Raw genomic sequence first — 230,686 nt, 5'->3', positions numbered from 1 at the left:
CCTTATCTAGCAAGGAATTTTCAGAAAACATTACAATTCCTTTACAAATTAAAGTGTAGGTAATGGTAAAGGGACTGTCAATATATTTCATCAAATTTATGAAGGTTTAAATTTCCATTAAATACGTACTTTTACAACCCTTTTGGTTTCTCAAACGGGAAAAAAGGGTTTATTATATATAATAAGGATAAATAATGGTTTTTATATCTAACACTTCGTTGACACACCTCATTGTCAGGTGTATCTTATAATAAGTTTGAATTATGTACGTGATTGTTTGGGGGAATTCAATTGGTTACCATCCATAAAACCAAAATTGAAAAAGCATATGATACAGCCAAGTTAAAGGCTAAACAATTCCATCACCCCGTCCTTCTTAGCGTGGTTGAGGCAATAGATACAATAGATCCTCTTTCTTTTTATTATGAAGGCAGTTCATTCTTTAATGGAGAGCGTTTTTTGTGGAAGGACCGTGATCATACTATCTCAATCGTAGGACTTGGATCAACACACTTTGTTTCTACGGATGAGAAAACTGAACGTTTTTTTACTGTTGAGAATGAGTGGAAGCGCTTTATCGAAAAAGCGGTCATTGTATCTCAAGAAAAGTGGACAGGAACTGGTCCTCTTCTATTTGGTGGATTTCGCTTTGATCCATTAAATAAAGAAGGGAGCGAGTGGAAGCATTTCACAAACGGTACTCTTCAATTACCTGTTTTTATGCTGACAAAAGTGGGGAACGAGAACTATTTGACAACTAATTATTTGTGTCATCCTGAAGAGGAGGAAGACTCCTATTCAGCTTTAATGGACTTGAGGAATAAGCTACTTTCTAATGCGAAAATGACGAGTGCTTCTCCTGTCCAGCCTAATGGAAGGTCTGTTAAAGACATAAATCCCACGGAGTGGAAGCAGTCGGTTCAAAATGTTGTGAATCAATTAAAACAAGGGGAAATGAACAAAGTTGTTCTTGCTAGAAGATGTAAGGTTTCCTTTGACACACCTATTACATCTGATTTTGTTTTAGATAATTTGTGGAAACAGCAGCCAGATAGCTTTATTTTCAGCTATGAAAGAAAAGAAAGCTGTTTTATAGGAGCTACTCCAGAACGACTTGTGAAGAAAATGGGGAAGGAAATTCTCTCTACCTGCCTAGCTGGTTCCATTTCAAGAGGCCACAATTTACTTGAAGATGAAAAGCTTGGAGAAGAACTTCTTCATGATGAAAAAAATCGGTATGAGCACCAGCTGGTGGTGGATAGTATCCGACAAGGTTTGGAGCCATATTGTGAAGAGTTGAGTATTCCTTCAACTCCACAATTGATGAAATTAAAGGACATTCAGCACTTGTATACTCCCGTCATTGGAGAGGCTTCAGAACACACGACTCTGCTCAATCTTGTGGAAAAACTGCATCCTACACCTGCCCTGGGTGGAGTTCCTAGAGACAAGGCGTTATATGTTATTAGGAAGGAAGAAGAGATGGATAGAGGTTTATATGCAGGGCCAGTCGGTTGGCTTGATGCATATGGAAATGGAGAATTTGCCGTTGCACTCCGTTCAGGTCTTCTTCAAGAAAATAATGCCTATCTATATGCAGGCTGTGGCATTGTAGCTGACTCACAACCTGAGAGTGAATATAAAGAAACACAAATGAAATTTCGACCGATGCTACGTGCATTAGGGGGAAACATACATGACTAACGAACACCAACAGAGTTTAACGCGCTATGTAGCTGCTTTTATAGAGGAAATGGTGGGTAATGGAGTAGAGGAGGTTGTCATAAGCCCGGGCTCTCGCTCCACTCCTTTAGCATTATTATGCGCACACCATCCTCACATCAAAACTTATATCAATGTGGACGAGCGTTCAGCAGCGTTTTTTGCCCTTGGGATTGCCAAGGCAAAAAACAAACCTGTAGCTCTTCTTTGTAGTTCGGGAACAGCTGGAGCAAATTATTATCCTGCCGTAATTGAAGCACGATACTCTAAAATCCCTTTGGTTGTAATGACGGCAGACCGTCCTCATGAATTACGGGAAGTGGGAGCTCCACAAGCAATTAATCAAATCGATCTGTTTGGCAAGCATGTGAAATGGTCTATTGATATGGCATTGCCAGAAAATAGTCCTTCTATGATTCAATATGCAAAGTCTTCTGCTGTTAAAGGTATAGGATTGAGCATGGGAGAACCACGTGGCCCTGTTCATTATAATTTTCCGTTTCGGGAACCTTTAATCCCAAATCTCAATGAGATACAGTTCGGGGACGGGAACAAGGGAAAAAGGGTTCTCCACGGAAGTAGAGGTTTACATCCGACAATTAGTGAAGAACTAAAAGAAGCTTTAAATAACAAAGAGCGTGGTTTACTTGTATGCGGACCGGGTTTGGATGAGCAAGCCATTGGAGCGGTTATAGAATTTTCTAAGCAATATCAGCTTCCTATTGTTGCTGATCCTCTTTCCCTTATGCGCAGTGGAAACTACTCCAAGGATCAGATTATGGATTCCTATGATACGTTTTTAAAAGTGAAAGAGCTAAAAGAGGACTTACGCCCAGATATCGTAATCCGCTTTGGGGCCATGCCCGTATCAAAATCCCTTATGTTATTTCTGAAATCCCTAACAGATATTCCTTTTTGGATTATTAGTAGAGGAGAGGACTGGCAGGATCCCATTGCAGCAGGAAAAGAATATATCTACTGTGATGAACAACTATTCTGTACCAGCATGCAAAAGGAAGACTCCCAGGAAAAATCAGAATGGTTATCTCATTGGAAGAACGTCAATAACACTACAAAAGAATTACTCCTAAATGGAAGCCAAGAATGGGATGAAGGGTTGGCAGTTCGCCAACTACTCGAAGAACTACCTAATGATTCAACTCTTTTTGCTAGTAATAGTATGCCGATACGTGATATTGATACGTACTTCTTTCATAATGAAAGAAATATACAAATATATGCAAATCGAGGAGCCAATGGAATTGATGGAGTTGTCTCGACTGCACTTGGTATGAGTACCCAAAAAAAACCTCTATACCTTCTAATTGGTGACCTGGCATTTTTCCATGATTTAAATGCTCTTCTAATAGGGAGGAAATATCAATTAGATGTAACAATCGTCGTCCTAAATAATAATGGAGGGGGGATCTTCTCTTATCTGCCACAAGCTAAAGAAGAGAATCACTTTGAAGAATTATTCGGGACCCCAATGGATTTGGAGTTTTTCCATGCAGCTCAATTATATGGAGCACATCATACCCTTGTAAAAGAACAAAAAGACTTCATTCCTGCCCTTGAACATGCAAAACAGACAAAAGGAATAAAGGTGATTGAGGTTCTGACGAATCGTGAAGACAATGTTGGAAATCATCGTAATTTGTGGAATTTTGTTTCCCGGGAAATGGTTGAAAAATTTAAAGGAAACAACCAATGATTTTACAAGTGAATGATATTCGATATTATGTAGACGTTAAAGGAGAAGGAAGTCCTTTAGTTTTTCTTCATGGATTTACGGGGGATACAACGACATGGTCATATGTAACGAGTAAACTAAGTGAAAAATATCAATGTATAAGTGTGGATATTATCGGACATGGTCAAACAGACAGCCCCGAGGACACTAATAGGTACAGTATGGATGCTGTGGCAAAAGACCTTCAATCGATTTTTGCTCAACTTCAAATTGAACAAGCGACGATCGTAGGCTACTCAATGGGGGGACGTTTGGCACTCCATTTTTCAATGGTAAACCCTGAACTTGTGAAGGCTTTACTATTAGAAAGTGCTTCTCCTGGTATTGAAAATAAAGAAGAACGTCGCGAACGAAGCAAACGAGACCACATGTTAGCAGAAAACATTATGAAGAATGGCATCCAATCCTTTGTTGATTTTTGGGAGAACGTTCCTTTGTTCTCTACACAACAAAAGCTCCCTAAAGATGTTCAAGAAAGGATTCGACAACAACGTTTGAGGCAGAATCCAACCGGATTAGCGAATAGTCTTTTGGGAATGGGAACAGGAGAGCAGCCTTCATGGTGGGGAAAGCTGGAATGTATGTCTGTGCCAGTGTTTTTACTCGTAGGGGAACAAGATGAGAAGTTCAAAAATATTGCTCTAGAAATGAAAGAAAGAAATTCTAGCTTTCAAATTGTGACATTTTTCAACGTTGGGCATGCAATTCATGTGGAAGAACCTCGAAAGTTTGGTACAATAATAGAGAATCTATTGTTAACTACATAAAGGAGGAAGAAACTAATGGCTTTTGAATGGGTTTCAGAAAGAAACTACGAAGATATTTTGTATGAAACATATAATGGGATTGCAAAGATTACGATTAATCGTCCAGAAGTACGTAATGCATTCCGTCCTAAAACGGTAATGGAATTAATTGATGCATTTGCTTATGCTCGTGACGATTCTAAAGTAGGCGTTATTATCCTGACAGGTGCTGGTGAAAAAGCATTTTGTTCAGGTGGAGATCAACGAGTTCGTGGGCATGGTGGATACGTTGGGGAAGATGAAATCCCACGTCTGAATGTACTGGATCTACAACGTTTAATTCGCGTTATTCCTAAACCGGTTATTGCTATGGTAGCAGGTTATGCCATCGGAGGTGGACATGTACTGCATGTTGTATGTGACCTTACCATTGCAGCTGATAATGCCATCTTTGGACAAACAGGACCTAAGGTTGGAAGCTTTGATGCAGGTTACGGTGCAGGCTATTTAGCAAGAATCATCGGACATAAGAAAGCGAAAGAAATTTGGTACCTGTGCCGTCAGTATAACGCACAAGAAGCTCTGGAAATGGGACTTGTTAATACAGTAGTTCCTTATGAGCAGCTTGAAGCAGAGACTGTTCAATGGGCTTCAGAAATGCTGGAAAACAGTCCAACTGCCCTTCGCTTCTTGAAAGCATCCTTTAATGCGGATACAGACGGACTAGCGGGCCTTCAACAGCTTGCCGGTGACGCAACACTTTTATATTATACAACGGACGAAGCAAAAGAAGGTCGAGACGCATTTAAAGAAAAGCGTAAGCCAGACTTTGGACAATTCCCTCGTTTCCCTTAATAGGGGTGGCCTGATGAATCTTGACAGATTCATCAGGCTTTTTAAATACATAGTAGGATAGGAGAACCATTTTTATGTCAACACAAGAACTTCCAAATTGGTTGAAACAGAGATCCTTTTTAACACCGAATCGAATCGCTTTAAGTTTTGGTGAGGAGGATTATACTTTTAAAGATTTATGGACAAAAGCTATTATGATGGCTGAAAAGCTTCATACACTTTTGAATTCCAATCATGAGCCATTTGTGGGATTAATGATTAAGAATAAGGTGGAATCCGTATTTGTGATCCATGCTATTCAACAGTTAGGGTTAACTACTGTATTGTTAAATCACCGTCTTAGTCCAAATGAGCTGTCTTATCAAATAAAAGATATGAACCTTCGAACCATCATTTACGATGATGAATTTGAAGACAAGCTTGAGGGATTATCAGAAGAAAAGAAACAATTAAATAAAGTAAGCGTGTCGACATTATTTAATGCTCCTCCATCAAGGTTTGAAATCCGGGATTATTTTCAGTTAGACCAAGCTTGTTCTGTTATGTACACATCCGGTACAACAGGTGCTCCAAAGGGAGTTTTGCAATCCTATGGAAACCATTGGTGGAGTGCAATTGGATCTTCATTGAATCTGGGGATAAGTGAAAATGATGCCTGGCTATGTTCTGTTCCCCTCTTTCATATTAGTGGCTATTCAATTGTAATGAGAAGTGTGATTTATGGTATGAAGGTACGTCTTTATGAAAGCTTTGATGTGAATTCTATTAACGAGGAGCTGCAAAGTGGAAGTATTACCATTATGTCTGTTGTTAGTAACATGCTTCAGCGTATGACGAAATCATTAGGAGAACGGTCCTACCATTCGAATTTTCGATGTATGCTGCTAGGAGGAGGGCCAGCCCCCTTACCATTATTAGAAACGTGTAAGGAGAAGGGAATTCCTGTTTTTCAAACCTATGGAATGACTGAAACCTCTTCGCAAATCGTCACCTTATCACCAGAATATAGTTTTTCAAAACTTGGTTCTGCAGGTAAGCCTTTGTTCCCATCTGAAATTAGAATCGTTAGCAAAAGTGACAAGACCTTACCTTATGAAGAGGGAGAGATTGTTGTTAAAGGACCTAACGTAACTAAAGGGTATTATAAAAGGGAAGAAGCAAATAGAAAGAGTTTTGATGAAGGTTGGTTTTATACTGGGGATATTGGTTATGTAGATGAAGAAGGGTTTTTATTTGTTCTTGACCGACGTTCGGATTTAATCATTTCTGGAGGAGAAAATGTTTACCCGGCAGAGATAGAAAGTGTGCTTTTAGCTCTGGATGGTGTTGATGACGTAGGGGTAGTAGGAATTTCTCATGACCATTGGGGACAGGTTCCGTGTGCCTTTATCGTGAGAAATGATCCTCCTTTTTTGACTGAAGAAACGGTCATCAACTACTGTAAGGAAAAATTAGCGGCTTTCAAACAACCTAATAAGGTCATTTTTGTGAAAGAGATTCCTCGTAATGCATCAAATAAAATTCTTAGAAGGGTTCTTAGAGAGCAATGGGAACAGGGGGGGTTTAGTCATGAAGATTAATAAACTTACGCTTCATGTGATCTCTATGCCTCTAAAGAAACCATTTGTTACTCATCTTCAAACAGTAGAGAAGCGAGAAGCGATTATTGTAGAAGTTCAAGACACAGACGGATTAACTGGATTAGGAGAAGCCGTTGCTTTTTCAACGCCGTGGTATACAGAGGAAACGGTGAAAACCTGCTATCACATGATAAAGGATGTCCTTTTCCCACTTGTGGAAAAAGCACCCTTTTCTCATCCGAAAGAAATAGGACAACGTTTCAAACAAGTAAGAGGAAATCCAATGGCTAAGGCCAGCCTTGAGATGGCTCTGTGGGACTTATATGCAAGACAGCACAATAAACCCCTTTGGACCATTCTAAACGGGACCCGAAATAAAATTCTTGCAGGTGCTGTGGTCGGAGCTCCATCATTAAATGAAATGGTCATGCAAGCTAGTGACTTAGTAGATGAAGGGTACGAAAGGATCAAGGTCAAGATTTCTCCAGGAGCGGATATAGAACTTCTAAAAGTCATAAGGAGTGAATTTCCTCATTTATCTTTACTCGCCGATGCGAATTCAGCTTATACGTTAGAGGATACAAAGCATTTAAACGAGTTGGATGAATTTCAATTAGAAATGATAGAACAGCCATTAGGTGTGAAGGATCTAGTAGAGCATTCGATTTTGCAAAAGGAAATGAAGACTCCTATATGCCTAGATGAAAGCATTGTTACTCCTGAAGACATGAAGAGCGCTATTTATTTAAATAGTTGTGGAGTGGTGAATATTAAACTAGGTCGAGTGGGTGGATACACGAATGCTTTAGAAATTTATCGGTTATGCCAGGAAAACCTAAAAAAGGTATGGTGTGGGGGTATGATTGAGTTCGGTGTTTCAAGGGCTCATAACCTGGCACTTGCCAGTTTAGAAGGCTTTTCTATTCCTGGAGATATATCGTCTTCTTCTAAGTATTGGGATGAGGATATAATTGACACACCGATTGTAGTGAATCATGGATATGTTGACAGGTTAGAAGGACCAGGTATCGGAGTGGAATTAAATAAAAAGCGAATGATTGAAGTTACCGAGTTTAAAGAAGTGATTGAAATATAGTATGAAGGGGCAGCGATGTTAATTGCTGCCTTTTTATAGACTTGAAATCTTTTAAGGGCAAAGAATCAGCTTTTTTGTCTTAGGTAACGTTTGTCATTCATAAACAAGCTCCAAAAGTAAACAAAGCCAGGGAATAGAATGATAAACCCAACGATGTAGGTAATAAATACTGCCTTAAAGGAAGTAGGATCTGTGAATCCTGATTGAATCGTTACTTCTGGATAAATGATATAAGGAAGATGGGCTTTCCCATAAACATAGCTGGCAATTACATATTGAAATGTAACAGCAATAACTGCGATCCGGGGCATTCCCTTCATACCTTCTTTATTCGTAGGAAGAAAAAGAGCTCCGCCTGCAATCAGAAAGCCTATTAATGAAATCAATAATAACGTAACATCTTCCATCATTCGTTCATAAATCCACGCTGCTTCATTTTTCATCGTAATCATTATAAGAAAAGCCATGATAACAGAGATGGGTCCTATAATCATAGCATCCCTGCGATAGACGATATAGGCGTCAAATTCCTTTGAAGCTTTGGAGTAATCAGCTAAAAGAAGGGATGAAAGAAACAATGTACTAGCCACTGCAAAGCCGAAAAAAGCATATTCATGAGGGCTGGTAAACAGCTTGCCAAGTAATAGGGTTTGACCATCTTCAAAATCTATATAAGAACCATGAGAAATGGGCAGCACACTTATCAACAATCCGGGTATTAAAAGGCCGGTTATGCCCGTAATATAAGTTAGTAATTTCCGGTAATCATCAGCTACATGAGAGAATACAAGGAAGGCGCTTCGTATGGCCAATAGAAGTAAAATTAAACTCCCTGGAACAAGTAGTACAGTTCCAAGGGAATAAGCAGCACCAGGAAACAAGCTGTATACGGCAACAACTAATGCGACGATAAATGTATTGGTCACCTCCCAAGTTGGGGAGAGGTAGCGGTTCGCGATATTGGTTGCTTTCGTTTTATCGTGTTCGATGTATAGCATAGACCAAAATCCAGCCCCAAAATCCATCGTAGCCATTACAGCATAGATAAATACAAACCCCCATAGAATGGTTATGGCAATCAATGCTTGGGTCACGGTTCTTCACCTCCAATTTCGTTTATGTAGAAAGGGGGATATCCTTGCTTTCAGCTTTATTTAAGTCTTTTTCTGGGGGATTACGTCTGAAATAATACAATAGGACAAGGACAACAGCCACAGCTAAAATGGCATAAACAGAAACGAAGAGAATAAAGAGAATACCTAAGTTTCCGGACGTTGTAACCGAATCCTCAGTACTAAGAATCCGGTAGATCGTCCAAGGCTGTCTACCCGTACACGCGAAAATCCAACCAAATTCTATGGCTAGAATGGATAGAGGCCCCCCAGCTACAAATGCCCACATCAACCATTTTGGAAAACGATCTTTTTTTAATAGCTTGTTCCACACATAGGCGATGAGGGAAAGTAGTATGAGAAGAGAGCCAATTGCTACCATTCCGTTAAATAACGTATGAACAAATAGCGGAGGCCAATATTCTTCAGGAAAATCATTCAAACCAACAACCTCAGTGTCAAAGCTGTTTCCTGCTAAAAAGCTAAGTGCCCAGGGAACTTCAATTCCCCACTTTACTTCTTGTTCTTCTCGATTTGTGAAACCTCCAATCGCAAGTGGGGCATGAGTTTGCGTTTCAAACAGCCCTTCAGCAGCTGCCAGCTTCTCTGGCTGATATTCATGGAGCATTTGAGCCGATTCATGTCCGTTAATGGCCGTGAAGAATGAGAAAACTCCTCCCACTAACAGGCAAATCATAAGTGACTTTTGATGAAATTTATAAATTCTAGTTCCAAATGGCGTTTTCAACATTTTGTAGGCTGACACGGTAGCAATCGTAAAAGACCCCACCACATAAGCAGACAATGCTACATGACCCGCTGTGACAAAAAAGCTCGGGTTAAAAAAAGCTTTCCATGGATCAACATCTGTAATTTCTCCATTTACCATATTAAACCCAGCAGGTGTCCCCTCGAAGGCATGAACATTCGTAATGAGAACAGCCGATGCTAATCCACCTATTGCCACCAATACTAAGCTTACGATTCTCATCCAGGGAGCAATTCGATTAGCTGCGTACACATAAATGGACATAAAAAGAGCTTCTATGAAAAAAGCATAGATTTCAATTTGGAAAGGCAGTGCCATGACTCGCCCAATGACCTCCATAAAACCAGGCCAAAGAAGAGATAATTGTACTCCCGCAATCGTTCCTGTAGGAATCCCTACCCCTAAGAGAACAGCGAAGGCTTTAGTCCAGCGCTTTGCCATCACAGAATAATCGATATCGTTCGTCCGTTGAAACATTACTTCAGCCACGATAATCATTAACGGAATTCCCACTCCAAGTGTGGCAAAAATGATATGAAATGCCATGGTTGTACCGAACAAGGAACGAGCAATTACTAATTCATCCATTCTCATTTCTCCCTTTACTAGTCATTAACATTTCCTTATTGTCCACTTAATGGAAAAAAATATTCATGGGATTTATAATTCCAGAAGAGTTTTGATTGTGATTTTTTAATGAGAAGTTGTATGGAAGTAGAGTGTTTTCAGATGTTATGTCCCATACGAATGGATAGATTGATTTGCTCATAAAGGAGTTATCTAATCGATGAATATTAAGAGTGCTTATAAATAATAAGCATTCTTAATTTATATTTAATGACATCTATATAGGCTTTTTTCATACACTATTTTTGAGGTGAATAAAATGCCAAGAGTCAAATACAAGGATTCAGACGTTGCCTTAATGGCGAGGATGATGAGAGCGGAAGCTGAAGGTGAAGGAAAACAAGGAATGTTGTATGTTGGAAATGTGATTGTTAACCGTGCAAAAGCCGATTGTTTAGACTTTAAAAAGGTAAGAACTATTCGACAAGTTATTTTTCAAGTACAAGGAGGAAATTATTCTTTTGAAGCTGTTCAAAAAGGGAATCTCTTCTATAACAGAGCGAGATCAGTTGAAAAAAGATTAGCAAAAAAGAATTTGGATTATTGGAGTCAGCACCCAGCTAAATATGCTCTTTGGTATTTTAATCCATATGCTCCCTGTCCTGGAACATGGTACGGTCAACCTTTTTCGGGTCAATATAAAAATCATTGTTATTATGAACCGGCGGCTGGGACATGTAGCAGTGTTTATATCGGAGGTTAAGGTGTGTTTTTATATAGGTAATAAAATGAGTAACAGATTCGTCCAGGGAAGGAAGTTTGTGAAATGTTGTGTTAAAACGAAGGGGGCTTATTTTTAAAAAATAAGCTTCTTTTTTGTGGGAAATAGATATTTCGCTAACATCAATAGCCTTATTAAAAAGAGAACCCCTGACGGATTTCAACATCGGATAATAAAAAAATCGCACGGGATAAAGTCAACGTGCGATTAGTGATATTTCATTATTAATATTTCTCTTACTTTACTTCAATACTTTTTCTAACGTTTGTATGTTCTTCTTCATAAGTGAAAAATAATCTTCTTCCTTTGATCGATCCTCTTCTGTTAATACGGATAAATTATGAATGGTTAACGATTTTGCTCCAAGCTCTTTTTGAACGACCTCTGTTAAACGTGAGGATACATTTTGTTCAAATAAAATATATTGAACATTATCTTTTTTTCCTTTTTCAATAATTTTTTTAAGCTCTTGCTGTGAAGGCTCGTTAGCAGTATTTAAGCCGGCGATGGCTTCTTGCTTTATCCCATATCGTTCTTCCCAATAGCTATAAGCAGCATGAGAAACATAAAAAGTATTCTTAGAGGAGCCTTCGACCATTTTCTTAAATTCAGAATCTAAATGATCAAGGTCAGCAGTTAAGGTTTCAAGATTTTCTTGAAAGAGTTCTTTATGCTCAGGCATTTCGTTTGATAATGTCTCCGCAATGGTATTAGCCATTTGTTTGGAATAAACGAGATCTAACCAAATATGAGGATTATTGTCATGGTCGTGTTCGTCTTCATTTCCCTCATCATGATGCTGACTTTCTTCAAGGTTGATGTTTTTACTTACAGGAACAACTACGACGTCTTCGTCTTCAAGGATCGGCTTAGCGTCATCGATAAACCCTTCCAGACCCATGCCAATGTATAGAAATACATCTCCATCTGCCATTTTTATCATATCTTTTTGTGAAGGTTCAAATGTATGTTCATCTGCGCCGGGAGGGTAGATGCTTTCCACTTCAACATGTTTCCCTCCAATTTTTTTCGTGAAGTCTTCCAGTGGATACACAGTGGTGTAAACTTTCATTGTATCTTTTTTCTCATTATTGTTTTGTTCTGAAGTAGCGCCGCAAGCTGTTAGAAAGAAAACAATTAATAATAACCAGCTATTACGAATATAGTTCAAGAAAGTATCCTCCTTTATAAAAATAGTTTTGTAAATCTTTTTTCTATCAATTAAATGTCAGTTTATATCATTGGATATTTGATTGAATTGATGCTGCGTTTTTTTCTTGAAAACAATCTTCTAATAAGATGTTAAGTGTAATCATTACGATTTAGCACAAAGGTTATTTTACTACCCTTATGGGGAATAAGCAAGAGTAATGCATAGTAAATAAAGAAAGATTCTTTTTAAAAATATTCCAATAAAAAAAGACTACCTCTTTAAGCAGAGTTAGTCCATTTCATTCTTTTTTTTCGAAGGCCATTCATCAGGGACATAATCAAGGCCACCAGGATGGAAAGGGTGACATTTTACAATTCGCTTAATGGTTAACCAACCTCCTCGTAAGGCACCGAATTTACTTACTGCTTCTATCCCGTAATGTGAACAGGTTGGATAAAATCGGCATGTTGGAGGTTTAAGTGGCGAAATGACAAGCTGATATAGTTTAAATAATGCCAGTAGCATCCTCTTCATAGCAATTACTCCTAATTGATTTTCTTTAAATATAGCAAAGTAAAATAAGGATAAAAACCTTTTAGCTTAAAATACCAAGTTTATAGTGAAAAACAGGTAATTCATATTAAGTTGATGAAATAACTATGAATTTACGTTATACTATATATAGAAACTAAATGGGAGTGATTTTTAATGCCATCAGTAGAAAGTTTTGAATTAGATCATAATGCAGTGAAAGCACCGTATGTTAGACATTGTGGTGTTCATAAGGTAGGAACAGATGGATTAGTGAATAAATTTGATATTCGTTTTTCTCAACCAAATAAACAAGCGATGAAGCCTGATTCTATTCATACACTAGAGCATTTACTCGCCTTTACTATACGTAAATATGCAGAGCCCTATAATCATTTTGACATCATTGATATTTCTCCAATGGGATGTCAAACGGGATACTATTTGGTTGTTAGTGGAGAGCCGAAAGTGGAAGAAATCATTGATTTATTAGAGGCTACTATGAAGGAAGCCGTTGAAATTGAAGAAATTCCAGCTGCCAATGAAAAGCAATGTGGTCAAGCGAAGCTTCATGATTTAGAGGGAGCAAAGAAGTTAATGCGTTTCTGGCTCAGTCAAAGTAAAGAAGATTTAAAGCAGGTATTTGCTTAATATATAAAAAGCCATCGTTTTTAAAAAAACGATGGCTTTTAAGTTTTATTCTTTGTTATCTTCTTCTTGCTCCATCTTTTCAAGATGTGGATTATTTTCAATTGGATCCACTGTATGTTTAACAGATGTGTATGCTTTTGACGTTGTAAGGGCACTTACAAAGATTACTAAAATACATATGGCCACAGCAATAATCAGAACAAGTGTCATTGACATGATGCTACCCCCTTTTTTTCTATTTTATCACATGCAAAATAATCATACATTTTTTACTTAAGAGCATGATCTATCAATTGGTGGAATATTTTGCTATCCTTAAGGTATCGTTTATGACTTTTTATTATTCTAATGAAATAGTGTATTAAACAAGGAGGATGTTGGTATGAATCTTTCATCAATTATGGGAAAGCAGGTAGCTGAGCTTCAGCATACCTTGAGTATGAATTTATTAAAAAGTCAAATGTCTACTCAAACGGCACAGGTAACAGCAATGTTGGAAAAAATGAATTCTTCACAGCCTGCACCTCATCCAAGTAAAGGACACACTGTTGATATTAAAGGGTAAGGGATTGAACAAGAGGACGCATCGTAGAAGCTTTCTACGATGCGTCCTCTTGTATTGGTTAGAGAGTGTTGAAATTAAAGCTCTGCCTCTTAACAAAGCCATTCTCTTTTTCTTTTAATGCAAACTCTTTTTTTCCCTTAGGACTCTTTCTTCGCTTTTGGACCATTTTTCTTTTAAAGTTTCAAATATGTATAGGCGAAAGAAGTATTCCAGTTCTTCCGTTTCCATTTCCTGAATTAATTCTAGTAGCTCGTGCCTAGAAGTGTCTTCTAATATTGTAAGGGCAATGAGGTCTAAGTCTTCGTCAGTACCTTTAATTCTTCCTCGGTACATTTCATAAATCTCTTCGATTAACTTCATGCTCTTCACCTCCCTATAATTAGATTCTAACATGAACACTAGTTAATTAATAATGAAATTATATTGTACACAACTCTTCTTTTCTCTTTACCCTTTATAAGACAAAATAACCATGGTTCTACTTTCAAGAGACAATTAAGCAAATAAAATCTGTTGATACCTTATTGATACTATACTATCAAATCACTACTTTATTCGTAATAAAAAGTTTTTTATTTCATTCTCTCTAAGAACCTTATTTTATAATCTGTCTTTTGGTTCCTCCAATTTGAATGTGAATAAATTCTTATAAAATGAAGAAAATGAAGGATAAGTACTGTTAAGGGGTGGGAAGCTTGAACGAGGAACGAAATGATTATTATATTGAAATAGCCACAGGTGAAATTTCAAGAAGTTCAACAGATTCACCTTGGAACTTTAAAATTTCAGCAACGGATGAAGAAATTACACAGCTTCGAGAGATCTTTGATTCCAATCATTCGGTGGATTGGCAAAACTTTTACCGAGCTCACGTACCGTATCTTCAATACCATTATGATCGTCAAAATGATGCATATGATGAGAATATGCGTCAAGCGTATGGAATGATTCATCAACTTGGGGATGGCGAAGCAAAGAAATTTATAGAGGGTATGGGGATTCTAAATGAAGAAAATCCTCAATAAATGAAAAAAGTGTTGGTCCACATGAGAAATCTGTGGACCAATGCTTTTTATTTATGATTAGATAAAGAGAGTAAGTACTAGTAGAATGTGAGGTGAAACCAGATGGAACAATTTATTGATGCCAATGGAGTTAAAGTAGAGCTTTCATTTGAGAAAAATTTTTTCTCACAACAATCAAAGCATGTGTTCATTCTCTGTCGTTACCAAAACCAATGGCTCTTCACACAACATAAGAGGAGAGGCCTTGAGTTTCCAGGTGGAAAAGTAGAAGAAGGAGAAACCTTAGAAGAAGCTGCTATACGAGAAACATATGAAGAAACAGGAGGAGTGATCAAGGATCCTCTTTTTATAGGTGAATACAAAGTATATGATCAGTCCCCATTTGTAAAAACCATTTTTTTTGCTAATGCACTAGAGGTTGTTGAAAAAGAGGACTATCTAGAAACAGATGGGGCGATTGTTTGGTCAGGGGATTTTTCAACGATTCAATCACATCCAGAATTTAGCTTTATTATGAAAGATAAAGTAGTGGTATTAGCCATGAAAAGACTGGTTGAATTAAACCTCCTTAAGACTTAATCCACCTTTTTTCTAATTGTTCCACGACCTTATACATAATCGTTGCAAAAACAGCAATAACGAGTAAGGATAGAAGCACCAGGGTGAAATTAAATACTTGGAATCCGTAGATAATCATGTATCCGAGTCCTTTTGCTGATACTAAAAATTCACCTACAATAACTCCAACCCATGATAATCCTACATTTACCTTCAAGGTGGATATTATAGTAGGAAAGGACGCTGGTAAAATGACTTCCTTGAACATTTGTCCCCTACTAGCTCCGAATGTTTGCATCACCTTTAAGAAATTGGGATCCACTTCCCGAAAGGAAGTATAGACAACGATTGTCGTGATAATAACAGAAATAATGGTCCCCATGGCAATAATCGAAGTGAAACCAGGTCCTAAGCCAACTATTAAAATAGGACCGAGTGCAACTTTAGGCATTGCGTTAAGGATAACAAGATAAGGATCCAGGACCTTTGATAGAAAAGGAGACCACCAAAGGATCGCAGCTAAAAGCGTTCCGAGAAAAGTACCTAAAATAAATCCTACAATCGTTTCTCCCAATGTGACGGATAAATTAGCGAGTAGGCTTCCGTCTGCTATTTTCACAATGAAGAGGCTCCATATTTTAGATGGTGAACTAAAGATTAATGGATCAACCCATGATAACCGACTGGCGATTTCCCACAGAGAAAAGAACACAAGAAAGATAAGGGCTTGATAAAACCATATCCACCTTTGCTCTTTCTTTAGAGATTGAATGTATTGACTATGCTTTTGTTTGATTGCTTCCGGATTCAAGTTTTTCAAGCTCCTTCCATATGGATTGAAAGAATGGGGAAAAGGTTTTATGATTGCGTACGGTAAAGGGTTTTAATTCCTTTAGTTCTGACGGTACTTCAAAAATGGTATGGATGCGGCCAGGCTTCGCTGAGAATAGGACAATTCGGTCACTCATCGCTATGGCTTCCCCAATGTCATGGGTAACGAGAATCGCCGTTTTACTTAAGGACTTTAATGTAGTAAAAATCAAATCCTCCAACTTCAGTTTTGTTTGGTAATCCAATGCTGAAAAAGGTTCATCTAAAAGAAGAATCTTCGGTTCAGTAATTAAGGTCCGTATGAGGGCAACTCTTTGTCTCATTCCGCCTGAAAGCTCCCTTGGATACATTCCTTCTACACCTTCTAACCCCATTTGAGATAACAATTTACGACCTTCCTGTTTTTTTTCCTCCGTAAGGTTATTCATGGTCTGCAAGCCTAAAAAGATGTTTTCTTCAATTGTTTTCCAAGGAAAAAGATAGTCTTGCTGAAGCATGTACCCCATTCGATTTCTTACTTTCTTAATGGGTAGATCGTTTAAAAGAATATTTCCTTTCGTCGGTTCAATAAGACCAGCTATGATAGAAAGTAACGTTGTTTTCCCACACCCACTCGGTCCAATAAAAGAGACGAACTCTCCTTCTATCACATTCAAATCAATGCTTGAGAGAGCATGAGTAGCTGATTTCGGTGAAAAATACGTATGGTGAATTCCATTCAGTGTTAGAAAGTTCATAGTCAATACGCCTCCAATCGGGGATGTCTTAGATGAGGGGCTGACTATTCGGTCAGCCCCTCCTGGATGATTGAAGAATGTTTATTTTGCTATTTTTTCAGCGATTGATGTATTAACGAGAATACTGTGTTCAACAGATTGAGGCAGCTCCCCGGCTTCATTCATAATCGACTGCAAATTATTCCATTCTTCTTCATCTAGTATTGGGTCAGTAGCATATGAGCCTTGAGACTTATAGCGGTCAACGACTGTTTCAATTAATTGCAGCTCAGTATCCTCAAAATAAGGTTCAATGACCTTTGCTATTTCTTCGGCACTGTTTTCTTTTACCCATTGTTGTGCTTTATACAAAGCCTTAGTAAACTTTTCAATAACCTCTTTGTTTTCATTCATGTAGCTATCCTTTGCCATAAATGTTGTATATGGTACGTGACCTGATTCAGTACCAAAGGAAGCAATGATATGCCCTTTTCCTTCTTTTTCAAAGATAGAAGCAGTTGGCTCAAATAGCTGTACGTAATCTCCTGTACCAGATGCAAAGGCGTTAGCAATATTAGCAAAGTCTATATTTTGAATTAATTTCAAGTCATTTTGAGGATCAATCCCATGCTTCTTAAGGACAAACTCCCCAACCATTTGAGGCATTCCGCCTTTTCTTTGTCCTAAGAAAGTGGAGCCTTTCAATTGATCCCATTCAAAGTTCTCTACATTTTCCCGTGATACTAAAAAAGTTCCATCGGTTTGCGTTAATTGAGCAAAGTTGATGACAGGGTCATTTGAACCTTGAGCATGAACATAGATGGTTGTTTCAGAACCTACCAGAGCGACGTCAGCACCGTCAGATAATAAGGTGGTCATCGTTTTATCTCCACCCCAAGTAGTGGTCAATTCTATATCTAACCCTTCTTCCTTAAAGAACCCTTTTTCAATGGCGACATATTCAGGGGCATAGAAAATAGAACGAGTCACCTCTGCAACACGGACTTTTGTCATTTCGTCTGTCTTTTCTCCACATGCTGACATACCAATGGTTAGTATCAAGAGTAAGAAAACCCCAATACCACTTCTGATCCATTTATTCATTTACTACTTCCTCCTTTAGATTCCCAGCCTCTTTTTTTCTCTATTGTGATGTAGTCACTTTCATGTATCTTCTCTTTAGAATTTGTTAAAATATTCTATGTACCGTGCAAAAAATGTGTGAATACCCAATGCACGTTTTCGAAAGGAAGAGAATATGAGAAATGGAACTGTGGTGAAGAAAACATTATTTCCTTCACCTAACCCAAAAGTAGAACTTTACGAAATTATCTATATATCTGAAGGATTAAGAGTAAAGGGACTCCTTGCAGAACCCGTCAAGAAGGGAAACTATGACGGCTTTTTATACTTACGTGGTGGTATTAAAGGAGTGGGAATGGTTCGACCTGCCCGAATTGCTCAATTTGCTTCCAATGGATTTATTGTGTTTGCACCTTACTATCGAGGGAACCTTGGGGGAGAAGGGAATGAAGACTTCGCAGGGGATGATCGGAAGGATGCAACAGCAGGATTTCAACTGCTTCAAAATTATTCAAGAGTTCGTGACAATCGAATTCATGTATTTGGATTTTCACGTGGAGGAGTGATGGCTCTATTCGTAGGAATCAGTCATAATGATGTTACCTCAGTCGTTACGTGGGGTGGTGTTTCCGATATGTTTCTTACGTATCAAGAGCGAAGCGATCTTCGAAGGATGATGAAAAGAGTAATTGGGGGAAGTCCGAATAAATTTCCAACGAGATATGAATGGAGGACGCCTCTATATGAGTTGGAACTACTCCAAGCACCCGTTTTAATCATTCATGGTGAAAAAGATGAGAATGTTTCAGTGGAACATGCATATAGACTAGAGAAAAGATTGAAAGAGTTAGGGAAAGACGTTACCTCCTACTATTTCAATGAGTTTACACATTATTTCCCTCCAAAAAAGAACAGAGAACTGGTTTCGATGCTGTGTACCTGGATGAAAAATCAATAGCTTATATTGTATGATAGAAATAAAAAGGATAGGGGTCTTGTGAAATGGGAATGGGATTAGAATTGAACACGATGATTGTGACGAAAGGAAAAGAAGTGAGGAAGGAAAAAAATTTATTTCAACTGCAAAAAGATGGATATCGTTTGTATCCTATGCATATTCCAATCGAAGTAAGGAAGACAAAAGAGAGTGATCCTAATGGATATGGTCGCATAGAAAGAATGGAATGGAAGGATGACAAAACAACGATTGTATATCAGCTCATTTCTTTGAATTCAACAAATTAATAGGAAATTATGTAAAGGAAGCTCACTACAGTGTAAGCTTCCTTTTTTATGAGGAAAATAAACCTTCCCAATTTGTATATTTTTATGTTAACTTAAAATATGTAATGGTTTACATAAAGGAGGAGGAAAAAGTGAACAGTCAAAGGCTAAGAATGATTATTCAATGTGGCATTTTTGCAGCGATTACCGGCATTTTTGCTCAAATTGAAGTCCCATTACCACTAGTGCCCATTAGCGGACAAACATTAGCAGTTGGTTTGACAGCAACGATACTGGGGAGTAGATATGGAGCATTTTCCATGGTGTGCTACACAGCGCTTGGGGCAATAGGTGTTCCAGTATTTGCTGGTTTCAGTGGAGGAGCACAAGTATTAGTGGGGCCAACCGGTGGCTATATATTTGGTTTTATCGCAGCAGCATACATAACGGGTCTGATATTGGAACGTACAAAATTCAATTTAAGCATGGCGATGATTGCTAATACAGTCGGCATGATTGTGACCTTAGTTCTAGGGACGATCCAGCTAAAATACGTTGCAGACTTAAGCTGGGCTCAAGCAATGGCAGCGGGAGTTTATCCTTTTATTGTTGTCGGTCTTATTAAGGCCTTTCTTGCTAGTTGGATTGGAATTATTGTAAGAAATCGATTGGTTCAAGCTAAATTAATTCCAAGTAATAGAAAAGTTGCAGCATAATAAAAAAGTTGACTCCACCAATTAGGAGTCAACTTTTTTATTTGAAAGTATACATCATCCAGTAGCCAATATCTTTAAACCCGATTCGCTTATAAATTTTTCCGGCTTCAGGATTATCATAAAATAAACAAAGCTCTTTTCCTTCCTCTAACAATTCCTGACATAGGTGTGAAACACATTGAGTAGCATATCCTTTTCCTTTATAGTTCTGATCTGTACAGACAGCCACTACCATGGCAGATAAGCTATTTTCAGCCGTTGTAGAAGCGGAAGAGACAAACCTTCCATCCTCCTCAATGAAATAACCTCTTGATACACCCTTTTCTATATTCTTTTTCCTACTCTCAATACTAAACGCTCCATCCTTAAATTCAGGGATGCTTTTTAGAAGAGAATTAAGTTTTGGTAGATCAGATAGGGTGATTTTTTTCACTATGTTAGAAGCCTGTAGTTCTAAGGAATCCATGCGATCACATTTTGCATAATATAGTTGTCTTTTGGATTTTAATTCTCGTGATAAGTATGGCTCCATTTGAGAAATGATTTTTTTTAGCCCTGATACAAACCGGTAATCTTCATGTGAATTAATAATTGTTGCGAAGCCCTTTGCGTCAAATTCACCAAGGGAATATGGAATGAAATTTTCACGGTACTTTAAAAGTACTCCTCTTAAGTTTCCGTTTTCATCAAAGTCTCCCCATACTTGTTGAAAATCCTCCTCATACCCAAATGCTTCAATATCCCCAATAATAAAGAGGTTTTCAGCTGGTTGTTGATGAATGAGTTTTTGACAAAGATCATCATCCTGCTCTGTTAGCTGTCTAATCATTTTAGGTCCTCCGTAGATTTTTAATTGTAATCATACCAAAATTAACAATAATTAGTAAAGTAGTATTTTTATAGAAAAACCTAAATATACATTTTTTTTGTTTTAAAAGTGCTGAAATAGGGAAAGTTAGGATAAATCACAATTGTAAGGAGGAGTATTGATGCTGTGGACCATTATCGGAATTCTTTTAGTTCTGTGGCTACTTGGTTTAATATTTAAAATTGGTGGAGCCATTATTCATGTATTACTTATCATTGCTGTAGTCGTATTTCTGTTTAATCGAATTACAGGGCGAAAAAAAGGGTTATAGGATGGAAAAGAGGAGGGAGGATCCCCTTCTCTTTTTTGTTTGCTGTTTATAAAGGGACTGTCATTGCAAAAATCTTAAAGAAAAAGATCATTTGTATAAAAAAAAGAGGTCCGTCCCTCTAAGGACAAACCTCTTATGATATGTTTATTTGACGGTTGGGCCGCCTTTTTGTTCGATTTCGGCAGGTACGTTTGCGAATTTTGTGAAGTTTTCGTTGAACTTACGAGCCAATTCTTTTGCTTTCTTTTCATAGGCAGATTCGTCTAGCCATGTTTTACGAGGTTGAAGAACTTCATCAGGAACACCTGGAACGTGTACAGGAATGTTCAATCCAAAGATCGTATCCGTTTCTGTTTCAACGTTCGTTAGTTCTCCTTCAAGAGCGGCTTGAACCATTGCACGAGTGTAAGACAGCTTCATTCGACTGCCAACACCATATTCTCCACCCGTCCAACCTGTGTTAACCAGGAAGACTTGAGCATTGTGCTCATCAATTTTCTTTCCGAGCATTTCTGCATACCGTGTTGCAGGAAGTGGTAGGAAAGGTGAACCAAAGCAAGTTGAGAAAGTGGCTTGTGGCGAAGTAATTCCACGCTCTGTTCCAGCTAGCTTTGATGTGTAGCCACTTAAGAAATGGTACATGGCTTGTTCTTTTGTTAGCTTACTGATTGGAGGTAAAACGCCAAATGCGTCGGCAGTTAAGAATACAATAGTATTCGGATGACCTGCAACACTTGGTTCTACAATATTATCAATTGCTTGAAGTGGGTAAGCAGCACGTGTATTTTCCGTTAATGTGTTATCATCGTAATCAGGAATTCGAGTTTCGTCATCAAGAACAACGTTTTCTAAGACAGAGCCAAAACGAATGGCATCAAAGATTTGAGGTTCCTTTTCACGAGTTAGGCCGATGCATTTAGCATAGCATCCACCTTCAATATTAAATACACCGTTTGGAGACCATCCATGTTCATCATCTCCGATTAAACGACGATTCGGATCAGCAGAAAGAGTTGTCTTTCCTGTTCCAGATAAGCCAAAGAATAGTGCTACGTCTCCTTCACGGCCTACATTTGAAGAACAATGCATAGATAGAATATCAGATTCAGGCAGCATGTAATTCATAACAGAGAAAATCGATTTTTTCATTTCCCCGGCATACTCTGTTCCACCAATGAGTACGATTCTACGTTCGAATGAAACAATAATGAATGTTTCAGAATGTGTACCATCTACTGCTGGGTCTGCTTTAAAGTTTGGAGCAGAAACAATGGTAAATCCAGATTGATGAGTCTTTAGCTCATCACTTGTTGGGCGAATGAATAATTGGTGAGCAAATAGATTGTGCCAAGCAAACTCATTAATCACTTGAATAGGTAGTCTATGTTTAGGGTCAGCACCTGCAAAACCTTTAAATACAAATACTTCTTCTTTTTCTTTTAAGTAGTTTACAACTTTATTATATAGTTTATCGAATGATTCTGAAGAGATTGGTTGGTTTACAGATCCCCACTCAATTTTATCCTTCGTTGATGATTCCTCGACAATAAATTTATCTTTAGGAGAGCGTCCTGTGTATTTACCAGTCTCTGCTCTAACTGCTCCTGATGAAGTTAAAACGCCTTCATTTCTGTGAAGAACTTTTTCAACTAATTGTGAAACAGATAATTGGTGTTGAATATTTTGACCATTAAGTAATTCCGTTAATTCATTAGACATGCTCACTGAATTCATTAGAACCCTTCCTTTATATAAATTTAGATATCTCTGTGTTTCTCAAAAATAGTATAACACAATTAAACCATTAGTCTATACTATTTAGTTATTTTTATTATGTGTCTTCGTTTTGTCACATTTATACCCTGTTTTTTGAAATCTCATCACTTATATATAGGTAAAAACAGTGTTGTGTTAACATCAAATGTTCATTAGGTTTTATCCTAAGGAATTGTATGTTTTACCCTCTTCCTTCACTGGTTAATCCTTACATGGGAAAATGGTTGACACCCATTATCATAACCGTTAATATTGTACCTTGAACGGATACTCTTATCCTGAGCTGGTGGAGGGAGCAGACCCTATGAAACCCAGCAACCTGCTAAATAGTTTATTGGTTTTTCCTCATTATAATGGAGGAATATCAGATTAAGCGAAGGTGCTAAACTGAGGCAAGGTCTTTGAACCTTGAACGATAAGAGAGAAAAGGCGCGGCTATGATGTGAAACCTTTCCTCTATTGCTTTATTTGAGGAAGGGTTTTTTCTATATTATAGAAGAGCATTTGCACACGAATCTCATGTTTTTTTATAAAAAAACCATGTTTACTTCATACTACTTAGGGAATGAGTACCGTATCTGTTTAAATGTTTTGTTAGAGCTATTCTAGCAACTATGCTTAAGGAGGAACCTTGATGTCAACTAAACGTCGTCTGTTTACATCTGAGTCCGTAACCGAAGGACATCCAGATAAAATTTGTGACCAAATTTCTGATTCAATTCTTGATGCAATTTTAACGAATGATCCTAATGCTCGTGTAGCATGTGAAACCTCTGTTACAACAGGACTTGTTCTTGTAGCAGGAGAAATTACAACGAATACGTATGTAGATATTCCGAAAATCGTTCGTGAAACGATTCGTGAAATTGGATATACTCGAGCAAAATATGGATTTGATGCTGAAACATGTGCTGTATTAACATCGATAGATGAGCAATCAGCTGATATCGCACAAGGGGTGGATCAAGCCCTTGAAGCTCGTGAAGGTCAAATGACCGATGAAGAAATTGATTCAATTGGAGCAGGAGACCAAGGTTTAATGTTCGGTTTTGCTTGTAATGAAACGAAAGAGCTTATGCCTCTTCCGATTTCACTTGCTCACAAAATCTCTCGTCGCTTAACGGAAGTTCGAAAAGAAGAAATTCTTCCTTACCTACGTCCAGACGGTAAAACGCAAGTAACAGTAGAATATGATGAAAACGATAAACCAGTTCGCATCGATACAATTGTTATTTCTACTCAACATCATCCAGAAGTTACATTAGAGCAAATTCAACGTAACTTAAAAGAATATGTGATCGATCCAGTTGTACCGAAAGAATTGATCGATGATCAAACAAAATACTTCATTAACCCAACTGGCCGCTTTGTCATTGGTGGACCACAAGGTGATGCTGGTCTTACAGGCCGTAAAATCATCGTTGACACGTATGGTGGATATGCTCGTCACGGTGGAGGAGCATTCTCAGGTAAGGATGCGACGAAGGTTGACCGTTCAGCTGCATACGCTGCACGTTACGTTGCGAAAAACATTGTGGCAGCAGGCTTAGCAGATAAATGTGAAGTTCAACTAGCCTACGCAATTGGAGTAGCTCAACCTGTATCCATTTCTATCGATACATTTGGAACAGGACAAGTTTCTGAAGATGTATTAGTAGATGTTGTGAGAAACAACTTCGACTTACGTCCAGCAGGAATCATCAAAATGCTAGACCTGCGTCGTCCTATCTATAAGCAAACAGCTGCGTATGGACACTTTGGTCGTACAGATATTGATCTTCCATGGGAACGTACAAATAAAGCAGAAGTATTAAAAGCAGAAGCTTTAAGATAATCATGAAAAATGACCAACGCTCAAATGGGAGTGTTGGTCATTTTTTTGTTGTTCCGCAGAGTCTGCAGGATTTATTGAGTTGTGTAGAATGGGAGATATCTTTAATTTTTGGCAGAAAAAAATATTTTTACGATCGATAAATCCCCAAAACGCCAGATAAACTCATGAAATGGCACATAAATCTTTCATCACAAAATTTTTATGACTAATCTCTTTAATGATAGGGTATCCCAAGTATAAGAACTTAAATCGGTTTTATACTTTTATAGTACTGCCCTTTTTCAGCGTATTCTCTAGAGATGCGCTTCATCTCACTGATATCATGTTCATTTAACTCACGAATGACTTTTGCTGGTCTACCAAATGCCAGAGTATTCGGAGGAATCACTTTTCCTTGAGGGACAAGGCTGCCAGCACCAATAAACGCACCTTCTCCTATTTCTGCATTGTCTAAAATGATGGATCCCATTCCAATTAACGCCTTTTTTCTAATTTTGCAGCTATGTAATATTACTCCATGTCCTACTGTTACTTCATCTTCTAGGATTAGAGTGTTATTGGGGCTCTGATGTAAAATGGAATTATCCTGAACATTTACTTTGTTACCGATTTTGGTTGGAGCGACATCTCCTCTGATGACGGTGTTAAACCAAATACTAGATTCTTCTCCAATCTCAACATCTCCTGAGATGGTGACATAATCAGCAATGAATGCACTTTTAGCGATTGTAGGTTTTATTTCATGATATGGATAGATCATTTTACACTACCTCTTTCAAGAATATTTACTATAATAAATGGTAGCAGAATTTCTTCATTAAGAGAACTATAAAGGAGGATTTGCCATGTGGAAATGGGAAACAGATCAAGAAGCGAAAGCAGTCATCGTTATTATTCATGGAGCAATGGAACATCATGGTCGATACGGTTGGCTCATTGAAATGTGGCGTGCATCTGGTTTTCATGTCATTATGGGGGACTTACCCGGACAGGGGATGACCTCTAGAAGTCATAGAGGACATATTGATTCATTTGACGAATACATTATTGAAGTGAAGGATTGGATTCAGGCAGCCTATGCATTTGATTTGCCAGTGTTTGTCATTGGACACAGCATGGGAGGATTGGTTGCAGTCCGATTTTTACAAGAATCTCATGTGAATCTTGCAGGAGTCATTCTTTCATCTCCATGTTTAGGACTAGTGAAAAGCCCGGCAAAGCCTGTACAGCTACTTTCATATGGGTTAAATAAATTTGCTCCTATGGTGAAGTTTTCTTCAGGTTTAACGATTGATATGGCTACAAGAAATGCCGATGTAAGAGAAATCGATAGTAATGATTCTCTTTATATTACAAAGGTATCTGTTAGATGGTATAGAGAATTGGTACATGCCATAAAACTAGCTTTCATGAATCTAACGAAAATGCCTGATGTGCCTTTACTTGTTCTCCAGGCTGGAGAAGATAAGATTGTCGATAAAAAGGCAGTGAAAAAATGGTTCAACGAATTGTCACTATCTGAAATGCACTATAAAGAATGGCCGAAATGCTATCATGAAATATATAATGAGCCTGAAAGAGAAGAAATATTTGAGTACTCAAAAACGTTTATTGAAAGTCGCTTGAAGTCCATAGGATACATTCTATAAATGAGGTGGGAAAGTTGTCTATTCCGAATCATCCATTCTCTTTAATGAAGAAAGTGTACCGAGATGTATTTCCAATTGTTCATCTGGAGCTAGAGGGTTGGAAGGAACGAGCTATGAGTATTCCTAATCAGGAATTAAGAAAACAAGCATTATCCAGTATTGAGCACAAAGCCTTTCATTGTGAAGGGGGTTCTATTCTTTCTTTATTAGCTCCTGATATGAAGGAGAATGTGATACGCTTTATCGTTGCCTATCAAACAATTAGTGATTACTTAGATAATCTTTGTGATCGAAGTGTTTCGTTAGATCCTGATGATTTTGCTTTGCTTCATCAGTCAATGAAAGACGCATTATCGGTGGGATCAATCCCTGTAAATTATTATGCATTAAGAGAGGATCAAGACGATGGAGGATATCTTCAAAATCTTGTTCTTACGTGTCAAACATCGTTACAGAAGCTAATTCATTACGATAGCATTCATCATGACTTGATTGAACTGTGTGGATATTATTGTGACCTCCAAATACATAAACATGTGAAAATGGAAGAAAGAGAAGGCCGACTGATACGTTGGTTTGAAAATCATAGAAGAAAGCTACCTGAGATGGACTGGTATGAATTCTCTGCCTGCTCTGGTTCAACACTGGGCATTTTTTGTTTAGTTTCCTATGCAAGCCGTCAGGATTTCACTCCTTCATACGCTGAGAAGATAAAAAAGGGGTATTTTCCATACATTCAAGGCTTACATATTCTATTAGATTATTTTATAGATCAGGAAGAAGATCAAAAGGGTGGAGATTTAAACTTCTGTTTTTATTATGAAAATGACGAACATTTAAAAAACCGGCTGCTGCATTTTTTAAGAAAAGCTGATGAACATACATTTGACCTTCCTCATGCCCGTTTTCACCGACTGATTAATAAAGGGCTAATAGGTGTTTATTTGTCAGATGAAAAAGCCCATAAACAAGAAAAAGTTCACACCTTTTCCAAACAGTTTATGGGAGAGGCTGGTTGGGTAACGAAATTCTTCTACTTTAATGGGAGAATGTATCGAAAGTGGAAGAACCGTAGGGAAATTTCATAAAATGTTTAAGGCTAGTTCTGACAGAACTAGCCTTTTTATTTGTGCAAAAAAAAGTACTTTATGTCTATTTTTGTGGAAAACATAGGTAAAAAGAACTAATTAGTGTCAGAATACATTTACTTTTCTGAAAAATCTTGTATATTAAAAATAGTTGGAAATTTTATAGTACATATGAAGGGGGAATGACGTGTTGAAATCACGTAAAGTATTATCAATGGCCATGGTGGCTGCTCTAAGTGTTGGTGCTTTTGCAGTACCGGCATCTGCAACAACCGTAGGACCAGAAAACGTTTTAGCAAAGCCAACGGTGAAACATGATCACAAAAGTGGAGGGCCTTTCGATTTAGGCATTGCGAATGATGAGCGCTTAATTGAAATGCTGAAAGCCGATGGAAAGATTGCAAAAAATGCAACACCAGCTGAAGCAGAGAAAGCTTTAAACAAATTTTTAAGTGCTAAAGCAGATGCAGCTTCAAAAGAAGCTGGAGAACTTCACAATGAAGAAAAAGAAGCTAAATCTGAGCTTCAAAAAGCTATGAAAGATTATAGTTTGAAAAATGGAAATGGAAATAAACTCGGACAAGCAAAGAAAAACTCACCTGCTTCAGTAGAAGAAGAAGCATATGATGGTGAAATGCGTACGGATAAAGTTCTAGTTCTTTTAGTTGATTATCCGGACAAGCCTCATAACTCTATGACTGCTGATGAAACAGACATGTATTATGAAGGTGAAAATTCATACTCTCGTGAACATTATCAGGACATGTTATTTGGAACAGGTGGATGGACAGGTCCAGATGGTAAAACCTATGTATCCATGAAGCAATATTATGAGCAACAATCTGGTGGAAGCTACTCAGTTGAAGGGGAAGTTGCTGGATGGTATACAGCAAGCCAACCAGCTGCAGCGTATGGTGGAAACTACCCAACTGAAGATGACAGTGATGTAAACGCAAGAGGGCTCGTTAAGGAAGCACTAGAAGCTGCGGATGCAGATCCTACTGTAAACCTGGCAGATTACGACAAATGGGATCGTTACGATCTTGATCGTGATGGAGATTACCTTGAGCCAGATGGACTTGTGGATCACTTAATGGTTATTCACTCCGGTGTTGGTGAAGAAGCAGGTGGAGGTTCATTAGGATCTGACGCAATTTGGTCTCACCGTTGGAACCTAGGCGGAGTATTTACTTTGGAAACTGAAGCTGCCGTACCATACTGGGGCGGAGTAATGGCTGCCTACGACTACACTATTGAACCAGAAGACGGTGCAGTTGGAGTTATGGCTCATGAATTCGGTCATGATTTAGGTCTTCCAGATGAGTATGACACTCAGTACACTGGAGCAGGAGAACCGGTAAGCTACTGGTCCATCATGTCTAGTGGTAGCTGGGCAGGTAAAATTCCTGGAACGATGCCGACTGGATTCAGTCCATATATGAAAGAAATGCTGCAAACTTCTGCAGTGGTTGATAATGAAGGTACTAAAGGGAATTGGTTGACAGGAACTGAATTTGCCCTTGAAGATATTGATTCAAAAGGAATGGAAGTTCTTCTTGATGAAGCTGCCACAAAAGGCACAAATAATGATGTAGTAAAAGTAACACTTCCTCAAAAGGAAACAGTAATCAATGAGCCGGCAAGTGGAGAATCTGAATACTTCTCTGGAAGTGCAGATGACTTACACAATGTGCTATCAACAACAGTTGATTTAACAAATGCTACATCTGCCGCGTTCAATTTCAAAGCTTGGTATGATATTGAAACTGACTGGGATTATGCTTATGTAACAGTAAACGGAGAACCAGTAGCGAGCGATATCACAACAAATACAGACCCTTATGGTTCTAATTTAGGTAATGGAATTACAGGTTCTTCTAATGGCTGGATTGACGCGTCCTTTGACTTATCAGCTTATGCTGGTGAAGAAGTAGAAGTAGCTATCGAGTATGTAACGGATGCTGCTGTATCGAACCCTGGATTATTTGCAGACGACATTTCAGTAGTCGTGGATGGTGAAGAAGTTCTGTTCGATGATGCAGAAGGAGACGCTTTAGTAAAGTTAGATGGATTTACGAAAAATGACGGTATTAAACGCTCTGAACATTACTACCTATTAGAGTGGCGCAGCCACAACGGTGTAGATGAAGGTCTTGCTAACATCCGCCGTGGTGACAGCTTAATGCAATTCGATGATGGATTAGTAGTATGGTATGTGGATAAACAATACAGTGAAAACTGGACAGGTATCCACCCAGGAGACGGGTTCATTGGAGTTGTGGATGCTGATCAAAAAGTGAACACTTGGAGCGACGGTGCTTTAGGATCTACTCGTTATCAAGTTCATGATGCAGCATTTAGCCTAGATAAGTCAGAAAAAATGTTCCTTGACTACACTAGTCTATATGGTATTACATTAGAGGATAACAACACGGCTCGTAACCCACTATTTGATGATAGTGCAGATTACAGCAATGCTGGTCTAGTAGACGCTGGACGTAATGTACCAAACTACGGATTGAAATTCCGTGTAACAGGTCAAAGTGCTGATGGTACAGTAGGGAAAGTGTTAATTTACAAATAATCTTTTAGAACATTAAAGGGTGACTGCCTACTGGCAGTCACCCTTTAAGCATGTTATTGGACATTTTTTCAGTAGGAATTGATAATAATACTCACATCAGTTAAAGGAGATGTCCAATTTTGACTATCAAGTTAAGTGTTTTAGATCAGTCCCCCATTGCAGAAGGAATGAGCCCTCAAGAGGCTTTAAATAATACAGTAAAGCTTGCGCAGCATGTAGAGAAATTAGGTTTTACAAGGTTTTGGGTATCCGAACACCATGATTCAACAGGTTTAGCCGGATCATCACCAGAAGTGTTAATTGCTCATTTGGCGCAAAATACTTCTTCCATTCGAGTAGGCTCTGGAGGTGTCATGCTTCCTCATTATAGTCCTTATAAGGTTGCAGAAAATTTTCGTTTGCTTGAAGGGCTGAATCCGAATCGAATTGATTTAGGATTAGGAAGAGCTCCAGGTGGTATGCCGATGGCGACAATGGCTCTCCATGATGGGAAGCCACGTGACGTGAACCGTTATCCTGAGCAAATAGATGATTTACTTGGATATTTAACGGATGACTTACCAGATTCTCATCCCTACCAGGGGTTAACGGCTGCTCCTGTAATAGAGACGATGCCTGAAGTGTGGATTTTAGGTTCAAGCCCGTCTAGTGCAATGCTTGCAGCACAAAAAGGGTTACCTTACACATTTGCCCAGTTTATTAACGGAGAAGGTGGGCCTCAATATACTGAAGCGTATCGAAATCATTTTGTGCCTTCAGACTATTTACAGGCACCTCAAAATACGGTTGCTGTATTTACGGTATGTGCTGAAACCGATGAAGAAGCAGAGAGAATCGCGTCGAGTATAGACTTAGCTATTTTAATGATTGAGCAAGGCATGCGTTCAAACGGTACACCTAGCCCTGAAAAAGCAGCAGCCTATGACTACAGCCCATTCGAACGTATGAGAATTAGAGAAAATCGAAAACGTATGATCGTCGGTAACCCTAAAAAAGTAAAAGAAGAAATACTGAATCTTAGCGAACAATACCAAACAAACGAAATCATGCTCGTTAGCATAACCTACAACTTCCAAGACAAACTAAAATCCTTCGAACTAATCGCCAATGAACTACTTTAAAGCAGAGAGGGACGGACCTCCAAAATGGAGGTCCGTCCCTCTTCTTTATCTTTTTTCCAATGCAACAATAAATGGAGCATTGTTGAGTTGATTCATGAATTGGTAGCGGAGGACGTGTACGTAGTTTTGGTCTAGTTTTTCTACGTAGCGTAGGAGGTAGTCCCGTTCTACTGCTCCTTCAGGGTGTCCGTGATAGATGACAAGGACGAGAATTCCTTCTGGTGCCATTAATTCAAGGATTTGATTCATAGCAAGAATCGTTGTTTTCGGGCGAGTGACGATTTCCTTGTCTCCACCAGGTAAATAGCCAAGGTTAAAAATTGCTCCAGTCACTTTACCATGATGAACAGGTGGAATCACATTCATCACCGTTTCATGACCTTGATGAAAAAGGGTCACTCTATCAGACAAATCGTGTGTCAATAGTTGCTCTTTTGTATTTTCAATCGCTTCCTTTTGAATGTCAAAGCCGTATACACGACCATTTTCTCCAACTAACTGAGCTAAGAATAAGGAATCGTGTCCATTTCCCAGAGTGGCATCAATGGTTATATCTCCTGGTTTTACAGCCTTTTCTAAAAGTTGTCGAGCAAAAGGTAAAATTCTTTCTAATTTCATGTTTTCACATCCACTTTGTAATATTTTCCTTGCCAACTATCTCTACGTTTTAATTCATCATCAATGGCATTTAACACTCCCCATTTATTCACACTCCACATAGGTCCAATCATCAGGTCTATTGGGCCATCTCCAGTAATCCGATGAACAATCATTTCTGGTGGAAGAATTTCTAGTTGATCACAAACAAGACGAACGTACTCCTCGAAAGTCATAAAGTCTACAAGGCCTTTTTCATACTGTTTCACCATTGGAGTACCTTTTAACAGATGTAAAAGATGAATTTTAATTCCTTGTACATCTAGCTTTGCAACTTCTCGTGCTGTTTCCATCATCATCTCATCATCTTCTTGAGGTAAGCCGTTAATAATATGGGAACAAACTCTTATACCATGTTTCCTTAATTTATTTACTCCTTCAACGTAACATTGGTAGTTATGTGCGCGATTAATAGTTAAGGCCGTTTTTTCATGAACCGTTTGAAGGCCAAGTTCAACCCACAGATAGGTTCTTTCGTTTAATTCAGCTAAGTATTCTACTACATCATCAGGAAGGCAATCCGGTCGTGTTGCAATGGAGATTCCTACAACATCATCTTGCTTTAGTACGCTCTCATATTTCTCCCGCAATTCCTGTACGGGAGCATGGGTATTGGTGAATGCTTGGAAATACGCCATATATTTACCATCTTTCCATTTTTGATGCATTTGTCCTTTAATATCATGAAATTGCTTTTCGAGTGAATCGACCCGCTTACCTGCAAAATCTCCTGAACCGGCAGCACTACAAAAAGTGCATCCCCCATGGGCAACGGTCCCATCGCGATTTGGACAATCAAAACCGCCGTCTAATGCTACTTTGAACACTTTATGTCCAAAATAATTTCTTAAATGATAATTCCAGGTATGATATCGCTTATTATCTGAGGCATATGGAAATGGGTTTGTCATGATGACAAACACCTCCTAAATTTCTATTATTCGTGAAGTATGTATTGAGAGCGCAAAGTTTCGTCAAAAAGATTTTAACATGAACGGAAGGGCAAATGTATGAGGAAGCGAGAAATAGGCGAAGATTACCACTTTTGAAAGTTGAATTGAAGTTCAAACTAATGATGAAGAGGACGAAGGATAGGACCTTTATCTTCTTTAGATTATATGTCAGGAGGTAGTCGATATGGCAACAAGACAATCGGTTGAAGAATGCATTCAAAAATGCGAAGATGCCATTCGTTACGCTCAAGAACAGTTTAAATCGGGAACGCAGCAGGAGCACTACCATGATAATGAGTATACACAGGCCATGCAGCAACTTGAAGAATCGGTGAATGATGTAGCTCACTTAGCGAATAGTGCTAATTCCCAGCAACGAGAACAATTGCATAGAATGAGACTGCAGCTGCAAGCTCTTCAAAATGAGATGATTTTACTAGATCATGACCCAAATGTAGTAGGAGGAAAATTACATTGAAGAAGCGATCAAAGCAAAATAATCCCGAACAAAAGACACGATCTGATTTCCGTAATTTAGATACGGAATTTGGTTCTGAGAGCAATCCTGTTAAAAATGCTAAAAAGAAGTATGAAAAACAAGGGCAGCCTGTAAAATCAAATCATCATAATGATAAATAATTTTTCATAAACACAAGGTGCTATTCATCATAAGCACCTTGTGTTTTTTTATGAAAGGCTATTTGTTTAAAACACATGATCTGCTAAGGCTCTGTCAAAGAGTCTGTGCAAGATTGTGAGGGGAACTGCTCACTTGAAACTGGCATTCCGCCGATCCTACTCAGCTTCGCTTCCGAGTACTCGTTACGTTCGTATTTCCCCAATTCCCATGAACAACTTCTTTTAAAAAGCCCATAAAAATAATTCTTGCTCCATTCCAAAAAAAGGAGTAAAATCCTTTTGGGACTCGAAATAAATCAAAGAAATAGGGTGAAGAAAAATGCCCAAATCATTATGGTTGCTAGTCATAGGAATGATGGTTAATGTGACAGGAGCCTCTTTTTTATGGCCTCTAAACACGATCTTCCTTCATGAGTATCTGGGTAAGTCATTATCAGTTGCCGGGCTTGTTCTTATGCTGAATGCCGGGGCAAGTGTGATAGGGAATTTAATTGGAGGTACATTATTTGATAAATTAGGTGGTTACCGTTCGATTCTTTTGGGAATCATAATCACTTTAACAGCTGTTATCGGTATGAATATTTGTCATGATTGGCCTTTTTATGTGGTCTTTTTGACGATCATTGGGTTTGGTTCAGGGATTGTTTTTCCTTCAATGTATGCCATGGCAGGTTCCGTTTGGCCAGAAGGAGGGAGGAAGGCTTTTAATTCCGTTTATGTAGCTCAAAATATCGGAGTAGCGATCGGGGCAGCTTCAGGTGGATTGGTAGCGTCTTTTTCTTTCGATTATATATTTTTAGCTAATCTTATCATGTATATTGTTTTCTTTTTGATTGCACTAATCGGTTATCGAAATATTTCAGTTGATACCGTTATGCAGACTTCCGTACTAAATGAGTCAAAAGTAATTAAGAATAAATCGAAACTTACTGCTTTACTTCTAATATGTATTGCGTACTTATTATGCTGGGTTGGATATGTTCAATGGCAATCGACCATTGCTACTTATACTCAAGAAATTAATATTAGCCTGAAACAATATAGTCTATTATGGACGATTAATGGAGCACTTATTGTCTTGGCTCAGCCGATTCTTTCAAAAGCCATCAAACGGTTTGAAGACAATCTTAAATTACAAATCATGATTGGAACCATCATCTTTATGATATCCTTTGCTGTTGCCTCAGTGGCAGATGAATTTCAATGGTTCGCCATAGCTATGATTATTTTAACAATAGGTGAAATGTTGATTTGGCCGGCGGTTCCTACCATAGCTAACTCGTTAGCTCCAAAAGGAAGAGAAGGATTTTATCAGGGAATCGTTAATAGTACAGCAACAGGCGGAAGGATGATTGGACCGTTTATTGGGGGAGTAGTGGTAGATTTGTTCAGCATGCAGGCTCTATTTTTGATTCTTATTGGTTTCTTTCTGATATCTTTAGGGATAACAAGCCAGTACGATCGACCATTAAAAAAAAAGTCCAATATCTGTTTCTTTACAATAAATAAAACCCAATGAGACTCATTGGGTTTTTAAGCATATAAAAAGGGCTCCCGTTTCCTACGGAAGCCCACTTGCAAAAAAATTGAGGCGATAGATCAGCAAACGCCACATCGTTTGTTGCCATAAAGGCGTGATCCTCGACTTACACAATTCAGCTCATCGCTATAATAGAATAACATAATGAGATGACGAAGACAATCCTTTATTTTAATGAAGTGGTAAACCATTATTTCTGCAACCAATATTTTATCAATGGGCCACTTTGTCCGAATACAGGGTCGTTAGTTGGAAGAGGAACGTTTTTAATGTCAATTAGCACACTCGGCCGGTCTTTTAATAGCCCTTTTTTGAGGTTGCAATCCATACCATTAGGATAAGCTCCTGCTACTGTAAAATCTGGACTTGAATTAATTTTCCTATGACCTGTTCCTGCAGGAAGTAAGATAACATCTCCGCGGTGAATGGTAACTTTCTTGCCCATTTCTCCCCCTAGTTGAATGGTGGCTTCGCCATTCATAACTCCTAATACTTCATGTGCATTACTATGGAAATGGTGATAATCATAAATACCGTTCGTCCAACTATTCAACCATTGGTGTCTATTAAAGACTTCTTCTGCTTGATTAGGGTCCTCACTTAACGCATTCCGATAAATAAGAACAGGCAGGTCCGGGTTATTTGGTATAAGTCCATCATCTTCAAAAAAGAACATTTTTAGCTCTGCAACTTCCATTCCTTCCTCCTCCATTCCTTGTTATGAACATTCCCTCTAAGAGAGAAGTTTAAACTGAAAAAAGAGAGATAATTGAAATTATTGGGAATAGGATATTATTTCATTTTGAACTCTATGCTACTATATAAATAAATGTTTTCAGTGAGAGAAGGTGATTATTTGAGTAGCTTATTGAAAAAAGTATCAGTTGAAATGATAGAGATCATATTAGAAAATGCGTTTGAATGGCTTGTGGTAGTAGATGGAGAAGGTATTATTATCTATATGAATGACAGTTATTGTCGTTTTCTCGAAGTAGACAGGGAAATCGCCGTTGGATCTCATGTGACAAATGTAATTGAAAACACAAGAATGCATATTGTAGCTAATTCAGGTAAAGAAGAAGTGGCTGACCTTCAATATATAAAAGGAAATTATATGATTGCCAATCGGATTCCAATTGTTGTAAATGGAGAAGTGATTGGTGCTTTTGGTACCGTTATTTTTCGTGATACAAGTGAATGGATGCAAATGAGTTCCCATGTAAAGAACATGATGTCAAAAATCCAAAGCTACATTCAGGATATTAACACAGGTGTTAAGTACAATCTGAATGATATTATTGGTGAATCAGATGGTATGAATGAATTAAAAGATAAAGCGCAAATGATCGCTCCTAGTGATATTTCCATCTTGTTAAGGGGTGAGAGTGGAACGGGAAAAGAACTTTTCGCCCATAGTATTCATCAGCTAAGTGATCGGAGTTCTCAACCCTTCATTAAAGTGAATTGTGCAGCCATTCCAGAACATCTTTTAGAATCTGAACTATTTGGATATGAAGAAGGGGCATTTACAGGAGCCAAAAAAGGTGGAAAAAAAGGGAAATTCCAGCTTGCTCATAAGGGGACGCTATTTCTAGATGAAATTGGAGATATGCCTCTAAATATGCAGGCGAAGCTTCTTAGAGTGCTACAAGAAGGAGAAGTGGAATCTGTTGGTTCAAATCGGATTGACCATGTTGATGTGAGAATAATTGCTGCGACCAATCGCCCTCTTGAAAAAATGATGGAAGAAAAGCGATTCCGCAGTGATCTATATTACCGAATCAATGTGGTTCCTTTTCAAATACCTCCCTTAAGAGAAAGACGGGAAGACTTAGGGAAATTAGCTGCTTACTTTTTAGATAAAGCAACAAAAACCTCTGGTAAGAGAATTCAAGGATTCGGAAGTGAAGTGATGGATATTTTTCAGTCGTATAGCTGGCCGGGAAACCTGCGGGAATTAGAAAATGTCATCAATGCTTCAACCTACTTATCAAATGGGAATGAAATCACGCTCCAGTCTTTACCGGCGTATATGAAGATGGGGAACCTTTATAATGTGGGTTCAAAAACATTAAAAGAGATTCTGGAAGAGACAGAAAAATCCGTATTAGAGCAAAGTTTACAAACTCACCATGATAAACGGGATATGGCTAAAGCACTTGGGATGAGTAAATCAAGCATGTATGAGAAACTGAATAAGTATAATCTTTTATAAAAAGAAGGTTCCAATCAGTCCAGAAAATCGGAATGTTGTCCGTTTTTCTGGACTACTTATTTAATTGTTTAATTTATGTACATTTTATGAACTTTCAAAACAAGTTGTCCGGAATTCCGGACTAAGAAATGAATAAGTTCCTGTTGTTCCATAAGTCAGAAAGTTGGCACAATTATTGCATGTTTAATGATGAAAAGAGTTTGAATGAAAGGAGAGAAAAGACAGTTTGGTGTGCAATTAAATGAAAACGATTTCAATACATGTTTTTTAAAATGAAACTTCTTAAGAGAACAAAGGGGGAAATATTATGTTAAGTATGATTGGTCTTATCGGAGGACTTATTTTATTAATCTTTTTAACAATGAGAGGAATGAATATTTTAATCGTTGGTCCCATCTCAGCGTTGTTTGTAGCAGTTTTGAGTGGAATGCCGTTATTTCCACAACTGGCTGGAGAAGGAGAGGCTAACCTGGTTACAAATTATATGACGGGCTTTACTAGTTTTGTTGCTGCTTGGTATCTTATGTTCTTACTGGGAGCTGTCTTCGGAAAAGTAATGGAGGATAGCGGTGCAGCAGATAGTGTTTCACGTTTTGTTGTTGAAAAAATGGGGATGAAATACGCAGTACTCGCCATTGTGGCTGCCTGTGCAGTTTTAACGTATGGAGGGGTCAGTCTATTTGTCGTTGCTTTCTCAGTGTATCCTATGGCGGTTAGTTTATTTAAACAAGCTGACTTACCACGTCGATTTATCCCTGCTGCTCTAGCTTTTGGGTCAGTAACCTTTACTATGACATCAGCGGGATCTCCTGAAATACAAAACTGGATTCCTATTGAATATTTAGGAACAAATCCATATGCTGGTTGGGAAGTTAGTTTAATCGTCGCAGTATTTATGGCAGTCTTCGGTTACTGGTGGTTAAAGCGAATGATTACGAAGGCTGTGAAAAAAGGAGAACGATTCCAGGCAAGAGAAGAAGATCCTGTTATTGATGAAGGACGACCTTTACCAAATCCACTGACAGGTTTAATTCCACTTCTATTCGTTCTTGTTCTAGCTTTTATATTCCATGATTCATTTAAGCAATCGGCGTTAATCATTGCATTACTTGGTGGAGTCATTTCTGCCTATGTGTTAAATAGAAAGTATTTTAAAGGATTTTGGAATGCAGTTTCAGAAGGCACAGTTGGAGCATTAATTGCAATTGGAAATACCGCTGCTGTTGTAGGGTTTGGTGGAGTAGCTAAAGCTGTACCTGCTTTTAGTACAGCGGTTGATTTCATGACCAATATCCCAGGCTCACCATTAATAGGTGGCGCGATTGCCGTAAGTGTTATCGCCGGGATGACGGGTTCTGCATCAGGTGGTCAAGCGATTGCCTTACCAATTCTAGCACCTCACTATGTAGACGCGGGTGTAAACCCAGAAGCTCTTCACCGTGTAGTTGCCATCTCATCTGGAGCTCTGGACTCCTTACCGCATAATGGATATGTCGTAACCACTATTCGTTCCATCTGTAATGAAACTCATGGAGAAGCATATGGAGCTGTTGGTGCCTTAACCGTAATTGTTCCACTCATCGGCTTAACATTAGCAATTATTTTATTCAGCTTAGGTGTAGGGATCTAGGAAAGGAGTTTCAAGATGGTTGAAAACAAAGTAGTAATTGTAACGGGGGCAGCTCAAGGAATTGGATTTGAAATTGGGAAGGAATTTGCTGCAAGCGGTGCAAAAGTTGTATTAACAGATTTGCAGGCAGAGGCTGTTCAAGAGGCTTCATTGACACTTAGAAAACAAGGATATGAAGCAATTGGAATTCCGTGTGATGTAACGAAAGAAACAGCATTAAAGGAAGCCATTACACAGACTGTGAAAGAATATGGAAGACTTGATGTGTTAATCAATAATGCTGGACTTCAGCATGTTTCTCACATCGAAGAGTTCCCAACAGAGAAATTCGAGCTCCTCATTAAAGTCATGTTAACAGCTCCATTTATGGCCATTAAACATGCTCTACCGATTATGAAGGAGCAAGGCTTTGGAAGAATTATTAATATGGCTTCGATTAACGGACTGGTAGGATTTTCAGGGAAAGCAGCCTATAACTCAGCAAAGCATGGTGTTATTGGGTTAACCAAAGTAGCTGCACTTGAAACGGCTGAACACGGAATTACCGTTAATGCAGTGTGTCCAGGATATGTGGATACCCCACTTGTTCGAAATCAGCTGGCTGATTTAGCCAAAACACGTAATGTGCCTTTTGAGAAAGTAATCGAAGAAGTCATTTTTCCCCTAGTTCCTCAAAAACGTTTACTTGAGGTGAAGGAAATAGCCGATTATACAATGTTCTTGTGCAGTGATGCTGCGAAAGGCATCACAGGTCAAGCTGTGGTTCTAGACGGAGGGTACACGATTCAATAATATTTTTGTAAAAAGGAAATGACCGGTTTAACAGTCGTTTCCTTTTTTCTCTTGATACGTTTAAACCAACGTATTTTATGGCTTCCTTCATAAATAGTTAGCTACTTCCATAATATAGATCTGATTTGGTTTTGTTTTCTTCAAAAACAGTTAACCAAAATTAACCTAAGGAGTTAGTTAAACCCCTTTTTTATAAAAGTCTCTTTTCGTAAACTTTGTTGCTTTAAAAAGAGTGTAGTGGTTGATTTCCGCTCCAATCAATTTTCTAAGAATTCCTTACACGTATAGAGAACAATTTTTCTTTCCTATGTTCTTTGTCAAAATAAAGCTCTGTCACGAAAACTCTTTTAGATGGTGGAAACTGCCTAGACTCCTGCGAAAGTACTGACGTGCCGAAACCCCGGAAGCGGAGTAGTCCCCCCACAATCCAGCACTTGCGAAAAGACCTCATAATAACAATATATCTGCTTTGGTTTTGAGCTAAAAGGAAATATCTCTTGATAAATGAGCCAATTGCTCAACAAGTAAGCTGAAAAAGTAACAAATTCACCAATAAATCAACAATAGGCTTGCGCTTCTGAATATTTTTCACTAAAATAGTGAATACATATAATGTTTATATAGAAGTAAACGTTGATCAGGAGTAGTAATGTATGGTTTCTGTTTTAGAGAGTTGACGGGTGGTGGAAGTCAACCAGAAGCATCATGAACTCGCCTGCTGAGTTGCAAGTGTGAACCCTAGTAAGACTTGCCGTTTTCCGCGTTAAGGATGAATGAAGCTGAGTGCGCGTACACTAATGTGGGTGGTACCGCGGGAGAATGTTCATACAAACTCTCGTCCCAAATATTTTATTTGGGATGAGAGTTTTTTTATTTTATTTACATTTAAAGGAGGATCTCAATATGAGTTTTGATCATAAAAGTGTTGAGACAAAATGGCAACAGTATTGGGAAGAAAACAAAACATTTAAAGCAACTGAAGACAAAGGGAAATCAAATTTTTACGCTTTAGACATGTTTCCGTATCCATCAGGTGCAGGTTTGCACGTAGGTCACCCGGAAGGTTTCACAGCGACGGATATTCTTTCCCGCATGAAGCGTATGCAAGGGTATAATGTTTTGCACCCAATGGGATGGGATGCATTCGGATTACCTGCTGAGCAATATGCTCTAGATACTGGGAATGATCCGGCAGAATTCACGAAAAAAAATATTGATACGTTCCGTCGTCAAATTAAATCACTCGGTTTTTCTTATGATTGGGACCGTGAAGTCAATACGACAGATCCGGGTTACTATAAATGGACGCAATGGATCTTCACGAAGCTTTATGAAAAAGGATTGGCTTATGTGGATGAGGTTGCCGTGAACTGGTGTCCGGCCCTTGGAACGGTCCTTGCCAATGAAGAAGTCATTGACGGTAAGAGCGAGCGTGGCGGTCATCCCGTCGAGCGCCGTCCGATGAAGCAGTGGATGCTGAAGATCACAGCCTATGCCGACCGCTTGGTAGAAGACCTTGAAGACGTTGACTGGCCGGAAAGCATCAAAGACATGCAGCGAAACTGGATCGGTCGCTCTGAAGGAGCAGAAGTAAATTTTGCCATCGATGGTCATGATAAATCATTCGATGTCTTCACGACCCGTCCTGATACGATCTTTGGTGCAACTTATGCTGTTCTTGCCCCTGAGCATCCGTTTGTCGCGAAAATCACAACGGACGAACAAAGTTCGAAAGTGATTGAGTACATCGACAAAATCAAGTCGAAAAGCGATCTTGAACGTACAGATCTTGCGAAAGAGAAAACGGGTGTATTCACAGGTGCTTATGCTATCAATCCAGCTAATGGAAATAAAATGCCGATTTGGATTGCAGATTACGTTTTAATGAGCTACGGTTCCGGAGCTATCATGGCTGTTCCTGCCCATGACGAAAGAGATTATGAGTTTGCGAAAGAATTCGATCTTCCAATCTTGGAGGTCGTCTCTGGAGGAGATGTTGAGAAGGAAGCCTATACAGGTGACGGAGATCATGTGAATTCAGGTTTCCTTGACGGGCTTGGGAAGGAAGAAGCGATTGCCAAAGCGATTTCATGGTTGGAAGAGAAAAACATCGGAACGAAGAAAGTAACGTATCGTCTTCGTGACTGGTTATTCAGCCGTCAACGTTATTGGGGAGAGCCGATTCCAGTTATCCATTGGGAAGACGGTACGACAACGACTGTTCCTGAAAGTGAACTACCACTTGTTCTTCCGAAGACGACTGAAATCAAACCGTCCGGAACAGGTGAATCTCCACTTGCGAACATTAGTGAATGGGTGAACGTAGAAGACCCTGAAACAGGTAAAAAAGGCCGTCGTGAAACAAACACAATGCCACAATGGGCAGGAAGCTGCTGGTACTACATTCGTTATATCGATCCACATAACGAAGAAGCCCTGGCTGATGCGAAGAAAATGGAAAATTGGTTGCCGGTCGATACGTATATCGGAGGAGCAGAGCATGCGGTCCTTCATTTGCTATATGCTCGTTTCTGGCATAAGTTCCTTTATGATATCGGTGTAGTTCCTACGAAAGAGCCGTTCCAAAAGCTATTCAACCAAGGAATGATCTTAGGGGAAAATAATGAAAAAATGAGTAAATCAAAGGGGAATGTTGTCAATCCTGACGAGGTTGTTGAATCTCACGGGGCAGATACCCTTCGTTTATATGAAATGTTCATGGGTCCACTGGAAGCTTCCATTGCCTGGAGTACAAACGGCTTAGATGGAGCGCGTCGTTTCCTTGACCGTGTATGGCGCCTGCTTGTTGAGGAGGATGGTACACTTTCCTCTAAAGTGACAGATGCACCGAACAGCGACCTGGACAAAACGTATAACCAAACCGTTAAAAAAGTGACTGAAGACTATGAGGGTCTTCGCTTTAATACAGGTATTTCTCAGCTAATGGTATTTATCAATGATGCTTACAAAGCTGACACGCTTCCAAAGGAATACGTGGAAGGTTTTATTAAGCTTCTGGCTCCGATTGCTCCACATATGACAGAAGAGCTATGGAGTAAGCTTGGTCACGAAAATACACTTTCTTATGAAGCGTGGCCAACATTAGATGAATCGAAGCTTGTAGACAACGAAGTCGAAATCGTTCTTCAAGTGAACGGAAAAGTGAAAGCGAAAGTGATGATTCCTCGTGATATGAACAAAGAGGATCTTGAAAAAACAGCCATGGAAAACGATGAAATCAAAAGCCAAATTGAAGGCAAAACTATCCGCAAAGTCATCGCCGTACCTGGCAAACTAGTCAACATCGTAGCAAACTAAGAAAAGTAAGAGGGACGGACCTTCAAATTTGAAGGTCCGTCCCTCTTTGAGGTTTAATTTTTTTGCTTATGGGATTTCCTTTGATATAATCAATCTGATGAAATAGTGAAAGGATGATAAAGATGGATTCGTTCAAAACAATTACAACAGATGAATTAGAGTCTAAGTTAAAAAATGGTGAAGATTTATTATTAGTAGATGTACGCGAAGATGAAGAGGTTGAAGGTGGAATGATTCCAGGAGCAAAACATATTAAAATGGGAGATATTCCCGAATCATTAGATCAATTTGATAAAAATAAAGAATATATTTTTATTTGCCGCTCTGGAAACCGTAGCGGAAATGTTGCCCACTACATGCACGAACAAGGCTACAAGGTTGTGAACATGGAAGGCGGCATGTTAAATTGGTCTGGAGATACTGCTCCAAAGAAATAATGTCATTTATAGACTCATTCCATTCTGATGGAATGAGTCTTTCCTTTTGTGCCAGAAAACGTATTTCTTTATATCAGCTAATTCGGTTGAATTATCAACTGAATTATTAAATTTATTAGGGAAATAAAAATTATATCAGCGGATCAATTGTTATTCGACATAGAACGACACTCTTCCCAAATACATCTTCACCTTCTGTTATATGATATTGTCAAAATAAATAGTTTGAAAATTAAGTAATCTGACAATAATAGTAATACTTTAAAAGCAGGAGTGAGACGGATGATTCAAGTGAGGGTATTTGATTATGAGCATGAAAAAGACTTAGAGAAAGATATGAATCATTTCTTGAGTAAGGTGGATGAGAAGAAAATTGTAGATATTAAATATCATGTAGCTGCCATGTCGGAAGAATTAGAAGAACAGATTTACTGTTTTTCAGCTATGGTCATCTACCGTAAATAAAAAGGTTGATCTCAAACTGCCGAGGCAGAAAAGATCAACCTTTTTATTTAGGTGTTTTTTTTAAAAAACGACAAGCCTGCTTTTTACACTTGAGCCGCATTAAAACCAGCAAGTCTTCCAGTTACTAATGCGGAGGTTATATTGTATCCACCAGTGTATCCATGAATATCTAAAACTTCCCCGCAGAAAAAAAGTCCGTTCATCTTTTTCGAAGCCATTGTTTTAGGTTCGATTTCTTTAACGGATACTCCCCCACCTGTAACAAACGCTTTGTCTATGGATAATGTACCATTCACTTGAAAGGAGAACTGTTTTAATAGATTTGAGAATTGACGGATTTTCTCACTGGAAATGTGGTCGCCTTTTTCATCAGGATCAATGTCAGCATTCTCCAGTAAAAATAATAAATATCGTTCAGGGACTAAACCTTTAAAGATATTTTTAGCTGCTTTTTTTCCATCTTCCTTGACCTGTTTATGAAAAGTTTGAAAAAGCTGCTCCTCATTTTCTTCTGGAAGAGCGTCGATTTGCATGGTTACATGAGTCAAGTTCCATTTCTTCATTGCCTTAACCACGTATTGACTACAACGAAGAACAGCAGGTCCTGAAATACCAAGATGGGTAAATATCATATCCATTCTGTGTGTAATGATTTTCTTTCCCTTTGGATTGAGAACGCTTAAATCAACGGCTCTTAAAGATAAGCCCTGAAGCTCCTTTTGCTTAATAAAAGGCTCATCAGAAGTTAATGGCACTTCCGTAGGGAACAATTCCGTAATCGTATGCCCGGCCTTTCTCGCCCAAGGATACCCGTCTCCAGTGGATCCAGTATGAGGGACGGACCTTCCTCCAACGGCAATCACAACAGCCTTTGCAGGAATCATCTCTCCATTTTTTAAGGAGATGCCAACTGTATTCCCATCTTCATATAATACTTCCTCAACGGCTGTATTCGTTCGAGTTTCTACTTTTAATTCCTTCATTCGATTTAGAAGAGCTTCCACGACATCTAAAGCACGGTTCGAAACGGGAAACATTCTTCCATGGTCTTCTTCTTTTAATTGAATTCCTAAATTTTCGAAAAAAGAAATGATGTCTTCATTGTTAAACTCTGAAAAGGCACTGTATAGAAAACGCCCATTTCCAGGAATGTGCTTTATGATTTCGTCTATTGGAAGTCGATTGGTTACATTACAACGGCCTCCACCTGAGATTGCGAGCTTGCGTCCCAGTTTTGTTCCTTTATCAACTAGAAGAACCTTCGAGCCGTTTTCTCCAGCGGCAATGCTGGCCATCAAGCCAGAAGGACCTCCTCCAATCACGATTACATCGTACTTTGACATTTCTTCACCAACTTTTATTTTGCTTCATTCTGATTGGATTTTTATGATGTCTACATAGTTGAAGGTCCGTCCCTATAATCTAGGGAGTTCGTCTATCATCTATATTTTAACTAGATTTTTTATAAAGTAATCCAAAAAGAGTTTCACCTTATTTTAAATGGGATAAGATTTAAATACAACAACTCGAAAAAAATTGTCAATCGATACATACAGTAGTAAACTACTGATAGTGTGTAAATGGAAGAGTGAAACAATAATAAGTTATACATTCATTCACATATAGTAAAGGTTACTAGGTATGAAGATTATTTCTTCTGTAAAAGTTACCTATATATAGAGAGGGATACTATGTCATCTAAATTAATAAGAGGGACGTTTATTTTAACGTTAGGGACCTTTATTTCAAAGTTTTTAGGTCTTTTTTATGTTATACCGTTTGATGATTTATTAAAGGGACATGAAGAGGGAGCGTCCCTTTATCAGTATGGGTATGTACCATATACCATTTTCTTAACAGTAGCTACGGCGGGAGTTCCCCTCGCTGTATCAAAATTCGTTTCAAAATATAACGCCATTGAAGAGTATGCCGTAGGGAGAAGGTTATTTAAATCCGGTTTACTGCTAATGACGATTACAGGAATTGTTACCTTTTTAATCATGTATGCATTTGCTCCACTTTTCGCTGGAATTGTGATTAAAAGTGATGAACAGGTGATATCAGTAGCTCAAGTAACCACAGTTATTCGTGCCGTCAGTTTTGCGTTAATCATTATTCCTTTCATGAGCTTAATTCGTGGTTTTTTCCAAGGTCATCAATCAATGGGACCTACAGCAGTTTCACAGGTTATCGAACAAATCGTTCGGATTGCCTTTTTACTTGGGGGAATTTATGTTGTCTTGGATTTAATGGATGGTACAGTGACAACAGCCATTGCTGTGGCAACATTTGCTGCTTTTGTTGGAGGACTGGCGAGTTTAGCAGCGCTGATTTGGTATTGGTATAAACGAAAGCCTCATCTCGATGAATTATTGGAAGAAGATCGAGGAGAAGCAAACGTATCATTACGCTCTATGTACAAAGAGATTATCGCCTACTCCGTACCGTTCATCTTTGTGGGATTGGCTAATCCTTTGTTTCAATTAGTTGATACCATTACGTTTAATACAGCCATGGACGCAATCGGGAAGGCAAAAACATCTGACTATGCTTTTGCCGTTTTAAATTTTTACACTCATAAGCTTGTGATTATTCCTGTATCATTGGCCACAGCGTTTTCCATGACCCTGATTCCTTTGATTACAACTTCTTATACAAGTGGTGATCGTAAAACACTTCGCAGGAATATAGATCAAACGTTCCAAATCCTTATGTTCTTAACTGTACCTGCTGCTATAGGTATTGCATTGCTGGCAGAACCAACGTATACCTTGTTTTATCATAGTGATGCTTTAGGAACATCTGTGTTAAGAGCCTATGCACCAGTTGCCATTTTATTTTCCTTATATGCTGTGACAGCAGCGATACTTCAAGGGATTGATGAGCAAAAGTTTACGATTTTCAGTCTTCTCGTGGGATTACTGATTAAGCTGGTGCTAAACATTCCGTTAATTAGATTGTTTGAGACACAAGGAGCGGTCATGGCCACAACGATTGGTTATGCTGTTGCGATAGCGATTAACTTATATGTCATAAAGAAATATGCGCGCTATAAATTTTCACTTATTATGAGAAGAACCATGTTCATATTTGGTCTTAATGCCATTATGGCAGTAGTTGTGCTGATTTTATATGGTATTTTAGCTCAATACTTAAATCCTGAGTCCGGGTTCCAATCCATCATACTTGTAGCTATTTGTGGTGGGGTTGGTGCACTAGTTTATTTTTACTTAAGTCTGAAAAGCAAGTTAGCAGACAAGTTATTTGGAGAAAGAGTGACAAAAATACGTAACCGCTTGAGAATAGGGTAAAAGCAAATAGGGGATGACATCTTGTCAGTCCCCTATTTTTTTCTCAGTATTGTGTAACTTAATGGGAGAAGGCTCGAGGTCATAAGTCAAACCCACCAAAAAGGCACAGAACGCCTTTCTGGCGGGTATGCCTTATGCTTGTCGCCTCTGAACGAGCCACCTTCGCTTTTCTGATTGTCTAGCTCCGGTGGCTAGAGGCTCGAGGTCATAAGTCAAACCCACCAAAAAGGCACAGAACGCCTTTCTGGCGGGTATGCCTTATGCTTGTCGCCTCTGAACGAGCCACCTTCGCTTTTCTAGTTATTATAATACCCAAGCTGTCTTTCGAGTCTTTCTACTTTTCTTTCAAGGCGATCTACTTTACGGTTTAGTCGTCGGTATTGTCTTTCTAAGCGATCGATGCGGTCATCATAGCTTCCGCCGCCTCCATAACCACCACCAGGGTAACCTGGATACTGACCTTGGCCACCTGGAAGAGGAATGGGGATTAATATTCCGCCTGATCCTTGTTGTCTAAATGGATACATCGTTTACACCTCATTCGTCATGTAAATTTTCTTACCTGTAATAGCCTATGATAAGAATGGGATAATGAATGGGCTAAAGCCTGCATAAGTGATGAACAAGATGAAGAGGAAAAAAATACAACAAATAAATGTTATAAATAGGAGTGTTACTACAGATGAGAGTTGATAAACTACTTGCAAATATGGGCTATGGCAGCCGTAAAGAAGTGAAGAAATTATTAAAAGATGGCGGTCTTCAAGTGAATGGAGAGGTTATTAAGGATGGAAAGAATCATGTTCATCCTGAAAAAGATACGGTAATGTTGAACGGAGAGCGCGTTGAGTATAGAGAATATATTTATTTACTTATGAACAAGCCTCCGGGAGTCATTTCTGCAACAGAAGATCAGCAGGATGAGACGGTTATTGATTTACTCCAGCTTGAGGATCAAATATTTAGTCCTTTCCCAGTAGGAAGACTGGATAAGGATACGGAAGGGTTCCTATTAATTACAAATGATGGACAGCTTTCACATCAACTTCTATCTCCAAAACGTCATGTACCTAAAACGTATTTTGCGGTGATTGAAGGCGAAGTAACACAAGAGGATGTAGAAGCCTTTAAAAGGGGTGTTACATTAGATGATGGATACCATACGAAACCAGGAGAATTGACCATATTAAAAGCTGGCTTAACCTCTGATATCGAATTGAAAATAACAGAAGGTAAGTTTCATCAGGTGAAAAGGATGTTTGAGAGCGTGGGAAAACGTGTCGTTTATTTAAAACGTTTGTCCATGGGACCACTACAACTTGACGAAGATCTGGAGCTTGGTGAATATCGCGAGTTAACTGAGGAAGAAGTAACGTTACTTAAAGAGTATCGTCCATCTTAAATGCAGGAAAAGAGACTGTCCGTTACTGTGAAGTGAGTACTCGGCAGTCTCTTTTTTTAAATTTTCTCTCATATGTTTAACAATAAGATTGGTCTTAAAGAAAGCAGAAGGCAAAATGTACTGCTTCTGACTTCCTTACGCCATACAGGTCGGGACTTAGCCCCGTTAATTTTAAGAAGACATCTTTACTTTCTTCTCAGTTGTTGTCCATTGGCCGCGACTTGGGCTTTGAACCAAGTCGTTATACGCTAACACGTTGAGGTCTCTTTGTATGGTTCTAGGAGTAATGCCAAATTCGTCAACGAGATCTTGAGTTGTTACAGTACCTTTCTTATTAATGTACATGTATACAGCTTTTATTCTAGTTAGCATACGATTGGTTGAAGGCTTCAAAGAACCACTCCTTGATTATTTTTCCAAAGGCAAAGACTACATTTGTCGTTTTGCACCGAAACGTGCTACCTATGTACTATGCGCTTTAGACAACCCCTTTTCTAAATAAAGTGTACTCATAAGATGTCAGACAATTATATTGTACCCCTAAAGATACAAAATTTCTAGGGAAATGTCCAAATTTACAAACAATTTACGTTTCCTACTTCTAGCCTATGTACAAAAGCAACAAAAGATGAACTATTCTGAAAATTAACCTGCTAAATCGTCCCTATATGTTTGGATTTCATAATAAAACAGTATAAAATGAATGAGGGAATAATTTTAAAAATACATATAGAACGGGTGTATAAGGATGACAATCAATTGGACGAGTGAAGTCGACAAAAGAAAAGACGATTTATTAAGTGATTTACAGCAATTTTTGCAAATAAAAAGTGTCCTGGATGAAGAAAATGGAACGGAAGAGGCGCCATTAGGGAAAGGGATAAAAGAAGCACTTGACTATTTATTAAATCTAGGTGAAAAAGATGGTTTCATACCTAAAAATGTTGATCATCTAGCAGGGCATCTGGAAGTAGGAGAAGGAAGTGACCTACTTGGAGTTCTATGTCATGTCGATGTAGTTCCAGAGGGGGATGGCTGGAGTGTAGATCCTTTTGGAGGACAAATAAAAGACGGTAAGATTTTTGCTAGAGGAGCGATTGATGATAAAGGTCCTACCATTGCAGCTTACTATGCTATGAAAATTGTAAAAGAGCTTGGTGTTCCTTTCAACAAACGGGTACGAATGATTATCGGAACCGATGAAGAGAGTGATTGGAGATGTGTGGAGCAATATTTCAAAAAGGAAGAAATGCCAACGATGGGGTTTGCTCCAGATGCAGATTTTCCAATCATTTATGCTGAAAAAGGAATTGCAGATTTTGATTTAGTGCAAAAGTCAGTTGATAAAAAGAATGATTCAGGATTTGAGGTAGTATCATTTGAATCTGGACGTCGTTATAATATGGTTCCTGATTATGCCAAAGCAATCGTACTTATTGATGAAGACCACACAAAATGGGTTCAAAATTTTGAAATCTTCATGAAAGAAGAAGATATTAAAGGGAGCTATTATATTGAAAATGGTGAGCTGGTTTTTCAAATTGAAGGTGTCTCTGCTCACGGTATGGAACCGAAGAATGGAAGAAATGCAGGTTTATATTTAGGAGCTTTCTTATCAGAGCTTCCCTTGAACTCTCAGGCGAAAGAATTCTTTGAATTTACTACAAAACACTTTTTCAAGGAATCACGTGGAGTTGAATTAGGAGTCAGTTACCATGATGATATTACAGGCGATTTGACCATTAACGTAGGGAAGCTACGTTTTTCAAATGAGGACGGTGGTCGTATAGGATTGAATATGCGATATCCTGTTACGTTTGAAATGGAAAAAGGAATGAAAATCTTCGAGAGCATTGAAACCTTTGAGATTGAAAATTTGACTGATAGTAAACCCCATCATGTTTCGTCTGATGATCCTTTAGTGCGTACGTTGCAGAAGGTATATGAAGAACAAACAGGGGAAAAAGCAGAACTTCTCAGTATTGGTGGAGGTACGTATGCTAGAAGTTTAGAAGCAGGAGTTGCCTTTGGTCCTTTATTTCCTGGTAGAGAAGATATCGCTCATCAGAAGGATGAATATATGTATATTGAGGATTTGCTTAAAGCAACGGCTATCTATGCCCAAGCAATCTATGAATTAGCGTGTAAATCGTAAAGAGAAGAAAAAGGAGAGGACTCAATGAATACTGTATTTCTGAATGGGGAATTTATAAATCGAGAAGAAGCGAAGGTTGCTATTGAAGATCGTGGGTATCAATTCGGAGATGGTATCTATGAGGTGATCCGAGTTTACAGTGGAAAAACGTTTACAATGAAAGAACATATGGAACGCCTATATCAAAGTGCTGACAAAATGAAGCTCACCATTCCATATGAATTAGATGAATTGACAGGCGTTATTCATGAACTCATAAAAGCCAATAGCATCCAGGATGGCAGTGTCTATTTACAAGTCACTCGAGGAGTAGCACCACGCCAACATAACTTCCCTTCTTCAGAAATAAAAGGAAGTGTTGTGGCTTATGCCAATGAAGTTCCACGTCCTCTTCAGCAAATGCAAGATGGGGTGACCGCTAAGCTTGTAGAGGATATTCGTTGGTTGCGATGTGATATTAAAAGTCTGAATCTACTTGGAAACTTACTGGCAAAAGAAGAGGCGGTCTCAGAAGGGCACTATGAGGCTATCTTACATCGCGGAGATACGGTAACAGAAGGGTCTGCATCCAATGCATTTATAATAAAAAATGATGAGATAGTCACTCATCCCGCAACCAATTTAATCTTAAATGGCATAACCAGAAGAGTCATTCAAGATATTTGCAAGAGGAATGGAATGTCATTTCAAGAAAAATCGTTTAGTGTGGATGAAGTACTGGATGCGGATGAGTTATTTATTGCAAGTACCACATCAGAAGTGATGCCCGTAGTTAAAATTGATGATAAGGAAATAGGAAACGGGAAACCAGGATCTGTAACGAAAAAGCTCCAAGAACTATTTGAAGAACGTATTAATAAGGGATGAGTAATTGATCGCCAAACTGTTGGAGGCTTTACATGACATTGATTTGTTCACAACCATTTATGAGAACAGAAAGAAGAATTGAAGACAACCAACAATTTACCGTGGAAACGGAAGGGCATATTTATCTTTATAAGGATAAAATTGTAACTCCTTCTAAAAGTTTTACGTTAAAGGATGTAATGGACGTTTCTAGTAGATCTCTTTCATCTTATTACACTTTTCTATACCTTCACACTATTGAAGGTGTTTGGACGTATGTTGTAAAATCTTCTCCTGAAGAGTTTATTACCCACTATCACAGTATAAAATAAAAGACTTTGTGTACTTGTTATAAAACAAAATACAGTCAAGAAAAAAGACGATTCCTTATTAATCAGGAATCGTCTTTTTATGATCAATCATTCAAAGCGAAATAAATCACTTGATAAGTATCTTTCTCCAGTATCACAAGCAATACAAACAACCACATCATCAGGTGACAATCTTTTCGCTACTTCAATAGCAGCGTAGCAGGCAGCACCAGAGGATGGTCCAACAAGAATCCCTTCTTCCCTGGCCATTCTTCGCGTAATATCATATGCTTGTTCATCTTCTATTTTGTGAATTTCGTCATAGACAGCTGTATTCAAAATGTCTGGAACAAACCCAGGACTAGTTCCGACTAGTTTATGCTTTCCTGGCTTACCGCCTGAAAGAACAGGAGACCCTGCTGGTTCGACAACGTGAACTTGAAGGTCAGGATAATGTTCTTTTAACACTTCGCCAGTTCCCGTAATCGTTCCCCCAGTACCAGCTGTGGCTACAAAAGCGGAAAGAGGCTTTCCGATTTGTTTCATTGCTTCTACGATTTCAAGGGCTGTCGTTTTACGGTGTGCGTTTGGATTTGCATCATTCTCGAACTGCATGGGCATAAAGCTATTTGGAATTTCTTTTGTCAGCTCCTTTGCTTTTGCAATAGCCCCAGGCATCTTCTCATCTCCTGGAGTCAATACAACCTCGGCTCCATACGCTTTTAAGAGGTTAATTCGCTCTTGAGTCATTGTATCAGGCATGACGAGTATGGCGCGGTATCCTCTTGCAGCAGCATTCATGGCTAGCCCAATCCCAGTGTTTCCACTGGTAGGTTCAATAATCGTAGAACCTTCTTTCAAATGTCCTTCTTTTTCGGCTTCAAGAATCATTTGAAAGGCAGCACGGTCCTTAACACTTTTACTTGGATTATAAAATTCTAATTTCACATAAACATCTGCTCCATCGGCAGGGTTTAATCGGTTCAATTTTACAAGTGGAGTATCGCCAATCAGCTCAGCAATATTTTGTACAACTTTCATTGTGTCAACTTCCTTTCACTCATCATTGTATCTCTATCGTACTAATTCGTATAAATCTTATCAAATAAATAAGCTTTCTATTTCATTTTTATTGCAATTGTCACTTGTCATTCTCTCTTCTTACACATTTTGCTAAAATAGAAGTAATAAACGAAAAGGACGTATGGTATGTTAAAAACTCATTACTTTTTTGCCCTATCGTTACCGGAAGACACGAAAGAACGAATACAGGAATTGACCCAAAGAGCGTGGACTCAAGACTCATTTAAAAAATGGGTCCATCCTGATGATTATCACATTACATTAGCTTTTTTAGGAGACTCATCTTCACACCAATTGAACGATGCCATCGAACATATCGAAGCAAAAGTGCGAAGTTTGTCCTCTTTTTCATTAGAACTAAAACAATTTGGAACCTATGGGAAGGTAGATTCACCCAGAATTCTTTGGATGGGTATTCATTACTCACAACCGTTACATCTCCTTCGAGAGCTAGTGTATGATGGTTGTAAAGACGTTGGGTTCCAGTTGGATTCCAGACCGTTTTCTCCACACATAACCTTAGGGAGAAAATGGAATATGGGTATACCTTTTTCACCCGCTACACTAGAGGGAACAATACTTCATACAACAGAAAGGTTCTCAATAAATGAAGTGGTCTTGTACCGGACTCATATAGATCGTTCACCAAAATACGAAGCCATTCACACCATTCCATTACAAAATTGACAGTGACGTTGAAAGGATAGATACATATGGCACAGCTCATTAAGCTTCAAGACTATGTTTCGAGATATGAAACCGATTTATATAAATATCCTTCCCAATTTGTTCGATTAAAAAAGCAACAATGGGAAAAAATGAAACAACATTGGGAATATGGAGAACCTTCTTCTGGTTCATCTGTGGAAGATCAGGAAGAGGAAAAAAGTTCAATGAAGGAGAAACTTTTCTCCGTGTTTAAAAAAAGGAATGAGGAAGATTTAGAAACCTCTCAATCATTACCTAAAGAAAAAGATGATGACCTGGATTTAGATATGGAATCAAATTTAGACATTGGAACAGAGGAAGAATTAAAACAGTACTTTTTAAATCTTATATTTGATTTCCAACTAAGGTGGGCGAGCTCTACTATTTTAGAAAAATCATATGTAGACAATAGCTATCATTATGACGAACGATTACGTTATTTGCTACAACGTTTTCCAGATAATATTTTGGTTTTGTATTATCCAATATTAAAAATAAAAAAAGCCCCTGTTGAATTGGAAACAATTCTGATCACACCAACAGGCATTTGGATTTTAACATTCCTTGAGTTTGAAGAAGGCACAGCTTTTATTGGTTCAGGAGATCGTTTTTGGTTAAAAAAATGGGGAGATGAAGAAACAAAAGTACTAAATCCACTTCTTTCATTAAAAAGAATGGAACGGATTATTGGGCAAATTGTTCAATATGCAGGAGTAGAATTGCCAATCCATAAGGGGGTCATCAGTAGAAATGGATATATTGATTACCCACAAGCACCCTCTGGTATCCAATTTTTAGACAAACGAGTTCACGAGGCTTGGTTTCAACAGCAACGAACAATCCGTTCTCCAATTAAAGGCATGCAGTTGAAAGCAGCTCAGGCCATTTTGGAATATTGTCAAACGACTTCCTTTAAACGACTACAATGGGAGGAACAGGCGTGGAGCGTTGTTTCTGAAGAGGATGATCAATGAAGACCATTTTTATTGTTAATCCGTCTGCGAGAAACAATCATGCACTATCCTCCTGGAAACGTTTCAATAAACAGTTAGACCCAACACATTCGATTTTTTTAACAGAAAAACCAACGGATGTAAGAAGAATTGTTTCCGATTTGGTAAAACAGTTTCCCAATGAACCGTTGCATATTATTGGAGTTGGTGGAGATGGAACGATGAACTCCGTTATCAGCGGGACAATTGGTTTTGAGAATATTGTGATCGGGTATATTCCATCAGGAAGTGGAAATGATTTTGCAAGGGGATATAATTGGCCTAATAGTAAAAAAGAAGCATATACCTTAATAAGAAATTGGACTTCTTTTGAAGACACTCTTTCTTTAGACTCGGGGCAGTTTGCGATAAAAGAAGGACCAAAAGGGTATTTTGTGAATAACATAGGTATAGGATTCGATGCACATATTGCTCAAAAAGCAAATGAATCCCAGTTGAAAAAATGGCTTAACAAATGGTCTCTAGGTAAATTAATTTATCCCATTATTCTCTGTAAGGAAACGTTAAGGTTTAAACCGTTTTCCCTTTCTTTGACCGTTAATGGTAAGGAAAAACGGTTTGACAAGGTATGGTTTGTCACGATTTCAAATCAACCTTATTTTGGAGGTGGAATGAAAATATCTCCTCATGCTTCTCCAATAGATGGGAAATTAGACATTACCATTGTTCATGACTTGTCAAAATGGAAATTATTATTATTATTTATCTCGGTTTTCTTTGGGAAGCACACGTCTTTCAAAGAGGTAAATACCTATAAAGGTGAAAATGTTAAAATACAATGTTGTCGTCAAGTTCCTGTCCATGTGGATGGTGATTCCATATGTGAAATAGTGTTGGAAAATATTCTTCAGGTGAATGTTCTTCCTTCAAGTTGGAAAATGTTAAAACAGAAGTAGGTGGCAGAAGTGTTAGTGATCAGCAGGCAATTCGATGCATTTTTAGATACCTTTCATACCATAACAATTATTCTTCCTTACACTTACCATCGAGGGAATTCTAGTCATTTTTATTTACTAAAAGGGAATGAAAGAATTCCTCTCAGAATAGAAGAAAAGATTCATTTGGACGAGGCAATGAAATACGTAACAACGGTTGGAGATGAAATTGCTTTAGGGGTAACATACGAAATTATAGATGAACACAATACGAAAACAGACCTTCAAATGGGAGCAGTTATTCGAACGGAAGAGTTTGATCAACGCTATTATTATGCTGGGAATGATCTTGGAGTCACGTACCAGAAACAATGCTCTACCTTTAAGGTATGGTCTCCAACTTCCACTGAAGTAAATATTAAACTGAAGGCTCCTACTGAAGATACAGAAATGCAATATCCTTTAAAAAGAAATGAAAACGGTGTATGGGAGTTAACGATTCAGCAAGATATTGAAGGTTATTATTATACGATTCTTACGTGTATTAATCTAGTGTGGAACGAATTAATTGATCCGTATGCGAAGGCTGTATCCTACAATAGTGAATGGGGATGCGTTGTGAATCATCAACATATAGAACCTGGATGCCATCCTCTTGAGCCGTTGCCATCCCCAACGGATGCTATTATATATGAGTTGAATGTTCGAGATTTTTCCAGTCATAAAGAAAGCGGAATGATGTATAAAGGGAAGTATCTGGCTTTTACAGAAAAAAACACTTCAACTTCCGCCGGCTTCAGTAGTGGTATTAAGTATCTAAAGGACCTAGGCATTACTCATGTGGAATTACTCCCCATCAATGATTTTGGGGGAATCACTGATGATCCTATGGATACTTCTTATAATTGGGGATACAATCCTTTATTTTTTAATGCACTTGAAGGAAGTTACAGTTTAATACCCGATCATCCTAGTGAAAGAATAAAGGAAGTGAAAAAAGTAATCCAATCGCTTCATGAAGAAAACATTCGTGTCATTTTAGATGTGGTTTATAACCATGTTTATATCAGAGAGGAGTCCCCATTCGAAAAACTTGTACCTGGATACTTCTTTCGTCACGATGAAAATGGATTACCTTCCAATGGAACAGGTGTAGGAAATGACTTTGCTTCTGAACGCATGATGGCTCGAAAATTTATTGTTGACTCTATACTTTATTGGATAAAAGAATTTGGAGTTGATGGCTTTCGATTTGATTTAATGGGGATTCTCGATATTACTACGATGAATCAAATTAGAGAAGAAGTGGATAAAATTCTTCCCCATGGGATTTTGATAGGGGAAGGATGGGATTTGAATACTCCTATCCCTCCAAATCAAAAAGCGAACTTGCGTAATGCCGGTAGTCTCCCAGGGATAGGTCAGTTTAATGATTGGTTTCGAGATACGATAAAAGGAAGTACATTTAACTTACATGATAAAGGATTTGCTCTAGGTCATGGACATTTAGAGCAGAAAGTAGAATTAGTATTAACAGGAAGTATTGGATTGAATGCCAGTGAAAGAGGACTTTTTAAAGAACCGACTCAATCGGTGAATTATGTGGAATCCCATGATAATCATACACTTTGGGATAAAATGAAAGCATGCCTAAATGAAGATGAAGAAACCTTGAAAAATCGACATAAGCTAGCCACAACCATGGTGTTATTATCTCAGGGCATCCCTTTTCTTCATGCTGGACAGGAATTTTACAGAACCAAACAGGGAGTGGAAAATAGTTATCAATCTCCTATTGAAATCAATCAGCTTGATTGGATAAGAAGAGGGCAGCATGATGATGTAGTTCAATATGTAAAAGGGCTCATTCAGATCCGAAAAAGTCACGGAGCTTTTCGTTTTCAAAAATCAGAATTAATTTGGAAACATGCTGAAGTTTCCCACGAAGTCGAAAATCTTGTGGCTGTCCATTATCGGAATGTTCACCCTTATGGACCCTGGAACGAAATTTTATTGATTTTCCATTCAGACATGGAAAAATGTGATTATTTACTTCCAAAGGGAGAAAATTGGATTTGCCTATCAGATGGAAGGGAAGCGAATGTGAATGGTCTTTATACCCTTGAGCACTCGTTTACCCCACTAAATCCTGTTTCTTCTTATATATTTGTCCGTTAGCACACCATTCCAATGCTTGACGAATTGTGAAGATGACGATAAAATCAAAAACAGATGGCTATTGATCGATTTGCCCAATAGCTGTCTTTTTTGTTTTTAAAGGCTATTTTATTGAAACCGTAAAATTAATGATGAAACATATAAACATGACTAAGGACCAATAGAAGGTGAAAATATTGGAACACTTATTTGACCAAGATTGGGAAATAGTCCCCGCTGGTGGAGCTACTGGTGAAGCATTCTTTGCACAGTATCAAGAGCAAAGGTTGTTTTTAAAACGTAATTCGTCTCCTTTCGTTGCTGTGTTGTCAGCTGAAGGAATCGTGCCTAAGCTTGTCTGGACCAAAAGAGTAGAAAATGGGGATGTAATAACTGCACAGCACTGGTTAAATGGAAGAGAATTAGAGCCTGCTGAAATGAAAGATGAACGAGTGGCTCGATTACTAAAAAAAATTCACTCCTCTAAACCACTCTCTACTATGTTAGAGCGATTAGGGAAAGAGCCTTTTCACCCTGAGCATATGTTGACAGAGGTTGAAACGGGTCTTGAATTTGATTTGCTTTCGTTGCCAGCTGTTAGGCAAGCACTCTTTTTTCTTCAAAAAGAGCTAACAGAGGTTCAGCAAGATGAGTACGTGGTTTGCCATGGGGACGTCAATCATAACAACTGGCTCCTTTCAGATTATAACCAATTGTATTTAATTGACTGGGACGGTGCCATGATTGCAGATCCAGCGTTTGACGTTGGTTTATTATTATACTGGTACATTCCTGAGGAACAGTGGGAGAATTGGCTAACTCAATATGGTGTTGAATTAACTGAAAACTTAAGACTTAGAATGAAATGGTATGTGGTTGCACAGACGATTCTTTCAATTCAGTGGCATAAAGGAAAAGGACGTTTCCATGAAATGAATCATTGGATGGAATACCTTCATAAGATTTTATAGAAAGTTCAAGAATTTCATTTCTTGAACTTTCTTTATTTTTTATTCGTAAAAGGCATATCCTAAGAATATTGATTCATATTTGTTACCCATTGAGAAAGATTTTGCTGATTGGTCGTAATATGGCTGCTCAGGTCAGAAGAATTAATGCCATTCTGACTGTACTGATAGATTTCCTGCAAAACAGGCTTAATATTGTCATTGATATGAGTATTCACCATCAATGACTTGACCAGGCGCTCTACCTGCTCACATTCCGATACGGAACCGCAACAATCCGATGAATGATTCGTTAATATATCTGTCAACACCTGCATTTGATTCTCTGAACTTAAAGGCATCACAAGCACCCCTTCATCAAATTAAATAAAAAACCCTTCACCACTAGTGTGCGAAATCCCTAACCAATTATTCATCTTTGAGGGACGGACCTCCTGCAGCAATAAATAACCCTTTGTATCATAAAAGCTTAACAATTCTCTTGCACAGTATTCCTACTCGTGGTATGTTTTTTTCGATAATAAAAAATGAGGTGTCTACATGCGTTTACGAAACAAACCATGGGCTTCTGAGAAACTAAGTGAATATCCACAGTATGTTGTGGCAGAGCCCCAAGAACAAAAAGGAAAATGGAACGAAGAGTTTGGGAATAACCATCCTATTCATATAGAAGTGGGAACAGGAAAAGGTCAATTCGTAACGGAAATGGCCAGAGCCAATCCAGACGTTAATTATATTGGAATTGAATTGTATGAAAGTGTGATTGTCACAGCACTTGATCGTTTAATTGAAGCCGAGCTTCCGAATGTAAAGCTGTTAAATGTGGATGCAAGAGATTTAAAGGAATATTTTGCTGACGAAGAAGTCGGCAGAGTTTATTTAAATTTCTCGGATCCTTGGCCAAAAAATCGTCACGAAAAAAGAAGGCTGACATTTGAAAGCTTCTTAAAGCTTTATGAAGATATCTTAATCAAGGGTGGAGAAATCCACTTTAAAACTGACAACCAAGGCTTGTTTGAATACTCATTAAAGAGCTTTTCTTGGTATGGCTTACATCTCAAATTCTTAAGTTTAGATCTTCATAAAAGTGATTTTGAAGGAAACATCATGACAGAATACGAAGAAAAGTTTTCAGCAAAAGGGCAAAGAATTTATCGAGTAGAGGCCCAGTATCAAAATAAGTGATTTCTTTCAGAAAAAGAATCCCAAATAGGGATTCTTTTTTTCGTTTAGTTCATTTAACAAAGTTTGTTGAGATATACAAGAGGTTCGGCCAAGCCTCATCATCTTGGCTGCAGCGACTTTCATTGACATCTAAGTTGAAAAATCGAACAGTATCATATTTTTCAATCATAAGGGAACAAAAAAACATAAAATGAATCCCTGGTTTCATGGTATCAAAATGTACTAAGTGTGAAAAAATATTGATTCCTTCTATGACACAGTCAACTAGCCAAACGTAAGCTCGAAAACATCTATACAATGCAATCATGTAGAGGTTTATTGGGCACCTTTTCAAATCATTTAACCGAAGGTCAATCATCAAAATAATTCGTAAAAGCAAACAGCTATAAGTTGTCCATCAATTCTGATAAAATAGTATAAGAAATGAACAAAGGAGGAATGGGAATGGAAACATTAAAAGTTGGAGATTTAACCATTCACTGGTTGAATGGAGGAGTAACCCACATGGATGGGGGAGCAATGTTTGGTGTTGTTCCTAAGCCGCTTTGGTCAAGAAAATATGAAGTAAATGAATCGAACCAGATCGAATTAAGAACCGACCCTCTCTTTTTTCAGTGGGAAGGAAAAAACGTATTAATTGAATCTGGAATTGGTAAAGGCAAACTAAATGACAAGCAAAAACGAAACTATGGCGTCCATGAAGAGTCAGAGGTTGAGGAATCCTTATCCACACTGGGCTTAACCACAAAGGATATTGACGTGATCATAATGACTCATATGCATTTTGATCATGCCTGTGGACTAACGAAGTATGAGGGAGATACCTTAGTTTCAACGTTCCCGAATGCCATCATTTACACGTCTAAAGTGGAGTGGGACGAAATGAGAAACCCTAATGTACGTTCTCGTAATACATATTGGAAAGAAAATTGGGAAAGTATTCAAAATCAAGTAGAAACATTCGAAGGTGAAATGGAAGTCCTGCCAGGTATTCGTATGGTTCATACTGGAGGCCATAGTAACGGACACTCCATAATACTACTTGAAAGTAATGGAGAAAAATTCATTCATATGGCAGACATTATGCCAACGCACGCTCATAAAAATCCATTATGGGTACTGGCATACGACGATTATCCAATGGCTTCTATTGGTGCAAAAGAAAAATGGATCAGTAAAGCGATAGATGAAGGGTATTGGTTCCTCTTCTATCACGACGCTGTTTATAGAGGATTAAAATGGAATGCAGCTGGAGAAATAACTGACAAGGTTCTGCGGGAAAAATAAAGTTTTTAAATGAATCAAGAAGGATACATTGTTCAGTTTTTAAATGTATCCTTCTTTCTATAGGTCAGCTTCTTGAGAATCTTCCTTTTCTAGTTCAATGAATAAACATCTATTACTGTTCCAGTATAGGCGTCTGCAAGAAATTCATATTGCTCCAATTTCCCCTCTGTCCTTCTTGAAATACCACCTTTATAAACTTTGGTAGTAAATGAATGTTTTTGATATTCTTCAGGATTCATGCCTATCCAAGAACCGTCTACCTTTCCTTCTTTTTTAAAGGAGTTTTTTACATCCTTTAAAACTTTTTCTGCTGAAACGAAGCTGGAGTCCAATACTTTTTCTTTTAGTAAAATACCGCCTATTGTTCCAATTCCAATACCAATCACTAGGGATTTCCAATTCATGTAATTTTCCTCCATATCCATTGGTTACTTATTGTTGATTATAGAACCATTCTAACAAAGAAATGGTGGAAAAGAGAACCGCTTTTCATATCAAGTAGTGGTAAGGCGTGTGAAAGTTCTGTAAAATGATACTATACATAAAGTAGATAAATCATAAAAAAAGGGGCAATCGATATGAAACAAGAAACGTTAGAACTTTTTAAGACATTAACAGAATTACCTGGTGCACCCGGTAATGAACATGCTGTTCGTAAATTTATGAAGGAACAATTATCTCAGTACTCGGATGAAATTGTACAAGATGGATTAGGTGGGATTTTTGGACTTAAGAAAGGCAATAATCAAGATCCTGTTGTGATGGTTGCTGGCCATATGGATGAAGTAGGGTTCATGGTCACCTCTATTACAGATAACGGTATGCTTCGCTTTCAAACCCTAGGTGGGTGGTGGAGCCAGGTTCTTCTGGCTCAACGAGTTCAAGTTATGACCGATAACGGACCGATAACGGGTGTGATCGGAAGTATCCCTCCTCATCTTTTAGGTGAAGAACAACGAAGAAAGCCTATGGAAATAAAGAATATGCTAATTGATATCGGTGCAGACAATAAAGAGGATGCACAAGAAATTGGAATTAAGCCAGGACAACAAATTGTTCCAATATGCCCGTTTACCCCTATGGCAAATGAAAAGAAGATTCTTGCTAAGGCTTGGGACAACAGGTATGGGTGTGGTCTTTCTATTGAATTATTAAAAGAGCTTCAAGGGATTGAACTTCCGAATACTCTTTATTCAGGAGCGACTGTTCAGGAGGAAGTTGGGTTAAGAGGAGCTCAAACTGCAGCCAATATGATTAACCCTGATATTTTCTATGCTTTAGATGCCAGCCCAGCCAACGATATGTCGGGTGATAAAAATGAATTTGGACGGCTTGGAAAAGGGGCTCTATTAAGAATATTAGATCGTTCCATGGTCACTCATAGAGGAATAAGAGAATTCATTCTGGATACTGCAGAATCCAATAACATTCCATATCAATACTTTGTTTCTCAAGGAGGAACAGATGCAGGAAGAGTTCATATGTCAAACGAAGGTGTACCAAGTGCAGTAGTGGGTATTTGTTCAAGGTATATTCATACTCATGCTTCCATGATACACGTGGATGATTATGCGGCAGCTAAAGAATTGATTGTGAAGCTTGTTAAACAAAGCGATCGTTCTACGATTGAATCCATTAAAAAAAATAGTTAAAAAGATTTGTTAATACTCATATAAGGTGAATAGGCTGTCTTAAAGAGAGAGAATGCTCTTTAGAGACAGCCTTTTCATGAATTGAAGAGAAAAGGGGTAGTAGATTGTTGAAAGTAGCGATAGGAACAAAAAATCCAGCAAAGGTTTCAGCGATTCAAAAGGCCTTTCAAGAGGTGTTTGAGGACGTTTCCTTTGAATGTTATCAAACGAAATCCAATGTTAGTGAGCAACCTTTTTCAGATCAAGAAACAATAGAAGGAGCTTTGAATCGCGCTAAAAATATACAACGAGCCACCGATGCTGACATTGGTATTGGACTAGAGGGGGGCGTAACAGAATCTTTGTATGGGATGTTTCTTTGTAACTGGGGAGCATTAGTCGACCGTAATGGAAATGAAATTATTGGGGGAGGGGCACGAATCTCTTTGCCAAATGAAATCAGTAAAGGCCTAAGAGAAGGTAAAGAACTAGGTCCTCTTATGGATGAATACACACAAAGAACGGGTATTCGACATAAAGAGGGGGCAGTAGGAGTATTTACCAATGGATTAGTGACGAGAGAAAGTATGTTTCTACATGTTGTTCATTTACTCATAGGTCAGTGGAAGTATAAAAAAGAAGTAAAATAAGAACAAAACACTAAAAGTGAAGAATACTTGGCCCATACCAATGCCAACCCCTTTTCATATGATAGAGTATATCAGATTCATTCTAGTACTGATAAATCTATCTTAAAGGAGGTAGAGGTTATGGGTAATAGCTGCCATGATCGTAATGACCGTGTAGGCGGCCGTCGAACACGGACTTGGGACGATATCCTGTTTTGCAATAGCAGAAGAAGGGGTAATGATGTCCTCGGAACAGAAGACAATCGCGGGAGATGCCGTGGAAGAAGAGATAACAATGTCCTCGGAACAGAAGACAACCGTCGGAGATGTCGCGGTAGAAGAGACAACAATGTTCTTGGAGTAGAAGATAACCGTGGAAGATGCCGTAGAAGAAATAACGATGTTTTAGGAACTCAAAATAATAGAAACAGAAGATGCTGTAACAGGTTCTGGTAATATTTTTAGGCACCCCGTAATGAAACGGGGTGCCTTTATTTATGACAAGCATATTGAAAACGACCTCTGAAGTAGTCAGAGGTCGTTAGTTATTAATTATTTAACACCCTTCATTAAGCCTTGAATCTTCGGTGATAGTAAGAATAGGGAAATACCTAATAGTATAGCAATTCCTCCAATGGAACCAAAGTAAAGCATTTCTGTTTCAGGTGTGTAGAAACGTACAATTTGCGCATTAATAGCTTGAGCAGCTGCTGAAGCCAGGAACCAAAGGCTCATCGTTTGAGCTGAGAAAGCATCTGGTGCTAATTTTGTAGTTGCGGATAAGCCTACTGGAGATAAGCAAAGCTCTCCTAGTACGACAATAAAGTAGCTTAGTACAAGCCATAATGGACTTACTAAGGAGTTTTCTCCTCCAAAATAAGCAGGTAATAGAATGACTAGGAATGATAGTCCTGCAAACACCAATCCGAAAGAGAATTTCTTAGGTATTGATGGTTGACGGTCTCCTAGTTTAACCCATAACCATGCAAATACAGGCGCTAGAAGAATAATGAATAATGGGTTTAATGACTGGAACCATGCTGGTGAAATGTCAATTCCCATAAAGTTTAACTGAGTACGTTTATCTGCATATGCTGCAAGGATCGTAGAACCCTGCTCTTGAATTGCCCAGAACATTACTGCAGCAATAAACAATGGAATATAAGCAATAATTCTTGAACGTTCTGTAGCAGTTGTTTTAGGGCTGCGATACATCCCGATAAAGTAAACGGTTGGTGTTACAATTCCGAAGAATCCTACTAATGCAATGAATAAATCTAATGTAAATAATCCAGTTGGAATTGTTGCTCCTAAAATGATTGCAAGAATAATAACCACTAAAGCGACAATTTTACTATACTTTTTCTTTTCAGCGGGTTTAAGTGGGTTTGGTACATAAGTACCTGCAAGTCCTAAATTCTTTTTCTTTGTAAGGACAAATACAACTAAACCTAAGAACATTCCAACGGCTGCGGCTGCGAAGCCCCAATGGAATCCATAATTATCTGCAAGACTTCCTGCGATAAGAGGAGCAAGGAATGCACCTAAATTGATTCCCATGTAGAAGATACTGAATGCAGCATCTCGACGTGTATCTTTTTCGTTATACATTTCACCTACAACGGTAGATACATTCGGTTTTAATAATCCTGTACCGACAACAATTAATACCATCGATACGAAAAACATGGAAAGACTTCCGGGAAATGATAAAGCAATGTGACCAAACATGATAAATATCCCACCGTAGAAAACGGCTTTTGATGTTCCAAATATTCTATCTGCTAGCCAGCCTCCAATTACACCGGACATATATACTAATGATCCATAAATAGACATAATGGCTAAAGCTGAACTTTGCTCTAAACCTAGACCGCCTTCAGACACTTCATAGTACATATAGAATACAAGAATTGCTCGCATTCCATAATAAGAGAAGCGCTCCCAAAATTCTGTGAAGAATAGTGTGAATAATCCCTTGGGATGACCAAAGAATCCTTTTTGGGGTACACTATCCACAATTTTCTGTTTATTCATTTCTGACATATTACTACCTCCTTGTTCTTTTACTATAATATTTTAATATTTTCATAAAGTCAAAAAAACTTTATATAACAGTATTTATAAGGGTTTGTAATCTTTTTATTGCAAATGTTATATTATTTCGAAATAGTTAAATAAATTAAAATTGCATTAAAAATAGCTTGCAAAGAAGAAGTGTGAAATCTTCTTTGCAAGCCTGAAAAAAACGAATTATTCTACTTCAAATAGATAAGAAAGAACTTTTACCGCTTGTTCTACTTCGGTTACTGTTACGGTTGCCTTGTTTGACAGTTCCTTTAAAGGGTGATGAAGCTCTTCAGGACGAATTAATATGAGAGGTTTACCCAAGGTGATGGCCGAACTTGCATCCATACTAGTATTCCATTGTTTGTATTTTTCCCCAAAGAGTGCAACAACCACGTCGGCTTTTTTCATTAATAATTCTGTTCGTAGATTGTTAATACTTGAAGCAGCTTCGTCTCGTAAAATGTTATTAGGTTGCTTTCCAAGAATTTCTTCTCCAATACCATCTGAGCGTTCATGATTCTCCATTGGGCCAACAAATGATAAGGGAAGTCGTAAATCTTTAGCCTTTTCTTTCACTTCGTTTCTCCACTCACTATGTATTTCACCAGCCAAATATACAGTAAACTCCATCGTATTCATCCTCCTTTTTTTAATCATCTTATCATAGGTACCCGATCAAAGTTAAAAATAACCTACTTTCCCAATAAAAAGGCAGAAAAACTTCCGGTAAGGGTTGTCAATAGTACTTTGTGAGGGTATTATAAGCGTATGTCTTAAGCATGAAAGGGAGGATAAGTAAGGGATGAAAACAAAAGCATCGATGGTTTTCTTCATTCTTGTGCTTATATTAGCTGGATGCAATACGACGATAGATACAGAGAAAGAGCAGACAGCTCAAGTCGCGGAAGAAACCTTTAAAAATAATAATGACAAAGGAAAAGAAGAGGCAGGAAACATTCGCTTTTATCTTCCATTTGGAGCAGAGATTGAGAAAGAATCTTCCAATAATATCATTATTACAAAAAGCTCTAATACTTTTATACTTTTTACCAATCCTCAAGAAGATAAGGATAGTGACCTTCTTTATAAAATGGCTATTAATGATAAAGAGAGTCTTGTTAAACACGGGACCTTTAAAGGTGATAATCGTCTTGGTTATTATGTCATTAAGAAATTAGAGAATACGGAAGAGTACGAACTTGTCATTGGAGTAGGTGGCACGAAAGTAACCACACAATCTGAATTAGAGGATTTAGCAGATCATGCTGAAATGATGATGAAAATGGCAACGTCAGTTAAACATAATGAATAAATTCTTAGACTAATTTTCTATATTATAGGAAATTAGTCTTTTTTTATGGCTGTTCTCTTTTCTAAGAGAAAAAAGTAGTTGTGGATTTTCGCTACATACAGGATGCTCGCTTCCCACCGAACGGTCTGTGATCATCCTGTTAAACTTTATGCTAGGTAGTTTATTAAAAATGGTTACTCTTAAACTTACTGGGTTCGCACAAACTAGTGTTGGGCAAGTAAGATAACTTCAATTTATGACTTCTCTATTTGATTCCTAAAAGCATCAACAAATCTCATTACGGTTGGTGATAAGCTTTTCTCCGTTTCTAAGCTCACCATAGCTATCTCTCGATATAAAGTCGGAAAATCAGTTAGTTGTAGTTTACTTAACTTTTTTTCTTCTACCAGCTCAGTTACCATTGATTCTGTTAAAAGTGTGCTTCCATTATTAGAAAGAACTAAGTCTAATGCTGAAGCAGGAGGTAATTCTAAATAATCTATTCTAGGGTTAATCATTGATTTTTGCCAATGTTTGCTTTCTTCATTCCAATCCACAATTATGTATGGTTTGCTCCCTTTTATGACATCAGCAAACCTTAGGTTTTTATTAGAAGAAACAATTGGATGCGAGGGATGGGCAACTAATACAAGAGATTCTTTAAATGAAAAAATATTCTTTACATCCGTATTAAAATAAGGTTTTGTCATAAAACCTATTTTAATAAAGCCATCATAAAGCATTTCGATAATTTGCTGATTATGTCCAGTATGTATTTCTAGTTTTATTTCAGGATAATTTTTATAAAGTTGAGTAATGACTGAACTAAAGAGACCGGAAGTATAGGATGGAAGGGTGCCAATTGTAACATAACCATGTTTCCCCTCTTGCATTAGCCTAGCTCTTTCAATACCCTTTGTTAAAATTTCGATCGCTTGGCTTGCATATGGCAAAAATCCCTTCCCTGTCTCAGTTAGCTCTACCCTTTTTCCTACACGATAAAATAAACTACCACCAACCTCCTTTTCTAACCCTTGAATTCTAATACTAATAGTAGGTTGAGATAGATTTAAATATCTTGCTGCTTTACTAAAACTCCCTAATCTTACTACAAGTTCAAATGCCTTTAATTGATTAATGTCCAAAATGATACCTCCTCGCCCATAAAAAATATTTATATCTACTATAAATGATATTACCTTGTTTAATAAGTGTACTGTACTATAATTTTTTTATCAGAACTATGAAGGGAGTTTTAATGTGGCGTTATTAAAAAGAATGAAAGAATTTGTTGATGTTCAATATCAGTCGCCAAAGGGTATATTGGGTTTTTATTTTGGGGAAAAAATGGTTTTACAACATCGATCAGAGACAAAATGGACAATCAACTTATTAAATTTAAAAAAGGAGGAAAGGGTATTAGAAATTGGATGTGGAGCTGGATATGCAATGAAGAATCTGCTTACTCAACCTAATGTTCAATATGTAGCAGGATTGGACATATCCAAATCCATTCTTCGTACAGCAAAAATAAGAAATAGACGGGCCATAAGTAAAGGTAATGCTGAATTAATTCAAGGTAACGTAAATGATATCCCTTTTGACAATAATTTGTTTACCAAAGTATTTAGTATACATTCTATCTATTTTTGGGACATTACCCCTGAAACTGTTTCTGAAATTTACAGGATTTTAAAAACAAACGGAACAGTAACTATAACTCTTTGTAATGGTAAGAATGGGGAAACATGGACTGGAGTACAAAACATGTTAGAAGAACAGCTAATTCCGCTCATGATACAAACAGGCTTCAAAGATGTAAAAATAGTAGAAGGGCCAAATTCGAGAAAATTCCATACTATAGCTGTTATGGGAGAAAAGTAAATATATAAGGATACCTTCATAATTTAATTCCAAAATAGCTAAGAATTTTAAACTGAAATTCGCATTCTGTATTACTGGAACTAGCAGTCAATGTTGAAAAAATAATAGACAAATACAACATCTGTCTTTACACTAGTAAAAGTAGAATTTCTCATTTTGGAGGGTATAAAATTGAAGGAATGGTTAAGAAGTAAAGGTGTTAAATTTACAGCTAAAGCGTATTTTATAGATGCATTAAGCTACATGGCATTAGGGCTATTCAGTTCACTCATCATTGGATTAATTATTAAAACGATGGGAGAGCAGATTCCTGGTTTACCTATGGTCCTTAAAACGTTTTTGATTGATATGGGTAGTCTAGCCATTAGTCTAATGGGACCCGCGATTGGAGTTGCCATTGCATTCGGGCTTGGAGCACCTCCCCTCGTCTTATTTGCTGCAGTAGTGACAGGAGCAGCCGGTGCTAGTTTAGGTGGTCCAGCCGGAGCTTATGTGGCGGCTGTAATTTCCACTGAGGTTGGAAAGCTAGTAAGTAAAACGACTAAAATTGATATTATTATTACTCCTTTTGTCACCATATTGGTTGGGTTTACCACAGCCTATTTTATAGGGCCAAGCATTGCTGATTTTATGAGTATGTTTGGCGGTTGGATTAGCTGGGCAACAGAACAGCGACCAATCACGATGGGGATTTTAGTAGCGGCACTAATGGGCTTAGCCCTAACTGCTCCTATTTCAAGTGCGGCTATCGCCCTGATGCTTGACTTAAATGGAGTGGCAGCAGGAGCGGCTACGATCGGCTGTGCTGCTCAAATGGTTGGGTTTGCTGTTATTAGTTACCGTGAAAATAAAGTTGGAGGATTATTAGCCCAAGGAGTAGGAACATCTATGCTACAAGTTCCTAATATTGTGCGGAATCCCCGTATACTGATTCCACCAACGATTGCAGGTATGATTTTAGCTCCAATTGGAACGACTATTTGGATTATGGAAAATAACGCTGCTGGAGCCGGTATGGGAACCAGTGGTTTTGTTGGGCAAATCATGACCTTTAAAACCATGGGATTCACCTGGGAAGTTACAATGAAGATTTTAGTATTGCATATTATTGGACCTGCATTTATTAGCCTGTTAATATCTGAATATATGCGTAAAATAGGTTGGATTAAACCAAACCAATTGACGATAGATACAGGAGGTAAATAAAATGCGAAAGCTTGATTCAGTAGAAGAATTCCATAAACTAAAGGAAAGTGGAAAACATGTTTTTATGTTTTCAGCGGATTGGTGTCCGGATTGTCGAGTAATCGAACCAATACTTCCAGAAATACAGGCTCAATATGAAGAGTACACGTTTCTTTATGTAGACAGAGATCAGTTTATTGATCTGTGCATTGAATTGGATATATTCGGTATCCCGAGCTTCCTTGCATATGAGGATGGACGTGAACTTGGTCGATTTGTCAGTAAAGACCGAAAAACAAAAGAAGACATTGAAATCTTTATGGATAACTTATCTAAATAGACAAGTAAAAGGGAAACCATTGAATGGGATCCCTTTTATTTTTGATTATTATTGGATCAATTTTACAAAAACAGTCATGTAAAAAATGTATGGGTATCTCCAATTGATCTTTTTCCTTAAAATATCAAGAGCTACCTTTTGTAATCTAGTGAAATTGATGTAAAATGTTATAAGTGAGCAGGGACTAAAATGGACTCATTTATGAATAGATGAATTTTTCAACAAGTAGATAAACTAAACATAGAAGGAGGGTTAGGCTTGGATATCAAAAAACTAAAAGGTATACTACAGGATCGATTATCAAATCCGAACCGCTCGATTACATATGATAGAGAAAAAGATTCATTACGATTTGAAAACAAAGAAACCAAAAAGGGAATCACAGTGTCACTTCCTCCTATTGTTTCTAAATGGAAGGAAAATAACAAATCCATCATTGATGAAGTTGTATATTATGTAGAAGAAGCCTTAAATGTAATGGGGACTGAAGCAAATGTAGAAAATAAAGAGAAGAAGGTATTTCCTGTCATTCGCTCAACCTCGTTTACAACAGAATCAAATGAAGGAGTATCCCTTGTGACCGATGACCACACTGCTGAAACTCGTATCTATTATGCTGTTGATTTAGGGACAACCTATCGCTTAATAGATGAGAAAATGCTCAAGACTGAGGGCTGGTCCCATGAGCAAATGAAAGAGACAGCATTATTTAATGTTAGAGGTTTGCCGACGAACATGAAAAAAGACGAGGTTGCAGGGAATATTTTTTATTTCTTAAACAATAATGACGGATACGATGCGAGTCGAATTCTCAACGATTCATTTTTAAAACAAATGAGTGAAGATGTTCAAGGGGAAATGACAGTAGCTGTACCTCACCAGGATGTATTAGTAATAGGTGATATTCGGAATGAAACGGGCTATGATGTGTTAGCGCAGTTAACGATGAGCTTTTTTACTACGGGTAATGTACCGATTACAGCACTTTCTTTCGTTTATGAAGAGGGAGAGCTAGAACCAATATTTATCTTAGGAAAAAACCGCAAAAAGTGAAAAGTGAAGGGAGAAGAAAAAATGAACGTATTTTATAACCTTGAGGGAATTGGCGATACCTTAATTATTACTTTAGAGCCTGGATTTGAAGGTGAAGTTGAGCATGAAAGAAGAGAAGACGCTGCTCGATTGTTTGATCCATCTACAGGAAAAACACTAGGCTATAATCTATTCCGTGCATCAAATTATTTAAAATTAAATGAAGTTGGTCAAGTTGAAATGAACGATGATAAACTGAGTGCAATCAATGAAGCGATTCAAAAGAATGGATTCACTGAAACACTTGAAGGGGATTTCACACCGAAATTTGTCGTTGGCTATGTATCAGAAAAAGAAAAGCATCCGAATGCAGATAAATTGAATATTTGTAAAGTGGATGTAGGAGAGGAAACTCTTCAAATCGTTTGTGGTGCTCCAAATGTTGACAAAGGTCAAAAAGTGGTAGTAGCAAAAGTAGGAGCAGTAATGCCAAGTGGAATGCTCATTAAGGATGCTGAACTTCGAGGAGTCCCATCATCAGGAATGATCTGCTCAGCTAAAGAATTAGACCTTCCAGATGCACCTCAAGAAAAAGGGATTCTTGTTCTGGATGATACATACACAGTAGGACAACCATTTACTTCTTAATAAAAGCTTGCTGTTGATTTTTATACTAAGTTGATTGAACAGGTATCAATTGCCCGTTTAACAAAGCTTAATAAAAAATACCTAGGTTTATTGAGCTTAGGTATTTTTTATTTAGGTTGATTTCGTAAACTTTGTTTCTTTTGAAAAAGTAAGTAGTGGTTGATTGCAGCGAGAATCAACTATCTAAGTTTGAGTGTCCTAATATAGCTTAATATAAATACCCTACATGTTTAGAAAACCGACTTTTTCAAGGTGTACAGTGATCAATTTTAGCTTATATAGTAGAAATACTTTTTCTTTCGATTAATTTTGTCACTATTAAGCTCTGTCACATATTCTCTTAAAGATGGAGAGGGGAACTGCGTAGACTCCTGCGGAAGTACAGGCGTGGCAAGACCCCGGAGGCTCGGCCGAACGTCCGCGGAAAGCGGAGCAGTTCTCCTCTCCATCCCGCACATACTGGATGACAGAGCAACGGGTAGTCTCCGTGTTTAAAAACAATCTTTGCGAAAAGAAACTTTTCAAAACGATAACAACTATGTTACACCCATTTTCTTTTCGACACATTTCTTTAACAATTCTCTAATTCTATCGAAATGACTCGAATTTTTCTCTTTAACTGATAAAATATAAAGTAAGTATTAAAGAAAGAGTGATTATTGTGAGTTGGATAAAAAAAATAATTGGTAAACTGTCAGATAAAGAAGAACAATATAATGAGTTTAATGAAGAGGATACCGAAACACTTCAACCTCAATCAGAAAAGAAGAAGCTTCCAAATAAAAGCGTCTATTCCAATCAATCTCGTGAAGTAGAAGCACGAATGACATATCAATACCCAAAGGGTAATTTTCGTTTTCCACTCATTTCAGATCAAGAAAGCAATGAACGCCCAAGAGCAAGCAGAGAACGAAAAAAGGCTGAAAATGAAAAATCAAAAACCGAAAAAGTAAATGTAGTAAAAGAACCCGTTAATGTAGAAAAGAAAAAACAAATAAAAACGCCGGTTGAAAAAGTGTCTGAAAGCACTCCTAAACTAAAACCTGCTGGAAAAAAAGTAGAAAAAGGAAACAATCGACCTTTTCGACCAACTGAAATTCCATCACCTATTTATGGATTTAAAAGCAGACCAGCGAAAAAAAATGTAGAGTTTGAGCTAAAAGAATTTTTACATAACGATGCCATCAAGCTTGAAGCTCTTGAAAAGGCAAATCCGTTGACTCCAAGTTTAACTTTTCAATCGGAATCAAAGGATGTACATGAAAATGTATCTGAAGAAATTCAAGATTTAAAGGGCTACTCGTTATCTCCGGATGAATCGGTTGATAAAGAGAAAGAACTTGAACCTTTTTCCACAGAAAAAACCAATGTAGACGTTTTTTATGAGACTTCAGAAGTTGAAATTCAAGAAAATACGACTCCTCAAAAGGAGGAACGTATTTCTCTTATTACTGAAACGGAAGAGCAAACAGAAGTAGATTCTGATGAACGTCATGTTGAAGAACCATCAACAATAAATGATCGTTCAATTAATTCAAACGAGGAAGTACTGACTGATAAAGAAGAACATACTGCTGAAATTCAAGAAAATGCGACTCCCCAAAAGGAGGAACGTATTTCTCTCATTACTGAAACGGAAGAGCTAACAGAAGTTGATTCTAAGGAACGAAATGTTGAAGAACCATCAGCAATAAAAGATCCTTCAATTAATTCAAATGAGGAAGTAATGACTGATAATGAGGAGCCGGCTGAAGCGATCGTTAAGGAAGAAGAACCTCCACGTCGTAAACGTTCCCATCTCCCATTTAATGTATTAATGCTGAAGCAGGATAAACGCCAAATGAATAATCGTCAAAAACCTTCTGGACCAACTTCGAATTCGACTAATAACACAAAGGTAAATGAAGGAAATCCTCCTACAACGGAATATTCGTCTGAAGGAAATAGAGAGACAAAAGATACCGCTGAAGAAAAATCAACTATTGTGGAACCGTCTTCAGAACCAAGCTCTTTTGAAAACAGAGAAGAAACGTCTTCTGCACATGAAGTGCAGGGAGAAGAAGCAGTTAAGAGCTACAGTGAATTAAGCTCTCATTCTAAAAGAACGAATGACTATGTCTTCCCTGAAATGGATTTTTTAATGCCTCCAGTATCCAAGAAAATGAGTGAAGAGTGGCTTGAGGCTCAGCGAAATCTTCTGAACGAGACTCTCCATAATTTCAACGTTAGGGCGAAAGTTGTGAATGTAACACAAGGACCATCTGTTACGAGATTCGAAGTTCAGCCTGAACCTGGAGTAAAAGTAAACAAAATAACCAATCTAGCAGATGATATCAAACTAAGCTTGGCTGCAAGAGACATTAGGATAGAAGCTCCGATTCCTGGTAAGCATACAATCGGAATCGAAGTGCCTAATCGGGAAAGTCGCCCGGTTTGCATTAGTGAAGTGATTGCGAGTCCCGCATTTCAAAATCCCGACTCGCCATTAACAGCAGCGTTAGGGCTAGATATTTCGGGACAACCGATTGTAACAGACTTAAGTAAAATGCCTCATGGTTTAATTGCTGGAGCGACGGGATCTGGTAAAAGTGTTTGCATCAACTCCATTCTGGTTAGTCTTTTATACAAAGCAACACCTGATGAATTAAAGATGCTACTCATAGATCCGAAAATGGTGGAATTAGCTCCATATAACCGTATTCCTCATCTGGTAAGCCCTGTTATTACAGATGTAAAAGCAGCGACAGCAGCATTAAAATGGGCTGTTGAGGAGATGGAGAGAAGATACGAGCTGTTTGCTCATACGGGCGTAAGGGATATTAAACGATTTAATGAATTAGCTAAGCGAAACAGACAGTTTAATGAAACACTACCTTACTTAGTCATTGTTATTGATGAATTAGCAGACTTAATGATGATGTCACCTGCTGATGTTGAGGAAGCCATTTGCCGTATTGCGCAAAAAGCACGTGCATGTGGAATCCACTTAATTATTGCAACGCAACGTCCGTCTGTGGATGTTATTACAGGTTTGATTAAAGCAAATGTTCCAACCAGAGTTGCATTTTCTGTATCTTCAAGTGTCGATTCACGAACAATCATAGACGGTAGTGGTGCTGAAAGGCTCTTAGGTAAAGGAGACATGCTGTTCTTAGAAAATGGTTCTTCAAAGCCGGTAAGACTGCAAGGAACATTTGTTTCAGATGATGAAATTGATGACATCATCAATCATGTTCGAGAACAAAGGGAACCTGAATATCTTTTCCAACAGGATGAGCTCATTAAAAAAGCACAGGTAACAGAGGAAGAGGATGAATTATTTTTAGAGGCATGTGAATTTGTTGTGGATCAAGGTGGAGCGTCAGCATCAAGTTTACAACGCAGATTTAGAATCGGTTACAACCGGGCAGCCCGATTGATGGAAATGATGGAGAACAATGGAATTATTTCTGAATCAAGAGGCAGTAAACCAAGGGATGTCCTGATTTCCGAAAGTGAGTTGGAGACTTTAGCGTAGACTAGTACAATCCTTTAATACATGGTATTCTGTTTATATATGTCCACATGGACTTGATAAGCAGAATACCTATTATTTTTGTAAAAAAGCCATAAGGAGCTTTAGTAATGAAAGAGATTGAATTAAAACTTCAAGGGAAACTTAAGAGATTAACCAATCATACATTTAAGTTTGACGAAAGAGTCAAAGAAGGCTGGTTTTCAGCTGTTTATTTTCTAAAGACAAAAGAAATTGCTAAAAAGTATAAACCCGATGCGGTTGTGACGATGCAGTTTTTTCAAAAGGATCATGCAGTGATTTGCGGAACAGATGAAGTGATTGCACTCCTTCAAACCTTTGCGGATAATCCAGAGGAGCTTGAAATCCATTCATTAAAAGATGGTGACCAAATCTCCCCTTTTGAAACCGTTCTAACCATAAAAGGTCGTTATCAAGACTTTGGCTATTTAGAAGGAATCATAGATGGAATTTTAGCCAGAAGAACTTCTGTGGCAACGAGTGTCTATAACGTGATGAAAGCGGCATCTGTTTCAGGTAAACAGAAACCAGTTATTTTTATGGGTGATCGTGATGATCACTTTACGCAACAAGCCGGTGATGGCTATGCAGCATTTATTGGTGGTTCAACTGCCCAGGCAACTCATGCAATGAATGAATGGTGGGGCAAGCAGGGGATGGGAACTATGCCTCATGCTCTTATTCAATTATTCAATGGAGATATTGTCGAAGCGACAAAAGCATATAAAGAAACATTTCCAGAAGATGAACTCATTGCTCTTGTTGATTACAATAATGATGTCATTACAGATTCATTAAAGGTTGCCAGAGAGTTTGGTTCAGAATTAAAAGGGGTAAGGGTAGATACATCAAGAATGATGATCGATAAATATTTTCTCCGTAATCAACATGTTCTCGGAACGTTTGATCCCCGTGGAGTCAATATGGAGTTAATAAATGCTTTAAGAGATGCATTAGACGAGGAAGGGTTTGAGCACGTGAAAATTGTTGTATCTGGCGGTTTTAAAGAAGATCGCATTCAGCAGTTTGAAGAAAACCAGGTTCCAGTTGATATGTATGGAGTGGGTAGTAGCCTGTTAAAAATCCACATCGGATTTACAGGAGATAACGTGGTCATTGATGGAGTTCACCAAGCGAAGGCTGGTAGAAAGCTTCGTCCGAATCCTCGACTGGAAAAAGTTGAATTTGAATAGGTGAGAGGATGCCAGAACAAAAAGAACTTTTAGATTTACTTCAATATAGGCAAAAGAAACAACAGATAGCAGAAGAACAGATAAAAGAGCTTTATGCGAATGCCTATGACTATGCTTTAAAGGAAACCAATATAAGAGAAAAAGTACGAGGGAAAATGATATTTTCAAAACGATTTCAATTGAAAGAGCCATCTCTAGTATCAGACAGAGCTGAGAAGTTATTTCTGCAATGGTTTCTCTTTGATTATAAAACAATTAAGGGACAAACATTGTTTTTTCAGTTTCTTCAATCTCAGCAACTGACGGAACCAACTAGGATGCTTGGAGTATTAGTGTTAACGGCGGCCTGGGAGCCCCTCATCTTGAAAAATTGGTCTGATGAAGAAGATTACACCATCTTGGAAGGTCTGAACATTATTCATAATAATGTAGAGCAAATGAAAATGGAACAATCAGGCTTTGAACAAAAAATGGAAAGAGAATCATTATATTTTGTGAGGAAAGTCCCCCTCGTCACTCACCAATGGGTTCTTGGTCCACTTTTTCACGTTGATTCAAGGAATACACTACCAAAGATGAAAGAACAGTATAGTCAAATGAATCAAAAAACTGGAGTTTTATGGAGAACATACCTCAAGGAAGAGGCACCAAATTTTATCCTTTCCAGTCATTTGTAATGTCTGCATGGTCAGGAATTTTAAAAAGTGATATAATGTTTCAAGTTGAAGGAAGTTACGTACTGTAAAAGAATGATTATGCCTTTATAAAAAAGTAAAAGCGTAACGCATTTTTAGCTTGAGGCTTGGTGGCACAAAAATGTGGTCAAAAGTATGTACCGCATTCGCCTGTATGCTTCTCTTTGTCCATTGCCATGTGATAGCAAAAAAAAATAAAATTCATATAATGCTTTTAGATAGACGATTGTTGGAGGTTCTATTATGACTATATATCATTTCGTAGGAATTAAGGGTTCGGGTATGAGTGCATTAGCACAAATTCTCCACGATATGGACTACGAGGTCCAGGGATCTGATGTAGACAAGTATTTCTTTACTCAGAAAGCTCTGGATGATTCAAATATAAAAATTCTTCCCTTTCAAAAAGAAAACATAGGTGGAGATATGCATGTGATTGCAGGAAATGCATTTCCTGATACACATGAGGAAATTCAAGCAGCTGTAGAACAAGGGTTACCCCTTACGAGATATCATAAATTTCTTGGAGACTTTATGCAGAAATTTACAAGTGTAGCGGTAACAGGTGCTCACGGAAAAACATCTACAACTGGATTGCTGGCACACGTCATTCGTGGTGCGAAACCAACATCCTATTTGATAGGTGATGGAACAGGTAAAGGTGAAGTTGATGCACAATACTTTGTATTTGAAGCTTGTGAGTATCGTAGACATTTCTTATCCTACTTTCCTGACTATGCCATCATGACTAATATCGACTTTGATCATCCTGATTATTTTGCCAACGTCGACGATGTATTTTCGGCTTTTCAAGAGATGGCTATGCAAGTGAAAAAAGGAATTATCGCTTGTGGTGACGATGAGCAATTACAAAAAATACAGGCTCAGGTTCCGGTAGTATTTTATGGATTCGCTGAAGAAAATGATTTTCAAGCACGAAATGTAACAAGAGACAGAAGTGGAACATTCTTTGACGTGTTTGTACGAAATGAGTTTTATGCATCCTTTAAAATTCCTACTTTTGGTGACCATAACATTTTAAATGCACTTTCAGTTATTGCCATTTGCCACTATGAAGAGCTTGATACAAGTATCGTTCAAGAACGTTTAAGTTCTTTTCAAGGGGTTAAACGTCGTTTCTCTGAAAAAGAAGTAGGTAGCCAAATCCTAATTGATGACTACGCTCATCATCCGACAGAAATTCGTGCAACGATTGATTCTGCAAGACAGAAATATCCTGAAAAAGAAATCATCGCTGTATTCCAACCCCATACTTTTACACGTACCCAAACGTTCCTTTCAGAATTTGCTGAAACGTTAAGCTTAGCGGATAAAGTGTATCTATGTGAGATCTTTGGTTCTGCGAGAGAAAATCACGGGAAACTTTCTATCAATGATCTTGGAAGTAAAATCGAAGGCTGCGAGATTATAGAGGAACAAGATACATCTGTTCTATTAAACCATGAAAACAGCGTTTTAATTTTCATGGGTGCAGGAGATGTACAGAAATTCCAACAAGCTTATGAAGAAAACTTGGAAAAACATTTACAGGATCTGAATGGTTAAATAAAAAACGGCTCTTTCATTAGAGCCGTTTTTTATATTAGCCTATAAAAAAATCACCCTAATGAACCTTCTCATTAGAGTGACTATCTTCATTTATTTCAAATTCTCTGGATTTAAAACATCGAGTTCAGACAGTACAAATCGACCGTCTTTTCGAATTAATACATCATCAAAGTATATTTCACCGCCGCCGTACTCAGGACGCTGAATCATAACCATATCCCAATGGATATTGGAATGGTTTCCGTTATATGCTTCTTCATAGCACTCACCAGGGGTGAAATGGAAGCTGCCATCAATCTTTTCGTCAAATAATATATCCTGCATTGGGTGTTGAATATAAGGGTTTACCCCAATAGCGAATTCCCCTACATATCTTGCTCCTTCATCTGTATCAAAAATTTTGTTAATTCTTTCACTATCATTTGCCGTTGCTTCAACAATTTTTCCTTCTTTGAATGTTAGTTTTACGTTTTCGAATGTAAAACCGTTATATGGTGAAGGAGTGTTGTAGGATATAGTTCCGTTCACAGAATCTTTTACAGGCGCACTATAGACCTCACCATCAGGAATGTTTAAGCGTCCTGCACATTTTACAGCTGGAATATCTTTTATCGAGAAAGTAAGGTCCGTCCCTTCACCTACTAAGCGGACTTTGTCTGTATTGTTCATAAGCTGTACTAAGTTATCCATCGCTTTGTCCATTTTACTGTAGTCTAGATTACAGACGTTGAAGTAGAAGTCCTCAAATCCTTCTGTGCTCATTTTTGCCAGTTGTGCCATTGAAGCGTTTGGATAACGAAGAACAACCCATTTCTTTTTAGGAACACGGATATCTCTATGTACTTTTTTCCCAATTGTGTTCCCGTGGATTTTCATTTTGTCATCAGGAACATCAGATTGCTCATTAATATTTTCACCTGAGCGCAATCCAATGTATGCATCCATTTGTTCCATTACATTCGCTTCGAAATCAGCAATCATATTGTATTGCTCTTCTTGTGCACCCATTAAAAGAGCACGGTCGACTGAGTGGTCTTTAATTGATACAAATGGATATCCACCTGCTGCATATGCTTCCTTCACAAGAGCGGTGACGAGTTCACGTTGCAATCCAAAGTTTTCAATTAAAACTTTCTCCCCTGGTTGTAATTGAACTGAGTATGTAATTAAATTTTTAGCTAATTTTTCAATACGTGGATCTTTCATTGTTCATTCCCCCTCATTAAGTTCCATTTTATTGTACCCTAAAACGGTATAGGATGATAAATAGAATTTTAGAAAAGAAAGTAATAATACTGTAACAGTAATTTTTTAAATTTAAGCAGGAATTAACTATGGAAAAGAAGAAATACTAATATAATGTTTATTTGTTTATAGGAAGGGTAAAGAATCTCTATACATGGAGGTGTGGCTTATGGAAATCATTCTTTATCTAAGTGTTGCTGTAATAGCAGTTGCCTTTTTTATTTTAGTACTAAGTGTAATGAAAACCTTGAAGTCTCTTGGAACTACACTGGATAGTGTTTCAACAACCTTAAATGGTTTAGAGGGACAGCTTCAGGGAGTAACAAAAGAGTCTACTGAATTACTACATAAAACAAACCTATTAGCTGAAGATATCCAAAGGAAATCTGAAGATTTAAACACTGTTGTTTATGCAGTAAAAGATGTAGGGCATTCAATTCAAAAACTCAATAATTCAGTCAAAAAAGTAAGTACTTCCATTTCAACAGAGCTTGAACGCAACCAAACGAAAATCTCTCAAGTAGTTCAGTGGGGGAATGCTTTCATTGAGTTGAAAGACAAATGGAAGCAAAAGAAAGATCAACCAAGTCAACATGATGTAACAATAAATAGTCAATCACCTAATGAAGCATATACTCAAGAAAAAAAGGTTAAAAGAGCAAGATCTTATAACAATTAAGAGAGGGGAAATTTTAGATGACAAATCAAAACCAGAACAACAATCAGAACCAAAACCAAAATAACGACAGTAACAACATTAACTCAAAGGATTTCATGATCGGAACTTTAATTGGAGGTTTTGTTGGTGCTGCCGCGGCACTTTTACTGGCTCCAAAATCAGGTAAAGACCTTCGAAATGATTTAAATGAACAAGCTGTCGTTTGGAAAGATAAGACGGGCCAATGGAAAGATACGGCTGTCGAAAAGAGCAACGAGTTAGCAGCAGTTGCAAAAGAAAAATCGTCTGCGATCTCAAAAACAGTTCAAGAACAATCAAATAATGTTGTAGGAAAAATTAAAACGTATCGTTCTAACTCTGATACAGAAGAAATGAATGAAGATCTACAAGATGCATCCGTTGGAGAAACTGCAGCAGTTCAACAAACAGAAGATGTGAATCAAAAGCTTGAAGATACAAAAAAAGCCTTTGATGAAACAGAAAAAACCTACAATCAATAAAATTGATTAGAACAACGGTGAAGTGATATGATTACTTCACCGTTTTTTTGTGAAAAAATGTTTATTTTACATTACGAAAGGAAGATCGAAACGATGAAAAAGATCGATACAGTTCAAGAATTTGAGCAATTATCAGAAACAAACCCTCGTTTTTTCTTTATGAAACACAGCTTAACATGCCCAATCAGCTCAAATGCCTTCAGTGAATATCAAGCTTTTTTAAATAGTAGTGAGGAAGAAGGATATTATTTAGCTGTTCAAGAATCGAGAGAGCTTTCAAATCATATTGTTGAAAAATATGGCATCAAACACGAATCCCCTCAGGCATTCTTATTTATTGAAGGTAAGCCTGGATGGAACGCTTCGCATTGGCACATTACTGAAAAAGAATTAAATAAATTATAAGAACCATTTGGAGAACCCTGAAATATCCAGGGTTCTCTTTTTATATTGTGCAGAGTCGTAATAAGCATTCGGTAAATAATGTATAGACGTTTATTTTTATAAATAAGGGGAATTTACCTAATAACAATATAAAAAATATATAGGAGGATTTATTTTATGACTCAGCCAGTATCTTATGGAAATCAATCAAATCAACGTACAGAATTACATGTAACACCTACGAACACAGCTCAGAATGAGAGCAGTAGTAAGTTATTAAAAGGAATGGTTGTCGGGGCTGTTGTTGGAGGAGCATTAGCGATGCTAGACAAAACGACTCGAAAAAAAGTTCAATCCACAACAAGCACCATGAAAGATTCGACTATGGATGTAGTTAATCAAGTGAAAGAAAATCCATCAGGTGTTATGAACGATTGGCAGGATCGAATCAAAACAGCTTCATCTGTTTTAAAGGAAGCCATTAATGACGCTCAAACTCTTTACGAAAAAGTAAATGAAGATGTTGTAGACCAAGTCAATCAAGTGAAGGAAGATTCATCTGAGATTATCTCTACAACCAAGGAAGCAGCAAGTGAACTAAAGGGAATTGGAGAGAAAGTCAAAGAGGCAAGTGAAGAGGTAACAGGAGACTCGACTACTTCTGAAACAAATAACAATCAATCTATTCATCCAACAAACCGCTCAAGCGATATCCCTGGTCAGGTTGGATCATAATATACTTTGTAAAAGGGTACCGAATCATTTTGATTTTGGTACCTTTTTTGTTTTCATGTTTTTAAAATAGAATCATTATCATTGTTCACAGTGAAACGGATAAAAGTGTTTTTGTGACGGGTAAATGCTAAATTCATACGGATAAACGAGTATTTCTCCCGGAAAAACTTAAAATGTTACGGGAAAATCAACCAAACGAACGGATAACGTATCGGAAGCTGATTCCGATCGTTCTAACCCTAAGAATAGAGACTTTGTCTGCAAAGCAATAAACAAAAAAGCAGATGGATTCATCCATCTGCTTTCTGCTTGGTAACTTAGGAGGATTCTGGCCAAACGATTTCTAGCTCATCGCCTGTTTGAATAGGATCGTAAAAGGTTGTATCTTCACCATTTTTTAGGAGGACGAATGATCCTTTGAAGTTTGAAGGCATATCAATTTCAACATGTTTAAATAAGTCCTGGAAGATAAACGAGCTGACTTCTTTTTCTTCGATGAAGATGGAATCTCCTGAATATAAAAGGTCTTCTGGAGACAAGTGATTTCCGTTTCGGATCACTTTGCTTTTTTCTTTCCTCAGTTCAACAGATGTCCCATTAAAACGAATATGAATAGAGGTTTCAAGATTTAGTTGTTTTTTTAACAAAAGTTCTTTAACAGTAGGCTTAATGGGAGATTGAAAGGAAATACAGTCGTTGTGTTGAATTCTTGATGTAGATCTCGCTTCTTTGCCATTAATAAAGATTTTTCCACCAAATGGAGGAATAAATGTTTCTTTCCCATCAATCGTGATTCTAAATGGCTTCCAGCTTTCTAGCCAATCCATGTAGCCTAACTGGTGAAGAACATCTACCAGGTTTTCGTTGGATTCCATTGAAATGGAATCCCCATCTTCAATGATTTCATCGGTTGTTGTTTTTCGTCCGTTTTTATATAAGGGTGGAGACAGGGTATACGTTTTTTCATTTACTGTAATTGTTTTTGAAGCTGAATCAAGAAGGTCACCAACGGTTACAGAAGGGGAGCGACCATCTGCTCCTTTTTCTACAAAAAGAATGTCGTTGTTTGAGATGGTTTCATCTAATGAACTTGGTTGACCATTCTTCATGATAATAGGAGGATTTCCGTGTTCTCCGGGCAACGTGATTTCCTGATCATTCACTTTGATAAATAAGGCATTTCCTGGCTTTCCATAAAGCTTACTCATTCTAAGGCCAGCTGCCAAAATGCAATCTCCTATAGTTAAATCCTTTACTTCAAATAGTCTGATAGGCTGGTCATTAACCTGTACGGATATGTACTGAACAGGTGCCTGTTTGGCAGCAATGGCAATTCCAATCGGTGTCACAAGTTCCGGTCCTTTCGATATACTGTCAGCAAATGTTAAGTTTTGTATGGCATCGACGCCTCTTACTGCGACTCGATTTTCAGGAAGCTGCAAGGCAGATGCTAACCTCTTAGGTAAGCTTGGTGTTAAGCTTCCTCCTCCTACAAGCATGACAGCTTGTGGGGGCTTTTGATTATTTAAGCGAAGTATTTCCTTTGCGATTTCTTCAGCCAGGTGGTGAATGGCTGGAGAAATCTGTTCAACAACATCACTTGAAGGAAGCTGGTTTTCAAAGCCTAATATATCCGTTACCGTAATCTCGTCTGATGTATGAAGCTCTCTCTTAGCTTTTTCTGCTAATGGGAAGTCGAGTAACAGGCTATCGCTGATGGCTTCAGTAATTTCGTCTCCGGCTGTTGGGACCATTCCGTAAGCTGTTACGGTTCCCATATTGGTTAAGGCAATATCTGAAGTACCCGCACCAATATCTACAAGGGCTACATTTAATCGTCTCATGGAAGGTGGTATTAACACATTAATAGCGGCTATAGGCTCAAGCGTTAGAGCCTCCATCTCTAAACCTGAACGGTTCAAAGCGGCAATTAATGATTCTACGACAACCCTTGGAAGAAAAGTAGCAATTATCTCAACGCTCGCTTCATCGCCTTGCTGATCGATAAGACTGCCAATTTCTTCACCGTCTAAACGGTGAAATAAGACCGAATACCCTACACAATAATAATGATAGCTCTTTGTGTCATGCTGATTTTCAGCAGCTTTTGCTTGTGCTTGTTGTACGGCACTTAGCTCTAAATGAAGGATGTCGTCTTTTTTTAAAAGAGGCTTTCCTTTTATATCAAGGGACGCGAAAGAGGTTTCGGTTTTTAGAGCTCTTCCAGCAGCAGCTACACACACTTTGTGTAAGGGACCATGCTTTTCTTCCAGCTTTTCCTTAATCGTTGAAATAACTTCTGCAACAGCAGGAACATCATGGATTTGACCGTCCAGCATGGCTCTTTCTTTATGTTCCTCCACTAAGATATCAGTAACTTGAAATGAATCCGATATTTCTTCTAATATTATTCCTACAACGGAACGGGTTCCGATATCTAATGCAAAAATCTTTTGACTATTTTGCAATGGTAAACACCTTCTTTTAACAAGTCTCATACAATACTAAAATACTTTAGTGCTTAAAAGCGTTTAATTAATAAAGAATTTTCTCGTGACATTTGTGTTTGGTTCTATTATAATTAGTTTCAATATCTATAAAAAATGTATCATACTTTCATAAAACTAATAACAGTTTTTTTTATGTATGAACAGGATAAATAAGAAAGGGTGCTGTATTGTGAGTAATCAAGAGCTCGATCAATTAAGAAGAAAAGTCGACGAGATGAACCTAAAACTACTAGACACCATTAATGAACGTGCCAAGCTCGTTCAGGAAATCGGGCGTGTGAAGGAAACTCAAGGAGTATACCGATATGATCCTGTTCGTGAAAGAGGTATGTTAGATCTTATTAAAGAAAATAATGATGGTCCATTTGAACATTCGACCATTGAACATATTTTTAAAGAAGTCTTCAAAGCCGGGTTAGAGTTGCAAAAGGACGATCATCGTAAGGCGTTACTTGTTTCACGTAAAAAGAAACCAGATGATACGATTGTGACGATTAATGGAGATTCCATTGGAGATGGAAAGCCTCACTTCATTTTTGGTCCGTGCGCTGTTGAATCATATGAGCAAGTTGCTGAAGTGGCAAAAGCCGTGAAAGCAAAAGGACTTAAACTGCTTAGAGGTGGAGCCTTCAAACCAAGAACGTCCCCTTATGATTTCCAAGGTTTAGGGATTGAAGGGCTGAAAATTCTTAAAAAAGTGGCAGATGAATATGATCTTGCCGTTGTGAGTGAGATTGTAAATCCTGCCGATGTAGAGAAGGCGTTAGAATATATAGATGTTATACAAATCGGGGCAAGAAATATGCAAAACTTTGAATTGTTAAAAGCGGCTGGAGCTGTGAAGAAGCCTGTTTTATTAAAGAGAGGTTTAGCTGCGACGATTGATGAATTCATTAATGCAGCAGAATATATTATTTCACAGGGGAATGGGGACATTATTCTTTGTGAACGTGGTATCCGAACGTATGAAAAAGCAACAAGAAATACGCTGGACATTTCAGCAGTTCCTATTTTAAAACAAGAAACTCATTTACCTGTATTTGTGGATGTTACTCATTCTACTGGACGCAGAGATTTACTCCTTCCAACAGCTAAAGCTGCTCTTGCTATTGGAGCAGATGGTGTCATGGCAGAAGTACATCCTGATCCAGCGGTCGCATTATCAGATTCAGCACAGCAAATGGATCTAGAACAGTTTGATCATTTTTACCAAGAGCTATTAAAAGGCCGTACAATTGAAGTGTAAGTATTTAAATAGAAAAGGGTTGAGTTCTATTACAGAACTCAACCCTTTTTAATTGTTGTTTCGAACCTAATCAACTACGAATTTCTTCTTTTAAAAAAAACAATCTTGAAGAAGAGATCATTTTTATTGTAAATTAATGCAGAGTCGTTGCAGTAATATATAGACTATCGTATGATTATGTACAGAATTGCAGATAAATATACTAATGACACTTTGAAACCAATAGATACAACATAATTATGTGCATTTTTTAACAAACTATTGTAATCGCTTTTTTCTTAAGGATTATTTAGTGTAGAATAACAGTAATGAGAAGATGAGTAAAAGGAGTGTAAACAATGAACGTTACAATATATGATGTAGCAAGAGAAGCGAATGTTTCAATGGCAACGGTTTCTCGTGTAGTAAATGGAAATCCAAATGTTAAACCAGCAACAAGAAAAAAAGTGGTAGAGGTAATCGATCGACTTGGTTATCGACCTAATGCAGTAGCAAGAGGATTAGCAAGTAAAAAGACCACAACAGTAGGCGTGATAATACCTGATATCTCTAATATTTTCTATGCCGAGCTGGCACGTGGAATTGAAGATATTGCCACGATGTATAAGTATAATATTATTTTGAGTAACTCAGATCAAAATGCTGAGAAAGAACTACACTTATTAAACACGATGCTTGGTAAACAAGTAGATGGAATTTTATTCTTAGGTGGGCATATTTCTGAAGAACATGTCCAGGAATTTGAACGCTCACCAGTACCGATTGTATTGGCTGGTGCGGTGGAAGAAACCAATAAAGTTCCTTCCGTTAACATTGACTATAAGGCAGCCTCCTTTGATGCAGTGAAGGAGCTATTAGATAAAGGACATAAACGTATTGGATTTGTTAGTGGACCTTTCCACGATACCATTAATATGAAATTTAAATTAGAAGGCTATCGAGAAGCTCTTGCAGCGGCAGGGGTTGAATACAATGATGAATTAGTCATTGAAGGCGAGTACACCTACGATTCAGGACTTGAAGCTTGGCAAAAGTTCTCCGGATTAGATGATCGTCCAACGGCTATTTTCGTTGGAAATGATGAAACGGCACTAGGTGTTGTGCATGGAGCTCAAGATCAAGGTGTTTCAATTCCAGAAGAAGTAGAAGTGATTAGCTTTGATAATACGAGACTTGCTCTTATGGTTAGACCACAATTAACTTCAGTAGTACAACCACTTTATGATATCGGTGCTGTGGCTATGAGGTTACTGACGAAATATATGAATAAAGAAACAGTGGAAGAGTCTACTGTCGTGTTACCTCATCGGGTAGAACATCGAAACTCAACAAAATAAGAAGTTTGTCGATATAAGGAATATAGACAAACAGAACTTAATTTGTAGGGAGAGTCATAATGAAAAAGCTCGATATTCTTACGCCAATTGGAGTTGTAGTAGGATTTCTTTTTATTGCATTTGCCATTATTACCAATGCAGGAGTAACAGGCTTTAGTTCTTTTATCGACATACCATCCTTTTTAGTCGTAATAGGTGGGCTGGTTGGTGCCATGTTGGTTAGCTTTTCTATAAAAGAATTAAAGCAGTTAGGGAAAGTAATGAAAGAATCCTTCCGAAACGAGGATTACGATTTGCCAAGGTTGATTGCAACCTTCGTGACACTTTCGGAAAAAGCAAGAAGAGAAGGTCTTCTAGCTTTAGAAGCTGAAGTGGAAGCTGTGGAGGACCCTTTTATAAAAAAAGGTGTCCTTCTTGCAGTGGATGGAATCGAGCCTGACGTGATTGTAGACATTATGAATGCCGAGATATTGGCTTTAGAGGAAAGACACCGTAAAAATAAGAGCTTGTTGGACAAAGCAGGAGAGTATGCACCTGCTTGGGGGATGATCGGTACATTAATCGGACTTGTATTAATGCTAAAAAGTTTAAATGACCCTTCAACTTTAGGCCCGAATATGGCCATTGCCTTATTAACGACTCTTTACGGAACATTACTGGCCAATCTGGTCTTTCTGCCAATGGCGTCAAAACTAGCTATGAAAACAGAAAAAGAAGTATTTATGAAGCAGATTGTCATTGAAGGTGTTGTCGGTGTCCAGTCTGGACAAAACCCAAAAATATTAGAAGAGAAGCTACGTGTATTCTTATCTAATGAAGAATTGCAAAAACATGCGGAAAGGGAACAAGAGGAGGCATCCTTTGATGAAGCGTAGACGAAAGCCACCTGTTCCTCCGGCAGGCGCACCTAAATGGATGGTGACCTTTTCTGATTTAATCACTCTAATTCTAGTATTCTTTATTCTTTTATTCTCCATGTCTCAGATTGATATTGTGAAATTCAGGGCCATTGCAGAATCTTTTCAACAAAGGCAAATTCTGGAATTTTATCCTTCGGTTATTCCGTTTGAAAATCCTTCAAGCGAACCAGAGATCGAAATGGAGGATGACAATAAGGACACAGATCAAAAAGTAACTAGAGAGCCTCGTCCTCAAATCAGAGAGGAAAGCAATGCAGAATTAAACCAACTTTTATCAGAAATTCAAACCTATTTAAAAGATAATAAATTAAGTGATGTCGTTGTAGCAACCAGAACAGAACGTGGAGTTGTTCTTGTCCTTCAAGAACAGACATTATTTGCTTCAGGTGAAGCCACTGTTTTAAAAAGTGCTTATCCCTTTTTAAATAAAGTGGGAGATCTTCTGACAAGGATTCCTAACTTTGTGAAAGTAGAAGGGCACACGGATAATCGACCTATCAACACGTATCGTTTTCCGTCGAACTGGGAGCTTTCTTCTGCGAGGGCAAGTAGTGTCATTCGGTATTTAGTTCAAAGTGAAAATTTGGATGGGAAACGTTTCATGGCTGTGGGATATGGGGACACGCGCCCAATCGCTCCAAACGATACACTGGACAACTTACAGAAAAATCGCCGAGTAGAAGTGATTATTTCTGACCCATCATTTCAAGAATAGAAAAAAAGAACCTTTTGAAAGGTTCTTTTTTTGTCTGAAAAACCAACTTTAGCTCGAGGGTTTCTGACGCAATTGTTGTCTTAATGAATAAAGAGCTTTATCTACGGTTTGTTTGTTTTTCTCAGTGATTTCTTTTTTTCTTGGAATAGGAGGATAGATGTCTTCTGAATCTAACCATTCAGAAGGTAAAGGAACTCCTGCTTTACTATTCCAACTTTCGCTCCAAGCTTTTGGAAAAGAAGTGGTGGCGTTCATTCGGCCAGTCATTTCCAACCATATGAGGGACCAGGCTCTTGGAACGACTCTCCATATATCATAGCCTCCTCCACCCACTGCAATCCATTTACCTTCACAGTACTCATGAGCCAACTCATGGGCAATGCGGGGGATTTCCTTATAAATTTTCATTGTGGCTGAAAGATGTGTTAATGGATCGTAATAATGAGCGTCAGCACCGTTTTGGGTTAAGATGACATCGGGTTTGAAGAACTCAATGATTTCCCGAAAAGATGTTTCATAGGCCTCAAGCCAAGACTCGTCTTCTGTAAAGGCATCTAAGGGTATATTAAAGGAATACCCATACCCTTTACCATGACCGCGCTCATTAATATTCCCGGTACCTGGGAATAAATAACGACCGGTTTCATGAATGGAGAAGGTACAAACAGTAGGGTCATCATAAAAGGACCATTGAACACCATCTCCATGATGAGCATCCGTATCTACATAAAGCACCCTGGCTCCATACTTTTCCTGCAAGTAACGAATAGCCACTGAGCTATCATTATAAATACAGAAGCCAGAAGCTTTTCCTTTAAAGCCATGGTGAAGTCCACCGCCTAAGTGCAGGGCGTGCTTTGCCTTACCTGTCATGACATAATCGACAGCCGTTAAGGTTCCACCTACTAGATACGCACTTGCTTCATGCATTCCGTTAAATATGGGGGTATCCTCTGTACCAATTCCAAAACCTTCTGCCTGTTCTAGAGGAAGCTGGCCAACGCTTGCTCTCTTGACAGCTTTTACATATTTAGGGTCATGATTTAAGAATAACTCTTCATCAGTAGCAATCCTAGGAGGAACAATCTCATCAGGATCCAACGCATTGATCTCACTCAATAAGTCCATAGTAAGAGTTAATCTTGTTTGATTGAAGGGATGCTGATCAGAGAACCGATACCCTAGCAGTTCATCTGAATAGATGAAGACAGCATCTTTCGTCATGAGGAAATTCCCGGCATGTTTGGCCATAACACGTCATACCCTTCTTTCTTCAAGTCGTCAATCACTTTCATTGGATTCATCGTTCTTACACGAAATACAAGTATTTTATAAGACTCATCCTTTTTATCCGGATAGACGAGTACACTTTGTATATTGGCGTTATGCCTTCTAATAATACCTGCAACTTCATACAGAATACCTGCTTTATGAGGCACTTTTACTTCAATTTGAGATCCGGGTTGATGGGCACCAGTCAATTGAATGAGTGTATAAAGTAAATCAGTTTCAGTAATAATTCCTACCAGTTTATTTTCTTTTAATATAGGAAGACAGCTAATATGATGCTCAAAAAACAAGGCAGCCACTTCTTCAACAAAATCTAATGGATGACCTGTTATGACTTCTGTTTTCATAATATATTTGATTGGTTTTTTTAATTCAGCTGCTGCTGAATCGTTATGGAATATGGAAGGTGTAGCGTCTTTTACATCTCTGTCACTCACAATTCCAACGACTTCCATCTCATGATTGATAATAGGGATGTGTTTAATCTTTTTCTCCCTCATTACCCTGATGGCAGATTCTATCGTATCCTCTGCCTGTAACGTTTCGACTTTTGTCTTCATAATCTCTTCTACAATCATGTTCTCCACCCCTTTAGAAAACTAACTGACTTGCATTAGATTAGTACATAAAGCGATTCATAAAGCGAAGTTGATCAAATTTTTGAATAGATTCCGTATCCACTCGTTTTCCGATTTTAGCCATTAAACAATTGGCAGGATGTGAACTGATCTCGGGATCATCTGTTGCATAATATTCTAACCCGCCTGCGTTCATCATTTTTTCCATTACTTTACGATATTCCCACACATTTAAGCCTGTTCCTTTTAAGTCCCAGTGCCAGTAGTATTCCGTTGTAATAACAATAAAGTCCTCCATATTGTCGTCCATCATGGAAACCTTAAGGAGGTTTTTACCGACTGCCGCTCCGCGAAATTTAGGTATAACCTCAATGGCACCAAGTTCAATCAGATTATCCATCTTTCCTTGAGACCATCGTTCAAGTGGGTCAGGATAAAGATATGTAACGTACCCAACAATCGTATGATTGTCTCTTGCGATAAGGATTCTTCCTTCTGGTAAATTAGCAATCTCTAAAAGTGCTTTATGTTGCTGTGAAGGAGGTCTAAAAGCGACCAGGTCTTCATGAAAATCCAAACGCGCTAATTCGTCTGAAGGGATTGGACCTTCAATGATTAGATTTCCTTTTGCTGTTTTTAACTCTGTTGCATTATAGGTTTTTTTCAATTTCATTCAGACACCACCTAATGATATTCCTCAAATCTATTATACATGAAATAGAAAAAATTAAAGCGATTTCACGAAATTTTCAGACGGTAAAAGGAGAAATAGATTAGTAGGTTTTCCATTTTTTAATGATAATTCAAGGCGTTCACAATTTGGCACAATTCTCTTTGAAGGTAGCCCAATTTCAGTGTAAAGTGGCACAATTTGTAGGTATTCTGGCCCAATCACATATTATTATTGAATTAATTTTATTGGAAAAACATCCTTACCTAAAGAGAGTGAGTAAATAAATGTCCTTCATATTGTAATAGCAGATTTTTTAAAAAATTGAGAAAATATCAATTTTGTACTATAATAAGATTGTAATTTCTTACATAAGGGGGATGCTGTATATGAAAGTGGAAGCGCTACCAGTGACAAAAGGAAACTATAATTTAGAAAACTATGAAGATACTTATGAAACATTTGATTGGAAAGAAGTAGAGAAGGAATTTTCATGGAATGAAACTGGACGAGTAAATCTAGCCCATGAAGCAATTGATCGTCATGCAGAAACTTACAGAAAAAATAAGGTCGCCCTTTATTATCGAGATTCTGAACGGAATGAGAAATACACCTTCTCTGAAATGAAAAAATTATCAAATAAAGCTGGAAATGTACTCAAACGTTTCGGTGATGTTGAGAAAGGTGACCGCGTCTTTATCTTTATGCCAAGATCGCCTGAACTTTATTTTTCTGTGCTCGGAGCCATTAAGCTAGGTGCTATTGTAGGACCACTTTTTGAAGCGTTCATGGAAGGTGCTGTTCGCGATCGTCTGGAGGACAGTGAAGCAAAGGTATTAATTACAACACCAGAATTATTAAGTAGAGTACCAGTAAGCGAGCTCCCACATTTAAAGCACGTATTTTTAATTGGGGAGAACGTTGAAGAAGATGATACTCATATAGATTTCTTATCTAAATTTAACGAAGCAAGCGATAAACTTTCAGTAGAGTGGGTGGATCGAAATGATGGATTGATTCTTCATTATACTTCAGGATCCACAGGAAAGCCTAAAGGAGTTCTACATGTCCATAATGCCATGATCCAGCATTATCAAACGTCTAAATGGGTCCTTGATTTACAAGAGGAAGATGTTTATTGGTGCACAGCAGATCCAGGCTGGGTAACGGGAACTTCTTATGGAATTTTTGGTCCGTGGCTGACGGGTGCATCGAATGTCATTGTGGGAGGTCGTTTTAAACCGGAAAATTGGTATAAAACCATCGAAGACTACGGTGTAACGGTTTGGTATAGTGCTCCAACGGCATTTAGAATGCTAATGGGAGCAGGAGATGAAGTCGTGAAGGAGTTTGATTTAAGCTCCCTTCGTCACATCCTAAGTGTAGGAGAGCCTTTAAATCCAGAGGTCGTACGCTGGGGAATGAAGGTCTTTCATCTAAGAATTCATGATACGTGGTGGATGACGGAAACGGGTGGTCAGTTAATTTGTAATTACCCTAGTATGGAAATTAAGCCAGGATCAATGGGAAAACCGTTTCCAGGTGTAAAAGCAGCGATTGTGGACGACCAAGGAAATGAGGTTCCACCTTATCGTATGGGGAATTTAGCTATTAAGAAGGGCTGGCCATCTATGATGCATCAGATCTGGAATAATCCTCAAAAGTATGATTCTTACTTTATGCCGGGTGACTGGTATGTTTCAGGTGATTCAGCTTATATGGATGAAGATGGATATTTCTGGTTCCAAGGTAGAATTGATGATGTCATCATGACTTCAGGAGAAAGAGTCGGACCTTTTGAAGTAGAAAGCAAGCTAGTAGAACACCCGGCAGTAGCTGAAGCAGGAGTAATCGGAAAGCCGGATCCAGTTCGTGGCGAGATTATCAAAGCGTTCATTGCTCTACGTGATGGCTATGAAGTAACAGATGAATTAAAAGAAGAAATTCGCCAGTTTGTGAAAAAAGGGTTAGCTGCCCATGCAGCACCTAGAGAAATTGAATTCCGCGACAAGCTGCCAAAAACACGAAGCGGAAAAATCATGCGTCGCGTACTGAAGGCTTGGGAATTAGACTTGCCAACGGGTGATTTAAGTACGATGGAAGATTAATAGTGTAAGAGACCCTGCTCCTAAATGGAGTGGGGTTTTTTGTGGGGAACAGGGGGGAGTGTCGTATTTTGTGGAATGGCAGATAGATATTTCAATGTCACCTTAAATCATTAAATTCCCATACAAAAAACGAGCAAAAGGATTTTTCCTCTTGCTCGTTTTTTATCTATCTAACTTTATTCAGAAGGAGGCTCAGCAGGTGGTTCTGGTTCCGTAGGAGGTTCGGTTCCTCCGTCACCGCCGCCATCAGCAGGAGGCGGTGGTTCAGGCTTATCTGGCTTATCAGGTTTTGGCTTTTCACTTGGAGGCTTCGGCTCCGGTTTCGGTTCAGGCTTTGGTTCAGGCTTTGATTCAGGTTTTCCTATTTGGACGGTATTAGAAGGCTTTGATTGTTTCCCAGCAACATCAACCGCAACCACATAGTACTCTCCATTTCCGACAGAAACAGAATAGCTAGCACCAGATTTAACACTGCCTACTTTACTTCCGGATTTACTGTAAACACGATAGCCGACCACGTCCCCACTAGCTGAGGAAGTCCAACTGATCTTATTTCCATTTGCGGAAGCTTTAACCGATCCAGGTGCAGCTCCATCATCAGTGATTTTGTTTTCAGCAATGAGAACATTTTTAAATCGTTCATCGTCCTGAGGAATTAATTTAGTTGGATCTCCTGGTAAGGAGCCAAACATATTTTTCACAAAGTCCGGGTTTAAGATAACCCCAGGCTCTGAAAATTCATCAGGTGTATTTGGAAGCGCTAAGTATTTCTTGTTATTGATCGTAACATAACGACTCTTAAGTAAGCTGTCATCTGTTTTTGTTGGAACATACTTAGCATTAAACCAATCACTCTTTACCAATCCAGCTTGACTACAAGCTTCCGATGGCAATAGACCTGATATAGAACAGAAGGAACGTTGGACGACTCCTGCAGGTCTTTGGAAAGATGCATCCGGGTCGATTAAGTCAGGAGCAATATCCCTCGAGTTATTCATTAAATACGACCATAAGCGAATATTTCGTAAGCCATAATGTCCGTACTGTTGGATTGACCTTGGTGTATTTAGATCAGAAGGCTTGTCATAACCAAACCATGTTCCAAACGTAATGTTTGGATTTGAAGCGACAAACCAATGGTCATGGTAATCTTGGCTCGTTCCGGATTTCCCGGCCCAATCTGCAGAGAAGTTCAAATAGGTCTTAGCGTATCGACCGGTACCACGAGAATTATTCAGTGTATCGCGCATCATATCGATGGTTAGGAATGCTGTTTCTGGACTGAATACGTCCACGGGTTCTACCTTATGTTCATAGACAATTTCCCCATCTTGATCAACAATTTTGTCAATCATAAATGCATCGATGAATTTACCACCATTGGCGAATGTTGTATAAGCATTGACGTTTTCTTCTACGGATACGCCAGTAGTAGTGGCCCCTAATACAAGAGAAGGGTTATTATCTGATCTTGTTAGAGTAGTGAATCCAAGCTTCGGTAAAAACTCATTGAACGGACCGCGGTCCATAATATTCATATAGGTTCTAATAGCTGGAATATTTAAGGATTCAGCTAAAGACAATCTTGCTGGATAAAGGCCACGTTCTCTATGTGAATAGTTTTCCGGTGACCATTGTGCTCCACTTCCATCGGTTATGGTGAATTCCACATCAGGGATTGGTGAACCTGGTGAAATGGTTCCATACTCAAGAGCTGGTGCATAAGCAAGTAGTGGCTTCATTGTTGAACCGTTGGATCTTAAAGATTGAGTAGCGTGATTAATCTGTTCAATTTCAAAATTACGGCCGCCGATAAAACTGATGATTCTTCCCGTTTTATTTTCAATCATCATGGCTCCGACCTGAACAGGTCTAGGCACTTGCTTTTCCTCTCCTGTTTCAGGATCCGTTACTGTATCAACATGATCAATACCATATTGTTTATATTCATTTTTTGTTTTTTGCATGCTGTCGTAAATTTCTTTATGAATGGTAGAGTGAATTTCATATCCACTCTGACGTACATTACGGTCAGCCAATGTATGGTATTTTTCTTCAAGCTCGTCATTATTTTCGATGTCTTGTTTAGAATAACCATCTTTTTTTGCCAAAACTTCCATCATAATGTCGACAGCTCTTCTTTCAAGTTCAGCTGTTAACCATGGATATTGTTCGTTTGGTGAAGCTTTCGGCTTAATGAAATCTTTTGACAGGTCATAATCGACTGCTTCATCATGTTCCTTTTTCGTAATATAGCCTTCTTTGTGCATTCGATAGAGTACAACGTTCTTTCGAGCCATTCCCAGTTCCAAATTCTCTTTAACTTTTCCATCGTTCGTAAACGGTGTGTAAGAGAATGGAGCTTGTGGTAACCCTGCGATGAAAGCAGCTTGAGGCAAGGTTAAATCCTTAGCATCTACACCAAAAATTCCTCGTGCAGCTGATTGTACACCAGCGATATTGCGTCCAGAAGAATTACGTCCTAATGTAGCAACATTTAAATACGCCTCTAAAATCTCATCCTTCTCAAAAAATCGCTCTAATCGGAGAGCCAAAAGAATTTCTTTTGCCTTTCTTTCAAAGGAGACTTCATTTGTAAGGATTTGATTCTTGATCAGCTGTTGAGTAAGAGTACTTCCACCTGATTGTGTGGATGAATTTGTGAATTCTTGTAGTACGGCTCGAAAAATCGCTTTAGGTACGACACCGTTATGTTCTTTGAAGTATTCATCTTCCGTGGCAATGACAGCATTACGTAGGTATTCAGAAACATCTTCAAGTTTAACTTCTTCGCGCTCCAGGTCTGTTCTAAGTTTCCCCAGATACACATCGTCAGCAAAGTAAAGTTGAGAAGTTTCTTCATAATTATAAATGTCCTTTTTCATCTGATCATAAGGACGTATAGGTTCTTCTTTTACAAGGGAAGCAAAATATCCTGCTCCAACAGCTCCTGCAAAAGTAAAACCAAGTACAAACACAACAATTAGAATCAATGCTAAGTTCCAAAATACTCCGTATGTAATTCTTGCTCGCTTTTGAAATCTCGTATTTGTAAAGAACCTCTTTGCAGGATCTAGTTTCTCTAGTAGCATGTTCCATTTTTCCTTCATATCATCATTCCCCCTAGAACATTCCCATTATAGCATAATTAGAGAAATAACTGTCGTAAAAAGTCAAATAAAATGGTATTAAGACACCCATTTTTTTGAAAGTTTATTGACTATTAATATGGAATATGATAAAAACCTTATATAGCTAATTTATATTTAAATTAAATACGAAACGCAATGAGAGGAATAAGTAGTCTGCTTTCCCTGTTACTTAGAGAGTCAGTGGTTGCTGTAAACTGACACAAAAAGTAGATGAATTACATCCTGGAGCTTTTACTGTGAACGATGACTAGTAGCAGTAAACGGTGAAAACCGTTATGTTTATGAGTGAAGGATGTTTATTCCTTAATTTGGGTGGTACCGCGCGACAGCGTCCCTGCATTTATGCAGGGACTTTTTTGTTGTCTATTTAAAGAATAGAAAAACGCTATACTACTTTCGTTATTAAAAAAGGAGGAAAATGGTATGGATTTATTAAAAGATTTAGAATGGCGTGGAATAACCTATCAACAAACGGATGCAGATGGGTTAAAGGACGTATTAAATAATGAAAGTATTTCAATTTACTGTGGAATTGACCCAACTGCGGACAGCATGCATATTGGTCATTTATTACCTTTCTTGACACTGCGACGCTTTCAAAACAAAGGACATCGTCCACTTGTATTAGTAGGGGGAGCTACTGGATTAATTGGAGATCCTAGCGGTAAAAATGAAGAAAGAAAACTTCAAACTCTAGAAGCTATTCAACATAATGTCGATAGTATCAAAATTCAATTAAAGAGCATCTTTGACTTTGAAGGTGAAAATGGCGCTATCTTGGTTAATAATTATGATTGGATCGGGTCTATGGATGTTGTGACATTCCTTCGTGATTTCGGTAAGCATGTTGGTGTTAATTACATGCTTGCTAAAGACACCATTGCTTCTCGATTAGAAAGTGGTATTTCATTTACCGAGTTTACGTACACGATTCTTCAAGCACTGGACTTTAATCATTTGTACGATCATTACAATTGTAAGCTGCAAATTGGTGGCAGTGATCAGTGGGGGAATATTACCACAGGCCTTGAATTGATTAGAAGAACTCATGAAGAAGAGACAAAAGCATTTGGATTCACAATTCCATTAGTGACAAAAGCAGATGGAAGTAAATTTGGTAAAACCGAGAGTGGCGCTGTTTGGTTAGATCCGAAGAAAACGTCCCCTTACGAGTTCTACCAATTTTGGATTAATGCAGCTGATGTAGATGTAATTAAATACTTAAAGTACTTTACATTCCTTACTCATGAGGAAATTGAGGCTTTGGCTCAGTCAGTTGAAACGGAACCTCATCTTCGTAAAGCACAAAAAGCTTTAGCTGAAGAAATGACAAAGCTCATTCATGGTGAAGAAGCACTAGATCAAGCCATCCGCATTACGCAAGCTTTATTCAGCGGTGAAATCAAGTCACTATCTGCTTCTGAAATTCTAGAAGGATTTAAAGATGTTCCTTCTTTCGAACAGCCAAAAGGAGATGCGATCGGATTAATCGATTTACTTGTAAATGCAAAAATTTCACCATCAAAACGTCAAGCCCGTGAGGACATTGGAAATGGAGCCATTTACATTAACGGAGAACGCGTAACGGATCTCCAGCATGTGCTTAACGAGAAAGATATGATTGAGGGACAATTTACAATCATTCGACGTGGAAAGAAGAAATACTTTAGAATTCAGTACGTATAATATAATAAAAAATATCAGCACGGTATCCGTTTCCTTCCAAGGGGGCGGATACCGTGCTTTTTAGTTTAGGTGATTTCTAAAAATTTTAGAGATGTTTGTTTAATCTGAATATTCTGGTAAAATTACTGTGTATTTATGTGAAATTAAAGGGGCGTACATTTTGAAGAAACGAATGATTGCTTTGATTTTTGTATTTATACTTGTAGGTTGCAGTAATGAAAAAGTGATTCAACCAGATACTCCTTCTAATGTAACTCAATTAATGAAGTATCAGATTGATAATCAAAATTATAGTGCTTTTCAGTCTTTATTTAGTGAGGGGACTGAGGACACTATATCAAAAGAGACATTTCAACAAATCGGAGAAATATCGACTGCTGGTGCAAACTTTAAAAACTTTGAACTACTTACATTCGACAACGGAGAAATGCTATTCGTAGAGTTCAAACCTAAGCTAGAAAATGAAGATGAATATAAAATTGTTAATGTAAAAGTAGTACCAGAAGAAATGAAAGAATTATTTAAAACAAAGTAAAGACAAAGGAATACTACTTATTATTAGAGGTCTTTCTATGTACTTTTTAGCATTTTGTCAGTTGTGAAACCCTCTAAAACCACAAAAAAACACTGCCCATAAAATGGACAGTGTCTTTTTTTTACAAAGATTAACGAGAGTAGAACTCAACGATAAGAGCTTCATTGATTTCAGCTGGTAATTCAGAACGCTCAGGGATGCGAGTGAAAGTACCTTCTAATTTGTCAGCATCAAAAGTTACAAATTCAGGAACATAGCTGTTCACTTCGATTGCTTCTTTGATGATGTCAAGATTACGAGATTTTTCACGAACACCAATTGTTTGACCAGGTAGTACGCGGAAAGATGGGATATCTACACGAGATCCATTAACCATTACGTGACCGTGGTTAACAAGTTGACGAGCTTGACGACGAGTACGAGCTAAACCTAAACGATAAACAACGTTATCTAAACGGCACTCAAGAAGGGCCATGAAGTTTTCACCGTGCTTACCTTGAAGTTTACCTGCTTGATCAAATAAGTTACGGAATTGACGCTCAGTCACTCCATACATATGACGAAGCTTTTGCTTCTCTTGTAATTGTAAACCGTACTCAGAAATCTTTTTGCGTTGGTTTGGACCATGTTGTCCAGGAGCGTAAGGACGCTTTTCTAATTCTTTACCTGTTCCGCTAAGAGAGATTCCTAGACGGCGGGATAATTTCCAGCTTGGACCAGTATAACGAGCCATGAATGACTCCTCCTTTATTGTTTTTATTTTGTTGTAAAATAAAAACACCTGTGAATAGCAATTATGTGCATTTTGTTTTCATGTACCTTCGCCCTAGCAGCCGAGAGTTACAAGATACACCTCAATAGAGGAACAAAATACGATCATAAAGGATTTCACTGAAGCCGCATTATTTTACACAAAGAACATTATATGATGTATGGATGTATAAGTCAAGGGATGAATCGAAAGTATTCACTAATCTATTACAACTGATCAAAAGAAAAACGAAAGATAAACAAAATAGTCCATAAGTCATCCATTATGATATAATGGATATGGAAAATACTTTAAAAAAGGTGAATGTTCTTGAAAGAAACAACAAGAGAAAAATCCATTCGATTGCTGCTTATTGGAATGTGTGTATTAGTTGTATGGATTGGTTTTTCATCCACTTCAAAGCAAGTGAAAACGAGTGAGAATGCACCAAAAATACAGGCTCAAGTACTGACTCCTTTAGAGTCCGGAGCTAATCCCTTAGTAGCGATAGGTAAAACAGTTCAAGAACAATCCGTATTGATTATATATGAAATTGACAAAGGACATGATTATTTCTTTAAAGTCCGGCACAGTGTGACGTTGAAAAAAAACGTAAAAAACCTAATGCTTCACGAGAGAGGCATTTTAGTTCAATTAGATCATAACCAATGGATATTATTCTCTGAATCTTTAGAGGTGCTTGAAGAATTGAAAAAAGCTCCTAAAAGTACATATTCAAATGCCCAATCGTTTCATTACAATAAAAGCAAACAGTCAGTGGGAATTGACACTAAAGAGAGTGGTCTGATTCATCTTGATTTACCAGAAGGAAAGAAAGAGGAACCCATTTCCATATATCCTTTGGCAGTTGATCATTCTTTATGGCTTGTTTTATTTGAAGAAAGTGTCGTCATTGCTAAATCTGAATAAATGAAAATACTAGGTCACAAACCTTTTAGGTGTGGGTGAGAGAAATGTATGTTAATAATTCATTAGATACGTATAAATCTAAATTATTTGACTTAATTTATGAAGAAATGTCAATTGAACAACATCATAACCTTTATTTACATAAGTGGCTTGAGATTGTAAAAGTATGCTTAAAGGTAGAAAGTGCTTTTTTATATCTCTTTCATGATTCCTCGTACTATCTTTTTCAGCCAAAAACAACAAGAGAAGCTCAGCCGTTACTTTCGGAAAGTAGCTTAAAGGAAAGTTTCCATCCTCAAAAAATGTTCTTCTACAATGAAATAGAACTAGACGAGTCCTATAACATAGGTTTACGTTTTCCAAAGGAAGATGGCACTCCTTTTGCACTTCTTCTATTAAATAAGAAAAATCTGAAGGAGACTTTAAACGAAAAAGACCTTCAAAGCTTTTGGAAAGTAAGTAATCAATTCTTACATCATACTGAAGGAATCCAAACGGTACTTGAAGACGAGCGGCGATACAGAGAATTATTCAAGGTAACTGAAATCTTTCACTCTACAAGAGATGTAAAAACCCTTTTAATTCAAATTATCGAAACCTTGAAACAAGTCTTTCCGAATGACGATTATCATTTATTACTTTCAAATGACCACTATGATTTTGGAGATCTTCCAATTAAGAATTTTGATTTTGAAAATGCAAATCCTTTTGCCATGCAATCATTTGTCAATGGAAGCATCGAGGTCGAACAGGAGTGTATTTTATATGCACCTCTAAAAGGGAAGCAAGGTATTTATGGTGTTTTAGAAGTGAACTCGAACTCAAATTCTAATTCAACCTTTACAGAACAAAAAATTGAATTTATACGGCTACTGGCCTACACGGCTGGGAGCGCATTAGAAAATGCCAAACTTTATGAACAATCAAAGAGACTGATAACAGATCTACAGCTTATTAATGAAACCTCACATAAATTAAATTTAAATTTGAGATTAACTGAAACGTTAACTTTTTTGAAAAATCAAGTAAAACGTTCATTTCATGCCTCTGCAATTGGATTTGTGTTATTTGAAAAAGGAAAAACGATTGTCTTGGAGGAAAGCTCATCATTATTCTTTACAAATGAAGGAAACAAATACATTACATATGTGAAAGAACGTATCGAAAAAGAAAGAGATTCCATTTTCCTTGGGGATGCAAGTGACCGGGTAGTAGGTGGAGAGAAATTTGCTTCATTAATGGCTGTTCCGATGGTGCAAAATAATTCATTACTCGGTTTTTGCATCGTCCTTCATGAAGATCCGTACATGTTTTCCTTTGATATGTACAAGTTATTGCAATCCTTTATTCACCATTCAACTCTAGCCATTACAAACGCAACCTTACGAGAGAAGTTAGAGCACTTGGTTATTACAGACCATATGACAAAATTATTTGCCCGTCATTACTTAGACGAAACGATGGATACCTCAATGAAGAAAGACGATCAAGGAGTATTACTACTCATTGATATTGATGATTTCAAGGCGATCAACGATAACTATGGTCATCAAGTCGGGGATGAAGTTATTATTCAAGTGGCAAACCTGATAAAGAAAATGGTCGATCCACATGGTCTCGTTGCTCGGTGGGGTGGGGAAGAAATAGCGGTCTATTTCCCATCTCTTCCTCAGGAAAAGGGAGTGGAAATTGCACAAGGGATCATAGAACAAACATCTGCTGAGACCCAGCCAAGAGTGACTCTGTCTTGTGGTGTCTCCACTTGGAGAAAAGATGAAGAAAAGTGTCCGAAATCTGTTAAAGAATTAGTAAAAAGAGCAGATGAGGCCCTGTATCTAGCAAAGAATAACGGTAAAAATCAAGTGGTGGAAGATTGCGATAAAACAATTGTGATAGAGTAGAGATAAATATAAGCTTCAGGAAATCCGAGCGGTAGCCTTGAGAACACAAGGTTACTGCTTTTTATTGCAATGATGATATAAACAATATTTTCCTTTATCACTTTAATGTAAACGCTTTCTTTTTTTCTTGAATTATCATATTCTAGAATAGAAGAATGTTATAAACATACGGGGACTACTGGGAGGAATATGGGATGAAAGATGAAAAACGTTTCGAAACTAGGGTCATACATGAGGGGTACGAATCGACTCAACATTTTGATAGTTTAGCACCACCATTATACCAAACATCCACTTATACCTTTGCAAATGCAAAGCAGGGAGAGCATCGATTTGCTGGAGAAGAAGCAGGATATATATATTCTAGATTAGGTAATCCAACAGTTTCCATTCTTGAACAACGAATGGCTTCCTTAGAAGGAGGGGAAGGGGCACTTGGATTCGGTTCGGGAATGGCAGCAGTATCTGCTGTATTATTCTCATTAACAAAAACAGGAGATCATATTCTTTGTTCACAAGGGGTATATGGCTGTACCTTTGGATTGCTACAGTTATTGGAAGAAAAATTTGCTATCACACATGATTTCTCCTCAATGAGCACTGAAGATGAAATTCGCTCAAGGATTCATGAAAATACGAGCTGCATTTATGTAGAGACTCCGATTAATCCCACGATGCAATTAATAGATTTAGAGGTTGTGGTAAAGGTTGCTCATGAAAAAGGTATACCTGTTGTAGTAGATAATACCTTTTGTTCTCCGTATTTACAGAGGCCACTAGAATTAGGTTGTGATATTGTGATTCATAGTGCAACAAAATACATTGGAGGTCATGGTGACGTCATTGCAGGAGTTGTAGTGGGTACTCAAGAAAAAATGTCAGAAATCCGAATGACAACCCAAAAAGATATTGGGGGTATTATATCCCCGTTTGATGCGTGGTTATTATTAAGGGGATTAAAAACATTAGCAGTGCGGATGGATCGTCATTGTGAAAGTGCAGAAAAAATTGCTGATTTGCTCGTCAAACACCCTGCAATAGAAAAGGTCATCTATCCTGGACATTCTAATCATCCTCAGCATGCTATTATGAAAAAGCAAATGAAAAAAGCAGGAGGGATGATTTCCTTCACGATCAAAGGCTCTAAAGAAGAAGCACAAAAGGTTATGGACGATTTACAAATGATTAAAATCGCAGTTAGCTTAGGGGATGCAGAGACATTGATTCAGCATCCGGCAACAATGACCCATGCGGTTGTCCCTGAAGAATACAGAATGAAGATGGGAATTGATGATAATCTCTTAAGACTATCTGTTGGATTAGAGGCACCAGAGGATATTTGGAAGGACTTAGAACAAGCGTTAAATAAAGCTTGTTCCCACGGATTAACAACCGTTTCAGAAATGAAGTGAATAGAAAAGGGAAGGAACCGAATCGACGGTCCTTCCCTTTTTTCTGATTATTACGCTGTTTTGGTAATAATGAGATCAATCAAAATATTAATAAAAGAATGGCTGATTTCTATTTTTGGGCAAAGGCTTATAAATCAGAATTCTGGCTTATAAATTCCCAAAACCGTCTCATCAAATGATAATGAGAGTGATAGACGAAAGTGTGGAGCAAAAAAAGGTCCACATGAAATTCGTTTTAACTAACATCTAAGCAGAAAATCGAACAGTTTCATCGTTTTCATTCAAAATCAAGTAGAAATAAGGGTGCATTTACTTATATAGACGAATGAATCCTGATTTCATGGTAATCAAAATGGATACTCGGCAAGGCAAGCATCCATGTAAAAAGAACTTTTTATAAATGAAGTAAAAGCTCGTTCGCAAATGCTTCCAAATATTTTTGGTCTTCTTGATCAAAACGAGACTTTTCAGGGCTGTCGATATCTAATACACCAATCAATTTATCATCCTTTACTAAAGGGATAACAATTTCTGATTGAGAAGCAGCGTCACAGGCAATATGTCCTGGGAATTGATGTACATCTTCAATCACAAGGGTTTTTCTTTCGCTGGCAGAGGTTCCGCATACGCCTCGGCCTAAAGGGATTCTGACACAAGCAGGTAGTCCTTGGAAGGGTCCTAATACCAATTGATTGCTCTCTTCTTCATATAAATAGAATCCTACCCAATTAATACGGTCCAGAAATTGACCTAAAAGAGCGGATGCGTTACTAAGATTTGCTATTTGATTTGGTTCTCCGTCCAGTAAGGCTTTTAATTGTTTCGTTACTAGATCAAAATTCTTTTCTTTTGTTCCCTGATAATTTTCGGCGTTAAACATCAACAATTCCCCCGATTCTACATTTTTAGTCTATTTTCTTGTGAAATCCTCTACCTTATCCCTTTTAATAAGAAAAACTGTCGAGAAATACTTAGAGGGAATTCCTCTAAAAACACGAATTCAATGATTAGATACACTTAAAAGAAGATATCTATTGAACCATTTTTAGCATATTTCAAAGCAATCTTCAACAAAGTAGACTTTTTATCTTCTCTATGTTGAAGACATAGCGGCCATTAAAATAGAAAAGAGGGAAAATATGAAAAGAATTGAGTCCTCTATTCCAACGAAAGAAGCCATTTTTCAAGCAGCTGTCTATTTATTTTATGACCACGGGTATGATGGAACTTCGGTTCGAGACATAGCCAAAAAAGCGAATGCAAATCCTTCGACCATTTCTTACTATTTTAAAGGGAAGCAAGGATTATTAGAAGCGTGCTTCACCCATTTTTTTGAACCGTATTTACGATTCCTTGAAGAAGAAGTGGAATCGCTAAACTACATTTCGGCAGATGTTTGCTTAAAAAGAGCTGTATACAAAATATTAAAATTTCAAAGTGAAAATCATCAATTATCCAGATTCATTTGGAGAGAAGTATCGATTGATTCACAGGTAGTTCGTGAAATTATTTCTTCTTATTTAATGAAGGAACGATATTATTTGAAACGATTATTTGAACATGGCATGATAGAGCATTCCTTCAAGAAACAGCCGGCCAGCTTTCTCGTCATTCAATTAAAGTCCATGTTGACCATGCCCTTTCTAAACAGCCAGCACATACGAGAAGTATGGCAGATGTTTCCACAGGAGCATTATTTCATTGATCAGTATTATCAAAATCTTGATCAATGGATTGATTTACTTCTAGTATCCGAATCACGTGATCCTATAAAAAAAGAACTTATCGTTTAGCAAAAAAATTGACTCAAAGTGGAGTCAATTTTTTTTGGAAAAGTTTATTGTTGAATTTATACACTATTAAATATTCATACGTTTTCTGCCCTGGTCAATTCCAGCCGATTGGTGAGCATCAGAGCCATAGACTGTCTTTATATTTAGAGAACGGGCTTTTTGAATGACATCCAATGGTGGATATGATTCCCCACAATAGGGTTTTACGAATCCAGCACCATTATAATCAAGCTCATAATTTCTTGAAGCTACTTCCTTTAGAATACCTTCAATTTCTTCCTTAAAGGGATTTGAAGGTGGATAAAGTTTTTGAAACTTTCGTGCCAAAGTCATATGACCAATTCGCTTCGGTTTAAATACTCCTAAATCTGCTTTAATCGAATGTAAGACCGTTTCATAATAACGTTGATAAACATGATCGACAGAACCATAGTACTCTACCATTGAATGGAACACCTCTGGACTAAAATCTAAGCAATCCCATTTTCCTTCATGAACTAAAAAGTGAACAGAAAGAATACTGTCATCCAGTAAAGGTCCGTATTTATTGAGAAAAGCAGTTGTCTCCTTTTCAAAGCTCTCAATATAATCAACTTCTAAACCTGCAAGAATTGTAATTTCACCTTTATATTTTTCTTTTAGATCTTTGATTGTGTCAAAGTATTCTAAGAGCTTTTTCTCCTTCATTCCACTGTCCTGATCAGGAGTTGTATCCTTAAAACCTGGTGGAAGAGGAGCATGCTCAGTAAAAGTGATCTGTGTGTAATCATGACTAAGAGCCTTTTCAACATATAGTTCAAAAGAATCATTACTTCCATGTGGACAAAAAGGGGTGTGGATATGACCATCCACTTTGATCATGGGAATCACTTCCTCATATATTTATTGAAAATTTCCGTTTTTAATAGGAAATTATCTATTTTTTCTTGAATTTATTAATAAATAATGATTTGTCTCTGAAAAATTAGAAATTATTAGTCAAAAATTGTCGCTAACATGGTATTATTATAGCAATGACAAATTATTAATGAAACATTCAATTTGATATATATAAATGTCTACTGAATAGTTGAACAGGGGGCTTATGATGCAATACGTCATCGCTGGAATTGGACTAATCCTAATAATATTCCTTATTGGATTTATATCTAGAAAAAAATATTACACGGAAATTGATCGATATGAAGCTTGGAAGATTGATATTATGAATCGACCCGTTTCAGAAGAACTCTCTAAAGTGAAGCAACTGAACATGACCGGTCAGACTGAGGAGTTGTTTGAAACTTGGAGACAAGGATGGGATGAAATTGTTGCTGTACAGCTTCCTGAGGTAGAAGAATTATTATTTGATGCGGAAGAGTATACAGATAAATTTCGTTATAGCAAAACGAAGCAGACATTATCCCGTATAGAGGAAGTCCTTAAGCAAACGGAGGAGAAAATTGAGAGTATCCTCGAGGAATTAAATACATTGGTTGGCAGCGAAGAGAAGAATCGGGAAGAAATTGAATCTCTTCAAGAAAGTCATCGAAATAGTAAAAAACAATTGCTTGCTTATCGCCATACATATGGACAATCGGCTAAAAAAATTGAAGCCACTCTAGATAAACTTGCATTGGAAATTAATCAATTTAATGAATTGACGGAGCAAGGGAATTACTTAGATGCACGAGAGATTGTTTTAGGCCTGGCTGAAGAGGTGAAAACAATATCCTATAAAATGGAGACGGTTCCGAGACTATTATCTGATTGTGATTCCTTATTACCATCACAATTGTCAGAGCTAGAAACGGGATTTTATGAAATGAAAGACCAGGGGTACAAGCTTGATCACATTGAAGTGGAGAAGAAACTCAGCTCTTTGAAGAGCTCCCTGTCTACATTTAACCAAAACCTCGAGGATCTTCAAGTGGAAGAGGTAGAAGAAGGTATTCAAGATCTTAAAGTGAAAGTAGAAACACTTTATGATTTATTAGAAAAAGAAGTGCACGCAAAGCATTTTGTCTTGCAATATAAAGACCAAACGACAGAAGGTTTGATTAAGACAAAAGAAGAAAATGAAAGCATTAAATCTGAAGTGAATATTGTTCAGCAAGGGTATCATTTAAATGAAGCCGATCTGAAAACACCAAGAGAAATTGAGAAGAGAATCATTCAACTTTCTAAGCGCCATGAACAAATCATGATTAAAGTAGAAAATAATGAAACAGCATACTCTCATTTAAGTGAAGAATTAAAAGAGATTCGAACGTTACTTGAGGAACTGAATCAAGAGCAAAGTGATTTTAATTTGTACCTTCAAAATCTAAGAAAAGATGAATTAACAACTCGTGAAAAAATTCATGATCTTAGGAAAAAGGTTGCCGAGGCTAGTCGAATGATTTCTAAGAGCAATGTACCAGGGCTTCCAGCTGACTACAAAGATCTTCTTGAAGAAGTTCATAGAAAGTTGGAACAAGTAAATGCAGCTCTAACAGAGAAGCCCCTTAACATGAAGTTCATTCAAGAAACATTACTCGGAGCAGAAGATACAGTCAATCATTTCTTCCATAAGACAGAGGATTTAATCGAAAACGTCATTCTTTCTGAGAAAATCATTCAATACGGTAATCGATATCGAAGTCGCTATAGCTCAGTAAGAGACGGTCTGGAATCTGCTGAAGAAGCTTTCCGTCAATATGATTATAGGAAGGCACTAGAAGAAGCTGCTACGACAATCGAAAAAGTTGAGCCAGGTGCTCTTAAAAGAATTGAGAAAATGATCAATTCAGAGGAAAATTAATGGAGAAAATTGCTATTTGGGTAATAGGGATTGTATCCTCTATTATTTGGATATCCGTTATCGCTCTGTTACTTCTCCCAGGTGACACGCCCACCTATTCACAAGACATTGAGATTCATGAACATTCTCGAGAGAATAGACAGGATGAGGTGGACTCGGACTCTAAGCTGGATGCTCATACTAAGGATAAAGATTTCTCCACCCAGGGACTTACAAAAAATGATGTTGAACATTTTCTTACAGAAGACAAAGTAAGCATTGATGTATTACTAGAATGGATTACAAATAAAAAGACCGATTGAGATTATTTTCTCAATCGGTCTTTTTTTATGATAGAGCTAAAAAGCTCTTTTCGCAAAGATTGTTGAATACACATGATTGGCCAAGTCTCTGTCAACAAGTGTGTGCTGGATGTTGAGGTGGACGTTCAGCCGAGCCTACTCAGCTTCGCTTCCGGGGTCTCGGCACGCTCGTTTTTCCGCAGGAGTCTACGCAGTTCCCCTCATCATCTAATAGTGTTTTGTCTGACTGAGCTTAATTGTGACAAAAAAAAATCGAAAGAAGCTTTCTTTCGATAATACAAGTTAAATTCACTACTACATGTGTTTTAAACGTAGATGGTATTTATATAAGTCTCTAGCAAGAAACTCATGCTAAAAAAAGTTGATTGGAGCGGAAGGTGCTCGACTCATTCCCCGCGGAAAGCGAGCACCCTTCGCTGCAATAAACCACTACTCGCTTTTTAAAAAGCAACAAAGTTTATGAAAACAGCCAGCTAAAAAGAAAACATCTATGAGAGACTCTCATAGATGTTTAAAAATAAAATGACTAAGCTTCAATCATTCGTTTTGATTGTCCTGCTGCCAGTGCAATAATAAATCCAATGATGGCACCAACTATAGCAGGTACAATCCAGCCAATTCCTTCTGTGTAAAAAGGAAGGAAGCTTAATGTTTGAGCAATTCCACTCACATCTACTCCAGCGGTTTTAAATCCATCAATCAAACTGATCAATCCTGTTGGAAGTAACGCACCAATATATACCAGGTTATAACCATTAAACCAATTGTGCATAAAGGATAGTAAGATCAATACAATCGCTAATGGGTAAATGAAAATTAAAACAGGTAAAGATACTGCAATCAATTGTGTTAATCCGATGTTTGCAATGATCATACTAAAAGCAGATATAATTAGAACCAGCTTTGGATAAGAAACAGGAAGTATTTTAGAAAAATACTGTGAACATGCAGATACCAGACCGACAGACGTAGTAATACAGGCAAAGGTAATGGCTAAGCCTAAAATGATGGCACCTAACGAACCAAATAAATGACCGGCAGCGGCAGAAAGGATTGCTCCACCATTTGCTTGTGTACCAATCGAATCAGTACTAGTCGCTCCAATATAGCTTAAGGATAAATATACAAGAGCCAATCCAATGGCAGCTATGACTCCTGCACTAATGGTAATTCGAGTTAAGCTTTTTTTGCTCGTTATCCCACGTTCCTTAATAGAGTTTATTACAACAATTCCGAATACTAATGCGGCAATCGTATCCATTGTCAGATAGCCTTCAATAAATCCTTTGAATAAAGCACCATCCTGATAAGCCGGGTTTGGGGCACCAGGTTCACCCATAGGAGTAATGATACTCTTAACGACCAGGATTGTTAGTATAACGATTAAAGAAGGTGTTAAAACCTTTCCGATTCGATCGACAAGCTTAGATGGATTCATTGCAAGCCAAGCAGTTATACCAAAAAAGATGATAGAATAAATCAATAGGGATAATCCGTACTTCGCCGCACCTTCTGGCAAGAATGGTATTACGCCAATTTCGTACGCTACAGTTCCTGTTCGAGGAATTCCAAAAAATGGTCCAATCGCTAAGTACATAACAATTGTAAAAATCAAACCATACAATGGGTGCACTCTATTTGCAAGAGTTTGTAAGTCTCCACCTGAACGAGCAATGGCGATGACGCCTAATAATGGAAGGCCAACACCGGTAATGAGAAATCCGATAATTCCAGTCCACACATGCTCACCGGCTTGTTGACCCAAAAATGGTGGAAAAATCATATTGCCTGCTCCAAGAAACAAGGCAAAAAGCATTAGACCTATCGTTAAAACTCCACCAAATGACAGCGTTTTTTCATTCATATATACCCCTCCGTTTGTAATCGTTTACATAAGGCAAAACTATCTTATCATAAGAATGTTGAAAATTGTCGAATAACAAAATAGTCTTACAATTTAGTATATTTAAATAATTAATATTGAATTTGTTCTTTTATGATTCTCGCAAAGATTCTGTTAATTATCAATGTTTTTTTCGTAAAATCAACAAATTTCTATATTCGTTATTAGAAAGAAATATTATGATTTAAATAATTTTTTGTGATTCCATTTTACTTTCATGTAGGAATTTGAGAGATATGTGTTAAGATTAATGATTGGAAACAACTAAAGAAGGTGTTCAAATTGATCTATTTTGATAATAGTGCAACGACAAAGCCATACAAAGAAGTGTTAGATACATTTATTAAAGTGAATGAAAGCTTTTATGCAAATCCTTCATCCATTCACTCCTTTGGTGGGCAGGTTGAAAAATTAGTACAGCAATCCAGACAGCAAGTGGCTTCACTGTTAAAAATAAAACCAAAAGAAGTCTATTTTACTTCTGGAGGTACAGAGTCAAACAACATAGCGATAAAAGGTGCGGCCATGCAATATGGTCATAGAGGAAAACATATTATTACAACGAAGGTTGAGCATCCCTCTGTCATTAATACCTGTAAACAGTTAGAATCTCTCGGCTACTCCGTTACCTACCTTGACGTTGATTCAAGTGGGAGAGTTCAACCCTGTGATGTAAAGGGAGCCATCCAGAAAGACACTATTCTGGTCTCTGTGATGCATGTGAACAATGAAATAGGAACGATTCAACCTATTGAGGAAATTGGTTCGATTCTAAACCAGTACCCTAAAATACTCTTCCACGTGGATGCTGTTCAAGCATGTGGAAAAGTTCCAATGGCACTCTCAAACGACCATATTGATTTATGCAGCATTTCTGCTCACAAAATTCATGGAATCAAAGGAACAGGCATCTTATTTGTGAGGGACGGACTTGAACTCTCTCCTCTATTTACAGGGGGCGAACAGGAAGGTAACCTTAGAAGCGGTACAGAAAATACAGGTGGAATCGTTTCATTTGCAAAAGCCTTGAGGATTCATTCGGAAGAAAGTCTACATCAGTTGTCTGCTTTGAAAGAGATTCAACAATTTTTAAGAGAAGAGCTAATGAAAATAGAAAATGTCACTGTGCATACACCTTTTGACCATAGCGCTCCTCATATAGTGAATTTTTCAATCGAACAATTTAAAGCAGAGGTGTTGATTCACGCATTGGATCGCCATCATGTATATGTATCGACAACGAGTGCATGTTCTTCTAAACAAAGTAAACCAAGCCGTACTCTCTTATCCATGGGTGTATCAGAGAAAATCGCAAATAGCTCCATCAGAATCAGTTTGTCCTTTCAAAATACAATGAATGAAGCTGAAGAATTTATAGATCTTTTGAAAAAAGAAATCATACAATTACAGAAAACAATGAGGAGATCACGATGAAATATAATCGAATTTTAGTTAGATATGGTGAAATTTCAACCAAAGGAAGAAATCGAAAAAAATTCACGTCCAAGTTACGAGAAAACATTATTGAAGCATTAAAGGATTTTCCAACTATATCCGTTTCTGCAAGCCGTGACCGATTACATATATTGTTGGGTGACGAAAACGCGGAAGCTGTGATTCCAAGGCTAGAGAAGATATTCGGTATTCAATCCTTTAGTCCTGTTGTAAAGGTTGAAAGAAATTTAGAGGAAATTTGTGAGGCAGGATTATCACTTGTGCAAAAGAGCTTTCAAGAAGGGAAAACCTTTAAGGTGTCTGCTCGTCGTGCCGATAAGCATTTCCCATATGATACAAATGAACTGAATTACGAAGTAGGATCATTTATTTTAAAAAATGTTGAAGGCTTAACCGTGGATGTGAAAAATCCAGATATCAAATTGAATGTAGAAGTTCGAAAAGAAGGAGTGTATCTTTCATCTGAAATTTATCCTGGTTCAACTGGTATGCCAGTAGGAACTAGTGGAAAAGCTATGCTCATGCTTTCAGGTGGAATTGACAGCCCGGTTGCCGGATACCTGACGATGAAAAGGGGTGTTGAAGTGGAGGCGGTCCATTTCCACAGCCCACCTTTTACAAGTGAACGTGCAAAGCAAAAGGTCATTGACCTCTCAAAGAAGCTCTCTGCTTTTAGTGGAAAGGTAAACCTGCATATCGTTCCTTTTACCAAGATACAGCAAACGATCCATGACCAGGTTCCTGAGAACTATACTATGACATCAACAAGACGAATGATGCTCTTAATTGCCGACGCCATTCGTCAGAAGCATGAAGGACTGGCTTTAGTGACAGGAGAAAGTCTTGGTCAAGTGGCAAGTCAGACATTAGAGAGTATGCTAGCGATTAACGATGTAACAAATACTCCGGTCCTTCGTCCACTTATTGCAATGGACAAGTTAGAAATTATTGATATTGCACAGAAAATCGATACACATGATATTTCCATTCTACCGTACGAAGATTGCTGCACGATCTTTACACCACCAGCACCAAAAACTCGACCTAAAAAAGAGAAGGTTCAATATTACGAAAGTTTTGTTGACTTTGAAAGCCTTATAAAGGAAGCGGTAGAGGAAACTGAAATCATTACAATCGATGGTGCTACCAGTTCTCAGCTAGATGAAAGTTTTGATGATTTACTTTAAAATTTAGGAACATTTACCATGTGATTTCCCTGCATGAAGCCATGTGTTTTCGCACATTCTATACTCACAAGGAGGTGAATACACATGGCAAACCAAAGTTCAAACCAATTAGTAGCTCCAGGAGCTCAACAAGCAATCGACCAAATGAAATACGAAATCGCTTCAGAATTCGGTGTTCAACTTGGTCCAGATGCAACTGCACGTGCTAACGGTTCTGTTGGTGGTGAAATCACTAAGCGTTTAGTTCAAATGGCTGAACAACAAATCGGTGGCGGATACTCAAAATAATTTAATAAAATGGCTACAAGGAGCGAGGAATCTCGCTCCTTTTATTTATGTTCTTCTCCTCCTTTGTCTGAACAAAAAATAGTTCATTTCTCCCATTAGAAAATGAATAATTTAAAATATTTCAATAATTTTGTATAATGGAAAATGTAAGTACATACAAGGGGGAGTTCAAATGTTGAGAGAAGAACTAATTGCACCTGAAAAGTATAATCTTGTCGAAGAGGTAGAACGATTTACAGGTAATGAAGACAAGCTTGCAATCAAATGGGAAAATGAAGACGGTGCGAAGAAAGAGATTACGTATAAAGAGTTAATGAAAAATGCGAATAAAATTGGAAACGTTTTCTTAAATTCTAATCTTCAACAAGGGGATGTCATCCTCGTAATGGTACCTAGATTGATCGAAGCCTATGCAGTCTATCTTGCTGCATTAAAATCAGGACTTATCGTGATTCCCAGTTCAGAAATGCTTCGGGCAAAGGATCTTGAGTATAGAATCGATCATGGAGATGTAAAAGGGATTGTGGCCTACTCTCCATTTATACAACAATTTGAAAATGTAAGAGGAATGGATAAGCTACAAAAATTCGTCGTTGGTGATAAGCAAGAGGGATGGATTGCTCTTGATGATGAAATGAAAAAAGCAAGCGATCAACTTTCATTTGCTAATACGACAAGAGATGATATGGCGTTCCTATCCTATACGTCCGGGACAACTGGAAACCCTAAGGGAGTTGTACATACACATGGCTGGGCATTTGCACATTTACGCACAGCCGCCAAAAAATGGTTGGCAATTGAAGAGGGAGATACCGTATGGGCTACAGCAGGTCCAGGCTGGCAAAAGTGGATTTGGAGCCCTTTTCTTTCCGTTCTTGGTTCTGGAGCAACGGGCCTTGTCTATCAAGGGAAATTTGAACCAAATACCTATCTTCAAATGCTTCAAGATAATGAGGTCAACGTGCTATGCTGTACACCAACTGAATATCGATTAATGGCCAAAGTGGATAACCTAGCATCATACAAGCTTGATCATCTACATAGTGCTGTCTCTGCCGGTGAGCCTTTAAACCGAGAAGTCATTGATGCCTTCAAAAGACATTTCAATGTAGAAGTACGGGATGGATACGGGCAAACAGAAAACACATTGCTGGTAGGGATCATGAAGGGGATGGAACTAAAGCCAGGATCAATGGGAAGACCAACACCAGGTAATCGAGTCGATATCATTAATGAAGAAGGACATCCATGTGAGGTAGGAGAAGTTGGTGATATTGCTGTTCATGTTGAAACACCGGCCCTCTTTAAAAATTATTACAAGGATCCAGAGAGAACCGCTATGCAATTTAGAGGAGATTACTACATTACCGGTGACAAAGCGAAAAAGGATGAGGATGGATATTTCTGGTTTGAAGGAAGAGGAGACGATATCATTATCAGCTCCGGTTATACGATTGGACCCTTCGAAGTAGAAGATGCTCTCGTGAAACATTCCTATGTGAAAGAATGTGCCGTTGTCGGCAGTCCAGACGAAGTAAGAGGTTTAATCGTGAAGGCGTTTGTTGTATTAAGAGAGGATGTTGATCAGGACGATCCTGAATTAATCCCTCAGCTTCAACAGCACGTAAAAGAGTTGACGGCACCATATAAATATCCTAGAAAAATTGAGTTTGTAGAAGAATTACCGAAAACAACCTCAGGAAAAATTAGAAGAATTGAATTGAGACAAAAAGAAATGAGTTCAATGAAACATTAAATGGAAGGAGAGAGCCAAATCATTGGTTCTCTCTTTTTTTATTTGCGAAATCCTGAATATATCGAGTGAAATCTTCATTTTATTTGCGAAACTTTCATTTTATCGAGTGAAATTTCAAATATATTTGCGAGCTACCTATTTTCCGACAAAATTTGACAACATCTCACCCATCTCGGCTTTTTTCTTTCCGAGTCCTCCTATATTATGGTACATTTGAAACAGACTTTTATGAAGAAAGGAAGCTTTCCAGATGGGTACTTTATGGAAGAACGGTAGAATCTATACGATGCAAGATGAGGGTCATGTGGTAGAAGCTGTATTTACTGAAAATGGTTTTATAAAAGCGTTAGGAACAACAAAAGAATTAGAAGATAAATGGAAAGAATCCATTGAAAAAAGTATTGATCTTCATCAACAGGTAATGTTTCCAGGCTTCGTTGATAGTCATATGCACTTAATAGGTCATGGTGAAACGTTAATGAGGTTAGATCTTTCAAATATGACAAGTAAAAAAGATGTGTTACAAGCAGTAAAGGAGAAAGCCTCTCAGCTTAAAGAAGGACAGTGGGTAATTGGTGAAGGATGGAATGAAAACCTTTGGGAAGATGCTGCTGTGCTGACGAAGGAAGAGTTAGACAACGCGGTTCCAAATCATCCAGTCCTCCTGAAGCGAATTTGTAGACATGCTATGGTTGTGAATTCACTGGCACTAGAAGAAGCTGGAATTGACGAGCATACAGAAAACCCTGCGGGAGGCTTAATCGAGAAGGATGCGAAGGGGTCTTTAAACGGTTTACTCAAAGATAAGGCCCAGGATCTTATGATCGAAGCTTTACCGAATATTTCATCATCTTACTTGGAGGAAGCATTAGGAAAAGGGATAGAAAGCTGCTGGCAAAACGGTTTAGTAGGTGGTCATACAGAGGACTTAAGTTACTATGGCAACTTTAATAAAACCTTTAATGCTTTCAAGCAGACCATTGGAGAAGAGCGAAAAAAATTCCGAGCTCATCTTCTCGTTCATCATGAAGTGATTGAGGATTGGAAGGATGAAGGGCATCATTTCTTAAGTGGGAATGAATTTATTGAATTCGGTGCTATGAAAATTTTTGCTGATGGAGCTTTAGGTGGGAGAACCGCTTTATTAAGTTATCCATATGCTGACGACCCCAGCACTCATGGTGTCAGCATTCACTCCAACGAGAAGCTATTAGAACTGGTTGAAAAGGCAAGGAAATATGATTTACCGATTGCAGTTCATACCATTGGAGACCAGGCTTTTGAAAATGTATTGAAAGCGGTCCTTCAATACCCCTCAAATGAAAAACGACGAGACCGTTTCATTCATGCTCAAATTTTAAGAAAAGAGCTTATTGATCAAATAAAAGGTTTGCCATTAATCTTAGATATTCAGCCAAGATTTGTAGCATCTGATTTTCCATGGGTGGTCGATCGGTTGGGAGAAGCCAATATGGAATATAACTATGCCTGGAAGACACTACTCCAGGAAGGGATACCATGTGCTGGTGGATCTGATGCACCAATTGAACCGATTAATCCTCTACTAGGAATACATGCTGCGGTTACAAGGACGAATCCTTTAGATCCTAACAAAGAATCCTACCGCCCTGAGCAATCACTTTCCATGTATGAGGCTGTTTCCTTGTTCACAAAAGGGAGTGCCTATGCCTGTCATCATGAACAGGATAGAGGAATGATTCAGGAAGGATTCACGGCAGACTTTACTGTTTTAGAAAGCGATCCTTTTACGATTGATGTAGATCAATTACTTACAAAATTAGTTTCTATGACAGTAGTAGATGAAACAATAGTTTACCAAAAAAAATAAATAAAGATTGCCCCCTAAACCGTTCACCGATATAATGAAGTTATTTCGGATATAGAAATAGTTTTGGGGGTGTTTTTATTTTGAAACAAACGGAACAAGCGGGAATCATCTATACGGCTTTTTCTTATTTCCTTTGGGGAATTCTTCCTATTTATTGGAAATTTTTAAACCATGTACCTGCTGATGAAATTCTAGCCAATCGAATTTTTTGGTCTTTTTGGTTCATGCTTATGTTTTTGTTTGTAACAAAGAGGTGGAAGGACTTTCATCTATATTTAAAAACATCTCTTACGAAAAAGAAGCAGCTGCTTGGGTTATTACTTGCGTCCCTATTAGTCAGTACAAACTGGTTTATCTATATATGGGCGGTCAACACCAATCAAATGGTAGAAGCTAGCTTAGGGTATTATATAAACCCTCTTGTGAGTGTATTATTAGGAGTGTTTATATTAAAGGAAACCCTGTCTAAAGCCCAAATCGTATCCTTTATCTTAGCGTCGGTTGGAGTACTCATCTTAACCTTTTCGTATGGACAATTTCCTTGGATCGCCATCGGTCTGGCCTTTTCCTTTGGATTATATGGATTAGCCAAAAAGCTTATCCAAGTGGACTCTGCCATCGGATTAACTCTAGAAACCATGACCATTGCCCCTTTGTCACTCATCTACATTCTTTACTTATTTCTAAGCGGTACACCTTCACTCTTTAAAGTTTCAGTAGGGACGGACCTGCTACTCATCGGAGCAGGAGCAGCCACGGCGATTCCATTGATGTTTTTCTCCAAAGGAGCTCAGCAAATTCCACTTTACATGGTAGGATTTTTACAATATATCGCTCCTACTCTTACATTGATTCTTGGGATATGGGTGTATAAAGAAACGTTTTCTTTCGTCCATCTCATTTCTTTTCTGTTTATATGGCTGGCCTTAACGATCTTCACTCTTTCTCGTGTTCAGTATGCCCGGAAGAGAAGAAGAGAGGCCAGATTATCTGCATAAAAAACGCTCTAGCCTCGGCTAGAGCGTTTTTTGATGGGAAGGTACTATAAAAACGATCGCTTCACTTTTTCCCAAAAAGAGTTATCTTTTAATTTTACAGTTTTAATGATTTTATCGCTTAATTTCACTTCAACTTTTTCTACGTGCTGAATGCTTAGTGCTTCATTATCCATACCCATTGCCGGGTAGTCGTTTCCGTCTTGAACGATCTTCAATACTAAACGTCGTTTGTCGCTTAAAATAAAAGAAGATCCAAGAGTACGGTAACGATTATTGTTTAAAGAAGCCATTTCACTTACTTGGAGACACGAGAGCATCGGATCGACTACTGCTCCGTTTACAGATTTATTATAAGCCGTACTTCCTGTTGGTGTGGCAATAATCATTCCGTCTCCTCTAAAGGTTTCAAAATGATGGTCATCAATAAAAACATCCATCACAAAGGTCTTAATAATTCCTGAACGGATACTAAATTCATTTAAACAATGAAAGGAAGTTTGATTATCAACGGTTATTTCAATGGTAGGATATTTCCGCACTTCCATTTGCTCATTTGTCATGGCTTCAATCATTTTTGATGTGTCATCAATATGGAAGTCACAATACATGCTTAATGTCCCGCCGGTTGAAATACCAGCATAGAGAGCATCCTGTCTAAAGCCGGTTTGACGTACAGCCTGAAGGAATGTACCATCCCCTCCTACACTTACAATAATGTTGGCAGACTGGTGAGAATCCACAATGTTAAAGTTATATCGTTTAGCTAAATCGTAAAGCTTTTCTAATTTGTCTTGGATGTGTTCTTCTTTTAAAGCATAAAAATAAATATTTCGGCGGTTATTCATTGTATGTACCTCCCTGAAAAATGAAAAATAGTATAGGATAATTTTTCCCATTAACTCAAAAATTTGCTAGAATCTAACTTAGTGAATATTCTATCATGTTTCCTTGAGTGAATGATATTCATATCCTTACATAAGATAGGATAAATGAGGGAGGAATATACGAATGAATGCGAAAAGATGGACGGCACTAGGAATTGCTGTAGGGTTATTCTTCGTTTCTGTTGTAGTGAATTTTGCAACAACGACATTGTCGAATGACTTTAACAAAGCGTTTGAAGATATGCTTGGAGGAAAAGAGAAAGCCTTTTCTGAAGAAGTCATTGAAGACGGAAATGGACAGAAACGAATTGCCGTGTTAGAAGTCGAAGGGGTTATTCAGGATACAGGAAATGCGGGATCCTTATTTGAAAGTCCAGGTTATAATCATGAAATATTTATGGACAAGCTGGATGCAGTTCAAGAAGATAACACTGTAAAAGGAATTGTTCTGAAAGTGAACTCACCTGGAGGCGGAGTCGTTGAAAGTGCTCAAATCCATGAGAAGCTATTGGAGATAAAGAAAAAATCCAAAAAGCCTATTTATGTATCCATGGGTAGCATCGCTGCCTCAGGAGGATATTACATATCAGCACCTGCAAACAAGATTTTTGCCAGTAAGGAAACATTAACGGGTTCTTTAGGGGTTATTATGCAAAACATTAATTACTCCAAGTTAGCAGAAAAGTATGGAGTTGATTTTGTTACCATTAAAAGTGGTCCTTATAAAGATATTATGAGTCCAACAAGAGAGATGAAAGAGGAAGAAAGAAAGATCCTTCAATCCATGATTGATAACTCATATGAAGGTTTTGTGGATGTCATTGCAGAAGGAAGAGGGATGTCTGAAGCAGAGGTGAAAAAGATTGCGGATGGACGGATCTATGATGGACTTCAAGCGAAGGAAGTAAACTTAATTGATGAGTTTGGTTATGTAGAAGATACCATTGCTGCCTTAAAAAAAGATCAAAAGCTAAAAGATGCTCAAGTATTTGAATATAAAACAACCGATCCTTTCTCAGAGATATTGGGCATGAGCGCTAAGAAAATGATTGGGAAGGATATGGAAGCAACGGCGTTAATGAAGCTCCTTTCCCAACCAAATTCTCCAAGATTAATGTATCTATACTCTGAATAAAGGAAGGTGAACATTATGAGTGACTCACAACATGTTGTAAACGGAGACCACCATGATGAAACAATTCATTCAAAGACTGGTGTTCCAAATGAGGGTTCGGGTTATTTCTTAGCAGGGTTTTGGATAAGGTTTTGGGCTTATTTATTGGATTTGGTAGTCATTGGAAGTCTCTCTAGACTCCTCGTGACTCCAATCTTTAAGCTTTTAGGTCTACCTGTTATAGAGGGATCCATGTTTGCTCCTTTTTCGATTATCACAAGCATCGTTTTTTATGGTTATTTCATTCTTATGACAAGATACTTTAGCCAAACAATCGGAAAAATGGTGTTAGGAATTAAAGTGATTGATCTAAAAGGAAATAAGCCTTCTTGGAGCACGATTATCTTTAGAGAATTAATTGGGCGATTTATTTCCACTACAATATTCATTTTATACGTTGTTGTAGCATTCACTAATAAGAAACAAGGAATCCATGATCTATTTGCAGACACAACGGTTGTAAAGGAAAACAAACAAATCGTATTTATACCAGCGTTGTAATTATGATAAACCTGCTTAATAGCAGGTTTATTTTTTTTACCTTAGAGCATAATAAGAGGTTGAAGGGTTGTGAAAATAGTGAGTGTTTGGATGTGGGTTTTATTCATTGCAATTGGACTTATTTTATTCATATTTATACTTATCCTCATAACGAAAATAACGATTACCCTTTCCTTATACCATGGAAATGACAACGATCATTTTAAAGTGAAGATGAGAGCCTGGTATGGATTAATAAAATATACAATCGATATTCCGTTAGTAAAGTTGGATGATGACGGTCCTAACATAGTAGTAGAAGAAGAAAGTAAAAAGGGAGATGAAAGCAATCCCTCAAAGAAGAAAACGTCAAAGATTACACCAAGTGAATTTATTAATAGTTTACATGATACGAAAGAAATGATCGTTCATGTTCAATCGTTTCATCACATCATTCGAAAATTTACGAAAAAGGTCAAGTTAGATAAGGTGCAATGGAAAACATTATTTGGAACAGGAGATGCTGCATCAACAGGTACGTTGACAGGAATAATCTGGGGAATGAAGGGGAGTATCGTTGGTATATTGAGTGGTTATATGAAACTTCAGTCTATGCCTCATTTAGAAGTCATTCCAACTTTTCAAAAAGCTATTATTCAAACTCAATTTTCATGTATTATCCAGTTTCGCATTGGGAATGCTATCCTAGTAGGTTTAAAGATACTTCGGTACTGGAGAGGTGGTAAAGGTGAATTTAAAACGAAGCCTCTTTCCACTTTTTCAGAAGAAAAACAGTCAGTTTAATTAACAAGGAGGACTTACCATGTCTGAACATCCTATTGAAGGTTTAATGACCACTGCGATGGAAAATTTAAAAGAAATGATTGATGTGAATACCATCATCGGTGATCCCGTTGAAACACCCGATGGAAGTGTGATTCTTACTGTTTCAAAAGTTGGTTTCGGATTTGCAGCAGGAGGAAGCGAATTTATTATTGATGGAAAAGGCAAGGATGATAGTGGAGGCGGCAAGGATAATCCAAATGGTGGGGACTCATCGTCTCCAAAACAGCAACCTTTTGGTGGAGGTAGCGGTGGTGGTGTTTCCATTACCCCAATTGCTTTCTTAATAGTAAGTTCCAGAGGAATTAAGATGCTTCATCTAGATGAAAGTACTCATCTTATAGACCGACTGCTGGATTTAGCCCCAGGTGCCATTGAAAAGATTCAAGGTATGATGAAAAAAGATGATAGTAAAGAACAGCAACATGGCCAATTAAACCAACACAAACAAAATCTGGATTTGTAAGTACCGATACGAGGGTAGGGGCTGTTTCCCAATTACGGGAGGCAGCTCATCTTTTTTGATGGATTAGACCCTATTATTTGCGTTCCATTCGTTTTATTCGGTACTATGAGGATGTACATATTTAAAAAAGGAGGAACAAATGATGGCAAACATTACATTTAAAAATAATCCTGTCACATTATTGGGTAATGAGGTTCAAGTTGGAGACAAAGCCCCTAATTTCACAGTATTAGCTAATGATTTATCACCTGTAACTCTTGAGGATTCAAAAGGCAAGGTGCGTTTAATTAGTGTCGTTCCTTCCATTGATACAGGAGTTTGTGATGCTCAAACAAGAAAGTTTAATGAAGAAGCTACTAAATTCGATAATGTAGAAGTGTTAACGATTTCAGTAGATTTACCATTTGCTCAAAAACGTTGGTGTGGAGCAAACGGTATTGAAAATGTTCAAACATTATCTGATCACCGTGATTTATCTTTCGGTGAAGCGTACGGTGTTCATATTCAAGAGTTACGATTACTGGCTCGTGCTGTATTTGTCGTAAACAGCAATGATGAAGTTACTTATGTTGAATATGTAAGTGAAGCTACGAATCATCCAGATTACGATGCTGCTGTTGAAGCCGTAAAAAATGCTAAGTAAGTTTTTAAACATATAGACTGACAAACATGCTGACCTGCTGCTATTTGTATGGTCAGCATTGTTTTTTTTACAAACATTAAAATCATCGGTAGAATAAATGAAAAAGAATGTGAAAAAGGAAGGAATAAATATGATAAATTCACCAGTTGAAACGCTTTTTGGAGTCATAGATGAAACGGCTCTGTTACTTCAAGAACAGCTTGCTTGCAGTTATTTAGAGGCAGTAGCTGAAACGGGAGAAAACCTGTTTCAAGGAGAAGTTCTTCAAGATGAATTAAGTGAATTGACAAAAAAGCGTCTACATAAAAAGTATGAGGAAATAAACGTATCGCAACATGAGAATGAGGACATTCGCAAAGCCTTTCAATTTGCGATTTTAAAAGGAATGAAAGAAAACGTACAGCCGAATCATCAAATGACTCCTGACTCATTAGGGTTGTTTATTAGTTACCTCGTAAATAAGTTTACGAAAGAAACGGAAAAAATGACCATTCTTGACCCGGCAATCGGAACAGGAAATTTATTAACCACCGTTCTAAATCAAATGCCTCACAAAGAGACCCAGTCAATCGGAGTAGAAATTGATGAAGTGTTAATTAAATTAGCTTATGTAGGAGCGAATCTTCAAAAGCATCCATTGGAGCTATTTAATCAAGACAGCATAGAGCCTCTATTTATCGATCCCGTTGATTTAGTTCTTTGTGATCTGCCAATTGGCTATTATCCAAATGATCTTCGTGCACAGGATTATGAATTGCAAGCAGAAGAAGGGCACTCTTATGCCCATCACCTTTTTATTGAACAAAGCTTGAAGCATACCAAAGAAGGTGGCTATCTATTCTTTATTGTTCCAAACGGCCTTTTTGAATCTCCGTTCAGCGGTCAATTGCAATCATTTTTAAAGGAAAAAGCGAACATTCAAGGATTTCTGCAGCTTCCCCTATCATTATTTAAAAATAAAAACTCAGCCAAAAGTATCCTGATTCTTCAAAAGAAGAAAGACGGAATTCAAGCTCCAAAAGAAGTTTTGCTTGCAGAACTTCCAAGCCTATCAAATCAAAGAGCATTGCAGGATATATTATCTAAAATTGACCAATGGCTACTTCATAACAAGTAATAAACTTCAGTGAGACTACTTCCATCTAGAGGTAGTCTCGTTTTGTTTTTTAGGATTCTTTCTTTTCGAATTTTGTGAAAACATTTAATTTATCATGTAAACGATACCATTTCAACCTTCTTCTTGAAATAGGTAGTGGTCAGTGATTTAATGGGGAATTGAGAGATAAAAATTGGTTCAATGAACACAATAAATATAGATGCTAGAATTTAAAGGAGCGATTCAACTTGGCTAAAAAAGTGATTGCAATTAATGCTGGAAGCTCGTCATTAAAGTTTCAGCTATTTGATATGCCTGAAGAAACTGTTATTACGAAAGGTCTTATTGAGCGTATTGGATTAAATGATGCAGTATTTAACATAACGGTAAACGGCGAAAAACGTGAAGAAGTGACGGATATCCCGAACCACGAAGTAGCAGTTAAAATGCTACTTGAAAAATTAACAGGGTATGAGATCATCTCTTCACTTGATGAGATTGATGGAATTGGTCATCGTGTAGTCCACGGTGGAGAAGTATTTAATGATTCAACTGTTATTACAGATGAGGTTATTGAAAAGATTGATGAGCTGTCTGATTTAGCTCCACTTCACAACCCAGCTAATTTAACAGGGATTAAAGCGTTTAGAAATGTACTTCCAAGTGTTCCTTCGGTAGCTGTATTCGACACGGCTTTCCACCAATCAATGCCAGAAAGCTCTTTCTTATATAGTCTTCCATATGAGTACTATGAAGATTACGGAATCCGTAAATACGGTTTCCATGGTACGTCTCATAAGTACGTTTCTGAGCGTGCAGCTGAGATGCTTGGACGTCCAAAAGAACAAGTACGTCTTATCTCCTGTCACTTAGGGAATGGAGCTAGTATTGCAGCGATTGAAGGAGGAAAGTCCATCGATACATCTATGGGCTTTACCCCATTAGCAGGTGTAGCAATGGGAACTCGTTCAGGTAATATTGATCCGGCTTTAATTCCATTTATCATGGAGAAAACAGGCTCAACAGCGGATGAAGTGTTAAACATCCTTAACAAAAAATCCGGAATGCTTGGAGTATCTGGATTCTCGAGTGACTTACGTGACATCGAATTACAAGCAGAAGAAGGAAACGAACGTGCTGAACTTGCCTTAGAGGTATTTGCAAATCGTATCCACAAATACATTGGTTCTTATGCTTCACGTATGTATGGAGTAGATGCCATTGTCTTCACTGCCGGTATCGGTGAAAACAGTTCAGTCATTCGTGAACGTGTATTGCAGGGCTTAGAGTTCATGGGTGTCTATTGGGATCCAGCTCGCAATAAAGTGCGTGGAAAAGAAGCATTCGTTAACTATCCACACTCACCTGTAAAAGTCATGATCATCCCTACAAATGAAGAAGTGATGATTGCACGTGATGTAGTAGAAAAAGCGAATATTAATTAATAAAACGGGATTACCTATTGAGGTAATCCTTTTTTATTAGAGAGGTATCGAAGATAGAGAGGCTTCATTCGTTTAAATAATCAGTTAATTTAACGACGGAATGAATTGTACTGCAAGAATATCCAATTGTTTATATGATATACTGAAGGAAAAAGAAAGAATGTTAGGAGTTGGAGTGAAGTGAGCTGGTCTGAAAGAGATAAACAAGTATGGCAAACAGTCAAAGCCTGGAAAGAGGAATTGTACGAATACGAAGCAAATGATTTAGAGCATACATATGTAAAATGGTTAGATTATGCATTCGAATTCATACCTGAACATTTACAGGATCAATTTTTTCAACGCCTGGATGGTTGGTTGTTCCACATTCATTCTCTTATTCAAGGTTCTCAGATGCAGAATGATGCTAGAGAACGTATCCTTGTGACGGCAAGGGCTTTTAACCCAGACATTCAAACGGTTGAAGACCTTCAGTTTTTGACGATCGATCAACTCCATTACATTGCTGAACAGCACGCTGGTCGTCACCGTATTTATTCACTTTTCCAAGGTGGACTAACAGGAACCGGTGGAATGGTTGCTTTAGGTTCTGATTTACCTGCGATGGCAGTTATCAACCTTCGTTCTATTCAGCTGATTGCTATTACCTATGGGTTTGACGTCCAAACTCCATTTGAAATGATGACATCATTAAAGGTTTTCCATGCATCGACTCTTCCTTCTAGATTAAGAGCTCTCGCTTGGGAAGAGCTTATGGATGACTTAAATAAAAAGGATTCAAACTATTTTTACGATGGATCAGAACAATTAACGGACTATACTTGGTTAGAAGGACCAATGAAGCATGCATTGAAAGGGTTAGCCATCACCATGTTCAAAGGAAAGAAATGGTCTGGACTGCCTCTTGTCAGCATAGGCATTGGAGCCGGAGTCAATTACCAGCTCTCAAGAAAAATCACGGATTTTGCAGAAAAGTATTATCAATATCGTTATTTGCGAACAAAGAAGAATCAATAAAAAAACGTTAGAGCAGGAGATGGCTATGCATCTTTTGTCTCTAACGTTTTTTTATGAGGACTTGGCTGGATTGGTTCGGTACCAGATCCACAAGTCATTTATTCGAGAAGCTTTACTGGCAATTTCATCATTTATTTTACAGGAGATTTCGAAATCTTCTTCTACCCCTAGTTCATTTTGCAAAACTTCAATTTCCTTATCCAGTTCTCCAATTCGATCTGGAATCTTTCCTCTGATTTTTTCCCATTCTAAAAGAATGGTTTCTTGTTCAGACGAAGAATATACATTCCATTCCGTTGTAGGATGAGGGAGATTTAATTTTAATCGTGCATCGTAAACGAAAAAGTCTTTCCTCATTTCTTCATCCTTCCTTTCGAAAAAAATCTATTTAACATAAATCGTACATTAAACATGTAGAATTTCCAACTTATTTTGGAGGAGAAAGTAGTAGTTGATTTTCGGTGCAGGTTGCTCGCTTTCCGCGGGGCGGGCGGTGAGCCTCCTCGGCTACTCCTGTGGGGTCTCACCTGTCCTGCTTCTCCCGCAGGAGTCTCGCACCTGCAGCGAAAATCAACTTTGTATTTATATAATAATCTGTATAAGTTCTTTTGCTAAATCAAAATTAATGTAGGTTTCTTTCTAAAAGAGTATTGTTTTCTCACTCTGAAATCTGTTCAAGGTCCTTTTATATAGACGACTCCGAAAGCATCATTTGAAATATTTATACAATTTTATGAATAACTATTGATGTATTATTGAAGAGGTGCTAATATAAATTCAACTTAAAGAATAAATATTCATTATCATACGATAAATAGGAGGGCTCAACTTTTGAATAATAAAGTAGTTTTAGCATACTCAGGTGGTTTGGATACGTCGGTGGCAGTTCAATGGTTAAAGGAAAAAGGCTATGATGTGATTGCCTGTTGTTTAGATGTTGGAGAAGGGAAGGATTTGGAGTTTGTTCAGGAAAAAGCGTTAAAGGTTGGAGCTTCCAAAAGCTATGTGATTGATGCTAAGGAAGAATTCGCGAAAGATTATGCGCTTTTAGCCCTGCAAAGTCATGCCATGTATGAGGGGAAGTATCCACTTGTATCGGCTCTTTCCCGTCCTTTAATTGCTAGTAAATTAGTTGAAATTGCTGAAGCGGAAGGAGCAACGGCAGTGGCTCATGGTTGTACGGGTAAAGGAAATGACCAGGTGAGATTTGAAGTGTCCATTGCAGCTCTTAATCCAGATTTAGAAGTGATTGCTCCAGTACGTGAATGGAAATGGTCTCGCGAAGAAGAGATTGAGTATGCGAAGGATAAAGGGATTCCGATCCCCATCAAGCTTGATTCCCCTTATAGCATCGACCAAAATCTATGGGGAAGAAGCAATGAATGCGGAGTGCTGGAAGATCCGTGGGCGGCTCCTCCAGAGGATGCTTATGATTTAACGTCAAGTCTTGAAGAATCACCGGATGATGCTGATGTGGTGGAGATTACATTCTCACACGGTGTACCTGTTGAGTTGGATCACGTTGCATATCCATTGCATGAGATTATTTCTAAGCTAAATGTGGTTGCCGGGAAACACGGAGTCGGACGTATCGACCATGTAGAGAATCGTCTGATCGGGATCAAGTCCCGTGAAGTGTACGAATGTCCTGGTGCGGTTACGCTGTTAAAAGCCCATAAAGAATTGGAAGACCTAACGCTAGTAAAAGAGCTGGCTCACTACAAACCGGTGATTGAGAAGAAAATGACAGAGTTGATTTACGAAGGCTTATGGTTTTCACCCCTGAATAAAGCACTGAAAGCATTCCTGGATCAAACACAGGTGTATGTAAATGGTATCGTACGCGTGAAATTATTCAAAGGTCATGCCATTGTGGAAGGAAGAAAATCTCCTAATTCCTTGTATGATGAGAAGCTCGCGACCTATACAAAAGCCGATGAATTCGATCATGATGCTGCCGTTGGATTCATTCAACTTTGGGGTCTGCCAACAAAGGTTTCAGCCATGGTCAACGCTGAAAAGAAGGAAAAAGTGACTTTATGAGCAAGCTCTGGGGAGGACGTTTCACGAAAAAGCCTGAGGAATGGGTGGATGAATTCAATGCATCCATCTCCTTTGATCAAGAGCTGGTTCTAGAGGATATTGAAGGCAGCATCGCTCATGTGAAGATGTTAAAAAAATGTGAAATCCTGACGGCCAGTGAAGCCGATCAAATCCTTAATGGACTTGGAGTACTATACGGAAAAGCTGAAAAAAATGAACTTCAGTTTTCGGTGGAGTATGAAGACATTCACTTAAATTTGGAGAAACAGCTCATCGATTTAATCGGAGAGGTGGGCGGTAAGCTTCATACAGGCAGAAGCCGTAACGATCAGATTGCCACGGACATGCATCTGTTTCTGAAAAGACGAGTGGAGGAAATCGTTACGCTTGTTGAGGAGCTTCAGCAGACCATACTTTTTCAAGCGGAAGAAAATATTGAGACAATCATTCCCGGGTATACCCATCTTCAACGTGCTCAGCCGATTTCATTCGCCCATCATCTTATGTGTTATTTCTGGATGATGGAGCGGGATAAGGAACGACTAATCGACTCTCTTAAAAGAATCGATATATCCCCATTAGGTGCCGGAGCACTGGCTGGTACGACGTTTCCCATTGACCGGGAGTATTCGGCTGAGCTTCTTGGATTTGGGTCATGCTATGAAAACAGTCTCGATGCCGTGAGTGATCGGGATTTCATCCTGGAATTTCTGAGCAACAGCTCGATGATGATGACACACCTTTCCCGCTTAGCCGAAGAGATGATACTGTGGTCAACGGAAGAGTTTCAATTCATCGAGCTTGATGACAGCTTTACGACAGGCAGCAGTATCATGCCGCAAAAGAAAAACCCGGATATGGCTGAGCTTGTTAGAGGGAAGACTGGAAGAGTGAATGGGAACCTCATTTCTCTTCTTACGGTTTTAAAAGGATTGCCTCTTGCCTACAACAAGGATATGCAGGAAGACAAGGAAGGTATGTTCGATACAGTGAAAACAGTGGTGGGATCACTGAAGATATTCACGGGCATGATTTCATCGATGAAAGTGAACAAGGAGCAGATGGAGGAAGCAGTAGGGAATGATTTTTCAAATGCGACGGAGCTTGCGGATTATTTGGCGACGAAAGGGATTCCGTTTAGACAAGCTCATGAAATTGTCGGGAAGCTTGTGCTTTATTGTATTGAAAAAGGGTGTTACCTGAAGGATGTGTCGCTTAAGGAGTATGGTGAGTTTTCTTCATTGATTGAGGAGGATATTTATTCGATTTTGACTCCTTATTCGGCGGTTGAGAGAAGGAAGTCTTATGGTGGTACGGGGTTTGAGCAGGTGAAGGTGCAGATTGAGAAGGGTAAATCTCACTTGGTATCCACTGTCACTGTTTAAAGGAAGAGAGTGCAGGTAGATTTTCGCTCCAAGTGCTCGCTTTCCGCGGGGTGGGCGGTGAGCCTCCTCGAGCTTTGCCCTGTGGGGTCTCACCTGTCTAGCTCCGGCGGCTAGCCCCTCGAGGTCATAAGCTAAATGGTCCAAGAAGGCAAAAAAACGCCTTCTTAGGCCCATTCATCTTATGCTTGTCGGGGCTGTGCGAGCCGCCTCCGCTTTTCGTACCTTCCCACTATTCCCGCAGGAGTCGAGCACCTTCCGCTTCAATCAACTTATGGAGTTTTGCTAGTATATTCTCTAAATAAAATTTCTTTCACCTTGCCAAAATTAAAGAAGGGTTGAGATAGAATCATTCTACCTCACCCCTTCTTTTTTATTCCATATCTTCTGTTCTTACAACTAGTACGTCACAATGTGCAGCTCTTGTGATATGTTCTGATACGCTTCCGATGAGGAAGCGTTCGACTGCGTTGAGTCCGGTTGCGCCGCATATGACTAGGTCTGCCTTGACGCTCTTCGTTGCTTCTCTTGGGATGATCACTTTCGGGGAGCCGTACTCAACATAGGTTTTAACTTTGGTTAAACCAGCTTCTGTCGCTTCTGCTTTGTACTCATTTAACAATTCTTCAGCATACTTTATAGCTCTTTCTCCTACTGTACGATCGTAGGATTCGATTGCCGCGAAGGAACGAGTATCGATTACGTGTATCAAAGATAATGTTGCATCATTCCGTTTAGCGATGGCAATCCCTTTTTTGAACGCCCATTCCGCTTCTTTTGATCCATCAACAGCTATTAATATGTTCTGATATTTTAAACTCATTGTTATCCCCTCCTTATCCTTATCATACTATATTTTTCCACTCATATCTGTATCCAATTTTCGAACAATATTAAAGAATAGACTACTAATTTTTTTAGGGGGAATCGACATGAAGAAGAAGGATCCGAAAGAGCAGTTTACGTATGATGAAAAAGCGAACCAACAGGTAAGCCAGCAGATTATGGATTCGTATACGAGCGGAGTCATTGATACGGAGAATGGTCAGTATGGAACGTATGAAAACGAAGAGTATGAGAAATAAGTAGAGAAAAGAGCTTGTAGAAACATAAAACCTTCACAAAAAAGAGACCGGTTCTTCCGGCCTCTTTTTTTTTGCTTACTTCAATTTAATTTGAACGGGCTTGCTTTCCTGCGTATAAACGGTTTTAGGTTTGCTCTTATGCAAAGCAGTTCTTTTTATGGAGCTTGTAACATCTTGTATCATATCCCCCACATCGTGAGCTGATTCAAATAAAGGATCAACGGCATCCATTTTTCCTTTTACATCATCAGAAATTTCGTTAGCTGTATGAATCAGATCTTCTGCTTCATCTGTAATACCGTTCACGGCTGTACGGGTATCAGACAGAGTCTTTTTCGTTTCAGCAAGTGTTGCCATTACTTTTTTTAATGTCAAAATCAAATAGATCACGAGAATGGTAAACGCAACCGCTGCAATAGCAGCACTCCACTCAAGCATTGAGGACCAGCTCCCTTCGTTTACTTTAATTCTATGAAGGTGGAGGCGAAGACATTCCATTTCTTGGTTGAGGATTAGGTAGGGGATGGGAAGTGGCGGAAGCACATGAAAGTTCTCACGCTTCTTTTTTCGTTAGGAGGAAGCACGAGAACCGTCCCATGTTTCATGGTAATTTGTCTGGATTCACAGTCATGTAAATTTCCACAATTTGATTATCGAATATAGAAAAGCTAATAGTACTATGCACCACACCATTCATGTAGTTCAAAATGGCTGGTTGGCCATTAATGGTTGTAATGTCATACTTATAGTCTTCAGAAACATTCTTCTTGATGCCAAGTAAAAACGCTAATACTCTTTGGCGAGTGAGGATAGGTCGTATAGCGGCTTTAACGATTCCGCCACCATCAGAATACAGTGTGACATTTTCTGAAATAATTTCTAAAAGTTCATCCGTATGTTCTGTTTGAAATGCGTGAATAAATCGTTGAATTAATGATTTATTTTTCTCAAAATGTAAGCTTTCTCCTTCAACAGCGGCCATTTTTTTCTTTGAGCGACTATATAGCTTACGGCAATTTTCTTCATTTTTTTCAATCATAATGGCAATCTCTTTATACGAAAATCTGAATGCCTCTCGTAATAACAGAACAGCGCGTTCATGGGGAGAAAGGTGCTCCATCATCCGTAAATAGGCTATACTTAAAAACTCTTTCTCAATAAGAATTTCAGAAGGATCAGAGAGACGGTCTTCCGCTTGAAGTAAAGGTTCTGGATTCCAAGGACCCATGTACTGTTCTCTTTTTACTTTTGCAGATTTAAAAAAATCAATGCATCGGTTTGTCATCATTCTACATAAATATGCCTTTTTGTTCTCCACCTTTAGTTCATCCATTTGATAGGCTCGGAGAAACGTTTCTTGAACAAGATCTTCTGTTTCGGATACTGACCCGGTCATGCGATAACCGAGAGAAAATAACAAAGGCTTATACATCAAATATTCTTCATTACTAATTCGCATGTTATACCCCCGTTTCTTTATCGATTACTTCCAAAGCAGCTTGCTTTCCACTTTCAACGGCAGCTTCAGACAACATGACATATGGTGAAGCCCAGTCTCCAGCCATATAGAGGCCAGGAGCGATAGAAAGACCGCGAGAGAAAATCGTTTCATCTCCCACCTTTGATAAGCGACAATTGACCGTGATTTGTGGAAAACATCTACTTTTAATTTCGTAATTCTTCCAACCTGGTTGTAAGGTCTCTAAAAACCCCTCCAGCTTCAATTTTTCATCCGGGCCATTTATATGAGCGTTAGGGTGATGATACCTCAATACATGGAGAACCTTGCTTTTACCATCATGTGATAGTCGTGCATAGTTGGAGTGTACAGAAAAATAGTAAGGTTCATCAATTCCCAACGCGAACAAATTGTTTGGGTTTGGAAGCTTAGTTAATGCAACATCTAATGTGGCGGCTTTAATGGGTTCAAGTTGATTGAAAGGGAGCTTTTTGGAAGGGACACCTAGCAGACCATTCAATGCTTGGGGAGAGCCTGTATAAATGATGAATTTGGAAAGGATAGTTTCCTGGTTGGATAACTTTAACTGCCACTCGCCACTTTCTATTGCATTCAGGTGCTTCACAGATGAACCGGTTTGAATCTGTACACTGTTTGTAACAGCCTGGTTGTGGAGTTGGTCAATGATGGATTGCCATCCACCATCAACATAGACAACGCCTCCCATACCGAGTTGTATATGAGTAAGCATGACGCTTGCACTTATTTTCTCCGGTGCATGAGAATAGCTAGCTAAACGGCCTAACGTATAAAGCAGCTGTTGTATTTTGAACGAATTGGTTGTTTCTTCGACAAACTGTTGAAATGTTTTATGGCTGAATAGACCTGACTGTAACTTTTGTACTTTCCGTAGAATTCCAATCCATTCTATTTTTTCATTCCAGCTTAGGAATTTTGACTGTACGAGTCCTTTTGGTGAAAAAGGGGCTATATAGGGAGTGTCATGATAAATTATTATGCTGTTTTTTTTAGGAGCATTCCCTGTTATGGTGATACCTAAATCGGTCAAAATTGAACTTGCTCTCCCTTTTTTATATAGGGCATGTGGCCCGATATTCAAATATTGGTTGTTAACAATATCCGTTTTGGCACGTCCTCCAACCTTATTTGCTTTTTCAACAAGTAAAGTTTTCAGACCAGCTTTTCCTAAAATATTTGCTGATACATAACCGGCTAAACCGCCTCCTACAATGACAACATCCCATCGATCTTGAGTCATTAAATGAACCTCCTTAAATTGTTTTCATCCAAAAGACGAGTGAAGGAAGAGGTTTGTGACACGATAGGGAGAAAATTAAATGAATTTTTTACAGCATTTAAATTATTTTATAGTACTTTCCCAACTGGGGATATAAACATCTTTTAGATATAAATCCCCTTTCAATTCGTTTGAAGGGGATATATTTTTGAATGAAAGATATTGAGTGCCTAGGGATTGAAAAGATCATTCAAAAAAATTTATTTTACACTTAGAATTTAGAGATGAAATATTGAAATGTAAAAAAAATTGGTATATGATGAAAAGAATATTCTATGGAACGAAGCTTGGTAAATAGAGTAAAAGGGATCACCTATAAAGCGAACGGTATGATTTTTTCACGACAGGTGGAGAAATCAGGCACTCGTTTTGTGGCGAGGTCTCTTTTTCATTTAAGGAGGATGGCGACATGCCGCATTATATGAATGAAGTAACGGATTTCTTCTGGCAGCATGATGTCTATTTTCGAATTTTGGTGAGTGCGGTATTAGGCTTCATCATCGGATGGGACAGGACATCAAAGAATAAGCCCGCGGGTTTAAAAACATATACGTACGTATCGGTGGCATGTACGTTAATCACGATCGTTTCGATCGAAGGTGCTGAGATGCTCAGTCAACCAGATAGCGGAAAGATGATGGATCCCTTCCGTCTCGCTGCCCAGATCGTATCAGGGCTCGGATTCTTAGGAGCAGGCGTGATCCTCAAAGATGGACTGCGGGTGAAAGGTCTCACTTCTGCGGCGATGATTTTCTATGTGGGTGGTATCGGAATAGGCATTGGTGCAGGCTTTTATTCCATTGTCATCTTCGCCACACTGGTGACCTCTATCATGACCAAGATTGGAAACATCTTCGAAGGCAGGGAGGTCACAACTGTTCGAATACCAAAGCTGCGAAAGAAAAAGGAAGAAGAGGAAGAGAAAAAAATAGAATAATGTGGAGCTCTACTCTTATGGGGAGGGCTCTTTTTTTAATGAAAAGGTTGCAACCGGTTACAAACATATGTTAATTTATGTGTAACCGGTTACATAAAACCAACCAAACGAACAGGAAGTGACGTACGTGGCAACAATCAAGGATGTAGCAAGTGAAGCGGGGGTTTCAGTGGCGACGGTCTCGCGGGTGCTCAATGATAACGGGTATGTAGGAACAGAGACGAGGAAAAAAGTGATGCAGGCGATCGAAATGCTCAACTATAGCCCGAACGAGGTAGCCCGCTCCCTATTTAAAAGGGGATCGAGGTTGATCGGACTGCTCCTTCCAGATATCACGAACCCGTATTTCCCACAGCTTGCAAGAGGGGTCGAGGATGAAGTGAGTGAGGCTGGATTCAGGCTCCTCCTCGGTAACAGTGACGAGAACATTCAGAAAGAACTGGATTATATCCAGACCTTCGTTCAGAACAATGTCGTCGGCATGATTTCTGCGACCAATCATGTGGAGCATGATCAGCTTTATAGTGAATTGAACCTCCCACTCGTTCTCCTTGACCGGACCACGGAAAACTATCCGGCTGTCTATGCGGACGGCCGCAAAGGAGGACGCCTGGCGGCAAAGACCCTCGTGGAAAAAGGGGCGAAGCGGATTACCGTCATGAAGGGACCGGCCAACGTCAAGCCGGCACAGGACCGATTCCGTGGAGCTGTCGAGTACTTAAGCGGGACGGACGTCGATTTTACCGTGATGTCCACGACCTCGTTCTCCTTTGAAGACGCAAAGGGCTGGGCAGAGGAGCTGTTTGACACTTATCCCGATACGGATGGGGTCATCGCGAGCAATGATATCGTCGGGATTGCCATTCTCCATGAGGCCTTGAGGCTTGGAAAGAAGATACCTGAAGACGTACAGATCATCGGCTACGATGACATCCCCCAGAGCAGCCTGTCCTATCCGGCGCTCTCAACGATCAGGCAGCCGGCTTACGAAATGGGCAGGCAGGCCGCGGCACTTCTGATTAAACTGATAAAAAAAGAGATAGACATCGATACAAGTGTTCAGCTTCCGGTTGAACTCATACAGCGAAACACAACACGAAAGGGATGAAGAAAGATGAAAAAAGCGAAAATTGCCGTAATCGGCAGTTCATCCATGGATCTGGTGGTGACATCAGCCAAACGCCCCGGTGCAGGGGAAACGGTACTTGGCGACAGCTTTGACACGGTACCTGGCGGGAAAGGTGCCAACCAGGCCGTAGCAGCAGCAAGGCTTGGGGCTGACGTTTACATGATCGGATGCATAGGGGATGATCCGTACGGACAAGAGATTTTAGAAAACTTTAAGAGTAACGGTGTTCATACAAACTATGTGGAACCGGTTACAGGTGAGAAATCTGGAACGGCTCATATCATCCTGGCTGAAGGGGATAACAGCATTGTTGTTGTAAAAGGAGCTAATGATCTTGTGACCCCAGAGTACGTAGAGAAAACAGCTGATTTTCTTAAAACATGTGATCTCATCATGATCCAGCAGGAGATCCCGGAGGAAACGGTTGAATACGTGGCAGACCTGTGCAACAAGATTGAAGTCCCACTACTACTTAATCCGGCTCCAGCAAGGAAGATTTCACAGAAAGTTATTGATGGAGCGAGCTACCTGACACCGAATGAACATGAAGCGGATGTGCTTTTTAATGGAGCGAAGCCGTCAGAAGCACTGAAACAATACCCTGAGAAAGTAATCATCACCGAAGGGGCAGCCGGAGTTCGCTACCATAATGGAACAAAGGAAATCCTTGTTCCTTCCTTCGAAGTCGAGGTTGTTGATACGACAGGGGCAGGCGATACCTTCAATGCCGCATTCGGGACAGCCGTTGCAGAAGGACAATCAATGGAAGAAAGCCTGCGATTTGCGAATCGGGCCGCATCCCTTTCTGTGTCCGGATTCGGAGCCCAGGGCGGAATGCCGACAAGAGACGAAGTAGAAAGGAAGCTGGCAGAATGAAACGACATGGCATCTTGAACAGTCACATTGCGAAAATACTAGCCGACCTCGGCCACACGGATACGATTGTCGTGGCCGATGCCGGTCTCCCGATTCCGTCAGACGTCGTAAAAATCGACCTGGCATTGAAACAGGGAGAGCCGTCCTTCCTGGACGTAGTCGAACTGTTAAAGGAAGAGATGGTCGTAGAAGCCGTCACTCTTGCAGAAGAAGTTGAAACCAATGCAGAGGTGCATAAGCAAATGACCTCATGGTTTGACGGGATCCAGTATGTATCCCATGAAGATTTCAAGAAAGAAACCCATAAAACGAAGGCCGTCATCCGCACGGGGGAAGTCACTCCGTACGCGAATTGTATCCTTCACGCGGGAGTCATTTTTTAAACAAAGGGGTGAGTAGCATGCAGATCAGCATGAAGAATATCCATAAAGCATTTGGTTCGAACAAGGTTCTTGAAGGAGTGGACATGGAGATCCAACACGGTGAGGTCCATGCCCTGATGGGAGAAAACGGCGCAGGGAAGTCGACCTTGATGAATATACTGACGGGACTTCACAAAAAGGATCAGGGAACAATCACCATCGACGGAAAGGAAAAGACGTTTCATAATCCGAAACAGGCCGAGGAATTCGGAGTCGCCTTCATCCATCAGGAGCTGAATGTATGGCCTGAATTGACGGTCCTTGAGAATCTTTTCATCAATAAGGAACCGGTTACACAATTCGGTCTGATCAATACGAGAAAAATGAAAGCGATTGCTAAGGAGCAGTTTGAAAAGCTGAACATTTCAATACCACTCACAAAAGAAGCGGGGCAGTGCTCGGTCGGGCAGCAGCAAATGATTGAAATCGCCAAAGCCCTGATGACGGATGCAAAAGTGATCATCATGGATGAGCCGACAGCGGCATTGACGGACCGGGAAATCGAAACGCTTTTCACCGTCATCCGTTCGCTTAAAAAAGCCGGCGTGTCAATTGTGTACATCTCCCACCGGATGGAAGAGATCTTCACAATTTGTGACAGTATCACGGTCATGCGGGACGGACGCACGGTGGATACGACGCCAATCCCCGAGACGAACTTTGATGAGGTCGTCAAGAAAATGGTTGGACGTGAATTGACCGACCGCTTCCCGTCACGGGATCCAAAGCCAGGTGAAACCATGCTTGAAGTGCGGAACCTGACGAAAAAGGGGCTGTTTGAAAAGGTAAGCTTCGAAGTCCGCTCAGGAGAGATTGTCGGCATGTCAGGTTTGATGGGGGCAGGCAGGACGGAAATCATGAGAACGATCTTCGGACTTGATGGGCGTTACGAAGGCGAAATCCTGATGAACGGGAAACCGGTCACCATTAAAACACCCCATCAGGCAGTGAATCTCGGTCTCGGATTCATCACCGAGGATCGTAAGGAGGAAGGACTCGTCCTCGACTTTTCACTGAAGGATAATATCGCTCTTCCAAGCCTTTACAGTTTTACAAATAAAGGATTGATCAACGATAAAAGCGAACAGGATTTTGTCGAAATGCTCATTAAGCGGTTGACGGTCAAGACCGAATCAGCCCGGACCCACGCCCGGAACCTGTCGGGTGGGAATCAACAGAAAGTGGTCATCGCTAAATGGATTGGAATCGGTCCGAAGGTGCTGATCCTCGATGAACCGACGAGGGGAGTCGATGTCGGGGCGAAGCGAGAAATTTATCAGCTGATGAACGAGCTCACCGACCGGGGCGTCGCGATTGTGATGGTATCATCCGAGCTGCCAGAAGTACTCGGGATGAGCGACCGCATCCTCGTCGTCCATGAAGGGACCATCGCAGGAGAGCTTTCAAAGGAAGACGCAACACAGGAAAAAATCATGACATTGGCGACAGGAGGTCACGCACATGAATAACGCACTCAAAACGAATCACGTCGGCAATCTGATGCAAAAGCTCGGTCCACTTCTAGGACTGTTTGTGCTGGTTGCGACAGTATCTATCATTAATCCAAGTTTTCTAGAACCCTTGAACTTATTGAATCTATTACGACAGGTCGCAATCAACGCCCTGATTGCCTACGGAATGACCTTCGTCATTTTGACCGGAGGAATTGATTTATCCGTCGGCTCGATCCTCGCTTTATCCAGTGCTCTGATGGCAGGGATGATGGTATCAGGAATCGACCCGATCCTTGCGATTCTGATCGGCTGCCTCCTCGGAGCTGTAATGGGTATGGTCAACGGATTATTGATCACAAAAGGAAAAATGGCACCTTTCATCGCCACATTGGCAACGATGACGATGTTTCGTGGTTTGACCCTTGTGTACACCGACGGAAATCCCATCACGGGGCTTGGCGACAGCTATGCATTCCAGCTGTTTGGAAGAGGATATTTCCTTGGAATTCCCGTTCCGGCCGTTACAATGATCCTCTCGTTTGCTATCCTGTGGGTGATTCTGCATAAAACCCCGTTCGGCCGAAAAACATATGCCATCGGCGGGAATGAAAAAGCAGCCCTTATTTCAGGTATCAAAGTACCACGCATCAAAGTGATGATCTACTCCCTGGCAGGTTTACTGTCTGCACTCGCAGGAGCGATCCTGACGTCACGCCTGAATTCGGCACAGCCAACAGCCGGTACATCGTACGAACTCGATGCCATCGCTGCCGTCGTCCTTGGCGGAACAAGCCTGTCAGGAGGACGCGGACTGATCGTCGGAACATTGATCGGTGCACTCATCATCGGAACGTTAAACAACGGTCTGAACCTGCTCGGCGTATCATCCTTCTTCCAAATGGTCGTAAAAGGTGTCGTCATCATCATCGCGGTTCTCATTGACCGAAAGAAAGCAGCGTAGGAGGGATACTATGAAAAAAGCATGGTTACTACTAATCAGTTTATCACTCCTATTCCTAGGCGCCTGCTCCCTGCAGCCGCCGGAATGGGCAAAGCCAAATAAAAGCACAGATCCGGAAGACATTAAAATCGGACTATCTGTTTCAACCTTAAATAACCCATTCTTCGTCTCCATGAAAAACGGCGTGCAGGACGAAGCAAAGAAACAAGGCATGAAAGTGGTTGTCGTTGATGCCCAAAACGATGCAGCCAAACAAATCAATGACGTAGAAGACCTTATCCAGCAGGGCGTCGACGTCCTATTGATCAACCCGACGGATTCAGCGGCGATCTCAACAGCCGTACAATCTGCCAACAGTCTAGGTATTCCGGTTGTCACCCTTGACCGTTCAGCGGAAAAAGGAGACGTCGCGACACTCGTCAGCTCGGATAATGAAAAAGGCGGAGAAATGGCAGGGAAATACCTCGTCGAACAGCTTGGTGAAGGAGCAAAGGTTGCAGAACTTGAAGGTGTACCTGGAGCATCCGCCACCCGTGAGCGTGGAGCAGGATTCCACAACATCGCTGATGAAAAGCTTGATGTCGTGGCCAAGCAGACGGCGAACTTTGATCGTACTGAAGGATTGAATACGATGGAAAACCTGATTCAGGGGAATCCAGATATCAAAGCAGTGTTTGCTCATAACGATGAAATGGCATTGGGAGCACTGCAAGCGATTCAGAGTTCTGGTCGTGACGTTTTAGTCGTTGGATTTGATGGAAATGAGGATGCTATGAATAGTATTCGTAATGGTAACCTTTCAGCGACAGTTGCTCAGCAGCCTGAGAAGATTGGTCAGTTGGCCGTTCAGGCTGGGGCTGATGTGTTGTCAGGGAAGAGAGTGAAGGAGAAGATTCCGGTGCCGTTGAAGTTGGTGACGGAGGAGAACGTAGAAGACTCTTCAGAATAAATTGTAGTGGTAAACCTCATTCGTGCATTTGTGCGAATGAGGTTTTTTCCTTTGTTAATAAAAGTAGAGGAGAAAAGAATTCAGCTTTTCTTGCTTGCGTTGCTCCAAATGAGTTGGGTGTCGCCCTGTTTTTCAGATGATTAAGCCAAAATCATCTTTAAGATAACAAACCTGCTCTTCATTTTCCCCTCCAAAGAGATTTTCAACTAGGGATTTTGACGAGAAAAACCAAAAAACGCAGGAGTGTACCAATCATCAAGATTTGAACAAAACTACATTTTAACTCGCAATAAAATAGATTGTCAACACTAAAATTGTATTTTTATCAAAAAAATGCTATAATAATAACCTGTTGATTTTTTATATTGAACGTTTAGTTAAATATCTTATTTATTCCGTAGGGAAATTCAAACAGTTTTGTGAGCTTTTTAGGCAATAGTACCCGAGTTATTATACAAGGAGGACTAATATATTGAATTTAATCAATAAGAAAGTTACACATGAGCGGTTTGGTATGGGAAGTATCGTTAAACATAATGATACGGTAGTTGAAATACATTTCGCCTCGGAAAATAAAAAATTTGTTTACCCGGATGTATTTGGACAGCACTTGAAACTACATGATAAAAGTGCTGCCAATTCACTTGAAAAAATTTTACACGAGCAGGAAATGGAACGCAAAGAGGAAGAAATGCAGAAGGAAGAGGAAAAGGCACGGCAAAGAAAATACCAGGAGCTTCGAGTGGGTCACGAAAAACTTATGAAAAATCATAAACTTCATCCCGAATCGCAGATGGTTTACAAGTGCGATACAGAAGAACAGAATAGCTCCTTTTCAGATTGGACGGTTTCCTCTGGTGAAATAAAAAGTGGTACTAATAAGGGGAAGCCAAACAAGCCCAGTCGCTTACACCAAAACAGTGCGGTCCTGCTGACAGCGGTCGATCCCGGCATGCTTGAAAAAGACAGACGGATATTAGGTGTCTATATGGTGAAGGATAATTTCATCGGTAAACTTTGTGAAGATGGAAACATTCCTGCCCATTCCCATTACAGACTCCAACTTACAGACGAGGAATCGAATCAGATGCCTTTTTGGAAGTACTATGTCAATGAAAAATCCCCTCAAAAAACGACATGGAATACAGGTAAGTACCGTTATTTCGATAATTCGTGGATGGCTCAGATCTTGCGTGATATCGTTTCATTGAAAAGTGACACGGAGGAACAAGAGCTCGCACAACAATTTCTGGACCACTTCTCTAAGGTGAATCAAATAGTAGAGCAGGAGTTAAAAGAGCCAAATGGAGCATTATTGCGTGCTTAGATAATAACAGCGGGGGAACTCGCACATATAAGGTGTGTTAGGTTCACTGCGAATAGTGTTAAAAAGGGACAAGGCGGCCGCCTTGTCCCTTTTAGTGGTTTTTGGACACCTTACTTAGATACTTTAATTTAGATGATGCAGAGTTATTTGAGAATCTCAAAATAGTTAAAACTTTTTACCTGTTAAATTACCTCCCCATAAGGAAGATGTTTTGTAATTATGGGTTACGGTATTAAAACTGACCCATCAACAGGTAGGGAACTAAACTTAGATAAAACATATAAAAATATTATTAAACCAGCAGCAGAAGAGGCAGGGCTGGAATGTGTTAGGGCTGATGAAGTCAAACATTCTGGAATTATTGATGTACCAATGTATAACTTATTAGTAAGTGCCGATGTAGTAATTGCTGACTTATCTATTCAAAATACAAATGCTTTTTATGAACTAGGAGTAAGACATGCATTACGACCTAAAACAACTATTGCAATAGCTGAGAGTAAGCTTAAACCCCCATTTGATGTAAACCACACTGTTATCCACCAATATGAACATTTAGGGACAGATATTGGTTTTGATGAGGTTTTAAGATTTCGAGGAGAGCTTATCGAGACAATCAATGCTATTCTAGCTTCTGAAGAAATAGATAGTCCGGTATACACATATATAAAAGAATTAAAGCCGCCTGTACTAGATACTTCAATAGAAGAAAAAGATGGAAGTAGTGTTGAAGAAGAACCAAAAGAAACATTAGGGGGAATTATTGAAAATGCAATTTTAGCACTAGATAATGATGATTTTGTTAAGGCAAAAACTCTCCTCCAAGCAGCAAAATCAATTGACCCAAATAATGATTTTATTTTACAAAAGCTTGCAGTAGCAACCTATAAAAGCAAGTATCCCAATCACGTAGAAGCTCTAAGAGAGGCATTAACATTTATTGAACCTCTTGATTTACGAAATACAACAGACCCTGAAACTTTAGGGATAGCAGGTGCAATTTATAAACGTCTTTGGGAAGAACAAGATGATTTAGAGTATCTTGACAAATCTATTTTCTATTATGAGAAAGGATTTTATATTAAGAATGATTATTATAATGGAGTAAACTTAGCTTTCTTGTACAATATCAGATCAACTATTGAACAAGATAAAAATAATGCAATTGCCGATTTCATAATAGCCAACCGCATTAGAAATAAAATAATCAAAATTTGTTCGGCACTTTATAATGATGACAGTTTTAAAGATAGAAGTGACCAATATTGGATTGTTGCCACGTTAGAAGAAGCATATTTTGGATTAGGAAATAAAGATAAATATGATGAATTTAAAGAAGTTGCCATGTCACTCTCTAAGCAAAATTGGGAAAGGGAAACTACCGAATCTCAAATAATTAAAATTAGACGCTTACTAGAAAATTCAGTTATCTAGACCTGGAGTATAGAATCACTTAATTCATTATAATTTTTAAAGGAAATCTATTATAAAACTAATGGGTTCTTTTTGGTAGAGAAAACTACAAATAGCATGATAAATAGCAGGTCTAATTCGCATAGGAATTAGACCTGCTTTATTTGTTGTTACAACGATCTTCTTATGAAAGGACTGAAACTGCGAACACCAAAAACAAGATGGAAATCAAAGACAAAGATTTGTGCAAAGCTTATATAGAAAGTAGAAAAATAATAAATTAAGAAGAGTTGATGATAGCAGAATATGGACAGTGTTTTTTGGTATATTTGCCTTGATTGGGTTTTTAATTCTTATTATTGGTGAGATATTCTTCATTGACCGTGGCAAACCACTACCTGAAATTGTTTCGAAGATAGCCGAAACCTTTCACTGAGTTTTCTAAACGGTATTTTAAATGTTAAAACCAGGTCCCCTGGTCTTTACTTAACCAAGTTTTTGAACAGGTTTCTGTTCTTCCACCCTACTCCTTAATTTACTAATAACATATATAATAGAAGTCATAATAAAACAACTAAACCCCGGCGAAAAAGAATCAGGAATCACCAAATAAAACACCATCCCAATCACCAAAACATACAACGCCTCACGATTAAAATTCGACTCCCCACTCGCCAGCCGAACAAGCGCACTCTCAGAAATCCTCCCTTTCCTAATAACCAAATAATCAGCCACCACAATCGCAGAAATCGGAATGATCAGGATCCCGAGATAAGAAATATACTCCTGCGCATTATAAACCAACTGAGGAAATGAACTTAAAATAATACCGGCGACACTGAACAACAGTGCACTTTGAATCCGCGATAGGGATGGCAGTGCGTTAAGCAGACTGTATCCCCCTGTATACGCATTACTAAGATTAATAGAAATCATCGATACCATCGCACAAGCCGTGATCACCATGAGAAGCAGACTGGAGTCGGTCAGTTGACTCGCTGCCACGAATGGATTCAAATCCTTGAACAAGCTGGCACTCAAGCCTCCAAGTAGTGCCGTCATCATGAATCCGACGACGTTCCCTCCATAAAGTCCCCAGAATCCGTGACGGTCGCTCTTACTGTATCGGGTGATGTCTGATGATGCGCTCACGCCTGATATGTATTGGACGAAGACGAGGCTTGAATAGAATAGAAATGTTCCCACCGAGAACGGTTCCTGTCCTTGGTTTAGTGTCATAAGGGAGCCGCCTCCCTTAGAAAGGAATAAGTACAGAATAATCCCCTGACCGATTACTAGAATCGGAATGAATAGTTTAGTAGCTTTCTTGACTGCTTCAAAGCCAATTAAGGCAAGAAGGGTCATGATGATGGCGAGTCCAATGGCAACGGGTATGAATGGAATCGTATAGGGTGTTACTTTTTCCACCATGGAAATGACGACGAAGGTTCCGCCAATCGTTTGGACGCTGAACCAGTAGAGGGACGTCAGGGAACGAATGGGGGATGCGATGAGCATCGAAAGCCGGGTTCCGATGATGGATCGTAGGACGTATTGAGCGGGCAGGCCGTAACGGGAGCCAGGAAGAGACAGAAAGGATACAAACAGGAAGGCGACACTTGCCCCAAGCACCGTGCTCATGAAGGCTGCTTGAAAGGAAAGGCCACCTTCAAGAACCGCCAGTGCCGGGATGAGGAAGTTTCCTGCATTCACGGAGAAGGCGAGCTGTATGATGAAGTATTCGATCCAGGTGGTTGATTTTAATTCACTTGGAACTTTTTCGAGTCCGAGTTTTTCGATCATGGGTTGTTTCATGAAATAATCTCCTTTGGGTATACTAGGATGCATGGTTTCTATTTTAAAGAATTTTTGAAAAAAAGCGAAGAAATAATCATTTTATTTTTTCAAGAAAAATAGAGATATTTTCTTATTTATTTGTTAGAATGTAAGTGCTTACAAGGTGAGAAATTCCCCTTCGCTATTATATATGAATAATGTTATATTTATGAAGTAAATGCTCTAGTGGAGCAATAGTGCAATTAGGAGGTTGGCTTAGTATGCGAATTGGTGTACCAACGGAAATTAAGAATAATGAAAATCGGGTTGCCATGACCCCGGCTGGTGTTGTGAATTTGGTTCAATATGGACATGAGGTTTACATTGAAGCAGGAGCTGGATTAGGCTCAGGATTTACAGATGAAGATTACAAAGTAGCAGGTGGACATATCGTCGATTCTGCAGCGGAAGCATGGTCTATGGACATGGTTATGAAGGTAAAAGAGCCACTTCCAAGTGAGTACTCTTATTTCCGCGAAGGGCTTATCTTATTTACATATTTACATCTGGCGCCAGAACCGGAATTAACGAAAGCGTTAATTGACAATAAAGTCATCGGTATTGCGTATGAAACCGTTGAAGTAAATCGTACTCTTCCATTGTTAACTCCTATGAGTGAGGTTGCAGGAAGAATGGCTACTCAAATCGGAGCACAATTCCTGGAAAAAAATCATGGAGGTAAAGGTGTTTTACTTTCAGGTGTACCAGGAGTTCGTCGTAGTAAAGTGACGATTGTTGGCGGTGGAGTGGCAGGAACAAATGCTGCGAAAATGGCTGTTGGACTTGGAGCGAATGTCACCATTTTAGATTTAAATCCTGACCGTCTTCGTCAGCTTGATGATATCTTTGGCAGTGATGTGACGACTTTAATGTCTAATCCACTGAATATTGAACTAGCAGTGAGAGATTCTGACCTTGTTATCGGAGCCGTTCTGATTCCAGGTGCAAAAGCTCCGAAGCTGGTTACAGAAGATATGATCAAATCGATGACACCAGGTTCTGTGGTAGTCGATATCGCCATTGATCAAGGTGGGATTTTTGAAACAACAGATCGAATTACAACACATGATGACCCAACTTATGTTAAGCATGAAGTCGTTCATTATGCTGTGGCAAATATGCCGGGTGCAGTTCCTCGTACGTCTACGATTGCGTTAACAAACGTGACAGTGCCATATGCAATCCAAATTGCCAATAAAGGGTATAAGCTAGCTTGTTTAGACAATGAAGCACTCCTTAAAGGGATCAACACCTTAAATGGATATGTAACCTATCAAGCCGTAGCTGAAGCGCATGCTTTAGATTACTCAGATACAAGAACTCAATTACAACAACAATAAAACACCAAGGGCCGACTAGAAAGCTTTACTTCTAGTCGGCTTTTGTTTGTTCACAGGTCTTTGTTTGATCAATGCTTCTAAATTGTCGAAGGGGTGCCTTTTACAAAAATCGTCTTTTCTACTTTTAAATGGCTAAAATTCGGGTATACCATAAAAAGAGAAGAAAATAATAGAAGCTTATACTAGATACTAAAGTTTTTGGAGGAGATTATATGAAGATTTCATATCATGGACATTCAGTTGTGAAAATTAAAACGAAAGATCAGACCATATTAATTGATCCATTTATTAATGGAAATGAATTAACCGACCTAAAGGTAGAGGATGAGCATCCAGATGTGATTATTCTTACCCACGGACATAATGATCACGTCGGTGACACTGTTGAGTTAGCTAAAAAGAATGATTCATTGGTTATCGCCAATCATGAATTGGCAACCTATCTAAGCTGGCAATTAGTCAAAACCCACCCTATGCATATCGGTGGAGCCTACGAGTTTGATTTCGGTAAAGTGAAATTCACTCAAGCCTTTCATGGTTCTGGACTCATCACAGATGGAAACGAAATTATTTATATGGGAATGCCAGCAGGATTACTGTTAATGATCGAAGGAAAGACCATCTACCATGCTGGAGATACCGGCTTATTTTCAGACATGAAACTAATCGGTGAACGTCATCCAATCGATTTAGCTTTCCTACCTATTGGTGATAATTTCACCATGGGACCAGAAGATGCAGCCACTGCTGCAAGCTTCCTACAAGCAAAGAAAGTGGTACCGATCCACTATAACACCTTCCCGCCAATCAAGCAGGACCCAAACAAATTCGTTGAACTACTAGAATGCGAAGGTCAAGTAATGAACGCAGGAGATGTAATCGAATATTAATAGAAAAGGGGGGGATGGCATAAAGGGGGACTTTATACCATCCCCCCTTTTAAAAGTATTTATTTCAAGGAGTTTTATTTTATCATATGAGTTCTGCTAAGGGATCTGTCAACCACTTATAAGAATAGTTGTGACAGAGCTATATATTAAAAAAACCTTTATTCAAATCAGAAGTTTTAGTTCATATTTAGAAACCTACCACAGCTATCATGTGAAAAATAGTTTTCTAAATGTTTATTGTGTTTATTTTAGAATGATTTAAGAAACATACGCCGAGAAAGTTGATTGGAGCGGAAGATGCTCGACTCCTGCGGGAAAAGCGGGACAGGTGAGACCCCACAGGCGCAGCCGAGGAGGCTCACCGCCCGCCCCGCGGAAAGCGAGCATCCTGGAGCGAAATCAACTACTTCTCTCTCCTCTAAAATAGCAGCTACTTTTTAAGAAGATAGCTCTTAAAATAAACCCCATTATCAATAAATCATTATTTCACACAATATCTCCAACCATACAGCATATACATAATACAAGCTTAGAGAGGAGGAGTAGTGTGAAACAACGATACATTCTTTGTTTACTTATAACAGGAGCTCTCATTTATTATGCAGCACCGAGATTATCCATCTTTGCAGAAGGGCTGCAAGGATGGTTTGCTGCCAGCTGGCTCGTTCTTGCCACTTTTGTGATAGCTGGAAACCTAGCTGCCATTCTTTATGCACCGTTAAGAACCCCAAAAAGGAACCGGATAAAGGCAATCAATCAAACGAGAAAAAAGAAAGTACGTTCCTTGGGCTAACGGATAAATAAGAAAAAACAAAGGGGCTGACGACTCTGTCGGTCCCGATAAAATTGAAACACAAGGCTTTTCACATTATAATAAACGTATATAGCAGGACGTGATAAAGAAGGGTGAAAAGCTTGGCTACTAAACATGAACAAATACTTGAATACATAGATACCTTGCCGGTTGGAGAAAAAATTTCTGTTCGCCAAATTGCAAAAGCATTAAACGTTAGTGAAGGAACAGCTTATAGAGCAATAAAAGACGCGGAAACAAAAGGATACGTCAGTACAATCGAAAGAGTCGGAACCATACGAATTGAACAAAAAAAGAAAGAAAATATCGAGAAACTGACCTATGCAGAGGTCGTCAATATTATTGATGGACAAGTACTCGGTGGAAGATCAGGCTTACACAAAATGCTAAACAAATTTGTCATTGGTGCCATGAAGCTTGAGGCAATGATGAGATACACCGAAGCCGGGAACCTGTTAATTATCGGGAATCGAACACAAGCACAAGAGCACGCCTTAAGAGCAGGAGCAGCAGTCCTGATCACCGGTGGCTTCGATACAGAAGATCATGTAAAAAAACTAGCAGATGAATTAGAACTTCCTATTCTGTCTACTTCATATGACACATTTACAGTCGCCACCATGATTAATAGAGCCATCTATGATCAGTTAATTAAAAAAGAGATCGTACTAGTAGAAGATATTCTAACGAAAGCAGATAACACAGTGTATCTCCATTTAGATGATACGTTAGAAGAATGGTATGAGAAAAACCAATACACCTATCACAGTCGTTTCCCGGTAGTGGACCGTAATATGAAAGTGCACGGAATGGTTACCTCAAAGGATATTATGGGACAGGAAAAATACACAGGTATTGATAAAATCATGTCGAAGAATCCAATATCCGTCAGCCCTAATACGAGCGTTGCCTCTGCAGCTCATATGATGATTTGGGAAGGGATAGAAGTTTTACCCGTTGTGAATGATCAGAATAAGCTGCAAGGGATTATTAGCCGCCAGGACGTCTTAAAAGCCCTACAAATGATTCAACGACAGCCTCAAGTGGGAGAAACCATTGATGATATCATCAGTAGCGGAGTCGAGGTTTTAAGTGAAAAAAGAGGAGATAAAGAAATCTATCAATTTGCCGTAACTCCTCAAATGACGACAGGCATCGGGACCATATCTTATGGTGTGTTCACCACGATTATGACTGAGGCCGCCAATCGAGCCTTAAAGCCGTATAAAAAAGGCGACTTGGTTATTGAAAATATGACAATCTATTTCATTAAACCAGTTCAAATGGAAAGCATACTCGAAATTCACCCTAAGGTACTCGATGTAGGGAGGAAATTTGGTAAAGTAGATGTAGAGGTTTATAGTGATGGAGTGCTAGTAGGAAAGTCACTGATGATCTGTCAGCTAATTGATAGACATTAGACATAACAGAAGCCTCTTTTCGCAAAGATTGTTGAGTTAACACTAAGTTGATTGGAGCGGAAGGTGCTCGACTCCTGCGGGAAATGCGTGAAAGTTGAGACCCGCAGGGCATAGCCCGAGGAGGCTCAACTCACGCCTCGCGGAAAGCGAGCACCTGGAGTGGAAATCAACCACTCTCATCTATTTTTGCAACAAATTCTACGAAAAGAGCCAAACAAAAAAAGACTAGATCAATAAAGTCTAGTCTTAAAATGCTCTTACTTATTATCCAGTTCCTTTGCTTCTCTTTCAGCATAGGGTAGAACATGCTTGTACATCTTATAGCCTGCCCAGCAGCTTCCTAATCCGATAAGGATAAAGAGTCCACCTATAAAATAAGTAATCGTTGAAGGAAAAAGAAGCAACTGATTTAAACCAAATAAGGTTACAAAAAGTCCAAGAGCTATACTTGCTTTGGCAGATAGCCATTTCTTTTCCATAGGTCGTCTAGTTCTTACTTGCTTTATCTTATAGAAAATATAAAAAGTAAAGGCAAGAACGATGAAAAAAGCGAGAAAATACATATAATTGTCCTCCATTGTTGATCTCTCGCTACTATTTTACAGATATACGCAGAGAATGCCAAATGAAAATTCTAACTTAAAGGAGAATACCATGAAAGAGCAGATTTTAAATCTAATAAAACAGTATGAAACCATTATTGTACACCGACATGTTCGTCCTGACCCGGATGCTTACGGTTCCCAAGGTGGTCTGGTCGAAATGCTGAAAGCATCTTTTCCAGAAAAGAATATATACGCTGTGGGGAAAGAAGAAGAAACTCTCCATTATCTAAAACGATTAGATGTCATTGACGATAGTACTTTTCATGGAGCATTAATCATTGTTTGCGATACAGCGAATGAAGAAAGAATCTGTGACACTCGGTATTCATTAGGGGACAAATTAGTAAAAATTGATCACCATCCTAACGAAGACCCTTATGGAGATTATTTGTGGATTGATACTTCTGCAAGCTCAGTCAGTGAGATGATCTATGAATTCTATCAGTTTGGAAAAGATAAAGGCTTGGTCTTGCCTGATGATGGAGCACGATTACTGTTCGCAGGAATTGTAGGAGATACAGGGAGATTTCTCTATCCAAGCACCACGCAAACGACATTCGATATCGCTGGAGAGCTCATTAAATATGATTTTGATCGAAATGAATTATTCAATAGAATGTACGAAGTGGACTCTAATGTTATAAAGCTTCATGGATATGTTCTTCAAAATTTTGAAATGAATAGCGATGGTAGTGCCATCATGGTCATGACCAAAGATATACTGGAAAGATTTAATGTCGTTCCTTCAGAGGCTTCATTATTGGTCAGTACATTAGGAAATGTAAAAGGAATAAAAGCGTGGGTATTCTTTATTGAAGAAGACGATCAAATCAGAGTACGCTTGCGCTCAAAAGGTCCAGTCATCAATACCATTGCCAAAAAATACAATGGTGGAGGACACCCGCTGGCAGCTGGAGCATCCATCTATTCTTGGGAAGAAAAAGAAGAAGTGTTAAAAGACTTAAGTGAGGCTTGTAGAGCTTATTAATTTTTTGATAAACCTAATCATTCTAAAAGAAACTGTTCTGATAAACGGGTTTAATCAATAACGCTCTTTTTGCAAGGTGGCTGTTTTACAAAACAGAATTTAGAGTACACAACAAAAAAATACCACCTATCTATTTAAATTTAGATGTTTAAATGGATCCATGCCTAGAAAGTTGATTGGAGCGGAAGGTGCGAGACTCCTGTGGGAGAAGCGTGTAGGTGAGACCCCACAGGCGTAGCCGAGGAGGCTCACCACTCGCCCCGCGGAAAGCGAGCATCCTGGAGCGCAAATTAACTACTACTTTCTTCTCTCAAATAGCCGTCATTAAAAATAGCATAAAAAATCGAGAGTAAATCCCTAAGGCTTTATTCTCGATTTTTTTCATGTCATTTAAATGAAAAATCAACCGAAATGAGGAGTATGAAATGGTTAAATTTAAGACTATCGAGAGCTCTCGATTAATATTAAGAGCATTTAAAGATGATGATTTGGATCGTTTTGTACAATATCGATCAAATCCAAATGTGGCAAGATATCAATCCTGGGAAAACTTCACAAAAGAACAAGGGGTTACGTTCATACAAGAAATGACCCAAGCTTCATTTGATACTCCTGGTGGATATTATCAGATCGCATTAGAATTAAGAGAATCAAATGAACTAATTGGTGATTGCGTTGTCCACACCCTGGAAAATGATTCAAGGCAGGCAGAAATCGGTTTTACTCTAGACCCTCGTTTCCAAGGAGAAGGCTATGCCTATGAAGCCATGAATAGATTATTCAATCACTTGTTCCATGACTACAATAAACATAGAATTACCGCCATTACGGATGTGAAAAATGAGCCTTCAATCAACTTATTAGAAAGACTCGGAATGAGAAGAGAAGGCCACTTTATCCAAAACATTTGGTTCAAAGAAGAATGGGGAAGTGAGTACCTCTATGCTATTCTTAAAGAGGAATGGAATAAATAAAGGTTCTTTGTAAAAATCTCAATTTGAAAAACTTTGTTGATGCATTAGAGAAAAAACAAAAATAGATTGCAGTTAGAAGATGCTCACTCTTAAAGGGATTTCTAGACGCTCTATTCTTGCAGGAGTCATGTAGCTTCCAACCAAGTATATCAACAATAATCATTAGTAGAGCCTTTACGTAAAACATCAGCTTTTTTACTTGTAGCTCTGTTCATGGTATCTCCTAGTGATTGTAAGGGAATTTGCGAGACTCCTGCGGAAAAACGGGTAAGGCAAGACCCCGCAGCGAAGCGAGGAGGCTTGACCGCTCGTCCGCGGAAAGGGAGCGAATTCCCTTACAATCAAATATTCCATACTTATTGAACAGAGCTAAATAACATCAATCGTTCCGAAATGAAAACCGTTAAATAACTTGATGTCATATGCTTGTCTTGCTAGCCCAACAACCCCTTAATTCTCATATCTCAATTCTAGTGTTATTTGCGTGGTCGTAAAAAAGTACATTTCCTTTACTTTCAGGCTGAAAGCTTTATCGTCTATTTTCACTGTTTTGTTTTCAATGATTTTTCGAATGAGCTCTTTATTTTGATAAACGGTTTCTAAGTCCTTCGTTAATAAGCTTCTAAGATCCTGACTAATTCGATCCTCTGTTTCGTGAATGCTTAATAACTCCACTTTGGTTTTTGTGTTATTAAGGATTTTTATTTTTACTTCCTGTATCGTTAATTCATCTTGCTTATCTGTATTTAATTGTTTGTACTCCTCTTGAAGATAGGACAATGTATTTTCAAGTTTACTAATATGGTTTTTTTGTTCTTTTATAAGGGTGGATTGTTTTTCGTGCATCGTTCCATACATGAAAAGGAAGATAATCCAACTGATGATTCCTCCGATGACCATTCCTGAGAAGAACCGTTGCCAGGATGGTAATCGATAATAAGGTGGAATTCTCATGGTGAAAGATGCTCCTGTGTCAGCCATGTAATAATCATGGCACCTGTATTCGCCCCGCCTAATGCCGAAAGAATTAATAGAAATTGCTTGAAAACTTCCTTCGTTTCTCCATTTAGAAATCCTTTTTCAAAGCTGTAAACCGTATCAAAGGTTCCCCCAATGGCTGCTATGATTGCCCATATACGAAGAAACCTTGATAGCCGACTCATTTCAAAAAAGAACGGCTGACCCATGGCAAAGGCTGCTAATCCTCCTAACAAAGACCCTCCTAGTAAAACACCAAATGCAATAAAAAAACTTTTAAATAACTCTGGAAAGAAGGCTTCCGCCATTTCATCATCTCCATTTAACCTTGTCTTTACCATAACTATATGGAAACAGAAGACAAGATATGAGGGAGAACATATTTTCTTTTTTTCGATTTCTTTCCTATAATGAAAGTATATTGAGGAAAAAGGGTGTGCGTAACATGTCGTTTGTTCATTTACAAGTAGCCAGCGCTTATAGTCTACTATCAAGCACTATATCCATAAATGGACTAGTACATAGAGCAAAAGAGCTAGGGTATAAAGCTGTTGCTTTAACCGATCGAAATATGATGTATGCTGCTGTCCCTTTTTACAAGGCATGTCTAAAAGAAAACATAAAACCGATTATCGGATTAACGGCAGATATAGCCAGTGAAGATGGAGAAAAATCCTATCCCCTCATTCTTCTTGTCAGAAACCAGACAGGATATCAAAACCTTTTAAAGATTTCTAGTGTAATAGGAGCGAAATCTAAACATGGAATTCCTTTAAAATGGCTTCAATCATATAGTGATGGATTAATTGGTATTACTCCTGGAGTGAAGGGTGAGATAGAAGAACTCCTATTAAATGGGGAGCAGGATCAAGCGAAGAAAACGATTCAGACGTATCAAAAGATATTCGGGAAACATTCATTTTACATAAGTATTCAAAAGCACGGAATATCCTCAGAAGAAGAGCTTATTCCGTTAATTAAAGAAATAGCAGAAAAAACGGATACGGGAGTAGTAGCAACCAATGATGTTCAGTATTTACACCAGGAAGATCATTTTGCCCATGAATGTGTAAATGCTATTCGAGATGGAGCAAAGCTGTCAGAGGATGATCGAGACGTATTACAGACTCATGAGTATTACTTTAAGACAAAGGATCAAATGGTGAATCTCTTCTCCGATCATGTTACTGAGTTGGAAAATACAATAAAAATTGCTGAAGAGTGTCAAGTCACCATTCCCTTTCATCAACAGCTTCTCCCTAAGTACCCATTGCCACAAGGTGTGTCGACTCTACGAGAACTAACTCGACTATGCGAACTAGGACTAAGTGAAAAGCTTGAAACGGTTTCAGAAGAATATTTAGAACGACTTGATTATGAACTTGACGTTATTGGAAGAATGGGGTTTGCTGATTATTTTCTTATTGTTTGGGACTTTATGAGATTTGCGAGAGAGAGAAGAATCTTAACGGGTCCAGGAAGAGGATCCGCAGCAGGTTCTCTTGTTTCATACGCTCTAAGTATTACGGATGTAGACCCCATTAAGCATCAGCTGTTATTTGAGCGTTTTTTAAATCCTGAACGAGTATCCATGCCCGATATTGATATCGATTTTCCGGATCATAGACGGGATGAAGTCATTGAATATGTAGAAAAGAAATATGGGTCTTTACATGTTGCCCAAATTATTACGTTTGGAACATTCGCAGCCAAAGCTGCCCTAAGAGATACCGGACGTGTATTCGGGTTGAACATGAAGGAGCAGGAGCAAATTTCAAAGCTGGTACCGAACCAACTGGGTATTACCTTGCGAGAAGCTTATAAAGGATCAAAAGAGTTTAAAGGCATCATTGAAAGCAGTGAATTGTATAAAAAGCTATTTCAAACAGCTCTTAAACTTGAAGGTCTTCCAAGACACACCTCTACACACGCAGCTGGAGTGGTGATCAGCGAAGGCCCGTTAGTGCAGTGGGTTCCCATTCAAGGCAGTGCAACGGGTATTCACCTCACTCAATTTCCCATGGACACCTTAGAGGAAATCGGGTTGTTGAAAATGGACTTTCTTGGTCTTCGTAACCTGAGTATTCTAGAAGGAATTGTGAAGAGTGTACAAAGAGGTGCCAAGAAAAACTTTTCATTAAAAGAAATACCGATTCAAGACCAAAAGACATTTGAGCTATTAAGTAAGGGTCAAACCAACGGGATATTCCAACTCGAATCAGAAGGAATGAGAAATGTATTAACCAGGTTAAAACCAACATCTTTTGAAGATATTGTAGCGGTTAATGCTTTATATAGGCCAGGTCCAATGGAGAATATCCCCCTTTATATAAAACGAAAGCATGGAGAAGAAACTGTAGAATATCCGCACCCAGATTTAAAGTCTATTCTTGAAATGACCTACGGGGTCATCGTTTATCAGGAACAGATCATGCAAATCGCCTCTAAAATGGCCGGTTTTTCATTAGGAGAAGCGGATTTACTGAGAAGAGCAGTCTCGAAAAAGAAAAAGGATGTACTAGATCAAGAAAGAGAACATTTTGTATCAGGTTCTAAACAAAAGGGATATTCTTATGAAACGGCAAACAGTATTTATGACCTGATTGTACGATTTGCGGACTATGGATTTAACCGTTCCCATGCCGTAGCGTATAGTATGATTGCTTATCAACTGGCTTACTTAAAAGCACATTATCCCGCTTATTTCTTATCTTCCCTTCTTACTTCCGTTGTAGGGAATGAAACGAAGATCGCTCAATATATTCGGGAAGCGAAACAATATGACATTGACATCCTCCCCCCTTCTGTTAACCGTAGTCAGTTTGTGTTCACGGTAGAAGGAAATACCATCCTTTACAGCTTAGCAGCTATAAAAGGGGTGGGAGCAGCAGCGTTAAAGGAGATTGTTCGAGCGAGAAGTGAAAAACCATTTGAAGATCTTTTTGATTTTTGTATGAGGGTTTCATCGAAAGTAATCAACCGGAAAATCTTAGAAAATTTAGTATTGGCAGGAGCGTTTGATGAATTCGAGGTGGATAGAGCGACGCTGTTAGCAAGCCTAGATGTAGCGGCTCAACACGCTGAACTGGTCAATCCTGATGATGAACATGATCTGTTTCACGAGGAAGAGGCTTTTCTCTTAAAGCCGAAATATGTTGAAGTTGAAAAAATGACGATTGATACATTGCTCCAATTTGAGAAGCAGGTACTGGGTCTTTATTTATCCGACCATCCCCTGGCTTCTCATCGTTCCCTCCTTGATCAGCTTGGGTTAAAGCAAATTGCAGATCTTTCTATTCGCGCTAAATTGTCGGTTGGTGGATATATTACCAGTGTTAGATCCATCCGAACGAAAAAAGGAGAGGTCATGGCTTTCTTGGAAATTGGAGATGAAAGCGGTGAAATGGAAGCAGTCGTTTTTCCCAGTGTGTACAAGCAATTTATGACCCAATTAAAAGAAGGTAATATGCTCATATTTGAAGGAAAGCTAGAAGAGCGAAATGAAAAGCGCCAGCTTATCATAAATAAAATCGAACCAATGGAAGAAGCTCAAAGTAAAGTAGACAAAAAGCTGTATCTGAAAATTCCATTGGAACAAGATATAGATGCTACTATGAACCTAATTTATAAAGCCATACAAAATTATAAAGGCCCCAATGGCATTATTGTGCATTATGAAAAAGATAAGAAGAGCATAAGACTTCCAAACCATTTAGGTGTTCATCCTTCAAATAAGGCAATAGTAGAGTTTCAACGTATAGTCGGTGAAGGGAATGTCGTATTACAATAACATACTTTACTTAAATGGAAATTTATATTATTGTTTAATAGACCAAGGTGGTCTGACCACCTTTTTTGTATTTAAAATGGCCTAAATCTATTAATAAAACGAAATAAGATTTTTAGAATGTTTAAGCATTCAAGTAGTGCTGAGATAAAGGGAGTGAACAACATGTCATTGCGAGAAGAAGCTCTGCATATGCATAGAGTCAACAAAGGGAAATTGGAAACCAAATCAAAGGTAGAAGTTCGAAATGCAGAGGACTTAAGTCTAGCCTATTCACCAGGGGTAGCTGAGCCTTGTAAAGACATTTATGACAAGCCGGAAACGGTATACGATTATACAATGAAAGGGAATATGGTGGCTGTTGTCTCTGATGGGACAGCGGTTTTAGGTCTTGGGAACATTGGACCTGAGGCAGCACTTCCAGTGATGGAAGGGAAAGCCGTCCTGTTCAAAAGCTTCGCTGGTGTTGATGCGTTTCCAATCTGCCTGAACACAACCGATGTAGATAAAATTGTGGAAGCGGTTAAGCTCCTTGAACCTACATTTGGTGGCGTCAACCTAGAAGACATTGCAGCACCAAACTGCTTTGAAATAGAAGAACGATTAAAGAAGGAAACCAACATCCCTATTTTCCATGATGACCAACATGGTACGGCCATTGTAACTGTAGCGGGCTTAGTAAATGCCTTAAAGGTAGTAGGGAAGAAAATGTCTGAAATTAAAGTAGTGGCAAATGGAGCAGGAGCTGCAGGAATGGCCATTATTAAGCTTCTTTATCGTTATGGAGTAAGAGACATAATTATGTGTGATTCTAAAGGTGCGATTTATGAAGGTCGTCCTGAAGGGATGAATGCAATTAAAGATGATGTAGCTAAGTTTACAAACAGAGATCATGTTAAGGGCGGCCTGACAGAGGTTTTACAAGATGCTGATGTATTCATCGGTGTTTCTGTTGCAGGTGCATTAACAGAAGCCATGGTTTCCTCTATGAAAAAGGATCCTATTATTTTTGCTATGGCGAATCCTGTACCGGAAATTATGCCAGAGCTGGCAAAAGTGGCTGGAGCGAGAGTTGTAGGAACCGGACGTTCAGATTTTCCAAATCAAGTCAATAACGTGCTTGCATTTCCTGGTATCTTTCGTGGAGCATTAGACGTACGAGCTACACATATTAACGAAAAAATGAAGCAGGCTGCTGTAGAAGCGATCGCTGACTTAATTAGTGAAGAAGAATTAAATGAAGATTATGTCATTCCAGCACCATTTGATAAAAGAGTAGCACCTGCAGTGGCAGCAGCCGTTGCAAAAGCTGCCATGGAAACTGGAGTGGCTCGTTTGAAGATGGATCCCGAAGAAATTCGTGAAAAGACAGAATCATTAGCGGTTATCGGGAAAGAAGAGTGATGTCCAAAGTGAACTCTATCCAGTCTCACGCCAAAGTTTATATTGGAATAGTTCACCAAATAAGAGACATGATATCAAAGGATGGCTTGGGACCTGGTGATAAAATCCCTTCAGAAAGAGAGCTTTCTGAACGATTGAATGTAGGCAGGTCCTCTGTCAGAGAAGCGTTAAGAGCTTTGGAACTTTTGGGATTAATCGAAACGAGAAGAGGAGAAGGAACATACCTAAGGGATTTTCGAGATCATCACCTGATCGATCTTCTCGGCTTGTTTATTCTTCAAGACCATAAAGCTCAAGATGACATTCTTCATTCGAAAATAATGATTGAGAAGGAAGCTTTAAGAACGCTTTTTATACGAAAACACGATGTGGAAAGTCTACTTTTAAAAGTTTCAAATGAAGAGGAAAGCAAATACGTAAGCGACGTTTTCTGCGAAATCGTTAAAGAAAGCAATAACCATCTGGCTCATAGAATCTGGAATATTCTAAACGATTATGAAACGTTAATATGTGGGCAAATGAGTATTACTCCTGCCAAAAGAAATGAGCTTATCCGTTTACTTCGAGGAATACAAAAGCAAGAAAAAGAATCTGTGCAAGAGGCGTATAAGAAGATAAGAAAAATTGTTGATAACGATCTGACAATTTCCAACATCTTTTTTTAATCCTATCCATTAAACTGATAGACAAGCAGTTTTATATCATGAACTCACTCCTGATTAGAGAGCCAATTCTAAGCACTTTTTATTATATTTAATAGTTCTGGTGGGTAGAAAGAGAAATGAAAAAGCTACTGTAAATAGTTAAGGAGGTTACACCTTGCTTAAGGAACTTTTCAATAAATCCAAAAAGAAAAAATATGCAACCATCCCTTCTGAGGCAGCTAAACAAGACGTGCCAGAAGGGATTATGACGAAATGTCCTGATTGTAAAAAAATCATGTACACAAAAGAACTACAGAAAAACTTAAAAGTATGTCTGCATTGTGGGTTTCATCATGGTATGAGCTCAACCGAAAGAATGAATAGTTTTATAGACGCTGGAACCTTTAAAGAACTTGATGAGGAACTAGTATCTGTTAATCCCCTAGGTTTCCCGGATTATCTTGAAAAGCTTGAGAAAGATCGTAAAAAAACAGGATTAAATGAAGCTGTTTTGACCGGTTCAGGGAAGGTTAACGGAATTGATGTAGTAGTAGCGATCATGGATTCGAGATTCCGAATGGGAAGTATGGGATCCGTTGTAGGTGAGAAAATCACGAGAGCCATTGAAGAAGCTGATAAAAGAAAGGTTCCATTTATTATTTTCACAGCATCTGGAGGGGCACGCATGCAAGAAGGAGTCCTTTCCCTTATGCAAATGGCGAAAACGAGTGTTGCTCTAAAACGATTGAGTGAAAATGGGAACTTATTCATCTCAATTATGACCCATCCTACGACCGGGGGAGTATCTGCAAGTTTTGCCTCAGTGGGTGATTATAATTTTGCAGAGCCTGGAGCCCTCATTGGATTTGCAGGTAGAAGAATCATTGAACAAACTATTCGTGAAGACTTACCTGAGGACTTCCAAACAGCGGAATTTTTATTAAAACATGGGCAGCTTGACGGAGTCATTTCCAGATTGGATTTAAAAGAAAAGATAGGCACAGTATTAGATATTCATCAGTGGGACGGTGATCTACCATGGTAAACGAGATGGAGTTTGAAAAGCCTGTTGTTGAATTAAAGAAAAAAATTGCAGAGCTTAAGGAATTCACTCAGAATTCAGACGTAGATTTATCAAAAGAGATTGATAAGCTGGAAACTCGATTGCAAAAGCTTGAAAATGACATATATGAAAATATGAGGCCTTGGGATCGAGTGCAAGTAGCTCGTCACCCTAATCGACCTACTACTCTTGATTATATAAGCTATCTCTTTACCGATTTTATTGAGATGCATGGAGATCGCTTATATGGCGATGACGAAGCGATTGTTTCAGGTATTGCGAAGTTTCAAAGCATGCCCGTAACCATTATTGGTCATCAAAGAGGGAAGGATACGAAAGAAAACATCCGAAGAAACTTTGGGATGCCTCATCCTGAAGGCTATCGTAAAGCACTTAGATTAATGAAACAGGCAGAGAAGTTTCATCGCCCAATTATTTGTTTTATTGACACAAAGGGTGCTTATCCAGGGAAAGCAGCGGAAGAGCGAGGACAAAGTGAAGCCATTGCAAGAAACTTAGTAGAAATGGCGGGGTTAACCGTTCCCGTTATCTGTATTGTCATTGGTGAAGGTGGAAGTGGTGGGGCACTGGCATTAGGAGTGGGGAACCACATTCATATGCTTGAAAACTCTACCTATTCGGTTATCTCACCTGAAGGGGCAGCTGCACTCCTTTGGAAGGATTCGACTCAAGCTAAAAAAGCTGCTGAATCCATGAAAATTACTGCCCCTGACTTAAAAGATCTGGGATTGATTGATGAAATTATCACTGAAGTGACTGGTGGAGCACATAAAAATGTAAAAGAACAAGCTGGATATATAGAAGAAGTATTAAAGCGTTCCCTTACAGAATTAGTTCCACTTAAAAAAGAAAAACTCGTTGAGCATCGTTATGAAAAGTTTAAATCAATGGGTGAATATTCTGTTTTAAATGACTTAATTGGGGTAAAATCATAAAGATAAAGAGGACTGACAAATAGGAAAATTACCATTTGTCAGTCTTTTTATTATCATTTCAATATAGAAAAAAACATAGATGTGTCGGAATTTTGAAGGTTTTTACAATTGAAACGCTTTCATTTAATAGATTATTTCGTCTTTTGAGTTTCCCTCTATTAACCTGTTGAGAACCTTGAATCTTCGTGTTATTTTAGAAATAATCCATAGTCTATTGGTCCATAATAATGTAAGGCATGGAAATGGAATATCCCTTACATTATTGATGAGTCCTTAGCCTTATGTGAAACCATTAACAAGTTAGATTTTGCCATTACATATAAAAGCTTATTTTTTGATGAGGTGATCATAGTGAAGAAGATTGGTGTATTAACAAGTGGTGGAGACTCACCGGGAATGAATGCAGCCGTTCGTGCGGTTGTACGTAAAGCAATCTTTCAAAACATCGAAGTATACGGTATTTACCAGGGGTACAATGGTTTAATCAATGGTAATATTAAAAAGCTTGAGCTTGGTTCGGTTGGTGATATCATTCACCGAGGCGGAACGATGCTGTATACAGCTCGTTGTGAAGAATTCAAAACAAAAGAAGGACAACAAAAAGGAATTCAACAACTAGAAAAGCATGGTATTGAAGGACTGGTTGTTATTGGTGGGGACGGATCTTATCAAGGTGCAAAAGCCCTTACTGAATTAGGGTATCCTTGTGTCGGTGTTCCTGGAACCATTGATAACGATATTCCAGGGACAGAGTATACGATCGGTTTTGATACTGCTCTTAACACAGTTATTGATGCCATTGACAAAATACGTGATACAGCCACTTCCCATGAAAGAACATTTGTTATTGAAGTGATGGGACGAAACGCAGGAGACATTGCTCTGTGGTCCGGCCTTGCAGGTGGCGCTGAAACCATTCTTATCCCTGAAGAAAAATTCGATTTAAACGATGTAGTCAGTCGATTGAAAAAAGGGCAAGAACGCGGAAAGAAGCATAGCGTTATCATTGTAGCAGAGGGTGTTATGTCTGCAAATGAATTTGCCAATCGTTTTACAGAAGCAACAGGAATGGACACAAGAGTTTCAGTTCTGGGTCATATTCAACGTGGGGGAACCCCAACAGCATCCGATCGGGTGTTAGCGAGTCGTTTAGGAGCGCGTGCCGTTGAATTATTGATGGAAGGAAAAGGTGGAAGAGCTGTTGGTATTGAGAAGAATCAACTTGTTGATTATGACATTATTGAAGCATTGGCTAAACCACATCAAATTGACTTAGAAATGTATAATCTTTCCAAAGAGCTTTCAATTTAAAGTGTTGATAGATTTCAGGAGGTAATGATAAATGAGAAAAACGAAAATAGTATGTACAATTGGTCCGGCAAGTGAAAGTGTAGAAAAATTATCTCAATTAATCGAGGCAGGTATGAACGTTTCTCGATTGAATTTTTCACATGGTGATCACCAAGAGCACGGACAGCGAATCGAAAACATTCGTAAAGCAGCAGAAAAATCAGGTAAAAACGTTGGGATTCTTCTAGATACAAAAGGACCAGAAATCAGAACAAATAACATGGTGGATGGTGCAATTGAATTACAACAAGGATCAACTGTCATTGTATCGATGAAAGAGGTTTTAGGAACAACAGAAAAATTCTCCGTTACATACGAAGGATTAATTGAAGATGTTCATGTTGGATCGAAAATCCTATTAGATGATGGTCTAATTGGTCTTGAAGTCACTGAAATTGATAAAGCGAATGGAGAAATTCATACGTATGTAGCCAATAGCGGTGTATTGAAAAACAAAAAAGGTGTAAACGTACCAGGTGTTTCTGTAAACCTTCCTGGAATTACAGATAAAGATGCCAGCGATATTATTTTTGGAATTCAACAGGGCGTTGATTTCATCGCTGCATCCTTTGTAAGACGTGCATCCGATGTATTAGAAATTCGTCAATTATTAGAAGAGCACAATGCTCCACATATTCAAATCATCCCTAAGATCGAAAATCAAGAGGGTGTAGATAACATTGACGAAATTTTAGAAGTGTCCGATGGTTTAATGGTAGCTCGTGGAGATCTTGGGGTAGAAATACCTGCTGAAGAAGTACCGCTTGTTCAAAAGCAGTTAATCAAAAAATGTAATGCCCAAGGGAAACCAGTCATCACGGCAACACAGATGCTTGATTCTATGCAGCGTAACCCAAGACCAACGAGAGCAGAAGCAAGTGATGTTGCAAATGCTATTTTCGACGGCACAGATGCTATCATGCTTTCAGGTGAAACAGCAGCTGGAACCTATCCGGTTGAAGCTGTACAAACCATGCATAACATTGCTTCAAGAGCAGAAACTGCTTTGAATTTCGATGATATTCTATCTGCCCGTAGCAAGGATAGTGAGCATAATATGACAGACGCTATCGGTCAATCCGTAGCTCACACAGCTATTAATTTAGATGTGAATGCCATTGTTGCTCCAACAGAAAGTGGACATACAGCTCGTATGATCTCAAAATACCGTCCTAAGGCCCCTATCGTAGCCGTAACGGGCACAGAGTCTGTATCTAGAAGGTTAGCACTTGTATGGGGTGTTTATCCAACGGTTGGACGTAAAGTCAAGACAACTGATGAAATGCTCGATATGGCTGTTGAAGAAAGCATGAACTCTGGAATGACGAAACATGGAGATCTCATTGTCATCACTGCTGGTGTTCCGATTGGTGAATCAGGAACAACCAATATGATGAAAATTCATGTAGTGGGTGACATTGTGGCAAAAGGTCAAGGAATTGGCCGGAAATCTGCTTATGGTAAAGCGGTTGTTGCAACCTCTGCTGAAGAAGCAGTGAAAAACACATTACCTGGTTCCGTTCTCGTTACGATTGGTACGGATAAAGAAATGATGCCTGCACTAGAGAAGTGCTCTGCACTTATAACAGAAGAAGGCGGATTAACTAGTCATGCCGCAGTAGTAGGAATTAATTTAGGAATTCCTGTACTTGTGGGAGTAGATAATGCGACTTCCCTATTTGAAAACGGTCAAGAGATTACTGTAGATGCAACTCGTGGGGTAATCTACAACGGGCATGCAAGCGTACTTTAATCACTGGTGGCATTAAATAGGATAAATTTCACATTAAAAACGCTTGGAGATTTCCAAGCGTTTTTTTTGTTCTTAATCCAGTAATGTGTTTAACAAATCCCTATGTTTATTTTGCATAAAATGTATAAACATTAGATATGTTATTTTTGATTCCATTCACACCTATCCATTCCTTATATTCATTTGGAGTATCAAACTCTGAAACAAAGGATTCTAATGTTTGTCCTTTTTTCAGTGCATCCTTTGACTTTTCAATTAAAAACGATAAATATCCATCTAATGTATTTAACAGCTCGTTATCACCAACATTTCCGTGACCCGGAACAATTGTTTCGATATTCATTTCCTTTACTTTCTCTAAAATAGAACTAAATTCATCAGGGTTATAGATGGGTAAATGTAATCCCTCCGTTACTAAATCACCCATAAAAACAATTTTTTCTTCAGGTAAATACAGTAAAGTATCGCTCGGAGAATGTCCCCCTCCTAAACAATATAATTCTACTTTCCTTTTTGAACCATCTATAATCAATTTTTCTTCGAAGATAACTGATGAAAGAACCAGTTTCATTCTAGGCAAATCATCAAGAATTTTTGACATTTCATTAAGCTGGTTAGTAAGGCTGACTTTCCTTATTTTATCTTGATTTAACTCTACTTGATTTCTTAAGTCATTTAGATATTTTTCCATATCGTTTTTTTCTTTTTCTACATCACCTATTTCATTTTTTTCTTTACTCCATTTTTTTGTCATAGATGTAGATATAATCGTAGTATCCATAAATGCTTGGTTTCCAAATACGTGGTCACCGTGGAAATGACTATTAATGAGATATTTTACTTTTTTTCCAGTAATATCTTCTGCTTGTCTTCTTAACTCATAACCAGCAGATGGGGTAGCAAATGAATCAAATACAAGTATTTCTTCACCCAAATCAACAATACCCGCATTACTCCAAGCACCTTGCCCAGGTTTTGAAATAGCAGCATATACACCATTACATAAAGAATCTAAAATAAAGTAATCCGTTTCTACTATTTTCAATCTCGCTCCCCCTCAACTTCTATACTAAAGTGTTTGACACAAATACATCGTATTCCTTCAATAAACCTAAATCCCCTTTTCTTCTGTCAGTTTTCCATTAAGATAAATCAGATGTGAAATCTACTCTATGAAATCCGTTACAGGATCGCTAATCATTCTCCATTCAGACCCAATAGAACATTACTAGAAATCCTTGCATAATACGTTATCTTAATCATATGTTATAATAGTAAAGAACGTACTAATGTCATGGAGGAATCCATTATGAGATATATTTTATTACTATTAATAATTGTCCCTGCTTTGGAAATCGGTTTACTTGTTCTTTCTGGACAAGCAATAGGTCTACCCTCAACAGTTTTATTGATTATTTCTACTGGTATATTGGGAGCTTATTTAGCGAAGAAGCAAGGAATCGAAACACTTCGAAAAGCACAACAAGATATGCAATATGGTCAACTACCAGGAGACGCCATTATAGATGGATTATGTATTTTGGTCGGAGGAGTAGTGTTATTAACTCCAGGATTTATTACAGATGCCATTGGGTTTATGCTTTTACTTCCAACAACTCGTAAATTGTTTAAGCCTTTTATATACAAGCTATTTAAACGGTGGATTAATAATGGCAATGTGATTATATATCGATAGTCAAAAACAAGCACGGCTTCATTTGAAGCCGTGCTTGTTTTAATATTTATTCACATTCAATCATTATTTTCCCATAATAAAATTCCAAGTATCTTCAAATACTCCAGCTCGTTTCAGAGTAGATAAAATGACAAGGACAACTGGTCCTACAATTAATCCTAAAAATCCAATGGTCTTAAAACCAACGAAAAGAGCTATAAGTGTAGCGAGAGGATCTAATCCAATGCTTGAAGATAATACTTTCGGCTCCATGATTTGACGTTGAACAACAACCACTAAGTATAGAACAGACAATCCAATACCAAGTCCTACATTTCCTGTAATAAACTCATATGCAATCCATGGAACGAACACGGCTCCCGTTCCTAAATAAGGTAATATGTCCACGAGTCCGCTTACAAGTGCAATCGTAATAGCGTAATCTACTCGTAAAACAATCAACCCTATCAAAACAATGATGGCGGTTATGGAGATGAGAGTAAACTGAGCACGGATAAAACCGAACAGTGCCTTTTTTAAATCAACAAAAACTTTTCTTCCACTCGTCATGGCTTTCCCAGGAATGATTTTTTCTGCTTTTGCCGATAATCTATACCAATCTTTACTAATGAAAAAAGTAGCTAATGCCGAAAAAATTAGAACAGAAGCCGCATTCGGTATCCAGGAAATAAGTTGAGGTAATTTTTGGAAAAAATTCTGAAGAAAGTCTCCAGCTGATGTAGCAATTTTACTTCCTGCTGTTTGTACATTATTAAGGATTGTATCCTGTTGCCCTGCATCAAGATTTTTAAAGAGCCCTGAAAGCTGATGATATAAGGGAATCACATGGCCAACAATAAAATTCTCCGCATATTTAACCAATGTTTCCACATGACTCGGAAGAGAGTCTGCTAAGTAATTTGCCCCAGAGACAATTTCTGCTATGAGTAGAGTGATCAGACCTATAAAGATTCCAATAATCATAATTAAGGAAATGGTCACAGCCCAAATTCTTGGAAGCCTGCCCTTCCTTTCAAACCAGTTGACAAGCGGGTTCATTAATAATGCAATTGCAATAGCGATAATAAATGGATAAGCAAGCTTCCATATGTAATACAAGGCTATAAATGAAAGAATGATAATCGCTACAACGATGATGAATCGGAGCGTGCGGTACACGTACTCTAAATTCAAATTTTGTTCCCCCTACCCACTCTTTTCTTTCTATTTTAAAGGAGACAGGAAATGAAAGGAAGTTCTATTTTTTCAGTTCGAATAAGTGGATAAAAAGTTGGTATGGTAGGATAATAACAAGTGAGGGTTTTAATAGTAAAGAAGTTATAAGACTTGCACGTTTGAAACGCATTAATAATATTGTGGTTTTTTAGATAATAGTGATTTCTAATAATTTGCCTAAATCAGTAAGAAAGAAATTCCTTGGTTTATTTTTCTAGAAAAATAATTTTTATATAAATTAGTGCGTTTCCGTTCACAAAAGTCTGATAATTGTTTATAATAGGAAATGTAAGCGCATCCTAAGCTCTTATGGTATTTACTACTCAAGAGCCGGGAATCATTTTTTGTATAGGAATTGAGCAATCGCTCAGCTTAGTATTCAATTTTTTTTAAACTCCCACTACAGCTATATCGATAGTCTTGTAGGGTTTTATACTCATATGAAAATGAGTAAATGTGAAATACTTATTAAAGGAGAGGTTATTATGACAACAACTCGTGGGTTAGAAGGAGTTGTAGCAACAACATCATCCATTAGTTCCATCATCGATGATACCCTTACATACGTTGGCTACAACATTGATGATTTAGCAAACAACGCTAGCTTTGAAGAGGTAATTTATTTACTATGGCATCTTAAACTGCCAACTCAAACAGAGCTTCAGGAATTAACTGAACTATTAGCGGAAAATGCAGCTCTGCCTAAAGAAATTATTGAACACTTCAAAATGTATAACATTAAAGAAGTTCACCCAATGGCGGCACTTCGTTCGGCTGTTTCTTTACTAGGTTTATATGATGACCAGGCGGATGTTATGGAAGAAGAAGCAAATTATCTAAAGGCTGTTCGTCTTCAAGCAAAGATTCCTACTATTGTAACGAGTTTTGCTAGAATTCGTAATGGACAAGAACCAATTGCTCCACGAAAAGACCTTGGATTTGCGGCTAACTTCTTGTACATGCTAACAGGAAAAGATCCAGAACCTATCGAAATAGAAGCATTTAATAAAGCGCTTGTTCTTCATGCAGATCATGAATTAAACGCTTCAACATTTACTGCACGTGTATGTGTGGCAACACTTTCAGATGTTTACTCAGGTGTTACGGCTGCAATTGGCGCTTTAAAAGGGCCATTACACGGTGGAGCAAATGAGCAAGTGATGAAAATGCTTACTGAGGTTGGGTCTGTGGATCAAGCAGAATCTTATATCCTGGATAAACTTGAAAAGAAAGAAAAAATTATGGGCTTTGGTCACCGTGTATATCGTGAAGGCGATCCACGTGCAAAGCATCTTAAGGAAATGTCTAAGAAGCTAACGGAATTAAGAGGGGAAAGCAAATATTACGAAATGTCTGCGAAGATTGAAGAAGTCTTTACGGCTAACAAAGGTCTTCCGCCAAATGTTGATTTCTACTCAGCGTCCGTTTATCATAGCCTAGGTATTGACCATGATTTATTCACACCGATTTTCGCAGTAAGTCGTGTGTCTGGCTGGTTAGCTCATATTCTTGAACAGTATTCCAATAATCGATTAATCCGCCCTAGAGCTGATTATATTGGACCTGGTAAGCAACAATATGTGCCAGTTGAACAAAGAGGTTAATCATCAATATTTACAAATAGCAAAAATATTGGTGTAATAAATAAAGAGAAGGGGACTGACTCTAAAATGCAATTAGCACTTAAGGGTCATCCCCTTTGATAATGAATGAAAATGGAGGCTACATAATGACACAAGGTGAAAAAATTACAAACCAAAACGGCCAACTAAACGTGCCAAACAATCCAATCGTTCCATTCATTGAAGGTGACGGAACTGGTCCAGATATTTGGGCTTCTGCTCAGCGCGTTTTAGACGCATCTGTTGAAAAAGCTTACAAAGGTGAGCGTAAGATCTCTTGGAAAGAAGTTTATGCTGGAGAAAAAGCGTTCAACAAAACAGGTGAATGGTTACCAGCTGAGACTCTTGATGCGATTCGTGAGTATTTCATTGCTATCAAAGGTCCTCTTACAACACCAGTTGGTGGAGGAATTCGTTCATTGAACGTAGCTCTTCGTCAAGAACTTGATCTATTTACTTGCCTACGTCCTGTACGTTATTTTGAAGGAGTTCCTTCTCCTGTTAAACGTCCAGAAGACACTGATATGGTTATCTTCCGTGAAAATACTGAAGATATCTATGCTGGTATTGAGTACGCTAAGGGTTCAGATGAAGTGAAAAAATTAGTTTCTTTCCTACAAGATGAAATGGGAGTTAACAAAATTCGCTTTCCAGAAACGTCTGGAATTGGAATTAAGCCTGTATCTGAAGAAGGTACAAACCGTCTAGTACGTGCGGCAATTAACTATGCCATCACAGAAGGACGTAAGTCAGTGACTTTAGTTCATAAAGGTAACATCATGAAGTTTACTGAAGGAGCTTTCAAAAACTGGGGTTACGAGCTAGCTGAGAAAGAATTCGGCGATAAAGTATTCACTTGGGCTCAATATGACAAGATTAAAGATGCTGAAGGCTTAGAAGCGGCTAACAAAGCTCAATCTGAAGCAGAAGCAGAAGGAAAAATCATCGTAAAAGATTCAATCGCTGATATTTTCTTACAACAAATCTTAACTCGTCCAGCTGAGTTTGATGTAGTTGCTACAATGAACTTAAACGGAGATTACATTTCTGATGCACTAGCTGCTCAAGTTGGTGGAATTGGTATTGCTCCAGGAGCAAACATCAACTATGAATCAGGCCATGCTATCTTTGAAGCAACTCATGGAACAGCTCCTAAGTATGCAGGAATGGATAAAGTGAATCCTTCATCTGTTATTCTTTCTGGAGTACTAATGCTTGAGCACCTTGGTTGGACTGAAGCAGCTAACTTAATCACTAAGTCTATGGAGAAAACAATTGCTTCTAAAGTTGTAACATATGATTTCGCTCGTCTAATGGATGGAGCTACTGAAGTGAAGTGTTCTGAGTTCGGATCAGCTCTAATTGAAAACATGTAATAACCAATAAATTTGTAGGAGTGTTCATTTATGAACACTCCTATAATACATATTTAAACGAATAGGGGGAATTATGGTGACAATTAAGCGTAGAAAAGTATCCGTTATTGGTGGAGGTTTTACAGGTGCGACAACAGCACTTATGCTAGCTCAGAAAGAACTTGGGGACGTTGTATTAGTGGATATTCCACAAATGGAAGATCCAACAAAGGGAAAAGCATTAGATATGCTTGAGGCCAGTCCGGTTCAAGGGTTTGATGCTAACATTACCGGTACTTCTAATTATGAAGATACAAAGGATTCGGATATTGTCGTTATCACAGCTGGAATTGCTCGTAAGCCTGGTATGAGCCGTGATGATTTAGTGCAAACAAATCAAAAGGTAATGAAATCTGTTACTCAACAAATTGTTAAGTATTCACCTAACTGCTTTATCATCGTTCTTACCAACCCTGTAGATGCAATGACATACACTGTGTTTAAAGAATCTGGATTCCCAAAAGAACGAGTAATTGGTCAATCAGGAGTTTTAGATACAGCTCGTTTCCGTACATTTGTTGCACAGGAGTTAAACCTGTCCGTTAAAGACATTACAGGTTTTGTTCTTGGAGGTCACGGAGATGACATGGTTCCTCTTATTCGTTACTCTTACGCAGGAGGAATTCCTTTAGAAACGTTGATTCCAAAAGATCGTTTAGATGCCATTGTTGAGCGTACTCGTAAAGGTGGAGGAGAAATTGTAGGCCTATTAGGAAATGGAAGTGCTTATTATGCTCCCGCCGCTTCACTTGTCCAAATGGTAGAAGCGATTCTGAAGGACCAACGTCGAGTGATTCCAGCTATCGCATACTTAGAAGGTGAGTATGGATTTGAGGGGATTTACTTAGGAGTTCCAACGATTCTAGGTGGAAATGGTTTAGAAAAAATCATTGAACTAGAACTGACGGAAGAAGAAAAATCTGCATTAAATAATTCAGCAGAAGCAGTAAAAAATGTTATGTCTTCACTGGCATAATCACTTAGCTTTAAACATATAGTTTCATACCTTCAAGGGCTGACTCATTAAAAGAGTCAGCTTTTGCATTATTTTCAGGAAAATAATGCAAATAATTATTTCTACTAAACAACAAGGTGGGGAGGAAAGTATATCGTATGTTACGCAAAAGTCATTTTATTTAAGCGTATGAACCTCTACATCAAAAGCTCTAATAAAAGACCCTAGCTGTAACTCCAAAATTTCTTATCTAACTATAAGGATGTAAATAATCAACAACGGACATATACTTATAATTAGGGAAATGAAAAGTATTCTTTTCATTTAGTACTCCTTTCGTGCAAGGGGGAATTATAATACATTTTTCAAACCTTCAACTATTCAAAATTCTTTTAGCAATTTATATAATTATGCACTGTTTACACCCTCAGTTTAATGGGAATTTTGTTATGCGATTTATAAATGGAGAGGGATTAGATTATGAGAAAAAGTAAACCTTGGAACCATATAATTGAAGGGGTATCTTTAGTACCTGAATTAATTATTTTCCCTTTAAGAATAATAGGGAAATTATTGAGATTAATCATAAATATATGGAACTAGACACATTGAATATAAATAAAAGGTTCTTTACTCTATTATATAAACCTCCAGCTTCGCATGCATCTAAGATAACACTTAGAGATTTACAAATTCAGCATTGCTTAAAATATCTTTTGTATGGAAACCCTAGAAATGATAGTATATAAGTATATAGATAATTTTTATTATTCTAAATTGTAATCGTTTACATTCCGGAGGTGCTTCTTATGTTATTAGGGAAAAAGAGAAAACTAGGAAGAAAAATAGAGGAGATGTCAATCGGAGAGAAATTAACGTTAACTGAGAAAATAGAAGACAACGATCTTCTTCTTTATCTAGGGTTAACAAATGATGCAAATCCATTATACATTCAACATGATTATGCTTCTCAAACTCCTTTTAAGAAGCCGATTGTACCATCAATTATGTTAACAGGTATCATTACGTCTGCGGTTTCAAAGTATTTGCCTGGACCAGGTTCTCATATACTTGAACAGAAAATTGATTTTCCTAAACCAGTTTATCATTATGCTACAATCCAATTTCTATTTGAAGTCATAGAAGTAGATACAGCCACTCATACCGTAACGATTAGAGTTACAGCGGTAAATGAAGATGATGAAGAAGTGATAACTGGAACCATAAAGGTTTGTCCTCCCCACAGATTAGAAAAAATGAATAGTCATGCCTTAGAAAACTTTTAAAGATCAAGTAGAACTATGAATACTATTTCATAGTTCTTTTATTTTTGTGTAAAATAAGGCCATACGTATTAAATACTCCTTGATAGTATGATAAGAAGCATACTTTATATTATAATAAAGATACAATTACATAATGATTTGGATGTTGGGGTTAATTTTCTTTTCGATGGAGGCACAATAATGAGTAAAAAAATCTTAGTAGTAGATGACGAACAGTCCATTGCAACATTATTGAAGTACAATTTAGAGCAGTCAGGTTATTCAGTCGTAACAGCACATGATGGTGAAGAAGGAAGAGACAAAGCGATTGAGCAATCACCTGATTTGATTATACTTGATCTAATGCTGCCACAGATGGATGGAATTGAAGTCTGTAAAGAGTTAAGACAACGCAAAGTTAATACCCCCATTCTTATGTTGACAGCCAAGGACGACGAATTTGATAAAGTCCTTGGATTAGAGCTTGGAGCAGATGACTATATGACGAAGCCATTTAGCCCTCGTGAGGTTGTAGCGAGAGTTAAGGCCATTCTAAGACGTAGTCAGGCCATACAGGAGTCTGTTGAATCAACCATACTTGAACCTACTGACTATAAAGAAGTTGGGGAGTTAAAGGTGTACCCTGAGCAATATGAAGCCTACTTTGAAGGTGAACTGTTAGAATTAACCCCTAAAGAATTTGAGCTATTATTGTATTTAACAAACAATAGAGGGCGAGTATTAACAAGGGATCAATTACTAAGCGCTGTTTGGAATTATGACTTTGCCGGAGATACAAGAATCGTGGATGTTCATATTAGTCATTTACGGGAAAAGATTGAGTCCAATACTAAAAAACCAATCTATATTAAAACAATTCGTGGTTTAGGTTATAAACTGGAGGGACCCAAGAAACAATGACCAAGTTTAGAACAAAACTTCTTTTTGCTCTAATTACACTCATTATTGCTGTTCTAATTGGACTAGGTTTATTGTTAGGTCAAATTTTCAAGAATTTTTATTTAGATACGTTTAATTCCAGGATTGAAAAAGAAGCAAGATTACTGGCTGATTCTATTGAAGAGAATGGATTACCTAAAGATATTAATCCGAATATGATAAAAGGACTTAGTGATATATTAGATGTTCGAATCACTATTTTAGATGATTTTGGAAGAGTGGTACATGATACAGATTCAAGAGTAAAAGCTTCCGATCCTGAACAAAGACGTATTATTAAAGAGATTGAAAAAAACTGGGATGTAAAAGAAAAACATAAAAAACTGATTACCTCTGAGGCAGAATATCGATATTACTGGTATCCCCTTCGTAACAATAGCAATCAATTGAATGGATTACTTATTATGAGTACAGAAGTAGATGCCCTTGAAAAAGGAACCCAACAAATTTGGTTTGTACTGACAATATCCCTGGGGCTTGCCTTGATTCTTATTATCATACTGGGATCACGGATCACGGTGCGATATACGAAACCGATTGAATCAGCTACTAACGTTGCTATGGAGCTTGCAAAAGGGAATTATCGGGCAAGAACCTTTGAAGATCGGGTAGATGAAACGAGTATGTTAAGTTCCTCTATCAATATTCTTGCACGAAATTTGCAGGAAATGGTGAATTCTCAAGAAATGCAGCAAGACAGGCTGACTACATTAATTGAAAATATGGGTAGTGCTTTACTACTAATCGATCATCGCGGGTTTATTGTCTTAACCAATAGGACGTTTAGAGAATTTTTTAACCTTGAAGAAACTCAATTGAAAAAGGTTAGATATCATGAAGTCATTCATTATAAAGAAGTCAATAAGCTCGTTGAAGAGATTTTTATGACAGAAGAAAGACTGAGAAAGCAAATTCTTCTCCCTCATAAGATTGAAAGAAGACATTATGAGGTTTCTGGTGCACCTATCATTGGCCACAATGACGAATGGAAAGGGATTGTGGTCGTTTTTCATGATATTACGGAGCTGAAAAAGCTCGAGCAAATGAGAAAAGATTTTGTGGCTAACGTCTCTCATGAATTAAAAACACCAATTACCTCCATTAAAGGTTTTTCAGAAACATTGTTGGATGGAGCCATGAATGATCCAGAAACAACTAAATCATTTCTCGAAATCATTTTATTGGAAAGTGATCGATTACAGTCACTTATTCAAGATTTGCTAGAGCTCTCAAAAATTGAGAAGCAAGGCTTTGAACTTACGACTGAGATGAGTGAAATCTCCAGCTTAATTGAAGAAGTAATGCCGATTTTAAAGGAAAAAGCAAAGTCTAAAGAGATAGAAATTCAAACATCCTTTGAAACGGTAGGGGAGGCTGAAGTAGATTCCTACCGCTTAAAACAGGTATTCATTAACCTGATCAGCAATGCGATTGCCTATACTCCTAAAGGAGGTAAAGTCATCGTAGTAGTAAGAGAAGATAAACGAAAAGTACACATTTCAATTAAAGATAATGGGATAGGGATTAGCGAGGAAGAACTACCTCGTATATTTGAACGTTTCTATCGAGTAGACAAAGCCAGAAGTCGAAATTCTGGAGGGACAGGACTGGGATTGGCCATTGTGAAGCACATCATTGAGGCTCATGAAGGAGAAATTAAGGTTGAAAGTGAACTAAATAAAGGTACGACCTTTACGGTATCACTGAATAAACAATTTTATGATCAAAACCAAGATTAGGCTTAATTTACAGATAGTTTACAGTATATTTACAAAGAGTTAAACTCCTATTAATAAAAGGGTGATACGATACTAAGTGAAACCCCTTCATCCAAGGAGTTAAGAAAAGGCGAGAACTAACCCCGTTCTCGTCTTTTCCCTTTTTACCAACTACTTTCCTCGCATGTAACGCCTATTTTCGCAATTTTTATAACGTAGGATCTGCTAGGCTCTGTCAACCAGTATATTATGAAAGAACAGGGTTTTTACTTCCTTGTTATCATCACCTGCTGAACATTCAAAAAAATGTTGTTTAATAAAACGTGTAGATACTTATATTTTCTATTTTAAGAAACTCTCTCTTAGAAAGTTGAGTGAAAATCAACCACTACTCACCTTTCAAAAGCAACAAAGTTACCAATAGAGCTTTTTAATCAAATCCCTCTCAGAAAATTGTTCTCCCTGCAATCAAATACTTCTTTTTCTGTAAGAACCATAAAAACCCCATTCAAAGTTACATATTCTTAATATTTTTGAAACTTTTTTGTATTGAACCCGTATAAATTAGTAGGAAGCTAATATATAGAGAGATAAAGGGGGAAGGTACTTATGAGTTTGAAACGAATTTATTCAGTAACCGGAATGGTTTTGACCGCTATTATTTTGATCATTGTATTGCTTACTTCATGGTATACAGTAGATGAATCAGAACAAGCCTTAATATTAACATTCGGTGAAGCGGGAGAGCCCGTAATAGACTCTGGTCTTCATTTCAAAATGCCTTGGCCAATGCAGTCAGTTGAAGTTTTATCAAAGGAAACCTTCAGTCTTCAGTTTGGATATGAAGAAAAGGATGGAAACATAAAAGAATTTCCTAAAGAAACGAAAATGATCACAGGTGATGAGTATATTGTACTTGCGGATTTGGTGGTTCAATGGAAGATTACAAATCCAGAAAACTACTTATTTAACTCAGACAATCCTGAAGAAATTTTATATGACGCTACGTCAGCTTCCTTGAGAAGTATTATTGGTAGCTCATTGATTGATGATGCTTTAACTTCTGGAAAAGCAGAAATTGAGGCAGAAGTGAGAGATCTCTTAACAAGTCTAATTGATGAATATGATATTGGGATTTCAATTTTAGCCGTTAAGCTACAAGATGTTGAACTTCCTAATGCAGAGGTTCGAAATGCTTTTACTGCCGTAACGGATGCTAGAGAAACTATGAACACTAAGAGAAATGAAGCTGAAAAATATCAAAATCAACGGACGAACGAAGCACAGGGTGAAAAGGATGCTATTATTTCCAGAGCAAAAGGAGATAAAATCGCCCGTGTAGAGCAAGCTCGTGGAGATGTGGCTGTGTTTGATAAGCTTTATAACGAGTATAAATCGAATCCTGAAATTACAAGAAAGCGTTTGGTGTTAGAGACACTTGAAAATGTACTCCCAAATGCTGAAATCTACATTATGAAGGATAGTGGAGAAACACTTAAGTATTTCCCTATTCGTCAGCTGGAAAATCAAAATGGACCGGTGAAACAGGAAGGGAGTGAAGAATAATGACTGAGAATAATGTCTTCGATATGAACAGTAAAAAAAGAGAGCCGATCGAATGGAGAAGATACACGAAATTAGGCATATTCTTCATCATTTTGTTTGCGGTCCTACTTTTGATTTTTACGAATGTATATATCGTAAAAGAAGGAGAATATAAAGTGGTTCGCCAATTCGGTCAGGTTGTGAAGATAGATAAAGAACCTGGATTGAATTTTAAAATTCCTTTTATTCAATCCACTACTACCTTACCTAAACACCAAATGACTTATGATGTAACAGAAGCAGAAATTAATACAAAAGATAAGAAACGTATGTTAATCGACAATTATGCTGTGTGGAGAATTGAAGACCCTTTAAAAATGATCAAAAATGCTCGAACTGTTATCAATGCTGAAACCAAAATGGAAGAGTTTATTTATTCAGTCGTTCGCGCAGAGCTTGGACAGTTAGAATATGATGAAATCATAAATGATGAAAAATCTTCTCGTGGAAGTCTAAATGATCGTATTACAGCGAAGGTGAATGAAGTATTAGATCGAGATGGATATGGGATTGTTGTAACAGATGTGCGAATGAAACGCACAGATTTACCTGAAGCAAACGAAAAATCTGTATATACACGAATGATTTCAGAGCGTGAGTCAAAAGCTCAGGAATACTTATCTAGAGGAGATGCAGATAAGCAGAGGATTACAGCGGATACTGATCGTGAGGTCAAAGAATTATTAGCGAAAGCTGGTGCTGATGCGAATGTGATTCGTGCAGAAGGTGAAGCTGAGGCGGCTAAAATTTATAATAATTCCTTTTCAAAGGACCCAGGGTTTTATGATTTATTTAAAACGTTAGAGACGTATAAGAAGACAATAGATGATAAGACAGTGATTATTTTACCATCGGATTCTCCTTATGCTCGCTTATTGATGGGATATACAGAATAATAAACTAAAAGCTCTTTAAGAATGTATTTTCATTCTTGAAGGGCTTTTGCATTTTTTTTTCGATTGCCCGATTTTTCCTTTCAATCTTTAACATGATAGAATAAAAGGGAAGAAACATACTTAATTCAAATAAACCTTACAAGCCTTTCTAGGAGGTCCTGATATGTCCAAAAAATTAGTGTTAATTGATGGAAATAGTATAGCTTATCGAGCATTTTTTGCCTTGCCTTTATTGAATAACGACAAGGGTGTACATACAAACGCAGTTTATGGTTTTACCACCATGCTGCAAAAAATAATAGAAGACGAAAAACCTTCTCATATCCTTGTTGCGTTTGATGCTGGTAAAACAACATTTCGCCACAAAACATATAAAGAATATAAAGGTGGAAGACAAAAAACTCCTCCTGAATTATCAGAGCAATTCCCCTATATCCGAGAACTTTTAGATGCTTATGGAATTAAGCGTTATGAAAAAGAAAACTATGAGGCAGATGACATCATTGGAACACTATCATTACAAGCCGAGTCAGACGGATATGAAGTAAAGGTGTATTCAGGAGATAAAGATTTAACACAGCTGAGCACGAAAAAAACGACTGTTTGTATTACGAGAAAAGGGATTACAGACATAGAAGTGTATACACCTGAGCATATACAAGAAAAATGGGAAATCTCACCCGATCAAATTGTGGATATGAAAGGACTTATGGGAGATAGCTCCGATAATATTCCCGGCGTACCTGGAGTAGGAGAGAAAACAGCTATAAAGCTCTTGAAGGAATTTAAAACGGTGGAAACACTTCTTGAGTCCATCGACCAGGTAAGTGGGAAAAAACTGAAAGAAAAGCTAGAAGACAATAAAGATCAAGCCATTATGAGTAAGGAATTGGCGACGATTCTAAGAGAAGCGCCTTTAGATGTTACGGTTGAGGAACTGTTATATGAAGGAATGAACACGGCCACATTAAAAGACGTATTTAGAGATTTAGGTTTTAATTCCTTATTGGAAAAAATGGGAGAATCTCCACAAGAAGAAACAAAAGAATTAGAAGATATATCTTTCGATATCATAGAAGAAATCACGGAAGAACATCTTACGAATGAAAGCTCTCTCTATATTGAAATTTTAGAAGAAAACTATCACTTAGGTGATATTGTTGGAATGAGTATACACAATGAAAATGGAACGTTTTTCTTTACCCTTGATACAGCTTTGAAATCAAAAGAGTTTAAAAAATGGGCAGAGAATGATCATGCCGTAAAATATGTGTTTGACTCTAAGGAAACCGTTGTGTCACTAAAGAGAAACGGGATTCATATGAAAGGAATTGAATTCGATCTACTTTTAGCCTCTTACATTATTAACCCGTCAACATCAGGAAATGACTTTGCCTCTATCGCAAAAGACCACGGTCATCCAGTGGTGGAGTCTGATGAATCAATATATGGCAAGGGAGCGAAATTGAAGGTTCCATCAACGGACATCGTTTCTCTTCATCTCGCAAGAAAAGCTCTTATTCTACAAGAGCTAAGAGCAACCTGTATGAAAGAATTAGAAGAAAATCAACAATACGAATTATTTACTGAATTAGAGTTACCTTTAGCCCTCATACTCGCTGAGATGGAATATACCGGAGTAAAAGTAGACCAACAGCGATTACTAAGTATGAAGGATGAATTAGCCCTTCGTTTAGCTGATTTAGAGAAGAAGATACATGAACTGGCTGGAGAGGAGTTTAATATTAACTCACCTAAGCAGCTTGGTGTGATTCTTTTTGAAAAGCTTGAATTGCCTGTTGTGAAGAAAACAAAGACGGGGTATTCAACGTCAGCGGATATATTAGAAAAACTTCAATCGAAACATGAAATCATTGATTATATTCTTCATTATCGTCAACTTGGGAAGCTCCAATCAACCTATTTGGAAGGGTTATTAAAAGTTGTTCATAAAGATTCGAGTAAAATTCATACAAGATTTAACCAGGCTCTGACTCAAACAGGACGTTTAAGTTCTATCGATCCTAATCTGCAGAACATTCCCGTCCGATTGGAGGAAGGAAGAAAAATACGCCAGGCATTTATCCCTTCAGAAGAGGGGTGGGTCATGTTTGCAGCTGACTATTCGCAAATTGAATTACGGGTTTTAGCCCATATTGCCAAGGACGAAAAACTGATGGAAGCTTTCCGTAATGATATGGATATTCATACGAAAACGGCGATGGACGTGTTTGGAGTAGAAAAAGAAGAAGTTACATCCAATATGAGAAGACACGCTAAAGCTGTAAACTTCGGTATCGTGTATGGAATTAGTGATTACGGTCTTTCTCAAAGTCTTGATATTACCAGAAAGGAAGCAGGAGAATTTATTAAAAAATATCTGGAAAGCTTCCCGGGGGTAAAAGAGTATATGGATGATATTGTCCAGGATGCAAAGCAAAAAGGTTATGTGACGACCCTTCTTCATCGACGTCGTTATTTGCCTGAAATTACAAGCCGTAATTTTAATTTAAGAAGTTTTGCAGAACGCACGGCCATGAATACGCCAATCCAAGGAAGCGCTGCCGATATTATTAAAAAAGCGATGATTGATATGGCAGCACGATTAAGGGAAGAAAATCTTCAATCTCGATTACTCCTACAGGTTCATGATGAACTGATCTTTGAAGCACCTGAAGATGAAATTGAAGTATTAAAGAAAATTGTCCCAGAAGTGATGGAAAATGCAATGGAACTGGAAGTGCCATTAAAGGTCGATTACTCCTATGGACCATCATGGTACGATGCAAAGTAAGAAACAAACGGAGGTAGATGAATGCCTGAGCTTCCAGAAGTAGAAACAGTAAGAAAAACTCTTGAACTCCTTGTAGTGGGGAAAGTAATTAAAGATGTTTCAGTTACCTGGCCGAAAATGATTAAAAATCCAGTTGATACTCATGAATTTGTTCACAGCTTAAGGGGTCAAGAAATACTTGAAATGAGAAGAAGAGGAAAATTTTTAATCTTTTATTTCAATGATGTAGCCCTTGTTTCTCATTTACGAATGGAAGGGAAATATGGGGTGAACAAACAGGATGACCCTGTAGAGAAGCATACTCATGTCATCTTCCATTTCACTGATGGAACAGAGCTAAGGTATCGTGATGTTAGGAAATTCGGAACGATGCATCTATTCAAAAAGGGAGAGGAATTATTACATCTTCCTCTTCTCCAGCTTGGAGCCGAGCCTTTTGATCATGAATTTACAGTAGACTACCTGGAAAAAAAGCTAAAAAAGACCGAAAGAATTGTAAAGGCCGCTTTGTTGGATCAAACAGTAATGGTTGGATTAGGAAATATTTATGTAGACGAAGCTTTATTTAGAGCGGGTATTCATCCTGATCGAAAATCAAAGACATTGTCCAAAGCAGAAGTGCAACGTTTGCATGAGCATATTATTGAAACGTTAAAAGAAGCCGTGGAAATGGGCGGGAGTACCATTCGGTCATATGTGAATTCACAAGGCCAAATCGGAATGTTTCAGCAGAATTTATATGTATATAGTCGAAAAGATGAACCATGTAAAATTTGCGGATCCACCATTGAAAAAAAAGTTTCAGCAGGAAGAGGAACCCATTATTGCCCAGAATGCCAAAAGTAAAATCAAGAACATTTAACATCTGATAAGCCCTTACCATATAGTATTGTAATGATTTTTGGGAGGGCTAATCGATGAATGAAACAATCTCCTTATTACTATTGGCGTTTGCTGTAAGTCTTGATAGTTTTAGCACTGGTTTAACCTATGGCTTAAGAAAAGTGAAAATTCCTATAAAATCAATCAGTATTATCTCCATTTGTTCTGCAAGCTCCTTACTATTGGCTATGATACTCGGTCAAACCATTCAATCTGTCATCTCTCCAATTTGGGCAGGGAGAATTGGTGGGCTTATCCTTGTCCTAATAGGAGCAGCGGTTTTATATCAATTTTTTCGCCCTGAAAAAGAAATGCCAATCTCTAAAGAAAAAACTCTTATTAACTTTGAAATTAAATCTATTGGTTTAGTCATTCAAATATTGAAGAGACCCTTAACAGCGGATTTTGATAAATCTGGAACGATAACTGGAATCGAAGCATTTATGCTCGGGATTGCTTTATCTTTGGATGCCTTTGGAGCTGGTATTGGAGCAGCATTATTGAATTTCTCACCGTTACTACTTGCCCTAAGCATCCTCTTTATGAGCTTTTTGTTTTTATCCTCTGGTTTGAAAATGGGGCAATTCTTTGCTCACTTAAAATGGGTGCACAGAGTATCATTTTTACCAGGTGTGTTATTAATACTGATAGGTATTTTACGATTTTAATCAAATATGTAGCAATATGAGTAGAAAGGATTACAATTATGGCGAGTATTATTGGATTAACAGGCGGTATTGCCAGTGGTAAAAGTACCGTTTCAAATATGCTAAGTGAAAAAGGCTATACAATTATTGACGCAGACTTAGCAGCACGAATGGTTGTTGAAGTAGGGCAACCGGCATATTTAGCCATTGTCGATTCGTTTGGAGAAGAAATTCTTCACAAAGATTCAACTATTGACCGGGAAAAGTTAGGATCCATCATCTTTAACAATGAGGAAAAAAGAAAACAACTAAATGAAATTGTTCATCCCGCAGTAAGAAGTATGATGCTGGCACATAAAGATGAGGCCATTGCATTAGGCAAAAAAACGATCTTTATGGATATCCCTCTTTTATTTGAAAGTAATTTAACTTGGATGGTGGATCGAACTCTTCTTGTGTATGTCAATGAAGATACTCAGTTAACCCGATTAATGGAGAGGAATCATTTAAATCAGAAAGACGCTTCAGCTCGAATCTCTTCTCAATTTCCTCTAAAGGAAAAAGTAATCCTGGCAGATGCAGTCATTGATAATAATGGTTCATTACTCCAAACAAAAGAACAGCTGGAAAAATTACTATCGGATTGGAATTTACAACCATAATACTTAGTATGTGAAGGCAAATAAGGAGTTCTCCTTGTTTGCCTTTTTAATTGGTTGTATACCAATGACTCTGTCAATCAGTATGTGCTGGATGGTGAGGGGAACTGCTTCTCTTGCTGCTAGCGTTCGGCCGAGCCTCCTCAGCTTCGCTTCCGGGGTCTCGCCACGCCCGTACTTCCGCAGGAGTCTACGCAGCTCCCCTCACCATCTATAAAATATGTGGTGACAGAGCTCAATAAAAACAAAAGAATATATATAATACAGAAATTCTAATACACAACTAGAAATTAACCACTTCTCTTTTAGAAAATGCTTTTTCTAAAAGTTTATTGTTAGAAAAACACTCGCTGAGTAAGTTGATTTTCGTTGCAGGTGCGAGACTCCTGCGGAAAGGGAGCATCCTGCAGCGAAAATCAACTCCCACTTTCTTATCCGAAATAACAACAATTATTAAAAAACGACTTTATTTGAACAAAATGATCATCAATAAACTACCTGTCCATACAAAAGAATACAAAAATCTATTCATTTTTTTCATTCTCTTCAATATGATTAAAACGAGGGATTTGTCAGAATAATAAAACATTTAAAAACTATAAAATATTTATTACCTAAATCGCTAAATATGTTATACTATTTTTAGTAAAAAAACATATAAGTATAACATTAATATAGAGGGGAGCCGGATTTATGAAGGCGAAAATTGCGATTAATGGTTTTGGACGTATTGGAAGAATGGTTTTCAGAAAAGCTATATTAGAAGAAAACTTAGAGGTTGTAGCGATTAATGCGAGTTACCCAGCGGAAACATTAGCTCATTTAATTAAGTATGACACAAACCATGGTATTTTCCAGGCAGACGTAACGACTGATGAAAATGCGATTATTGTAAATGGTAAGCGTGTTCAATTGTTAAGCAATCGTGATCCTAAAGCGTTACCTTGGAGTGAATTAAATGTTGATATTGTGATAGAAGCAACAGGTAAATTTAACTCGAAGGACAAAGCCAGCCTTCATTTAGAAGCAGGTGCAAAGAAAGTCATCTTAACGGCTCCAGGTAAAAATGAAGATGTGACCATTGTGATGGGAGTAAATGAAAGCGCATTAAATATTGAAGAGCATAGTGTTATTTCAAATGCTTCTTGTACAACAAACTGTTTAGCTCCTGTTGCAAAAGTATTAGATGAGCAGTTCGGAATTGAAAACGGTCTCATGACCACGGTTCATGCCTATACAAATGATCAAAAGAACATTGATAATCCACATAAGGATTTAAGAAGAGCAAGAGCTTGTGGGCAATCAATCATTCCTACTACTACTGGAGCGGCGAAGGCTCTATCACTGGTTCTTCCTCAGCTAAAAGGGAAGCTGCATGGCATGGCTTTACGTGTTCCAACTCCAAATGTATCTCTAGTTGATTTAGTAGTGGATGTAAAGAGGGATGTTACAGTTGAAGAGATTAATGAAGCGTTTATGACTTCTTCATTAGGCTCACTTCATGGAGTATTGCAATATACAACAGAACCTCTTGTGTCCATTGATTTTAATACGAATCCTCATTCTGCCATCATTGACGGACTGTCTACAATGGTAATGGGAAGTCGTAAAGTAAAGGTGCTGGCTTGGTACGATAACGAATGGGGTTATTCTTGCCGCGTTGTGGATCTTGCTAAGTTTGTAGCATCGAAGATGAATGTGAAATCAGAAGTAAACGTTTGAAAGAATCGACATAAATAAAAATGCTTCAATAATTGGAACGTACCTTTTCATGGTGCGTTCTTTCTTTTTTCCTAAGTTTTGTTGTGAACGCCTTGTCATTAAAGATGGATGATGAGGGACATAGGATAGGATTTGAAAAAGTTTAGAAAAATTTATTGCAAAAGATATTTAAACAAAGTATACTATTTTTCGTGAACTTCTTAAGAGCAGATGAATACTGATTTAGCTACTTAAAGGGTTAGGACCTCTTCGGACTAACTTTCCCCCGTGGTAGTTAAGATTTTGCCAAGGGACTTGTTCATTTTGACGAAAAAAATCATGTCAAAGGGGGAAACATTCAATGGAAACAATGGGACGTCATGTAATCTCAGAATTATGGGGTTGCGATTTTGAAAAATTAAATGATGTAGTAGGTATTGAAAAAACATTTGTAGATGCTGCTCTTAAATCAGGTGCAGAAGTTCGAGAGGTAGCTTTTCATAAATTTGCACCTCAAGGAGTGAGTGGTGTGGTGATCATTTCTGAATCACATTTAACTATTCACAGCTTCCCTGAACATGGGTATGCAAGTATTGATGTATACACTTGCGGTGATTTAGACCCTAATATCGCTGCTGAATATATTGCTGAAGCTTTAGGCGCTGATACTAGAGAAACTATTGAATTACCTCGTGGTATGGGCCCGGTGCAAGTGAAAAAAACACAGGCAACTGCTCTTTAATATTGAATAATCAAGAGATGCATATAATTATGCATCTCTTTTTTTGCCTATATTCAGATGGTGAAGTTGAAAACGAAAGCTATCAAAAGCTTGTTGTCTATACTTAGGCTTTTTCAGATCTATCTCAATAGGACTTCGGGCGAGTTCACCGCCTTGGATTACAAACCAAAAAGGAAATCGAAAGGCAGGCAAAAGATCCTCGATTAACCGAAAAAAGAAGTAGTTTTTCGATCCTTCGCTCTCTTCCTCAAGAAAAGAAAGAAGCAGGTTAAGAGAAAGATAAAGTTTGTTTTTGGGAACAAACGCTCAAAATATATATTCATTAGGAGTTATTTTGTTTGTCTATCTGTCAAATATGCAGACAGAATATAGAACCACAAAGTGGAGCGAAAAGGAACGGTCAAGTTTTGTTCTGAACACTCTATCTGAAATTCAGATTGCTTTTTTTTGGAAGTTAGGCAAAGCAAGTAGATAAGACCCCACAGGCGAAGCCAAGGAGGCTCAACTCACTCCCTGAGGAAATCGAACACACCTCGCTGCAATCAACCACTACTTTTCTATTCCTTCAAATACACCTCACCTTTTATTTTAAATTTTCATCTTGTACATTTTCGTGTAAAATAAGGGTAAATAAAGGGAGGAAATGTAGAATGAGTGGTTTACGTACCCTATTAAAGCGATTTCAATCAGAGTGTGAGACATTGGATCAGCATGAAGACCCGGACTTGCAGTCTCATTACTATAAATCCATGCACACAGGAGCTTTTAATTCTGTATTACAATTATTTTCATCTTCAGAGTATGAAGTTCTCTCTCAATCTAAGGATCGAGGAGAGATAACGGTTCGGAAAAATGGAACTCCACAATTGTTTATCGTTGCAACTGTCATAACTGTTCGTCCTCTTGAAACGGCTGTTGATTTTAAAGTAAGTGCTGATAAAGGGAAGATTTTTGGTACATATACTGTTTTGAAAGCTCAAATTAAGCATTATTATCAAAGACTGGAAAGTGAATTGCCTCGTGTGAAATAATGGGTACATGATAGAAAGCTTGTGAAAAGTGTATTCTTTTTATATGATGAAAGTAATAGTTTTAATAACGGAGCTGATAATATGAAATGCCCGTCTTGCCAGCATAATGGCACACGAGTAGTAGATTCTCGTCCGGCTGACGAAGGACGCTCAATCAGAAGACGAAGAGAATGTGAAATATGTAATTTTCGTTTCACTACATTTGAAAAGGTTGAGGAGCTTCCTTTAATCGTGATAAAAAAAGAAGGCGTACGTGAAGAATTTAGTCGGGAGAAAATTCTCAGAGGATTAATCAAGGCCTGTGAGAAACGACCAGTACCACTGGAACGCTTAGAAAAAATATCTATGGACATCGAAAAGGAACTTCGCAGTCAAGGAGTCTCTGAAGTAGAATCTGTGAACATAGGCGAAATGGTCATGGACCAACTGGCTAAAGTAGATGAAGTGGCATACGTACGTTTTGCATCCGTTTATCGACAATTTAAGGATATCAATGTATTTATAGATGAATTAAAAGAATTGATAAAAAAAGAGTAGAAAAGTGAGCTAAAGAGGATCTCTTTGGCTCTTTTCTCTTTATTACTTTGAAAGGTAGAATCAGTTTATGATGAAGAAGCATTGGAATGAAATACAGCCAATCGATCACTACACCGTAGGTATAAATGGAATGCTTCAGGAGTACGACAGAAAAATCATTACATTCCTTTATCAGCCACTGATCGGATCTGCTTGTTATAGCTTATACATGAGTTTATGGGGAGAAGTGGAAGAGAATCGACTTTGGTCTACTAACTCAACTCATTACCATCTTATGAATATCCTTTCAGTGAACCTGCAAGATGTGTATGAGGCAAGGCTGAAGCTTGAGGGGATTGGGTTGCTTAAAACGTATGAACATAAAAACAATGAGGGTAGAAGCTTTGTATATGAACTTCAAAGCCCACTATCACCTCAAGAGTTTTTTCATGATGGTATGTTAAATGTATACCTATATCGGAAAATTGGCAGAACTCATTATTTACGTTTAAAGAAATTCTTTACCGATTCATCAATGGATAAGAGCGAGTATAATGACATCACTCGTTCTTTTCAAGACGTTTTCACTTCGGAACAAAACATTAATTTCCTTCATCATGATGCGAATTCTGATTCCGAAGCAGAACCTAATACTCAGTATGTTCAATATAGTAGTGGTGCAGGTCTTCCCCTGGATGAGATTGACTTTGATTTTCAACTTTTACTTTCTGGTCTTTCGGAATCAATGGTTCCAAGAAAGGCATTTACCACTGCTGTGAAGGAAACGGTTTTGAAATTAAGCTATTTATATGGAATAAATCCTCTCCAAATGAAGAATATTGTACTAAGCTCATTAAATTCAGAAGATGAAATTGATATAGAATTATTAAGAAAAACCGCAAGAGACTGGTATCAGCTGCATACTGGTGATCAATTACCTGATCTAACCACACGAATGAAGCCGACTAGTCCCAAACCAAAAGATAAGCCAATGTCTCAGGAAGAAGAGCTGATTGAATACTTGGAAACCACTTCCCCAAAAGATGTATTATCTGATATCTCAAACGGGAGCTCTCCGTCAAAATCAGATCTTCAGGCTGTTGAAGAGGTGTTAATGGCACAAAAATTACCGATAGGTGTCATGAATGTTCTGATTCAATATGTCTTATTAAAGACAGATATGAAGTTAACAAAAGGGTATATGGAAAAAATCGCATCTCATTGGACACGTAAAAAAATAACAACAGCCGCTCAAGCAATGGACCTAGCTAAGAAGGAACACAAACAATATTTAGAGTGGGCAGATGGGAAGAATAATCCTCGTAAAACCAGGGGAAGAAAACCAATTCGAACAGAAAAGCTTCCGGATTGGTTTAAAGAAGAGCCGAATAAGCAAACAAATCAAAGTGATGAAAAAGATGACTTTAATTTAGATGAAGAAAGAAGAAAACTAGAGGAAGAACTAAAGAATTTCCGAAAGTAGGTGAATAGTTTGGAGAAAATTAATCGAACACTAAATAGATTATCAGCCTCTGACTCCTTTCAGAAAAGGTACAATCAGATGAGGAATGAAATTCTTGCAAATGAAGATGTCAAAGCATTTATGCGTCAACAAGAAGGCGTCGTTACACGGGATATGATAGATCAAAGCTTAGGGAAGCTATATGAGTACATTTCACAAAGTAAAGAATGTGGTCAATGTCCTAGCTTAAAAGAATGTAAAAATATGATGGAGGGTTACGACCCCCATTTAGTTATTAGGGGCAATACTATTGATATCGAATATCATCGTTGCCCTCGCAAAGTCGTACATGATGAAAGAACGAAGTCCCAAAAATTAATTAAAAGCCTATATGTCCCTAAAGAGATCTTACAGGCCTCCTTCTCTACCCTGGAGCCAGATTCTAAAGGGAGAATTATGGCGATGAAGCTGGCAAAGAATTTTGTTGAAGAATATGAACCAGGTAAAAAAATGAAAGGGTTATTTTTCTATGGTGAGTTTGGAGTGGGGAAATCCTACTTATTGGGTGCAGTAGCCAATGAACTTGCTGAGAAAAATATTTCATCCTTGATCGTATATGTTCCAGAGTTTTTTAGAGAGATAAAACAATCATTAGGTGATTCTTCCCTTAATGAGAAGCTGGAAGCTGTTAAAACAGCTCCAGTGTTGATGTTAGATGATATTGGAGCGGAAACAATGTCAAGCTGGGGAAGAGATGAAATTCTAGGAACGATTCTTCAGTTTAGAATGCTGGAAAATTTACCGACGTTCTTTACGTCCAACTTTGATTTTAGTGGACTGACTCACCATCTGACCTATTCTCAAAGGGGAGAGGAAGAAAAATTAAAAGCAGCACGGATTATGGAAAGAATTAAATACCTGGCCCAGCCGGTTTTAATTGACGGACATAACCGAAGAATGTAATAGACTGAACACATTTCAAGAAGAGGGGAAATTTCTCTCTTCTTTTTTTATATCAGCAAACAAGAAGTCAGCCCTTAGAAAAGGAATAGTAAATTCCTCATAATAATTTCACGAGAAACTTCTAATTTAAACAAGCTCCCCATATATATAAAGCATGTAATGGGCTTTAAGGGGGGAAAAGTATTGATTGAGTTTATTTTCAAGAAGAAGGACGATGCATTAAAGCTACAGGCAAACTTAAATAAGTCTTTATTGCAATCGTGGTTTCATGAAACACTATTTCAACATAAAATTCATTATAATCTTTCCATAGAAGTGTCACCATTTTTTAAAGAAAAGGAAAAGCTATTCAAAGGGTTTGCGCAATTTATATTAAATGAAAAATGTATGGAATGGGCAGAAAAAGCCTTAAAGGAATTTTTTTATTATGAGGATGAACATGAAATCGATCAGATATTAGAAATCGTCTCTGATATGAGAATGGGTGAACGGCCAGAATTACTTCAGCTATTAAATGAATGGGATGAGCAGGCATATGTAGAAGAGAGCCTGGAAATGATCATTGAAGGAAAATCACCTATTTCCTTTGATTCCTTTAGTACGTTTCGATTAAAGAAGCTCCATGAACGACTTGTGCATATTGTGGAATTAGCCATCGATGAGTACAAGATGGAGCAGGAATACCAAATGTTCATTCATATGCTCAGGGAATATTTAGCTTCTAAAGAACAAAAAATCAATACCATTCATCTATATTCAACTCCTTTTGGATTTCGATTTTTTGACGAAGATTTAAAGGAAGTATCCAGAGAGGAACTGACAAAAGCCATTGATAAAAGACTTTTAACCAATCACCCTTTATATGTGGATTCATATACAATAGCTCCTTTATTGTCATTAGCTCCCAATAAAATCTGTGTTTACGGCAGTAGTGAACATAGCTTAATAAGGACATTACAAAATATCTTTGAAGAGAGAATTGATGTGCTACCAATAAATTATTTTCCAGATACATTATTATTTCCTTCAATGGATATCGCTCAAGAATAGAGCGGGTTATTTAGTGTTAGCTCTTGCTTTTCAAAACATAACCGATTATAATACCTACATAATAAGTCAATAATCAAAAGGTTATGATGAGGACAACAATATTTCTATTCGATTCACAGAGAGGGAAGGCGTGGCTGCAAACTTCCTAATTCGTTAGTGATATTTACCACCTCTAAACTTCATTCATGAACTGGATTTTTTCCATGGTAATGAGTGACGGCTAAATGTCGTTATACTTTTACAATGAAGTCACACGTTTATGTTTTTAACTTAAAGGTGTGTGAAGTTGGGTGGAACCGCGAGAATGTGTATTAACCTCGTCCCTTCAATCGTGAAGGGGCGGGGTTTTTTGTGTTTTTATTTATTAAAAGGAGTGAATCAAATGTCTGAAATAGTGAAAATTCAATTCCCGGATGGAAATATAAAAGAATTTCCTAAGGGAACAACTACTGAAGAAATAGCTGCTTCTATCAGCCCGGGGCTTAAGAAGAAAGCATTAGCAGGAAAAATAAATGATGTGTTAATTGATTTACGTACTGGAATTCAAGTGGATGGAGCGATTGAAATTGTGACTCCTCCAGGAGAAGATGCGCTGGAAATCCTTCGTCACAGTACAGCTCATTTAATGGCTCAGGCGATTAAACGCTTATACCCTGAAACAAAGCTTGGTATCGGTCCGGTCATTGAAGGCGGATTCTACTATGACATTGATTCTGAACATACGTTTACTCCTGAAGATCTTCCATTGATTGAAAAAGAAATGAAGAAAATCACAGGAGAAAATCTAGAGGTTATTCGTAAAGAAGTGATTCGTGACGAAGCGCAGAAAATGTACGAAGAAATCGGAGACGAGTACAAGCTGGAATTGCTAGAAGCCATTCCAGAAGGGGAACAGGTTTCCATCTATGAGCAAGGTGAATTCTTTGACCTTTGTCGTGGAATCCATATTCCTTCTACTAATAAAATCAAAGAATTTAAACTGTTAAGCATTGCTGGTGCCTACTGGCGCGGAAATAGTGACAATAAAATGCTTCAGCGTATTTACGGAACAGCCTTCTTTAAGAAAGAGGACTTGGAAGAGCATTTACGTTTACTTGAAGAAGCGAAAGAACGTGATCACCGTAAAATTGGTAAAGAGTTAGATCTATTTATGAATTCTCAAAAAGTAGGTCAAGGTCTTCCAATGTGGTTACCAAAAGGCGCGACAATTCGCCGTATTATCGAAAGATACATTGTGGATAAAGAAGAGCGTCTTGGCTATGACCATGTTTACACACCTGTATTAGGTAGTGTAGAGCTTTATAAAACAAGCGGTCACTGGGATCACTACCAAGAGAACATGTTCCCTGTCATGGAGATGGACAATGAAGATCTCGTTCTTCGACCAATGAACTGTCCTCACCATATGATGATTTATAAAAATGGAATTCACAGCTACCGTGAGCTTCCAATCCGTATTGCTGAGCTTGGTCAAATGCACCGTTATGAAATGTCCGGTGCCCTATCTGGCCTTCAAAGGGTTCGTGGAATGACATTGAATGATGCTCATATCTTTGTTCGTCCAGATCAGATTAAGGAAGAATTCAAGCGTGTTGTTCGTTTGGTTCAAGAAGTATATAAAGACTTTGATCTTAATGATTATTCTTTCCGCTTATCTTACCGTGATCCGGAAGATACTGAAAAGTACTTCGATGATGATGAAATGTGGAACCGTGCACAAAGTATGATTAAAGAAGCGATGGATGAACTAGACCTAGACTACTTCGAAGCAGAAGGAGAAGCTGCCTTTTATGGTCCAAAACTGGATGTCCAAGTTAAAACAGCACTGGGTAAAGAAGAAACTCTATCAACTGTTCAATTGGATTTCTTACTACCAGAACGCTTTGACCTTTCCTATGTAGGTGAAGATGGTAAACAGCATCGTCCAGTCGTTATACACCGTGGAGTGGTATCAACAATGGAACGCTTTGTTGCCTTCTTAATTGAAGAGTATAAAGGTGCATTCCCGACATGGTTAGCTCCTACTCAAGTTCAAGTTATCCCTGTTTCTCCAGACGTTCACTTTGACTATGCGAAAGAAGTGAAAGAGAAGCTTCAAGGAGAAGGACTTCGTGTAGATATTGATGACCGTAATGAAAAAATCGGCTACAAAATCCGTGAAGCTCAAATGAGTAAAGTACCGTACATGCTTGTCGTTGGAGATAACGAAATTAAAGAAGTGGCAGTCAATGTCCGCAAATACGGTGAACAAAAATCAGAAACGATTTCTCTGGACCAATTCGTAGACATGATCAAACAAGAGGCAAATCGTTAAGGATATTTAGAGGAGGGACGGACCTTAGGTCCGTCCCTCCTCTTTTTTCATCAAATAGCATGAAAAGTGGCTGTTTTTGGTTGAAATAGGAATTGGAAATTGTTTTTTCATAGTAAATGATTGTTATTAATGAGAAAAATGCAGGAATTGAAAATAGAAAGGCATAAAAACAAGAAGGTCATGAAATATATTATCGACAATCAAGAATTTATTATCGAAATTGAGAAGTTTATTATCAACTTTGAAGATTTTATTATTAACTTTCAATATCGGCGAAGTTTTATTATCAAGTTTGATGAGATATTTTTACCTTTTGATCGATTTTATCAAGTGCGACCGTATATCATCGCACCACATCAAGTTTTTCGACTCACATCCTATCACCTCGAGCTTCATCTTTCCCTTCACCAATCATCATCATATTTCTACCATCCTCAACATAAAACACAAAAAACTATTGCGCTCACATTAAATCTCTGATAATATGAAATACGTTGTGATAATAAAACGATTATTTGACATCCATTTTGTCTTATGATATATTATCTAAGGTGAATTGAATACAGATTGGTACAAGTAGGAGCTACCCGCTTCTCACCTGATTGACACTTATGAAAGTTGTTTGCAGGTATGTTATTGACTATTAAAGCCATTTATATATGCTTAATAATCAGATGCGGGTGTTTCGACACTCGCATCTTTTTTGTATGTTTCTAACATGCAGGTGAGTAATCGAGTGCGACCAAAACCGTGTATTCTTTTAAAAAACCTTGGAGGTGGCTAATTATTAGCAAAGACATGATCTTAAACGAAACCATTCGTGCCCGTGAAGTACGTCTAATCGATCAAAATGGTGAGCAACTTGGGATTAAAACCAAGAATGAAGCCCTTGAAATTGCTGAACGTGTAAATCTTGATCTTGTTCTTGTTGCTCCAAATGCTAAACCACCCGTTGCTCGTATAATGGACTACGGTAAGTTTAAGTTTGAACAACAAAAGAAAGAAAAAGAAGCGCGTAAAAATCAGAAAATCATTAATCTTAAAGAGGTGCGTTTAAGCCCGACGATTGATGAGCATGATTTCAATACAAAGCTTCGTAACGCTCGTAAGTTCCTTGAAAAAGGAGACAAAGTTAAAGCATCAATCCGATTTAAAGGTCGTGCGATTACGCACAAAGAAATTGGTCAACGTGTATTAGATCGTTTCTCTGATGAGTGCAAAGATTTAGCAACCGTTGAATCAAAACCGAAAATGGATGGTCGTAGTATGTTCTTGGTGCTTGCACCAGTTAACGAAAAATAAAGGACCCGAGGAGGAAAAGCACATGCCAAAAATGAAAACTCACCGCGGCTCAGCTAAGCGTTTCAAGAAAACAGGTTCTGGTAAACTTAAACGTTCTCACGCTTACACTAGCCACTTATTCGCAAACAAATCTACTAAAGCAAAGCGTAAGCTACGTAAAGCAGCTGTTGTCTCTAAAGGAGATTTCAAACGCATTCGTCATATGCTTGACAACCTAAAATAAGAAGTAATAGAAACAGGAGGGAATTATTATGCCACGCGTAAAAGGCGGAACAGTAACACGCAGACGTCGTAAAAGAGTTCTTAAATTAGCCAAAGGTTTTTATGGTTCAAAACATACATTATACAAAGTAGCAAACCAACAAGTAATGAAATCCTACATGTATGCTTACCGTGATCGTCGCCAGAAAAAACGTGACTTCCGTAAGCTATGGATCACTCGTATCAATGCAGCTGCTCGTATGAACGGTCTTTCTTACAGCCGTTTAATGCACGGATTAAAGCTTGCAGGTATCGAAGTAAACCGTAAAATGCTAGCTGAACTTGCGATTTCTGATGAAAAAGCATTCAACCAATTAGCTGACGCTGCAAAAGCTCAACTTAATAAATAATTCATCTTTGATGAAATAAAAAGGACTGGCCAATTGGTCAGTCCTTTCTTATTCAAATTATTATAGATAATGGCTCTATTCACTAAAATGGTTGAAAAGGATCTGTCTACCATCGTCACAGAGCTAAATAGTAAAAAAAGTATATCTACTATACAAGCTGAAATCTATCACTGAACATTTTTAAATAGGCTGTTTTCGTATAGATTGTTGCTATGAAATAAATTATGTATAATGGTGTCGGTACTTGTATAGATAAATTTTTTCGGCAATAAAACTTATCGCCAAACCGATTATTAAGGGAACTAACGACCCTGTTGTAACAAGGAACCCACTTGCATTATTTGTGTACTCGTATTGAAACATTAACCAAGGAATAGTAAACACATAACCAAACAAGTAAAGTAAGGTTGTTGCCAATGCAAAGGACCCAAAAGTAACTATGAACCCCTTTAATTTCATTTAAAAAACACCTCCTAATTAGATATTAACAAATTTTTCTTGTTGTTAGTCTAATATACATTTTTTTAATTTATAAACAACAATCTTTTAGAAAAGAGCCTTATAAAAACAACAAAGTTTACGAAAAAAGCCTAAAAAATAGAAAGAGGTGTAATCATGGAATCAATCGTAAGTATTGTATACTTATATTTTCTAATTTTGAACATAGTAGGGTTTATGGTAATGGGTAAGGATAAAAAGAAAGCGATAAGAAATGAATACAGAATAAAAGAAACCACCTTATGGGCAATAGCGTTAGCAGGAGGCAGCATTGGTGCATACGCTGGTATGAGAATATACAGACATAAGACCAAACATACACTTTTTAGATTTGGGTTTCCCCTTCTAGTGATGGTCCATAGCCTTTTATTTATTTGGATCAATACGAAGATATAAAGAGGTAAATCGTAAGTTTTCATTCTTTAACTCCCTCCACTGTCATACTATGTAGAAAGAATGTAAAGAGCATAGGAGACAGAAGGAGGTTACGTTACAATGAATGAACGTTTAGTAGCCGCATTAGCCATCATGGAGGCTAGTGGGTATATAGCTCCTTTTCTGTTCATACTATTTCATATTCTTAGGCAGTTTCTGTTTATTCCAGTTGCCCTTGTTTGTATGGCAGGAGGAGTATTGTTTGGCAGTTTGTTTGGGACTCTTTATTCATTAATTGGATTAACGCTTTTATCCATTACTTTTTATTTTGTCATTGGGCGATTTCCTGCTTTTTATCATCGGTTATTACGCCTGAAGGAGAAATGGTTTGGAAGAAGTGCAGCTTTGACAACAGGACAAATTGCCATTTTACGCCTCATCCCCTTTGTACATTATCAATTATTAAATCTTTGTTTGTTAGAAAGAAAACCAAAGATTAAGTCTTTTGCTCGTGCCTCACTTATTTCAAATATCCCCCTCGCCTTTTTTTACACAGTTTTTGGTCAATATATTAAGCGATTCTCCCCTCCCATTCTTGCTATGATCCTACTCGGTTTAGTAGTGTTATTTTATTTGCTAAGAGAGAAGGTACGTGTGTTTGAATGGAGAGAGTTTTTTCCAAGTAAACAAAATTGAAAAAGGCTAACCATTTATTAAAATGGTTAGCCTTTTTCCTTATGAAGAAATTCTTTAATGGGACTTTTCCAATCAATCTTTGCGTTAGGGTAGCGTTCGTTTATCTCATTTTGTAAATATTGAAAGTCTTCAAAGGTTAGTCCTTTTAAAGAAGAAACATTTTTTGTCCATACAAAAATGGATACGACTTCAAAGGAGTTTTCAGTAGTCCCTAAGTATTTTTCTCCTTCAAACAATACACCTTTATAGGTTACATGAAAGTTTTTACGTACATTATCTTGGTCGTCGAGAAAATAGAATCTTCTTTGTTCCTGTGCCAGTTCGATTTTTCGCTTTGGATCAATAATAAATTTCACACTGCGATATAAAAGATAAAAAATAAGGAAAAGGATAAGAAAACGAATAAGCCAAAGCATGTATATTACCTCCATAGGCATAATTCTTCTAATATGATTTACGATAGAATCATGAAAAAGTTTCATTTTATTTAAAATTTGTTTGAAAGTTTGTCATACTAGGAAGAGTACATACATAATCTTGGGGAGGAAAATGCGTGAATTTAGAAAAGCTGTTAGACATGCAAAAGAAGTTAGATCAACATATTGAAAGTGAACATGGCTTACAAGAAGAAGATTTAGTCGAAAAAAAAATACTTGCTCTTCTAGTAGAAGTGGGTGAACTGGCAAATGAAACGAGAAGTTTTAAATTTTGGAGTAAAAAGCCAGCTTCTGAAAAAGAGGTGGTCCTTGAGGAATTTGTAGATGGTGTTCATTTTATTTTGTCATTAGGAATTGAAATAGGCATTCAACAATTTGATTTAGAAGAAACCAATTATTCCAATGAAGATGTAACCAAACAATTCCTGGAAGTATTCAAGGAAGCCAATCATTTTATGGAGGCACGTTCTGTTAACCACTTCCAACAATTATTCAGACAATATTTCCATTTGGGCGAATTGCTCGGATTTACACACGAAGAAGTGTTTGATGCCTATGTAAAGAAAAATGAAGTGAATTATAATCGACAAAAAGAAGGATATTAAGCATATTCGTTCGTAATTAATAGTAAGGAAAAGTCCTTTTTTGAAGAAATGAAAGGGTTTTAGTATAATGTAAGGGAGTCAATTATTTAGGGGGTCGAAATATTTGAAGAAACTAGACGAAACATTAACGATGCTTAAAGATTTAACAGATGCTAAAGGTGTACCAGGAAATGAAAGAGAAGCAAGAGACGTAATGAAACGATACATAGAACCATTTGCTGATGAAATGACAACGGATAACTTAGGGAGTTTAATTGCCAAAAAAGTTGGCGATGAAAATGGTCCGAAAATTATGGTGGCAGGTCACCTTGATGAAGTAGGATTTATGGTAACTCAAATTGATTCTAAAGGGTTCTTACGTTTTCAAACCGTAGGAGGCTGGTGGTCTCAGGTTATGCTTGCACAGCGAGTAACGATTGTCACAAACAAAGGGGATGTGACGGGTGTAATCGGTTCAAAGCCACCGCATATTTTACCACCGGAAGCCCGTAAAAAGCCCGTTGATATTAAAGATATGTTCATTGATATAGGGGCGTCAAGTCGTGAAGAAGCTCAAGAATGGGGAGTAAAGCCAGGAGATATGGTGGTTCCTTATTTCGAGTTCACGGTTATGAATAATGAAAAAATGCTTCTTGCCAAAGCATGGGATAATCGTATAGGATGTGCGATTGCCATCGATGTATTGAAAAACCTTAAAAATGAAAAGCATCCAAATATCGTTTACGGTGTGGGAACAGTTCAAGAAGAGGTTGGCCTTCGTGGAGCAAGAACTTCTGCTGCTAAAATTCAACCGGATATTGCATTTGGAGTCGATGTAGGAATTGCAGGAGATACACCTGGAGTTTCTGAGAAGGAAGCTCAAAGTAAAATGGGTGAAGGCCCTCAGATCATCTTGTATGATGCTTCAATGGTTTCTCACAAAGGACTTCGTGACTTTGTAACAGATACTGCAGATGAACATAGCATTCCATACCAATTTGATGCTATTGCTGGAGGCGGAACAGATTCAGGAGCGATTCATTTAACAGCGAATGGAGTACCTGCATTATCCATTACCATTGCTACTCGTTACATTCATTCTCATGCTGCCATGCTTCATCGTGATGATTACGAAAATGCAGTTAAATTAATTACTGAGGTAATTAAGAAATTAGATCGTGATACTGTAGCGAAAATTACATTTGATTGATTTGTTAAGGGAAAAAGCGTCTAAAACGGCGCTTTTTTCTTTTGGATTGAGTGTGCTACTGATTTATCAGCGAAATTCTCAATTTATCGTCGGAAACTACACGTTTATCAGCAAAAGTTTTCAGCGAAATCCAAACTTTTACCGGCGAAATCATAAATATATCAGCGAGCCAATGATTTTTCGACATACATGCATCCCCCAAGAAAACTCGACGTCTCTTCAAAAAAAAGGCAGCCCATCACAGGCTACCCTTTTTTCATTATTGAGTTTGCTGCTGTTGTAAGGACTCTTCAAGTGTGTCCAGAAGCATTTTTTGCTCTTGCTGATCGGCATTTTGCCAAAATACCTCCAGAAGAACTCCTAAACCTGGCAGCGTTTTTTCTTCTCCACCTTGAATGGCATCTACAATCGTGTCTCGTAGTTCATCTTGATTATTTCCAGAAACATTGTGTATGATTGCTTTTCTTAAATTCAGATTCATCACACATTACTCCTTTTTGTTTAGGATGAGGAATTCATTGTTATCATGTCTCAAAATGAATTTATTATGTATGAAAGATAAGGTATAATGAATGCTTGAAAAGTAAAACTAAAGGAGCGGATTCGATTGAAGTTTATTCAATCCTCAAAAAATCCTGTAGTCAAACAGTGGAAAAAACTTTTAATCAAAAAAGAAAGAGATCAATCTCGTACATATATCATTGAAGGTTTTCATTTAGTGGAAGAAGCGTTAAAACAGGAAGACACAGTTCTTGAAATCATCTCGGTAGAAGGAATTGACCTTCCGAATAAATGGAATGTAGATTCTATCCCAATGACATTGGTTTCAGAAGAAGTAGGCAAAGTTCTGTCTGATACGGAAACGACTCAAGGTGTTTTTGCCATTTGTAAACAAAAAGAAGATAGTGCCAACATAGAGAATGCAAAGACTTTATTGCTTTTAGATGGGCTGCAGGATCCAGGGAATATTGGAACGATTATTCGGACAGCCGATGCAGCGGGAATTGACTTAGTAGTATTAGGAAAGGGTACGGCTGACCCGTATAATCCGAAAGTGTTGCGTTCTGCCCAAGGTAGCCACTTTCATCTGCCTATTGTACGAAAGGATCTTACAGAAGTGATTACCCTGTTAAAGGAAAAGGGAGTGCCTGTTTACGGTACTACTCTAGAAAATGGCGTGGAATATGTAACCATTCAACCCAAAGGGTCTTATGCATTAATTGTTGGAAATGAAGGAAGCGGAATGTCACAAGAAGTACTGTCTCTAACTGATCAAAACCTGTATATTCCTATATACGGCAAGAGTGAATCCTTAAATGTTGCCATTGCTGCTGGAATCCTTTTGTATTATTTTAAAAATGGGCAGTGATTTTTTCTTAAAAGATTTGAATTTCAATGAAAAATTCACTATAATAAAGCACATATACCTTAAAAACGTTGAAAGAGGAAAGTAGCACATGCCCTTCTTTTAGGGAAAGAATGCCTTAGACTGAAAGCATTCTTAAGAAAGCATGATGTGAACATTTCACCTCTCGAGTTGGCATCGGGACCGTTTCTCACACGAGATTCGTAAAGATGCACCGGCAAAGCCGTTATCCGAATGAAGTGAGTATAGTTATTGATCGTTATACTTATAAGGGTGGTACCGCGAATATAAACCTCGTCCCTTTCTGGGATGGGGTTTTTTTATTTGTTTTTAAACGTGAAAAAAGGTGCAAATAACATGTCTACATCGATTAAAGGAGGAAGAATGATGGAGGATAAATTAAGATCTCTTCAAGAAGAAGCCATTGGAAAAATTAATGACGCAGACGACTTAAAAGAATTGAACAACATTCGAGTTGCCTATTTAGGGAAAAAAGGACCTGTAACAGAAGCTCTAAAAGGAATGGGAAAACTTTCAGCTGAAGAGCGACCTAAAATGGGGGCTCTCGCGAATGAAGTTCGTGGAGCAATCACAGAGAAACTCGAAGCGAAACAAGCTAAGCTTGAAAAAGAAGCGGTGGAGAAAAAACTTCAATCTGAAACGATTGATGTCACTCTTCCTGGCCGTCCGGTACGAAAAGGAAATCACCATCCTCTGACGATGATTGTAGAAGAAATTGAAGATTTATTTATTGGAATGGGCTATACGATTGCTGAAGGTCCTGAAGTGGAAAAGGATTTCTATAATTTTGAAGCCTTAAATCTTCCTAAAGGGCATCCTGCACGAGATATGCAAGATTCCTTCTACATTACGGAAGAAACATTGCTCCGTACCCATACATCTCCTGTGCAAGCAAGAACGATGGAACTGGCGAAAGGAAATGGCCCGATCAAAATTATTTGTCCGGGTAAAGTGTATCGCCGTGACACAGATGATGCGACTCATTCCCATCAATTTATGCAAATTGAAGGATTAGTTGTCGATGAACAAATCCGTATGAGTGATTTAAAAGGTACTCTGGAAGTCTTTGCGAAAAAAATGTTCGGTGAAGATCGTGAAATTCGCTTACGTCCTAGCTTCTTCCCATTCACAGAGCCTTCTGTTGAAATGGATATTTCATGTAAAATCTGTGGTGGAGAAGGCTGTCGAGTATGTAAGGGAACAGGCTGGATCGAAATCCTCGGTGCCGGTATGGTTCACCCAAATGTACTTGAAATGGCAGGGTTTGATTCAAAGAAATATTCAGGCTTCGCATTCGGTATGGGACCAGAGCGTATTGCCATGCTGAAGTATGGTATTGATGATATTCGTCACTTCTATACGAATGACACTCGTTTTGTTACACAGTTCGGCGTTAAAGAATAACTAGACAATAATTGATCGGAGGTATAGACATGTTTGTTTCATATAAATGGCTAGAAAATTATGTAGACTTATCAGGTGTCGCACCTGAAGAGTTAGCAGAAATGATTACAAGAAGTGGTATTGAGGTTGAAGGCGTAGAAAGAATTGGTGAAGGCATTAAAAATGTTGTTGTAGGTCACGTTTTACAATGCGAACCTCACCCGGATGCAGACAAATTAAATAAGTGCTTAGTTGATGTAGGTGAAGAAGAGCCTGTACAAATCATTTGTGGTGCTCCTAATGTAGCCAAAGGGCAAAAGGTGGCAGTTGCAAAAGTGGGGGCAGTCTTACCAGGCAACTTCAAAATTAAAAAGGCTAAGCTTAGAGGCGAGGCTTCTCATGGTATGATTTGTTCCTTGCAGGAACTGGGTGTTGAAGGGAAGCTTGTGCCAAAAGAGCATGCTGAAGGTATTTATGTATTTTCTGATGATACAGAAGTCGGGAAAAATGCAGTGGAGCAATTAAACCTTGATGACGCCATTTTAGAGCTTGGTTTAACCCCTAACCGTTCTGATTGTTTAAGTATGCTGGGAGTTGCCTATGAAGTAGCGGCTATTTTAGATCGAGAAGTAAAGCTTCCTAAAGTTGAGGTAGCCGAAGGAACAGAAAAAGCATCTGATTATATATCAGTCAACGTAGAAGCAAAAGAAGATAATCCTTTGTACGGTGCTAAAGTAATTAAGAATGTAAAGATTGGACCGTCACCTCTTTGGATGCAAAACGCATTGATTGCAGCAGGTATCCGCCCTCATAATAATGTGGTAGATATTACGAATTATGTGTTATTAGAATACGGTCAGCCATTACATGCCTTTGACTATGATCGTCTAGGCTCAAAGGAAATCCTGGTGCGTCGCGCGACGGAAGGTGAAACCTTCATCACGTTAGATGATGCTGAAAGAACGCTAAAGAGTGATCATCTTGTGATTACCAATGGTTCTGAACCAATAGCATTAGCAGGAGTAATGGGTGGTGCTAACTCTGAAGTGCAAAATGACACAACCACTGTATTATTAGAAGCTGCTTATTTTACAGGTGGAATTGTTAGAGGAGCTTCGAAAGATCACGGATTAAGAAGTGAAGCGAGCGCTCGTTTTGAAAAAGGTGTAGATCCTAATCGTGTGTTACAGGCTGGTGAACGTGCAGCAGAGCTGATGGCAACGTATGCAGGTGGAGAAGTTCTCCAAGGAACAGTGTTATTTAATGAACTAACGGTTGAACCTTCTAAAGTAGAAATTACGTTAGAGAAAATCAATGACTCATTAGGAACTTCCATTTCAGTAGAGGAAGTAAAAGAAATTTTCCGTCGTCTCCAATTCGAGTTGGAAGTAATGGAATCAACATTTACTGTAACAGCTCCATCCAGAAGAGGAGATATTACAATCCCTGAAGATTTGCTTGAAGAAGTGGCTCGTTTATATGGTTACGACAATCTTCCACTAACACTTCCTAAAGGTGAAGCAACGCCAGGTGGACTTAGTACTCATCAATTAAAACGTCGTACAGTTCGTCGTTATCTTGAGGGGGCAGGCCTCCTACAAGCGATTACCTATTCATTGACAAATGATGCTAAAGCAACGAAATATGCTCTGGATGTAAGGGAGCCTGTTCGTTTATTAATGCCAATGAGTGAAGAACGCAGTAATCTTCGTTTAAGCATTATTCCACAGCTTCTGGAAGTGGTTTCCTACAATAAAGCTCGTCAAAATGACTCTTTAGCTTTTTATGAAGTAGGCTCGGTTTTCTTAAAAGAGACAGGAGAAGAACTTCCAACTGAAGAAGAGCATATTGCAGGTGCCCTAACAGGACTATGGCATCTACATCCTTGGCAAGGAGAAAAGAAACCCGTTGACTTTTATGTAGCAAAAGGGATCTTAGAAGGCTTGTTTGAGGAAATCGGAGTGTCTGAAGCGATCTCTTTCCGCCAGGGAACCATTGATGGAATGCACCCTGGAAGAACAGCTGAAATTTTAATTGGTGATGAAGTCATTGGTTTTGTAGGTGCCATTCACCCAGAAATGGAAAAAGAGCTGGATCTTAACGAAACATATGTTTTTGAACTTAAGACTAACCCTATTTTCCATTATGAAAAGCCGGCGTTAAGCTATTCTCCAATTCCTCGCCATCCTTCTATTACAAGAGACATTGCCCTTGTTGTAGAGCAGAAAGTAAAAGCGGGTGAGTTAAAAGGAATCATTGAGAAAGCTGGAGGCAAGCTGCTGAAAGAGGTTTCTGTATTTGACCTTTACGAGGGAGAACATATGGAAGCAGGGAAAAAATCTCTCGCATTCTCATTAAAATACTTTGATCCTTCTAAAACCTTAACGGATGAAGAAGTAGTAAAAGTACATGATAAAGTCCTTCAAGCTGTTAAAGCAGAAGCTGGGGCAGAATTAAGAGGATAATATTCATTGGAGATGTCAGGCTTAGAGTCTGGCATCTTTTTTGATTCATCTGAATTGGAAACTATAAAACTGTTCAATTTTCAGTTCAAACGATCTTCATGTGAACTTTTTTAAAGGTCCAAATCTTCACTGCTTTACTCTCTCTCCAATTTTATGAGCCGGATTCGAAAATTTATAAGCGATTTTTCGATCTTAACTCCATAGACCAAACCAAAACCCAGTCTCTCCTAGAGGACTGGGTTTGTTCAATCTATTTTTTAGCAAGCCTAATCGCTTTTTCACTGTTGGCAAAATGCCACTTTGTAATTGATTTTAATTCTTCAATCCCTTTTCCCTTAATGATTTTGGCTGCTGCCACATCTACGTGCTTTCCTGCACCTTTTGGAATCTCGACTCCTGTTTTCGTACTTAGTTTATCCATTTCTTTGAGAAAAGCGTAGCGAGCGATAATGGACGCAGCGGCTACTGCAATGTGGATACTTTCACCTTTCGTACTAAAATAAACACGGTCTTTTTGTATTTTCTTTTGAGCATTGATGTGTTTGAAGTATGTGTTTTTTTCTACGAATTGATCAATGAGAATGGCTTCCGGTTCCTCTGGCTGCATCTTCTCCAGTAAGTGAAGAATGGCTTGGTTATGTAAAATGGCTTTCATCTTCCCTTGGGTCATGCCTTTCTCTTGAAGGGCATTGTATTTTGTATTGTGAAGAATCAATAAACTATAGGGAATGGTGTTGATTAAATCCTTGGCTATTTTAATGATTTGAGGATCAGATAAATTTTTAGAATCTTTTACACCAAGCTCCTTCATTAAAGGTATTTGATCCTTATGTACATAGGCACTTACTACCGTGATGGGACCAAAGAAGTCACCTGTTCCTACTTCATCAGATCCAACAACAGACCATGATGCAAAATTTTCTGGTAGCGTAGCGGTTCCTCCTTTAGACGGAGATTTGACCTTTGATGGTTGGCTGTTACCCCATATACTTGCTTCTTCCTCACCCTTTGCACCCTGAAATAATACTTTTCCTGATTTATATGCTGTTACTGTACAGCCGCTTGGTTTGGCTACAAAGAGTGCACCTTGTGGTACTTTCTCTATGCACTCTTTCTGATAGTAAACCTTCATTTTATTTAATATTTCTTTGCTTGCTACGATAACTGTATTCGCCAAAAAAACCACTCCTTATGACAAAATAATAAAAAATGTGACCTCTTATGACAATTTCCTTCCAAAACAAAAAGATTTCATGGTATGATAATGTTTAGGATTCTAAAGAATGGGGGCTTTTGGGGTGTCTAAAGAACAAAAAAACCGCACCACTGTGGATATTTATGGTCAACAATATACAATTGTTGGTACTGAATCAACCAGTCAAATTCGATTTGTTTGTTCTAAAGTGGACGACAAAATGAGAGAAATTAACTCCATGAACCCTTCTCTAGATACGAGTAGACTTGCTGTATTAACGGCTGTAAATGCCGTTAATGATTATATCAAACTAAAAGAAAAGTTTGAGAGTTTAGAGCAAGAAATTAAACGATTAAAGGATTGAATAAAAGATGCTGGATTTAGCTATATTAATCATCCTATTGATAGGATTCTTTATAGGTTTAAAACGTGGATTTATCTTACAAGCCATCCACATGGCAGGATTTATCGTCTCTTTTATTGTAGCATACATATACTATGATCAGCTTGCACCGAAACTAACCCTTTGGATTCCATATCCAGTACTGGACGAACAATCAAAGTTGAATATGATTTTTGAAAGTACAAATTTAGACCAAGCATATTATCGTGTTATTGCGTTTGCTATGATATTTTTTGCGGTGAAAATTCTGCTTCAAATTATTGGTTCAATGCTTGATTTTGTTGCTCATCTACCAATATTAAAACAATTAAACATTCTTGGTGGTGGACTATTAGGATTGGTAGAAACGTACTTAGTTATTTTCATATTATTATTTATTGCCGTATTATTACCAATAGAGTCAGTGCAATTATTAATTAATCATTCGATTATTGCAGAGGCAATGGTGAAACATACACCTGTATTTTCAGATTTGGTAGAAAAATGGTGGATTGAATATGTAGCCTAAAAGGAGGCTGACTTTAAGAGTAAACATTTTTTAGTTAAGGGAATTTCACCCTGGCTAAAGGAACATGTTTGTCTTACAAGTCAGTCTTTTTTCTTTTTCTCACAATTTTGCTACTATATAAGAGGAAAGATCGATTTTCTTATTCATAGAATGAGTAGGTTTTTTACATAGATGGTGTATCTTAATAAAAGAAGGTGAGTACTTTGAATAAAAAAGATATTATAAAATTATTAGAGGAAATTGGCATTTATATGGAGCTTAAAGGTGAAAATTCCTTTAAGATATCAGCTTATAGAAAAGCAGCAGCTGCATTAGAAAATGATGATCGAAGCTTAAATGAAATAAGTGATTTTACCAAACTTAGTGGAATTGGAAAAGGGACTGCCGGGGTAATAGAGGAGTATATCAATGAAGGGAAGTCTTCGGTTCTTGAAGAATTAAAGGAAGAAGTTCCAAAAGGTTTAGTTCCTCTTCTTCAGCTCCCTGGATTAGGTGGGAAAAAGATTGCAAAATTATACAGTGAACTTGGTGTAGAAAATATTCAAGATCTTGAAGATGCTTGCAAGGAGAATAAAGTTCAAGACCTTGCTGGATTTGGAAAGAAGACAGAGGAAAAGATCTTAGCGTCAATTGAACAAGTAGGAAAAAGACCCGATCGATTGCCGATCGCTTACATGAACGGAATTGCAGAGGAAATGGAGAGCTTTCTTTCTTCAATTAAACCTATCTTGCAGTTTTCCCGGGCAGGAAGCTTGAGAAGAATGAGAGAAACGATTAAAGATCTTGATTTTATTTTGTCAACGGACGATCCCAAAGCGGTAAAGGAAGAATTATTGAACCTGCCAAACATTGTTGAAATCATTGGAGCTGGTGAAACAAAAGTCTCATTAACTCTTCACTATAATTGGGATGTAAGCATTGACTTTCGTATTGTAAAGCCGGAAGAATTCGTTACGGCTCTCCATCACTTTACTGGTTCAAAGGATCATAATGTTCGTATGCGCCAATTAGCAAAAGAAAAAGGAGAAAAGATCAGTGAATACGGAGTAGAGATTAGTGAAACAGGGAAAGTCATCACCTTTAAAACAGAGGAAGAATTCTTTCATCACTTTGATCTCGCCTATATCCCACCCGAACTAAGAGAAGATGGGAAAGAAGTAGAGGATTTTCATAAGGACTATCCGTTGATTGAGCTGGAACATATAAAAGGCGATCTTCATATGCATTCAACCTGGTCTGACGGCGCTTATTCTATTGAGGAAATGGTGGAAGCATGCAGGAATAAAGGCTATCAATATATGGCGATCACGGATCATTCACAATATTTACGTGTGGCCAACGGGTTAACACCCGAGCGCTTAATAAAACAAATAGATGAAATAAAAGAAATAAATAAGAAGTATGACGATATTGAAGTTCTTTCAGGTATTGAAATGGATATTTTGCCAGATGGTACATTAGATTATTCCGATGAAATCCTTGAAAAAGTCGATGTAGTCATCGCTTCTATACATTCTAGCTTTTCTCAATCCCAAGAAAAAATTATGGAGAGGTTATCTACTGCCTTGAGAAGTGCCCATGTAGATATAATTGCCCATCCAACAGGTAGAATCATTGGTAGAAGAGAAGGGTACGACGTGGACATGGATCTTCTAATCCAGCTGGCGAAAGAAACGAACACGGCTTTAGAGCTTAATGCGAATCCAAACAGACTTGATCTTTCTGCAGAAAACATTCGAAAAGCTCAGGAAAGTAACGTGAAACTCGTCATCAATACAGATGCTCATAGCGTAGAGCATTTAGATTTTATGAAAATCGGTATTGGAACAGCCAGAAAAGGATGGATAAAGAAAGATACAGTGTTAAATGCAAGTGACAAAGAGGAATTATTAACATTTATAAGACGAAACAATTGAAAAAGGTGGAATCTGTTCTGTGAATTCTAAAGTACTAAGAACATTAGAGTTTGATAAAATTAAAGAATTATTAAAGGGGTTTGCTGCCTCTGCTCTAGGGCATGCTCGTGTCTCTTCTTTATTGCCTTCGGTAGAGTACGAAGAGATTGTCCATCTTCATGAAGAGACAGACGAAGCGATGACCATTCTCCGACTTAAAGGTCATGCACCACTAGGGGGAATATTTGATATTCGTCCCCATGTTAAGCGTGCTCAAATAGGTGGAATGCTCGCTCCTTCTGAATTAGTACAAGTGGCAAGTACGATTCGTGCCAGTCGGAAATTAACTAAATTTGTAGAGGAATTGCTTGAAGAAGAAGTTGAGATTCCTTTATTAGAGAATAAAATGAATACAGTTATTCCACTTCCTTATTTAGAGCAAAACATTCGAAAAGTAGTGGATGATAATGGAGAGATATTAGACTCTGCCAGTGAAACTCTTCGATCCATTCGTACACAGCTGCGATCTAATGAAAGTCGTATTCGTGAAAAGCTTGAAAAAATGACTCGTTCATCAAATGCACAGAAAATGCTGTCTGATGCCATTATCACGATTCGAAATGATCGTTATGTGATTCCGGTAAAGCAAGAGTATAGAGGCCACTATGGCGGGATTATTCACGATCAATCTTCGTCTGGGCAAACGTTATTCATTGAACCAGAAGCTATCGTCGCATTAAACAATCAGCTTAGAGAGCTTCGATTAAAGGAACAAACTGAAATTGAAAAAATCCTTCTCGCTCTATCAGTAGAAGTCCAGGAAGCAGCGGAAGAGTTACTTCTTATTGTAAGTATTTTGTCAGATGTAGATTTTATGTTTACAAAGGCAAAGTTTGGTCGATCTATCAAAGGGTCGAAACCAATCATTAATAATGAGGGAAGAATAAAATTAAATAAGGCACGTCACCCTCTTTTACCGATAGAGGAAGCTGTTGCAAATGACATTGAATTAGGCAAGGAATTTTCTTCTATCGTGATAACGGGACCTAATACCGGAGGAAAGACCGTTACTCTGAAAACGTTAGGTCTTACCAATATGATGGCTCAGGCTGGGTTACCAATTCCCGCACTTGATGATTCTGAAGTGGGGATTTTCCGTTCCATTTATGCTGACATTGGAGATGAGCAATCGATAGAACAAAGCTTAAGTACGTTCTCCTCACATATGGTGAATATCGTAGAAATACTTGAAAAAGTAGATCATGAAAGCCTGGTTCTTTTTGATGAATTGGGAGCAGGTACCGACCCTCAAGAGGGAGCGGCTTTAGCGATTTCTATTCTGGACGAGGTACATGGGAAAGGGGCAAGAGTCGTTGCTACTACTCATTACCCAGAGCTCAAAGCCTACGGTTATAATCGTGAAGGTGTTGTGAATGCCAGTGTAGAATTTGATGTAGAAACTCTAAGTCCAACCTACAAACTATTGTTAGGAGTCCCTGGGAGAAGTAATGCTTTTGAGATTTCCAAGCGATTAGGTCTATCTGACTCAGTCATTTTAAGAGCTAAGTCCCATATCGGAACAGATACAAAAGAAGTCGAAAACATGATTGCATCATTAGAGGAAAATAGACGACAGGGTGAAAAAGAGCTGGAAGAAGCTCATGAGTTACTGAGACAAGCTGAAAAAATGCATAAAGATATGCAAAAGCAAATGATGGAGTACTATGAAAAGAAAGATCAGCTTTACGAAAAAGCCCAATTGAAGGCTTCTGATTTAGTAGAGAAAGCGAAAGAAGAAGCAGATCAGGTGATTAAGGATTTAAGAAGGATGCAAAAGGAAAAATCTGCGCAAATAAAGGAACATGAGCTGATTCATGCAAAGAAACAATTAGAAGAAGCTACCCCTAAACTAAAGAAATCATCTGTCCAAAAGAGTAAAGGAAACAATGGTAAACAGGTGCTTAAAGCTGGAGATGAAGTGAAGGTACTAAGCTTTGATCAAAAAGGTCATCTAATTGAAAAGGTTTCAAGCAAAGAGTGGCAAGTGCAAATGGGCATTATGAAAATGAAGGTGAAGGAATCTGACCTGGAATTTATTCAATCACAGCAAAAAGTGGAAACAAAGCCGCTGGCTACTGTTAAAGGAAAGGATTTTCATGTGAGCTTAGAACTGGACTTACGTGGAGAGCGATTTGAAAACGCCTTATCAAGAGTAGAGAAGTATATCGATGATGCATTACTTGCAGGCTATCCCCGTGTTTCGATTATTCATGGGAAAGGTACAGGGGCTTTGAGACAAGGGGTTCAAGAATATTTAAACAATCATCGATCTGTTAAGAGCATTCGCTTCGGTGATGCAGGTGAAGGTGGAACCGGTGTGACGGTAGTTCAGTTTAAATAACGAAAGAAAAGAGGCTTAACATTGGAAAACTTTTGGGAAAATGAATATGTTCAAACGGCAGGGAATTATAGCGTAGTCATTCTATGCCTTGTCCTTTTCTTAGCGATTTTTGAACTAGTCACAAAATACAAAAACTGGGATGAGATTAAAAGGGGAAATGTAGCGGTTGCTATGGCAACTGGTGGGAAGATATTCGGGATTGCAAATATCTTTCGTCATTCCATTGAACAACATGATACGATCTTAACCACCATAGGATGGGGAATTTTTGGATTCTTGCTTTTGTTAATTGGCTACTTTATTTATGAATTTTTAACACCAAAGTTTAAAATTGATGAAGAAATAGCCAATGACAATCGAGCTGTTGGTTTTATATCCTTAGTCATTTCCGTTGGGTTATCTTATGTAATTGGTGCAGGCATATCGTAAGGAGAGGAAACATGGAAACGTTAGCGAAGGTTTTATTGGCTTTATGTGGAGGCTTTCTAGTAATAGGAATCATTTATATGCTGTTTTTCACTTGAAGCATTTATAATATTAATATAGCAATAAATAGAAAAGAGACTGCCATTAGATAAAAAATGGCAGTCTTTTTTCATGAGTTTAAAATATATATAAGTATAGAATGCCTATATATGTTTTCATAAGAGAGTTAAGACAAGCTGATGAATGAAAAGATTTCAAAGAATTATACCTTTCAACTTAGGTAAATAGTAATAAAAATAAAGATTTCAAATTGTAACTGTAGTTCCCTTATATTATAATAGTGAAAAGAAAAAATTTTCTAACAATTCACAAGGAGGGATACAAATGAACAAGCCGTGGCTTAACGAATATCCAATAGAAATACCAAGAGAACTGGATTTAGTTGAAAAACCTCTTCAATCCTACTTAACTGAAGCAGCTTCTCTATATGGTAATAAAGCTGCCATTCACTTTATGGGGAAAGAAATGACCTTTCAAGAATTATATGAGTCGGCTCTGAAATTTGCCAACTATTTAAGGGGGTTAGGAATTGAAAAAGGTGATAGGGTGGCAATCATGCTGCCAAACACTCCTCAATCCGTTATTGCCTATTATGGAGTCTTATACTCTGGTGGAGTTGTAGTACAAACCAATCCATTGTATACAGAAAGAGAAATTGAGTATCAAATGAAGGATTCTGGAGCTAAAGTCATTCTTACTTTGGATATTCTATATCCGAGAGTATCGAAGGTAATGAAGAATACAAATCTTGAGCATATAATTGTAACCGCTATCAAAGAATACCTCCCGTTTCCCAAAAATCTCATTTACCCATTTATCCAAAAAAAGCAGTATGGTATTGTCGTAAAAGTAGAACCGACAGATTCCAATCACTTATTCACACACATTATGTCCACATCGAAACCTGAACAGATTGAAAGTGAGTTTAATTTTGATAACGACATTGCCCTCCTTCAATATACTGGAGGAACCACAGGGTTTCCTAAGGGAGTAATGCTTACACATAAAAATTTAGTTGCCAACGCTTCTATGTGTGATGTGTGGCTTTACAAATGCAAAAAAGGAGAAGAAAAGATTCTTGGTATACTACCATTCTTTCATGTGTACGGGATGACAGCCGTTATGATTCTAGCTGTTATGCAAGGATATAAAATGATTTTATTACCCAAATTCGATCCAGAAACGACTTTAAAGACAATTCAAAAACAGAAACCAACGTTATTTCCTGGAGCTCCAACCATTTATATTGGGTTATTAAATCACCCTGATCTAAAAAAATATGATTTATCTTCCATTGATTCGTGTTTAAGCGGAAGCGCTCCATTACCTGTCGAGGTGCAACAGGAATTTGAAAAAGTTACAGGTGGTAAATTAGTTGAAGGATATGGATTAACTGAATCTTCTCCTGTTACTCATTCCAACTTCCTATGGGATAAAGAAAGAATTAAAGGTAGTATTGGTGTTCCTTGGCCAAGTACAGAAGCAGCAGTCTTCTCATTGGAAACGGGAGAACCCCTACCAGCTAATGAGATTGGAGAAATCGTTGTAAAAGGTCCACAAATCATGAAAGGCTATTGGAATCGCCCCGAAGAAACAGATCAAACCTTAAAGGACGGGTGGCTGTTAACAGGGGATTTAGGTTACATGGATGAAAAAGGCTATTTCTATGTAGTAGATCGTAAGAAGGATATGATCATCGCGGGTGGATTTAATATTTATCCTCGAGAGATAGAAGAAGTTTTATATGAGCATCCATCTATCCAAGAGGTTGTAGCGGCTGGAGTCCCAGATCCTTATAGAGGAGAAACAGTTAAAGCCTATGTGGTCCTAAAAGAAGGAGCTACCTTATCTGAAGAAGATCTTAATGAATTTGCTCGTAAATATCTAGCTGCGTATAAAGTACCTCGTATTTATGAATTTAGAAATGAGCTTCCTAAAACAGCAGTAGGAAAAATATTAAGAAGAGCTTTAGTTGAAGAAGAACGCAAGAAGGTAGAAGAAGAAGAAAAATTAGGGTAAAGTAATCATATAGAAGAAAAATTCTTCTCTTTTTTAAAGTTTAATTGGACAAGCACACTATTCTTGACAATTAACCACATACATTTTATTATTGAAATATGAATGACCATTCATTCATATTTCCCTAAGGTAGGTCAAGATATTATGAAACGAAACAAACCTAAATACAAGCAAATTATCGATGCAGCCGTCATTGTTATAGCCGAAAACGGGTATCATCAAGCACAGGTTTCGAAGATTGCCAAACAAGCTGGTGTCGCTGATGGAACAATTTATCTTTATTTTAAAAATAAGGAAGATATCCTGATCTCTTTATTTAGAGAAAAAATGGTACTCTTTGTTGAAAAGATAGAGGAAGTTATAGCAGGAAAACAGACGGTTTCAGAGAAATTATTAGTGATGATTGAAAATCACTGCAAAATCCTTTCAGATGATCATCATTTAGCAATTGTTACTCAATTAGAGCTACGTCAATCAAATAAAGATATTCGTTTAAAGATTAATGATGTTTTAAAAGGGTATTTACAGTTGGTAGACAAGATTTTAATTAGTGGAATTGAGTCTCGAGAGTTTCCGGAAACTCTGGATGTTCGTTTAGCACGACAGATGATTTTTGGAACTTTAGATGAAATGGTGACAACTTGGGTTATGAATGATCAGAAATATGATATAGTAGCTCAAGTACCTGCTATTCACAAACTGTTACTTCACGGTTGTATAGGCAGAAACTAAATTCTTTAGGGGGATTAGAGATGGAGAACTTATCCTGGTCATTAGAAGGAAAGATCGCAACAGTTATTATTCAAAGACCACCCGCCAATGCATTAGCGAGCGGGCTGATTAGAGAAGTCGATGCAGTTCTGGATGAACTTGAAGGAAACCCTGATGTAAGAGTAATCTTGCTTAAAGGTGAGGGCCGTTTCTTCTCTGCTGGTGCTGATATTAAGGAATTCACTACCATTGAAAGTGGTGAGGAATTCTCTCAATTAGCGAAAAAAGGTCAAGATGTGTTTGAAAGAATGGAGAACTTCTCTAAACCAATCATTGCTGCCATTCATGGTGCAGCATTAGGTGGAGGATTGGAACTTGCTATGGGAAGTCATATCCGATTAGTAAGTGAAAAAGCAAAGCTTGGATTACCAGAGTTGCAATTAGGACTGGTTCCCGGGTTTGCAGGTTCTCAACGATTACCGAAGCTTGTAGGTAGAGCGAAAGCTGCTGAAATGCTCTTAACAAGTGAACCTATTAGTGGTATAGAAGCTGTTCAATGGGGACTTGCGAATAAAGCGTATCCTGAAGAAGAATTGTTTAGCAAAGCTCAGGAAATGGCTGAAAAAATCGCTAAGAAAAGCCCAGGGGCTATGAAAGCAGCCATAGAGCTTTTAAGCTATACAAAAGATGACCGCTTTTATGAAGGGGTCATGAGAGAAGCTGATCTATTTGGTGAGGTATTCGTATCCGACGATGCAAAAGAAGGAATTTCAGCCTTCATTGAAAAAAGAGAACCGAATTTTAAAGGGTAGAATACATTCTATTAATATAGTAAACTCTTATATAGGGCAGTGTTGATTGGTAGTTTCCAATCACTCTGCCCCTTCAAAGGGGATAAATTTTCAAAATCTTTTTAAGGGAAAGAATGTTTTAATTATTAGGAGGGACTAACGTATGAACATCTATGTACTTTTGAAAAGAACGTTTGATACAGAGGAGAAAATTTCAATTCAAAATGGTCAAATTGCTGAAGATGGGGCTGAATTTATCATAAATCCATACGATGAGTATGCAGTCGAAGAAGCCATTCAAGTACGCGATGCACATGGTGGAGAGGTTACAGTGGTAACAGTAGGTGGAGAAGAGAGCGAGAAACAGCTTAGAACTGCCTTAGCCATGGGAGCTGACAAAGCTGTACTGATCAATACGGAAGATGATGTTGAGAATGGAGATCAATTCACTACAGCCAAAATCCTTTCACAATATCTAAAAGACCAGGAAATTGATTTAATTCTTGGAGGTAACGTGGCGATTGATGGTGGTTCTGGACAAGTAGGACCTCGTGTTGCAGAACAATTAGACATTCCTTACGTAACAACGATTACAAAATTAGAAATTGATGGAAGCACTGTTACAGTTACTCGTGACGTAGAAGGTGATTCTGAAATTATAGAAACTTCATTACCATTACTAGTAACAGCTCAACAAGGTCTAAATGAGCCAAGATACCCTTCTTTACCAGGGATCATGAAAGCGAAGAAGAAACCATTAAATGAAATAGAAATTGATGATATAGATTTAGATGAAGATGAAGTAGAAGCGAAGACGAAAACGATCGAAATTTATTTACCACCGAAGAAGGAAGCTGGAAAAGTATTAGAAGGCGAGTTGGATGCTCAAGTATCAGAACTAGTTAAACTTCTTCACAACGAAGCAAAAGTAGTCTAATTTTGAGAGTATAAGAACAACTAACATTCAGGGGGTATTTAACATGGCGAGAAAAGTATTAGTACTTGGAGAAGTACGTGATGGATCATTACGTAATGTTTCTTTTGAAGCAATTGCAGCTGGTAAAACCGTTTCTGAGGGCGGAGAAGTAGTAGGAGTTTTAATTGGTAAAAGTGTAAGCGCTTTAGGAAATGATATGATTCAATATGGAGCGGACAAAGTAATCGCTGTGGAAGATGATAAACTGGAGCAGTATACTTCAGATGGATATTCACAAGCGATTATGGCTGTTATTGATCAAGAGAAGCCTGAAGGAATCATTTTTGGTCACACAGCGTTAGGTAAAGATTTATCTCCTAAAGTGGCAAGTAAATTAAATTCTGGATTGATTTCTGATAGTACTGACCTAGAGGAAGCTGGAGGAAATCTAGTATTTACAAGACCAATTTACTCTGGAAAAGCTTTTGAAAAGAAAATTGTAACTGATGGATTGATTTTTGCTACTATCCGTCCTAACAATATCGAACCACTAAGCAAAGATGAATCCCGCACTGGTGATGTATCAACTCTTTCTGTTGACATTAAAGATTTACGCACAATTATTAAAGAAGTTGTACGTAAAGCAAGTGAAGGCGTTGATTTATCAGAAGCTAAAGTTATTATTGCAGGTGGACGTGGCGTGAAGAGTGAAGATGGATTTAATCCACTTCAAGAATTAGCAGATGTTCTTGGTGGTGCTGTCGGTGCTTCACGTGGAGCGTGTGACGCAGATTATTGTGATTACTCTTTACAGATTGGTCAAACAGGGAAAGTAGTAACACCTGACCTCTACATTGCTTGTGGAATCTCTGGAGCTATTCAGCATTTAGCTGGTATGTCTAACTCAAAAGTAATTGTGGCCATTAACAAGGATCCTGAAGCGAACATTTTCAATGTAGCTGACTATGGTATTGTTGGAGATCTATTCGAAGTGGTTCCAATGCTTACGGAAGAATTCAAAAAGCTTAAGGTAGCTAGTTCTTAATAAACACTCTTCATGTTTGTTTCTTAACATAAAGGGTATGATAGAAGTATTGAATAAAATAATAAGGATGTAATCATCGAGAAGGTGGTTACTCCTTATTTTTTTTCAAGTTGTACATAGTATATTCCGTTTTTTGAAGGGTATATTACCTACGAGCAGATTAATAGCATCCATAAAAAAACGGTGATATACTAACCTTACATTCAAAGAATTTAGGAGGCGCATATAAATGGCAATTACACATGCTACTGATCAATCATTTACTACTGAAACAAATTCTGGACTGGTATTAGCGGATTTCTGGGCACCTTGGTGTGGACCTTGTAAAATGATCGCTCCAGTATTAGAAGAGTTAGATGGAGAAATGGGCGACAAAGTGAAAATCGTCAAAGTTGACGTTGATGAAAACCAAGAAACAGCTGGTAAATACGGCGTAATGAGTATCCCAACGTTAGTCGTTCTTAAAGACGGCGAAGTTGTTGATAAAGTAATTGGTTTCCAACCTAAGGAAGCACTTGCTGAACTATTAAACAAACACGCATAATTTCAAAAGGCCGAAGCTCTAATTAGAGCTTCGGCCTTTTTTAATGCTCTTTTCGCAAAGAATGTTGTTTTATAACATGAGTCTCTTAAAGGCTCTGTCAACCTGTATTGTGCTAGATGGTGAGGGGAACCACTTCGCTTTCCGCGGATGTTCGGCCAAGCCACCTCAGCTTCGCTTCCGGGGTTTCGGCACGCCCATACCTCCGCAAGAGTACGTAGTTCCCCTCCCCATCTATAAAGAGAATACCTGACAGTGATTAATAACAATAAACAATCTAAAAAAGTATTTCTACCTACAAGCTAAAATCGACTACTGTACACCTTAATAAGACTGTTTTGAAACGTATATATTAGTCTTTAATAAAAAACTCATACTTAGAAAGTTGATTCTCGCTGCAAACAACCACTACTCGCCATTTCAAAAGCAACAAAGTTTACGAAAACAGCCTTTCTAAAATAGTCTTTTTTTTGAATAATGTTAAATAAGCGTTGACTATGAGAATCATTCTCGATATAATTTTAAACGGAAATGAAAATCATTATCAGTTATAAAACATTTGGGGGTTATTACATATGAAGAAGAGAAACTTGTCTAAAATATTTGCCGCTTTTTTACTAACAGGGTCTGTGTTAGCAGGATGTGGTTCTGATGAGAAGAATAATGAAGAAAAAAACACATCTACTTCAGAAGAAAATGAGAAGGTAGAATCAGAAGAAGGCGAACAAGAGAAGGTTGATTTTGCCGCTTCCTATAACGAAGCTAAAGATGAATTATCCAAAGCAAAAGAAGATAAAGAGGTTGATTACGATAAAGTCATATCAATCTATGAAAACGATTTACAAGAGCTAGTTCAAAAACGTGATCAAGAGTTTGAAGATACAGTAGATGAACATATTTCAACAGCTCTTACTGCTGGTAAAGAAGGTTCTTTAGATAAGGTTGTCGTTGCTCAATTATTTGATAAATTAATGCAAAAAGTATTCTACACAACCATGAAACATGAATTTACTGAAGTAGCGGAAAATTGGGATAATAAAGAAGAAGTGAACGAAGAAATTGAAGAAGCAAAAGAATTCTATGAAATTCTTGAATCTACAGTTGAAAAAAGAGACCAGGCATATGAAACCAATATGGTTGATGTCATCAATGGAGGTTTTCAAGAAATAGAGAAAGCCGTGAAAGAAGATGACGAATTAGGTTTCCAACTTGGAAAACAAGTAGTTGATAAGACATTAATGAAGACATTCTATTTAGCTACTGGGGCAATTCCGAATGGATATGCAACGAAAGCTTCTGAAGAAGCAAAAGAAGATGCAGAGGCAGCGAAAGCAGAACAAGCAGAGGGCTGGGCGTTCTATCAATCACTCTCTAGTTACCTTTCTGGAAACGCAGCTGATGAAGCAGAATTTATTAATAGTCAGTTTGATTTACAAACCGATGTAAAAACATTAGATCCTGAAGCGGTGAACCATGCATTTATTAGAGGCTTCTCAAAGATTGCTCTTCACGAATATGAAGAGAGTGAAGAAAATTGGGGAGAAGATAAATCAGTCATTACTGCATTAGAAGGTGCCTTATTTATTGATTTAATTTCCTCAGATATTAAATCACTCATGGGAGAAGATTCATATCAAACATTATCAGAAAATGCTCAAAGCTACTTAGAAGCTGTAAAGTCTCAAGATAAAGAGAAAGCTGAATCGTTACTTACTGAAATTGAAACAATGTTAAACGATGTAATGGCTAAAGCGAATAAATAGTTTCTTGGGTTGACCCTAAACAATTTTGAAAGATACCTTTTCTTCAAGTTCTATTGAATTTGATTGGATCTAATTGGTGTTCTTCAAAAGGAATAGGGTCAACCCTTTTTCACTTTCTATCTAATGTAAGGTACAATATTATAAGGATTAACGTCGTAATGGCTCGAGGTGTAATGAATTGAAGGTTATTGTAACAGGTGGAGCTGGATTCATTGGATCCCATTTATCCAGAAAGCTTCTACAGGAAAAGCATGAAGTCTTAATAATAGATAATTTTCATCCATATTATTTACCTGAAAGAAAAAAACAACAGCTCTCCTTTGTAGAAGAAATGGGAGAGTTTACGTTTATACAAGAAAATTTACTTTCAGAAGAAGCAGGTTTAAGGGAAGTCTTTCAACAATTTAAAGCAGACTGTGTTATTCATTTAGCGGCAATACCCGGTGTTTCTCATTCAATAACTGCGCCTAATGAATACGTCGATTATGATATTAAAGGGACAATTAATACCTTAAGACTTGCAGGGGAAAGTGGTGTTAAGAAATTCATTTTCGCATCATCTTCTTCTGTCTATGGGAATATTGGAAAGAACGCCTCAAAGGAAGATAGCGTAACGGGTGCAGTGGTGTCTCCTTATGCAGCTGCAAAATATAGTGCAGAAGCTTTTTGTCAGGCATATGCCTCAATCTATGATTTGAATATGACCATTCTTCGTTTCTTCACCGTATATGGACCGTGGGGAAGACCTGATATGGCAATATCATCCTTTATAAAAAAATTAATGCAAAATAAAGAAATCCCTATTTATGGACTTGAAAACAAACGGGATTATACTTACATAGATGATATTGTAGATGGGACGTACAAAGCGATTATCAGCAAAGAGTCGGGGACCTTTAATATTGGAAGCGGTCATCCAATATCAATGAAAAGTCTTATTAATGAACTAGAAAAATATTTTCCACATCTTGATCTTAGCTTAAGTAATCGAAGAGTGGGCGATGTAGTTTCTACTTGGGCAGATATCACAAAGGCAAAAGAAACCCTTGGATATTCTCCATCTGTTTCCTTTGAAGAAGGAATAAAAAGAACCGTTCATTGGATGAAGAAAAATGAAAATGTCCTTCTATAAGTTTGCAAAGAATAGTATTCGAATATTATTACTGTCCATGTTTTTGATCTTACTCTTTTTCTTTTTGGATAAGGAGTTTTTAATGGATAGCGGACGAAGAATGCTTCAAAATCCTATTACGATTTTTATAGTAATAAGTATTTATTTTCTTTCTTTTTTCCTGAAAGGTATAGCATGGAAAATGTATTTAAATGACGGAGTAAGATTAACAAGCTGCCTATATGGTTTATTTTATAGTTTGCTTTTTAATCACCTATTCCCTCTTAAAGTTGGAGACGGTCTAAGAGTGATGATCATGAATAATCGGGAAACTCACATCAGTGTGGAAAAATCGTTTCATTCCGTTTTTGTCTTAAGGATTATGGATACTATGTCGTTGTTGATAATCGTCTTGATAGGATTACCATTTTTCACTATTCCTTTTTCAGCTTTAAACGTGTTTTTCATATTTGTCATCACTTTATTTGTAGGAGCTTTCATTCTTAAAAAGATGTTTCCCGCATTTTTCACCCGCCACTGGCAGCTGCTTACAAGCTCTCTGTCTGGTAAAAATGGGTTTGTCATCCTGAGTTTGATTTTCTTTAGCTGGATATTAGAAGGAGCCATCCTCTTTGGTGTATCAGGAATACTAGAGCCCGCTTTACATATTGGAGTGTCTATTTGGGTCAATAGTGTGACGATACTGGGGCAATTGTTTCAGTTTGCACCCGGGGGAATAGCTACCTATGAATCTGTCATGAGCTATACATTATTTACACTGGGAATTCCGCTGGAAATTGGACTTTCAATGGCTATATTTAGTCATGGAATTAAATTTATTTTCTCCTATTTAATAGGAGGATTAGTAATCTTATTGTCTCCTGTTTCATTAAAAAATGTAAAACAGTGGATCAAGATGAAAGGAAGGAATTAGATTGAAGAGTGCATCAAAATTTGAAAAAATAGCAGCCAGAGGATGGAATCTCTTAAATGAAGGTAAGCCTTTCACACCCATTTTTGTCGTAGGCACAATGGTTTTGTTTCATTTTCAAGATTTGCTCCAAGGAGATATTTTTCCTTTCCTTATTGGCTTATTGTTTACACTGCCTTTATTTATATTGTATTTCTATTATGACTTCCCATTGTTTTTACGCAATTATTTATGGATACCCATCATCGGTTATCTCCTCATCTTCGATTCTCCTAACTTAGCTCTCTGGGGTCTCGGGATAGGGCTATATTTCTTTTTTACTGTTTTTTTCTGGGGGACGTTTTATTATCATCTGCGTATTCGTACAGATTGGTTAAACTTCACTCGTTTTTGGAAGCTAGTATTAAAGAATAGTGACTCTACAAGTGGGAATGCGCAGGAACAGCTTCCGAAATTCTTACTATTGTTGGCAGTATGGGACGGTATAATGACCATACTATCAGCAGACGAAATGTTTCAAACTATCTCTTACTTTTCCTTCTATGGTGGTGTTTTTGCATTAGCCTTTATCCTTCACTATTTCTTATTTGATTGGAAGCCAAAGCAATATGAATCATTCACAGATGATTTACATGCACCGGAAGAATCAAGAAATGAGAAGGTAATTGTCATTGTAATAGACGGAATGAGGAAAGAACGGTTCTATGAAGCGAATACGCCTTTCTTAGATGGATTGGTTGAAAAAGGAACAGAATATTTAAATATGGAAACGGTCTACCCTGCAAGAACGGTCGTTTGTTTCTCTTCCATGTTTACTGGAACCTATCCTAAAGAGCATGGTATGAAATCAAATATGGTCTGGAAGCTTGGAATTAAGGTAGAAAGTATATTTGATTCCCTGCGAAAAGTAGGGAAAACAGGAAAAATGCTAGGGATTGCTCACTTAGTCGATTCCTTTGGAAAGGATGTTGAGACGGTCACAGCCGTCATGCATAAAGACCAAGCAGATCGAAATATCATGAATAAAGCTAAAAAAATAATGAATGAACAAGACCCCGATCTTTTTATTGTTCAATTGATTGGAACGGATCAAATTGGACATAGTAGAGGTGTCTTATATGATGAGTATCTTGAGAAAATTGAAGAGGCTGATGCTCTCGTTAAAGAATTTGTTGAAGAATTAGAGTCTGAAGGAAAAATGGATAATACCACTTTAATAATCTGCGCAGATCATGGACAGGCTGATGGGATTGGAGGCCACGGCCATCTGGATGAAGGAGAACGATATGTTCCTTTCTTTATGGTAGGACCTGGAATAAAGCAAGGAGAAAAAGTACAAGAAAAAAGAAGTCTTGTATCCATGACCCCAACAATTGCCTATCTGTTAGGGGCTCCATATCCAAGTCATAGTAGAGGACCCGTTTTAAAAGAAGCGCTAAAGGAGAGTTGGAATCAACATGAGTAAACAGAAAGTCATTGTGTTCATGCCTGCACATAATGAAGAAGAATCCATTGGTGAGGTCATTAAGCGTGTACCTCGTTCCTTTCATCCGTTAGTAGAGGTAGAAGTTTTAGTTATCAATGATGGCTCAACGGACTCAACGGTAAACGTGGCTAAAAAGGCAGGTGCGGATCACATCATCTCGTTTGATACGAATCAAGGTCTGGGCGCAGCCGTAAGAGAAGGGTTAAAATCGTCCGTACGTCTAGGGGCCCAAATCGGTGTGATGATTGATGCTGACGGAGAGTATCCACCAGAACAAATTCCAGATCTATTACATCCTATCATGACAGGTAAGGCAGATTATACGATGGGATCTAGATTCTTAGGTACAATCAATGGAATGAAGATTCATAGACGTTTGGGGAATTACTGTTTTACAGCACTTCAATCCATTCTTCTCGGAAGGTGGATTTATGATGGACAGTCTGGTATGAGGGCCTTTTCAAGGCAGGCAATGGAAAATGCAGAAATTATTCATGATTATAACTATGCCCAGGTACTTACGTTAAACTTAGTTCGCAAAGGCTTCAGAGTAAAAGAAATTCCTATTTTGTACTATGTGAGAACGACTGGAAGGTCTTTTATTAAGTTTAAATCGTATATGTCTTCTGTTTTACCAGCTATTTATAAAGAAATGCGAAGACCAGTTGAAAGGGTATATGTAGCAGAACAGGCCCATAACATTCCTTGGAAAAAAGAATCTAACCAACTTACAAAATAATGAGAACTCTTCATATTTACCTGATAATTGCAGAAAATAAGCACATCATCACTTCGATGATGTGCTTATTTCTTATTGACAATACGAATGATAATCATTATCATTGAAAATGGGAGGGAACAATAGATGAAAAAATCATTCATAACTAGCGTATTATTGTTATTACTATTCAATATTGTTTTTTCTTCGAGTGTATCAGCCTATTCATATGGGGATCCCAGCGAAGAAAAAATTGCAGAGGCTTACAAAGATATCCTTATAAAACTTGATGAAAACCCTCCAAATTACAAGGAATCAAAAAAGATTTATGAAACGGTTCAAGAAGAAGTGGACCAGCATATGGGTGAAGAACCATCTAAGGTCATTCTTACCAATCTAGATAATAAAGAAAAAGAAGAAGCGATTAAGAATTTAGAAGAATTACTTGTCCTCAACATTGCAAGAAGACTTGAAGGCATTGAAAAGAATTTTTCTGAATACGATACAAGTAAAAGATTACTCGCAAAGAGTTTTGCTACATATAAAGCATTATCTCCAAAAGTTGAAACAGAGAATCCTGACTTAGACAAAGAGATAAGATCGGAGTTTGATGATGCTCTACAAGCTTTAGGGAATCCTGGATTGTTTGGAGTCGGTACTCAGGAATCAGATCAAGAGGCATTCAGTAAAAACAAAACAACCATTTTAGATTCACTGCAAAAGGAGTTCGGCATAGAAAGCTTAGAAGTTGGTCATTTTGCAGAAAGTGCTACGGAAGAAACGAGTCAAAAACAAGAATGGACAGATATATCCAATCTTAAAAATTGGATTCCATTGGTTATTATTGTGGCAGTACTTGCAGCCGCAATTATTTACGCAATAAGAAAACGAAGATAAACTTCATGTATAACAAAAAATGGATGTAAGGTTTACCTAGTAAGGAGGAACTACTGTGGAAATACAAGCGTTGCTGATTACCTTTCGTGAAGTCCTAGAGGCTCTTTTAATTATCGGTATTATTACCACATATCTGAAAAAAATGGATTTTGGTCAATATACAAAGTTTGTCTGGTTAGGTGCAGGATTAGCCATTCTTGCAAGTGTCGGTGTTGCCATGTTATTTCAAGTTGTATTCACTGGATTTGCAGCCATGGGAAGCGAAATGTATTTGAAAATAAGTATCATGCTTATTTCATCAGTCCTGCTTACACAAATGGTATTCTGGATGGCAAAGCACAGTCGTGATTTGAAAGGGAATATGGAAGGGAAAATGAATCAGTTTATTACCACAGGAAACATCGTTGGAATGGTCATACATTCATTTTTAGTCGTGCTTCGTGAAGGGGTTGAAACCGTATTCTTCTTTGCAGCTATTACAGGTGGAAATATTGGAGCTGCAATGCAAGGATGGGGAGCGATTACAGGATTGGTCATTGGCTGTGTTGTCGCATACTTCTTCTTCAAAGGTACGATGCGCATTCCGTTAAAGAGCTTCTTTAAAGTAACCGGTGCGTTTATTATCCTTATTTCAGCAGGCTTATTGGTTCAAGCCATTTCTATGATGCAGGATTTAAGTATTATCGGTAGTGTCATTCCCCATCTTTATGACCTTACTTGGATCTTACCAGAACATCCGATTGATTACGCACATTATTTACGAGATACAGGAACGGCACCTTTGCTTTCAGGTGATATAGGAATATTCTTTAAAGCACTATTCGGATATTCCTCTATGCCTTCGATTGAAGAAGTTCTTTCGTATTTAGGTTATTTTGTAGCCATTTATCTCCTTACTTCCTCAAAGCCTAGTTCGGCAAAAGCGGAAGAAAAAGTAAACACTGGAGTAAAGGACCTGAGTCCACAAGCTAAATAAATGTAAAAAGTACCAAACTCCATTTGGGAAAGATTGAAGACACTTGACGATAAGTGTACACTCTTTAGAGAATGGATGTTTGGTTCTTTTTTTACTTAGGCTGTTTTCGTGAAAGATTGTTATTTTATAAAATGATATCTGCCAGTAGCTCTGTTTACTAGAGTCTGCTTGATGGTGAGGGGAACTGCTCCGCTTTCCGCGGACGTTCGGCCGAGCCTCCTCAGCTTCGCTTCCGGGGTCTCGGCACGTTCGTATTTCCGCAGGAGTCTACGCAGTTCCCCTCACCATCTATTAAAAATTTACGTGACAGAGATTAATTGAAAAAAACGTCTAATAGAGAACAGAATTTCTAATACACAAACGAACACCGATCACAGTTCTCTATAAATAAGAACCCTTTGTAGATATTTTAAATTTTTAAAAAACTAAAGCTGAGAAAGTTGATTGGAGCGTAAGGTGCTCGACTCCTGCGGGAGTAGTGGGACAGGTGAGACCCCACAGGCGCTTGCGCCGAGGAGGCTCACCGCCCACCCCGCGGAAAGCGAGCATCCTGAAGCGGAAATCAACTACTACTTTTTTATCTAAATTAGCAGCAATCTATACAAAAACAGTTTTTACTTAAAGGCTTGTATAAAGCTTATTATTGAATTCCACACTAAGTAGCTGGAGCTTAAACAATAGCACCTTTGAACAAATCTTACTTAAAAGGAAGAAATGCGAATTCAAATGAGGAAAGAATATGAGGGTGAATGAAGTGAGAGTGAACAAACAATTTTCATTGTGGCAGAACTGGGCGGGAATACTAGGAATAACCTTCGTATTTATCATTCAAATGATTTGGGTTCCGCACTACGCAGCCACATGGGATCAGGTGGATTTTTCTCTGGGAGTTCTTCACTTTGATATGTATCAAATGCAACCTCATTTCCCTGGTTACCCTTATTTTATTTTGGGTGGGAAATTGGTTCATCTAGCGGTTGAGGACCCTGTTAAAGCGCTAATATATTTTAATCTAATTATATATGCAAGTGCATTAGTCCCATTGATATTATTAATGAAAAGAGTAGTAAGAGAATCCTATGCTATTATGGCAACAGCAATGATTTATACAAGTAGTTTTACGGTCCTAATGGTCAATCAGCCTATGTCAGAAGGGGCAGCCATTGGTTTTATGTGGTGGTACATATGGAGTTTACAGATGGCTAAGCGTAAAAACCATCAGGGATTTATGATCCTGCCTCTCTTTATATTTAGTATTCTTCTTGGAACTAGATTGTCGTTTATTATCCTTGGGGTTGGTATTCTTTACGTCATGTTTAGTAAATGGAAGAAGGGGTTACTAAAGAAAATGGATGTAGCTCTTTACCTCTATATTGCTGTACTCTTTCAACTTCTCTGGGTTGTAGCTATCGTGATATCAGAAGGAGGATGGGAAAGCTTTCTTCGTCTTGCTCTTTCATTTACAAATGGGCATTTTCAAGAATGGGGTGGAGCATTCAGTGCCTCTGATTTAAGCTTATTCGAACGAATTATAAAACTTACCTTTATCAATACAATTTGGATTGGTGGGTTGAATCAATCTATTATCCAGTTCATTATCGTAGGGAGTATCCTTATAATAGGGTGGAGAACGAAGATAGATAAAAATGATCTAACAACATTATTATATCTCTTATTCGTTAGTTACTTTTTATGGGCATTGTTTGCTCAAAATGTCATGAAGCCAAGGCATTCTCTTCCCCTTATAGGAATTTTATTATTTCTCGTAGTGATTACATTATTTGCAAAGAAACAATCTATTTATTCTTTCATACTACTTAGTTGTTTATTGTTCAGCCAGGTATTCTTAACGAGCAAGCTTTTATATGTGAATAAATCTGAGGTTCCTGCTTCCTATCAACTGACTCATTATTTAGAAAAGGTTGAAAAACCCTTTATCGTTTATACATGGGAAGAGACGAGAGTAATGGAGTATCTTTCGGCACCTTTTAGCCATAAAAAGGTACAGTCTTATGAAGTATTTTTATTAGATTCTCGATATTATCACAACCGGGACATTTATTTGACAAATAAAGTAGTCGAAGGATTTAGAGCACAAGGTGTATCCATTGATGAACATCTAAAGGTAGAAAAGGATTTTCGGTCAAATGACCTCGTTGATCCAATCTATCATGATATAACATTATACAAATGGGTTAAAAACAGTGAATAAATGGATGGAGGAAGATAAATGAACCAAAATATTTCCAATAAATTATCGCTTCTTCCCGATCAGCCCGGCTGCTATTTAATGAAAGACCGACAAGGTACGATTATCTATGTGGGGAAAGCGAAAGTTTTAAAGAATCGTGTTCGTTCCTATTTTACAGGTTCCCATGATGGGAAAACTCAACGACTGGTAGGAGAGATAGAGGACTTTGAATATATCATGACTTCGTCAGATCTCGAAGCTCTAGTGCTGGAAATGAATTTGATCAAAAAATATGACCCGAAATACAATGTTATGTTAAAGGACGATAAAAGCTATCCTTTTATTAAATTAACAAACGAACGGCATCCAAGGTTGATTACAACTCGTAAGGTTCAAAGAGGGAAAGGAAGGTATTTTGGTCCATATCCCAATGTCGGTGCTGCAAATGAAACGAAAAAATTGTTGGACCGTTTATACCCTTTGAGAAAATGTACCACTTTACCTGATCGAGTATGTTTATATTATCACATGGGGCAATGTCTAGCGCCATGTGTGAAAGAAGTGAGCAAAGATACGTATAGAGAGATGACGGATGAAATTTCTCGATTTTTAAATGGCGGTTATAAAGAAATTAAAAAACAGCTATCCGAGAAAATGAATGAAGCATCTGAGAACCTAGAGTTTGAAAGAGCAAAGGAGTTCCGTGATCAGATCCTTCACATAGAAGCAACCATGGAAAAACAGAAAATGACCATGACGGACTTTACTGATCGAGATGTGTTTGGATATGCAGTAGACAAAGGGTGGATGTGTGTACAGGTCTTTTTTGTCAGACAAGGGAAGCTGATTGAACGGGATGTATCCCTATTTCCCCTATATAACGAGCCAGAAGACGAATTCCTAACATTTTTAGGACAGTTCTATTCAATGTCCAATCATTTTAAGCCTAAAGAAATCTTTTTACCTGAAGAGATTGATGAAGAATTAGCTTCGAATCTCCTTGAAGTAAATATCACGCAGCCAAAGCGAGGAAAGAAAAAAGATTTGGTTCAATTAGCACAAAAGAATGCCAAGCAAGCGTTAAGTGAAAAATTTGCTCTTATTGAACGAGATGAAGAAAGAACCATAAAGGCCATCGAGCAGTTAGGTGAAATTATGGGGATTTATACACCTTTCCGAATTGAAGCATTTGATAACTCCAATATTCAGGGAACCGATCCTGTATCAGCTATGATTGTCTTTTTAGACGGGAAACCTGCCAAAAAGGAATACAGAAAATACAAAATTAAGACTGTTAAAGGACCGGATGATTATGATTCTATGAGAGAGGTTGTAAGGAGAAGATATTCCAGAGTATTAAAAGACGGACTTCCCTTACCAGACCTAATTATTATCGATGGAGGGAAAGGGCAGATCGAAGCTGCTCGAGATATCATTGAAAATGAATTAGGACTTGATATCCCCATTGGAGGGCTGGCAAAAGACGATAAGCATCAAACATCAGAATTACTGTACGGAAATCCGTTGCAAATCGTTCCTCTTGAGAAAAGAAGCCAAGAATTTTATCTTCTTCAACGAATCCAAGACGAAGTTCATCGTTTTGCCATCACATTCCATCGTCAGCTTCGAGGTAAAAGTGCCTTCCAATCGACGTTAGATGACATTGATGGAATTGGACCAAAGCGAAAGAAACAACTCCTTAAGCATTTTGGTTCAATGAAAAAAATGAAAGAAGCTACCTTAGAGGAGTTTATTGAAATTGGTATACCGGAAAGTGTTGCAACTGTCCTATTTGAAAAGCTGCGAGATGGAAAAGAATCTTAAGCTAGAAGTGAGGGGATTTTTCTCCATTTCTCCTGCTTCATGGTACATCTTCAGCTTTAGCAGAAAAGTGCCAGAAAGGTCCACATGACAAGAAGGGGTCAAATTCTAATATAAAAGTCCATTGAATCCGATTTTTGGTTGTGCTATAATTAACGAAAATTTATAACATTATCACTTTTTAAGTGGTGATAGAGGTGCGAACTTCAAGAGTATAGGTAAAGAGGAGTATGAGATCCGTTGAGATGCCTAAAAAGGGGAGATTTGCCGAAGTGGTCTTAGTCTCATGCTAATTCCGCTGGTTCTACGTTTAAGAAATGTAGGATTGTCAAGATGTATTAATCTTGGAGAGCTATCTCACAATGCCAATGAACCTATTTAGTTTGTTCTGCTGTATGTTCATAAAGCAATGAGATATTTATTCTCATTGCTTTTTTTATTACCTGCTAGGCGCTTCGTCTAACATCCGTAATATTGTGATGAATCTCTTCACCATCTAAAAGCATGAGTAAAGTATACAAAAGAGAAGGAGAAAGAGGGAGAAGCTATGAGTATTATTGTTCAGAAATTTGGTGGGACTTCAGTAGGTTCTGTTGAAAAAATTCGAAATGTTGCGTCTAGAATATTAGAAGAAAAACAGCGAGGAAATGATGTGGTGGCTGTTGTTTCTGCTATGGGGAAAACGACAGACACACTTGTTGGATTAGCTAGAGAGATTTCACCACAACCAAGCAAAAGAGAAATGGATATGCTTTTATCTACAGGAGAGCAGGTAACCATTTCTTTGCTCACCATGGCATTGATCCAAGCTGGTCAAGACGCCATTTCTTACACTGGCTGGCAGGCAGGTATTGAAACAGAGTCTGTTCATAGCAATGCTCGGATTACAAATATTCATACGGAAAAAATGACTTCCCAACTACAAATGGGAAAAGTTGTGATTGTTGCAGGATTCCAAGGAATGACGCCATCAGGTGATATTACGACTCTTGGTCGGGGTGGTTCAGATACAACAGCTGTAGCCATTGCAGCTGCGTTAAAAGCTGACCGATGCGATATTTATACAGATGTTGATGGTGTATACACTTCAGATCCCCGATATATTATCAATGCTCGAAAATTGCCATCCATATCTTACGATGAAATGCTGGAATTGGCTAATTTAGGGGCAGGAGTACTTCACCCTCGAGCCGTAGAGTTTGCAAAAAATTATCAAATTCCATTAGAGGTTCGCTCTAGTGTTGAAAAAATTGAAGGAACGTATATTGAGGAGGAAGCAAGCATGGAGCAGAATTTAATTGTTAGAGGCGTGGCATTTGAAGACGAAATTACGAGAGTCACCGTTTTCGGTTTGGGAAATGCCTTAACAGGATTGTCTTCAATCTTTACTACTCTGGCAAAGCATCACTTGAATGTGGATATCATTATTCAAAGTCAAACAGATAAAAATGCAACCAACTTATCGTTCTCTATAAAAGAACAAGATTTACAAGAAACCCTGGCTGTTTTAGAAAAAAATAAAGAACATTTAGGGTATACACATGTAGAACATGAAAGTGCACTGGCAAAAGTATCGATTGTTGGTTCGGGGATGATTTCAAACCCGGGTGTTGCAGCGGAAATGTTTCAGGTGTTAGCAGAAAATGACATTGTCGTCAAAATGGTCAGTACTTCTGAAATTAAGGTTTCAGCGGTTGTCGACGAAAAGAATATGCAAAAAGCAGCAGGAGTATTACATACTGCCTTTAACCTGGATGCATCAAAAGTAGAGGAAATGTCATTGTAAATATAAGTAAAGGGTTGATCGTATCTTTACTAAGTAGTTCAATTTTAGAGTGCAATATTGAAAATAGCAGTCCAAATAGGACTGCTATTTTATTATGTAATCGTAGAATATTCACTCATAAAACCGCAGGCTTATCATAGATGTACAATTTTTCAAGACTATTCTGTTTATGTATTATTCTATAAATAGAACTTGTTCAACGAACGTGGTTAGCGATTTAAGTAGGAAATTGTTTAATTAGTAACGAAAATAATAATTAAACATTTAAAATGTGCAGTTTAACAAAAACTTCTTTATAAAATGAACTTATGTATAATCAAAAGGGGGAATCAGATTATGATTAGTTATGAGAAAAAGGAAGTAGTTGAAAAATGGTTTTATGAATTTTTTACAAAAGGAAATTTAGAAATTATAGATGAAGTAACCACAGAAGATTTTCTTTATCATGGGTCTAGTGGTGATTCTACTCGTCAGAAGATAAAGGACTTCATGGGATGGTATCGGACTTGTTTTAAAGATGATCAATGGGAATTACACGATTTCATTGAACAAGGTAATAAGCTAGTTGTAAGGTATACAGGTTACAGCACCTATAAAGGTGGATGGTTTAATATCCCTTCCACAAACCAAAGGGTTAAGGAAACAGGAATAATGATATATTATTTTAAGGGAAACAAGGTTAAAGAGCTTTGGTGCGAGTTATCAGATGCAAATGTGCTGTATCAATTAGATGCACTTCCAAAGGGTACTCATGAAACTTTCGAAAGTTAACAGTAAAAAGAGTCAATTTCTCGATTATTTTACTTTTATCATTTTTATCTAATACCACTAACGGTTGGCTTTAGTTGAAGAAAAGCTGCTTTTCAAATAGTAGGTTTGTAACAAATTTGAAATCCTTATGAAAGAACGAATTATAACCATAATGGATAAAATCCGTTATGGTTTTTTTATACCATTCGGCA

At 38.1% G+C, this 230,686-nt stretch carries 213 protein-coding genes, 2 riboswitches and 4 other annotated features; of the genes, 163 read left to right on the top strand and 50 right to left on the bottom strand.

Annotated elements, in window-relative coordinates; translation table 11 throughout:
- Positions 1–291 precede the first annotated feature (291 nt).
- From IQI_RS11320 to menC, 6 genes are all read left to right on the top strand, one after another.
- Entirely contained in the window at positions 292–1,704 is a 1,413-nt protein-coding gene (locus tag IQI_RS11320) for an isochorismate synthase (RefSeq protein ID WP_064092739.1), read from the top strand.
- On the top strand, positions 1,697–3,436 hold the full coding sequence (gene menD, locus IQI_RS11315) for a 2-succinyl-5-enolpyruvyl-6-hydroxy-3-cyclohexene-1-carboxylic-acid synthase (RefSeq protein WP_064092738.1): 1,740 nt from the start codon (positions 1,697–1,699) through the stop codon (positions 3,434–3,436). Before IQI_RS11320 ends, menD begins: the two co-directional genes overlap by 8 nt.
- Positions 3,433–4,242: a 2-succinyl-6-hydroxy-2,4-cyclohexadiene-1-carboxylate synthase gene (gene menH / locus IQI_RS11310; protein WP_064092737.1), complete on the top strand. Its 810-nt coding sequence runs from the start codon at positions 3,433–3,435 to the stop codon at positions 4,240–4,242. Before menD ends, menH begins: the two co-directional genes overlap by 4 nt.
- Positions 4,243–4,257: 15 nt before the next feature.
- Positions 4,258–5,076 carry a 1,4-dihydroxy-2-naphthoyl-CoA synthase gene (gene menB / locus IQI_RS11305; protein ID WP_064092736.1) on the top strand — a complete coding sequence of 273 codons (819 nt, stop codon included), beginning with the start codon at positions 4,258–4,260 and terminating at the stop codon, positions 5,074–5,076.
- 74 nt (positions 5,077–5,150) lie between these two features.
- The gene (locus IQI_RS11300) at positions 5,151–6,656 is read left to right on the top strand and encodes an o-succinylbenzoate--CoA ligase (protein WP_064092735.1); all 1,506 of its coding nucleotides are present in this window, start codon (positions 5,151–5,153) and stop codon (positions 6,654–6,656) included.
- Positions 6,646–7,752, top strand: coding sequence for an o-succinylbenzoate synthase (gene menC, locus IQI_RS11295; RefSeq protein ID WP_064092734.1), 1,107 nt, complete (start codon positions 6,646–6,648; stop codon positions 7,750–7,752). The genes IQI_RS11300 and menC overlap by 11 nt, the downstream gene beginning before the upstream one ends.
- A 65-nt stretch (positions 7,753–7,817) precedes the next feature.
- On the opposite strand, the gene IQI_RS11290 is transcribed toward menC, so the two are convergent.
- Both IQI_RS11290 and IQI_RS11285 read right to left on the bottom strand, forming a co-directional pair.
- Complete coding sequence (locus IQI_RS11290) at positions 7,818–8,846, bottom strand: cytochrome d ubiquinol oxidase subunit II (protein WP_064092733.1); 1,029 nt, start codon at positions 8,844–8,846, stop codon at positions 7,818–7,820.
- A 22-nt stretch (positions 8,847–8,868) separates the two neighbouring features.
- Positions 8,869–10,221, bottom strand: a complete 1,353-nt coding sequence (locus IQI_RS11285; protein ID WP_064092732.1) for a cytochrome ubiquinol oxidase subunit I — start codon at positions 10,219–10,221, stop codon at positions 8,869–8,871.
- Positions 10,222–10,519: 298 nt separating this feature from the next.
- Here IQI_RS11285 and IQI_RS11280 point away from each other — a divergent pair, with 298 nt between their 5' ends.
- Positions 10,520–10,963, top strand: a complete 444-nt coding sequence (locus tag IQI_RS11280; RefSeq protein ID WP_064092731.1) for a cell wall hydrolase — start codon at positions 10,520–10,522, stop codon at positions 10,961–10,963.
- A 259-nt stretch (positions 10,964–11,222) separates the two neighbouring features.
- On the opposite strand, the gene IQI_RS11275 is transcribed toward IQI_RS11280, so the two are convergent.
- Together IQI_RS11275 and yidD are read right to left on the bottom strand one after the other, a co-directional pair.
- A complete protein-coding gene (locus IQI_RS11275) occupies positions 11,223–12,152 on the bottom strand; it encodes a metal ABC transporter solute-binding protein, Zn/Mn family (RefSeq protein ID WP_064092730.1) in 930 nt (309 codons plus the stop codon).
- Between the two features lie 270 nt (positions 12,153–12,422).
- Positions 12,423–12,668, bottom strand: a complete 246-nt coding sequence (gene yidD, locus IQI_RS11270; protein WP_064092729.1) for a membrane protein insertion efficiency factor YidD — start codon at positions 12,666–12,668, stop codon at positions 12,423–12,425.
- Positions 12,669–12,842: 174 nt separating this feature from the next.
- Between yidD and IQI_RS11265 the strand changes: the two genes are divergently transcribed.
- Positions 12,843–13,316 carry an S-ribosylhomocysteine lyase gene (locus IQI_RS11265; RefSeq protein WP_064092728.1) on the top strand — a complete coding sequence of 158 codons (474 nt, stop codon included), beginning with the start codon at positions 12,843–12,845 and terminating at the stop codon, positions 13,314–13,316.
- A gap of 45 nt (positions 13,317–13,361) precedes the next feature.
- Here IQI_RS11265 and ytzI read toward each other — a convergent pair whose 3' ends face one another.
- The gene (gene ytzI, locus IQI_RS20615) at positions 13,362–13,532 is read right to left on the bottom strand and encodes a YtzI protein (RefSeq protein WP_231893412.1); all 171 of its coding nucleotides are present in this window, start codon (positions 13,530–13,532) and stop codon (positions 13,362–13,364) included.
- 166 nt (positions 13,533–13,698) lie between these two features.
- On the opposite strand from ytzI, the gene IQI_RS11260 reads away from it, so the two are divergent.
- Complete coding sequence (locus tag IQI_RS11260; protein ID WP_064092727.1) at positions 13,699–13,881, top strand: putative motility protein; 183 nt, start codon at positions 13,699–13,701, stop codon at positions 13,879–13,881.
- Between the two features lie 114 nt (positions 13,882–13,995).
- Here the strand turns inward: IQI_RS11260 and IQI_RS11255 are convergent, their stop codons facing one another.
- A complete protein-coding gene (locus tag IQI_RS11255) occupies positions 13,996–14,241 on the bottom strand; it encodes a DUF6154 family protein (RefSeq protein ID WP_064092726.1) in 246 nt (81 codons plus the stop codon).
- A gap of 335 nt (positions 14,242–14,576) precedes the next feature.
- On the opposite strand from IQI_RS11255, the gene IQI_RS11250 reads away from it, so the two are divergent.
- The gene (locus IQI_RS11250) at positions 14,577–14,906 is read left to right on the top strand and encodes a hypothetical protein (protein ID WP_064092725.1); all 330 of its coding nucleotides are present in this window, start codon (positions 14,577–14,579) and stop codon (positions 14,904–14,906) included.
- A 102-nt stretch (positions 14,907–15,008) separates the two neighbouring features.
- Entirely contained in the window at positions 15,009–15,485 is a 477-nt protein-coding gene (gene ytkD / locus IQI_RS11245) for an RNA deprotection pyrophosphohydrolase (protein ID WP_064092724.1), read from the top strand.
- On the opposite strand, the gene IQI_RS11240 is transcribed toward ytkD, so the two are convergent.
- From IQI_RS11240 to IQI_RS11230, 3 genes are all read right to left on the bottom strand, one after another.
- Positions 15,475–16,284 carry an ABC transporter permease gene (locus IQI_RS11240; RefSeq protein ID WP_408007372.1) on the bottom strand — a complete coding sequence of 270 codons (810 nt, stop codon included), beginning with the start codon at positions 16,282–16,284 and terminating at the stop codon, positions 15,475–15,477. The two genes, ytkD and IQI_RS11240, sit on opposite strands and share 11 nt — an antisense overlap.
- Positions 16,244–17,032 carry an ABC transporter ATP-binding protein gene (locus tag IQI_RS11235; RefSeq protein WP_064092722.1) on the bottom strand — a complete coding sequence of 263 codons (789 nt, stop codon included), beginning with the start codon at positions 17,030–17,032 and terminating at the stop codon, positions 16,244–16,246. The genes IQI_RS11240 and IQI_RS11235 overlap by 41 nt, the downstream gene beginning before the upstream one ends.
- 81 nt (positions 17,033–17,113) lie before the next feature.
- Positions 17,114–18,115, bottom strand: a complete 1,002-nt coding sequence (locus tag IQI_RS11230) for an ABC transporter substrate-binding protein (protein WP_064092721.1) — start codon at positions 18,113–18,115, stop codon at positions 17,114–17,116.
- Between the two features lie 154 nt (positions 18,116–18,269).
- On the opposite strand from IQI_RS11230, the gene IQI_RS11225 reads away from it, so the two are divergent.
- The 3 genes from IQI_RS11225 (at position 18,270) to IQI_RS11215 (ending at position 20,034) form a co-directional block, all read left to right on the top strand.
- Positions 18,270–19,052: an alpha/beta hydrolase family protein gene (locus IQI_RS11225; protein ID WP_064092720.1), complete on the top strand. Its 783-nt coding sequence runs from the start codon at positions 18,270–18,272 to the stop codon at positions 19,050–19,052.
- Between the two features lie 44 nt (positions 19,053–19,096).
- Positions 19,097–19,339 carry a DUF2584 domain-containing protein gene (locus tag IQI_RS11220; protein ID WP_064092719.1) on the top strand — a complete coding sequence of 81 codons (243 nt, stop codon included), beginning with the start codon at positions 19,097–19,099 and terminating at the stop codon, positions 19,337–19,339.
- A 104-nt stretch (positions 19,340–19,443) separates the two neighbouring features.
- Positions 19,444–20,034 (top strand): biotin transporter BioY, encoded by a 591-nt coding sequence (locus IQI_RS11215; protein ID WP_064092718.1) that lies wholly within the window; start codon positions 19,444–19,446, stop codon positions 20,032–20,034.
- A gap of 37 nt (positions 20,035–20,071) precedes the next feature.
- Here the strand turns inward: IQI_RS11215 and IQI_RS11210 are convergent, their stop codons facing one another.
- Complete coding sequence (locus IQI_RS11210; protein ID WP_064092717.1) at positions 20,072–20,863, bottom strand: GNAT family N-acetyltransferase; 792 nt, start codon at positions 20,861–20,863, stop codon at positions 20,072–20,074.
- A 160-nt stretch (positions 20,864–21,023) separates the two neighbouring features.
- Between IQI_RS11210 and IQI_RS20610 the strand changes: the two genes are divergently transcribed.
- Positions 21,024–21,173 (top strand): lmo0937 family membrane protein, encoded by a 150-nt coding sequence (locus tag IQI_RS20610; RefSeq protein ID WP_156509879.1) that lies wholly within the window; start codon positions 21,024–21,026, stop codon positions 21,171–21,173.
- Positions 21,174–21,317: 144 nt separating this feature from the next.
- On the opposite strand, the gene pckA is transcribed toward IQI_RS20610, so the two are convergent.
- Positions 21,318–22,907 (bottom strand): phosphoenolpyruvate carboxykinase (ATP), encoded by a 1,590-nt coding sequence (pckA, locus tag IQI_RS11205; protein ID WP_064092716.1) that lies wholly within the window; start codon positions 22,905–22,907, stop codon positions 21,318–21,320.
- Positions 22,908–23,219: 312 nt separating this feature from the next.
- A riboswitch (SAM riboswitch) is annotated at positions 23,220–23,371 on the top strand.
- A gap of 212 nt (positions 23,372–23,583) precedes the next feature.
- Between pckA and metK the strand changes: the two genes are divergently transcribed.
- The gene (metK, locus tag IQI_RS11200; RefSeq protein WP_064092715.1) at positions 23,584–24,783 is read left to right on the top strand and encodes a methionine adenosyltransferase; all 1,200 of its coding nucleotides are present in this window, start codon (positions 23,584–23,586) and stop codon (positions 24,781–24,783) included.
- Positions 24,784–25,027: 244 nt separating this feature from the next.
- On the opposite strand, the gene IQI_RS11195 is transcribed toward metK, so the two are convergent.
- Positions 25,028–25,543, bottom strand: a complete 516-nt coding sequence (locus IQI_RS11195) for a gamma carbonic anhydrase (protein WP_064092714.1) — start codon at positions 25,541–25,543, stop codon at positions 25,028–25,030.
- A gap of 85 nt (positions 25,544–25,628) precedes the next feature.
- On the opposite strand from IQI_RS11195, the gene IQI_RS11190 reads away from it, so the two are divergent.
- From IQI_RS11190 to IQI_RS11175, 4 genes are all read left to right on the top strand, one after another.
- On the top strand, positions 25,629–26,432 hold the full coding sequence (locus IQI_RS11190; protein WP_064092713.1) for an alpha/beta hydrolase: 804 nt from the start codon (positions 25,629–25,631) through the stop codon (positions 26,430–26,432).
- A 14-nt stretch (positions 26,433–26,446) separates the two neighbouring features.
- The gene (locus IQI_RS11185) at positions 26,447–27,520 is read left to right on the top strand and encodes a tetraprenyl-beta-curcumene synthase family protein (protein WP_064092712.1); all 1,074 of its coding nucleotides are present in this window, start codon (positions 26,447–26,449) and stop codon (positions 27,518–27,520) included.
- A 214-nt stretch (positions 27,521–27,734) separates the two neighbouring features.
- On the top strand, positions 27,735–30,104 hold the full coding sequence (locus IQI_RS11180; protein ID WP_456238911.1) for an immune inhibitor A domain-containing protein: 2,370 nt from the start codon (positions 27,735–27,737) through the stop codon (positions 30,102–30,104).
- Between the two features lie 119 nt (positions 30,105–30,223).
- A complete protein-coding gene (locus IQI_RS11175) occupies positions 30,224–31,225 on the top strand; it encodes an LLM class flavin-dependent oxidoreductase (protein WP_064092711.1) in 1,002 nt (333 codons plus the stop codon).
- Positions 31,226–31,270: 45 nt separating this feature from the next.
- On the opposite strand, the gene IQI_RS11170 is transcribed toward IQI_RS11175, so the two are convergent.
- Both IQI_RS11170 and IQI_RS11165 read right to left on the bottom strand, forming a co-directional pair.
- On the bottom strand, positions 31,271–31,843 hold the full coding sequence (locus IQI_RS11170; protein WP_064092710.1) for a tRNA (mnm(5)s(2)U34)-methyltransferase: 573 nt from the start codon (positions 31,841–31,843) through the stop codon (positions 31,271–31,273).
- Positions 31,840–32,793, bottom strand: a complete 954-nt coding sequence (locus tag IQI_RS11165) for a TIGR01212 family radical SAM protein (protein ID WP_064092709.1) — start codon at positions 32,791–32,793, stop codon at positions 31,840–31,842. Before IQI_RS11165 ends, IQI_RS11170 begins: the two co-directional genes overlap by 4 nt.
- Positions 32,794–33,019: 226 nt before the next feature.
- On the opposite strand from IQI_RS11165, the gene IQI_RS11160 reads away from it, so the two are divergent.
- The 3 genes from IQI_RS11160 to IQI_RS11150 all read left to right on the top strand — a co-directional run bounded on the left by IQI_RS11160 (position 33,020) and on the right by IQI_RS11150 (position 34,993).
- Complete coding sequence (locus IQI_RS11160; RefSeq protein WP_064092708.1) at positions 33,020–33,313, top strand: YtzC family protein; 294 nt, start codon at positions 33,020–33,022, stop codon at positions 33,311–33,313.
- Positions 33,310–33,474 (top strand): hypothetical protein, encoded by a 165-nt coding sequence (locus tag IQI_RS11155; RefSeq protein ID WP_064092707.1) that lies wholly within the window; start codon positions 33,310–33,312, stop codon positions 33,472–33,474. Before IQI_RS11160 ends, IQI_RS11155 begins: the two co-directional genes overlap by 4 nt.
- A 319-nt stretch (positions 33,475–33,793) precedes the next feature.
- On the top strand, positions 33,794–34,993 hold the full coding sequence (locus IQI_RS11150) for an MDR family MFS transporter (protein WP_064092706.1): 1,200 nt from the start codon (positions 33,794–33,796) through the stop codon (positions 34,991–34,993).
- Positions 34,994–35,204: 211 nt separating this feature from the next.
- Here the strand turns inward: IQI_RS11150 and IQI_RS11145 are convergent, their stop codons facing one another.
- Positions 35,205–35,711 carry a cupin domain-containing protein gene (locus IQI_RS11145; RefSeq protein WP_064092705.1) on the bottom strand — a complete coding sequence of 169 codons (507 nt, stop codon included), beginning with the start codon at positions 35,709–35,711 and terminating at the stop codon, positions 35,205–35,207.
- A gap of 192 nt (positions 35,712–35,903) precedes the next feature.
- Between IQI_RS11145 and IQI_RS11140 the strand changes: the two genes are divergently transcribed.
- From IQI_RS11140 to IQI_RS11115, 6 genes are all read left to right on the top strand, one after another.
- Positions 35,904–37,229: a sigma-54 interaction domain-containing protein gene (locus IQI_RS11140; RefSeq protein ID WP_231893414.1), complete on the top strand. Its 1,326-nt coding sequence runs from the start codon at positions 35,904–35,906 to the stop codon at positions 37,227–37,229.
- Between the two features lie 307 nt (positions 37,230–37,536).
- Entirely contained in the window at positions 37,537–38,859 is a 1,323-nt protein-coding gene (locus IQI_RS11135) for a GntP family permease (protein WP_064092703.1), read from the top strand.
- A 15-nt stretch (positions 38,860–38,874) separates the two neighbouring features.
- Positions 38,875–39,651 (top strand): 3-hydroxybutyrate dehydrogenase, encoded by a 777-nt coding sequence (locus tag IQI_RS11130; protein ID WP_064092702.1) that lies wholly within the window; start codon positions 38,875–38,877, stop codon positions 39,649–39,651.
- A 624-nt stretch (positions 39,652–40,275) separates the two neighbouring features.
- Positions 40,276–40,497 (top strand) — a binding site (T-box leader).
- 57 nt (positions 40,498–40,554) lie between these two features.
- On the top strand, positions 40,555–42,969 hold the full coding sequence (gene leuS, locus IQI_RS11125; RefSeq protein WP_064092701.1) for a leucine--tRNA ligase: 2,415 nt from the start codon (positions 40,555–40,557) through the stop codon (positions 42,967–42,969).
- A gap of 122 nt (positions 42,970–43,091) precedes the next feature.
- Positions 43,092–43,406, top strand: coding sequence for a rhodanese-like domain-containing protein (locus tag IQI_RS11120; RefSeq protein ID WP_064092700.1), 315 nt, complete (start codon positions 43,092–43,094; stop codon positions 43,404–43,406).
- Positions 43,407–43,688: 282 nt separating this feature from the next.
- Complete coding sequence (locus IQI_RS11115; protein ID WP_064092699.1) at positions 43,689–43,871, top strand: sporulation protein Cse60; 183 nt, start codon at positions 43,689–43,691, stop codon at positions 43,869–43,871.
- A gap of 83 nt (positions 43,872–43,954) precedes the next feature.
- On the opposite strand, the gene IQI_RS11110 is transcribed toward IQI_RS11115, so the two are convergent.
- The gene (locus IQI_RS11110) at positions 43,955–45,214 is read right to left on the bottom strand and encodes a BaiN/RdsA family NAD(P)/FAD-dependent oxidoreductase (protein WP_064092698.1); all 1,260 of its coding nucleotides are present in this window, start codon (positions 45,212–45,214) and stop codon (positions 43,955–43,957) included.
- Positions 45,215–45,562: 348 nt separating this feature from the next.
- Here IQI_RS11110 and IQI_RS11105 point away from each other — a divergent pair, with 348 nt between their 5' ends.
- A complete protein-coding gene (locus IQI_RS11105; RefSeq protein WP_064092697.1) occupies positions 45,563–47,182 on the top strand; it encodes a putative polysaccharide biosynthesis protein in 1,620 nt (539 codons plus the stop codon).
- 296 nt (positions 47,183–47,478) lie between these two features.
- Here the strand turns inward: IQI_RS11105 and IQI_RS11100 are convergent, their stop codons facing one another.
- On the bottom strand, positions 47,479–47,709 hold the full coding sequence (locus tag IQI_RS11100) for a hypothetical protein (RefSeq protein ID WP_231893366.1): 231 nt from the start codon (positions 47,707–47,709) through the stop codon (positions 47,479–47,481).
- A gap of 155 nt (positions 47,710–47,864) precedes the next feature.
- Here IQI_RS11100 and IQI_RS11095 point away from each other — a divergent pair, with 155 nt between their 5' ends.
- The gene (locus IQI_RS11095) at positions 47,865–48,584 is read left to right on the top strand and encodes a pseudouridine synthase (protein ID WP_064091090.1); all 720 of its coding nucleotides are present in this window, start codon (positions 47,865–47,867) and stop codon (positions 48,582–48,584) included.
- A gap of 171 nt (positions 48,585–48,755) precedes the next feature.
- On the opposite strand, the gene IQI_RS11090 is transcribed toward IQI_RS11095, so the two are convergent.
- The gene (locus tag IQI_RS11090; RefSeq protein WP_032087291.1) at positions 48,756–48,977 is read right to left on the bottom strand and encodes a DeoR family transcriptional regulator; all 222 of its coding nucleotides are present in this window, start codon (positions 48,975–48,977) and stop codon (positions 48,756–48,758) included.
- A gap of 355 nt (positions 48,978–49,332) precedes the next feature.
- Between IQI_RS11090 and pepV the strand changes: the two genes are divergently transcribed.
- The 3 genes from pepV to IQI_RS11075 are packed head-to-tail and all read left to right on the top strand — an operon-like array spanning position 49,333 to position 51,917.
- Complete coding sequence (gene pepV, locus IQI_RS11085; protein WP_064091089.1) at positions 49,333–50,739, top strand: dipeptidase PepV; 1,407 nt, start codon at positions 49,333–49,335, stop codon at positions 50,737–50,739.
- Positions 50,740–50,763: 24 nt separating this feature from the next.
- Positions 50,764–51,606 carry a D-amino-acid transaminase gene (gene dat / locus IQI_RS11080; protein ID WP_064091088.1) on the top strand — a complete coding sequence of 281 codons (843 nt, stop codon included), beginning with the start codon at positions 50,764–50,766 and terminating at the stop codon, positions 51,604–51,606.
- 32 nt (positions 51,607–51,638) lie between these two features.
- The gene (locus IQI_RS11075) at positions 51,639–51,917 is read left to right on the top strand and encodes a hypothetical protein (RefSeq protein WP_064091087.1); all 279 of its coding nucleotides are present in this window, start codon (positions 51,639–51,641) and stop codon (positions 51,915–51,917) included.
- A gap of 87 nt (positions 51,918–52,004) precedes the next feature.
- Here IQI_RS11075 and cysK read toward each other — a convergent pair whose 3' ends face one another.
- Complete coding sequence (cysK, locus tag IQI_RS11070; RefSeq protein WP_064092696.1) at positions 52,005–52,937, bottom strand: cysteine synthase A; 933 nt, start codon at positions 52,935–52,937, stop codon at positions 52,005–52,007.
- Between the two features lie 168 nt (positions 52,938–53,105).
- Here cysK and thpR point away from each other — a divergent pair, with 168 nt between their 5' ends.
- The 5 genes from thpR (at position 53,106) to IQI_RS11045 (ending at position 58,703) form a co-directional block, all read left to right on the top strand.
- On the top strand, positions 53,106–53,666 hold the full coding sequence (gene thpR / locus IQI_RS11065) for an RNA 2',3'-cyclic phosphodiesterase (RefSeq protein ID WP_064092695.1): 561 nt from the start codon (positions 53,106–53,108) through the stop codon (positions 53,664–53,666).
- A gap of 26 nt (positions 53,667–53,692) precedes the next feature.
- Positions 53,693–54,661 carry a nuclease-related domain-containing protein gene (locus tag IQI_RS11060; RefSeq protein ID WP_064092694.1) on the top strand — a complete coding sequence of 323 codons (969 nt, stop codon included), beginning with the start codon at positions 53,693–53,695 and terminating at the stop codon, positions 54,659–54,661.
- Positions 54,658–55,596: a diacylglycerol/lipid kinase family protein gene (locus IQI_RS11055; protein WP_064092693.1), complete on the top strand. Its 939-nt coding sequence runs from the start codon at positions 54,658–54,660 to the stop codon at positions 55,594–55,596. The genes IQI_RS11060 and IQI_RS11055 overlap by 4 nt, the downstream gene beginning before the upstream one ends.
- A gap of 9 nt (positions 55,597–55,605) precedes the next feature.
- On the top strand, positions 55,606–57,753 hold the full coding sequence (gene pulA / locus IQI_RS11050; protein WP_064092692.1) for a type I pullulanase: 2,148 nt from the start codon (positions 55,606–55,608) through the stop codon (positions 57,751–57,753).
- A 176-nt stretch (positions 57,754–57,929) separates the two neighbouring features.
- Positions 57,930–58,703 carry a phosphotransferase family protein gene (locus IQI_RS11045; RefSeq protein ID WP_064092691.1) on the top strand — a complete coding sequence of 258 codons (774 nt, stop codon included), beginning with the start codon at positions 57,930–57,932 and terminating at the stop codon, positions 58,701–58,703.
- A gap of 59 nt (positions 58,704–58,762) precedes the next feature.
- Here the strand turns inward: IQI_RS11045 and IQI_RS11040 are convergent, their stop codons facing one another.
- Positions 58,763–59,041, bottom strand: a complete 279-nt coding sequence (locus IQI_RS11040; RefSeq protein WP_064092690.1) for a YtzH-like family protein — start codon at positions 59,039–59,041, stop codon at positions 58,763–58,765.
- 199 nt (positions 59,042–59,240) lie between these two features.
- Here IQI_RS11040 and trmB point away from each other — a divergent pair, with 199 nt between their 5' ends.
- Both trmB and IQI_RS11030 read left to right on the top strand, forming a co-directional pair.
- Positions 59,241–59,885, top strand: a complete 645-nt coding sequence (gene trmB / locus IQI_RS11035; protein ID WP_064092689.1) for a tRNA (guanosine(46)-N7)-methyltransferase TrmB — start codon at positions 59,241–59,243, stop codon at positions 59,883–59,885.
- A gap of 444 nt (positions 59,886–60,329) precedes the next feature.
- Entirely contained in the window at positions 60,330–61,172 is an 843-nt protein-coding gene (locus IQI_RS11030; protein WP_064092688.1) for a YtnP family quorum-quenching lactonase, read from the top strand.
- A gap of 89 nt (positions 61,173–61,261) precedes the next feature.
- On the opposite strand, the gene IQI_RS11025 is transcribed toward IQI_RS11030, so the two are convergent.
- Positions 61,262–61,576: a hypothetical protein gene (locus tag IQI_RS11025; protein ID WP_064092687.1), complete on the bottom strand. Its 315-nt coding sequence runs from the start codon at positions 61,574–61,576 to the stop codon at positions 61,262–61,264.
- A gap of 174 nt (positions 61,577–61,750) precedes the next feature.
- Here IQI_RS11025 and IQI_RS11020 point away from each other — a divergent pair, with 174 nt between their 5' ends.
- The 3 genes from IQI_RS11020 to IQI_RS20605 all read left to right on the top strand — a co-directional run bounded on the left by IQI_RS11020 (position 61,751) and on the right by IQI_RS20605 (position 63,888).
- A complete protein-coding gene (locus IQI_RS11020; RefSeq protein WP_064092686.1) occupies positions 61,751–62,824 on the top strand; it encodes a M42 family metallopeptidase in 1,074 nt (357 codons plus the stop codon).
- 107 nt (positions 62,825–62,931) lie between these two features.
- On the top strand, positions 62,932–63,453 hold the full coding sequence (locus IQI_RS11015) for a DUF84 family protein (RefSeq protein ID WP_064092685.1): 522 nt from the start codon (positions 62,932–62,934) through the stop codon (positions 63,451–63,453).
- 120 nt (positions 63,454–63,573) lie between these two features.
- Entirely contained in the window at positions 63,574–63,888 is a 315-nt protein-coding gene (locus IQI_RS20605; protein WP_156509878.1) for a hypothetical protein, read from the top strand.
- 96 nt (positions 63,889–63,984) lie between these two features.
- Here IQI_RS20605 and IQI_RS11010 read toward each other — a convergent pair whose 3' ends face one another.
- Positions 63,985–65,478 (bottom strand): peptide MFS transporter, encoded by a 1,494-nt coding sequence (locus IQI_RS11010; RefSeq protein ID WP_064092684.1) that lies wholly within the window; start codon positions 65,476–65,478, stop codon positions 63,985–63,987.
- 207 nt (positions 65,479–65,685) lie between these two features.
- Entirely contained in the window at positions 65,686–66,132 is a 447-nt protein-coding gene (locus tag IQI_RS11005) for a YtoQ family protein (protein ID WP_064092683.1), read from the bottom strand.
- Between the two features lie 172 nt (positions 66,133–66,304).
- Here IQI_RS11005 and IQI_RS11000 point away from each other — a divergent pair, with 172 nt between their 5' ends.
- The gene (locus IQI_RS11000) at positions 66,305–66,814 is read left to right on the top strand and encodes a hypothetical protein (protein WP_064092682.1); all 510 of its coding nucleotides are present in this window, start codon (positions 66,305–66,307) and stop codon (positions 66,812–66,814) included.
- A 233-nt stretch (positions 66,815–67,047) separates the two neighbouring features.
- Here the strand turns inward: IQI_RS11000 and IQI_RS10995 are convergent, their stop codons facing one another.
- On the bottom strand, positions 67,048–67,938 hold the full coding sequence (locus tag IQI_RS10995; RefSeq protein ID WP_064092681.1) for a LysR family transcriptional regulator: 891 nt from the start codon (positions 67,936–67,938) through the stop codon (positions 67,048–67,050).
- Between the two features lie 115 nt (positions 67,939–68,053).
- On the opposite strand from IQI_RS10995, the gene IQI_RS10990 reads away from it, so the two are divergent.
- The 9 genes from IQI_RS10990 to murC all read left to right on the top strand — a co-directional run bounded on the left by IQI_RS10990 (position 68,054) and on the right by murC (position 78,871).
- Positions 68,054–68,677: a class I SAM-dependent methyltransferase gene (locus tag IQI_RS10990; RefSeq protein WP_082892669.1), complete on the top strand. Its 624-nt coding sequence runs from the start codon at positions 68,054–68,056 to the stop codon at positions 68,675–68,677.
- Between the two features lie 171 nt (positions 68,678–68,848).
- Positions 68,849–69,883 (top strand): PTS transporter subunit IIC, encoded by a 1,035-nt coding sequence (locus tag IQI_RS10985; RefSeq protein WP_064092680.1) that lies wholly within the window; start codon positions 68,849–68,851, stop codon positions 69,881–69,883.
- Position 69,884: 1 nt separating this feature from the next.
- Positions 69,885–70,202 carry a thioredoxin family protein gene (locus IQI_RS10980; RefSeq protein ID WP_064092679.1) on the top strand — a complete coding sequence of 106 codons (318 nt, stop codon included), beginning with the start codon at positions 69,885–69,887 and terminating at the stop codon, positions 70,200–70,202.
- Between the two features lie 258 nt (positions 70,203–70,460).
- The gene (locus IQI_RS10975; protein ID WP_064092678.1) at positions 70,461–71,255 is read left to right on the top strand and encodes a DUF1444 domain-containing protein; all 795 of its coding nucleotides are present in this window, start codon (positions 70,461–70,463) and stop codon (positions 71,253–71,255) included.
- A gap of 21 nt (positions 71,256–71,276) precedes the next feature.
- Positions 71,277–71,882: a YtpR family tRNA-binding protein gene (ytpR, locus tag IQI_RS10970; protein WP_064092677.1), complete on the top strand. Its 606-nt coding sequence runs from the start codon at positions 71,277–71,279 to the stop codon at positions 71,880–71,882.
- 661 nt (positions 71,883–72,543) lie between these two features.
- A complete protein-coding gene (locus IQI_RS20300) occupies positions 72,544–75,399 on the top strand; it encodes a DNA translocase FtsK (RefSeq protein ID WP_231893411.1) in 2,856 nt (951 codons plus the stop codon).
- Between the two features lie 107 nt (positions 75,400–75,506).
- Positions 75,507–76,610, top strand: coding sequence for a nicotinate phosphoribosyltransferase (locus IQI_RS10960; RefSeq protein ID WP_064092676.1), 1,104 nt, complete (start codon positions 75,507–75,509; stop codon positions 76,608–76,610).
- A gap of 8 nt (positions 76,611–76,618) precedes the next feature.
- Entirely contained in the window at positions 76,619–77,287 is a 669-nt protein-coding gene (locus IQI_RS10955) for a hypothetical protein (RefSeq protein ID WP_064092675.1), read from the top strand.
- 261 nt (positions 77,288–77,548) lie between these two features.
- Positions 77,549–78,871 (top strand): UDP-N-acetylmuramate--L-alanine ligase, encoded by a 1,323-nt coding sequence (gene murC, locus IQI_RS10950; RefSeq protein WP_064092674.1) that lies wholly within the window; start codon positions 77,549–77,551, stop codon positions 78,869–78,871.
- A 93-nt stretch (positions 78,872–78,964) separates the two neighbouring features.
- Here murC and IQI_RS10945 read toward each other — a convergent pair whose 3' ends face one another.
- The gene (locus IQI_RS10945) at positions 78,965–80,080 is read right to left on the bottom strand and encodes an aminopeptidase (RefSeq protein ID WP_064092673.1); all 1,116 of its coding nucleotides are present in this window, start codon (positions 80,078–80,080) and stop codon (positions 78,965–78,967) included.
- Between the two features lie 208 nt (positions 80,081–80,288).
- Here IQI_RS10945 and IQI_RS10940 point away from each other — a divergent pair, with 208 nt between their 5' ends.
- The 4 genes from IQI_RS10940 (at position 80,289) to IQI_RS10925 (ending at position 82,417) form a co-directional block, all read left to right on the top strand.
- Positions 80,289–80,798 (top strand): DUF948 domain-containing protein, encoded by a 510-nt coding sequence (locus IQI_RS10940; RefSeq protein WP_064092672.1) that lies wholly within the window; start codon positions 80,289–80,291, stop codon positions 80,796–80,798.
- A gap of 17 nt (positions 80,799–80,815) precedes the next feature.
- A complete protein-coding gene (locus IQI_RS10935) occupies positions 80,816–81,298 on the top strand; it encodes a YtxH domain-containing protein (protein WP_064092671.1) in 483 nt (160 codons plus the stop codon).
- A 93-nt stretch (positions 81,299–81,391) separates the two neighbouring features.
- Positions 81,392–81,703 carry a bacillithiol system redox-active protein YtxJ gene (ytxJ, locus tag IQI_RS10930; RefSeq protein ID WP_064092670.1) on the top strand — a complete coding sequence of 104 codons (312 nt, stop codon included), beginning with the start codon at positions 81,392–81,394 and terminating at the stop codon, positions 81,701–81,703.
- 156 nt (positions 81,704–81,859) lie between these two features.
- The gene (locus IQI_RS10925; protein WP_064092669.1) at positions 81,860–82,417 is read left to right on the top strand and encodes a hypothetical protein; all 558 of its coding nucleotides are present in this window, start codon (positions 81,860–81,862) and stop codon (positions 82,415–82,417) included.
- A gap of 317 nt (positions 82,418–82,734) precedes the next feature.
- Here the strand turns inward: IQI_RS10925 and IQI_RS10920 are convergent, their stop codons facing one another.
- Positions 82,735–84,885, bottom strand: a complete 2,151-nt coding sequence (locus IQI_RS10920; RefSeq protein WP_156509877.1) for a cell division protein FtsA — start codon at positions 84,883–84,885, stop codon at positions 82,735–82,737.
- A 211-nt stretch (positions 84,886–85,096) separates the two neighbouring features.
- Between IQI_RS10920 and IQI_RS10915 the strand changes: the two genes are divergently transcribed.
- From IQI_RS10915 to motS, 4 genes are all read left to right on the top strand, one after another.
- A complete protein-coding gene (locus tag IQI_RS10915; protein WP_064092667.1) occupies positions 85,097–86,173 on the top strand; it encodes a bifunctional 3-deoxy-7-phosphoheptulonate synthase/chorismate mutase in 1,077 nt (358 codons plus the stop codon).
- A gap of 338 nt (positions 86,174–86,511) precedes the next feature.
- Positions 86,512–87,510: a catabolite control protein A gene (gene ccpA, locus IQI_RS10910; protein WP_064092666.1), complete on the top strand. Its 999-nt coding sequence runs from the start codon at positions 86,512–86,514 to the stop codon at positions 87,508–87,510.
- A gap of 59 nt (positions 87,511–87,569) precedes the next feature.
- Positions 87,570–88,385 (top strand): flagellar motor protein MotP, encoded by an 816-nt coding sequence (gene motP, locus IQI_RS10905; RefSeq protein WP_064092665.1) that lies wholly within the window; start codon positions 87,570–87,572, stop codon positions 88,383–88,385.
- On the top strand, positions 88,375–89,145 hold the full coding sequence (gene motS, locus IQI_RS10900; RefSeq protein ID WP_064092664.1) for a flagellar motor protein MotS: 771 nt from the start codon (positions 88,375–88,377) through the stop codon (positions 89,143–89,145). The genes motP and motS overlap by 11 nt, the downstream gene beginning before the upstream one ends.
- 48 nt (positions 89,146–89,193) lie before the next feature.
- Here the strand turns inward: motS and IQI_RS10895 are convergent, their stop codons facing one another.
- Genes IQI_RS10895 through IQI_RS10885 form a run of 3 tightly spaced genes read right to left on the bottom strand, consistent with a single transcriptional unit; the run spans position 89,194 to position 91,686 of the window.
- Positions 89,194–90,369, bottom strand: a complete 1,176-nt coding sequence (locus IQI_RS10895; RefSeq protein ID WP_064092663.1) for an acetoin utilization protein AcuC — start codon at positions 90,367–90,369, stop codon at positions 89,194–89,196.
- Positions 90,366–91,013, bottom strand: a complete 648-nt coding sequence (locus tag IQI_RS10890) for an acetoin utilization AcuB family protein (protein WP_064092662.1) — start codon at positions 91,011–91,013, stop codon at positions 90,366–90,368. Before IQI_RS10890 ends, IQI_RS10895 begins: the two co-directional genes overlap by 4 nt.
- 40 nt (positions 91,014–91,053) lie before the next feature.
- A complete protein-coding gene (locus tag IQI_RS10885) occupies positions 91,054–91,686 on the bottom strand; it encodes a GNAT family N-acetyltransferase (RefSeq protein ID WP_064092661.1) in 633 nt (210 codons plus the stop codon).
- Positions 91,687–92,072: 386 nt separating this feature from the next.
- Here IQI_RS10885 and acsA point away from each other — a divergent pair, with 386 nt between their 5' ends.
- Positions 92,073–93,791: an acetate--CoA ligase gene (gene acsA / locus IQI_RS10880; RefSeq protein WP_064092660.1), complete on the top strand. Its 1,719-nt coding sequence runs from the start codon at positions 92,073–92,075 to the stop codon at positions 93,789–93,791.
- Positions 93,792–93,967: 176 nt separating this feature from the next.
- Here acsA and IQI_RS10875 read toward each other — a convergent pair whose 3' ends face one another.
- A complete protein-coding gene (locus tag IQI_RS10875; RefSeq protein ID WP_064092659.1) occupies positions 93,968–96,901 on the bottom strand; it encodes a transglycosylase domain-containing protein in 2,934 nt (977 codons plus the stop codon).
- Between the two features lie 168 nt (positions 96,902–97,069).
- Positions 97,070–97,282, top strand: a binding site (T-box leader).
- Between the two features lie 84 nt (positions 97,283–97,366).
- Here IQI_RS10875 and tyrS point away from each other — a divergent pair.
- Both tyrS and IQI_RS10865 read left to right on the top strand, forming a co-directional pair.
- Positions 97,367–98,629 carry a tyrosine--tRNA ligase gene (tyrS, locus tag IQI_RS10870; RefSeq protein ID WP_064092658.1) on the top strand — a complete coding sequence of 421 codons (1,263 nt, stop codon included), beginning with the start codon at positions 97,367–97,369 and terminating at the stop codon, positions 98,627–98,629.
- A gap of 160 nt (positions 98,630–98,789) precedes the next feature.
- Positions 98,790–99,164, top strand: coding sequence for a putative periplasmic lipoprotein (locus IQI_RS10865; protein ID WP_064092657.1), 375 nt, complete (start codon positions 98,790–98,792; stop codon positions 99,162–99,164).
- Positions 99,165–99,294: 130 nt separating this feature from the next.
- Here the strand turns inward: IQI_RS10865 and rpsD are convergent, their stop codons facing one another.
- Positions 99,295–99,897 (bottom strand): 30S ribosomal protein S4, encoded by a 603-nt coding sequence (rpsD, locus tag IQI_RS10860; RefSeq protein ID WP_064092656.1) that lies wholly within the window; start codon positions 99,895–99,897, stop codon positions 99,295–99,297.
- Between the two features lie 348 nt (positions 99,898–100,245).
- Here rpsD and IQI_RS10855 point away from each other — a divergent pair, with 348 nt between their 5' ends.
- From IQI_RS10855 to megL, 3 genes are all read left to right on the top strand, one after another.
- The gene (locus tag IQI_RS10855; protein WP_064092655.1) at positions 100,246–100,845 is read left to right on the top strand and encodes a hypothetical protein; all 600 of its coding nucleotides are present in this window, start codon (positions 100,246–100,248) and stop codon (positions 100,843–100,845) included.
- 44 nt (positions 100,846–100,889) lie between these two features.
- On the top strand, positions 100,890–102,746 hold the full coding sequence (locus IQI_RS10850; protein ID WP_064092654.1) for a sensor domain-containing diguanylate cyclase: 1,857 nt from the start codon (positions 100,890–100,892) through the stop codon (positions 102,744–102,746).
- Positions 102,747–102,940: 194 nt separating this feature from the next.
- Positions 102,941–104,158 carry a methionine gamma-lyase gene (gene megL / locus IQI_RS10845; protein WP_064092653.1) on the top strand — a complete coding sequence of 406 codons (1,218 nt, stop codon included), beginning with the start codon at positions 102,941–102,943 and terminating at the stop codon, positions 104,156–104,158.
- A 394-nt stretch (positions 104,159–104,552) separates the two neighbouring features.
- On the opposite strand, the gene IQI_RS10840 is transcribed toward megL, so the two are convergent.
- Positions 104,553–105,038, bottom strand: a complete 486-nt coding sequence (locus IQI_RS10840; protein ID WP_064092652.1) for a GAF domain-containing protein — start codon at positions 105,036–105,038, stop codon at positions 104,553–104,555.
- A gap of 259 nt (positions 105,039–105,297) precedes the next feature.
- Between IQI_RS10840 and refZ the strand changes: the two genes are divergently transcribed.
- On the top strand, positions 105,298–105,951 hold the full coding sequence (gene refZ, locus IQI_RS10835; protein ID WP_064092651.1) for a forespore capture DNA-binding protein RefZ: 654 nt from the start codon (positions 105,298–105,300) through the stop codon (positions 105,949–105,951).
- A 66-nt stretch (positions 105,952–106,017) separates the two neighbouring features.
- On the opposite strand, the gene hisJ is transcribed toward refZ, so the two are convergent.
- Positions 106,018–106,812, bottom strand: a complete 795-nt coding sequence (gene hisJ, locus IQI_RS10830) for a histidinol-phosphatase HisJ (RefSeq protein ID WP_064092650.1) — start codon at positions 106,810–106,812, stop codon at positions 106,018–106,020.
- A gap of 226 nt (positions 106,813–107,038) precedes the next feature.
- On the opposite strand from hisJ, the gene ezrA reads away from it, so the two are divergent.
- A complete protein-coding gene (gene ezrA / locus IQI_RS10825; RefSeq protein ID WP_064092649.1) occupies positions 107,039–108,733 on the top strand; it encodes a septation ring formation regulator EzrA in 1,695 nt (564 codons plus the stop codon).
- Positions 108,733–109,035 carry a hypothetical protein gene (locus tag IQI_RS10820; RefSeq protein WP_064092648.1) on the top strand — a complete coding sequence of 101 codons (303 nt, stop codon included), beginning with the start codon at positions 108,733–108,735 and terminating at the stop codon, positions 109,033–109,035. The genes ezrA and IQI_RS10820 overlap by 1 nt, the downstream gene beginning before the upstream one ends.
- A 526-nt stretch (positions 109,036–109,561) precedes the next feature.
- Here the strand turns inward: IQI_RS10820 and brnQ are convergent.
- On the bottom strand, positions 109,562–110,899 hold the full coding sequence (gene brnQ, locus IQI_RS10815; protein ID WP_064092647.1) for a branched-chain amino acid transport system II carrier protein: 1,338 nt from the start codon (positions 110,897–110,899) through the stop codon (positions 109,562–109,564).
- Positions 110,900–111,220: 321 nt separating this feature from the next.
- Between brnQ and IQI_RS10810 the strand changes: the two genes are divergently transcribed.
- The 6 genes from IQI_RS10810 to rarD all read left to right on the top strand — a co-directional run bounded on the left by IQI_RS10810 (position 111,221) and on the right by rarD (position 118,471).
- Complete coding sequence (locus IQI_RS10810) at positions 111,221–112,372, top strand: cysteine desulfurase family protein (protein WP_064092646.1); 1,152 nt, start codon at positions 111,221–111,223, stop codon at positions 112,370–112,372.
- A complete protein-coding gene (thiI, locus tag IQI_RS10805; RefSeq protein WP_064092645.1) occupies positions 112,369–113,580 on the top strand; it encodes a tRNA uracil 4-sulfurtransferase ThiI in 1,212 nt (403 codons plus the stop codon). Before IQI_RS10810 ends, thiI begins: the two co-directional genes overlap by 4 nt.
- 84 nt (positions 113,581–113,664) lie before the next feature.
- On the top strand, positions 113,665–113,868 hold the full coding sequence (locus IQI_RS10800; RefSeq protein WP_064092644.1) for an alpha/beta-type small acid-soluble spore protein: 204 nt from the start codon (positions 113,665–113,667) through the stop codon (positions 113,866–113,868).
- Between the two features lie 172 nt (positions 113,869–114,040).
- On the top strand, positions 114,041–115,624 hold the full coding sequence (mbcS, locus tag IQI_RS10795; protein ID WP_064092643.1) for an acyl-CoA synthetase MbcS: 1,584 nt from the start codon (positions 114,041–114,043) through the stop codon (positions 115,622–115,624).
- A gap of 250 nt (positions 115,625–115,874) precedes the next feature.
- Complete coding sequence (locus tag IQI_RS10790) at positions 115,875–117,473, top strand: amidohydrolase (protein WP_064092642.1); 1,599 nt, start codon at positions 115,875–115,877, stop codon at positions 117,471–117,473.
- A gap of 80 nt (positions 117,474–117,553) precedes the next feature.
- The gene (gene rarD, locus IQI_RS10785; RefSeq protein WP_064092641.1) at positions 117,554–118,471 is read left to right on the top strand and encodes an EamA family transporter RarD; all 918 of its coding nucleotides are present in this window, start codon (positions 117,554–117,556) and stop codon (positions 118,469–118,471) included.
- A 44-nt stretch (positions 118,472–118,515) separates the two neighbouring features.
- Here the strand turns inward: rarD and IQI_RS10780 are convergent, their stop codons facing one another.
- Positions 118,516–119,316 (bottom strand): NAD kinase, encoded by an 801-nt coding sequence (locus IQI_RS10780; RefSeq protein WP_064092640.1) that lies wholly within the window; start codon positions 119,314–119,316, stop codon positions 118,516–118,518.
- 163 nt (positions 119,317–119,479) lie between these two features.
- On the opposite strand from IQI_RS10780, the gene sppA reads away from it, so the two are divergent.
- From sppA to IQI_RS10740, 8 genes are all read left to right on the top strand, one after another.
- Positions 119,480–120,490 carry a signal peptide peptidase SppA gene (gene sppA, locus IQI_RS10775; protein ID WP_064092639.1) on the top strand — a complete coding sequence of 337 codons (1,011 nt, stop codon included), beginning with the start codon at positions 119,480–119,482 and terminating at the stop codon, positions 120,488–120,490.
- 15 nt (positions 120,491–120,505) lie between these two features.
- Entirely contained in the window at positions 120,506–121,030 is a 525-nt protein-coding gene (locus tag IQI_RS10770) for an RDD family protein (RefSeq protein ID WP_064092638.1), read from the top strand.
- Positions 121,031–121,099: 69 nt separating this feature from the next.
- On the top strand, positions 121,100–121,813 hold the full coding sequence (locus IQI_RS10765; protein WP_231893410.1) for a DUF2953 domain-containing protein: 714 nt from the start codon (positions 121,100–121,102) through the stop codon (positions 121,811–121,813).
- Positions 121,814–121,832: 19 nt separating this feature from the next.
- Positions 121,833–122,318 carry a GerW family sporulation protein gene (gene ytfJ, locus IQI_RS10760; RefSeq protein ID WP_064092637.1) on the top strand — a complete coding sequence of 162 codons (486 nt, stop codon included), beginning with the start codon at positions 121,833–121,835 and terminating at the stop codon, positions 122,316–122,318.
- A 142-nt stretch (positions 122,319–122,460) separates the two neighbouring features.
- Complete coding sequence (tpx, locus tag IQI_RS10755; protein WP_064092636.1) at positions 122,461–122,961, top strand: thiol peroxidase; 501 nt, start codon at positions 122,461–122,463, stop codon at positions 122,959–122,961.
- A 130-nt stretch (positions 122,962–123,091) separates the two neighbouring features.
- Positions 123,092–124,078 (top strand): class I SAM-dependent methyltransferase, encoded by a 987-nt coding sequence (locus IQI_RS10750; RefSeq protein ID WP_064092635.1) that lies wholly within the window; start codon positions 123,092–123,094, stop codon positions 124,076–124,078.
- 227 nt (positions 124,079–124,305) lie between these two features.
- Entirely contained in the window at positions 124,306–125,502 is a 1,197-nt protein-coding gene (locus tag IQI_RS10745; RefSeq protein ID WP_082892667.1) for an acetate kinase, read from the top strand.
- Positions 125,503–125,682: 180 nt separating this feature from the next.
- Positions 125,683–126,519 carry an EcsC family protein gene (locus tag IQI_RS10740; RefSeq protein ID WP_064092634.1) on the top strand — a complete coding sequence of 279 codons (837 nt, stop codon included), beginning with the start codon at positions 125,683–125,685 and terminating at the stop codon, positions 126,517–126,519.
- 51 nt (positions 126,520–126,570) lie between these two features.
- On the opposite strand, the gene IQI_RS10735 is transcribed toward IQI_RS10740, so the two are convergent.
- The gene (locus tag IQI_RS10735) at positions 126,571–126,876 is read right to left on the bottom strand and encodes a hypothetical protein (protein ID WP_064092633.1); all 306 of its coding nucleotides are present in this window, start codon (positions 126,874–126,876) and stop codon (positions 126,571–126,573) included.
- A gap of 474 nt (positions 126,877–127,350) precedes the next feature.
- On the opposite strand from IQI_RS10735, the gene IQI_RS10730 reads away from it, so the two are divergent.
- Together IQI_RS10730 and argH are read left to right on the top strand one after the other, a co-directional pair.
- Positions 127,351–128,562 carry an argininosuccinate synthase gene (locus tag IQI_RS10730; RefSeq protein ID WP_064092632.1) on the top strand — a complete coding sequence of 404 codons (1,212 nt, stop codon included), beginning with the start codon at positions 127,351–127,353 and terminating at the stop codon, positions 128,560–128,562.
- On the top strand, positions 128,559–129,947 hold the full coding sequence (gene argH / locus IQI_RS10725; RefSeq protein ID WP_064092631.1) for an argininosuccinate lyase: 1,389 nt from the start codon (positions 128,559–128,561) through the stop codon (positions 129,945–129,947). The genes IQI_RS10730 and argH overlap by 4 nt, the downstream gene beginning before the upstream one ends.
- A gap of 370 nt (positions 129,948–130,317) precedes the next feature.
- Here the strand turns inward: argH and IQI_RS10720 are convergent, their stop codons facing one another.
- Positions 130,318–130,767, bottom strand: coding sequence for a universal stress protein (locus IQI_RS10720; RefSeq protein WP_064092630.1), 450 nt, complete (start codon positions 130,765–130,767; stop codon positions 130,318–130,320).
- Between the two features lie 109 nt (positions 130,768–130,876).
- Here IQI_RS10720 and IQI_RS20855 point away from each other — a divergent pair, with 109 nt between their 5' ends.
- Positions 130,877–131,029 (top strand): hypothetical protein, encoded by a 153-nt coding sequence (locus tag IQI_RS20855; protein WP_197489737.1) that lies wholly within the window; start codon positions 130,877–130,879, stop codon positions 131,027–131,029.
- Positions 131,030–131,104: 75 nt separating this feature from the next.
- On the opposite strand, the gene IQI_RS10715 is transcribed toward IQI_RS20855, so the two are convergent.
- The 3 genes from IQI_RS10715 to IQI_RS10705 form a co-directional block, all read right to left on the bottom strand.
- Positions 131,105–131,467: a DUF948 domain-containing protein gene (locus IQI_RS10715; RefSeq protein WP_064092629.1), complete on the bottom strand. Its 363-nt coding sequence runs from the start codon at positions 131,465–131,467 to the stop codon at positions 131,105–131,107.
- 163 nt (positions 131,468–131,630) lie between these two features.
- Positions 131,631–132,488 (bottom strand): RNA polymerase sigma-70 factor, encoded by an 858-nt coding sequence (locus IQI_RS10710; protein ID WP_064092628.1) that lies wholly within the window; start codon positions 132,486–132,488, stop codon positions 131,631–131,633.
- 1 nt (position 132,489) lies between these two features.
- Complete coding sequence (locus IQI_RS10705) at positions 132,490–133,767, bottom strand: phytoene desaturase family protein (RefSeq protein ID WP_064092627.1); 1,278 nt, start codon at positions 133,765–133,767, stop codon at positions 132,490–132,492.
- A 448-nt stretch (positions 133,768–134,215) separates the two neighbouring features.
- On the opposite strand from IQI_RS10705, the gene IQI_RS10700 reads away from it, so the two are divergent.
- From IQI_RS10700 to IQI_RS10660, 9 genes are all read left to right on the top strand, one after another.
- Positions 134,216–134,743, top strand: coding sequence for an MgtC/SapB family protein (locus IQI_RS10700; protein WP_231893409.1), 528 nt, complete (start codon positions 134,216–134,218; stop codon positions 134,741–134,743).
- 127 nt (positions 134,744–134,870) lie between these two features.
- A complete protein-coding gene (locus tag IQI_RS10695) occupies positions 134,871–135,851 on the top strand; it encodes a LacI family DNA-binding transcriptional regulator (protein WP_064092626.1) in 981 nt (326 codons plus the stop codon).
- A 6-nt stretch (positions 135,852–135,857) separates the two neighbouring features.
- Positions 135,858–136,748, top strand: coding sequence for a ribokinase (gene rbsK, locus IQI_RS10690; RefSeq protein WP_064092625.1), 891 nt, complete (start codon positions 135,858–135,860; stop codon positions 136,746–136,748).
- Positions 136,745–137,131, top strand: a complete 387-nt coding sequence (gene rbsD, locus IQI_RS10685) for a D-ribose pyranase (RefSeq protein ID WP_064092624.1) — start codon at positions 136,745–136,747, stop codon at positions 137,129–137,131. The genes rbsK and rbsD overlap by 4 nt, the downstream gene beginning before the upstream one ends.
- A gap of 17 nt (positions 137,132–137,148) precedes the next feature.
- Entirely contained in the window at positions 137,149–138,639 is a 1,491-nt protein-coding gene (locus IQI_RS10680) for a sugar ABC transporter ATP-binding protein (protein WP_064092623.1), read from the top strand.
- Positions 138,632–139,585, top strand: coding sequence for a ribose ABC transporter permease RbsC (rbsC, locus tag IQI_RS10675; RefSeq protein WP_064092622.1), 954 nt, complete (start codon positions 138,632–138,634; stop codon positions 139,583–139,585). Before IQI_RS10680 ends, rbsC begins: the two co-directional genes overlap by 8 nt.
- A 10-nt stretch (positions 139,586–139,595) precedes the next feature.
- Positions 139,596–140,534 (top strand): ribose ABC transporter substrate-binding protein RbsB, encoded by a 939-nt coding sequence (gene rbsB, locus IQI_RS10670; RefSeq protein ID WP_064092621.1) that lies wholly within the window; start codon positions 139,596–139,598, stop codon positions 140,532–140,534.
- Positions 140,535–141,006: 472 nt separating this feature from the next.
- Entirely contained in the window at positions 141,007–141,861 is an 855-nt protein-coding gene (locus IQI_RS10665) for a hypothetical protein (protein ID WP_064092620.1), read from the top strand.
- Between the two features lie 219 nt (positions 141,862–142,080).
- A complete protein-coding gene (locus IQI_RS10660) occupies positions 142,081–143,295 on the top strand; it encodes a TRAFs-binding domain-containing protein (protein WP_064092619.1) in 1,215 nt (404 codons plus the stop codon).
- Positions 143,296–143,760: 465 nt separating this feature from the next.
- Here the strand turns inward: IQI_RS10660 and IQI_RS10655 are convergent, their stop codons facing one another.
- Positions 143,761–145,089 (bottom strand): purine-cytosine permease family protein, encoded by a 1,329-nt coding sequence (locus tag IQI_RS10655; protein WP_064092618.1) that lies wholly within the window; start codon positions 145,087–145,089, stop codon positions 143,761–143,763.
- A 242-nt stretch (positions 145,090–145,331) separates the two neighbouring features.
- On the opposite strand from IQI_RS10655, the gene ald reads away from it, so the two are divergent.
- The 4 genes from ald to IQI_RS10635 all read left to right on the top strand — a co-directional run bounded on the left by ald (position 145,332) and on the right by IQI_RS10635 (position 149,575).
- Entirely contained in the window at positions 145,332–146,450 is a 1,119-nt protein-coding gene (gene ald / locus IQI_RS10650; protein WP_064092617.1) for an alanine dehydrogenase, read from the top strand.
- Positions 146,451–146,662: 212 nt separating this feature from the next.
- Entirely contained in the window at positions 146,663–147,340 is a 678-nt protein-coding gene (locus IQI_RS10645; RefSeq protein WP_064092616.1) for a metal-dependent hydrolase, read from the top strand.
- Between the two features lie 547 nt (positions 147,341–147,887).
- A complete protein-coding gene (locus IQI_RS10640) occupies positions 147,888–148,133 on the top strand; it encodes a hypothetical protein (RefSeq protein WP_064092615.1) in 246 nt (81 codons plus the stop codon).
- Positions 148,134–148,255: 122 nt separating this feature from the next.
- The gene (locus tag IQI_RS10635) at positions 148,256–149,575 is read left to right on the top strand and encodes a CBS domain-containing protein (protein WP_064092614.1); all 1,320 of its coding nucleotides are present in this window, start codon (positions 148,256–148,258) and stop codon (positions 149,573–149,575) included.
- A 257-nt stretch (positions 149,576–149,832) separates the two neighbouring features.
- Here IQI_RS10635 and IQI_RS10630 read toward each other — a convergent pair whose 3' ends face one another.
- Positions 149,833–150,138, bottom strand: coding sequence for a YtpI family protein (locus tag IQI_RS10630; RefSeq protein ID WP_064092613.1), 306 nt, complete (start codon positions 150,136–150,138; stop codon positions 149,833–149,835).
- A gap of 91 nt (positions 150,139–150,229) precedes the next feature.
- On the opposite strand from IQI_RS10630, the gene IQI_RS10625 reads away from it, so the two are divergent.
- Positions 150,230–151,168 carry a DHH family phosphoesterase gene (locus IQI_RS10625; protein ID WP_064092612.1) on the top strand — a complete coding sequence of 313 codons (939 nt, stop codon included), beginning with the start codon at positions 150,230–150,232 and terminating at the stop codon, positions 151,166–151,168.
- A gap of 425 nt (positions 151,169–151,593) precedes the next feature.
- Positions 151,594–152,142, top strand: a complete 549-nt coding sequence (locus tag IQI_RS10620; RefSeq protein ID WP_064092611.1) for a GNAT family N-acetyltransferase — start codon at positions 151,594–151,596, stop codon at positions 152,140–152,142.
- A 450-nt stretch (positions 152,143–152,592) separates the two neighbouring features.
- On the opposite strand, the gene ytrI is transcribed toward IQI_RS10620, so the two are convergent.
- Both ytrI and IQI_RS10610 read right to left on the bottom strand, forming a co-directional pair.
- Positions 152,593–153,096, bottom strand: a complete 504-nt coding sequence (ytrI, locus tag IQI_RS10615) for a sporulation membrane protein YtrI (RefSeq protein ID WP_064092610.1) — start codon at positions 153,094–153,096, stop codon at positions 152,593–152,595.
- Positions 153,093–153,428, bottom strand: coding sequence for a YtrH family sporulation protein (locus IQI_RS10610; RefSeq protein ID WP_064092609.1), 336 nt, complete (start codon positions 153,426–153,428; stop codon positions 153,093–153,095). The genes ytrI and IQI_RS10610 overlap by 4 nt, the downstream gene beginning before the upstream one ends.
- Before the next feature lie 137 nt (positions 153,429–153,565).
- On the opposite strand from IQI_RS10610, the gene dnaE reads away from it, so the two are divergent.
- From dnaE to pyk, 7 genes are all read left to right on the top strand, one after another.
- The gene (gene dnaE, locus IQI_RS10605) at positions 153,566–156,910 is read left to right on the top strand and encodes a DNA polymerase III subunit alpha (RefSeq protein WP_064092608.1); all 3,345 of its coding nucleotides are present in this window, start codon (positions 153,566–153,568) and stop codon (positions 156,908–156,910) included.
- A 162-nt stretch (positions 156,911–157,072) separates the two neighbouring features.
- Positions 157,073–158,311, top strand: a complete 1,239-nt coding sequence (locus IQI_RS10600) for an NAD(P)-dependent malic enzyme (RefSeq protein WP_064092607.1) — start codon at positions 157,073–157,075, stop codon at positions 158,309–158,311.
- Positions 158,311–158,976: a FadR/GntR family transcriptional regulator gene (locus IQI_RS10595; RefSeq protein WP_197489736.1), complete on the top strand. Its 666-nt coding sequence runs from the start codon at positions 158,311–158,313 to the stop codon at positions 158,974–158,976. Before IQI_RS10600 ends, IQI_RS10595 begins: the two co-directional genes overlap by 1 nt.
- Positions 158,977–159,130: 154 nt before the next feature.
- Positions 159,131–160,000 carry an acetyl-CoA carboxylase, carboxyltransferase subunit beta gene (accD, locus tag IQI_RS10590; RefSeq protein ID WP_064092606.1) on the top strand — a complete coding sequence of 290 codons (870 nt, stop codon included), beginning with the start codon at positions 159,131–159,133 and terminating at the stop codon, positions 159,998–160,000.
- A complete protein-coding gene (gene accA / locus IQI_RS10585; RefSeq protein ID WP_064092605.1) occupies positions 159,994–160,974 on the top strand; it encodes an acetyl-CoA carboxylase carboxyl transferase subunit alpha in 981 nt (326 codons plus the stop codon). The genes accD and accA overlap by 7 nt, the downstream gene beginning before the upstream one ends.
- Before the next feature lie 351 nt (positions 160,975–161,325).
- Entirely contained in the window at positions 161,326–162,285 is a 960-nt protein-coding gene (pfkA, locus tag IQI_RS10580; protein WP_064092604.1) for a 6-phosphofructokinase, read from the top strand.
- A gap of 31 nt (positions 162,286–162,316) precedes the next feature.
- Positions 162,317–164,077 (top strand): pyruvate kinase, encoded by a 1,761-nt coding sequence (gene pyk / locus IQI_RS10575; protein ID WP_064092603.1) that lies wholly within the window; start codon positions 162,317–162,319, stop codon positions 164,075–164,077.
- 106 nt (positions 164,078–164,183) lie between these two features.
- On the opposite strand, the gene IQI_RS10570 is transcribed toward pyk, so the two are convergent.
- Complete coding sequence (locus tag IQI_RS10570) at positions 164,184–165,122, bottom strand: MBL fold metallo-hydrolase (RefSeq protein ID WP_064092602.1); 939 nt, start codon at positions 165,120–165,122, stop codon at positions 164,184–164,186.
- Between the two features lie 264 nt (positions 165,123–165,386).
- Here IQI_RS10570 and IQI_RS10565 point away from each other — a divergent pair, with 264 nt between their 5' ends.
- Positions 165,387–165,773: an FxsA family protein gene (locus IQI_RS10565; protein ID WP_064092601.1), complete on the top strand. Its 387-nt coding sequence runs from the start codon at positions 165,387–165,389 to the stop codon at positions 165,771–165,773.
- A 63-nt stretch (positions 165,774–165,836) separates the two neighbouring features.
- On the opposite strand, the gene ytvI is transcribed toward IQI_RS10565, so the two are convergent.
- Positions 165,837–166,946 carry a sporulation integral membrane protein YtvI gene (ytvI, locus tag IQI_RS10560; protein ID WP_064092600.1) on the bottom strand — a complete coding sequence of 370 codons (1,110 nt, stop codon included), beginning with the start codon at positions 166,944–166,946 and terminating at the stop codon, positions 165,837–165,839.
- A gap of 527 nt (positions 166,947–167,473) precedes the next feature.
- Between ytvI and citZ the strand changes: the two genes are divergently transcribed.
- The 23 genes from citZ (at position 167,474) to rplT (ending at position 194,098) form a co-directional block, all read left to right on the top strand.
- Positions 167,474–168,592: a citrate synthase gene (gene citZ / locus IQI_RS10555; protein ID WP_064092599.1), complete on the top strand. Its 1,119-nt coding sequence runs from the start codon at positions 167,474–167,476 to the stop codon at positions 168,590–168,592.
- Positions 168,593–168,717: 125 nt separating this feature from the next.
- The gene (icd, locus tag IQI_RS10550; RefSeq protein ID WP_064092598.1) at positions 168,718–169,986 is read left to right on the top strand and encodes an NADP-dependent isocitrate dehydrogenase; all 1,269 of its coding nucleotides are present in this window, start codon (positions 168,718–168,720) and stop codon (positions 169,984–169,986) included.
- A gap of 76 nt (positions 169,987–170,062) precedes the next feature.
- Positions 170,063–171,001, top strand: coding sequence for a malate dehydrogenase (gene mdh, locus IQI_RS10545; RefSeq protein WP_064092597.1), 939 nt, complete (start codon positions 170,063–170,065; stop codon positions 170,999–171,001).
- Between the two features lie 788 nt (positions 171,002–171,789).
- The gene (locus IQI_RS10540; RefSeq protein ID WP_064092596.1) at positions 171,790–172,266 is read left to right on the top strand and encodes a MaoC family dehydratase; all 477 of its coding nucleotides are present in this window, start codon (positions 171,790–171,792) and stop codon (positions 172,264–172,266) included.
- Positions 172,267–172,446: 180 nt separating this feature from the next.
- A complete protein-coding gene (locus IQI_RS10535; protein WP_064092595.1) occupies positions 172,447–173,166 on the top strand; it encodes a response regulator transcription factor in 720 nt (239 codons plus the stop codon).
- Positions 173,163–174,944, top strand: coding sequence for a two-component system histidine kinase PnpS (pnpS, locus tag IQI_RS10530; protein WP_064092594.1), 1,782 nt, complete (start codon positions 173,163–173,165; stop codon positions 174,942–174,944). Before IQI_RS10535 ends, pnpS begins: the two co-directional genes overlap by 4 nt.
- A 588-nt stretch (positions 174,945–175,532) precedes the next feature.
- Complete coding sequence (gene hflK / locus IQI_RS10525) at positions 175,533–176,489, top strand: FtsH protease activity modulator HflK (protein ID WP_064092593.1); 957 nt, start codon at positions 175,533–175,535, stop codon at positions 176,487–176,489.
- Positions 176,489–177,424 (top strand): protease modulator HflC, encoded by a 936-nt coding sequence (gene hflC / locus IQI_RS10520; RefSeq protein WP_064092592.1) that lies wholly within the window; start codon positions 176,489–176,491, stop codon positions 177,422–177,424. Before hflK ends, hflC begins: the two co-directional genes overlap by 1 nt.
- A gap of 163 nt (positions 177,425–177,587) precedes the next feature.
- A complete protein-coding gene (polA, locus tag IQI_RS10515) occupies positions 177,588–180,218 on the top strand; it encodes a DNA polymerase I (protein ID WP_064092591.1) in 2,631 nt (876 codons plus the stop codon).
- Between the two features lie 21 nt (positions 180,219–180,239).
- Positions 180,240–181,064 carry a DNA-formamidopyrimidine glycosylase gene (gene mutM / locus IQI_RS10510; protein ID WP_064092590.1) on the top strand — a complete coding sequence of 275 codons (825 nt, stop codon included), beginning with the start codon at positions 180,240–180,242 and terminating at the stop codon, positions 181,062–181,064.
- A 71-nt stretch (positions 181,065–181,135) separates the two neighbouring features.
- A complete protein-coding gene (gene ytaF, locus IQI_RS10505; protein ID WP_064092589.1) occupies positions 181,136–181,768 on the top strand; it encodes a sporulation membrane protein YtaF in 633 nt (210 codons plus the stop codon).
- 38 nt (positions 181,769–181,806) lie between these two features.
- On the top strand, positions 181,807–182,409 hold the full coding sequence (gene coaE / locus IQI_RS10500; RefSeq protein WP_064092588.1) for a dephospho-CoA kinase: 603 nt from the start codon (positions 181,807–181,809) through the stop codon (positions 182,407–182,409).
- Between the two features lie 690 nt (positions 182,410–183,099).
- Positions 183,100–184,128, top strand: a complete 1,029-nt coding sequence (locus IQI_RS10495; protein ID WP_064092587.1) for a glyceraldehyde-3-phosphate dehydrogenase — start codon at positions 183,100–183,102, stop codon at positions 184,126–184,128.
- Between the two features lie 340 nt (positions 184,129–184,468).
- Positions 184,469–184,849, top strand: coding sequence for an adenosylmethionine decarboxylase (gene speD / locus IQI_RS10490; protein WP_064092586.1), 381 nt, complete (start codon positions 184,469–184,471; stop codon positions 184,847–184,849).
- A 650-nt stretch (positions 184,850–185,499) separates the two neighbouring features.
- Entirely contained in the window at positions 185,500–185,880 is a 381-nt protein-coding gene (locus IQI_RS10485; RefSeq protein WP_064092585.1) for a hypothetical protein, read from the top strand.
- An 81-nt stretch (positions 185,881–185,961) separates the two neighbouring features.
- The gene (gene nrdR, locus IQI_RS10480; RefSeq protein ID WP_064092584.1) at positions 185,962–186,417 is read left to right on the top strand and encodes a transcriptional regulator NrdR; all 456 of its coding nucleotides are present in this window, start codon (positions 185,962–185,964) and stop codon (positions 186,415–186,417) included.
- 67 nt (positions 186,418–186,484) lie between these two features.
- Positions 186,485–187,879 (top strand): replication initiation and membrane attachment family protein, encoded by a 1,395-nt coding sequence (locus IQI_RS10475; protein WP_328585738.1) that lies wholly within the window; start codon positions 186,485–186,487, stop codon positions 187,877–187,879.
- 9 nt (positions 187,880–187,888) lie between these two features.
- Positions 187,889–188,821 carry a primosomal protein DnaI gene (gene dnaI, locus IQI_RS10470; RefSeq protein WP_064092583.1) on the top strand — a complete coding sequence of 311 codons (933 nt, stop codon included), beginning with the start codon at positions 187,889–187,891 and terminating at the stop codon, positions 188,819–188,821.
- 183 nt (positions 188,822–189,004) lie between these two features.
- Complete coding sequence (locus IQI_RS10465; RefSeq protein ID WP_064092582.1) at positions 189,005–189,871, top strand: putative sporulation protein YtxC; 867 nt, start codon at positions 189,005–189,007, stop codon at positions 189,869–189,871.
- Positions 189,872–190,253: 382 nt separating this feature from the next.
- Positions 190,254–192,185, top strand: a complete 1,932-nt coding sequence (gene thrS, locus IQI_RS10460; RefSeq protein WP_064092581.1) for a threonine--tRNA ligase — start codon at positions 190,254–190,256, stop codon at positions 192,183–192,185.
- A gap of 568 nt (positions 192,186–192,753) precedes the next feature.
- Positions 192,754–192,895 (top strand) — a sequence feature (ribosomal protein L20 leader region).
- A gap of 88 nt (positions 192,896–192,983) precedes the next feature.
- Positions 192,984–193,487 carry a translation initiation factor IF-3 gene (gene infC, locus IQI_RS10450; protein ID WP_064092579.1) on the top strand — a complete coding sequence of 168 codons (504 nt, stop codon included), beginning with the start codon at positions 192,984–192,986 and terminating at the stop codon, positions 193,485–193,487.
- Positions 193,488–193,509: 22 nt separating this feature from the next.
- Positions 193,510–193,710 (top strand): 50S ribosomal protein L35, encoded by a 201-nt coding sequence (gene rpmI / locus IQI_RS10445; RefSeq protein ID WP_032087387.1) that lies wholly within the window; start codon positions 193,510–193,512, stop codon positions 193,708–193,710.
- A gap of 28 nt (positions 193,711–193,738) precedes the next feature.
- Positions 193,739–194,098, top strand: coding sequence for a 50S ribosomal protein L20 (gene rplT, locus IQI_RS10440; RefSeq protein ID WP_064092578.1), 360 nt, complete (start codon positions 193,739–193,741; stop codon positions 194,096–194,098).
- A 222-nt stretch (positions 194,099–194,320) separates the two neighbouring features.
- On the opposite strand, the gene IQI_RS10435 is transcribed toward rplT, so the two are convergent.
- Complete coding sequence (locus IQI_RS10435) at positions 194,321–194,557, bottom strand: hypothetical protein (protein WP_064092577.1); 237 nt, start codon at positions 194,555–194,557, stop codon at positions 194,321–194,323.
- 156 nt (positions 194,558–194,713) lie between these two features.
- Between IQI_RS10435 and IQI_RS10430 the strand changes: the two genes are divergently transcribed.
- Positions 194,714–194,992: a DUF1294 domain-containing protein gene (locus IQI_RS10430; RefSeq protein WP_064092576.1), complete on the top strand. Its 279-nt coding sequence runs from the start codon at positions 194,714–194,716 to the stop codon at positions 194,990–194,992.
- A gap of 99 nt (positions 194,993–195,091) precedes the next feature.
- Positions 195,092–195,667, top strand: coding sequence for a TVP38/TMEM64 family protein (locus IQI_RS10425; protein WP_064092575.1), 576 nt, complete (start codon positions 195,092–195,094; stop codon positions 195,665–195,667).
- Between the two features lie 26 nt (positions 195,668–195,693).
- On the opposite strand, the gene IQI_RS10420 is transcribed toward IQI_RS10425, so the two are convergent.
- Complete coding sequence (locus IQI_RS10420; protein ID WP_064092574.1) at positions 195,694–196,083, bottom strand: hypothetical protein; 390 nt, start codon at positions 196,081–196,083, stop codon at positions 195,694–195,696.
- Positions 196,084–196,220: 137 nt separating this feature from the next.
- Between IQI_RS10420 and IQI_RS10415 the strand changes: the two genes are divergently transcribed.
- The gene (locus IQI_RS10415) at positions 196,221–196,709 is read left to right on the top strand and encodes a dUTP diphosphatase (protein WP_064092573.1); all 489 of its coding nucleotides are present in this window, start codon (positions 196,221–196,223) and stop codon (positions 196,707–196,709) included.
- Between the two features lie 103 nt (positions 196,710–196,812).
- Positions 196,813–197,898 (top strand): M42 family metallopeptidase, encoded by a 1,086-nt coding sequence (locus IQI_RS10410; RefSeq protein WP_064092572.1) that lies wholly within the window; start codon positions 196,813–196,815, stop codon positions 197,896–197,898.
- 259 nt (positions 197,899–198,157) lie between these two features.
- Here the strand turns inward: IQI_RS10410 and sspI are convergent, their stop codons facing one another.
- The gene (gene sspI, locus IQI_RS10405; protein WP_064092571.1) at positions 198,158–198,379 is read right to left on the bottom strand and encodes a small acid-soluble spore protein SspI; all 222 of its coding nucleotides are present in this window, start codon (positions 198,377–198,379) and stop codon (positions 198,158–198,160) included.
- A 126-nt stretch (positions 198,380–198,505) separates the two neighbouring features.
- Here sspI and IQI_RS10400 point away from each other — a divergent pair, with 126 nt between their 5' ends.
- From IQI_RS10400 to pheT, 3 genes are all read left to right on the top strand, one after another.
- The gene (locus tag IQI_RS10400) at positions 198,506–199,267 is read left to right on the top strand and encodes a TrmH family RNA methyltransferase (RefSeq protein WP_064092570.1); all 762 of its coding nucleotides are present in this window, start codon (positions 198,506–198,508) and stop codon (positions 199,265–199,267) included.
- A gap of 59 nt (positions 199,268–199,326) precedes the next feature.
- Positions 199,327–199,569 (top strand) — a binding site (T-box leader).
- Positions 199,570–199,651: 82 nt separating this feature from the next.
- Entirely contained in the window at positions 199,652–200,689 is a 1,038-nt protein-coding gene (pheS, locus tag IQI_RS10395) for a phenylalanine--tRNA ligase subunit alpha (RefSeq protein ID WP_064092569.1), read from the top strand.
- A gap of 29 nt (positions 200,690–200,718) precedes the next feature.
- A complete protein-coding gene (gene pheT, locus IQI_RS10390) occupies positions 200,719–203,133 on the top strand; it encodes a phenylalanine--tRNA ligase subunit beta (RefSeq protein WP_064092568.1) in 2,415 nt (804 codons plus the stop codon).
- A gap of 250 nt (positions 203,134–203,383) precedes the next feature.
- On the opposite strand, the gene rnhC is transcribed toward pheT, so the two are convergent.
- A complete protein-coding gene (gene rnhC / locus IQI_RS10385) occupies positions 203,384–204,310 on the bottom strand; it encodes a ribonuclease HIII (RefSeq protein WP_064092567.1) in 927 nt (308 codons plus the stop codon).
- Positions 204,311–204,431: 121 nt separating this feature from the next.
- Here rnhC and zapA point away from each other — a divergent pair, with 121 nt between their 5' ends.
- The 22 genes from zapA to IQI_RS10275 all read left to right on the top strand — a co-directional run bounded on the left by zapA (position 204,432) and on the right by IQI_RS10275 (position 230,495).
- Positions 204,432–204,692, top strand: a complete 261-nt coding sequence (gene zapA, locus IQI_RS10380) for a cell division protein ZapA (protein ID WP_064092759.1) — start codon at positions 204,432–204,434, stop codon at positions 204,690–204,692.
- A gap of 7 nt (positions 204,693–204,699) precedes the next feature.
- On the top strand, positions 204,700–205,239 hold the full coding sequence (locus tag IQI_RS10375; RefSeq protein ID WP_064092566.1) for a CvpA family protein: 540 nt from the start codon (positions 204,700–204,702) through the stop codon (positions 205,237–205,239).
- 203 nt (positions 205,240–205,442) lie between these two features.
- Entirely contained in the window at positions 205,443–207,155 is a 1,713-nt protein-coding gene (gene polX / locus IQI_RS10370) for a DNA polymerase/3'-5' exonuclease PolX (RefSeq protein ID WP_082892663.1), read from the top strand.
- Between the two features lie 19 nt (positions 207,156–207,174).
- Positions 207,175–209,535: an endonuclease MutS2 gene (locus IQI_RS10365; protein ID WP_064092565.1), complete on the top strand. Its 2,361-nt coding sequence runs from the start codon at positions 207,175–207,177 to the stop codon at positions 209,533–209,535.
- A gap of 21 nt (positions 209,536–209,556) precedes the next feature.
- On the top strand, positions 209,557–209,964 hold the full coding sequence (locus IQI_RS10360) for a DUF350 domain-containing protein (protein ID WP_064092564.1): 408 nt from the start codon (positions 209,557–209,559) through the stop codon (positions 209,962–209,964).
- A gap of 381 nt (positions 209,965–210,345) precedes the next feature.
- Positions 210,346–212,040 carry a long-chain-fatty-acid--CoA ligase gene (locus IQI_RS10355; RefSeq protein ID WP_064092563.1) on the top strand — a complete coding sequence of 565 codons (1,695 nt, stop codon included), beginning with the start codon at positions 210,346–210,348 and terminating at the stop codon, positions 212,038–212,040.
- A 144-nt stretch (positions 212,041–212,184) separates the two neighbouring features.
- Positions 212,185–212,772 (top strand): TetR/AcrR family transcriptional regulator, encoded by a 588-nt coding sequence (locus IQI_RS10350; RefSeq protein WP_064092562.1) that lies wholly within the window; start codon positions 212,185–212,187, stop codon positions 212,770–212,772.
- A gap of 20 nt (positions 212,773–212,792) precedes the next feature.
- Positions 212,793–213,563, top strand: coding sequence for an enoyl-CoA hydratase (locus IQI_RS10345; protein WP_064092561.1), 771 nt, complete (start codon positions 212,793–212,795; stop codon positions 213,561–213,563).
- Positions 213,564–213,705: 142 nt separating this feature from the next.
- Complete coding sequence (locus IQI_RS10340; protein ID WP_064092560.1) at positions 213,706–214,479, top strand: electron transfer flavoprotein subunit beta/FixA family protein; 774 nt, start codon at positions 213,706–213,708, stop codon at positions 214,477–214,479.
- 43 nt (positions 214,480–214,522) lie between these two features.
- On the top strand, positions 214,523–215,503 hold the full coding sequence (locus tag IQI_RS10335) for an electron transfer flavoprotein subunit alpha/FixB family protein (protein WP_064092559.1): 981 nt from the start codon (positions 214,523–214,525) through the stop codon (positions 215,501–215,503).
- Positions 215,504–215,732: 229 nt separating this feature from the next.
- The gene (trxA, locus tag IQI_RS10330) at positions 215,733–216,047 is read left to right on the top strand and encodes a thioredoxin (protein WP_064092558.1); all 315 of its coding nucleotides are present in this window, start codon (positions 215,733–215,735) and stop codon (positions 216,045–216,047) included.
- A 572-nt stretch (positions 216,048–216,619) separates the two neighbouring features.
- The gene (locus IQI_RS10325) at positions 216,620–217,807 is read left to right on the top strand and encodes a hypothetical protein (protein WP_064092557.1); all 1,188 of its coding nucleotides are present in this window, start codon (positions 216,620–216,622) and stop codon (positions 217,805–217,807) included.
- A 178-nt stretch (positions 217,808–217,985) separates the two neighbouring features.
- Complete coding sequence (locus IQI_RS10320; RefSeq protein ID WP_064092556.1) at positions 217,986–218,939, top strand: NAD-dependent epimerase/dehydratase family protein; 954 nt, start codon at positions 217,986–217,988, stop codon at positions 218,937–218,939.
- Entirely contained in the window at positions 218,920–219,852 is a 933-nt protein-coding gene (locus tag IQI_RS10315; RefSeq protein WP_064092555.1) for a lysylphosphatidylglycerol synthase transmembrane domain-containing protein, read from the top strand. The genes IQI_RS10320 and IQI_RS10315 overlap by 20 nt, the downstream gene beginning before the upstream one ends.
- A 1-nt stretch (position 219,853) precedes the next feature.
- Positions 219,854–221,314: an alkaline phosphatase family protein gene (locus IQI_RS10310; RefSeq protein WP_064092554.1), complete on the top strand. Its 1,461-nt coding sequence runs from the start codon at positions 219,854–219,856 to the stop codon at positions 221,312–221,314.
- The gene (locus tag IQI_RS10305) at positions 221,307–222,074 is read left to right on the top strand and encodes a glycosyltransferase family 2 protein (RefSeq protein WP_064092553.1); all 768 of its coding nucleotides are present in this window, start codon (positions 221,307–221,309) and stop codon (positions 222,072–222,074) included. Before IQI_RS10310 ends, IQI_RS10305 begins: the two co-directional genes overlap by 8 nt.
- A gap of 126 nt (positions 222,075–222,200) precedes the next feature.
- Entirely contained in the window at positions 222,201–222,950 is a 750-nt protein-coding gene (locus IQI_RS10300; protein WP_064092552.1) for a hypothetical protein, read from the top strand.
- Positions 222,951–223,005: 55 nt separating this feature from the next.
- Positions 223,006–223,926, top strand: a complete 921-nt coding sequence (locus IQI_RS10295) for an FTR1 family iron permease (RefSeq protein ID WP_064092551.1) — start codon at positions 223,006–223,008, stop codon at positions 223,924–223,926.
- Positions 223,927–224,665: 739 nt separating this feature from the next.
- The gene (locus IQI_RS10290; protein ID WP_064092550.1) at positions 224,666–226,138 is read left to right on the top strand and encodes a hypothetical protein; all 1,473 of its coding nucleotides are present in this window, start codon (positions 224,666–224,668) and stop codon (positions 226,136–226,138) included.
- 18 nt (positions 226,139–226,156) lie between these two features.
- Positions 226,157–227,941 carry an excinuclease ABC subunit UvrC gene (gene uvrC / locus IQI_RS10285; protein ID WP_064092549.1) on the top strand — a complete coding sequence of 595 codons (1,785 nt, stop codon included), beginning with the start codon at positions 226,157–226,159 and terminating at the stop codon, positions 227,939–227,941.
- Between the two features lie 181 nt (positions 227,942–228,122).
- A riboswitch (Lysine riboswitch) is annotated at positions 228,123–228,301 on the top strand.
- A 184-nt stretch (positions 228,302–228,485) separates the two neighbouring features.
- Positions 228,486–229,724, top strand: coding sequence for an aspartate kinase (locus tag IQI_RS10280; protein ID WP_064092548.1), 1,239 nt, complete (start codon positions 228,486–228,488; stop codon positions 229,722–229,724).
- A 336-nt stretch (positions 229,725–230,060) separates the two neighbouring features.
- The gene (locus IQI_RS10275) at positions 230,061–230,495 is read left to right on the top strand and encodes an ester cyclase (RefSeq protein WP_064092547.1); all 435 of its coding nucleotides are present in this window, start codon (positions 230,061–230,063) and stop codon (positions 230,493–230,495) included.
- The last annotated feature ends 191 nt before the right edge of the window (positions 230,496–230,686 follow it).

The organism is Rossellomorea aquimaris TF-12, from assembly GCF_001648555.1.
Taxonomy (GTDB): domain Bacteria; phylum Bacillota; class Bacilli; order Bacillales; family Bacillaceae_B; genus Rossellomorea; species Rossellomorea aquimaris.
Note: the sequence above shows the minus strand (reverse complement) of the source record. Positions and strands in the feature narration are given on the sequence as shown.

Coding starts and splice junctions, on each gene's coding strand:
- pheT (WP_064092568.1), top strand. CDS start 200,719: ATGTTTGTTTCATATAAATGGCTAGAAAATTATGTAGACTTATCAGGT.
- IQI_RS10980 (WP_064092679.1), top strand. CDS start 69,885: ATGCGAAAGCTTGATTCAGTAGAAGAATTCCATAAACTAAAGGAAAGT.
- icd (WP_064092598.1), top strand. CDS start 168,718: ATGACACAAGGTGAAAAAATTACAAACCAAAACGGCCAACTAAACGTG.
- IQI_RS10715 (WP_064092629.1), bottom strand. CDS start 131,467: ATGCTTGAGTGGAGTGCTGCTATTGCAGCGGTTGCGTTTACCATTCTC.
- trmB (WP_064092689.1), top strand. CDS start 59,241: ATGCGTTTACGAAACAAACCATGGGCTTCTGAGAAACTAAGTGAATAT.
- IQI_RS10420 (WP_064092574.1), bottom strand. CDS start 196,083: ATGCTTTGGCTTATTCGTTTTCTTATCCTTTTCCTTATTTTTTATCTT.
- IQI_RS10850 (WP_064092654.1), top strand. CDS start 100,890: ATGTATGTTAATAATTCATTAGATACGTATAAATCTAAATTATTTGAC.
- infC (WP_064092579.1), top strand. CDS start 192,984: ATGATCTTAAACGAAACCATTCGTGCCCGTGAAGTACGTCTAATCGAT.
- ytxJ (WP_064092670.1), top strand. CDS start 81,392: ATGAAAAAGATCGATACAGTTCAAGAATTTGAGCAATTATCAGAAACA.
- IQI_RS10375 (WP_064092566.1), top strand. CDS start 204,700: ATGCTGGATTTAGCTATATTAATCATCCTATTGATAGGATTCTTTATA.
- thrS (WP_064092581.1), top strand. CDS start 190,254: ATGTCTGAAATAGTGAAAATTCAATTCCCGGATGGAAATATAAAAGAA.
- IQI_RS10290 (WP_064092550.1), top strand. CDS start 224,666: ATGAGGGTGAATGAAGTGAGAGTGAACAAACAATTTTCATTGTGGCAG.
- ytaF (WP_064092589.1), top strand. CDS start 181,136: ATGAATGAAACAATCTCCTTATTACTATTGGCGTTTGCTGTAAGTCTT.
- IQI_RS10885 (WP_064092661.1), bottom strand. CDS start 91,686: ATGAAATTGAAAAAAACCTATAATGCAACAGAGTTAAAAACAGCAAAA.
- IQI_RS10710 (WP_064092628.1), bottom strand. CDS start 132,488: ATGCGAATTAGTAATGAAGAATATTTGATGTATAAGCCTTTGTTATTT.
- IQI_RS11260 (WP_064092727.1), top strand. CDS start 13,699: ATGAATCTTTCATCAATTATGGGAAAGCAGGTAGCTGAGCTTCAGCAT.
- motS (WP_064092664.1), top strand. CDS start 88,375: ATGAAGCGTAGACGAAAGCCACCTGTTCCTCCGGCAGGCGCACCTAAA.
- IQI_RS10780 (WP_064092640.1), bottom strand. CDS start 119,316: ATGAATAACCGCCGAAATATTTATTTTTATGCTTTAAAAGAAGAACAC.
- IQI_RS10820 (WP_064092648.1), top strand. CDS start 108,733: ATGGAGAAAATTGCTATTTGGGTAATAGGGATTGTATCCTCTATTATT.
- IQI_RS11170 (WP_064092710.1), bottom strand. CDS start 31,843: ATGAAATTAGAAAGAATTTTACCTTTTGCTCGACAACTTTTAGAAAAG.
- rbsB (WP_064092621.1), top strand. CDS start 139,596: ATGAAAAAAGCATGGTTACTACTAATCAGTTTATCACTCCTATTCCTA.
- IQI_RS10955 (WP_064092675.1), top strand. CDS start 76,619: ATGCCAGAACAAAAAGAACTTTTAGATTTACTTCAATATAGGCAAAAG.
- tpx (WP_064092636.1), top strand. CDS start 122,461: ATGGCAAACATTACATTTAAAAATAATCCTGTCACATTATTGGGTAAT.
- IQI_RS11000 (WP_064092682.1), top strand. CDS start 66,305: ATGAAAACAAAAGCATCGATGGTTTTCTTCATTCTTGTGCTTATATTA.
- IQI_RS10875 (WP_064092659.1), bottom strand. CDS start 96,901: ATGAAGGAAAAATGGAACATGCTACTAGAGAAACTAGATCCTGCAAAG.
- IQI_RS11220 (WP_064092719.1), top strand. CDS start 19,097: ATGGGAATGGGATTAGAATTGAACACGATGATTGTGACGAAAGGAAAA.
- IQI_RS11095 (WP_064091090.1), top strand. CDS start 47,865: ATGAGAGTTGATAAACTACTTGCAAATATGGGCTATGGCAGCCGTAAA.
- IQI_RS11140 (WP_231893414.1), top strand. CDS start 35,904: ATGATAGAGATCATATTAGAAAATGCGTTTGAATGGCTTGTGGTAGTA.
- IQI_RS10680 (WP_064092623.1), top strand. CDS start 137,149: ATGCAGATCAGCATGAAGAATATCCATAAAGCATTTGGTTCGAACAAG.
- polA (WP_064092591.1), top strand. CDS start 177,588: ATGTCCAAAAAATTAGTGTTAATTGATGGAAATAGTATAGCTTATCGA.
- leuS (WP_064092701.1), top strand. CDS start 40,555: ATGAGTTTTGATCATAAAAGTGTTGAGACAAAATGGCAACAGTATTGG.
- murC (WP_064092674.1), top strand. CDS start 77,549: ATGACTATATATCATTTCGTAGGAATTAAGGGTTCGGGTATGAGTGCA.
- hisJ (WP_064092650.1), bottom strand. CDS start 106,812: ATGATCAAAGTGGATGGTCATATCCACACCCCTTTTTGTCCACATGGA.
- brnQ (WP_064092647.1), bottom strand. CDS start 110,899: ATGAATGAAAAAACGCTGTCATTTGGTGGAGTTTTAACGATAGGTCTA.
- trxA (WP_064092558.1), top strand. CDS start 215,733: ATGGCAATTACACATGCTACTGATCAATCATTTACTACTGAAACAAAT.
- IQI_RS11215 (WP_064092718.1), top strand. CDS start 19,444: ATGGTTTACATAAAGGAGGAGGAAAAAGTGAACAGTCAAAGGCTAAGA.
- IQI_RS11280 (WP_064092731.1), top strand. CDS start 10,520: ATGCCAAGAGTCAAATACAAGGATTCAGACGTTGCCTTAATGGCGAGG.
- motP (WP_064092665.1), top strand. CDS start 87,570: ATGAAAAAGCTCGATATTCTTACGCCAATTGGAGTTGTAGTAGGATTT.
- IQI_RS11040 (WP_064092690.1), bottom strand. CDS start 59,041: ATGCCTTTAAGTTCAGAGAATCAAATGCAGGTGTTGACAGATATATTA.
- IQI_RS11235 (WP_064092722.1), bottom strand. CDS start 17,032: ATGAACTTTCTAACACTGAATGGAATTCACCATACGTATTTTTCACCG.
- IQI_RS10335 (WP_064092559.1), top strand. CDS start 214,523: ATGGCGAGAAAAGTATTAGTACTTGGAGAAGTACGTGATGGATCATTA.
- IQI_RS10345 (WP_064092561.1), top strand. CDS start 212,793: ATGGAGAACTTATCCTGGTCATTAGAAGGAAAGATCGCAACAGTTATT.
- menB (WP_064092736.1), top strand. CDS start 4,258: ATGGCTTTTGAATGGGTTTCAGAAAGAAACTACGAAGATATTTTGTAT.
- IQI_RS10430 (WP_064092576.1), top strand. CDS start 194,714: ATGGAATCAATCGTAAGTATTGTATACTTATATTTTCTAATTTTGAAC.
- cysK (WP_064092696.1), bottom strand. CDS start 52,937: ATGAAAGTTGTACAAAATATTGCTGAGCTGATTGGCGATACTCCACTT.
- IQI_RS10945 (WP_064092673.1), bottom strand. CDS start 80,080: ATGAAAGATCCACGTATTGAAAAATTAGCTAAAAATTTAATTACATAC.
- mutM (WP_064092590.1), top strand. CDS start 180,240: ATGCCTGAGCTTCCAGAAGTAGAAACAGTAAGAAAAACTCTTGAACTC.
- IQI_RS11110 (WP_064092698.1), bottom strand. CDS start 45,214: ATGTCAAAGTACGATGTAATCGTGATTGGAGGAGGTCCTTCTGGCTTG.
- hflK (WP_064092593.1), top strand. CDS start 175,533: ATGAGTTTGAAACGAATTTATTCAGTAACCGGAATGGTTTTGACCGCT.
- IQI_RS11075 (WP_064091087.1), top strand. CDS start 51,639: ATGACATTGATTTGTTCACAACCATTTATGAGAACAGAAAGAAGAATT.
- IQI_RS11120 (WP_064092700.1), top strand. CDS start 43,092: ATGGATTCGTTCAAAACAATTACAACAGATGAATTAGAGTCTAAGTTA.
- IQI_RS10660 (WP_064092619.1), top strand. CDS start 142,081: ATGGGTTACGGTATTAAAACTGACCCATCAACAGGTAGGGAACTAAAC.
- IQI_RS11020 (WP_064092686.1), top strand. CDS start 61,751: ATGAAACAAGAAACGTTAGAACTTTTTAAGACATTAACAGAATTACCT.
- IQI_RS11210 (WP_064092717.1), bottom strand. CDS start 20,863: ATGATTAGACAGCTAACAGAGCAGGATGATGATCTTTGTCAAAAACTC.
- IQI_RS10425 (WP_064092575.1), top strand. CDS start 195,092: ATGAATGAACGTTTAGTAGCCGCATTAGCCATCATGGAGGCTAGTGGG.
- dnaE (WP_064092608.1), top strand. CDS start 153,566: ATGTCGTTTGTTCATTTACAAGTAGCCAGCGCTTATAGTCTACTATCA.
- IQI_RS11255 (WP_064092726.1), bottom strand. CDS start 14,241: ATGAAGTTAATCGAAGAGATTTATGAAATGTACCGAGGAAGAATTAAA.
- IQI_RS10600 (WP_064092607.1), top strand. CDS start 157,073: ATGTCATTGCGAGAAGAAGCTCTGCATATGCATAGAGTCAACAAAGGG.
- IQI_RS10565 (WP_064092601.1), top strand. CDS start 165,387: ATGAGATATATTTTATTACTATTAATAATTGTCCCTGCTTTGGAAATC.
- IQI_RS10485 (WP_064092585.1), top strand. CDS start 185,500: ATGAGTGGTTTACGTACCCTATTAAAGCGATTTCAATCAGAGTGTGAG.
- IQI_RS10925 (WP_064092669.1), top strand. CDS start 81,860: ATGACTCAGCCAGTATCTTATGGAAATCAATCAAATCAACGTACAGAA.
- IQI_RS10770 (WP_064092638.1), top strand. CDS start 120,506: ATGAGTGACTCACAACATGTTGTAAACGGAGACCACCATGATGAAACA.
- IQI_RS11055 (WP_064092693.1), top strand. CDS start 54,658: ATGAAGACCATTTTTATTGTTAATCCGTCTGCGAGAAACAATCATGCA.
- sppA (WP_064092639.1), top strand. CDS start 119,480: ATGAATGCGAAAAGATGGACGGCACTAGGAATTGCTGTAGGGTTATTC.
- IQI_RS10645 (WP_064092616.1), top strand. CDS start 146,663: ATGAAGATTTCATATCATGGACATTCAGTTGTGAAAATTAAAACGAAA.
- IQI_RS11190 (WP_064092713.1), top strand. CDS start 25,629: ATGTGGAAATGGGAAACAGATCAAGAAGCGAAAGCAGTCATCGTTATT.
- IQI_RS10475 (WP_328585738.1), top strand. CDS start 186,485: ATGATGAAGAAGCATTGGAATGAAATACAGCCAATCGATCACTACACC.
- IQI_RS10540 (WP_064092596.1), top strand. CDS start 171,790: ATGTTATTAGGGAAAAAGAGAAAACTAGGAAGAAAAATAGAGGAGATG.
- IQI_RS10300 (WP_064092552.1), top strand. CDS start 222,201: ATGAAAAAATCATTCATAACTAGCGTATTATTGTTATTACTATTCAAT.
- menD (WP_064092738.1), top strand. CDS start 1,697: ATGACTAACGAACACCAACAGAGTTTAACGCGCTATGTAGCTGCTTTT.
- IQI_RS11145 (WP_064092705.1), bottom strand. CDS start 35,711: ATGGAAGTTGCAGAGCTAAAAATGTTCTTTTTTGAAGATGATGGACTT.
- speD (WP_064092586.1), top strand. CDS start 184,469: ATGGAAACAATGGGACGTCATGTAATCTCAGAATTATGGGGTTGCGAT.
- IQI_RS11195 (WP_064092714.1), bottom strand. CDS start 25,543: ATGATCTATCCATATCATGAAATAAAACCTACAATCGCTAAAAGTGCA.
- nrdR (WP_064092584.1), top strand. CDS start 185,962: ATGAAATGCCCGTCTTGCCAGCATAATGGCACACGAGTAGTAGATTCT.
- dat (WP_064091088.1), top strand. CDS start 50,764: ATGAATACTGTATTTCTGAATGGGGAATTTATAAATCGAGAAGAAGCG.
- ytrI (WP_064092610.1), bottom strand. CDS start 153,096: ATGAGAATTCCACCTTATTATCGATTACCATCCTGGCAACGGTTCTTC.
- pckA (WP_064092716.1), bottom strand. CDS start 22,907: ATGAATTCAGTGAGCATGTCTAATGAATTAACGGAATTACTTAATGGT.
- rbsK (WP_064092625.1), top strand. CDS start 135,858: ATGAAAAAAGCGAAAATTGCCGTAATCGGCAGTTCATCCATGGATCTG.
- thiI (WP_064092645.1), top strand. CDS start 112,369: ATGAAATATAATCGAATTTTAGTTAGATATGGTGAAATTTCAACCAAA.
- refZ (WP_064092651.1), top strand. CDS start 105,298: ATGAAAAGAATTGAGTCCTCTATTCCAACGAAAGAAGCCATTTTTCAA.
- rpmI (WP_032087387.1), top strand. CDS start 193,510: ATGCCAAAAATGAAAACTCACCGCGGCTCAGCTAAGCGTTTCAAGAAA.
- IQI_RS11300 (WP_064092735.1), top strand. CDS start 5,151: ATGTCAACACAAGAACTTCCAAATTGGTTGAAACAGAGATCCTTTTTA.
- IQI_RS11180 (WP_456238911.1), top strand. CDS start 27,735: ATGGCCATGGTGGCTGCTCTAAGTGTTGGTGCTTTTGCAGTACCGGCA.
- rplT (WP_064092578.1), top strand. CDS start 193,739: ATGCCACGCGTAAAAGGCGGAACAGTAACACGCAGACGTCGTAAAAGA.
- IQI_RS11115 (WP_064092699.1), top strand. CDS start 43,689: ATGATTCAAGTGAGGGTATTTGATTATGAGCATGAAAAAGACTTAGAG.
- mbcS (WP_064092643.1), top strand. CDS start 114,041: ATGTTGAGAGAAGAACTAATTGCACCTGAAAAGTATAATCTTGTCGAA.
- IQI_RS11225 (WP_064092720.1), top strand. CDS start 18,270: ATGAGAAATGGAACTGTGGTGAAGAAAACATTATTTCCTTCACCTAAC.
- IQI_RS10735 (WP_064092633.1), bottom strand. CDS start 126,876: ATGAGGAAAGACTTTTTCGTTTACGATGCACGATTAAAATTAAATCTC.
- IQI_RS10960 (WP_064092676.1), top strand. CDS start 75,507: ATGAAAGAGATTGAATTAAAACTTCAAGGGAAACTTAAGAGATTAACC.
- IQI_RS10350 (WP_064092562.1), top strand. CDS start 212,185: ATGAAACGAAACAAACCTAAATACAAGCAAATTATCGATGCAGCCGTC.
- argH (WP_064092631.1), top strand. CDS start 128,559: ATGAGCAAGCTCTGGGGAGGACGTTTCACGAAAAAGCCTGAGGAATGG.
- ytfJ (WP_064092637.1), top strand. CDS start 121,833: ATGTCTGAACATCCTATTGAAGGTTTAATGACCACTGCGATGGAAAAT.
- ytkD (WP_064092724.1), top strand. CDS start 15,009: ATGGAACAATTTATTGATGCCAATGGAGTTAAAGTAGAGCTTTCATTT.
- thpR (WP_064092695.1), top strand. CDS start 53,106: ATGTTAAAAACTCATTACTTTTTTGCCCTATCGTTACCGGAAGACACG.
- IQI_RS10340 (WP_064092560.1), top strand. CDS start 213,706: ATGAACATCTATGTACTTTTGAAAAGAACGTTTGATACAGAGGAGAAA.
- IQI_RS10435 (WP_064092577.1), bottom strand. CDS start 194,557: ATGAAATTAAAGGGGTTCATAGTTACTTTTGGGTCCTTTGCATTGGCA.
- pnpS (WP_064092594.1), top strand. CDS start 173,163: ATGACCAAGTTTAGAACAAAACTTCTTTTTGCTCTAATTACACTCATT.
- accA (WP_064092605.1), top strand. CDS start 159,994: ATGGTAAACGAGATGGAGTTTGAAAAGCCTGTTGTTGAATTAAAGAAA.
- rbsC (WP_064092622.1), top strand. CDS start 138,632: ATGAATAACGCACTCAAAACGAATCACGTCGGCAATCTGATGCAAAAG.
- IQI_RS11150 (WP_064092706.1), top strand. CDS start 33,794: ATGCCCAAATCATTATGGTTGCTAGTCATAGGAATGATGGTTAATGTG.
- IQI_RS11165 (WP_064092709.1), bottom strand. CDS start 32,793: ATGACAAACCCATTTCCATATGCCTCAGATAATAAGCGATATCATACC.
- IQI_RS10625 (WP_064092612.1), top strand. CDS start 150,230: ATGAAAGAGCAGATTTTAAATCTAATAAAACAGTATGAAACCATTATT.
- IQI_RS10275 (WP_064092547.1), top strand. CDS start 230,061: ATGATTAGTTATGAGAAAAAGGAAGTAGTTGAAAAATGGTTTTATGAA.
- IQI_RS10790 (WP_064092642.1), top strand. CDS start 115,875: ATGGGTACTTTATGGAAGAACGGTAGAATCTATACGATGCAAGATGAG.
- IQI_RS10840 (WP_064092652.1), bottom strand. CDS start 105,038: ATGTTTAACGCCGAAAATTATCAGGGAACAAAAGAAAAGAATTTTGAT.
- IQI_RS10700 (WP_231893409.1), top strand. CDS start 134,216: ATGCCGCATTATATGAATGAAGTAACGGATTTCTTCTGGCAGCATGAT.
- rbsD (WP_064092624.1), top strand. CDS start 136,745: ATGAAACGACATGGCATCTTGAACAGTCACATTGCGAAAATACTAGCC.
- menC (WP_064092734.1), top strand. CDS start 6,646: ATGAAGATTAATAAACTTACGCTTCATGTGATCTCTATGCCTCTAAAG.
- IQI_RS10610 (WP_064092609.1), bottom strand. CDS start 153,428: ATGGCGGAAGCCTTCTTTCCAGAGTTATTTAAAAGTTTTTTTATTGCA.
- IQI_RS11030 (WP_064092688.1), top strand. CDS start 60,330: ATGGAAACATTAAAAGTTGGAGATTTAACCATTCACTGGTTGAATGGA.
- IQI_RS10720 (WP_064092630.1), bottom strand. CDS start 130,767: ATGAGTTTAAAATATCAGAACATATTAATAGCTGTTGATGGATCAAAA.
- hflC (WP_064092592.1), top strand. CDS start 176,489: ATGACTGAGAATAATGTCTTCGATATGAACAGTAAAAAAAGAGAGCCG.
- IQI_RS10935 (WP_064092671.1), top strand. CDS start 80,816: ATGACAAATCAAAACCAGAACAACAATCAGAACCAAAACCAAAATAAC.
- IQI_RS11010 (WP_064092684.1), bottom strand. CDS start 65,478: ATGTCAGAAATGAATAAACAGAAAATTGTGGATAGTGTACCCCAAAAA.
- IQI_RS10940 (WP_064092672.1), top strand. CDS start 80,289: ATGGAAATCATTCTTTATCTAAGTGTTGCTGTAATAGCAGTTGCCTTT.
- ald (WP_064092617.1), top strand. CDS start 145,332: ATGCGAATTGGTGTACCAACGGAAATTAAGAATAATGAAAATCGGGTT.
- ezrA (WP_064092649.1), top strand. CDS start 107,039: ATGCAATACGTCATCGCTGGAATTGGACTAATCCTAATAATATTCCTT.
- IQI_RS10595 (WP_197489736.1), top strand. CDS start 158,311: ATGTCCAAAGTGAACTCTATCCAGTCTCACGCCAAAGTTTATATTGGA.
- IQI_RS11230 (WP_064092721.1), bottom strand. CDS start 18,115: ATGAATAAATGGATCAGAAGTGGTATTGGGGTTTTCTTACTCTTGATA.
- tyrS (WP_064092658.1), top strand. CDS start 97,367: ATGGATTTATTAAAAGATTTAGAATGGCGTGGAATAACCTATCAACAA.
- IQI_RS10655 (WP_064092618.1), bottom strand. CDS start 145,089: ATGAAACAACCCATGATCGAAAAACTCGGACTCGAAAAAGTTCCAAGT.
- ytzI (WP_231893412.1), bottom strand. CDS start 13,532: ATGTCAATGACACTTGTTCTGATTATTGCTGTGGCCATATGTATTTTA.
- coaE (WP_064092588.1), top strand. CDS start 181,807: ATGGCGAGTATTATTGGATTAACAGGCGGTATTGCCAGTGGTAAAAGT.
- pheS (WP_064092569.1), top strand. CDS start 199,652: ATGGAGGATAAATTAAGATCTCTTCAAGAAGAAGCCATTGGAAAAATT.
- IQI_RS10495 (WP_064092587.1), top strand. CDS start 183,100: ATGAAGGCGAAAATTGCGATTAATGGTTTTGGACGTATTGGAAGAATG.
- citZ (WP_064092599.1), top strand. CDS start 167,474: ATGACAACAACTCGTGGGTTAGAAGGAGTTGTAGCAACAACATCATCC.
- menH (WP_064092737.1), top strand. CDS start 3,433: ATGATTTTACAAGTGAATGATATTCGATATTATGTAGACGTTAAAGGA.
- megL (WP_064092653.1), top strand. CDS start 102,941: ATGAAAGATGAAAAACGTTTCGAAACTAGGGTCATACATGAGGGGTAC.
- IQI_RS11025 (WP_064092687.1), bottom strand. CDS start 61,576: ATGAATTGGAAATCCCTAGTGATTGGTATTGGAATTGGAACAATAGGC.
- IQI_RS10750 (WP_064092635.1), top strand. CDS start 123,092: ATGATAAATTCACCAGTTGAAACGCTTTTTGGAGTCATAGATGAAACG.
- IQI_RS20855 (WP_197489737.1), top strand. CDS start 130,877: ATGAAGAAGAAGGATCCGAAAGAGCAGTTTACGTATGATGAAAAAGCG.
- IQI_RS11005 (WP_064092683.1), bottom strand. CDS start 66,132: ATGGAGTTTACTGTATATTTGGCTGGTGAAATACATAGTGAGTGGAGA.
- IQI_RS10895 (WP_064092663.1), bottom strand. CDS start 90,369: ATGACGAAAGATGCTGTCTTCATCTATTCAGATGAACTGCTAGGGTAT.
- IQI_RS11135 (WP_064092703.1), top strand. CDS start 37,537: ATGTTAAGTATGATTGGTCTTATCGGAGGACTTATTTTATTAATCTTT.
- IQI_RS11060 (WP_064092694.1), top strand. CDS start 53,693: ATGGCACAGCTCATTAAGCTTCAAGACTATGTTTCGAGATATGAAACC.
- IQI_RS10325 (WP_064092557.1), top strand. CDS start 216,620: ATGAAGAAGAGAAACTTGTCTAAAATATTTGCCGCTTTTTTACTAACA.
- metK (WP_064092715.1), top strand. CDS start 23,584: ATGTCAACTAAACGTCGTCTGTTTACATCTGAGTCCGTAACCGAAGGA.
- IQI_RS11285 (WP_064092732.1), bottom strand. CDS start 10,221: ATGGATGAATTAGTAATTGCTCGTTCCTTGTTCGGTACAACCATGGCA.
- IQI_RS20610 (WP_156509879.1), top strand. CDS start 21,024: ATGCTGTGGACCATTATCGGAATTCTTTTAGTTCTGTGGCTACTTGGT.
- IQI_RS10620 (WP_064092611.1), top strand. CDS start 151,594: ATGGTTAAATTTAAGACTATCGAGAGCTCTCGATTAATATTAAGAGCA.
- IQI_RS11100 (WP_231893366.1), bottom strand. CDS start 47,709: ATGTATCCATTTAGACAACAAGGATCAGGCGGAATATTAATCCCCATT.
- pyk (WP_064092603.1), top strand. CDS start 162,317: ATGAGAAAAACGAAAATAGTATGTACAATTGGTCCGGCAAGTGAAAGT.
- IQI_RS11105 (WP_064092697.1), top strand. CDS start 45,563: ATGTCATCTAAATTAATAAGAGGGACGTTTATTTTAACGTTAGGGACC.
- IQI_RS10280 (WP_064092548.1), top strand. CDS start 228,486: ATGAGTATTATTGTTCAGAAATTTGGTGGGACTTCAGTAGGTTCTGTT.
- IQI_RS11160 (WP_064092708.1), top strand. CDS start 33,020: ATGGCAACAAGACAATCGGTTGAAGAATGCATTCAAAAATGCGAAGAT.
- acsA (WP_064092660.1), top strand. CDS start 92,073: ATGAAAGTGGAAGCGCTACCAGTGACAAAAGGAAACTATAATTTAGAA.
- IQI_RS10705 (WP_064092627.1), bottom strand. CDS start 133,767: ATGACTCAAGATCGATGGGATGTTGTCATTGTAGGAGGCGGTTTAGCC.
- yidD (WP_064092729.1), bottom strand. CDS start 12,668: ATGAAGAGGATGCTACTGGCATTATTTAAACTATATCAGCTTGTCATT.
- rpsD (WP_064092656.1), bottom strand. CDS start 99,897: ATGGCTCGTTATACTGGTCCAAGCTGGAAATTATCCCGCCGTCTAGGA.
- IQI_RS10355 (WP_064092563.1), top strand. CDS start 210,346: ATGAACAAGCCGTGGCTTAACGAATATCCAATAGAAATACCAAGAGAA.
- ytpR (WP_064092677.1), top strand. CDS start 71,277: ATGAACGTATTTTATAACCTTGAGGGAATTGGCGATACCTTAATTATT.
- IQI_RS10535 (WP_064092595.1), top strand. CDS start 172,447: ATGAGTAAAAAAATCTTAGTAGTAGATGACGAACAGTCCATTGCAACA.
- IQI_RS20605 (WP_156509878.1), top strand. CDS start 63,574: ATGGGTAATAGCTGCCATGATCGTAATGACCGTGTAGGCGGCCGTCGA.
- uvrC (WP_064092549.1), top strand. CDS start 226,157: ATGAACCAAAATATTTCCAATAAATTATCGCTTCTTCCCGATCAGCCC.
- IQI_RS11265 (WP_064092728.1), top strand. CDS start 12,843: ATGCCATCAGTAGAAAGTTTTGAATTAGATCATAATGCAGTGAAAGCA.
- pepV (WP_064091089.1), top strand. CDS start 49,333: ATGACAATCAATTGGACGAGTGAAGTCGACAAAAGAAAAGACGATTTA.
- IQI_RS10890 (WP_064092662.1), bottom strand. CDS start 91,013: ATGATTGTAGAAGAGATTATGAAGACAAAAGTCGAAACGTTACAGGCA.
- IQI_RS10315 (WP_064092555.1), top strand. CDS start 218,920: ATGAAAATGTCCTTCTATAAGTTTGCAAAGAATAGTATTCGAATATTA.
- ccpA (WP_064092666.1), top strand. CDS start 86,512: ATGAACGTTACAATATATGATGTAGCAAGAGAAGCGAATGTTTCAATG.
- IQI_RS11130 (WP_064092702.1), top strand. CDS start 38,875: ATGGTTGAAAACAAAGTAGTAATTGTAACGGGGGCAGCTCAAGGAATT.
- IQI_RS10800 (WP_064092644.1), top strand. CDS start 113,665: ATGGCAAACCAAAGTTCAAACCAATTAGTAGCTCCAGGAGCTCAACAA.
- sspI (WP_064092571.1), bottom strand. CDS start 198,379: ATGAATCTGAATTTAAGAAAAGCAATCATACACAATGTTTCTGGAAAT.
- IQI_RS10305 (WP_064092553.1), top strand. CDS start 221,307: ATGAGTAAACAGAAAGTCATTGTGTTCATGCCTGCACATAATGAAGAA.
- IQI_RS10630 (WP_064092613.1), bottom strand. CDS start 150,138: ATGTATTTTCTCGCTTTTTTCATCGTTCTTGCCTTTACTTTTTATATT.